The sequence below is a fragment of the Streptomyces sp. enrichment culture genome (genome assembly GCF_964272895.1).
In the GTDB taxonomy this organism is placed as follows: domain Bacteria; phylum Actinomycetota; class Actinomycetes; order Streptomycetales; family Streptomycetaceae; genus Streptomyces.
On record NZ_OZ186832.1, the window covers coordinates 5,284,172 to 5,514,857 of the forward strand.

General features: G+C 71.5%; 190 protein-coding genes, 5 tRNA genes and 1 pseudogene (2 of these 196 cut by a window edge). 128 read left to right on the forward strand and 68 right to left on the reverse strand.

Translation table 11 applies throughout. The annotated features are described in order from the left end of the window. The 8 genes from gatB to ACSU6M_RS24040 all read left to right on the forward strand — a co-directional run. Positions 1-1,238, forward strand: partial view of an Asp-tRNA(Asn)/Glu-tRNA(Gln) amidotransferase subunit GatB gene (gene gatB, locus ACSU6M_RS24005; RefSeq protein ID WP_437072220.1) — the 3' portion only. It extends 277 nt beyond the left edge of the window; 1,238 of the gene's 1,515 nt are visible here — the last part of the coding sequence; its start codon lies beyond the left edge, outside the window; its stop codon occupies positions 1,236-1,238. 136 nt (positions 1,239-1,374) lie between these two features. After that, entirely contained in the window at positions 1,375-1,707 is a 333-nt protein-coding gene (locus ACSU6M_RS24010; RefSeq protein ID WP_437072221.1) for a hypothetical protein, read from the forward strand. A 162-nt stretch (positions 1,708-1,869) separates the two neighbouring features. Continuing rightward, positions 1,870-4,110, forward strand: a complete 2,241-nt coding sequence (locus tag ACSU6M_RS24015; RefSeq protein WP_437072223.1) for an MMPL family transporter — start codon at positions 1,870-1,872, stop codon at positions 4,108-4,110. Further along, positions 4,088-4,660 carry a GNAT family N-acetyltransferase gene (locus ACSU6M_RS24020; RefSeq protein WP_437072225.1) on the forward strand — a complete coding sequence of 191 codons (573 nt, stop codon included), beginning with the start codon at positions 4,088-4,090 and terminating at the stop codon, positions 4,658-4,660. Before ACSU6M_RS24015 ends, ACSU6M_RS24020 begins: the two co-directional genes overlap by 23 nt. Positions 4,661-4,709: 49 nt before the next feature. Continuing rightward, complete coding sequence (locus tag ACSU6M_RS24025) at positions 4,710-5,309, forward strand: hypothetical protein (protein ID WP_437072226.1); 600 nt, start codon at positions 4,710-4,712, stop codon at positions 5,307-5,309. A gap of 179 nt (positions 5,310-5,488) precedes the next feature. Continuing rightward, positions 5,489-5,674, forward strand: coding sequence for a hypothetical protein (locus ACSU6M_RS24030; protein WP_437072228.1), 186 nt, complete (start codon positions 5,489-5,491; stop codon positions 5,672-5,674). Between the two features lie 221 nt (positions 5,675-5,895). Continuing rightward, a complete protein-coding gene (locus ACSU6M_RS24035; RefSeq protein ID WP_437072230.1) occupies positions 5,896-8,943 on the forward strand; it encodes a helix-turn-helix transcriptional regulator in 3,048 nt (1,015 codons plus the stop codon). 45 nt (positions 8,944-8,988) lie between these two features. Beyond that, positions 8,989-9,378 (forward strand): DUF6191 domain-containing protein, encoded by a 390-nt coding sequence (locus ACSU6M_RS24040; protein ID WP_437072231.1) that lies wholly within the window; start codon positions 8,989-8,991, stop codon positions 9,376-9,378. Between the two features lie 385 nt (positions 9,379-9,763). Here the strand turns inward: ACSU6M_RS24040 and ACSU6M_RS24045 are convergent, their stop codons facing one another. Together ACSU6M_RS24045 and ACSU6M_RS24050 are read right to left on the reverse strand one after the other, a co-directional pair. Further along, on the reverse strand, positions 9,764-10,939 hold the full coding sequence (locus ACSU6M_RS24045) for a PQQ-dependent sugar dehydrogenase (protein ID WP_437072233.1): 1,176 nt from the start codon (positions 10,937-10,939) through the stop codon (positions 9,764-9,766). Between the two features lie 280 nt (positions 10,940-11,219). Continuing rightward, on the reverse strand, positions 11,220-12,218 hold the full coding sequence (locus tag ACSU6M_RS24050) for an aldo/keto reductase (RefSeq protein ID WP_437072234.1): 999 nt from the start codon (positions 12,216-12,218) through the stop codon (positions 11,220-11,222). Positions 12,219-12,292: 74 nt separating this feature from the next. Here ACSU6M_RS24050 and ACSU6M_RS24055 point away from each other — a divergent pair, with 74 nt between their 5' ends. From ACSU6M_RS24055 to serA, 6 genes are all read left to right on the forward strand, one after another. Beyond that, complete coding sequence (locus ACSU6M_RS24055) at positions 12,293-13,255, forward strand: 2-hydroxyacid dehydrogenase (RefSeq protein WP_437072235.1); 963 nt, start codon at positions 12,293-12,295, stop codon at positions 13,253-13,255. A gap of 387 nt (positions 13,256-13,642) precedes the next feature. Continuing rightward, positions 13,643-16,618: an EAL domain-containing protein gene (locus tag ACSU6M_RS24060; RefSeq protein ID WP_437072236.1), complete on the forward strand. Its 2,976-nt coding sequence runs from the start codon at positions 13,643-13,645 to the stop codon at positions 16,616-16,618. A 235-nt stretch (positions 16,619-16,853) separates the two neighbouring features. Beyond that, entirely contained in the window at positions 16,854-18,707 is a 1,854-nt protein-coding gene (locus ACSU6M_RS24065) for an acetolactate synthase large subunit (protein WP_437072237.1), read from the forward strand. Between the two features lie 21 nt (positions 18,708-18,728). Next, positions 18,729-19,253 carry an acetolactate synthase small subunit gene (gene ilvN, locus ACSU6M_RS24070; protein WP_166002432.1) on the forward strand — a complete coding sequence of 175 codons (525 nt, stop codon included), beginning with the start codon at positions 18,729-18,731 and terminating at the stop codon, positions 19,251-19,253. Positions 19,254-19,372: 119 nt separating this feature from the next. Further along, the gene (ilvC, locus tag ACSU6M_RS24075) at positions 19,373-20,371 is read left to right on the forward strand and encodes a ketol-acid reductoisomerase (RefSeq protein ID WP_437072240.1); all 999 of its coding nucleotides are present in this window, start codon (positions 19,373-19,375) and stop codon (positions 20,369-20,371) included. Positions 20,372-20,606: 235 nt separating this feature from the next. After that, positions 20,607-22,196 carry a phosphoglycerate dehydrogenase gene (gene serA, locus ACSU6M_RS24080; RefSeq protein ID WP_437072241.1) on the forward strand — a complete coding sequence of 530 codons (1,590 nt, stop codon included), beginning with the start codon at positions 20,607-20,609 and terminating at the stop codon, positions 22,194-22,196. A 64-nt stretch (positions 22,197-22,260) separates the two neighbouring features. Here serA and ACSU6M_RS24085 read toward each other — a convergent pair whose 3' ends face one another. Further along, a complete protein-coding gene (locus ACSU6M_RS24085; protein WP_437072243.1) occupies positions 22,261-23,814 on the reverse strand; it encodes an MFS transporter in 1,554 nt (517 codons plus the stop codon). A gap of 124 nt (positions 23,815-23,938) precedes the next feature. Between ACSU6M_RS24085 and ACSU6M_RS24090 the strand changes: the two genes are divergently transcribed. Then, entirely contained in the window at positions 23,939-24,520 is a 582-nt protein-coding gene (locus ACSU6M_RS24090) for a TetR/AcrR family transcriptional regulator (protein ID WP_437072244.1), read from the forward strand. Here the strand turns inward: ACSU6M_RS24090 and ACSU6M_RS24095 are convergent. From ACSU6M_RS24095 to ACSU6M_RS24110, 4 genes are read right to left on the reverse strand one after another with little or no spacing between them, the layout of a single operon-like run. Next, complete coding sequence (locus ACSU6M_RS24095; RefSeq protein WP_437072245.1) at positions 24,474-25,187, reverse strand: ATP-binding cassette domain-containing protein; 714 nt, start codon at positions 25,185-25,187, stop codon at positions 24,474-24,476. The genes ACSU6M_RS24090 and ACSU6M_RS24095 overlap by 47 nt on opposite strands. Before the next feature lie 52 nt (positions 25,188-25,239). Next, complete coding sequence (locus ACSU6M_RS24100) at positions 25,240-26,244, reverse strand: ABC transporter ATP-binding protein (protein WP_437072246.1); 1,005 nt, start codon at positions 26,242-26,244, stop codon at positions 25,240-25,242. Next, positions 26,225-28,003 (reverse strand): ABC transporter permease subunit, encoded by a 1,779-nt coding sequence (locus tag ACSU6M_RS24105; RefSeq protein ID WP_437072247.1) that lies wholly within the window; start codon positions 28,001-28,003, stop codon positions 26,225-26,227. Before ACSU6M_RS24105 ends, ACSU6M_RS24100 begins: the two co-directional genes overlap by 20 nt. Further along, entirely contained in the window at positions 28,000-29,490 is a 1,491-nt protein-coding gene (locus ACSU6M_RS24110; RefSeq protein ID WP_437072249.1) for an ABC transporter substrate-binding protein, read from the reverse strand. The genes ACSU6M_RS24105 and ACSU6M_RS24110 overlap by 4 nt, the downstream gene beginning before the upstream one ends. A 224-nt stretch (positions 29,491-29,714) precedes the next feature. Here ACSU6M_RS24110 and ACSU6M_RS24115 point away from each other — a divergent pair, with 224 nt between their 5' ends. Both ACSU6M_RS24115 and ACSU6M_RS24120 read left to right on the forward strand, forming a co-directional pair. Next, a complete protein-coding gene (locus ACSU6M_RS24115; protein WP_437072250.1) occupies positions 29,715-38,864 on the forward strand; it encodes a SpvB/TcaC N-terminal domain-containing protein in 9,150 nt (3,049 codons plus the stop codon). Between the two features lie 28 nt (positions 38,865-38,892). Next, positions 38,893-39,627, forward strand: a complete 735-nt coding sequence (locus ACSU6M_RS24120) for a hypothetical protein (protein WP_437072251.1) — start codon at positions 38,893-38,895, stop codon at positions 39,625-39,627. A 4-nt stretch (positions 39,628-39,631) separates the two neighbouring features. On the opposite strand, the gene ACSU6M_RS24125 is transcribed toward ACSU6M_RS24120, so the two are convergent. After that, entirely contained in the window at positions 39,632-40,834 is a 1,203-nt protein-coding gene (locus ACSU6M_RS24125) for a PucR family transcriptional regulator (protein ID WP_437072252.1), read from the reverse strand. 173 nt (positions 40,835-41,007) lie between these two features. On the opposite strand from ACSU6M_RS24125, the gene ACSU6M_RS24130 reads away from it, so the two are divergent. Continuing rightward, complete coding sequence (locus tag ACSU6M_RS24130) at positions 41,008-41,934, forward strand: proline dehydrogenase family protein (protein WP_437072253.1); 927 nt, start codon at positions 41,008-41,010, stop codon at positions 41,932-41,934. A 130-nt stretch (positions 41,935-42,064) separates the two neighbouring features. Continuing rightward, complete coding sequence (gene pruA, locus ACSU6M_RS24135; protein ID WP_437072254.1) at positions 42,065-43,696, forward strand: L-glutamate gamma-semialdehyde dehydrogenase; 1,632 nt, start codon at positions 42,065-42,067, stop codon at positions 43,694-43,696. A 90-nt stretch (positions 43,697-43,786) separates the two neighbouring features. Here pruA and ACSU6M_RS24140 read toward each other — a convergent pair whose 3' ends face one another. Together ACSU6M_RS24140 and ACSU6M_RS24145 are read right to left on the reverse strand one after the other, a co-directional pair. After that, positions 43,787-43,993, reverse strand: coding sequence for a DUF5988 family protein (locus ACSU6M_RS24140; RefSeq protein WP_437072255.1), 207 nt, complete (start codon positions 43,991-43,993; stop codon positions 43,787-43,789). A gap of 52 nt (positions 43,994-44,045) precedes the next feature. Beyond that, a complete protein-coding gene (locus ACSU6M_RS24145; protein ID WP_437072257.1) occupies positions 44,046-45,056 on the reverse strand; it encodes an alpha/beta fold hydrolase in 1,011 nt (336 codons plus the stop codon). Here ACSU6M_RS24145 and ACSU6M_RS24150 point away from each other — a divergent pair. After that, on the forward strand, positions 45,043-45,567 hold the full coding sequence (locus ACSU6M_RS24150) for a GNAT family N-acetyltransferase (RefSeq protein ID WP_437072259.1): 525 nt from the start codon (positions 45,043-45,045) through the stop codon (positions 45,565-45,567). The genes ACSU6M_RS24145 and ACSU6M_RS24150 overlap by 14 nt on opposite strands. A 2-nt stretch (positions 45,568-45,569) precedes the next feature. Here ACSU6M_RS24150 and ACSU6M_RS24155 read toward each other — a convergent pair whose 3' ends face one another. After that, positions 45,570-46,562 carry an NADP-dependent oxidoreductase gene (locus ACSU6M_RS24155; protein WP_437072260.1) on the reverse strand — a complete coding sequence of 331 codons (993 nt, stop codon included), beginning with the start codon at positions 46,560-46,562 and terminating at the stop codon, positions 45,570-45,572. 103 nt (positions 46,563-46,665) lie between these two features. Between ACSU6M_RS24155 and ACSU6M_RS24160 the strand changes: the two genes are divergently transcribed. Both ACSU6M_RS24160 and ACSU6M_RS24165 read left to right on the forward strand, forming a co-directional pair. Then, the gene (locus ACSU6M_RS24160) at positions 46,666-47,580 is read left to right on the forward strand and encodes a LysR family transcriptional regulator (RefSeq protein ID WP_437072261.1); all 915 of its coding nucleotides are present in this window, start codon (positions 46,666-46,668) and stop codon (positions 47,578-47,580) included. A 223-nt stretch (positions 47,581-47,803) separates the two neighbouring features. Beyond that, the gene (locus tag ACSU6M_RS24165) at positions 47,804-47,935 is read left to right on the forward strand and encodes a hypothetical protein (RefSeq protein WP_437072263.1); all 132 of its coding nucleotides are present in this window, start codon (positions 47,804-47,806) and stop codon (positions 47,933-47,935) included. 68 nt (positions 47,936-48,003) lie between these two features. On the opposite strand, the gene ACSU6M_RS24170 is transcribed toward ACSU6M_RS24165, so the two are convergent. Further along, entirely contained in the window at positions 48,004-49,572 is a 1,569-nt protein-coding gene (locus ACSU6M_RS24170; protein WP_437072265.1) for a purple acid phosphatase family protein, read from the reverse strand. A 143-nt stretch (positions 49,573-49,715) separates the two neighbouring features. On the opposite strand from ACSU6M_RS24170, the gene ACSU6M_RS24175 reads away from it, so the two are divergent. After that, complete coding sequence (locus ACSU6M_RS24175) at positions 49,716-50,759, forward strand: 3-isopropylmalate dehydrogenase (protein WP_437072267.1); 1,044 nt, start codon at positions 49,716-49,718, stop codon at positions 50,757-50,759. A 245-nt stretch (positions 50,760-51,004) separates the two neighbouring features. Then, complete coding sequence (locus tag ACSU6M_RS24180; RefSeq protein WP_437072268.1) at positions 51,005-52,093, forward strand: branched-chain amino acid aminotransferase; 1,089 nt, start codon at positions 51,005-51,007, stop codon at positions 52,091-52,093. Here the strand turns inward: ACSU6M_RS24180 and ACSU6M_RS24185 are convergent. Continuing rightward, positions 52,090-53,529: a cytosine permease gene (locus ACSU6M_RS24185; protein WP_437072270.1), complete on the reverse strand. Its 1,440-nt coding sequence runs from the start codon at positions 53,527-53,529 to the stop codon at positions 52,090-52,092. The genes ACSU6M_RS24180 and ACSU6M_RS24185 overlap by 4 nt on opposite strands. A 160-nt stretch (positions 53,530-53,689) precedes the next feature. On the opposite strand from ACSU6M_RS24185, the gene ureA reads away from it, so the two are divergent. From ureA to cimA, 5 genes are all read left to right on the forward strand, one after another. Further along, the gene (ureA, locus tag ACSU6M_RS24190; RefSeq protein WP_437072271.1) at positions 53,690-54,412 is read left to right on the forward strand and encodes an urease subunit gamma; all 723 of its coding nucleotides are present in this window, start codon (positions 53,690-53,692) and stop codon (positions 54,410-54,412) included. Then, a complete protein-coding gene (locus tag ACSU6M_RS24195; RefSeq protein ID WP_437072273.1) occupies positions 54,409-56,121 on the forward strand; it encodes an urease subunit alpha in 1,713 nt (570 codons plus the stop codon). Before ureA ends, ACSU6M_RS24195 begins: the two co-directional genes overlap by 4 nt. A gap of 18 nt (positions 56,122-56,139) precedes the next feature. Next, entirely contained in the window at positions 56,140-57,159 is a 1,020-nt protein-coding gene (locus tag ACSU6M_RS24200) for an agmatine deiminase family protein (protein ID WP_437072274.1), read from the forward strand. A 20-nt stretch (positions 57,160-57,179) separates the two neighbouring features. Then, positions 57,180-57,782, forward strand: coding sequence for a TetR/AcrR family transcriptional regulator (locus ACSU6M_RS24205; protein WP_437072276.1), 603 nt, complete (start codon positions 57,180-57,182; stop codon positions 57,780-57,782). 302 nt (positions 57,783-58,084) lie between these two features. After that, positions 58,085-59,704: a citramalate synthase gene (gene cimA / locus ACSU6M_RS24210; RefSeq protein WP_437072277.1), complete on the forward strand. Its 1,620-nt coding sequence runs from the start codon at positions 58,085-58,087 to the stop codon at positions 59,702-59,704. Between the two features lies 1 nt (position 59,705). Here the strand turns inward: cimA and ACSU6M_RS24215 are convergent, their stop codons facing one another. Next, positions 59,706-61,559, reverse strand: coding sequence for a ricin-type beta-trefoil lectin domain protein (locus ACSU6M_RS24215; RefSeq protein WP_437072278.1), 1,854 nt, complete (start codon positions 61,557-61,559; stop codon positions 59,706-59,708). Positions 61,560-61,789: 230 nt separating this feature from the next. Between ACSU6M_RS24215 and ACSU6M_RS24220 the strand changes: the two genes are divergently transcribed. From ACSU6M_RS24220 to ACSU6M_RS24230, 3 genes are all read left to right on the forward strand, one after another. Then, complete coding sequence (locus ACSU6M_RS24220; protein ID WP_437072280.1) at positions 61,790-64,837, forward strand: glycoside hydrolase family 3 protein; 3,048 nt, start codon at positions 61,790-61,792, stop codon at positions 64,835-64,837. Positions 64,838-65,014: 177 nt separating this feature from the next. Next, the gene (locus ACSU6M_RS24225; RefSeq protein ID WP_437072282.1) at positions 65,015-66,376 is read left to right on the forward strand and encodes a hypothetical protein; all 1,362 of its coding nucleotides are present in this window, start codon (positions 65,015-65,017) and stop codon (positions 66,374-66,376) included. A 123-nt stretch (positions 66,377-66,499) separates the two neighbouring features. Continuing rightward, positions 66,500-67,060, forward strand: coding sequence for a YdeI/OmpD-associated family protein (locus ACSU6M_RS24230; protein WP_437072283.1), 561 nt, complete (start codon positions 66,500-66,502; stop codon positions 67,058-67,060). 77 nt (positions 67,061-67,137) lie between these two features. Here the strand turns inward: ACSU6M_RS24230 and ACSU6M_RS24235 are convergent, their stop codons facing one another. Continuing rightward, on the reverse strand, positions 67,138-67,758 hold the full coding sequence (locus ACSU6M_RS24235; protein ID WP_437072285.1) for a YceI family protein: 621 nt from the start codon (positions 67,756-67,758) through the stop codon (positions 67,138-67,140). A 302-nt stretch (positions 67,759-68,060) separates the two neighbouring features. Between ACSU6M_RS24235 and ACSU6M_RS24240 the strand changes: the two genes are divergently transcribed. Next, a complete protein-coding gene (locus tag ACSU6M_RS24240; RefSeq protein ID WP_437072286.1) occupies positions 68,061-69,644 on the forward strand; it encodes an acyl-CoA carboxylase subunit beta in 1,584 nt (527 codons plus the stop codon). 57 nt (positions 69,645-69,701) lie between these two features. Then, complete coding sequence (locus ACSU6M_RS24245; RefSeq protein WP_437072287.1) at positions 69,702-69,893, forward strand: acyl-CoA carboxylase subunit epsilon; 192 nt, start codon at positions 69,702-69,704, stop codon at positions 69,891-69,893. Between the two features lie 215 nt (positions 69,894-70,108). Here the strand turns inward: ACSU6M_RS24245 and ACSU6M_RS24250 are convergent, their stop codons facing one another. From ACSU6M_RS24250 to ACSU6M_RS24285, 8 genes are all read right to left on the reverse strand, one after another. Continuing rightward, on the reverse strand, positions 70,109-70,690 hold the full coding sequence (locus ACSU6M_RS24250; RefSeq protein WP_003997631.1) for a GTP-binding protein: 582 nt from the start codon (positions 70,688-70,690) through the stop codon (positions 70,109-70,111). Beyond that, a complete protein-coding gene (locus ACSU6M_RS24255; RefSeq protein ID WP_437072288.1) occupies positions 70,671-71,240 on the reverse strand; it encodes a DUF742 domain-containing protein in 570 nt (189 codons plus the stop codon). The genes ACSU6M_RS24250 and ACSU6M_RS24255 overlap by 20 nt, the downstream gene beginning before the upstream one ends. A 94-nt stretch (positions 71,241-71,334) precedes the next feature. After that, complete coding sequence (locus tag ACSU6M_RS24260; RefSeq protein ID WP_004983065.1) at positions 71,335-71,748, reverse strand: roadblock/LC7 domain-containing protein; 414 nt, start codon at positions 71,746-71,748, stop codon at positions 71,335-71,337. A 10-nt stretch (positions 71,749-71,758) separates the two neighbouring features. Then, positions 71,759-75,019: a nitrate- and nitrite sensing domain-containing protein gene (locus ACSU6M_RS24265; protein ID WP_437072289.1), complete on the reverse strand. Its 3,261-nt coding sequence runs from the start codon at positions 75,017-75,019 to the stop codon at positions 71,759-71,761. Positions 75,020-75,396: 377 nt separating this feature from the next. Then, positions 75,397-75,987, reverse strand: coding sequence for a GTP-binding protein (locus tag ACSU6M_RS24270; RefSeq protein WP_437072290.1), 591 nt, complete (start codon positions 75,985-75,987; stop codon positions 75,397-75,399). After that, on the reverse strand, positions 75,968-76,366 hold the full coding sequence (locus tag ACSU6M_RS24275) for a DUF742 domain-containing protein (protein WP_437072292.1): 399 nt from the start codon (positions 76,364-76,366) through the stop codon (positions 75,968-75,970). Before ACSU6M_RS24275 ends, ACSU6M_RS24270 begins: the two co-directional genes overlap by 20 nt. Before the next feature lie 114 nt (positions 76,367-76,480). Beyond that, the gene (locus ACSU6M_RS24280) at positions 76,481-76,894 is read right to left on the reverse strand and encodes a roadblock/LC7 domain-containing protein (RefSeq protein WP_003973453.1); all 414 of its coding nucleotides are present in this window, start codon (positions 76,892-76,894) and stop codon (positions 76,481-76,483) included. 9 nt (positions 76,895-76,903) lie between these two features. Next, positions 76,904-80,632: a nitrate- and nitrite sensing domain-containing protein gene (locus tag ACSU6M_RS24285; protein WP_437072294.1), complete on the reverse strand. Its 3,729-nt coding sequence runs from the start codon at positions 80,630-80,632 to the stop codon at positions 76,904-76,906. 565 nt (positions 80,633-81,197) lie between these two features. Here ACSU6M_RS24285 and ACSU6M_RS24290 point away from each other — a divergent pair. The 3 genes from ACSU6M_RS24290 (at position 81,198) to gltX (ending at position 83,902) form a co-directional block, all read left to right on the forward strand. Continuing rightward, entirely contained in the window at positions 81,198-81,386 is a 189-nt protein-coding gene (locus ACSU6M_RS24290) for a hypothetical protein (RefSeq protein WP_437072295.1), read from the forward strand. A 271-nt stretch (positions 81,387-81,657) separates the two neighbouring features. Then, the gene (locus ACSU6M_RS24295) at positions 81,658-82,434 is read left to right on the forward strand and encodes a fumarylacetoacetate hydrolase family protein (RefSeq protein ID WP_437072297.1); all 777 of its coding nucleotides are present in this window, start codon (positions 81,658-81,660) and stop codon (positions 82,432-82,434) included. Next, on the forward strand, positions 82,427-83,902 hold the full coding sequence (gltX, locus tag ACSU6M_RS24300; protein ID WP_437072298.1) for a glutamate--tRNA ligase: 1,476 nt from the start codon (positions 82,427-82,429) through the stop codon (positions 83,900-83,902). Before ACSU6M_RS24295 ends, gltX begins: the two co-directional genes overlap by 8 nt. Before the next feature lie 166 nt (positions 83,903-84,068). Here gltX and ACSU6M_RS24305 read toward each other — a convergent pair whose 3' ends face one another. Continuing rightward, a complete protein-coding gene (locus ACSU6M_RS24305; protein ID WP_437072299.1) occupies positions 84,069-84,191 on the reverse strand; it encodes a hypothetical protein in 123 nt (40 codons plus the stop codon). A gap of 72 nt (positions 84,192-84,263) precedes the next feature. Between ACSU6M_RS24305 and ACSU6M_RS24310 the strand changes: the two genes are divergently transcribed. The 6 genes from ACSU6M_RS24310 to ACSU6M_RS24335 all read left to right on the forward strand — a co-directional run bounded on the left by ACSU6M_RS24310 (position 84,264) and on the right by ACSU6M_RS24335 (position 85,579). Then, a complete protein-coding gene (locus ACSU6M_RS24310; protein ID WP_437072301.1) occupies positions 84,264-84,995 on the forward strand; it encodes an HAD family hydrolase in 732 nt (243 codons plus the stop codon). Positions 84,996-85,085: 90 nt separating this feature from the next. Beyond that, positions 85,086-85,157: transfer RNA gene (locus ACSU6M_RS24315), tRNA-Gln, on the forward strand. 21 nt (positions 85,158-85,178) lie between these two features. After that, a tRNA-Glu gene (locus ACSU6M_RS24320) sits at positions 85,179-85,251 on the forward strand. 62 nt (positions 85,252-85,313) lie between these two features. Then, a tRNA-Glu gene (locus ACSU6M_RS24325) sits at positions 85,314-85,386 on the forward strand. Between the two features lie 20 nt (positions 85,387-85,406). Further along, positions 85,407-85,478: transfer RNA gene (locus ACSU6M_RS24330), tRNA-Gln, on the forward strand. Positions 85,479-85,506: 28 nt separating this feature from the next. Further along, positions 85,507-85,579: transfer RNA gene (locus ACSU6M_RS24335), tRNA-Glu, on the forward strand. 234 nt (positions 85,580-85,813) lie between these two features. On the opposite strand, the gene ndgR is transcribed toward ACSU6M_RS24335, so the two are convergent. Continuing rightward, entirely contained in the window at positions 85,814-86,530 is a 717-nt protein-coding gene (gene ndgR, locus ACSU6M_RS24340) for an IclR family transcriptional regulator NdgR (protein WP_003997614.1), read from the reverse strand. A gap of 188 nt (positions 86,531-86,718) precedes the next feature. Between ndgR and leuC the strand changes: the two genes are divergently transcribed. The 4 genes from leuC to ACSU6M_RS24360 all read left to right on the forward strand — a co-directional run bounded on the left by leuC (position 86,719) and on the right by ACSU6M_RS24360 (position 90,023). After that, on the forward strand, positions 86,719-88,149 hold the full coding sequence (gene leuC / locus ACSU6M_RS24345; protein ID WP_437072303.1) for a 3-isopropylmalate dehydratase large subunit: 1,431 nt from the start codon (positions 86,719-86,721) through the stop codon (positions 88,147-88,149). Between the two features lie 6 nt (positions 88,150-88,155). Next, positions 88,156-88,749: a 3-isopropylmalate dehydratase small subunit gene (gene leuD / locus ACSU6M_RS24350; RefSeq protein WP_437072305.1), complete on the forward strand. Its 594-nt coding sequence runs from the start codon at positions 88,156-88,158 to the stop codon at positions 88,747-88,749. 264 nt (positions 88,750-89,013) lie between these two features. Then, the gene (locus tag ACSU6M_RS24355; RefSeq protein ID WP_437072307.1) at positions 89,014-89,244 is read left to right on the forward strand and encodes a hypothetical protein; all 231 of its coding nucleotides are present in this window, start codon (positions 89,014-89,016) and stop codon (positions 89,242-89,244) included. A 137-nt stretch (positions 89,245-89,381) separates the two neighbouring features. Further along, positions 89,382-90,023: an HU family DNA-binding protein gene (locus tag ACSU6M_RS24360; RefSeq protein ID WP_437072308.1), complete on the forward strand. Its 642-nt coding sequence runs from the start codon at positions 89,382-89,384 to the stop codon at positions 90,021-90,023. 86 nt (positions 90,024-90,109) lie between these two features. Here ACSU6M_RS24360 and ACSU6M_RS24365 read toward each other — a convergent pair whose 3' ends face one another. After that, positions 90,110-90,313: a hypothetical protein gene (locus ACSU6M_RS24365; protein WP_437072309.1), complete on the reverse strand. Its 204-nt coding sequence runs from the start codon at positions 90,311-90,313 to the stop codon at positions 90,110-90,112. A 9-nt stretch (positions 90,314-90,322) separates the two neighbouring features. Next, entirely contained in the window at positions 90,323-90,961 is a 639-nt protein-coding gene (cofC, locus tag ACSU6M_RS24370) for a 2-phospho-L-lactate guanylyltransferase (RefSeq protein ID WP_437072311.1), read from the reverse strand. Positions 90,962-91,125: 164 nt separating this feature from the next. Between cofC and ACSU6M_RS24375 the strand changes: the two genes are divergently transcribed. The 3 genes from ACSU6M_RS24375 to ACSU6M_RS24385 all read left to right on the forward strand — a co-directional run bounded on the left by ACSU6M_RS24375 (position 91,126) and on the right by ACSU6M_RS24385 (position 94,221). Continuing rightward, the gene (locus ACSU6M_RS24375) at positions 91,126-91,896 is read left to right on the forward strand and encodes a lysophospholipid acyltransferase family protein (RefSeq protein ID WP_437072313.1); all 771 of its coding nucleotides are present in this window, start codon (positions 91,126-91,128) and stop codon (positions 91,894-91,896) included. Further along, positions 91,893-92,903: an NAD(P)H-dependent glycerol-3-phosphate dehydrogenase gene (locus ACSU6M_RS24380; RefSeq protein ID WP_437072314.1), complete on the forward strand. Its 1,011-nt coding sequence runs from the start codon at positions 91,893-91,895 to the stop codon at positions 92,901-92,903. The genes ACSU6M_RS24375 and ACSU6M_RS24380 overlap by 4 nt, the downstream gene beginning before the upstream one ends. A gap of 160 nt (positions 92,904-93,063) precedes the next feature. Beyond that, positions 93,064-94,221 carry a D-alanine--D-alanine ligase family protein gene (locus ACSU6M_RS24385; protein ID WP_437072316.1) on the forward strand — a complete coding sequence of 386 codons (1,158 nt, stop codon included), beginning with the start codon at positions 93,064-93,066 and terminating at the stop codon, positions 94,219-94,221. Between the two features lie 90 nt (positions 94,222-94,311). On the opposite strand, the gene ACSU6M_RS24390 is transcribed toward ACSU6M_RS24385, so the two are convergent. Beyond that, complete coding sequence (locus tag ACSU6M_RS24390; RefSeq protein ID WP_437072318.1) at positions 94,312-94,833, reverse strand: DUF3515 domain-containing protein; 522 nt, start codon at positions 94,831-94,833, stop codon at positions 94,312-94,314. A 20-nt stretch (positions 94,834-94,853) separates the two neighbouring features. Next, positions 94,854-95,087 carry an Lrp/AsnC family transcriptional regulator gene (locus tag ACSU6M_RS24395; RefSeq protein ID WP_003997603.1) on the reverse strand — a complete coding sequence of 78 codons (234 nt, stop codon included), beginning with the start codon at positions 95,085-95,087 and terminating at the stop codon, positions 94,854-94,856. Positions 95,088-95,293: 206 nt separating this feature from the next. Between ACSU6M_RS24395 and ACSU6M_RS24400 the strand changes: the two genes are divergently transcribed. Together ACSU6M_RS24400 and thiD are read left to right on the forward strand one after the other, a co-directional pair. Beyond that, positions 95,294-96,262 (forward strand): thiamine-phosphate kinase, encoded by a 969-nt coding sequence (locus ACSU6M_RS24400; protein WP_437072319.1) that lies wholly within the window; start codon positions 95,294-95,296, stop codon positions 96,260-96,262. Beyond that, positions 96,259-97,044, forward strand: a complete 786-nt coding sequence (gene thiD / locus ACSU6M_RS24405) for a bifunctional hydroxymethylpyrimidine kinase/phosphomethylpyrimidine kinase (protein WP_437072321.1) — start codon at positions 96,259-96,261, stop codon at positions 97,042-97,044. The genes ACSU6M_RS24400 and thiD overlap by 4 nt, the downstream gene beginning before the upstream one ends. 176 nt (positions 97,045-97,220) lie before the next feature. Here thiD and rpmB read toward each other — a convergent pair whose 3' ends face one another. Further along, on the reverse strand, positions 97,221-97,406 hold the full coding sequence (rpmB, locus tag ACSU6M_RS24410) for a 50S ribosomal protein L28 (protein ID WP_003993230.1): 186 nt from the start codon (positions 97,404-97,406) through the stop codon (positions 97,221-97,223). 262 nt (positions 97,407-97,668) lie between these two features. Here rpmB and ACSU6M_RS24415 point away from each other — a divergent pair, with 262 nt between their 5' ends. Beyond that, positions 97,669-99,411, forward strand: coding sequence for a DAK2 domain-containing protein (locus ACSU6M_RS24415; protein WP_437072323.1), 1,743 nt, complete (start codon positions 97,669-97,671; stop codon positions 99,409-99,411). A gap of 46 nt (positions 99,412-99,457) precedes the next feature. On the opposite strand, the gene ACSU6M_RS24420 is transcribed toward ACSU6M_RS24415, so the two are convergent. Further along, positions 99,458-102,589, reverse strand: a complete 3,132-nt coding sequence (locus tag ACSU6M_RS24420; protein ID WP_437072324.1) for a tetratricopeptide repeat protein — start codon at positions 102,587-102,589, stop codon at positions 99,458-99,460. 173 nt (positions 102,590-102,762) lie between these two features. On the opposite strand from ACSU6M_RS24420, the gene recG reads away from it, so the two are divergent. The 8 genes from recG to mutM all read left to right on the forward strand — a co-directional run bounded on the left by recG (position 102,763) and on the right by mutM (position 110,029). After that, entirely contained in the window at positions 102,763-104,964 is a 2,202-nt protein-coding gene (gene recG / locus ACSU6M_RS24425; protein WP_437072326.1) for an ATP-dependent DNA helicase RecG, read from the forward strand. Positions 104,965-105,072: 108 nt separating this feature from the next. Then, a complete protein-coding gene (gene rsmD / locus ACSU6M_RS24430) occupies positions 105,073-105,657 on the forward strand; it encodes a 16S rRNA (guanine(966)-N(2))-methyltransferase RsmD (protein ID WP_437072327.1) in 585 nt (194 codons plus the stop codon). 26 nt (positions 105,658-105,683) lie between these two features. After that, a complete protein-coding gene (coaD, locus tag ACSU6M_RS24435) occupies positions 105,684-106,163 on the forward strand; it encodes a pantetheine-phosphate adenylyltransferase (RefSeq protein ID WP_437075331.1) in 480 nt (159 codons plus the stop codon). Positions 106,164-106,221: 58 nt separating this feature from the next. After that, positions 106,222-107,313: a cell division initiation protein gene (locus ACSU6M_RS24440; protein ID WP_437072328.1), complete on the forward strand. Its 1,092-nt coding sequence runs from the start codon at positions 106,222-106,224 to the stop codon at positions 107,311-107,313. Between the two features lie 147 nt (positions 107,314-107,460). Next, on the forward strand, positions 107,461-108,105 hold the full coding sequence (locus tag ACSU6M_RS24445) for a YceD family protein (RefSeq protein WP_437072330.1): 645 nt from the start codon (positions 107,461-107,463) through the stop codon (positions 108,103-108,105). Between the two features lie 2 nt (positions 108,106-108,107). Next, positions 108,108-108,281 (forward strand): 50S ribosomal protein L32, encoded by a 174-nt coding sequence (rpmF, locus tag ACSU6M_RS24450; RefSeq protein WP_099201005.1) that lies wholly within the window; start codon positions 108,108-108,110, stop codon positions 108,279-108,281. An 8-nt stretch (positions 108,282-108,289) separates the two neighbouring features. After that, on the forward strand, positions 108,290-109,096 hold the full coding sequence (gene rnc, locus ACSU6M_RS24455; RefSeq protein WP_437072332.1) for a ribonuclease III: 807 nt from the start codon (positions 108,290-108,292) through the stop codon (positions 109,094-109,096). Positions 109,097-109,168: 72 nt separating this feature from the next. Continuing rightward, on the forward strand, positions 109,169-110,029 hold the full coding sequence (gene mutM / locus ACSU6M_RS24460; RefSeq protein ID WP_437072333.1) for a bifunctional DNA-formamidopyrimidine glycosylase/DNA-(apurinic or apyrimidinic site) lyase: 861 nt from the start codon (positions 109,169-109,171) through the stop codon (positions 110,027-110,029). Here mutM and ACSU6M_RS24465 read toward each other — a convergent pair. After that, complete coding sequence (locus tag ACSU6M_RS24465; RefSeq protein ID WP_437072334.1) at positions 110,002-110,388, reverse strand: winged helix-turn-helix transcriptional regulator; 387 nt, start codon at positions 110,386-110,388, stop codon at positions 110,002-110,004. The two genes, mutM and ACSU6M_RS24465, sit on opposite strands and share 28 nt — an antisense overlap. 40 nt (positions 110,389-110,428) lie before the next feature. Continuing rightward, on the reverse strand, positions 110,429-111,529 hold the full coding sequence (locus tag ACSU6M_RS24470; protein ID WP_437072335.1) for a CAP domain-containing protein: 1,101 nt from the start codon (positions 111,527-111,529) through the stop codon (positions 110,429-110,431). A 175-nt stretch (positions 111,530-111,704) separates the two neighbouring features. Between ACSU6M_RS24470 and ACSU6M_RS24475 the strand changes: the two genes are divergently transcribed. From ACSU6M_RS24475 to ACSU6M_RS24490, 4 genes are all read left to right on the forward strand, one after another. Continuing rightward, a complete protein-coding gene (locus ACSU6M_RS24475; protein ID WP_437072336.1) occupies positions 111,705-111,986 on the forward strand; it encodes an acylphosphatase in 282 nt (93 codons plus the stop codon). A 377-nt stretch (positions 111,987-112,363) separates the two neighbouring features. Further along, complete coding sequence (locus ACSU6M_RS24480; RefSeq protein ID WP_351837238.1) at positions 112,364-112,567, forward strand: hypothetical protein; 204 nt, start codon at positions 112,364-112,366, stop codon at positions 112,565-112,567. 209 nt (positions 112,568-112,776) lie between these two features. Further along, the gene (gene smc / locus ACSU6M_RS24485) at positions 112,777-116,367 is read left to right on the forward strand and encodes a chromosome segregation protein SMC (protein ID WP_437072338.1); all 3,591 of its coding nucleotides are present in this window, start codon (positions 112,777-112,779) and stop codon (positions 116,365-116,367) included. Between the two features lie 224 nt (positions 116,368-116,591). Continuing rightward, positions 116,592-118,007 (forward strand): sugar porter family MFS transporter, encoded by a 1,416-nt coding sequence (locus tag ACSU6M_RS24490; protein ID WP_437072339.1) that lies wholly within the window; start codon positions 116,592-116,594, stop codon positions 118,005-118,007. 111 nt (positions 118,008-118,118) lie between these two features. Here the strand turns inward: ACSU6M_RS24490 and ACSU6M_RS24495 are convergent, their stop codons facing one another. Continuing rightward, positions 118,119-118,496 (reverse strand): hypothetical protein, encoded by a 378-nt coding sequence (locus ACSU6M_RS24495; RefSeq protein WP_437072340.1) that lies wholly within the window; start codon positions 118,494-118,496, stop codon positions 118,119-118,121. 54 nt (positions 118,497-118,550) lie between these two features. Continuing rightward, positions 118,551-119,522 carry an LLM class flavin-dependent oxidoreductase gene (locus ACSU6M_RS24500; RefSeq protein WP_437072341.1) on the reverse strand — a complete coding sequence of 324 codons (972 nt, stop codon included), beginning with the start codon at positions 119,520-119,522 and terminating at the stop codon, positions 118,551-118,553. Between the two features lie 133 nt (positions 119,523-119,655). On the opposite strand from ACSU6M_RS24500, the gene ftsY reads away from it, so the two are divergent. Further along, on the forward strand, positions 119,656-120,864 hold the full coding sequence (gene ftsY / locus ACSU6M_RS24505) for a signal recognition particle-docking protein FtsY (RefSeq protein ID WP_437072342.1): 1,209 nt from the start codon (positions 119,656-119,658) through the stop codon (positions 120,862-120,864). Positions 120,865-121,180: 316 nt separating this feature from the next. Here the strand turns inward: ftsY and ACSU6M_RS24510 are convergent, their stop codons facing one another. Beyond that, entirely contained in the window at positions 121,181-121,843 is a 663-nt protein-coding gene (locus ACSU6M_RS24510) for a bifunctional DNA primase/polymerase (RefSeq protein ID WP_437072343.1), read from the reverse strand. A gap of 424 nt (positions 121,844-122,267) precedes the next feature. Between ACSU6M_RS24510 and nsdA the strand changes: the two genes are divergently transcribed. From nsdA to ftsH, 6 genes are all read left to right on the forward strand, one after another. Continuing rightward, positions 122,268-123,746, forward strand: coding sequence for a transcriptional repressor NsdA (gene nsdA / locus ACSU6M_RS24515; protein WP_437072345.1), 1,479 nt, complete (start codon positions 122,268-122,270; stop codon positions 123,744-123,746). Positions 123,747-124,068: 322 nt separating this feature from the next. Further along, positions 124,069-125,409: an ammonium transporter gene (locus ACSU6M_RS24520; RefSeq protein WP_437072347.1), complete on the forward strand. Its 1,341-nt coding sequence runs from the start codon at positions 124,069-124,071 to the stop codon at positions 125,407-125,409. Continuing rightward, positions 125,406-125,744: a P-II family nitrogen regulator gene (locus ACSU6M_RS24525; RefSeq protein WP_030990174.1), complete on the forward strand. Its 339-nt coding sequence runs from the start codon at positions 125,406-125,408 to the stop codon at positions 125,742-125,744. The genes ACSU6M_RS24520 and ACSU6M_RS24525 overlap by 4 nt, the downstream gene beginning before the upstream one ends. A 35-nt stretch (positions 125,745-125,779) precedes the next feature. After that, entirely contained in the window at positions 125,780-128,224 is a 2,445-nt protein-coding gene (locus tag ACSU6M_RS24530; RefSeq protein WP_437072348.1) for a [protein-PII] uridylyltransferase, read from the forward strand. An 85-nt stretch (positions 128,225-128,309) separates the two neighbouring features. Further along, the gene (gene ffh / locus ACSU6M_RS24535; protein ID WP_437072349.1) at positions 128,310-129,863 is read left to right on the forward strand and encodes a signal recognition particle protein; all 1,554 of its coding nucleotides are present in this window, start codon (positions 128,310-128,312) and stop codon (positions 129,861-129,863) included. Between the two features lie 258 nt (positions 129,864-130,121). Continuing rightward, a complete protein-coding gene (gene ftsH, locus ACSU6M_RS24540) occupies positions 130,122-132,062 on the forward strand; it encodes an ATP-dependent zinc metalloprotease FtsH (protein ID WP_437072350.1) in 1,941 nt (646 codons plus the stop codon). A gap of 189 nt (positions 132,063-132,251) precedes the next feature. Here ftsH and ACSU6M_RS24545 read toward each other — a convergent pair whose 3' ends face one another. After that, complete coding sequence (locus tag ACSU6M_RS24545; protein ID WP_437072351.1) at positions 132,252-133,109, reverse strand: SAM-dependent methyltransferase; 858 nt, start codon at positions 133,107-133,109, stop codon at positions 132,252-132,254. 532 nt (positions 133,110-133,641) lie between these two features. Between ACSU6M_RS24545 and ACSU6M_RS24550 the strand changes: the two genes are divergently transcribed. The 17 genes from ACSU6M_RS24550 (at position 133,642) to ACSU6M_RS24630 (ending at position 146,829) form a co-directional block, all read left to right on the forward strand. Then, the gene (locus ACSU6M_RS24550; RefSeq protein ID WP_437072352.1) at positions 133,642-134,238 is read left to right on the forward strand and encodes a hypothetical protein; all 597 of its coding nucleotides are present in this window, start codon (positions 133,642-133,644) and stop codon (positions 134,236-134,238) included. Positions 134,239-134,600: 362 nt separating this feature from the next. Continuing rightward, positions 134,601-135,023 (forward strand): 30S ribosomal protein S16, encoded by a 423-nt coding sequence (gene rpsP, locus ACSU6M_RS24555; protein WP_399652217.1) that lies wholly within the window; start codon positions 134,601-134,603, stop codon positions 135,021-135,023. Positions 135,024-135,025: 2 nt separating this feature from the next. Beyond that, a complete protein-coding gene (locus tag ACSU6M_RS24560; RefSeq protein ID WP_030612780.1) occupies positions 135,026-135,265 on the forward strand; it encodes an RNA-binding protein in 240 nt (79 codons plus the stop codon). 108 nt (positions 135,266-135,373) lie between these two features. Further along, positions 135,374-135,991, forward strand: a complete 618-nt coding sequence (gene rimM, locus ACSU6M_RS24565) for a ribosome maturation factor RimM (RefSeq protein WP_437072355.1) — start codon at positions 135,374-135,376, stop codon at positions 135,989-135,991. Further along, complete coding sequence (trmD, locus tag ACSU6M_RS24570) at positions 135,991-136,824, forward strand: tRNA (guanosine(37)-N1)-methyltransferase TrmD (protein WP_437072356.1); 834 nt, start codon at positions 135,991-135,993, stop codon at positions 136,822-136,824. Before rimM ends, trmD begins: the two co-directional genes overlap by 1 nt. A 137-nt stretch (positions 136,825-136,961) precedes the next feature. Then, on the forward strand, positions 136,962-137,312 hold the full coding sequence (gene rplS, locus ACSU6M_RS24575; protein WP_129801596.1) for a 50S ribosomal protein L19: 351 nt from the start codon (positions 136,962-136,964) through the stop codon (positions 137,310-137,312). Between the two features lie 45 nt (positions 137,313-137,357). Beyond that, the gene (gene lepB, locus ACSU6M_RS24580) at positions 137,358-138,053 is read left to right on the forward strand and encodes a signal peptidase I (RefSeq protein ID WP_437072358.1); all 696 of its coding nucleotides are present in this window, start codon (positions 137,358-137,360) and stop codon (positions 138,051-138,053) included. Then, the gene (gene lepB / locus ACSU6M_RS24585; RefSeq protein WP_437072360.1) at positions 138,046-139,140 is read left to right on the forward strand and encodes a signal peptidase I; all 1,095 of its coding nucleotides are present in this window, start codon (positions 138,046-138,048) and stop codon (positions 139,138-139,140) included. Before lepB (ACSU6M_RS24580) ends, lepB (ACSU6M_RS24585) begins: the two co-directional genes overlap by 8 nt. Then, positions 139,028-140,005: a signal peptidase I gene (lepB, locus tag ACSU6M_RS24590; RefSeq protein WP_437072361.1), complete on the forward strand. Its 978-nt coding sequence runs from the start codon at positions 139,028-139,030 to the stop codon at positions 140,003-140,005. Before lepB (ACSU6M_RS24585) ends, lepB (ACSU6M_RS24590) begins: the two co-directional genes overlap by 113 nt. Before the next feature lie 99 nt (positions 140,006-140,104). Beyond that, positions 140,105-140,875, forward strand: coding sequence for a signal peptidase I (lepB, locus tag ACSU6M_RS24595; RefSeq protein WP_437072362.1), 771 nt, complete (start codon positions 140,105-140,107; stop codon positions 140,873-140,875). Next, positions 140,865-141,428 carry an NUDIX hydrolase gene (locus ACSU6M_RS24600; RefSeq protein ID WP_437072363.1) on the forward strand — a complete coding sequence of 188 codons (564 nt, stop codon included), beginning with the start codon at positions 140,865-140,867 and terminating at the stop codon, positions 141,426-141,428. Before lepB (ACSU6M_RS24595) ends, ACSU6M_RS24600 begins: the two co-directional genes overlap by 11 nt. A gap of 56 nt (positions 141,429-141,484) precedes the next feature. Beyond that, a complete protein-coding gene (locus ACSU6M_RS24605; protein ID WP_005311352.1) occupies positions 141,485-141,793 on the forward strand; it encodes a DUF2469 domain-containing protein in 309 nt (102 codons plus the stop codon). A 127-nt stretch (positions 141,794-141,920) separates the two neighbouring features. Next, entirely contained in the window at positions 141,921-142,283 is a 363-nt protein-coding gene (locus ACSU6M_RS24610; protein WP_437072365.1) for a YraN family protein, read from the forward strand. Between the two features lies 1 nt (position 142,284). Next, the gene (locus ACSU6M_RS24615; protein WP_437072367.1) at positions 142,285-143,910 is read left to right on the forward strand and encodes a YifB family Mg chelatase-like AAA ATPase; all 1,626 of its coding nucleotides are present in this window, start codon (positions 142,285-142,287) and stop codon (positions 143,908-143,910) included. Beyond that, positions 143,907-145,061: a DNA-processing protein DprA gene (gene dprA, locus ACSU6M_RS24620; protein ID WP_437072368.1), complete on the forward strand. Its 1,155-nt coding sequence runs from the start codon at positions 143,907-143,909 to the stop codon at positions 145,059-145,061. The genes ACSU6M_RS24615 and dprA overlap by 4 nt, the downstream gene beginning before the upstream one ends. A gap of 280 nt (positions 145,062-145,341) precedes the next feature. Further along, positions 145,342-146,187 (forward strand): RNA polymerase sigma factor WhiG, encoded by an 846-nt coding sequence (gene whiG, locus ACSU6M_RS24625; protein WP_437072370.1) that lies wholly within the window; start codon positions 145,342-145,344, stop codon positions 146,185-146,187. Positions 146,188-146,271: 84 nt separating this feature from the next. After that, positions 146,272-146,829, forward strand: a complete 558-nt coding sequence (locus ACSU6M_RS24630) for a TetR/AcrR family transcriptional regulator (protein ID WP_437075332.1) — start codon at positions 146,272-146,274, stop codon at positions 146,827-146,829. 242 nt (positions 146,830-147,071) lie between these two features. Here the strand turns inward: ACSU6M_RS24630 and ACSU6M_RS24635 are convergent, their stop codons facing one another. Then, the gene (locus ACSU6M_RS24635; RefSeq protein WP_437072371.1) at positions 147,072-147,662 is read right to left on the reverse strand and encodes a peptidoglycan DD-metalloendopeptidase family protein; all 591 of its coding nucleotides are present in this window, start codon (positions 147,660-147,662) and stop codon (positions 147,072-147,074) included. A 273-nt stretch (positions 147,663-147,935) separates the two neighbouring features. On the opposite strand from ACSU6M_RS24635, the gene rpsB reads away from it, so the two are divergent. From rpsB to ACSU6M_RS24665, 6 genes are all read left to right on the forward strand, one after another. Then, on the forward strand, positions 147,936-148,784 hold the full coding sequence (rpsB, locus tag ACSU6M_RS24640; protein ID WP_437072372.1) for a 30S ribosomal protein S2: 849 nt from the start codon (positions 147,936-147,938) through the stop codon (positions 148,782-148,784). A 139-nt stretch (positions 148,785-148,923) separates the two neighbouring features. Continuing rightward, positions 148,924-149,760, forward strand: coding sequence for a translation elongation factor Ts (tsf, locus tag ACSU6M_RS24645; protein WP_437072373.1), 837 nt, complete (start codon positions 148,924-148,926; stop codon positions 149,758-149,760). A 196-nt stretch (positions 149,761-149,956) separates the two neighbouring features. Further along, positions 149,957-150,715 (forward strand): UMP kinase, encoded by a 759-nt coding sequence (gene pyrH / locus ACSU6M_RS24650; RefSeq protein WP_437072375.1) that lies wholly within the window; start codon positions 149,957-149,959, stop codon positions 150,713-150,715. Between the two features lie 179 nt (positions 150,716-150,894). Then, complete coding sequence (gene frr / locus ACSU6M_RS24655) at positions 150,895-151,452, forward strand: ribosome recycling factor (protein WP_014675285.1); 558 nt, start codon at positions 150,895-150,897, stop codon at positions 151,450-151,452. Next, positions 151,452-152,630, forward strand: coding sequence for a phosphatidate cytidylyltransferase (locus ACSU6M_RS24660; RefSeq protein WP_437072377.1), 1,179 nt, complete (start codon positions 151,452-151,454; stop codon positions 152,628-152,630). Before frr ends, ACSU6M_RS24660 begins: the two co-directional genes overlap by 1 nt. Before the next feature lie 162 nt (positions 152,631-152,792). Next, the gene (locus tag ACSU6M_RS24665) at positions 152,793-153,242 is read left to right on the forward strand and encodes an SRPBCC family protein (RefSeq protein ID WP_437072378.1); all 450 of its coding nucleotides are present in this window, start codon (positions 152,793-152,795) and stop codon (positions 153,240-153,242) included. Between the two features lie 209 nt (positions 153,243-153,451). Here the strand turns inward: ACSU6M_RS24665 and ACSU6M_RS24670 are convergent, their stop codons facing one another. The 12 genes from ACSU6M_RS24670 to ACSU6M_RS24725 form a co-directional block, all read right to left on the reverse strand. Continuing rightward, positions 153,452-154,687, reverse strand: coding sequence for a tyrosine-type recombinase/integrase (locus ACSU6M_RS24670; protein ID WP_437072379.1), 1,236 nt, complete (start codon positions 154,685-154,687; stop codon positions 153,452-153,454). Continuing rightward, the gene (locus tag ACSU6M_RS24675) at positions 154,687-154,884 is read right to left on the reverse strand and encodes a helix-turn-helix domain-containing protein (protein ID WP_093474319.1); all 198 of its coding nucleotides are present in this window, start codon (positions 154,882-154,884) and stop codon (positions 154,687-154,689) included. Before ACSU6M_RS24675 ends, ACSU6M_RS24670 begins: the two co-directional genes overlap by 1 nt. After that, positions 154,881-156,257 (reverse strand): replication initiator protein RepSA, encoded by a 1,377-nt coding sequence (gene repSA / locus ACSU6M_RS24680; protein WP_437072380.1) that lies wholly within the window; start codon positions 156,255-156,257, stop codon positions 154,881-154,883. Before repSA ends, ACSU6M_RS24675 begins: the two co-directional genes overlap by 4 nt. Further along, positions 156,250-156,435, reverse strand: a complete 186-nt coding sequence (locus ACSU6M_RS24685; RefSeq protein ID WP_437072382.1) for a hypothetical protein — start codon at positions 156,433-156,435, stop codon at positions 156,250-156,252. Before ACSU6M_RS24685 ends, repSA begins: the two co-directional genes overlap by 8 nt. An 85-nt stretch (positions 156,436-156,520) precedes the next feature. Next, entirely contained in the window at positions 156,521-157,072 is a 552-nt protein-coding gene (locus ACSU6M_RS24690; RefSeq protein ID WP_437072383.1) for a GGDEF domain-containing protein, read from the reverse strand. A 93-nt stretch (positions 157,073-157,165) separates the two neighbouring features. Continuing rightward, the gene (locus tag ACSU6M_RS24695; protein WP_437072385.1) at positions 157,166-157,474 is read right to left on the reverse strand and encodes a SpdD-like protein; all 309 of its coding nucleotides are present in this window, start codon (positions 157,472-157,474) and stop codon (positions 157,166-157,168) included. 19 nt (positions 157,475-157,493) lie between these two features. Further along, a complete protein-coding gene (locus ACSU6M_RS24700) occupies positions 157,494-157,652 on the reverse strand; it encodes a hypothetical protein (RefSeq protein WP_184564812.1) in 159 nt (52 codons plus the stop codon). Between the two features lie 11 nt (positions 157,653-157,663). After that, complete coding sequence (locus ACSU6M_RS24705; RefSeq protein WP_161368208.1) at positions 157,664-157,855, reverse strand: mobile element transfer protein; 192 nt, start codon at positions 157,853-157,855, stop codon at positions 157,664-157,666. 22 nt (positions 157,856-157,877) lie between these two features. After that, entirely contained in the window at positions 157,878-158,546 is a 669-nt protein-coding gene (locus ACSU6M_RS24710) for a DUF2637 domain-containing protein (RefSeq protein ID WP_437072387.1), read from the reverse strand. Continuing rightward, positions 158,546-158,704 (reverse strand): hypothetical protein, encoded by a 159-nt coding sequence (locus ACSU6M_RS24715; protein WP_167396220.1) that lies wholly within the window; start codon positions 158,702-158,704, stop codon positions 158,546-158,548. Before ACSU6M_RS24715 ends, ACSU6M_RS24710 begins: the two co-directional genes overlap by 1 nt. An 84-nt stretch (positions 158,705-158,788) precedes the next feature. Next, complete coding sequence (locus tag ACSU6M_RS24720) at positions 158,789-160,144, reverse strand: FtsK/SpoIIIE domain-containing protein (RefSeq protein ID WP_437072388.1); 1,356 nt, start codon at positions 160,142-160,144, stop codon at positions 158,789-158,791. Positions 160,145-160,146: 2 nt separating this feature from the next. Then, entirely contained in the window at positions 160,147-160,503 is a 357-nt protein-coding gene (locus ACSU6M_RS24725; protein ID WP_161368211.1) for an SCO3933 family regulatory protein, read from the reverse strand. A 156-nt stretch (positions 160,504-160,659) separates the two neighbouring features. On the opposite strand from ACSU6M_RS24725, the gene ACSU6M_RS24730 reads away from it, so the two are divergent. Further along, the gene (locus ACSU6M_RS24730; RefSeq protein WP_356671732.1) at positions 160,660-161,391 is read left to right on the forward strand and encodes an XRE family transcriptional regulator; all 732 of its coding nucleotides are present in this window, start codon (positions 160,660-160,662) and stop codon (positions 161,389-161,391) included. A 28-nt stretch (positions 161,392-161,419) separates the two neighbouring features. After that, positions 161,420-161,890 (forward strand): NUDIX hydrolase, encoded by a 471-nt coding sequence (locus ACSU6M_RS24735; protein ID WP_311685318.1) that lies wholly within the window; start codon positions 161,420-161,422, stop codon positions 161,888-161,890. Here the strand turns inward: ACSU6M_RS24735 and ACSU6M_RS24740 are convergent. Together ACSU6M_RS24740 and ACSU6M_RS24745 are read right to left on the reverse strand one after the other, a co-directional pair. Continuing rightward, positions 161,878-162,438, reverse strand: coding sequence for an HD domain-containing protein (locus tag ACSU6M_RS24740; protein WP_437072390.1), 561 nt, complete (start codon positions 162,436-162,438; stop codon positions 161,878-161,880). The genes ACSU6M_RS24735 and ACSU6M_RS24740 overlap by 13 nt on opposite strands. Positions 162,439-162,842: 404 nt before the next feature. Further along, entirely contained in the window at positions 162,843-166,382 is a 3,540-nt protein-coding gene (locus ACSU6M_RS24745) for a hypothetical protein (protein ID WP_437072392.1), read from the reverse strand. A gap of 560 nt (positions 166,383-166,942) precedes the next feature. Between ACSU6M_RS24745 and rlmN the strand changes: the two genes are divergently transcribed. The 5 genes from rlmN to ACSU6M_RS24770 all read left to right on the forward strand — a co-directional run bounded on the left by rlmN (position 166,943) and on the right by ACSU6M_RS24770 (position 173,049). Beyond that, positions 166,943-168,049, forward strand: coding sequence for a 23S rRNA (adenine(2503)-C(2))-methyltransferase RlmN (gene rlmN, locus ACSU6M_RS24750; RefSeq protein ID WP_437072394.1), 1,107 nt, complete (start codon positions 166,943-166,945; stop codon positions 168,047-168,049). A 211-nt stretch (positions 168,050-168,260) separates the two neighbouring features. Continuing rightward, positions 168,261-169,355, forward strand: coding sequence for a thiamine ABC transporter substrate-binding protein (locus ACSU6M_RS24755; protein WP_437072395.1), 1,095 nt, complete (start codon positions 168,261-168,263; stop codon positions 169,353-169,355). Next, positions 169,331-171,001, forward strand: a complete 1,671-nt coding sequence (locus ACSU6M_RS24760) for an ABC transporter permease (RefSeq protein WP_437072397.1) — start codon at positions 169,331-169,333, stop codon at positions 170,999-171,001. Before ACSU6M_RS24755 ends, ACSU6M_RS24760 begins: the two co-directional genes overlap by 25 nt. Then, positions 171,001-172,020 carry an ABC transporter ATP-binding protein gene (locus ACSU6M_RS24765; RefSeq protein WP_437072398.1) on the forward strand — a complete coding sequence of 340 codons (1,020 nt, stop codon included), beginning with the start codon at positions 171,001-171,003 and terminating at the stop codon, positions 172,018-172,020. Before ACSU6M_RS24760 ends, ACSU6M_RS24765 begins: the two co-directional genes overlap by 1 nt. A gap of 231 nt (positions 172,021-172,251) precedes the next feature. Further along, a complete protein-coding gene (locus ACSU6M_RS24770) occupies positions 172,252-173,049 on the forward strand; it encodes a maleylpyruvate isomerase family mycothiol-dependent enzyme (protein ID WP_437072399.1) in 798 nt (265 codons plus the stop codon). A gap of 136 nt (positions 173,050-173,185) precedes the next feature. Here the strand turns inward: ACSU6M_RS24770 and ACSU6M_RS24775 are convergent, their stop codons facing one another. From ACSU6M_RS24775 to ACSU6M_RS24805, 7 genes are all read right to left on the reverse strand, one after another. Next, positions 173,186-173,902, reverse strand: coding sequence for an LAETG motif-containing sortase-dependent surface protein (locus ACSU6M_RS24775; protein WP_437072401.1), 717 nt, complete (start codon positions 173,900-173,902; stop codon positions 173,186-173,188). Positions 173,903-174,145: 243 nt separating this feature from the next. Continuing rightward, positions 174,146-175,270 (reverse strand): LOG family protein, encoded by a 1,125-nt coding sequence (locus ACSU6M_RS24780; protein WP_437072402.1) that lies wholly within the window; start codon positions 175,268-175,270, stop codon positions 174,146-174,148. 56 nt (positions 175,271-175,326) lie between these two features. Beyond that, positions 175,327-175,734, reverse strand: coding sequence for a VOC family protein (locus tag ACSU6M_RS24785; RefSeq protein ID WP_437072403.1), 408 nt, complete (start codon positions 175,732-175,734; stop codon positions 175,327-175,329). Between the two features lie 258 nt (positions 175,735-175,992). Continuing rightward, on the reverse strand, positions 175,993-177,495 hold the full coding sequence (locus ACSU6M_RS24790) for a hypothetical protein (protein ID WP_437072405.1): 1,503 nt from the start codon (positions 177,493-177,495) through the stop codon (positions 175,993-175,995). Further along, positions 177,477-178,217, reverse strand: coding sequence for an ABC transporter ATP-binding protein (locus ACSU6M_RS24795; RefSeq protein ID WP_437072406.1), 741 nt, complete (start codon positions 178,215-178,217; stop codon positions 177,477-177,479). The genes ACSU6M_RS24790 and ACSU6M_RS24795 overlap by 19 nt, the downstream gene beginning before the upstream one ends. A 207-nt stretch (positions 178,218-178,424) precedes the next feature. Next, a complete protein-coding gene (locus tag ACSU6M_RS24800; RefSeq protein ID WP_437072407.1) occupies positions 178,425-179,789 on the reverse strand; it encodes an aspartate aminotransferase family protein in 1,365 nt (454 codons plus the stop codon). 19 nt (positions 179,790-179,808) lie between these two features. Next, positions 179,809-180,327 carry an Lrp/AsnC family transcriptional regulator gene (locus tag ACSU6M_RS24805; protein ID WP_404046464.1) on the reverse strand — a complete coding sequence of 173 codons (519 nt, stop codon included), beginning with the start codon at positions 180,325-180,327 and terminating at the stop codon, positions 179,809-179,811. A 162-nt stretch (positions 180,328-180,489) separates the two neighbouring features. Here ACSU6M_RS24805 and ACSU6M_RS24810 point away from each other — a divergent pair, with 162 nt between their 5' ends. Beyond that, positions 180,490-181,929 carry a gamma-aminobutyraldehyde dehydrogenase gene (locus ACSU6M_RS24810; protein WP_437072409.1) on the forward strand — a complete coding sequence of 480 codons (1,440 nt, stop codon included), beginning with the start codon at positions 180,490-180,492 and terminating at the stop codon, positions 181,927-181,929. Positions 181,930-182,039: 110 nt separating this feature from the next. Here the strand turns inward: ACSU6M_RS24810 and ACSU6M_RS24815 are convergent, their stop codons facing one another. Further along, positions 182,040-183,014 (reverse strand): hypothetical protein, encoded by a 975-nt coding sequence (locus ACSU6M_RS24815; protein ID WP_437072411.1) that lies wholly within the window; start codon positions 183,012-183,014, stop codon positions 182,040-182,042. A gap of 220 nt (positions 183,015-183,234) precedes the next feature. On the opposite strand from ACSU6M_RS24815, the gene ACSU6M_RS24820 reads away from it, so the two are divergent. Both ACSU6M_RS24820 and ACSU6M_RS24825 read left to right on the forward strand, forming a co-directional pair. Beyond that, positions 183,235-185,529 (forward strand): heavy metal translocating P-type ATPase, encoded by a 2,295-nt coding sequence (locus ACSU6M_RS24820; RefSeq protein WP_437072412.1) that lies wholly within the window; start codon positions 183,235-183,237, stop codon positions 185,527-185,529. Positions 185,530-185,624: 95 nt separating this feature from the next. After that, entirely contained in the window at positions 185,625-186,131 is a 507-nt protein-coding gene (locus ACSU6M_RS24825) for a hypothetical protein (protein WP_437072413.1), read from the forward strand. 106 nt (positions 186,132-186,237) lie between these two features. On the opposite strand, the gene ACSU6M_RS24830 is transcribed toward ACSU6M_RS24825, so the two are convergent. Beyond that, on the reverse strand, positions 186,238-186,927 hold the full coding sequence (locus tag ACSU6M_RS24830) for a glycerophosphodiester phosphodiesterase (protein WP_437072414.1): 690 nt from the start codon (positions 186,925-186,927) through the stop codon (positions 186,238-186,240). A 20-nt stretch (positions 186,928-186,947) separates the two neighbouring features. Then, a pseudogene (locus tag ACSU6M_RS24835) lies at positions 186,948-188,143 on the reverse strand (adenosine deaminase). Positions 188,144-188,157: 14 nt separating this feature from the next. Between ACSU6M_RS24835 and ACSU6M_RS24840 the strand changes: the two are divergent. Further along, complete coding sequence (locus tag ACSU6M_RS24840) at positions 188,158-188,853, forward strand: DUF4190 domain-containing protein (RefSeq protein WP_437072415.1); 696 nt, start codon at positions 188,158-188,160, stop codon at positions 188,851-188,853. Positions 188,854-189,393: 540 nt separating this feature from the next. On the opposite strand, the gene ACSU6M_RS24845 is transcribed toward ACSU6M_RS24840, so the two are convergent. Beyond that, positions 189,394-189,948 carry an NADAR family protein gene (locus tag ACSU6M_RS24845; protein WP_437072417.1) on the reverse strand — a complete coding sequence of 185 codons (555 nt, stop codon included), beginning with the start codon at positions 189,946-189,948 and terminating at the stop codon, positions 189,394-189,396. A 211-nt stretch (positions 189,949-190,159) separates the two neighbouring features. Between ACSU6M_RS24845 and ACSU6M_RS24850 the strand changes: the two genes are divergently transcribed. The 8 genes from ACSU6M_RS24850 to ACSU6M_RS24885 all read left to right on the forward strand — a co-directional run bounded on the left by ACSU6M_RS24850 (position 190,160) and on the right by ACSU6M_RS24885 (position 199,829). Further along, entirely contained in the window at positions 190,160-191,713 is a 1,554-nt protein-coding gene (locus ACSU6M_RS24850; protein ID WP_437072419.1) for a gamma-aminobutyraldehyde dehydrogenase, read from the forward strand. 55 nt (positions 191,714-191,768) lie between these two features. Beyond that, on the forward strand, positions 191,769-193,016 hold the full coding sequence (locus tag ACSU6M_RS24855; RefSeq protein ID WP_437072420.1) for a polyamine ABC transporter substrate-binding protein: 1,248 nt from the start codon (positions 191,769-191,771) through the stop codon (positions 193,014-193,016). After that, a complete protein-coding gene (locus ACSU6M_RS24860) occupies positions 193,013-194,191 on the forward strand; it encodes an ABC transporter ATP-binding protein (protein ID WP_437072421.1) in 1,179 nt (392 codons plus the stop codon). Before ACSU6M_RS24855 ends, ACSU6M_RS24860 begins: the two co-directional genes overlap by 4 nt. After that, positions 194,191-195,114, forward strand: a complete 924-nt coding sequence (locus tag ACSU6M_RS24865; protein ID WP_437072422.1) for an ABC transporter permease — start codon at positions 194,191-194,193, stop codon at positions 195,112-195,114. Before ACSU6M_RS24860 ends, ACSU6M_RS24865 begins: the two co-directional genes overlap by 1 nt. Beyond that, entirely contained in the window at positions 195,115-195,915 is an 801-nt protein-coding gene (locus tag ACSU6M_RS24870) for an ABC transporter permease (RefSeq protein ID WP_437072423.1), read from the forward strand. 23 nt (positions 195,916-195,938) lie between these two features. Beyond that, positions 195,939-197,357: an NAD(P)/FAD-dependent oxidoreductase gene (locus ACSU6M_RS24875; RefSeq protein WP_437072425.1), complete on the forward strand. Its 1,419-nt coding sequence runs from the start codon at positions 195,939-195,941 to the stop codon at positions 197,355-197,357. A gap of 137 nt (positions 197,358-197,494) precedes the next feature. Continuing rightward, positions 197,495-197,950: a hypothetical protein gene (locus ACSU6M_RS24880; protein WP_437072427.1), complete on the forward strand. Its 456-nt coding sequence runs from the start codon at positions 197,495-197,497 to the stop codon at positions 197,948-197,950. A gap of 130 nt (positions 197,951-198,080) precedes the next feature. Next, entirely contained in the window at positions 198,081-199,829 is a 1,749-nt protein-coding gene (locus ACSU6M_RS24885) for a chitinase (RefSeq protein WP_437075333.1), read from the forward strand. Here the strand turns inward: ACSU6M_RS24885 and ACSU6M_RS24890 are convergent. Both ACSU6M_RS24890 and gabT read right to left on the reverse strand, forming a co-directional pair. Next, positions 199,768-200,628: a phosphatase PAP2 family protein gene (locus tag ACSU6M_RS24890; RefSeq protein ID WP_437072428.1), complete on the reverse strand. Its 861-nt coding sequence runs from the start codon at positions 200,626-200,628 to the stop codon at positions 199,768-199,770. The genes ACSU6M_RS24885 and ACSU6M_RS24890 overlap by 62 nt on opposite strands. A 177-nt stretch (positions 200,629-200,805) precedes the next feature. Continuing rightward, positions 200,806-202,140, reverse strand: coding sequence for a 4-aminobutyrate--2-oxoglutarate transaminase (gene gabT / locus ACSU6M_RS24895; RefSeq protein WP_437072430.1), 1,335 nt, complete (start codon positions 202,138-202,140; stop codon positions 200,806-200,808). 258 nt (positions 202,141-202,398) lie between these two features. Between gabT and ACSU6M_RS24900 the strand changes: the two genes are divergently transcribed. The 3 genes from ACSU6M_RS24900 (at position 202,399) to ACSU6M_RS24910 (ending at position 208,195) form a co-directional block, all read left to right on the forward strand. Then, entirely contained in the window at positions 202,399-204,855 is a 2,457-nt protein-coding gene (locus ACSU6M_RS24900) for an ATP/GTP-binding protein (RefSeq protein WP_437072431.1), read from the forward strand. Between the two features lie 119 nt (positions 204,856-204,974). Next, positions 204,975-206,585, forward strand: coding sequence for a PucR family transcriptional regulator (locus tag ACSU6M_RS24905; protein WP_437072432.1), 1,611 nt, complete (start codon positions 204,975-204,977; stop codon positions 206,583-206,585). Positions 206,586-206,749: 164 nt separating this feature from the next. Then, positions 206,750-208,195: an aldehyde dehydrogenase family protein gene (locus tag ACSU6M_RS24910; RefSeq protein ID WP_437072433.1), complete on the forward strand. Its 1,446-nt coding sequence runs from the start codon at positions 206,750-206,752 to the stop codon at positions 208,193-208,195. A gap of 143 nt (positions 208,196-208,338) precedes the next feature. On the opposite strand, the gene ACSU6M_RS24915 is transcribed toward ACSU6M_RS24910, so the two are convergent. Continuing rightward, positions 208,339-211,167 (reverse strand): glycoside hydrolase family 3 C-terminal domain-containing protein, encoded by a 2,829-nt coding sequence (locus ACSU6M_RS24915; RefSeq protein ID WP_437072434.1) that lies wholly within the window; start codon positions 211,165-211,167, stop codon positions 208,339-208,341. A 375-nt stretch (positions 211,168-211,542) separates the two neighbouring features. Here ACSU6M_RS24915 and ACSU6M_RS24920 point away from each other — a divergent pair, with 375 nt between their 5' ends. The 7 genes from ACSU6M_RS24920 (at position 211,543) to ACSU6M_RS24950 (ending at position 222,564) form a co-directional block, all read left to right on the forward strand. Then, on the forward strand, positions 211,543-213,237 hold the full coding sequence (locus ACSU6M_RS24920; RefSeq protein WP_437072435.1) for an extracellular solute-binding protein: 1,695 nt from the start codon (positions 211,543-211,545) through the stop codon (positions 213,235-213,237). Between the two features lie 138 nt (positions 213,238-213,375). After that, the gene (locus tag ACSU6M_RS24925) at positions 213,376-214,299 is read left to right on the forward strand and encodes an ABC transporter permease (RefSeq protein WP_437075334.1); all 924 of its coding nucleotides are present in this window, start codon (positions 213,376-213,378) and stop codon (positions 214,297-214,299) included. After that, complete coding sequence (locus tag ACSU6M_RS24930; RefSeq protein ID WP_437072436.1) at positions 214,296-215,234, forward strand: carbohydrate ABC transporter permease; 939 nt, start codon at positions 214,296-214,298, stop codon at positions 215,232-215,234. Before ACSU6M_RS24925 ends, ACSU6M_RS24930 begins: the two co-directional genes overlap by 4 nt. 115 nt (positions 215,235-215,349) lie before the next feature. Continuing rightward, positions 215,350-217,560 (forward strand): WD40/YVTN/BNR-like repeat-containing protein, encoded by a 2,211-nt coding sequence (locus ACSU6M_RS24935; protein WP_437072438.1) that lies wholly within the window; start codon positions 215,350-215,352, stop codon positions 217,558-217,560. Positions 217,561-217,610: 50 nt separating this feature from the next. Next, positions 217,611-219,626, forward strand: coding sequence for a beta-galactosidase (locus ACSU6M_RS24940; protein WP_437072440.1), 2,016 nt, complete (start codon positions 217,611-217,613; stop codon positions 219,624-219,626). Then, positions 219,623-221,815, forward strand: coding sequence for a glycosyl hydrolase family 95 catalytic domain-containing protein (locus ACSU6M_RS24945; RefSeq protein ID WP_437072441.1), 2,193 nt, complete (start codon positions 219,623-219,625; stop codon positions 221,813-221,815). Before ACSU6M_RS24940 ends, ACSU6M_RS24945 begins: the two co-directional genes overlap by 4 nt. A 35-nt stretch (positions 221,816-221,850) precedes the next feature. Beyond that, positions 221,851-222,564, forward strand: a complete 714-nt coding sequence (locus ACSU6M_RS24950; RefSeq protein WP_437072443.1) for a glycoside hydrolase family 12 protein — start codon at positions 221,851-221,853, stop codon at positions 222,562-222,564. A gap of 54 nt (positions 222,565-222,618) precedes the next feature. On the opposite strand, the gene ACSU6M_RS24955 is transcribed toward ACSU6M_RS24950, so the two are convergent. Both ACSU6M_RS24955 and ACSU6M_RS24960 read right to left on the reverse strand, forming a co-directional pair. After that, entirely contained in the window at positions 222,619-224,661 is a 2,043-nt protein-coding gene (locus ACSU6M_RS24955; protein ID WP_437072444.1) for a glycoside hydrolase family 31 protein, read from the reverse strand. A gap of 70 nt (positions 224,662-224,731) precedes the next feature. Continuing rightward, the gene (locus ACSU6M_RS24960) at positions 224,732-225,739 is read right to left on the reverse strand and encodes a LacI family DNA-binding transcriptional regulator (RefSeq protein WP_437072445.1); all 1,008 of its coding nucleotides are present in this window, start codon (positions 225,737-225,739) and stop codon (positions 224,732-224,734) included. A gap of 460 nt (positions 225,740-226,199) precedes the next feature. Between ACSU6M_RS24960 and ACSU6M_RS24965 the strand changes: the two genes are divergently transcribed. The 4 genes from ACSU6M_RS24965 to ACSU6M_RS24980 all read left to right on the forward strand — a co-directional run. After that, positions 226,200-228,131, forward strand: coding sequence for an acyl-CoA dehydrogenase family protein (locus ACSU6M_RS24965; protein ID WP_437072447.1), 1,932 nt, complete (start codon positions 226,200-226,202; stop codon positions 228,129-228,131). A gap of 73 nt (positions 228,132-228,204) precedes the next feature. After that, on the forward strand, positions 228,205-228,909 hold the full coding sequence (locus ACSU6M_RS24970) for a hypothetical protein (protein ID WP_437072448.1): 705 nt from the start codon (positions 228,205-228,207) through the stop codon (positions 228,907-228,909). Positions 228,910-228,969: 60 nt separating this feature from the next. Then, on the forward strand, positions 228,970-230,226 hold the full coding sequence (gene dxr / locus ACSU6M_RS24975; protein ID WP_437072450.1) for a 1-deoxy-D-xylulose-5-phosphate reductoisomerase: 1,257 nt from the start codon (positions 228,970-228,972) through the stop codon (positions 230,224-230,226). Positions 230,227-230,234: 8 nt separating this feature from the next. Further along, positions 230,235-230,686, forward strand: partial view of a M50 family metallopeptidase gene (locus tag ACSU6M_RS24980; RefSeq protein ID WP_437075335.1) — the 5' portion only. Its footprint extends 841 nt past the window's final position; only the first 452 of its 1,293 coding nucleotides appear in the window; its start codon is at positions 230,235-230,237; the stop codon falls past the right edge of the window.

A 230,686-nucleotide genomic window follows, 5' to 3' on the forward strand; every position in this document is an offset into this window, starting at 1 on the left:
AGAACTACTTCTATCCGGACATGCCGAAGAACTTCCAGACCTCCCAGTACGACGAGCCGATCGCCTTCAACGGCTACCTCGACGTGCAGCTGGAGGACGGCGAGGTCTTCCGCGTGGAGATCGAGCGCGCCCACATGGAGGAGGACACCGGCAAGTCGACGCACGTCGGCGGCGCGACGGGCCGTATCCACGGCGCGTCCCACTCCCTGCTGGACTACAACCGCGCCGGCATCCCGCTGATCGAGATCGTCACCAAGCCGATCGTCGGCGCCGGCGAGCGCGCGCCCGAGGTGGCGAAGGCGTACGTGCGTGAGCTGCGCGAGCTGATCCGCGCGCTCGGTGTGTCCGAGGCCCGGATGGAGATGGGCCAGATGCGCTGCGACGTGAACCTGTCGCTGATGCCCAAGGGCAGCGAGAAGTTCGGCACGCGCTCGGAGACCAAGAACGTCAACTCCCTGCGTTCGGTGGAGCGTGCGGTCCGCTTCGAGATCCAGCGGCACGCGGCCGTGCTCGGCGAGGGCGGCACGATCGTCCAGGAGACCCGCCACTTCCACGAGGACACCGGCTCCACCACCTCGGGCCGGGTCAAGGAGGAGGCCGAGGACTACCGGTACTTCCCTGAGCCCGACCTGGTGCCGGTCGCCCCGTCCCGCGAGTGGGTCGAGGAGCTGCGCGCCGGTCTGCCCGAGCTGCCGCTGGTGCGCCGCAACCGGCTCCGCGAGGAGTGGGGCATCTCCGGCACCGACATGCAGGCGATCCTCAACGCCGGCGCGCTGGACCTGATCGTCGCCACGATCGACGCCGGTGCCGATGCCGCGTCCGCCCGCAAGTGGTGGATGGGCGAGCTGGCCCGCAGCGCCAACGAGTCCGGCAAGGCGCTGGACGAGCTGGCGATCACCCCGGCGCAGGTGGCGCGGATCACCGAGCTGGTCGCGAAGGGTGACCTGAACGACAAGCTGGCCCGCCAGGTCATCGAGGGCGTTCTCGCGGGCGAGGGTACCCCGGACGAGGTCGTGGACAAGCGCGGTCTGAAGGTCGTCTCCGACGAGGGCGCCCTGACCACCGCCGTCGAGGAGGCCATCGCCGGCAACCCGGCCATCGCGGACAAGATCCGCGGCGGCAAGGTGGCCGCGGCCGGCGCCCTGGTCGGCGCGGTCATGAAGGCCACCCGCGGGCAGGCCGACGCGGCCCGCGTCAAGGAGCTGATCCTGGAGAAGCTGGGCGTCAGCGAGGGCTGAGCCCGATCCGCGTACAGGCCCTGGGGACCGGTTTCCCAGGGCCTGTGGCATGTCCGGCGGAGTTCGGAGGCCCCGGGAACTCGCTTCCCGGGGCCCCTGGCATGTCCGGCGCACCCAGGCGCTACGCTCCCGCGGCATGAACGGACCTGTCGATTCCGAGACGGCGGACATAGCCGAGACCACCGAGGAGGACCCGGCCCCGGAGGACGCCCAGGAGACGGCCGCCGAGGCGCGGCGGGCGCGCTGGACGGCCACCGGGACCGGCGCCCTGCTCACCCTCGCCGGGACGGCGGCGGCCCTGCTGCGGCTGACCGGCACCGCCCCGGCGCTGGTGCCCGCGGCCTACGCCCTCGGCGCCGCCGTCTGCGCGGCCGCCGCGCTCATCGGCTCGCGCGGGCACACCCGGCGGGCCCTGTGGATGCTGATCGGCGGAGTGATGATCATGGCGCTCGGCGATCAGTTCGACTGAGCGTCCGCCATTCCTGTGAATAAGCCCACGAACCGACCAAACGATCATTTCAGCCTGTAAGAGTGACTATGCATCGCTCATGCGTTCTTTGCGGGCTGTTCGGTTCATGCACGACTGCTCCCGGTCAAAGATTCACAAACGGTCGTCTCAGGGAGCAGGTTCGTGGCAGCCCTTGCACGCTGGTGTGTCCGGCACCGCCTCGCCGCCGTTCTGCTGTGGCTCCTCGCCTTCGGCGGGGTGACCGCCGCCGCGTCCGTCGCCGGATCGGCGTACTCGAACGACTACGAGGTCCCCGGCACTGAGTCCGGCCGCGCCACCCAGCTGCTGAAGGACGGCTTCCCCGGCCTCGGCGGTGACAGCGACACCGTCGTCTGGCACACCGACTCCGGCAGCGTCCGCGCCGCCGACGTCGAGCAGACCATGACCCGGGCCCTGGACGACATAGCCGCCCTGCCCGGCGTCGCCTCGGTCGCCGGCCCCTACGACGACCGGGGCGACGAGCGCGTCAGCGAGGACGGGCGCACCGCGTACGCCACCGTCACCTTCGAGCAGTCGGCGGAGAACCTCGACGTCGGCCAGGTGCGGGCCGTCGTCGCCACCGCCCAGGCCGCCGAGGCCGAGGGCCTTGAGGTGGAGCTCGGCGGCAACGCCATCGCACTCACCGAGTCCTCCGGCGGGCATCTCGCCGAGGTCGTCGGGGTGATCGTCGCGGCCGTCGTGCTGTTCCTCGCGTTCGGCTCGCTCGCCGCCTCGCTGCTGCCCATCGCCACCGCGCTGATCGGTGTCGGCACCGCGTACGCCGGCATAGGGCTGCTCGGGCATGTGATGACCGTCGCCGACTTCGCGCCCATGCTCGGCATGCTGATCGGGCTCGGCGTCGGCATCGACTACGCCCTGTTCATCGTCACCCGGCACCGGCGCGGCCTGAAACGCGGCCTGAGCGTCACCGAGGCCGCCACCAACGCCGTCGCCACCACCGGCCGCGCGGTCGTCTTCGCGGGCGCCACCGTGTGCATCGCCCTGCTGGGCATGCTGATCCTGCGCCTGGGCTTCCTCAACGGCGTGGCCATCGCGGCCTCCCTGACCGTCGTCCTCACCGTCGCGTCCTCCGTGACGCTGCTGCCCGCCCTGCTGTCCTTCATCGGCATGCGGGCCCTCAGCCGCCGCGAGCGCCGCCGGCTCGCCGAGCACGGGCCCGAGCCCGAGGTGCCCACCGGGTTCGCCGCCCGCTGGTCGGCGTTCGTCGAGCGGCACCCCAAGAAGCTCGGCGCCGTCGCCCTCGTCGTCATGACGCTGCTCGCCCTGCCCGCGCTGTCCCTGCGGCTGGGTACCTCCGACCAGGGCAACAACCCCCAGTCGGCCACCACCCGACAGGCATACGACCTCCTCGCCGACGGCTTCGGCCCCGGCCTCAACGGCCCGCTCACCCTCGTCAGCGAGGTCCACGGCGCCGCCGACAAGCTCGCCCTGGACAACCTCGACAGCACCCTGCGCTCCACCGACGGCGTCGCCTCCGTCACGCCGGTCACCCACAACGGCGGCGGCGACACCGCGTACCTCACCGTCGTCCCCGAGTCCTCGCCGCAGTCCCCGCAGACCAGCGAGCTCGTCGACCGGCTGCGCACCGAGGTGCTGCCGCGCGCCGAGTCCGGCACCTCCCTCGACGTGCACGTCGGCGGGGTCACGGCCGGCTACGACGACTTCGCGGACGTGATCGTCGGCAAGCTGCCGCTGTTCGTCGGCGTCGTCATCGGCCTCGGCTGCGTCCTGCTGCTGCTCGCCTTCCGCTCGATCGGCATCCCGCTCAAGGCCGCCGTCATGAACATCGCCGCCGTCGCCTCCGCGTTCGGTGTCGTCGTCGCGATCTTCCAGTGGGGCTGGGGCAGCGAACTGCTCGGCCTCGGCCGCGCGGGCCCCATCGAACCCTTCCTGCCCGTGATCATGGTGTCGGTGCTCTTCGGGCTGTCCATGGACTACCAGGTGTTCCTGGTCAGCCGGATGTACGAGGAGTGGCTGGAGACCGGCGACAACCGGCGCGCGGTCCGTGTGGGCCTGGCCGAGACCAGCCGGGTGATCAACTCCGCGGCGGTCATCATGATCTCCGTCTTCCTCGCCTTCGTGCTCAGCGGCGACCGCGTCATCGCGATGTTCGGCATCGCGCTCGCCGCCGCCGTCGCCCTCGACGCCTTCGTCCTGCGCACACTGCTGGTGCCCGCCCTGATGCATCTGCTCGGCGGCGCCAACTGGTGGCTGCCGCGCTGGCTCGACCGGCGCCTGCCCCGGATCAGCATCGAACCGCCCGAGTGCCGTGCCGCCCATGAGAAGCTCGCCGATGTCACGGCCGACGACGCGGCCGAGTTCGAACAGGAGCGGGAACGGGATGTACGCGATATCGCTGGGTGACGGAGCCGATCTGCGCCCACTGGAGCCCTGGCACGCCGAGGAGTTCCTGGCCCACCTGGAGCGGGGCCGGGAGTTCATCAACCGGTTCGTGCCCTTCGGGTCGCGCGCCACGGACGTGGCCTCCGCCCGCGAGACGCTCCAGCGGTACGCCGACTGGCGCGCCGCCGACACCGCGTCCCTGCACGGCATCCGGCTGGACGGCCGGCTCGTCGGCGGCGTCCTCTTCCTCAACTTCGACGCCGCGCAGGGCAATTGCGAGGTGGGCTGCTGGCTGGAGCCCGCCGCGACCGGGCGCGGCCTGGTCACCCGCGCGATGCGGCTGCTCCTCGACCACGCCTTCGACGACCGCGGCATGCACCGCGTCGAATGGATCGCCGCGACCGGCAACACCGCCAGCCTGAACGTGGCCCGCCGCCTGGGCATGACCCACGAGGGCGTACGACGCGAGAGCTTCCCCCATCGCGGCGAACGGCTGGACATGGAGGTCTGGTCGATCCTCGCCCCCGAGTGGCGCACGGCCCGGCAGACCCTCGCCGGAGCCGATCACTGAGGCCCCTTTGTTAAGGCCCCTCTCAGACTCCGTCCGTACGGTGCCGGGCATGGAAACCAAGACTGTGGACCAGGAGCCCGGCGCCGACGAGGCCGAGACCCGCGCCGAGGCCCCGGCCGGGGCCGCCGAGGCGCCCGAGGCCGTCGAGGCCGTCGAGCAGGCGGGCACGGAGGCCGACGCCGGGGCCGAGGCCGAGGCCGAGGCCACCGACGCCGCCGGGGCCCCGGAAGACGCGGACACCACCGAGGAGCCCGGCCCCTCCGGGGTCGGCCAGGGCGCCGGTGCCGTGGTCTCCGCCGCCCTGGGCTTCGTCTCCCTCACCGGCGGCTGGATCGGCACCGTGGCGTCCGCGCGCGAGTCGCTGATCGGCCAGCTGGAGACGTCCTCGTCGTCCAGCGTGGCCACCATGGTCAAGGAGGGCTACGGCGACGCCTGGCAGGCCAGTGCCCTGTGGGCCGGGCTGTTCGCGCTCACCGCGCTGGTCGTCGGCGTCGCCGTGCTCGCCCGCCCCGCCTTCGGGGCACCCGGCAGGCCGCAGGCCCCCTGGATCAAGTCCGTCTCCTGGGCGGGCGTCTCCCTCGGCCTGATCGGTCTCCTGCTGGCCGTCCTGAAGTACACCGATGTCCTGCTCGGCCTGCCCTCCGCATAAGGGCCTTAGCCGGCCCCTTAGCCCCCTCACGGGCGCCTAAGGCCCCACCCACCTCGGAAGATGCGGAACTCTCCCGATGTGGCGGACCCCCCTGGGAGACGACAGTTGAGGCATCGCAGACAGCGAAGCCGACAACCGGCCGCCGAGGCCGGGGAGCGGCGCCTCACCAGGGAGAAGAGATGTACGAGTACGAGATCCAGCAGCTGCGTTCCGCCGAGCTGATCCGCCGAGCCGAGCACGAGCGCCTGGCCCGCGAGGTCGTCCGCCGGCGTCGCGCCGCCCGCGCCGAGTCCGAGGCACGCCCCGACGAGGCGGAGTCGCATAGCCGCCGCCCCCGCCGGCTGCGGTCACCGCGCACCGCGTGAGCGCGGCCGCCGGGGCGGCGGTGGCGCCGGACCCCGGGAGGGTGGTTACCTCTGCCGCCGGGACGGTGGTGATGGCGGACTCCGGGACGGTGGTGACGTCGGTCTCCGGGAGGGCGGTGGCCTCGGGCCCCGAGACGGCGGTGGCGCAGGCCGGACCGGCACCGGCTCGCACGACCTCCGCCCTCCGCAAAACAGGTGCCGCACCGTTCGATCACCGTGCGATGCTCACTGACGTGGAGACCAGGTCCGTCAGTCCCGTGTTCGTCGGCCGCGCCCAGGAGTTGGACACGCTGAACGATGCGCTCGCCCGCGCCGCCGCGGGCGAGCCGCAGGCGTTTCTCGTGGGCGGCGAGGCCGGAGTCGGAAAGACCCGCCTCGTCGAGGAGTTCCTCGACACCGCCACCCGCGCCGGAGCCGTCGTCGCCCTCGGCGGCTGCGTCGAGATCGGCGCCGACGGACTGCCCTTCGCCCCCTTCTCCAGCGCCCTGCGCGCCCTGCGCCGCGCCCTGCCCGACGAACTGGCCGCCGCGGCCGCCGGCCAGGAGGAGGAACTCGCCCGGCTGCTCCCCGAACTCGGCGACACCGGCACCGGCCGGCACGACGAGGAGGGTACCGCCCGCCTCTTCGAACTCACCGCCCGCCTCCTGGAACGCGCCGCCGCCGACCGCACCGTCGTCGTCGCCCTGGAGGACCTGCACTGGGCCGACGCCTCCACCCGCCACCTGCTCGCCTACCTCTTCCGCACCCTGCGCACCGGCCGCCTCGTCGTCCTGGCCACCTACCGCACCGACGACATCCACCGCCGCCACCCGCTGCGCCCCCTGCTCGCCGAACTCGACCGGCTGCGCACCGTCGGCCGACTCGAACTCGGCCGCCTCAACCGCGAGGAGGTCGGCCGTCAGATCGCCGGCATCCTGGCCGCCGAACCCGACCCCGCCCAGGTCGACGCCATCTTCGAACGCTCCGACGGCAACGCCTTCTTCGTCGAGGAACTGGCCGTCGCCGCCCACGAGGGCTGCGCCACCGGCCTCACCGACTCCCTGCGCGACCTGCTGCTGGTCCGCGTCGAGGGCCTGCCCGACAGCGCCCAGCAGGTCGCCCGGATCGTCGCCGAGGGCGGCTCCACCGTCGAGCACCGGCTCCTCGCGGCCGTCGCCCGCCTGCCCGAGGACGACCTCATCGAGGCCCTGCGCGCCGCCGTCCACGCCAGCATCCTCACCCCCACACCCGACGGCGACGGCTACCGCTTCCGCCACTCCCTCGTCCGCGAGGCCGTCAGCGACGACCTGCTGCCCGGCGAACGCGCCCGCCTCAACCGCCGCTTCGCCGAGGCCCTGGAGGCCGACCCCACGCTCGTCCCCGCCGACGAACGCGCCACCCGCCTGGCCAGCTACTGGTACCACTCCCACGACGCCGCCAAGGCCCTCCCCGCCGTCCTGGACGCCTCCGCCTCCGCCCGCCGCCGCCACGCCTACGCCGAACAACTGCGGCTCCTGGAGCGGGCGATGGACCTGTGGGACACCGCCCCCGAGGACACCCGGGCCGCCCTGCGCCTGGCCGACTACACCGACGCCTACTGCGGCTGCGACCCCGAGACCACCCCCTTGCGCTTCCTCGACCTGCTGGCCGAGGCATCCCAGGCAGGCCGCTTCTGCGGCGAACGCGTCCGCGCGCTGAAGATCGTCAAGCGCGCCCTGCGCCTGCTGGAGGACGAGCACGACCCGTTGCGCGCCGCCTGGTTCTGGGTCCAGCGTTCCCGCCTCGTCCAGGCCAAGGCCCGCGGCGACGGCTGGGCCGAACTGGCCCGCGCCCAGGAACTCGTCCGCGGCCTGCCGCCCTCCGAGGTGCACGCCGAGGTGCTCGCCAGTGCCGCCGGCTGGTCGATGCTGCACGAACCCGGCCCCGACGCCCTGGCCGCCGCCGAACGCGCCGTGGAGTACGCCCGCATGGTCGGCGCCCGCGAGATCGAGCTCAACGCCCGCGTCACCCTCGGCACCCTCGTCGTCGGCGCCGGCGACACCGAGGCCGGGCTCGCCGAACTCGCCGAGGTCAAGGAGCTCGCCCTGCGCGAGGGCGCCACCGCCGTCGCGGGCCGCGTCTATGTGAACCTCCCGGACGGTCTGGACGCCGTCGGCCGCTCCCGTGAAGCCGTGCCCATCCTGGAGGAAGGGTCCGTCTTCACCCGGAAGTTCGGCCTGCTGCACTCCGAGACCTGGGTATGGGCCAACCTCGCCGAGGTCCTGTACGGCCTCGGCCGCTGGGACGAGTCCGTCGAGGCCGCCACCACGGCGCTCGGCCGCGGCACGAGCGCCAAACCGCAGGGCGGTGCCGCGCTCGTCCTGGCCCACATCGCCCTCGGCCGCGGCGACATCGCCGAGGCCGCCCGGCAACTCGCCGCCGCGCACAGCCGCTTCGGCACCCACGATCCCATGCCCCAGCAGTCCCTGCCGCTGGCCACCATCACCCTCGGCGTCGCCGCCGCGGAGGGCCGCCTCCCCGACGCCCGCGCCGAACTCGGTCGCGCCCTCGACGCCGGCTTCCCGCCCGGCACCCAGCGCTACGGCTGGCCCCTCCTCGTGGCCGCCGCCACCGCCGAGGCCCACGCACCCGACCTGCCCACCCTGCGCGAGGGCCGCGAGGAGACACTGGACCGCATCTCCGACACCGCGCGGCGACTCGCCACCGGCGCCCCGGTCTGGGCCGCCCACGACCGATGGGTCCGCGCCGAACTCCACCGCGCCCGGCACGCAGCCGACCCCGACCGCTGGGCCGACGTCGTCACGGCCTTCGAGCGGCTGGAACGCCCCTACGACCTCGCCCGCGTCCGCCACCGCCTGGCCGAGGCCCTTCTCACCGCTGGCCCCGCGCCCACCGCCGAGGACCGCGACCGCGCCACCGAGTTGCTCCGCCTCGCCCTCGCCGTCGCCCGACACCTCGGCGCCCGCCCCCTGGCCGACCAGGTCACCCGGCTCGCCCAGCGCGCCCGCCTCACCCTCGACCGCACCGCCCCGGCGGCCGCCCTCGCCCCCGCCGACCCGGCCGACGCACTGGGCCTCACCCTCCGGGAGCGCGATGTGCTGCGCCTGGTCTCGGCCGGCCGCACCAACCGTCAGATAGCCGAGGAGCTGTTCATCTCTCCCAAGACGGCCAGCGTCCACGTCTCCAACATCCTCGCCAAGCTCGGCGTCTCCGGCCGTGGCGAGGCGGCGGCGGTGGCCCATCGGCTGGGACTGTTCCCCCTGGCGGCGGGGGATCCGGCGGGCGGGTGATGATGGAACCAGGCGGGCGTCCCACGTCCCCGGGAAGGGAGAACGATGTTCAACCCGTTCGAGGAGCTCTTCGCCCCGGGCCGCAAGCACACCCGTGACGAGCAGAACCGGCTGGAGCTGACCCGAGAGGACGTCGGGGACGCCGACCCCGGGCGCGGACCGATAGACCTCGCCTCCGGCAAGGTCGTGGTGAGGACACCCGACCCGGCCGCGGACGCCGCACCGCCGGCCGCGGACGCCTCACCTCCGGACGGGAACGCCTCACCTCAGGATGGGGACGCTTCAGCTGTGGACGGGGGCGGCTCTCCTCCGGATGGGGATGCTTCAGCTGTGGACGGGGGCGGCTCTCCTCTGGGCGGGGACGCCTCACCTCCGGCCGAGGCCGGCCCCGACCCGGACGGCCGCAATCCGGCTTCGGAACGGGCGCGGCCCTAGCCGCCCAGGCGCGAGGCGCCCTCCGGTCGCCCCGGCCCCGGTCGCCCTCCGGCGTGCCAGGCCCCCGCCGCCCTCTTGGCGTCCCAGGCGGCCGCCCACCGGCGTCGCAGGTTCCCATCGCCCTCCGGTCAGCCCGGCCCCAGCCGCCCCCGGCGTGCCAGGCTCCCGCCCCCCTCTTGGCGTCCCAGGTCCCTCTGCCCTCCGGTCAGCCCGGCCCCAGCTGCCCTCCGGTCGGTTGGCCCGGCCCTAGCTGCCACCGGTCGGTCGGCCCCGGCCGCCCTCCACTCGGCCCGGCCCCCGCAGTCATCCGGTCGTCCCAGGCCGCCCTGCCCTCGGACCAGCCCCGGCCCCGGCCGCCCTTCGGCCGCGCCCGGCCCCTGCCGCCCTAGCTGACCTCCAGCTCCAGGATCCGGTCGTCGCCCTGCTCCGGGGAGCCCCGGCCGTCCGTCTCGCTCGTCACCAGCCACAGCTTGTCGCCGCCCGCGGGGACGACCGTGCGCAGGCGGCCGTACTCGCCCTCCAGGAAGGCCCGCGGGGCGTCTAGGGGCTGGGTGTCCTTGAGCGGGATGCGCCACAGGCGCTCTCCGCGCAGGCCCGCCATCCACAGTGAGCCCTCGGCGTGGGCGAGACCGCTGGGGGATGCCTCGTCGGTCGTCCACTGGGCGATCGGGTTGAGGAAGTCACCGTCGTCGGAGCGGCCCTCGACCTCCGGCCAGCCGTAATTGCCGCCCGGCTGGATCGCGTTGAGCTCGTCCCAGGTGTCCTGGCCGAACTCCGAGGCGAACAGCCGCTGTCTGCCGTCCCACGCCAGTCCCTGCACATTGCGGTGGCCGAGGGAGTACACCGGCGAGCCGGGGAACGGGTTGCCCGGCGCAGGTTCGCCCTCCGGGGTCAGGCGGAGGATCTTGCCGCCCAGGGACTCCTTGTCCTGGGACAGACCGGTGTCGCCGCTCTCGCCCGTGCCCGCGTAGAGCATGCGGTCCGGACCGAAGGCGATCCGGCCGCCGTTGTGCACGAAGCCCTTGGGAATGCCCTTGAACACCGTGTCGGGGGCGCCCAGTTGCTCGCCCGCGGGCTTCTGCGCGTCGTACAGCATGCGCACGATGCGGTTGTCGGAGGCCGAGGTGAAGTACGCGTAGACCATGTGGTCGGAGGCGAAGTCGGGGGAGAGGGCGATGCCCAGCAGTCCGCCCTCGCCCTCCGGTGACACTCCGGGGACCTCGCCGAGCTCCGTCTTCGCGCCGGTCCTCCCGTCGACCCGCAGGATCGTGCCCTCGTCCCGCGAGGAGACCAGCAGGTCGCCGTCCGGCAGCGGGGCCAGGCCCCACGGGGTGTCCAGGCCCTCGGCGACGGTCCGCACGACCTTCACCGAGCCCTTGGCCGGCGGAAGGGCCTCCTCGGCTCCCGCGGAGTCCTCGGACGGGGGCGCACCGGAGGACGCCGTACTGCTCGGCCCGCCGGGCGGCGGATCTCCTCCTCCGTCGCCGGAGGAGCAGCCGGCCGTCAGCACGAGAGCGGCCGCGGCCAGTACGGCCGTCACGACTCGACGTTGCACGATCATGGTCCCTTCACGCGGCGGGTTCTCTTTCTCATACACCGCTCGCGCCCCTCAGGTTCCCGATCCGTGAAACGCCAACCGCGGCTCCCGCTCCGAAGGCCCGCAGCCCCGCCCCGCCTCCCCTGCTGCCCGCGGCGACCGGCCCACGCCCCCGCCTCCCGTACGGCCCGCGGCGACCGGCCCATGCCCCCGCCTCCCGTACGGCCCGCGGCCACCACCCCCGCCACAACCCTCACAACCCCCGCCCCGATCCCCGCCCCCGCCCCCGTCACCCCGCCTGCCCTCAGTCCCACGAGCCCTGAGCCGGAGGCAACCCTTCCAGTTCCGCCAGATCGCGGGCCGTCAGCCGCAGTCCCGCCGCCCCCGCGTTCTCCACGACCCATCGTTTCTGCTTGGCGCCGGGCACCGGGACCACGTGGGGTCCCTGGGCCAGGACCCAGGCGAGGGCCACCTGCGCGGGAGTGACGGCGTCGCCGTGGCGGGCGGCGACGCGGCGCAGGCCGGCGACGATGGGCTGGTTGGCAGCCATCATCTCGGCGGTGAAGCGAGGATGGCGGGCCCGCATGTCGTCCGGCTCGAAGCCCTCGCCCGGCGTCAGCGTGCCCGTGAGGAACCCGTTGCCGAGCGGCATCGCCGCAAGGAACCCGATGCCGCGCGCCACGCACCACGGCAGCAGCGTGCGCAGCGCCTCCGGCGACCACACCGACAGCTCCGCCTGGACGGCGCTCACCGGGAAGACCTGCTGGACCCGCGCCAACTGCCGGATCGTGGCGTCGTACAGCCGGACCCCCGAGCGGCGGCCGCCGCGCACGCCGACCGCGCACAGCCCCAACGCCCGTACCTTGCCCGCCCGTACGAGCTCGGCCATCGCACCCCAGGTCTCCTCCACGGGCACCTCGGGGTCGGCGCGGTGCAGTTGGTAGAGGTCGATCACATCGGTCTGCAGGCGTCTGAGCGAGGCGTCGCAGGCCCGCTTCACATATCCCGGGCGCCCGTTGGCGACGATGTGCTGCTCGCCGACCAGCAGCCCCACCTTGGTCGACACGAACGCGTCCGCCCGCCGTTCCTTCAACACCCGCCCCACCAGCAGCTCGTTGGTGAACGGGCCGTACATGTCGGCCGTGTCCAGCAGCGTCGTGCCCGCGTCCAGTGCCCCGTGCACCGCCCTGAGCGACTCGTCCCCCCGCTGCCGGGACGTGCTGTACGCCCAGCTCATCGGCATGCACCCGAGCCCGACGGCTCCCACCGAGAGTGCCCCCGCGCCGATCGTCCTGCGCTCCACCTGGTCGTGACCCTCCCTCTCTCGGCCCCCAACCTAACCTCTGCGCCCGAACAACCCCGGCATAGGCTCCGACCATGACTTCCGATGTGTGGCTGCCGATTCCGCCGGACGAGATCGAGGACCTTCCCGAGGGCCTGAACTACCGCTTCTGGGACGGCGGCGAGGACGGTGACCAGGAGTTCCCGGCCGACCCCGCCGAGTGCGCGGTGTACGTGGTGCCGTACATGAAGCGCTACCCGGTGAAGGTGCGGCCGCTGGCACAGATGCCGAACCTCCGACTGGTGCAGACGCTGACCGCGGGGGTGGACGACGTCATGTCCCGCCTGGACGACCTCGCCCCGGGCGTCGTGCTGTGCAACGCGCGCGGGGTGCACGAGGCGAGCACCGCCGAGCTGGCGCTCGCCCTCACCCTGGCGTCCCTGCGCGGCATCCCGTCCTTCGTCAAGGCGCAGGAGCGCGAGCAGTGGCAGGGGGCGTTCCACCCCGCGCTCGCCGACAAGAACGTCCTGATCGTCGGGTACGGGGCGATCGGCGCCGCCATCGAGGACCGGCTCGTGCCCTTCGAGGTCGCGCGGGTGGCGCGCGTCGCGCGCTCCCGGCGCACCACGGCGCGCGGGCCTGTGCATCCGATCGCCGATCTGCCCGAGCTGCTGCCCGAGGCGGACGTCGTGATCCTGTCGACGCCGCTGAACGACAGCACGCGCGGCCTGGTGGACAAGGCGTTCCTGGCCCGGATGAAGGACGGCGCCCTGCTGGTGAACGTCGCCCGCGGAGCCGTCGTCGACACCGGCGCCCTGCTCGCCGAACTGGAGAGCGGCCGGCTCACCGCCGCCCTCGACGTCGTCGACCCCGAGCCCCTGCCCGCCGGTCACCCGCTCTGGCAGGCGCCCGGCGTGCTCATCAGCCCCCATGTGGGCGGGCCGTCGTCCGCCTTCCTGCCGCGCGCGAAGAAGCTGCTCGTGGGGCAGTTGCGCCGTTTCGTGAACCAGGAGCCGCTGGCGAACGTGATCCTGACGACGGGAGCCGCAGACCTCTGAGCCGGTTCGGGCACCCTCCGCAGTCCTGCGGATGCGGGCGGTGCTCGCGTTACCCCTGGTCGTCACGGAGCGTAGAGAAGCTATGTCCCTGAGTGACGAGACTGGTGTATCGTCCCGACAGGGGCTGCGCCGCGTACCGATCGGCGCCGGGGACGGACATTTCAGACGGTGAGGGGGGCGACAGGCGATGCACGGCCTATGGACGAACGATCCGACGCGACGAGGCCGCCGACGGCGGCCCTGGCGGACGACCTCCGACAGACGCGGCTGCCACGACAGCCACGGCTACCTCGGCAATCACAGCCACCGCAGGCACAGCGGCCGCAGAAGGCAGCCGCACCCGGCACACCGTTCCCCGAAGGGTGCGGCCCGGACCGGGAGCGACCGGTGAGCTCGCCGCCGCCCACCACCCTGGAGGGTGCGCTGCGCCGCCGGCCGGCGCCGACCATGCCCTCGCGCAGGCCGCCGATCGGCGGCGGGACACGACAGGTCCGCCAGCTCGGTCTGGCCCTGGTGTGCGGGGGATACGCCATCGGTTCCGCGCTCGGCTGGGGCTCCGACCGGACCGCCCTGATCATGGGCGACTTCGGGCTGAGCGCCGCGGCGGGCACCGCCGCCGTCTCGTGCTTCCTCTACGCCCGTAGCCGCCGGGTCCGTTTTCGGCCCGCCTGGCTGCTGTTCGCCCTCTCCTCGATGATGGCGGCCCTGGGCAACCTCGTCTGGGGCTGGTACGAGGTCGTCCTGAACCGGCCCGTGCCCAGCCCCAGTTACGCCGACCTGTTCTTCCTGTGCTTCGCGCCGCCCGCCATCGTCGGACTGCTCGTCCTGGCCAAGCGGCCGGTGACCAAGGCGGGCTGGATCTGCCTCACGCTGGACGCCTGGCTGATCGCCGGCTCCCTGCTCACCCTGGCGTGGAGCCTGGCGCTCGCCCAGACGGCGAAGGCCGACGGATCGAGCGTGGCGCACACCGCCCTCTCGCTCGCCTACCCGCTGCTCGACATCGCGCTGGTGAGCATGGTGCTCGCGCTGCACTTCCGGCGCTCGGGCGCCAACCGCTCCGCGATCAACACGGCGATCGGCGCCCTCGCCCTCACCGTGATGTGCGACGCGCTGTTCACCTCACCGCTGCTGCACAACAGCTACCGCTCCGGACAGCTCCTGGACGCGGGCTGGTTCGCGGGCTCCCTGCTGCTGGCCTACGCCCCCTGGGCCGCGCCACGCGACGGGGAGCCCGAGGAGGAGCCGCACACGCGCGTGGTGCACGAGCACCTGCCCGGACAGCGCGGCGCCGCCCAGCACCTGCACCGCACCCACCAGGAAGCCGTCCGGTACGCGGCCGCCCGCCCGATCACCGGATCCCTCGCGGCCCTCACCCCGTACCTGGCCGCCGCCGTGTGCACCCTGGGCATCCTCTACAACGTGCTCAACGGCCGCAGCGTCGACCGCTTCGTGCTGCTCACCGCGGGCACGGTGGTGCTCGCCCTCGTGGTGCGCCAGGGCATCATGCTGATCGACAACATCACCCTCACCCAGGAGCTGGCGCAGAAGGAGAACCACTTCCGCTCCCTGGTGCAGGGCTCCAGCGACGTCATCATGATCGCCGCTCCGAACGGTGTCCTCAGGTACGTCTCCCCGGCCGCCGCCGGGGTCTACGGCCGGCCGGCGGAGGAACTGGTGGGCACCGAGCTGGCCGAGCTGATCCACCCGGAGGACCTGGGCTGCGTGGTGCACGAGGTGCGCCGCTTCCTCGCCGCCAGCCCCCAGGAGGAACCCACCACCCGCATCGAGTGCCGCTTCCGCTCCGGCGACGGCGGCTGGCTGAACGTGGAGTCCACCGTCAACCGCCACCACGGCGGCCTGATCTTCAACAGCCGGGACGTGACCGAAAGAGTGCGCCTGCAGGCGCAGCTCCAGCACAACGCCGAGCACGACCCGCTCACCGACCTGCCCAACCGCGCCCTGTTCACCCGGCGCGTGCAGCAGGCCCTGTCCGGCCGCCGCTCCACCGACCGCGGCACGGCGGTGCTCTTCATCGACCTCGACGGCTTCAAGGCCGTCAACGACACCATCGGCCACCAGGCCGGGGACGAACTGCTCGTCCAGGCCGCGCGCCGCCTCCACGAGGCGGTACGCCAGTCCGACACCGCCGCGAGGCTGGGCGGCGACGAGTTCGCCGCGCTGATCCTCGGGGACGGCGGCCGTGACCGCACGGCTCGCGAACGGCACATCCTGGAGCTCGCCGACCGCCTCAGGGTCACGCTGTCGCAGCCGTACACGATCGACGGCAACGATGTCCGTGTCGCCGCCTCCATCGGCGTCGCCTTCGCCGAGCCGGGCCTCGGCGCGGGCGAGCTGCTGCGCAACGCCGACCTCGCGATGTACCGGGCGAAGTCGGCCGGCAAGGGCCGCGTCGAGCTGTACAAGCCGCAGATGCAGCAGGACGTCGTACGCAAGGCGGAGCTGGCGACGAGGCTGCGGTCCGCGCTGAACGACGGCGAGTTCACGCTGCTGCACCAGCCGGTGGTGTGCCTGGAGGACGGCCGGATCACGTCGGTCGCCGCCCAGGCGCGCTGGCGCTCCTCGCAGGGCGTGCTGTTCACGCCCGCGGAGTTCCTGCGGGTCGCGGAGGACAGCGAGAAGACCGCCGAGCTGGGCCGCTGGGTGCTCCAGGAGGCGGTCGAGCAGGCCGCCGAGCGCACCGCCACCGGCCTCGCCGTGCCGGTCGTGGTCCGGATGAGCGCCCGCCGGCTGCTGGACCGCTCGATGCCGCTCGGCTCCGTCGAGGCGCTGCTGACCCGGCACGGGCTGCCCTCGGGCGCGCTGGTGATCGAGCTGTCCGACCCCGACCCCCGCGTCGGCCTGGACGAGCTGGAGCGGCGCCTGGGCGCCCTCAGACGGCTCGGGGTGCGGGTCGCGCTGGACGGATTCAGCAACGGATTCGCGGCGATCACCGCCCTTCGGCGGCTTCCCGTCGACATACTGAAGCTCGACCGCAGTCTCGTCGAGGGCGTCGTCGAGTCCGCGCGGCTGCACAAGATCACCGGTGGGCTGCTGCGGATCGCCGCCGACCTCGGCCTGCAGTCGGTCGCCGACGGGGTGGATCTGCCGGAGCAGGTCGTCGCCCTGCGCGCGATGGGCTGCACCCATGGACAGGGCATGGCCTTCGCCGGGCCGCTGGACGAGTACCGGCTGCGCCGGGCGCTGACTTCCGGCCATTACCCGGTGCCGCACGGACCGGTCGAACCCGCGTTCGTGGGCGGCGGGGCGCGCGGCTTCGAGGGAATGACCTCGGGCGTGACCACCATCTTCGGAGGCGGGACGGCCCTTCGCTCACATAATGAGACTCCCGTCCCACCCACTTGACAGTAGGTGCGCGCCGGGGGGAGGGTCAGTGCCATGCGCACCCGAATTCTCGTACTTGGAAAGCGCGTCGGCTGAAGCTGGTGACGTCCGGACCGACCCGGACTCCCGGCAGACCCACCCGGCGCGCTCCCCTCGCTTGCCTTACGGCACGAGGGGTTTTTTGTTGCACAGGACAAGCTGTACAACAGCCGCACGTCGCACAAAACTCGCAAAAACCCTCAGCATCGAGAAGAGAATGCCGATGACCGAGCAGGCCACCGGGGCCCACCATCCGCAGCCGCGGCCCCGATCCGGAGGACAGCAGTCCGCCCCCGAGCACGTCACGGGTGCGCAGTCCCTCATCCGCTCTCTCGAGGAGGTCGGCGCCGACACCGTATTCGGCATTCCCGGCGGTGCGATCCTCCCGGCGTACGACCCGCTGATGGACTCCACCAAGGTGCGCCACGTGCTGGTGCGGCACGAGCAGGGCGCCGGCCACGCGGCCACCGGCTACGCCCAGGCCACCGGCAAGGTCGGCGTCTGCATGGCCACCTCCGGCCCCGGTGCCACCAACCTGGTCACCCCGATCGCGGACGCCCACATGGACTCGGTGCCGCTGGTCGCGATCACCGGGCAGGTGGCCTCCAAGGCGATCGGCACGGACGCCTTCCAGGAGGCGGACATCGTCGGCATCACCATGCCGATCACCAAGCACAACTTCCTGGTCACCAAGGCCGAGGACATCCCCCGGATCATCGCGCAGGCGTTCCACATCGCCTCCACCGGCCGCCCCGGCCCGGTCCTGGTCGACATCGCCAAGGACGCCCTCCAGGCGAAGACCGTCTTCCAGTGGCCGCCCACCATGGACCTGCCCGGCTACCGCCCGGTGACCAAGCCGCACGCCAAGCAGATCCGCGAGGCCGCCAAGCTGATCACCGCCGCCAAGCGGCCCGTCCTCTACGTCGGCGGCGGCGTCATCAAGGCCAAGGCCACCGCCGAGCTGAAGGTCCTCGCCGAACTCACCGGAGCGCCCGTCACCACCACCCTGATGGCGCTCGGCGCGTTCCCCGACAGCCACCCGCTGCACGTGGGAATGCCGGGCATGCACGGTGCGGTCACCGCCGTCACCGCGCTGCAGAAGGCCGACCTGATCGTCGCCCTCGGAGCCCGCTTCGACGACCGCGTCACCGGCAAGCTGGACAGCTTCGCCCCGTACGCCAAGATCGTCCACGCCGACATCGACCCCGCGGAGATCGGCAAGAACCGCGCCGCCGACGTGCCGATCGTCGGTGACGCCCGCGAGGTCATCGCCGACCTGATCCAGGCCGTCCAGAAGGAGCACAGCGAGGGCCACCAGGGCGACTACAGCGCCTGGTGGAAGGACCTGAGCCGCTGGCGCGACACCTACCCGCTCGGCTACGACCAGCCCGAGGACGGCTCGCTGTCCCCGCAGCAGGTCATCGAGCGCATCGGCCAACTCGCCCCGGAGGGCACGATCTTCGCGGCGGGCGTCGGCCAGCACCAGATGTGGGCCGCGCACTTCATCCAGTACGACAAGCCCGCGACCTGGCTGAACTCCGGCGGCGCCGGAACCATGGGCTACGCCGTCCCGGCCGCCATGGGCGCCAAGGCCGGCGCGCCGGAACAGACCGTCTGGGCGATCGACGGCGACGGCTGCTTCCAGATGACCAATCAGGAGCTCACCACCTGCGCCCTGAACAACATCCCGATCAAGGTCGCCGTCATCAACAACGGCGCCCTCGGGATGGTCCGCCAGTGGCAGACGCTGTTCTACAACCAGCGCTACTCCAACACCGTCCTGCACTCCGGCCCCGACGACGTCAACCCGGAGGCCCGCGGCACCCGCGTCCCCGACTTCGTGAAGCTGTCGGAGGCCATGGGCTGCCACGCCATCCGCTGCGAGTCGCCGGACGACCTCGACAAGGTCATCGAGGAGGCGAACTCCATCAACGACCGTCCGGTCGTCATCGACTTCATCGTCCACGAGGACGCCATGGTGTGGCCGATGGTCGCCGCCGGCACCTCCAACGACGAGATCATGGCCGCGCGGGACGTCCGCCCCGACTTCGGCGACAACGAAGACGACTGAGCGAGAGAGACGTAAAAGATCATGTCCAAGCACACGCTCTCCGTGCTGGTGGAGAACACTCCGGGCATCCTGGCCAGGATCGCCGCCCTGTTCTCCCGCCGCGGCTTCAACATCGACTCCCTCGCGGTCGGCGTCACCGAGCACCCCGACATCTCCCGCATCACCATCGTGGTGAACGTCGAGGACCTGCCGCTGGAGCAGGTGACCAAGCAGCTCAACAAGCTCGTCAACGTCCTGAAGATCGTCGAGCTGGAGCCCTCGCAGGCCGTTCAGCGCGAACTCGTTCTGGTGAAGGTGCGCGCCGACAACGAGACGCGCTCCCAGATCGTCGAGATCGTCCAGCTGTTCCGCGCCAAGACCGTCGACGTCTCCCCGGAGGCCGTCACCATCGAGGCCACCGGATCCAGCGACAAGCTGTCCGCCATGCTCAAGATGCTGGAGCCGTACGGCATCAAGGAGCTGGTCCAGTCCGGCACGATCGCGATCGGCCGCGGCGCCCGCTCGATCACGGACCGGTCCCTGCGCGCCCTCGACCGGTCGGCGTAACGCCGGAAACGGGCGGCCGGCGACAACACGGCCGCCCGTATTCCGAGACCCCGAAACTTCCCTTCCCCCCGCCGTCATACGGTGGGACGCAACACCTGCACTCAAGGAGAGAACCCAAAGTGGCCGAGCTGTTCTACGACGCCGACGCCGACCTGTCCATCATCCAGGGCCGCAAGGTCGCGGTCATCGGGTACGGCTCCCAGGGCCACGCCCACGCCCTGTCGTTGCGCGACTCCGGTGTCGACGTGCGTGTCGGTCTGCACGAGGGCTCCAAGTCCAAGGCCAAGGCCGAGGAGCAGGGCCTGCGCGTGGTGACGCCCGCCGAGGCCGCCGCCGAGGCCGACGTCATCATGATCCTCATCCCGGACCCCATCCAGGCCCAGGTCTACGAGGAGTCCATCGCCCCGAACCTGAAGGACGGCGACGCGCTGTTCTTCGCCCACGGCTTCAACATCCGCTTCGGCTTCATCAAGCCCCCGGCCGGCGTGGACGTCGCCCTGGTCGCCCCGAAGGGCCCGGGCCACCTGGTCCGCCGCCAGTACGAGGAGGGCCGTGGCGTCCCCGCGATCGCCGCGGTGGAGCAGGACGCCACCGGAGGCGCCTTCGCGCTGGCCCTGTCGTACGCCAAGGCCATCGGCGGCACCCGCGCCGGTGTCATCAAGACGACCTTCACCGAGGAGACCGAGACCGACCTGTTCGGCGAGCAGGCCGTGCTGTGCGGTGGCACCTCCGCCCTGGTCAAGGCCGGCTTCGAGACCCTGGTCGAGGCGGGCTACCAGCCGGAGATCGCCTACTTCGAGTGCCTGCACGAGCTGAAGCTGATCGTCGACCTCATGTACGAGGGCGGCCTGGAGAAGATGCGCTGGTCCGTCTCCGAGACCGCCGAGTGGGGCGACTACGTCACCGGCCCGCGCGTCATCACCGACGCCACCAAGGCCGAGATGAAGAAGGTCCTCGCCGAGATCCAGGACGGCACGTTCGCCCAGCAGTGGATGGACGAGTACCACGGCGGTCTGAAGAAGTACAACGAGTACAAGACCGCGGACTCCGAGCACCTGCTGGAGACCACCGGCAAGCAGCTGCGCAAGCTGATGAGCTGGGTGAACGAGGAGGCGTGAGCCTCTTGACACGGGGCCGGGGCGACGCGCTCCGGCCCCGTTGTCCAAGTAGTCCAGCCACGGACGAGTGATCCTTCCGTAGAGGCGAAGTACGCTCCCCCCAACGCCACTACACTTCTGAGCAACATACGCGTCAGGCCCACAGCGTCGTGCGTCTTCCACGCGACTAGCCCCCCTCCACCGCCTGCGGCCGTCGGGACGGCCGTCCGCAAGCATGGGATTTGTGAGGACTCACGTGAGCTCGAAACCCGTCGTACTCATCGCTGAAGAGCTGTCGCCCGCGACCGTGGACGCGCTTGGCCCGGACTTCGAGATCCGCCACTGCAACGGCGCGGACCGAGCCGAACTGCTCCCGGCCATCGCCGATGTCGACGCGATCCTGATCCGCTCGGCCACCAAGGTCGACGCCGAGGCGATCGCGGCCGCGAACAAGCTCAAGGTCGTCGCCCGCGCCGGCGTCGGCCTGGACAACGTGGACGTCTCCGCCGCCACCAAGGCCGGCGTGATGGTCGTCAACGCCCCGACCTCCAACATCGTGACCGCCGCCGAGCTGGCCTGCGGTCTGATCCTGGCCACCGCCCGCAACATCCCGCAGGCCAACGCCGCGCTGAAGAACGGCGAGTGGAAGCGCAGCAAGTACACCGGCGTGGAGCTGGCCGAGAAGACCCTCGGCGTCGTCGGCCTCGGCCGCATCGGCGCCCTGGTCGCCCAGCGCATGTCCGCCTTCGGCATGAAGGTCGTCGCCTACGACCCGTACGTGCAGCCCGCGCGGGCCGCGCAGATGGGCGTGAAGGTGCTGAGCCTGGACGAGCTGCTGGAGGTCTCCGACTTCATCACCGTCCATCTGCCGAAGACCCCCGAGACCCTGGGTCTGATCGGCGACGAGGCGCTGCGCAAGGTCAAGCCGAGCGTGCGCATCGTCAACGCCGCGCGTGGCGGCATCGTCGACGAGCAGGCGCTGTACGCCGCCCTCAAGGAGGGCCGGGTCGCCGGCGCCGGCCTCGACGTGTACGCCAAGGAGCCCTGCACCGACTCGCCGCTGTTCGAGTTCGACCAGGTCGTCGCCACCCCGCACCTGGGCGCCTCCACCGACGAGGCCCAGGAGAAGGCCGGCATCGCGGTCGCCAAGTCCGTCCGCCTCGCCCTCGCCGGTGAGCTCGTGCCCGACGCGGTGAACGTCCAGGGCGGTGTCATCGCCGAGGACGTCAAGCCGGGCCTGCCGCTCGCCGAGCGCCTCGGCCGCATCTTCACCGCGCTCGCCGGTGAGGTCGCGGTCCGCCTCGACGTCGAGGTGTACGGCGAGATCACCCAGCACGACGTGAAGGTGCTGGAGCTGTCCGCGCTCAAGGGTGTCTTCGAGGACGTCGTCGACGAGACCGTCTCCTACGTCAACGCCCCGCTGTTCGCGCAGGAGCGCGGTGTCGAGGTGCGTCTGACGACCAGCTCGGAGTCCCCGGACCACCGCAACGTGGTCACCGTGCGCGGCACCCTCGGCACCGGCGAGGAGGTCTCGGTCTCCGGCACCCTGGCCGGCCCCAAGCACCTGCAGAAGATCGTCGCCGTCGGCGACTACGACGTGGACCTCGCGCTCGCCGACCACATGGTCGTCCTGCGCTACGAGGACCGTCCCGGCGTCGTCGGCACCGTCGGCCGCATCCTCGGCGAGGCCGGCATCAACATCGCCGGTATGCAGGTCGCCCGTGCGGCGGCGGGCGGCGAGGCGCTGGCCGTGCTGACCGTCGACGACACCGTCTCCCCGGGAGTGCTGGCCGAGCTGGCCACGGAGATCGGCGCCACCTCGGCCCGGTCGGTGAACCTGGCGTAGCTCGCGGTGCCTGGGGGCCGCCGCCCCCAGAGCCCCCCGCTTCGGCCCTGAACGGGCCTCGTCCTCAGACGCCGGACGAGCTGAGATGCTCGTCCGGCGTCTGCTGTCCCACCGGACCGGTCCTGCGCAGCGCCACCGCCGCCAGTCCCGCCGCGCCCACCAGCAGCACCGCCCCCGCGACCGACGCCGCCCGCATGCCGTCGGTGAACGCCTCACGGGCCGCGGCCGCCAGGGCGTCTCCCGCGCGCCCCGGCAGCCCCTCGGCGACGGCCAGCGCACCGCCGAGCGTCTCGCCCGCCGCCTCGGGCGCCGAGTCCGGCATGCCGTGCCGGTAGACGGCCGTACCGATGGAGCCCAGGGCGGCCATGCTGAGCGCGCCCCCGAACTCCTGGCCGGTCTCCAGCAGGGAGGAGGCCGAACCCGCCTTCTCCGCCGGGGCCGCGTTCAGCGCGAGGTCGGTGAGCTGGGCCATCACGGCGACGATCCCGCAGGCGAGGACCGCGCACGCGATGAGCAGCGTCCACAGGTCGTCCGTCCCGGTCAGCGCCAGCAGCACATATCCGGAGGCGGCCACCGCGAAGCCCCCGGCGACGACATGGGCGCGCGCCACGCCCCGCGCCACGAGCCCCGCCGCGACCGGCGCCGCGAACCCGATCGGGACCGAGGGCAGCAGGCTGAGCAGCGCCGCCTCCAGGGCGCTTCTGCCGAGGACGGACTGGAGGTACTGGGTGGTGAAGTACGCCGAGCCCATCATCCCGAACGCCGAGACCAGATTGAGGACGACGGCCGGGGTGAAGCCGGGGGCCCGGAACAGGGCGGGTGAGATCAGCGGTGCGGCCGCGGTGCGCTGCCGGTGGACGAAGAGCGCGGCGAAGAGCAGGCCGACGGTGACCGAGACGACGTGGCGGACGTTCCAGCCCTCGGCCGCGATCTCCTTCAGGCCGTAGATCACGGGCAGCACCGAGGCCAGTGACAGGGGCACGCTCAGCAGGTCGAACCGGCCCGGCCGCGGGTTCTTGGACTCGGGGAGCAGGAGCGGGCCGAGCAGCAGGAGCAGGGCCATCGCGGGCAGGTTGACCAGGAACACCGAGCCCCACCAGAAGTGCTCGACGAGCACCCCGCTCATCACCGAGCCGAGCGCGATACCGGCGGTCATCACGCCGGACCACAGGCCGATGGCCTTGGTGCGCTGGGCGGGGTCGGTGAACATCGTGCGCACCAGCGCCATCGTCGACGGCATCAGGGTGGCGCCGCCGATGCCGAGGACCGCGCGGGCCGCGATCAGCGTCTCGGCGCTGTGGGCGTAGGCGGCCACCAGGGAGGCGCCGCCGAAGGCCGCCGCGCCGATCATCAGCAGCCGGCGCCGGCCGATGCGGTCGCCGAGGGAGCCCATCGTCATCAGCAGGCCGGCCAGGACGAACCCGTAGATGTCGAAGATCCACAGCTGCTGCGTGCCGGTCGGCTCCAGGTCCGCGCTGATCGAGGGGACCGCGAAGTACAGGACGCTCACGTCCATCGAGACCAGCAGCAGCGGCAGCATCAGCACGCCGAGGGCGGTCCATTCGCGGCGCCCGGCACGGGTGGGCGCAGGGGGAGGGGTGTACGTCGGATCGGTCATGGCCCGTAACGTACCGACGCCATAAACAACTGTCTAGTACGAGCGTATAAATCGCTCGTCTAGTACGCTGGTGTAAATCGCACGTCTAGTACGGCCGTATGAACCCCTCGCTAAGCTGACCGGCATGGGACACCGTGAGGATCTGCTGGAAGGCGCCAAGCGCTGCCTGCTGGCGAAGGGCTTCGTACGCACGACCGCGCGCGACATCGTCAAGGAGTCGGGGACCAACCTGGCGTCGATCGGCTACCACTACGGCTCGAAGGACGCGCTGCTGGCGGAGGCATACCTCGCGCTGGTCGGGGAGCTCTCCCAGGACTTCGAGGGCGAGCGCGAGGAGCCCGCCGCCGAACCCGGCTCGGTCGAGCGGTTCCGGCAGGTGTGGTCGAACATCATCGGCACCATGCGGGTGCCGGGCTCGATGTGGCATCTCAGCATGGAGATCGTCGCCATGGGCGATCAACTGCCGGCGGTGCGGGAGCATCTGGCGGCGCAGCAGCGGGACGCCGAACGCGCGCTGGTCGCGCTGTTCATGGGCGTGTCGGAGGAGGAGATCGACGCCGGGACGCTCGACACCCTCGGCAAGTTCTACACGACCCTCATGACGGGGCTCATCGCGCAATGGACCTTCGACCCCGAGAACGCGCCCGACGCCGACGCGCTCACCGCGGGTCTCCGCCAGGTGATCGAGGCGGCTGCCCGGAGCTGATCCGCCCCTCGCGCATCTCGATCACCCGGTCCGCGAAGTGCCGTACGACGGCGCGGTCGTGGCAGATGAAGAGGTAGCCGAGGCCGAGGTCGTCGCGCAGATCGGCGAGCAGATTGAGCACGCCGGCCCGCACGGAGGGGTCCAGCGCCGACACCGGCTCGTCCAGCACCAGCAACCGCGGTTCACAGGCCAGCGCGCGGGCGATGCCGACGCGCTGGCACTGGCCGCCGGACAGCTCGTGCGGCCGCCGGTCGCCGTACGCCGGGTCCAGGCCGACCCGGTCGAGCAGCTCGGCCACCCGGGCGGGACCGCCGGCCGCCGTCCAGCGGCCGTGCAGCTTCAGCGGTTCCGCGACCGCCTCACGGACCGGGCGCCGGGGGTTCAAAGAGCCGTACGGGTCCTGGAAGACCGGCTGCATACGCGGCCGCAGCGGACGCAGCTCGCGCTCCGTGAGCCCCGTCAACTCCCGCCCCTCGAAGCGCACTTCACCCGCCTGCGGGCGGCGCAGCAGCAGGGCCGCCAGCGCGGTGGAGGACTTGCCGCAGCCGGACGGGCCGTCCAGGGCCAGCGTCTCGCCCGCGTCGAGGTGGAAGGAGACGCCGTCCACGGCGGTGACATCGCCGTAGCGCACGACGAGACCGCGGACGTCGAAGAGGGGGAGGGTCATGCGGGGTGCTCCACGGGTACGGCGGCTGCGCGGGTGCCGGGCAGAGGGTGGCTCATACGGGCTGTTCCTCGGGCGCGCCGGGCAGCTCCGCCGAGTGGTGGCAGGCGACGTGCCGTCCCGCCTCCGCCTGCACCGGTTCCGGCTCCGCCACCCGGCAGCGGTCGTCGGCCAGGGCGCAGCGCGGCGCGAAGGCGCAGCCCGGCGGAAGGGTGCCGGGGGCGGGCGGGGTGCCGGTCAGGACGGGCAGGCGGCGCAGCCGGGGGCCGTCCGGCCGGGGGAGGGAGGCCAGCAGACCGGCCGTGTAGGGGGCGCGGGGGCGGTCCAGAACCTCCCGCGCGGGGCCGAGTTCGACGGCCCGGCCCGCGTACATCACCAGCATCCGGTCCGCGTGCCCGCGTACCGCCTCCAGGTCGTGCGTGACCAGCACCAGTGACGCCCCGACGGCCTCCCGCTGCTCGGTCAGCACCCGCAGCGCCAGCTCCCGGCGCTCGGCGTCCAGGGCGGTGGTCGGCTCGTCGGCGACCACGATGTCCGGTTCGTTGACGGTGGCCATGGCGATCACCGCCCGCTGCCGCATGCCGCCGGAGAACTCGTGCGGGTAGGCACGCGCCCGGCGGCCCGCGTCGGGGATGCCGACCCGGTCCAGCGCGGCGACCGCGAGCGCGCGGGCCTCCCGTCGGGAGACGCGCCGCACGGACCGTACGGCGGCGGCGAGTTGGTCGCCGACGGGGTGCACGGGGGAGAGGGCGGACAGCGCGTCCTGCGGTACGAGCGTGATACGGCGGCCGCGCTCGGCGGACAGGTCCGGCAGGACGCTTCCGGTCACCGTCGCACCGGCCGGCACCATCCCGAGCAGCGCCCGCGCGGTCAGCGACTTGCCCGCGCCCGACTCCCCGACGAGCGCCAGGACTTCACGAGGGCGGACGTCGAAGGACACCCCGCGTACGGCCTCGGTGCCGTGGAAGGAGATGCGCAGGTCTCGCACCGAGAGCAGGGCGCCGTCGGGCGGTGGGCCGGGGTGGGCACCGGTCGGCCGATCAGGGCTGGGGGACGGCAAGGGGGGCCTCCTTCCCTGCCGGGCGCGGACCGCGCGCCCGCGCCCCCGCCGCGTACCGGGACGACGCGTACGTGGACGACGTGTACGCCGCCCCCGACACCGCCAGCCCCGCCAGCAGAGCGAGCGCGACGGCCGGGGCGAGGGCCGCCCAGGGGGCGCGTTCGACATAGGCGCGGGACTCGTCGAGGAGCAGCCCCCACTCGGGCGCGGGCGGCTGCGCGCCCAGGCCCAGGAAGCCGAGCGAGGCCAGGGCGAGGGCGATACCGGGCAGCCGGAGCAGGGCGTGCCGGGCGACGGGCGCGGCGACGGACGGCAGGACATGCCGGGTCAGGATCCAGGAAGGGGGTGTGCCGAGGGCTCGCGCGGCGGTGAGGAACGCCGACGCCCGCACCTCCTGCACCAGCGCGGCCGTGTGCGCGGCGAGGGGCGGCCAGGAGATCAGGGCGACGGCGAGGGCGGCGCCCCCGGTGCCGGGGCCCGCGGTGGCGGCGACGAGGATGCCGACGATCACCGGGGGCAGCGCGTTGGCGATGTCCGCGGCACCGGCCGCGACGCCGGGCAGGAAACCCAGCGCGAGCGCGACCAGCAGGCTGAGCAGGCACACCGCCGCCGCCGTGCCGACGGTCGAGGCGGCGCCGTGCCCCAGCCGGGCCAGGACGTCCCGGCCGAGCCCGTCCGTGCCGAGCGGGTGCGTCCAGGAGGGCGCGGCGAGCCGGACGTCGGTGTGCACGGCGTACGGGTCGCGCAGCAGCCCCCAGCCGATCGTCACGGCGAGCAGTGTGAACAGGGTCAACGGCACCGCCGGGTGTGTACGCACCGGATGCGCCGTGGGCAGCGACAACGCGGCGTCACGCAGCGCCCGCCCCAGCAGCACCCGCCGTGTGAACGCCGCCGCCACGCCCGCGACCAGCCCGAGCAGCAACAGCGCCAGCACCGAGCCCTGGAGCAGCGGCAGATCCTGCGATTTGGCCGCCCCGAGCGCCGTACGCCCGATGCCCGGCACCGCGAACACGGTCTCCACCGCGACCGCCCCACCGGCCAGCCCCACGGCCGCCATCCCGAACTGCGGCACCAGCGGCGGCAGCACCCGCCGCAGCGCGGCCCCGGCGATCCGCGCCCGGCCCACTCCCGCGCCCCGCCACAGCTCGACCCACCGCTCGTCGAGCACGCCGGGCAGCGCGTCCGCGACCAGCCGCCCCAGCAGCCCGCCCGCCGGAACCCCCATCGCGAGCGCGGGCAGCACCAGGTGCTGCGGCCCCTGCCACCCGGACGTCGGCAGCCACCCCAGCCACACCCCGCACACCAGCAGCAGGACCGTGGCCAGCAGGAACTCGGGCACGGCCGCCAGCATCGCGGCCCCCGCCCCGGCCGAGCCGCGCCCGCGCACCAGCACCGGCGCGACCAGCACCGCGGCCAGCACCGCCGCGACCGCCAGCGCCGCGCCCATCAGCCCCAGCGACACCTGGAGCCCGGCCGTCACCGACGGCAGCACCTCGGTGTGCGACACCCACGAGGTCCCGAGGTCACCGCGCAGCAGCCCGGCCGCCCAGTCCCCGAACAGCCCCAAGGGCCCCTGATCCAGCCCCAGATCACGCCGTACGGCGTCCAGGGCCTCCGGCGTCGGCTCCTGCTCGGCGGACCGGGCGCGCAGCACGGTCAGCGCGGGGTCCCGCCCGGACAGCCAGGGCAGCAGGCCCACGGCGGTGACGACCCCGGCGAGAGACAGCACCCGGGTCACCCCGGCGGCGGTCGGCCTCACTTGACGTAGGTGTCCGCGGTGACGAGCTCGCGCTCACGCGGATCGTGGGCGGCGCCGACGACCCCGGCCGCGTCGCCCTGGATCACCCGCTCGTGCAGCATCGGCACGGCCGCGTCGGTGCCCAGCACCGCGGCCTCGGCGGCGACGACGGCCGCGCGGCGGGCGTCACCGGTGGCCGTGGCGCCCGCGGCGCGCAGCGCTGCGTCCACCGAACGGTCCGCGAGCTGGGCGATGTTGAAGGAGCCGTCGGAGGCGAAGTCGCTGTAGAGGTAGGCGGCCGGGTCGCCGGAGTCCAGGACGGTGGCGCGGGAGAGGATGAAGGCGTCGAACGCGCCCGCCAGCGCGTCGGATTCGATGTTGGCGTACTCGCGCACGTCCAGCTTCACCGTGAACCCGGCCTTCTGGAGCTGCTGTTGCAGCGCGGCGGCGACCTCGGGGAGTTCGGCGCGGTCGGTGAAGGTGCCGATGGTGATGGTCTCGCCGTTCGGCCGGCCGGCCTTCGCGCGCCGCACCGGACCGCGCAGTTCGGCGGCCCAGGGCAGGGCCGGTCCCAGCAGCCCCTCCGCGATGTCCGCGCGGCCCTCGTACACGCCCTTCACGAGGGAGGCGGCGTCGATCGCCTCGCGGGCGGCGGCGCGCAGCGCGGGATCCTCGAAGGGGCCCTCGGAGGTGTTCAGATAGAGGGTGTTGGTGCGCGGCATCGGGACCTCGGTGATCAGGTCCTCGTCCAGCAGGGCGGCCTGGGAGACGGGTACGGCCTCGACGATGTCGGCCTCGCCGCTGCGCAGGGCGGCCGCGCGGGCGGTGCCGTCGGGCACGAACGTCACGTCGATGCCGGGCGCCTCGGCCTTCTTCCCCCAGTAGCCGTCGTAGCGGTCGAGGGAGGCGGAGGAGGTGCCGTCGACCTCGGTCAGCTCGAAGGGGCCGGTGCCGGCGCCGAGCGGGTTCACCGTCTTCCCGCGGTAGGCCCGCGCCGCGAGGATCGACAGCTGGGGGGAGCTGAGCCGCTGGGGGACGAGGGGGTCCTGCTCGGCGGTGGTGACGGTGACGGTGTCCGTGTCCGCGGCGCGCGCGGTCAGCTCGACGCCGTCGAGGATGCGGGGTTTGGGGGAGGCGGTCGCGGCGCGGGTGAGGGAGCGGACGACGGCTTCGGCGTCGAGCTTCGTGCCGTCGTGGAAGGTGACGCCCCGGCGTATCGAGAAGGTCCAACTGCGCCCGGACTGCCGCCAGTCGGTGGCCAGCGCGGGCAGTGCGTCGCCCTCGGCGTCCAGCTTCACCAGTGTCTCGGCGGTGGACCAGCGCGACAGTTTGAACGCGTCGTCGGAGAGCGGGGACAGCCCCGAGCGCGGCGGCTGCATCATCGCGACCCGGATGCGCTTGCCGTCGCCTCCGCCCGTGGCCTGCGGCGATCCGGAGAAGCAACCGGTCAGCAACGCCGAGGCGGCGGTGAGCGCGGTGAGGGGCAGAAAGCGGGCGGGGAGACGCACGGATCACTCCGGGGAAGGCGCAGGTCAAAGGTTGAACGCGCGACGAACCGTAGCACGATGACAATCGTTTTCAAATCCGTCCCCACCCCCTCGCGGCCCCGCTGGCCGGATTTCCCTCACCAACCGTGACGGATTCTCTACTGGCGGTACTTGTGAGTGAGCTGTGAAGCTCCGTGCGGATCTCGTGCAACCTGTGGCTGTTGCGTAGAAGGGCTGGGCTGTTCATGGCCGGTCGCGTGTGGGGACGCAGACGCTTTCTTCCGTTGCTGCTGGGGCTCGCCCTGGTGCTGTCACTGCTCAGCGCAGGCGTGTGGCGAGATAGGGCCGACACGGCACCGGTCGCCGACGCGCAGCCGCTGGGCGGCTGCGTACCGGGGTCGGAGGCCGCGGACAAGGGGCCGCTCGCCAGGGAGTCCGCCCCGGTGACCACGGACTGGGTCACCCCCAGCACCGGCGTGACCAAGCGGGTGGCCGCCGAGGGCGCCGAGGTCGCGCTGGCACCCGAGGCGGTGGACCGGCCGACGGAGATCGGTGTCCAGCCGCTGTCCGAGACCACCCTGCCGAGCCTCGGCGCCGGCATGGACAACATGACCGAGGGACCGCGCGGTTACCGGTTCACACCGACCCCGCACACCTTCGAGACCGACATCACGGTCTCCCTGCCGTACGACCCGGACGCGCTGAAGGCGGCCGGGCTCACCCCGAACGACGTACAAACCTTCTACTTCGACGAGGCGGCCGACTGCTGGCAGCCGCTGGAGCGGATCGCGGTCGACGAGGAGAAGCAGGTCGTCGTCTCGCGCACCAACCACTTCACCGACATGGTGAACGCCACCGTCACCGCCCCCGAGGGCCCCGAGCAGGTCACCTTCGACCCGAACCGCATCAAGGGCATCCAGGCCGCGGACCCCGCCACCGGCGTCCACCAGATCGCCGCCCCCGCCGCCAACAACCAGGGCGACGCCCGCCTTTCGTACCCCCTTGAGGTCCCGCCGGGCCGCGCCGGGCTCGCCCCCTCCCTGTCCATCGGCTACTCCTCGGCGGCCGCCGACGGCTGGCTGGGCACCGGCTGGAACCTGACCGTCCCCTCCGTCTCCATCGACACCCGCTGGGGCGTCCCGCGCTACGACGCGGCCAAGGAGACCGAGACGTACACCCTGGCCGGCGAGCAGCTCACCCCGGTCGCCCACCGCAGCGAGCCCGGCCCGCGCAGCGAGGGCGACAAGGTCTTCCACACCCGCGTCGAGGGCGGCTTCGCCCGCATCGTGCGCACCGGCGACTCGCCGAAGTCGTACGGCTGGGAGGTCACCGACAAGTCCGGGACCCGCTACTTCTACGGCGGTGAGGGCGCCCGGCTCACCGACGACCAGGGCAACATCTTCTCCTGGGCCCTGCGCGAGGTGCGCGACACCCACGGCAACACCGTCCGCTACCGCTACGCCCTCGTCGAGGACGCCGGCGTGAACGGCGGCACGGTCACCGGCCGCGAGCTGTACGTGAAGAAGATCGCCTACACCGGGCGCGGGGACGACGACGGCCCCTACACGGTGACCTTCGTCCGCGACCGCGACCTCGACGAGCCCCGCCGCCCCGACGTCCACATCGACGCGCGCGGCGGCTTCAAGCGGGTCACCGCCGACCTGCTGCGCCGCGTCGAGGTGCGCTACCACGACGAGCTGGTGCGCGGCTACGAACTCGACTACGACGAGGGCGCGTTCCACAAGACGCTGCTGAAGTCCGTCACCCAGCTGGGTGCCGACGGCAAGCCCTTCACCGAGCACACGTTCTCCTACTACGACGACATCCGTGACGCCGACGGCTCCTACGCGGCGTTCGCCCGCGTCGACTGGTCGTCGCCGGACGACAACGTCCGCAACGGCACGGTGAACGGCGTGCGTTCGGGCGCCGGCGAGGCCGGCGCGCTGAACGGCAACTCCTCCACGGGGGCCGGCGGGCATCTGTACGTCGGCTACGGCTTCACCGGGCAGAAGTCCGGCTCGGTGGGCATCAAGGCGGGCTACAACCGCGGCAAGGACGAGGGCCTGCTGGCGCTGGTGGACGTGGACGGCGACAACCTGCCGGACAAGGTCCTCAAGCGGGGCGACGGCTTCGTCTTCCGCAAGAACCTCTCCCGGCCCGGCGGCGAGCCCGAGTTCGCCGCCGCCACCACCCCGCTGCGCGGCCTGCCCGGCATCCTCGGCGGCACCTCCAGCGCCCGCACGGTCGGGGTCGAGGGCTACCTCGGCGGGATCGCCGCCCAGCTGGACTACGTCGACACCGTCTCCACCACCCGGCGCTACTTCTCCGACGTCAACGCCGACGGCGTCGTCGACCTCGTCGACGGCTCGTCGGTGCTGTTCGGCCGGGTCGAGGCGGACGGCTCCCTGGCCTACGGCGCCGCCGACCGCACCCCGGTGCCGATCGGCGCGGGCCGCGTCGACACCGACGGCCTGCTGCCCGACTACTCCGCCGAGCGGCAGCGGCGCATCGACTCCTACCCGCTGCTGGACACCGTCCGCCGCTGGACCGCGCCCTACGACGGCACCGTGCGCGTCACCGGAACCGTCACGCTCCGGCCAGGGGAGGCCGACGAGGCCGAGTTCGCCGAGCCCGACGGCGTGCGGGTGGCCGTCCAGCACGAGGACCGCGAGCTGTGGTCGGCCCGCATCCCGGCCGGTGACCACACCGCGCGCACCCCGCAGGCCGTGGACGCGATCGAGGTCGAGCGCGGCCAGCAGCTGTACTTCCGCGTCGGCTCCGTCTTCGACGGCACCGCCGACCAGGTCGCCTGGGACCCGACGATCACCTACACGGGCTTCGAGGCCACCGACGCCGACGGCCTGCCCCTGCACTCCTACACCGCGTCGAAGGACTTCACCCTCGCCGGCCGCTCCGGCACCGTCGAGGCCCCGCTGACCGGCACCCTGCACCTGACCGGCGACATCGAGAAGACCTCCGCGACCAGCGACGACGTCACCGTCCTGATCACCCGCGACGGAGACCCGCTGCTGAAGAAGGAGATCCCGGCCGGCGACACGGGCACCGTCCCCGTCGACCTCACCGTCCCCGTCACCCAGGGCCAGGACCTCGCCTGGCGCCTCGACACCGACTCGCCGATCGACGTCACCGCGCTCCGGTGGGCGCCCGAGGCCCGGTACACCGCCGCCGACGGCGTGGCCGACCCCTCCCAGGTCCGCTTCCACGCCCCGTACGACATCGACACCTACCAGGTGACCGGCACCGCGACGGCCCCGCCCGCCGCGTACCCGGCTCCCGGCGGCACCTTCACCGTCACCCCGCACGTCACCGCCCCCGAGGGCACCACGGGACGCGCGGTGTTCACCGTGAAGAAGCGCGGCGCGCTGCTCGCCAAGAGCACGGTCGAGCTGGGTGCCGACCCGGCGCCGCTGCAGGTGACGGCCGAGGCCGGCGAGGAGCTGTTCCTCGACCTCACCGTGCCCTCCGCGGAGCTCGCCGCGAAGATCACCGGCGCGGAGGCGTCCGTCGGCGCCGCGTCGATGCCGGTGACCGTGCACGCCCCCGCGGCCGAGGGCGTCTTCGCCCGCCCGTACCGCGGCTGGTCCGCCGTCGGCTACAACGGCAACAAGGAGCGCGCCGAACAGCCCCTCAAGCAGAGCGACCTGAACGCGGACGTCGAGGACCTGGCCGAGCAGCTGCCCGACGATGTCGACCCCGACCGGGACCGCGACGCCTTCGAACGCGACCCGCGGATCACGCCGACGACGGTCGTGCCGCTCACCCCGGACACCGAGCACCACCGCTGGGGCACCGGCGAGTACACCTGGGTCGCCGCCGGCACCACCTCCAGCTCCCGCTTCGGCGGCCCCACCATCGGCCTGCCCCAGCCCGGATCGCTGGCCTCGGCGCACGCCGTGCCGCGCATGTCCCGCAACCAGCAGATCTCGGTGACCGGCTCCCTGGGCGGCGGCATCGGCAGCGTCGGCGGCAGCGTGGCCAAGGGCACCGCCAAGGGCGTCCTGGACTACCTCGACCTGAACGGCGACTCCTTCCCGGACGTCGTCGGCGCGGGCGGCGTCCAGTTCACCGACCCCACCGGCACCCTCGGCGCCACCCGCGGCACCCTGCCCGGCGGCTCGGTGCGCGAGTCCGACACCCGCAGCGGCAACGCCGCCGCGGGCAGCGCGGCCCGCACCATCAGCACCGGCTCCGGCCACGCCGACCCGCCCGCCACCGGCACCGCCAACACCTCCACCGCGGGCAACGACATGCCCCCGCTGGGCATCGGCGGCAACCTCGGCTCCAGCCGCTCCGACGGCGAGTCCGACCTCCTGGACATCAACGGCGACAACCTGCCCGACCGGGTCTACGAGGACGGCCGCGCCGCCCTGAACCTCGGCTACCGCTTCGCCGCGCCCGAGCCGTGGCCCGGCGGCGCCAAGCCGAACGAGGGCTCCGGGAACAGCGCGGGCCTCAACATCGGCTTCAACACCGACTTCTACGGCTTCGGCGGCGGCGCCTCCTTCGAGCAGGACTCCTCCTCGACGAAGAACTCCCTCGCCGACGTCAACGGCGACGGCCTCGCCGACCGCGTCCTGGCCGGCGACCCGATCCGCGTCGGCCTGAACACCGGCAGCGGCTTCGCGCCCCTGGTCCCGTTCCACGGCAGCCTCGGCGGCGTCAACGAGGACGCCAACGCCCGCGTCGGCGGCGGTGTCTACTTCCGGATCACCTTCGGCACCCCCATCACCGGCTACCTGATCATCAACCCGGGCGTCAACGTCTCCACCGGCGCCTCCCGCGCCGAGCAGATGCTGCGCGACATCGACGGCGACGGCCTCGCCGACCACCTCGCCTCCACCAAGGACAGCGAGCTGACCGTCGCCGCCAACCGCACCGGCCGCACCAACCTCCTCAAGTCGGTGACCCGGCCGCTGGGTTCGCGCATCGATCTCGCCTACACCCGTGACGGCAACACCTACGACCAGCCCGGCTCCCGCTGGCTGCTGACCGGCGCCAAGGTCCACGACAACCTGCCCGGCGACGGCGCCGACACCCAGTCCCTCGCCTTCTCCTACGAGGGCGGCACCTACGACCGCCTGGAGCGCGAGTTCCGCGGCTACGGAACCGTCACCACCACCCAGGCCGACCGCCGCACCTCCACCACCGAGTACGACACCACCAGCCACTACACCCGCGGCCTGGTCAAGCGCCAGACGGTCGCGGACGGCGCGGGCAACCTCTACACCGAGACCCTGCACACCTACACCCTGCGCGACGTGGCCACCGGCGGCACCGCCGACGGCCGCTCCACCCGCGCCACGGTCTTCCCGCAGCTCGTGAGGACCGAGTCCCGCTGGTACGAGGGCGAGAAGGAGCCCGGCAAGAGCACCTCGACCACGCTGTCGTACGACGACCTCGGCAATGTGGTCCGCTCGGTCGACTACGGCGAACCGGGCGCCGCCGACGACGTGGAGACCCGCACCCGCTACACCGAGTGCACCGACACCCATATCGCCGGCATCCCCCGCGAGCTGGAGGTCCGCGGCGGCGGCGAGCTGATGCGCTCGCGCACCTCCGAGGTCGACTGCGCCACCGGCGAGATCACCCGCCACACCGCCCGCCTGGCCGACGGCACCGAAGCGGTCACCGACCTGGAGTACCACGACACCGGCACCCTGAAGTCCGTCACCTCGCCCGAGAACCACCGCGGTCAGCGCTACGAGCGCACCTACGCGTACGACGACCCGACGGGCACGCACGTCACCTCGACCGAGGACAGCTTCGGCTACACCTCCACGACCGCCTACGACCTGCGCTTCGGCCAGCCCACGCGGACCGAGGACATCAACGGCCAGCGGATCAGCACGACGTACGACCGCATCGGCCGGGTCACCTCGGTCACCGGCCCCTACGACCACGAGGCCGGCCGCCCGACCATCGCCTTCGCCTACCACCCCGAGGCACCCGTCCCCTACGCGGTCACCCGCCACCTGGACCGGACCGCCGACGGCACGGTGAAGGACGACACGATCGACACGGTCACCTTCGCCGACGGCCTCGGCCGGATCGTGCAGACCAAGAAGGACGCCGAGGTCGGCGGCCAGGACGTGATGACCGTCTCCGGGCGCACCGTCTACGACGCGCTCGGCCGCGCGGTCGAGCAGTACTACCCGGTGACCGAGCCCAAGGGCGACGCCAACACCGCCTTCAACCCGGCCTTCGACACCGTCCGCCCCACGAAGATCACGTACGACGTGCTGGACCGCCCGCTGCGCACGGTCCTGCCCGACGAGACGGCCAGCACGCTGGCCTACGGGTTCGGCGAGGACCGCTCCGGCGCGGTGCGGTTCGAGACGACCGCCACCGACGCCAAGGGCAACGCCACCCGCGCCTACGCCGACGTACGGCAGCAGAAGACGGCCGTGCGCGAGCCGGGCGCCAAGGCGGGCGACGCCCCGATCTGGACGTCGTACACCTATGACGCCCTCGGCCAGCTGACGAAGATCACCGACGACCGGGACAACACCACCACCGTCGCGTACGACCACTTCGGCCGCCGCACCGCGATCGACTCCCCGGACTCGGGCCGCAGCACCACGGTCTACGACCCGGCCGGCAACGTGATCCGCGCGATCAGCGCCAACCTGGCGGCCAAGGACGAGGCGGTCGAGTACCGCTACGACTTCAACCGCCTGGAAGCGGTGGACTACCCGGTCTTCACGGACAACGACGTCCGCTACACCTACGGCGGTCCGGACGCCGACCACAACGCCGTCGGCCGGGTCACCAAGGTCGAGGACGCGGCCGGCGAGGTCACCCGCAAGTACGGCCCGCTCGGCGAGGTCGTCGAGGAGACCCGCACCCTGCCCGGCCCCGGCCCCCACATCCGCACCTTCACCACCGCCCACCGCTACGACAGCTTCGGCCGCGTCCTGTCGCTGACCTACCCCGACGGCGAGGAACTGACCTACACCTACGACAGCGGCGGCGAGGTCAGCTCGGCCACCGGCACCAAGAACGGCTTCAGCTACCCGTATCTGAAGTCCCTGGACCACGACAAGTTCGGCCAGCGCACCCGCATCGAGCTCGGCAACGGCACGGCCACGGACTACACCTACGACGCCGAGGACCGCCGCCTGGCCACGCTCGACTCCACGCTCCCGACGGGCTACGCCTTCCAGAACCTGTCCTACGGCTACGACGAGGTCGGCAACCTCACCCGCCAGGAGAACGCCACCGAACTGCCCACCAGCCCGGACACCCCGAAGCTGGGCGGCCCCACCGTCCAGACGTACCGCTACGACAACCTGTACCGGCTGACGGAGGCCACGGGCTCGTACGCCTTCGCCCACAACAAGACCGACAGCTACCGGCTGTCGACCTCCTACGACACCATCCACAACATCACCGGCAAGTCCCAGAGCCACGCCATCGCGGTGGGCGGCTCCGGCCACCAGCAGGTGCAGAAGCGCACCAGCTACACCTTCGGCTACGCCTACGCCGACGGACCGCACGCCCCCAGCAGGGTGGGCTCGGACAGCCTGTCCTACGACCTCAACGGCAACCTGATCGACTCCGTCTCCGACACCCCCGGCAACCCGCGCCGGCAGCAGATCTGGGACGAGGACAACCGCCTGGCCTGCGTCCACGACACCTCGAAGAACCACACCCAGGCCCAGGACCCGTCCTCCTGCAACAACCCCGGCAAGCCGCCGACGGTCCGCTTCCTCTACGACGCGGACGGCCAGCGGGTGATCAAGGACGGCGCCCAGACGCACTACTACCCGAACCAGAACTACTCGGCCCGCAACCAGACGGAGTTCAAGCACGTCTTCGTCGGCACCACCCGCATCGCGACGAAGACCTCCAAGCCGGGCAACGCCTACGAGAAGGACCAGTTCTACTACCACGCCGACCACCTGGGCTCCTCGGCCTTCGGCACGGACGGCACCGGCCGCCTCGCCGAGCACCTCGACTACTTCCCGTCGGGCGAGGTCTGGGTCGACGAACACCCCGGTGAGAAGAACCCGTACCAGTTCACCGGCAAGGAGCTGGACCCGGAGACCGGCTACACCTACCACGGCGACCGCTACTACAACCCGCGCTCCGGCGTCTGGCAGTCCGCCGACCCGGCCCTCGGGGACTATCTCGACGGCGCCCCCAACGGCGGTGTGTACACCCCGGCGAACCTCTCCATGTACGCCTACGGCGTCAACAACCCGCTGAAGTACACCGACCCGACCGGCGGCTATCTCGACCTGGCCATCGAGGTCGTCAGCATCGGCATCGGCGTGGCGAGCCTGGTGGACAACGTCCGCAAGGGGAACTACTGGTCGGCGGCCGCCGACGCGGCGGGAGTCGTGGCCGATGTGACGCTCGCCGTCGTCCCCGGTGTTCCGGGCGGTGTGGGCCTGGCCCGCAAGGCCGCCACCAAGGGAGCCGACGTGGTCGCCACGGTGGCCACCAAGGCCGACGACGTCAGGGGCGCCACCCAGGCGGCCCGGCGCGTGGCCGGCAAGGCGGACGACGTGGCGGAGGGCGGCGCCAAGGCCGCCAAGTCCGGGAACCCGCCGTGCAACAGCTTCGTGCCCGGCACCGAGGTGGTCCTGGCCGACGGCTCCACCCGGCCCATCGAGGACGTGCGGACCGGCGACCTCGTGCTCGCCACCGACCCGGAGACCGGACGCACCACCGCCAAGCCGGTCACCCATCTGATCGGCGGCAGCGGCGAGAAGGACCTCGTCGAGCTCACCGTCGACACCGACGGCGACCGGGGCGGCCGCACCGCCACCCTCACCGCCACCGCCGCGCACCCCTTCTGGGCCGAGGACCTGGGCCACTGGGTCGAGGCGGCGGACGTGAAGCCCGGCACCCGGCTGCGCACCGACACCGGCGAACGCGTCCGGGTCACCGACACCGCCTCCCGCACGGCACAGCGCCAGCAGGTGCACAACCTCACCGTCGCCGACCTGCACACCTTCTACGTGCTGGCAGGTGACACCGAGGTCCTCGTCCACAACTCGGGCCCCTGCACCGCCAAGGCCGGCCGCCCGCAGGAGGACGCCATCGCCCAGAAGACCGGGGTCAAGCGGAACCCCGGCAGCGGGCAGCAGACCATCGCCGGACCCAAGACCGGAAAGGACCGCATCCCCGACTTCGACGTGAACGACTCCATCGCCAAGCGCGGCACCATGATGGAATCGAAGGACGTGGCCGACCTGGAGTACCGGGGCCAGATCCGGGACTTCGAGGCCCATGCGAACGACGTGCTCGGCGTCCCGCTGGAGATCGTCGTCCGACCGGGCACCGGGACCCGCATCCCGCAGACCGGTGGTCTGGCCGACGCCATCAAGGCGGGGCGGATCATCGTCACCCCCCTGGACAAACTGTGAGCACCGAGAACCGTGAGCACCACGAGCTGTGAACACTGACCGTCTGACCGCGGAGGTCGTCTTCGACCGGTCGCTCGTCGAGGACCCGGGCGGCGCCACCCTGGTGCGCGTCGCCCGCGTCCTGGCCGAGACCGCGCCGGCCTGGGCGAGCGAGGTGGTCGTCTGGAGCCCCGAGCCGGGGGAGCGGTCCCCGCTCGGCCCGCTCGCCGCGCTCCCGGACGTCGTACGGGACCGGACCCGGTGGGCCACCGAGGACCGTCACTCGGGGAACGTGGAGCTGCGCGGCGCCACCGGCGACCTGAACGTGGTCGTCTCCGTCAACAGCTCCCCGCTGGCCCGTGTCGGCGGCCGGCTCCTGCTGAACAACGGGGTCACGGTCGCCGCGCTCCGCGAGGAGGCGGCCGGTGCGGCCCGGGCGGCCTTCGAGCGGATCTGCGACGAGGCCCGCCCGGTGTGGGGGGCCGTCTACCGCGCCTCCGTCTACCGGGCCCAGGTCATGGCCGACGGTCCCGTCCTGCGGGCCGTCGGCCGGGACTTCTCCCGGTTCCTGCCCGGACTCTTCGAGGTGAACTACTTCGGGGCGAAGTACGTGGAACTGATCGGCGAGGCAACGTTCGAACGGCTCGGCACCGCCGCGCGGAAGGCCGGGGACGGCTGGATCGTGGAGGCGACCGGCGCGGCGGACCTGCTGAGCAGGATCGGAACCGAGTACTTCTTCCTCAAGGGCACCGAGGGGCGGGCCACCCGCGCTCCCGACTGGTGAACGTCTACAGCCGCGCCGCCTTCAGCGCCATGTGCAGCAGCAGCCGGTGCTCGCCGTCGTCCAGGTCGAGGCCGGTGAGCTGCTCCACGCGCGAGAGGCGGTAGTAGAGGGTCTGGCGGTGGATGCCCAGCGCGGCGGCCGTGCGGCCGGCCTGGCCCGCGTGGTCGAGGTACACCTCGGCGGTGCGGGCCAGCTCCCGCTGGGCGGGGGAGAGCAGCGGGGCCACCGCCGGGTCGTGCGCCACCTCCGGGGACAGCGAGGTCAGCATCCGGTAGGCGCCGATACGGGACCACTCGGCGACCGGGCCGAGACGGGGCTCGGCGAGGACGGCGCGGGCCGCCGCGGCCGCCTCCCGCCAGGAGGTGCCCAGCTCGGCCAGGCCGCCGCGGATCTCCCCGACGCCGGCCGCGCGGGCACCCTCCCGCAGCAGCCTCGAGGCCGCCGTCAGCGCCGGCACCTGCACCTCGGCCGAGCGCAGCCGCACCAGCACCGCCAGGCACTGTCCCTCCCCCGCCGCCGCACGGGCGGGGGAGCCACCCCCGCCCCACGGCATCGTGCACAGCGCCGTCGCGTGCGGCACCGTACGGGCCGACGGGGCGTCGTCGGGGTCGGCCGACGGCCAGGGCGCCACACACACCACCGTGTGCGGGCCCTCCCCTCGCGGGCCGAGCGCGGTCCGCAGCGCCGCCACCGCCATGTCCTGCCGCCAGCCCCGCTCGGCGGTCAGCACCGCCCGGAACTCCCGCGTCAGGTCGGCGCCGTGCTGCGCCTCGTCCGCCAGCAGCGCGCCGATCCGCTCCGTCACCTCCATCGCCGCGTCCAGCTGGGCGTCCGTGGGTCCCGGATCGTCGTCCAGCAGCCACACATAGCCGAGGACGACCCCGCGGTGGCGCACGGGCAGGCAGATCCGTCCCCGGTACACCCCCGCCTCCGGGGTCGGCGGGATACGGACCGGGCCGGTCGCCCGGGTGATGCCGAAGCCCTCGAACCACTCCCGTACCGCCGCCGTGGAGCGCCGGGTCAGGATCGAGCGGGTGCGCACCGGGTCCAGCGCGGAGGGATCGAGGTCGCCCTCGTCGTCGTACGCGCCGAAGGCGATCAGCTCGAAGTCGCGGTTCTCCAGGGTCGCGGGAGCGCCCAGAAGCTCGGAGATCTCGTCGACCAGCTCCTGGTAGTCACTCCTGTGTTCCGACGTCACCCTGGGCATTCTGCCGCATTTCCCGAAGGGCTTCAGACATCTGTCTGAGATCTGCGGCACGGATGCGTGACAGCTGTCGGTAGCACAGGATCGGAGGGATCCTTAGGTTTCACGGTGGTTCTCCGTGCCGTACCCGACTCGTAGGGTTCCGGCCTGTTTCACCTGTTCTGTGGAGGTGCCCCGTGCTGGGTCCCGTGATTCTCGCCGCGTCGCGCAGCGACCGGATGCGACGCCTGATCTCGGCGGCCCCGGTCACCAAGCAGGTGGTCGACCGGTTCATCCCCGGCGAGACGGTGGGCGACATCGTCCCGATCATCGAGGACCTCACGGCCAAGGGCCTGGAGCTGACGATGGACGTCGTCGGCGAGGACATCACCACCCCGGAGCAGGCCGGTGCCGCCCGTGACGCCTACCTGGAGCTGATCGAGCGCCTGAAGCCGCTGGAGCTGGGCGAGCGCGTCGAGATGTCGGTGAAGCTGTCGATGTTCGGCCAGGCGCTGGAGGGCGGCCACGAGCTGGCCCTCGCCAATGTGCGCCCGGTCGTCGAGGCCGCCGCCGCCCTCGGCACCACGGTCACCCTGGACGCCGAGGACCACACCACCCTGGACTCGATGTTCGCCATCCACGACGAGCTGCGCAAGGACTTCCCGGGGACCGGCTGCGTCATCCAGGCGTACCTCTTCCGCACCGAGGCCGACGCCCGCCGCCTGGCCGCGAACGGCAGCCGCGTGCGGATCGTGAAGGGCGCCTACAAGGAGCCCGCCGAGGTCGCCTACCAGCAGAAGCACGAGATCGACAAGGCGTATGTGCGCATCCTGAAGATCCTCATGGAGGGCGAGGGCTACCCGATGATCGGGTCCCACGACCCGCGCCTGATCTCCATCACCCAGGAACTCGCCCGCAAGGCCGGCCGCAAGCTCGACGAGTACGAGTTCCAGATGCTCTACGGCATCCGCGGCGACGAGCACCTGCGGCTGGCCGCCGAGGGCCACCGCATGCGCGTCTACACCGCCTACGGCACCGACTGGTACGGCTACTTCATGCGCCGCCTGGCCGAGAAGCCGGCCAACCTGCGCTTCTTCTTGAGGAGCATGATCAGCCGTGGCTGATGCAACGTGGCTGTGCTGCAGCCCCTGCCGGGGGTCCGGGGGTTGTCCCCCGGACAAGCACAGCCTGCGCTCGATGGTCTCCAAGGGCTGAACCCGAACACCCGCTCACGTACAAGGAGTTACGGATCTCATGGACGCTGTGACCCAGGTCCCCACCCCCGTCAACGAGCCGGTGCACGGCTACGCCCCCGGCTCGCCCGAGCGCGCCCGGCTGGAGGTCAAGCTCAAGGAGCTGGCCGAGAACCCGATCGACCTGCCGTGCACCATCGGCGGTGAGAAGCGGATGGGCGGCGGCGAGGCATTCCAGGTCGTCCAGCCGCACAACCACAAGGCGGTCCTCGGCACCTACCGCAACGCCACGCAAGCGGACGCCCAGGACGCCATCGACGCGGCCCTCGCGGCCGCCCCGGCCTGGCGCGCGATGTCCTTCGACGACCGCGCGGCGATCATCCTGCGCGCCGCCGAGCTGCTGGCCGGCCCGTGGCGGGAGACCATGGCCGCCTCCACCATGCTCGGCCAGTCCAAGACCGCCCAGCAGGCCGAGATCGACACCCCCTGCGAGCTCGTCGACTTCTGGCGCTTCAACGTGGCCTACGCCCGCCAGATCCTCGCCGAGCAGCCCCCGGCCAACTCCCCGGGTGTGTGGAACCGTCTGGACCACCGCCCGCTGGAGGGCTTCGTCTACGCGATCACGCCGTTCAACTTCACGGCCATCGCGGGCAACCTGCCGACCGCGCCCGCGCTCATGGGCAACGTCGTCGTCTGGAAGCCGTCCCCGACGCAGACCCACGCCGCCGTGCTGCTGATGCAGCTGCTGGAGGAGGCGGGCCTGCCCAAGGGCGTCATCAACCTGGTCACCGGTGACGGCATCGCCGTCTCCGAGGTCGCCCTGAACCACCGCGACCTGGCCGGCATCCACTTCACCGGCTCCACCAAGACCTTCCAGTACCTGTGGAAGACGGTCGGCCAGAACATCGAGAAGTACCGCTCCTACCCGCGTCTGGTCGGCGAGACCGGCGGCAAGGACTTCGTCGTCGCCCACCCGAGCGCCGACCGCGCGGTGCTGAAGACCGCCCTGACCCGCGGTGCCTTCGAGTACCAGGGCCAGAAGTGCTCGGCCACCTCCCGCGCCTACATCCCGGCGTCCATCTGGAACTCCGGCTTCAAGGAGGAGTTCGCGGCCGAGGTCGACTACATCACCATGGGTGACGTCACCGACCTGTCGAACTTCATCGGCGCCGTGATCGACGAGCGCGCCTTCGCCAAGAACAAGGCCGCCATCGACCGTGCGAAGGCCGATCCGGCCTGCACGATCGTCGCGGGCGGCTCCTACGACGACTCGGTCGGCTACTTCGTGCGCCCGACCGTCATCGAGTGCACCGACCCGGAGAACGAGGTCTTCACGACCGAGTACTTCGGTCCGATCCTCGCCGTGTACGTCTACGAGGACGACAAGTACGACGAGATGCTGACCCAGATGGAGTCGGTGTCCGACTACGCGCTCACCGGCTCGGTCATCGCGAACGACCGCGCGGCGGCCGCGTACACGATGGAGAAGCTGCGCTACGCGGCCGGCAACTTCTACATCAACGACAAGTCGACCGGCGCCGTCGTCGGCCAGCAGCCCTTCGGCGGCGGCCGTGCCTCCGGCACCAACGACAAGGCCGGCGCCCCGCAGAACCTGATGCGCTGGACCCTGACCCGCGCCATCAAGGAGACGCTGGTCCCGCCGACCGACTACGGCTACCCGCACATGGGCTGACGCCCCCGCGGCACCCCTGGACCCCGCCCCCGCTCCGGCTTGCACCTCCGGAGCGGGGGCGGTGCCATGTCCGGCGGGACAGCGCGGGGCCTACCCCGCCATCTCCGTCCGCTCCCACCACTCGTACACGGGCAGCGAGCCCTCGGGGGTGTCCGTCCGGCGGTCGGTCGGGCGGAAGTGCTCGTAGCCGTTGCGCAGCTCGATCTTCACGTCCGGGCCGGGGTCGGGGACGGGCACGATCCGCTCGGGCAGGTCGTCGGGGCCGCCTTGGAGGAACACCTTCTCCGTGTCGTTCATGACGTCAGGTGTTCCCCTGCGGGCGGCCGCTTGTCCGGTGCCGCGCGGAGGATCAGTCGTGTGGGCGAGCCGCCGGCAGCACCCTGCCGAGGAAGTCGTCGATCAGTGCCGCGATCTGGCCGGCGTGGGTCTCCAGGGCGAAGTGGCCCGTGGGCAGCAGATGCACCTCGGCGTCCGGCAGGTCCCGCCGGAAGGCGAGCGCGCCCTGCGGCACGAAGATCTCGTCATGGGCGCCCCACACCGCCAGCAGCGGCACCTGGCTGGTGCGGAAGTACTCCTGGAAGGCCGGGTACAGCGCGAAGTTGGAGCCGTAGTCGCAGATCAGGTCGAGCTGTATCCCGGTCTGGCCCGGACGGGCGAGGTCGGCCGCGTCCCGCTCGTAGGCGTCCGGACTGACCGTCTCCTTGAGGTGTTCGGGCACGCCGTGCAGGTACTGCCACTTGATGCCGTCCAGGGTGTAGATCTCCCGCACCGGCGCCTCCGTCTCGGGCGTGCGCTCCTTGATCAGCGCCAGCACCGGCGCCCATGCCTCGGCGCCCAGGCCCTCCTCGTAGGCGTTGCCGTTCTGCGTGACGATCGCGCTCACCCGGTCCGGATGCGCCAGCGCCAGCCGCAGCCCGATGGGGGCGCCGTAGTCCTGGACGTACAGCGCGAACCGCTCCAGCCCCAGCCGCTCGGTGAACTCGCCGGTGATCTCCGCCAGTTCGGCGAAGGTGTACGAGAACTCGGCGGCGGGCGGTGTCGCCGAGCGGCCGAAGCCGAGGTGGTCGGGGGCGATCACCCGGTACCGGCCGGCGAGCAGCGGTATCAGGTCCCGGAACATGTGCGAGCTGCTGGGGAAGCCGTGCAGCAGCAGAAGCACGGGCGCGTCCTCGGGCCCGGCCTCTCGGTAGTGGATCTCGTGGCCGCGGACGGCCGCGGTGCGGTGGTGAACCCGGTGCGTGGTCATGACGGCATCATGAGCCGCCCATCTATAACCAGTCAAGTGACTTTTAAAGGTTAGATGGAGGGTGGCCGCCGAGTCCTCGATCCCCGGCGACAATGCCGGTATGACCTTGCGCATCGCCCACACCGCCCAGCTCGCGCCCGCCGAACTCCACCGCGTCCGCGGCCTGTTGCACGAGTCCTTCGACGGCGACTTCGCCGACGAGGACTGGGAGCACACCCTCGGCGGCCTGCACGCCCTCGCCTACGACGGGCGGGGACTGGCCGCGCACGGGGCCGTGGTCATGCGGCGCGCCCGGCTCCGCGGACGGTGGCTGCGCGTCGGCTACGTCGAGGGGGTCGCCGTGCGCCGGGACGTGCGGCGCACCGGGCTCGGCGGGCGCGTGATGGAGGCGCTGGAGGGCGTCATCACCCGCGCCTACGACCTGGGCGCCCTCTCCGCGAGCGACGAGGGAGCCAGGCTGTACGAGGGCCGGGGCTGGCGCGCCTGGCCCGGCCCGATCGGCGCCCTCGGGCCGGACGGCCCGGTGCCGCTGCCCGACGAGGAGGGGTCCACCTACGTCTGGCCCGTCCCCGCCGACCCGCACACCGAACTGCTCTTCGACTGGCGTGACGGCGACGTCCTGTGACCTCAGCCGGCCCGCACCAGCATCTTCCCCGTGTTCCCGCCCCGCAGCATCAGCAGGAACGCCTCCACGATCCGCTCGAACCCCTCCACCACCGTCTCGTCGAGCGCCAGCGCCCCGCTGCGCAGATGCGGTACGGCGAACTCGTACAGCTCCTCCTGCCGCGCCCGGTGGTCGCGCACCAGGAAGCCCTCGATGCGCAGGCTCTTCTCCACCACATCGGCGTGGTTGAAGAGCACCGGCGGCGCGGCGGGGGTGTTGTACTGGCTGACCGTGCCCACCCGCACCACCCGCCCCCGCTCGCGCAGCGCGCCGATCGCCGCGCCGAGGTGGTCGCCGCCGACGTTGTCGACGAACACGTCGATACCGGTGGGCGCCGCCTCGGCGAGGAGGCCGGCGACCGGGCCGTCGTGGTAGTCGAACGCCGCGTCGTAGCCGACCCGTTCGGTCAGGTACCGCACCTTCTCGGCCGACCCCGCGCTGCCGACGATCCGCCCCGCGCCCAGCAGCCGGGCGAAGCGGCCGGTGGCCGTGCCGACGCCGCCCGCCGCGCCGGAGACGAACAGGTCCTGCCCCTCGCGGAGTTCGGCGATCCGGGTGAGCCCGATGTACGCGGTGAGGCCGGTGCCGCCGAGCACGCTCAGATACGCGGTGAGCGGCACGCCCTCGTGGTGCGGGATGTGCCGGACCTCCTCCGGGGCGACCACGGCGTGGGTGCGCCAGCCCTGCCGGTGCAGGACGATCTCGCCCTCGCGCAGGGAGGGTGCGCGCGAGGCGGTGACCCGGCCGAGGGTGCGGCCCTCCAGCGGGGCGTTCAGGGCGAAGTCGCCGTCCATCATCTCCCGGTGGTACGGGTCGACCGACCACAGCAGGTTCTCCACCAGGGCCGTGCCCGGCGCGGGCTCGGGGACCGCCGACTCGACGAAGCGGAAGTGCTCCGCGCTGGGGAAACCGGTCGGGCGGGCGGTCTGCTGGACGGTGAGCGCGATGTCGTTCATGGCGGGGACGGTAGGAAGGAATGCGGGCGGGTGGGAGAGGGTTGCGTTCATGGAACCGCCCGGTCCATGAAACGTCCTCATAGCAGCAGGTGGGAGCGCCCGCGTGAACACAGTCGATCTCGCACCGCAGGAGTTGCGCACCCTGGTCGCGGTGGCCGAGGAGGGCGGCTTCTCCGCCGCGGCCGTGCGGCTCGGGGCGACGCAGTCCGCGGTGTCGCACGCGGTGCGCGGCATGGAGCGCAAGCTGGGCGTCGTGCTGTTCGAGCGGGGCAGGCACGGGGCCCGGCCGACCGCCGCGGGGGAGCGGGCCGCGGCGCACGGGCGCCGGGTGCTGCGCATGCTCCAGGTGCTGGCCGCCGAGACCCGCGCGGCCGCTGCCGGGGCGTCCGGCGAGCCGTCCGGACCGCTGCGCATCGCCGCCTTCCGCAGCGCGGCCCTGCATCTGCTGCCGCCCGCCCTGGAGCGGCTGGCCGCCCGGCACCCCGGCATCGAGGCGACCGTGACCGTCGTACGGGAGATCGGGCCCGGCACCGCGGGGGAGGTCGCCGAGGGGCGCGCGGACATCGGGATCGCCACCATCGGCACCGGCTCGCCCGTCCCGCCCGAACTGGTCGGTGACGTGCTGCTGGAGGAGCCGTACTCCCTGGTGCACCCGGCGGGCCACCCCGACCCGCGGTCGCTGCCGCTCGTCGACTGGATGGAGAACTGCTCCTCCTACACCCGCGACTGGTGGGCGGCCCAGGACTGGATCCCGGCCGCGACCGTGCGCGCCGAGGACGACGGAGCGGTGCTGTCGATGGTGAGCAGCGGTCTGGGCATGGCCATCATGCCCGCGCTCTCCCTCACCGGAGCACCGCCCGCCCTCCAGGTCACCGATCTCGGCCCGCGGCGCCCCACCCGTCAGGTCGGCTATGTCACCACCCCGGAGCTCGCCGCCTCCGCGGCCGTCCGCGCCCTCGTCCGCGAGCTGCGCGCCCTGCATCCGCGAGCCACGAAAGCGCAGGTCACGGCGGTGTGACCCAGCTCTCTGTCTCAGATAGTAGGAAGCCCAAGTAATTGTGGAGACAGGAGCGTGCTCCTCCCTTACTTTTGTAGGAGCCGAACGTCTCGCTCGATCAAGCGAAGGGCGGTCGTGAGCCGGGCCCGCGCAGGCAACCCCTGCGGCCACGAGCTCCCCGCCCCATCCGGCGTCTCGTAACCCCCCTTGCCGCGCTCCGCGTTGAAGAAGGAGTCGATCCCTCATGGCCGAGACGACCGTCCGCCGCCGAGTCCGCCACGTCTCCCGCACCACCGAGACCGACCGCAAGCAGGCCGCCGCCGCCCTCCAGCGGGCCCTCGACCGCCGCGACAACGGCGGCTCCACCGGCCACTGAGCCGACCGCGCCACACTCCGTCCGCCGGGAGCCGCACCCCCGGCGCGGCGCGGACGCCGGGTGGGACCCTAGCGTCCGCGCCGCACCTCGAAACGGTCGATCCGCTCACCCGTGTGCGTCCGCGCCGACACCTTCAGCCGCGGCGACGGCCCGGCCAGCGCCTCCACCGCCAGGTAGGAGAAGCCCCGGTGCCGCACCCGCGACCACTCCACGGTCTCCGGCTCCCGCTGCCGTGACCGCGTCCAGCTGAACGTCCGCACGGACTCGGTGTCGCGCACCCGGCCCTCGAAGCTCTCCGCCACGGGAAAGCCGTACGGCTCCCGGCCGCCGCCGCCCGCGGTGACGTACACCGTCCCGTCCCGCGCCGGGTCCGCCGAGCCGCCGACGGGCACCCGCCGGCCGACCTCGCCGCCCCGGATGGCGTCGGTGCGCTCGTAGACATGGTTGTGTCCGTTGATCACCAGGTCCACGCCGTGCCGGGCGAACACCGGCAGCCAGGCCGCGCGCACCCCGCCGTCGGAGGCGTGCGCGGAGGTGGAGTAGGCGCAGTGGTGGAAGAAGACGACCACGAAGTCCACGCCGTTGTCCGCCCGCAGCCCGGCCAGCGTGCGGTCCAGCCACGCCGTCTGCCGGCCCTCGCTGTGACCGAGGTTGGCCGGGATCTCGTACGACACGTCGTTGGCGTCCAGCGCCACCACGCCGACGTTGCCGTAGGTGAACGCGTACACCCCCGGCGCCCGCCGCGCGTCGAAGCCGCTGCCGGGCAGCGAGAAACGGGCGAGATGGCCGCCGTAGCCCTCCGGCGAGTACCAGGCTTCCATGTCGTGGTTGCCGGTCGTCACCATCCAGGGGACCGACCTGGCGACCGGTTCGTTCTGCCGGAAGAACCGGTCCCACAGCACCGGGTCGTACCCGTCCGCCTGGGTGCCCCGGCCGTTGGCGTTGGCGTAGCAGATGTCACCCGCGTGCAGATGGAACGCCGGCCCCTCCCGCCCCACCCGCCGGGCCAGGGCGGCCGATTCCTCGCCCACGCCCTGGTCGCCGAAGGCGGTGAAGACGAAGGACCGCGGGCGCACGGGTGCCGTGCGGAAGGAGGCGATCGTGCCCCGGTGGAGCGGGTCGGCGGGGTCGAAGCCGTCGTGCCCGACGCCGTAGTAGTACGTCGTGCCCGGCAGCAGGCGGTCCAGCGCGGCATGCACGTAGTACTGCTCCACCTGCGGCCGCACCCCCTCCACCCCCGGCGTGCGCAGCTCCCGCAGCTCGGCCCCGATCCGGGGCCCCAGCGCGTCGGGACGGGCGCCGATCCGGACGTAGGGCCGGCGCACGGCCGCGGGGACCTGCCAGGAGATCCGCATCCCGGTGCGCGGGTCCGCGCCGAAGGACAGATGCCGGCCGAAGGGCGCGAGCGCCGCGCCGGGCGCCACCGCCGTGGCCCTCGCGGGCCGGGCCGCCGGGGTCGCCGCCGTGCGCCCGGAACCCTCCGGCCCGGCGCATCCGGCCACCAGGGCGCCCGCCACCGCGCCCGCGCTCACCAGCGTGCGCCGCCGGGTGAGCCTCGTCCGCAGATACTCGTGCTGCTCGGCCATGCTCATCCGGCGGACCAGCCGCTCGGGGATGCCGAAATCCGGGGTCTCCATGGGCAGGAGGCTTCCCGCGGAGCCCAACGCCCCTGGGACACAAGGGTGAACGCCACCCGACGACCTGACGTTGTCCCTCGTACGAATGTCCAGATGGCGGACAGTGCGTGTCATTGCATGGGACGAAGAGTAGGGTGCCCGGCATGTCTCGCAGCATCAATCTCGCAGTGATCCCCGGTGACGGCATCGGCCAGGAGGTCGTGGCCGAGGGTCTCAAGGTCCTCTCCGCCGTCCTCCCGGAGGACGTGAAGCTGGAGACCAAGGAGTACGACTTCGGCGCCCGGCGCTACCACGCCACCGGTGAGACCCTCACCGACGCCGACCTCGACGCCCTGAAGCAGCACGACGCCATCCTGCTCGGCGCGATCGGCGACCCGAGCGTGCCGTCCGGCGTCCTGGAGCGCGGCTTCCTGCTCAAGCTGCGCTTCGCCTTCGACCACCACGTCAACCTGCGGCCCTCCAAGCTGCTCCCCGGTGTGGACACGCCGCTGAAGGGCCAGCCGGAGATCGACTTCGTCGTGGTCCGCGAGGGCACCGAGGGCCCGTACACCGGCAACGGCGGCACCATCCGCAAGGGCACCGAGCACGAGGTCGCCACCGAGGTGTCCGTCAACACGGCCTTCGGTGTCGAGCGCGTCGTCCGGGACGCCTTCGCCCGCGCCCAGGCCCGCCCGCGCAAGAAGCTGGCGCTGATCCACAAGAACAACGTGCTGACCTTCGCCGGTCACCTGTGGACGAACGTCTTCAACCAGGTGGCCGAGGAGTTCCCCGAGGTCACCACCGAGTACATGCACGTCGACGCCGCGACCATCTACCTGGTCACCCAGCCCGAGCGGTTCGACGTCATCGTCACCGACAACCTGTTCGGCGACATCATCACCGACCTCGCCGCGGCCGTCTCCGGCGGCATCGGCGTCGCCGCCTCCGGCAACATCAACCCGAGCGGCGAGTTCCCGTCGATGTTCGAGCCGGTCCACGGCTCGGCCCCGGACATCGCCGGCCAGGGCAAGGCCGACCCGACCGCGACGGTCCTCTCGGTCGCCCTGCTGCTGCGCCACCTCGGCCACGACGCCCAGGCCGCCCGCATCGAGGAGGCGGTCGCCGCCGACCTCGCCGAGCGCGTCGGCAAGCCCGCCCGCTCCACCACGGAGATCGGCGACGCGCTCGCCGTACGCGTAGCCGGCTGACCCGCCGCGCGCCACCAGCCGTCGGGTCCCTTCCAGGAGCCCGGCGGCTTCCGCATGCCCCCGCCGGGTGACACCATCGAGCCCTGGGCCGCACCCACGCCGTTTCCTCCCGTGGCGGGCCGCGCGCGATAATCGAACGCGGAGCCGCGGAATGAGGGAAAGCTCGGACGTCCTAGCACTGGCCGGAAACGGCCGGTCGGGCGTGAGCGCGGCCCGTCACTACAACCGGTGAAGGACAACCACTCATGACGACGCCCACGATCGAGCTGAAGCCCTCCGCCCACCCGCTGTCCGACGCGGAGCGCGAGGCGATCCTGGCCAACCCCGGGTTCGGCCGCCACTTCACCGATCACATGGTGACCATCAAGTGGACGGAGGGCCGCGGCTGGCACGATGGCCAGCTCGTGCCGTACGCGCCGATCTCCCTCGACCCGGCCACGTCCGTCCTGCACTACGCGCAGGAGATCTTCGAGGGCCTCAAGGCATACCGCCGCCCCGACGGGTCCGTCGCCACCTTCCGCCCCGAGAAGAACGCGCAGCGCTTCCAGTCCTCCGCCCGCCGCCTCGGCATGCCCGAGCTGCCCGTCGAGACCTTCATCGAGGCATGTGACGCCCTCGTCCGCCAGGACCGGGCCTGGGTTCCGGCGCACGGCGGCGAGGAGTCCCTCTACCTGCGCCCGTTCATGATCGCGACCGAGGTCGGCCTGGGCGTGCGCCCGGCCAACGAGTACCTGTTCCTGGTCATCGCCTCCCCGGCCGGCGCCTACTTCCCCGGTGGCGTGAAGCCCGTCTCCATCTGGGTCTCCCAGGACCGCGTCCGCGCCGTCCCCGGCGGCATGGGCGACGCCAAGACCGGCGGCAACTACGCGGCCTCCCTGCTCGCCCAGGCCGAGGCCGCCGCCAAGGGCTGCGACCAGGTCTGCTACCTCGACGCGGTCGAGCACCAGTGGGTCGAGGAGCTCGGCGGCATGAACCTGTACTTCGTGTACGGCGACAGGATCGTCACCCCGTCCCTCACCGGCTCCATCCTCGAGGGCGTCACCCGCGACTCCCTGCTCACCGTCGCCCGCGACCTCGGCTACACCGCCGAGGAGGGCCGCGTCTCCCTCGACCAGTGGCGGGCCGACACCGAGAACGGCACCCTCACCGAGGTCTTCGCCTGCGGCACCGCCGCCGTGATCACCCCCGTCGGCACGGTCAAGACCGACGGCGCCGAGTGGCGGCAGAGCGGCGGAGAGCCCGGCGAGGTCACCCTGCGACTCCGCCAGGCTCTCCTGGACATCCAGCGCGGCACCGCCGAGGACAAGCACGGCTGGATGCACCAGCTCGGCTAGACCTCGTTCTGCACCAGGGCCGCGTCGGGCGTCACGTCCGCCGCGGCCCCGGCGCTCTCCCGGCCCAGGGTCAGCAGCAGGTACGAGGCGCCGCCGACCGCACCCGACAGCAGGAAGCTGCAGTCGACCCCGCCGGTCAGGGCCAGCAGCGGGCCCTCGTACTGCGGCAGGGCCACCGCCAGCACACCGACCGTGGCACCGAGCACCCAGGACACGGTCGCCGGGATGTTCCAGCCGCCGCTGAACCAGTAGATCCCGCCCCGCGCACGGCGGTTGAAGACCTGGAGGGCGTCGGCGTCGTACTCCCCGCGGCAGCGCGCGAAGCCGATCAGCGTGATGACCGCCCAGGGCGTGCCGATGGCGGTGAGCAGCAGCACGAAGGACGTCATCGCCGACTGGGCGTCCGAGAAGTAGTGGCCGAGGAAGACACAGGCCGTCGCGATCACGGCGACCACACAGGTGGCGCGGGCCCGGGACAGCCGGGGCAGGATGGCGTCCAGGTCCAGGCCCATCGAGTACAGCATCAGCCCCGCGTTGCCGACCGACCCGGCCGAGGCGGCCAGCAGCAGCGGCAGCAGGTACCAGGCGGGCGCGGACGCGGCGAGCGGACCGGCGTAGTCGAGGGCGGCCTGCGCGGCGTACGAGGTGAAGGTGCCGAAGAGCTGCGGCACCAGCAGGCCCAGCAGCAGCCCCAGCCAGGTCGCGCGCAGCACCGTGCGCGAGGAGTGGCGGGCGGGGGAGATGTAGCGGGTGTAGTCGCCGAGCAGGGTGATGAAGGCGACCGGCCCGGACAGGCCCGCGGCCACCGCCGCCAGCAGCCAGGTCGGCCAGAACCCGCCCAGCAGATAGCCGCCGGACTCCTCCAGCGCGCCGGTGCCGAAGTCGGGGGCGTAGGCGATCACACCGAGGACCAGCAGGACCGTCATGCCGACGGCGAGCACGCGGGACAGCTTCAGCAGCAGCTGGTAGCCGTACACCGCGCCCGCGACGGTCGCCGCCGCCAGCAGGCCGTAGACCAGGGCGTACGACAGGTCGCTCGCGGGCATACCGAAGAGCCGTCCCAGCACGCTGACCGTCACGTCGCCGCCGATCCACACCGTCAGCGCGGTATAGCCGAGGGCGAGCAGCAGGCCGACGACCGACCCGACCAGCCGGCCGCGCACCCCGAACTGGGCGCCGGAGGAGGTCGAGAGGTTGGTGGCCGTGCGCAGGGAGATCAGCGCCAGCGGAGCGGTGAAGGCGATGCCCACCAGGGTGCCGACCACGACCGAGCTCACGGACGCCCACCAGCCGAGCCCGAAGGACGGCGGCAGCCACCCGAAGACGATCACTCCGAGGCAGAGGTTCGACCCCAGCAGGATCGCGACGAGGTCGCGGGGACCGCTGGTGCGTTCGTCCTCCGGGATGGTGTCGACTCCGCGCTGTTCCATCGGCATGGGCAGTCTCCTTTGATCAGCCACCTTGGCGGTTCGAGCGTTGGTTTAGAGCGACGTTCAATGTGACGTTGCCGATGCGGGCCCGTCAATGTTTCCGTCGTGGGAATCTGATGTTTAGAGTGGTGCTCTAACGTGCGGAAGGCAAGGAGGTGCCCGCGTCATGAGACTGACCCCCACGGAACGTGACCGGCTGCTGCTCTTCGGAGCCGCCGAGCTGGCCCGTGCCCGCCGGGCCCGTGGCCTCAGGCTGAACGTGCCGGAGGCCACCGCCCTGATCGCGGACACCGTCTGCGAGGCGGCCCGCGACGGCAGGCGGCTGGCGGAGGCCATCGAGGCCGCCCGGTCCGTGCTCGGCCCCGACGACGTGCTGCCCGGCGTCGCGGACGTCGTCACCGAGGTGCATGTCGAGGCCGTCTTCGACGACGGCTCCCGGCTCGCGGTGGTCAGCGATCCCATCGGCGCGGGTCTGGGCGCCGAGGCCCCCGGCGCCCTGCTGCCCGGCCCCGAGCACACCGACCCCGAGCCGGTCGTCCGGCTGACCGTGACCAACACCGCCGGCGTCCCCGTCTCGGTGACCTCGCACTTCCACTTCTTCGAGGCCAACCCGCGCCTGGACTTCGACCGCGCGGCCTCCTACGGGATGCGCCTCGCCGTCCCCGCCGGATCCTCCGTGCGCTTCGGGCCCGGCGAGAGCGGCGAGGTCGGCCTCGTGCCGATCGGCGGCGACCGTGTCGCGATCGGCTTCGCCGGGCTGGTCGACGGCCCGCTGGACGCGCCCGGCGCCAAGGAAGAGGCCCTGCGCAGGGCCGCCGCCTGCGGATATCTGGGAGTTCCCGGCGAAGGCGGAGACCAGGGAGTTCCCAGCGAGGAGAAGGACCGATGAGCCGCCCCGGAGGCCACCCCGCCGAGGCCCGCCGCCTCACCCCGTACGAGTACGCGTCCACGCACGGCCCCCGCGCCGGCGACCGCATCCGCCTCGGCGACTCCGGCCTGACCGTCAAGGTCGAGTCCGACGCCCAGAAGTACGGCGACGAGTTCCTCGCCGGCTTCGGCAAGACCGCCCGCGACGGACTGCACCTCAAGGCCGCCGCCGTCCGCGACACCTGTGACGTCGTCATCAGCAACGTCGTCGTCATCGACGCCGCCCTCGGCATCCGCAAGGTGTCCATCGGCATCCGCGAGGGCCGCATCTGCGCGATCGGCCGGGCCGGCAACCCCGACACCCTCGACGGCGTCGACGTCGTCGTCGGCACCGGCACGTCCATCGTCTCCGGCGAGGGCCTGATCGCCACCGCCGGAGCCGTCGACACCCATGTGCACCTGTTGTCGCCGCGCATCATGGAGGCATCGCTCGCCTCCGGTGTGACCACGGTCATCGGCCAGGAGTTCGGCCCGGTGTGGGGCGTCGGCGTCAACTCCCCCTGGGCGCTGAAGCACGCCTTCAACGCCTTCGACGCCTGGCCGGTCAACATCGGCTTCCTGGGCCGGGGTTCGTCCTCGCACGCGGCACCCCTGATCGAGGCCCTCGCCGAGGGCGGCGCCTCCGGCTTCAAGGTCCACGAGGACATGGGCGCGCACACCCGGGCCCTCGACACGGCGTTGCGCGTGGCCGAGGAGCACGACGTTCAAGTGGCCCTGCACAGCGACGGCCTGAACGAGTGCCTGTCGGTCGAGGACACCCTGCGCGTCCTGGAAGGCCGCACCATCCACGCCTTCCACATCGAGGGCTGCGGCGGCGGACACGTCCCCAACGTGCTGAAGATGGCGGGCGTCCCGAACGTCATCGGCTCCTCCACCAACCCCACCCTGCCCTTCGGCCGGGACGCGGTCGCCGAGCACTACGGCATGATCGTCTCCGTCCACGACCTCAAGACCGACCTGCCCGGCGACGCCGCCATGGCCCGCGACCGCATCCGCGCCGGGACGATGGGCGCCGAGGACGTGCTGCACGACCTGGGCGCGATCGGCATCACCTCCTCCGACGCACAGGGCATGGGCCGCGCGGGCGAGACCGTCCGCCGCACCTTCGCCATGGCCGGCAAGATGAAGGCCGAGCTCGGCGACCCCGGCGTCGGCCACGACAACGAGCGCGTCCTGCGCTACATGGCCAAGCTGACCATCAACCCGGCCATCGCCCACGGCCTCGCCCACGAGGTCGGCTCGCTCGAGGTCGGCAAGCTCGCCGACATCGTGCTGTGGCGGCCGGAGTACTTCGGCGCCAAGCCGCAGCTGGTGCTGAAGGCCGGCTTCCCGGCGTACGGCGTGGTCGGCGACCCCAACGCGGCCACCGACACCTGCGAACCCCTCGTGCTGGGCCCGCAGTTCGGCGCGCACGGGGCGACCCCCGCCGACATCTCGGTCGCCTTCGTCGCCCAAGCCGCCCTCGACCAGGGCCACGACACCATGCCGACCCGCCGCCGCCGGGTCGCGGTACGCGGCACGCGCGGCATCGGCCCGGCCGACCTGCGCCTGAACTCCCGTACCGGACAGGTCGACGTGGACCAGCGCACCGGCCTGGTGACCCTGGACGGCGAGCCCTTGCGCTCGGACCCGGCCGACTCCGTCTCCCTCAACCGCCTCTACTTCCTCTGATCCCTCAAGGACTTGTCGATGACCTACCGCATGCCCCCCGAGTGGGCCCCGCACGAGCGCACCTGGATGGCCTGGCCGGGCCCCAACCCCACCTTCACCAACGCCGAGGAGCTGGCCGAGGCCCGCGCCGCCTGGGCGGCCGTCGCCCGTGCCGTACGCCGCTTCGAGCCGGTGACCGTGGTGCACGGCCCCGGCCAGGGCGAGTCCGCGCGCGAGCTGCTCGGCCCGGACATCGACCTGCTGGAGCGGGAGCTGGACGACGCGTGGATGCGGGACATCGGCCCGACGTTCGTGAAGGACGCCGAGGGCCGGCTGGCCGCCGTGGACTGGGTGTTCAACGGCTGGGGCGCCCAGGACTGGGCCCGCTGGGAGCACGACTCCAAGATCGCCCGCCATGTGGCCGACCTGGCCGGGGTGCCGGTGCTGAGCAGCCCCCTCGTCAACGAGGGCGGCGCCATCCACGTCGACGGCGAGGGCACCGTCCTGCTCACCGACACCGTCCAGCTCGGCTCCGGCCGCAACCCCGACTGGACCCGCGAGCAGGTCGAGGCCGAGATCCACGCCAAGCTCGGCACCACCAAGGCCATCTGGCTCCCGCACGGCCTCGCCGGCGACTACGGCATGTACGGCACCCAGGGCCACGTCGACATCGTCGCCGCCTTCGCCCGCCCCGGCACGGTCCTCGTGCACAGCCAGCAGAACCCGGCCCACCCCGACCACGCCCGCTCCCAGCTGTACGTCGACATCCTGCGCGCCCAGACCGACGCCCAGGGCCGCCCCCTGGAGGTCATCGAGGTCCCCGCCCCGACCGTCCTGCGCGACGAGGAGGGCGACTGGGTCGACTACTCCTACATCAACCACTACCTCTGCAACGGCGGCGTCGTGCTCTGCGCCTTCGACGACCCGAACGACGAGGTCGCGGCCGGGATCTTCCGGAGGCTCTTCCCCGAGCGGGAGGTGACCCTGGTGGACGCACGTACGATCTTTGCGGGTGGCGGCGGTATCCACTGCATCACCCAGCAGCAGCCGAAGATCTAGCGGAGCCGGAGGAGCCAGGGATGGCCGGTGCGCCCCGGGCGCGGAAGAACGCACCGCCCCGCGAGGACGTCCTCGCCGCCGCCATGGAGATGATCGCCGAGCGCGGTCTGGAGAAGCTCACCATGGCGGCGCTCGGCCGCGAGGTCGGGATGAGCAGCGGCCACCTCCTCTACTACTTCCACTCCAAGGACGAGCTGCTGCTGCAGACCCTGGAGTGGAGCGAGAGCCGGCTGGGCGAGGAGCGCCGGCGGCTGCTCGCCCGCACCGGCGGCGCCCGTGAGCGCCTGGACGCCTACGTCGACCTGTACGTCCCCGACGGCCACCGCGACCCGCACTGGACGCTGTGGCTGGAGGTCTGGAACCGCTCGCAGAACGCCGACGACGACGCCCGCGACCGGCAGGCCGCCATCGAGGGCGTATGGCACCGCGACCTCGTCGCCCTGATCGCCGAGGGCGTCTCGCGCGGGGAGTTCCGCCCGGTCGACCCCGACCGCTTCGCGGCGCGGCTGCGCGCCCTGCTGGACGGCTTCTCCATCCATGTGGCGATCGGCCTGCGCGGCACCGACCGGGCCATGATCCTCGGGCACGTACGGGACTTTCTGGAGGAGAACCTTCTCAGCTGAGGGTTCGCATACTGAGACACCCCGGTCGGGCGGGGGCGGTCTGTGCCAGACTGCCCCCGTGCTCTCGTTCGCCATGATTATTGGCAGCAGGCGCGCCGGTCCGCAGTGACCGCCTCGTACGACCAGGTACGGGCGGACACCGTCGTCCTCGACCCGCGCGCAGACCTCTCGCACCCGCGAGAGGTTTTTCGCTTTTCTGGCCCACCCGCAGCCGGGGAGCACCAGCGTGAGGGACCATGGGGGGACGGTGGAGCCGGTCATTCCGGTAAGACCGTAGATCCACCAACAGGAGCCTTGAGATCATGACCGCGACCGATTCGGCAACCAGCGAACTCGACGACTCGTTCCACGTCTTCGACACCACCCTGCGTGACGGCGCCCAGCGGGAGGGCATCAACCTCACCGTCGCCGACAAGCTGGCCATCGCACGGCACCTGGACGAGTTCGGCGTGGGCTTCATCGAGGGCGGCTGGCCGGGCGCCAACCCCCGCGACACCGAGTTCTTCGCCCGCGCCCAGCAGGAGATCGAGTTCCGGCACGCCCAGCTGGTCGCCTTCGGCGCCACCCGCCGCGCCGGTGCCAAGGCATCCGAGGACCCCCAGGTCAAGGCGCTCCTCGACTCCGGCGCCCCGGTCATCACCCTGGTCGCCAAGTCCCACGACCGGCATGTGGAGCTGGCCCTGCGCACCACGCTGGAGGAGAACCTGGAGATGGTGCGGGACACCGTGTCCTACCTCCGGTCCCAGGGCCGCCGCGTCTTCGTCGACTGCGAGCACTTCTTCGACGGCTACCGCGCCAACCCGGAGTACGCCAAGGCCGTCGTCCGTACGGCGTCGGAGGCCGGCGCCGATGTGGTCGTGCTCTGCGACACCAACGGCGGCATGCTCCCCGCCCAGGTCCAGGCGGTCGTCTCGACGGTGCTGGCCGACACCGGCGCCCGCCTCGGCATCCACGCCCAGGACGACACCGGCTGCGCGGTCGCCAACACGCTCGCCGCGGTGGACGGCGGCGCCACCCACGTCCAGTGCACGGCGAACGGCTACGGCGAGCGGGTCGGCAACGCCAACCTGTTCCCGGTGGTCGCGGCCCTGGAGCTGAAGTACGGCAAGAAGGTGCTGCCCGAGGGCCGGCTGCGCGAGATGACGCGGATCTCCCACGCCATCGCCGAGGTCGTCAACCTCACCCCCTCCACGCACCAGCCCTACGTGGGCCTGTCGGCCTTCGCCCACAAGGCCGGCCTGCACGCCTCCGCGATCAAGGTCGACCCGGACCTCTACCAGCACATCGACCCCGAGCAGGTCGGCAACACCATGCGGATGCTGGTCTCCGACATGGCCGGCCGCGCGTCCGTGGAGCTCAAGGGCAAGGAGCTCGGCGTCGACCTGGGCGGCGACCGCGAGCTGGTCGCCCGGGTCGTGGAGCGGGTCAAGGAGCGCGAGCTCAAGGGCTACACCTACGAGGCGGCCGACGCCAGCTTCGAACTGCTGTTGCGCACCGAGGCCCAGGGCGGCAAGCCCCTGCGCTACTTCGAGGTCGAGTCCTGGCGCGCCATCGTGGAGGACCGCCCCGACGGCACCCACGCCAACGAGGCCACCGTGAAGCTCTGGTCCAAGGGCGAGCGCATCGTCGCCACCGCGGAGGGCAACGGCCCGGTCAACGCCCTCGACCGGGCCCTGCGCGTGGCGCTGGAGAAGATCTACCCCCAGCTCGCCAAGCTGGAGCTCGTCGACTACAAGGTCCGCATCCTCGAAGGCGTCCACGGCACCCAGTCCACGACGCGCGTCCTCATCTCCACGACCGACGGCGCGGGCGAGTGGTCCACGGTGGGCGTGGCGGACAACGTCATCGCGGCGTCGTGGCAGGCCCTGGAGGACGCCTACACCTACGGGCTGCTGCGGGCGGGCGTGACACCCGCGCAGTAGCTCACCCCAGCCTCCACTTCTGGTTGGCGGCGCCTGTGCAGCTCCAGATCTGCGCGCGGGCGCCGTCGGCCGGGGAGTTGTCCGTGACGTCGAGGCACTTGTCCGCGGCGAGGTTCACCACGTCCCCCGTGGCGGCGTTGTAGGACCAGCGCTGGGCGCCGGTCCCGTTGCAGTCGTACACCTGCACCTTCGCCCCGTCGGCCACCGAACCCCCGGTCACGTCCAGGCACTTGCCGAGGGCCTGGACCGACCCGTCCGCCCGCACGGTCCACCGCTGGGCCGCCGTCCCGTTGCAGTTCCACAGCTGCACCGCCGTGCCGTTGGCGGCCGAACCCCCGGCGACGTCCAGGCACTTGCCCGCGAGCCCCACGAAGGCGCCCGTGCGGTCGGCGCCGCCGGACGGGGTCCCGGACCAGGTGAAGGTGGCCGAGGTCCGCCCCGGCAGGGTGTAGGTGGCGTGCTGGGAGCCCCAGTTGATGGTCACCGTCCGCGCCGACGTCGCGTCGTTGTACGCGATCAGCGCCTTCGAACCGTCGGGATTGCGCCACGCCACGTTCGGCACCGCGGCCGACGCCGTCGAGGCGATCCGCTGGGCCCCCGGCCGGACGAACTTGGTCAGATGGCCCATCGTGTAGTACTCGACGGTGAAGTCGACCTGCCCGTGCCGTGCGTCCCCGTTGTGCACGGTGATCAGCCCCGTGCACACCCCGCACCCCCCGTTGTGCGGGCCCATGTTCTGATCCACGGCCAGGGACCACTTCGTCACCGACTTCGCCCAGTGGCGCGTGTAGTCGATGATGTTCATCATGTCCTCGCGCTGCTGGTGAGCGATCCAGGTGCCGCCCGAGTGCTCCGTGCCGAAGGCGTCCAGCTGGGGGTGGCGGTCGTGCACCGCCGTCTGCTTGGCCACGTCGCCGCCGTAGCCGTGCCAGGCGATGCCGCCGAAGTTGGGGTGCGAGCGGATCGCCGGGTCGTCCACCGTCTGGGCGGCGTAGGCGTCGTAGTCCGACCAGTTCCAGTCGTGCGCCAGCACCTTCGTGGGCAGGCCCGCCGCCGCCAGCTTCGGCAGCAGCTCGTTCTTGGTGAAGTAGGCCAGACCGGAGGCGTTCCAGCTCATCGAGGGGTACCCGGCGCAGCACGTCGGCTCGTTCTGCGCGGTCACATAGGCGACCGGGATGCCCTGGTCGCGATACGCCTGGAGGTACTTCACGAAGTAGGAGGCGTACGTCCCGTAGTACTCCGCCTTCAGCCATCCGCCGTTGAGCTGCCCGCTGTCCTTCATCCAGGCCGGCGCGGTCCACGGTGAGGCCATCACCGTCAGCGCCGGGTTCAGCTGACGGGCCTGCCGGGTCAGGGGGACCACGTCCTGGAGGTCGTGGGCGAGGGAGAACTCCGACAGGTCCGGGTCCGTCTGCCCGGCAGGCATGTCGTCGTAGGTGTAGCCGTAGCGCGCCAGGTCCGAGGCGCCCATCGGGTTGCGCAGGAAGGACAGCCCGATGCCCTCCGTCGGCGAGAACAGCTTGCGCATGGTCTCGTCGCGGGTCGCCGGGGACAGCGCTCCGCTGCCGTCCATCAGCCAGGCCGCGGTGTCGGTGAAGGAGGCGCCGCCGCCGGTGAAGGTCTGGTAGCGGGTGTTCTCGTCGACGGTGATGTTCTCGCCGCCGCCTCCGGCGCCGGGCTGGAAGGCGAAGGGCGTCTGGGGCTGGAGCCCGCGGACCACATGCCGTCCGCCCGCGTCGTCCGTGGTCGTCAGCCATACGCCGACCTGCTCGCCCGCGGCCTGCGCGGGGGTCGCCGCGGTGAAACCGGCCGTCGTCAGCAGCCCGGCCAGCAGCAGCCGGATGGATCTCCTCATGGTGCGCCGCCCTTCTGGGGTGGGGGTGGGGAGGCGTGCGAGCCGTGAGTAAATGACGGCCGGGTGACCGCGTCAAGGGTTCGCGCGTTCATCTTCCGAAGCGACAACGCCCCAGATCCGGCTACCGGTTGCTCGCGTACCAGTTCTGACGTGAAGTCTTGACGCCAGTAGCGGGCACCAGTTAACTCACGCCGTGATCTAAGCCGTGACGAGAGTCGAGGTTCCGTTCCATGCGAAGAACCGCCCTGCTCGCCTGCGCCACCCTCCTCACCGGTCTGCTCCCGCTGGCCGCCCACGCGGCCCCGTCCGCCCAGGCGGCCGCCGACCCCGCCCCCGTCCCCGTCGACCGCTTCGAGGGCGAGGTGCCCTTCGCCGAGCCCCCCGCCGGCGGCCTCTTCACCTGGGGCAGCGACAACGACGACCACCCCGCCCTGCGGCTCGACCCCCGCGAGGACGCACCCGAGGGCGAGAAGGTGCTCGCCGGGATCTACGACATCAGCGGCTGGGGCGGCTTCACCCACGACTTCGCCTTCGCCGAGCCCCCGCACGACTGGTCCGCCCACCAGGGCGTACGCCTGTGGTGGGAGGGGCACGGCACCGGCCGGCGGATCGCGTTCGAGCTGAAGGACGGCGGCGTGAACGGCGAGGCGTCCGAGCTGTGGACGACGTCCTTCGCGGACGACTTCACCGGCTGGAAGCAGATCGAGCTGCCGTTCGGCGCGTTCACCTATCGCACGGACTACCAGCCCGTCGGCGGCATCGACCAGATCCTCGGACTCGACGAGATCTGGGGGTACGCCGTCACCCTTCCGGTCGGCCTGAAGGGCGAGTTCGCCCTCGACGGCGTCGAACTCTACGGCCGCGCCGACCAGTCCAGGCGCGTCTCCGTCACCACCGACGCCGCCGTCCACCCCGTCGGCGAGGGCGCCACCGCCACCGTCGAGCTCACCGTCGGCACCACCGGCGCCGCCCCGACCGACGAACCGGTGACCGTCGCCTACGAGACCGCGGCCACCGGCACCGCCCAGCCCGGCAAGGACTTCACACCGGTCAGCGGCACGGTCACCTTCCCCGCGGGCACCCCCTCCGGCACCACCCGCGGCATCCGGGTGCCCACCCTCAAGGACGGCTCCGCCGAGCACGCCGAGACGATCCCGCTGACGCTCACCGTCACCGGCGCCAAGGCCCCCGCCGAGAACCCGCGGATCGTCGTCGACGCGCACGGACTGCCGTACCTCGACCCGAAGCTGCCGGTCGGCCGGCGCGTCGCCGACCTCCTCGCCCGGATGTCCCTGGAGGAGAAGGCCGGGCAGATGACCCAGGCCGAGCGCGGCGCCGTCGCCGCCGACCCGGCGGACATCGCCGACCAGGGGCTCGGCTCGCTGCTGTCCGGCGGCGGATCCACGCCCACCCCGAACACGGCCGAGGCGTGGGCGAAGATGATCGACGGGTTCCAGCTGCGGGCGCAGGCGACCCGGTTCCAGATCCCCCTGATCTACGGCGTGGACGCCGTGCACGGCCACAACAACCTGGCCGGCGCCACCGTCATGCCCCACAACATCGGCATCGGCGCCGCCCGCGACCCCCGTCTCGCCCGCCGCACCGGCGAGGTGACCGCCGCCGAGGTCCGCGCGACCGGGGTGCCCTGGGACTTCGCGCCCTGCCTGTGCGTGACCCGAGACGAACGCTGGGGGCGCTCCTACGAGGCGTTCGGCGAGGACCCGGCGCTCGTCGAGGCGATGGAGACGGTGATCCAGGGCCTCCAGGGCCGGGCGAACGGCAAGGACCTGGACCGCCCCGACAAGGTCCTCGCCACCGCCAAGCACTTCGTCGGCGACGGCGGGACGCGGTACGGCTCCTCCACCACCGGCACCTACACCATCGACCAGGGCGTCACCGAGGTCACCCGCGCGGAGCTGGAGGCCGTGCACCTGGCGCCGTATCAGCAGGCCGTCGACCGCGGCGTCGGCACGGTCATGCCGTCGTACTCCTCCCTCGACCTGATCGGCGACGGGCGCGGACCGGTGAAGATGCACGCCCGCGCCGACATGATCAACGGCGTCCTGAAGGACCGCATGGGCTTCGAGGGCTTCGTCATCAGCGACTGGGCCGCCATCGACCAGATCCCCGGCGACCTCGCCTCCGACGTGCGCACCTCCGTCAACGCGGGGCTCGACATGATCATGGTGCCCTACGCCTACCGGGACTTCCGCAGGACGCTGATCGACGAGGTGCGCGCCGGGCGCGTGCCGCAGGCGCGGATCGACGACGCCGTGGCCCGCATCCTCACCCAGAAGTTCCGGCTCGGCCTGTTCGAGAAGCCGTACGCGGACACCAGCGGCGCCGCGCGGATCGGTTCCGCCGCGCACCGGGCGGTCGCCCGGGAGGCGGCCGCGAAGTCGCAGGTGCTGCTGAAGAACGACGGCGGGCTGCTGCCGCTGAGGAAGAGCCAGAAGGTGTATGTCGCCGGGTCCAACGCCGACGACATCGGCAACCAGACCGGCGGCTGGACCATCACCTGGCAGGGCGCCTCCGGCGACATCACGCCCGGCACGACCGTCCTGGAGGGCCTGCGCGAGGCGGGCGGGGACATCACCTGGTCGAAGGACGCCTCCGCCCCGACCGCCGGGCACGACGTCGGCGTGGTCGTGGTCGGCGAGACCCCGTACGCCGAGGGCGTCGGCGACGTCGGCAACGGCCACGACCTGGAGCTCTCCGACGCCGACAAGGCGGCCGTGGACAAGGTCTGCGCGGCGATGAGGTGTGCGGTGCTGATCGTCTCCGGGCGCCCGCAGCTGCTCGGCGACCGGCTCGGCGAGATCGACGCGCTGGTGGCGTCCTGGCTGCCCGGCACCGAGGGCGCCGGAGTCGCCGACGTGCTCTACGGCCGCCGGCCCTTCACCGGACAGCTGCCCGTCACCTGGCCGAAGTCCGAGGCACAGCTGCCGATCAACGTCGGGGACACGGCGTACGACCCGCAGTTCCCCTACGGCTGGGGCCTGACCACCCTCACCGAGGTCCCCGGCGGCGGCACCGCCACCCTGAAGGCGCTCGGCATCGCGGCGGCCGCGGCCGAGCGGGCCGGAGCCGAGGAGGCGGGCCGCGCGCTGGTGACCAAGGCCCGCCTGATCACCCAGCAGAAGATCGGGACCCGGCTCACCGCCGCCTCGGCCAAGCCCTTCGCCGAGGCCGAACACCTGGCGCTGACGGGACGCTACGGGGCCGCCGTGGCGAAACTGACGGCCGCCTGCCGAGCGGCGGGAGTCGCGGCACCGTAGAGACCGCGGTCTCGCATCGCGGAGACCCGGAGTCCCCGCACCCGCGGAGAACCGCGGAGACCCGGATCCTCGCACCGCGGAGACCGGAGGCCCCGCACCCGCGGAGAACCGCGGAGGCCGGAATTCTGCAACGTGAATATATGACCGGTTCGGGTGCCTTCGGGTAGCTTCGATGGTATGAAGGTCGCGCCATCGACCCGAGGGCCCGCCGGTCTGCTGATCGCGCTGGCGCTCGCCGTCCTGACTCTTCTGACGGCGGGCGCCTCGCCCGCCGGTGCGGCCACGGACGTCTCGACGATCGCCCAGGGCCTCCGTGAGAGCCCGGTCTTCGTCGCCCCGGCCGCCCAGGACCAGCTGCCGCAGACCGAGGCGGAGGTGCTGGAGAAGCAGATCAAGGACGCCGACAAGCCGGTGTTCATCGCGGTTCTGCCCGCCGACCAGCCCACGGAGAACCTGTTCCAGGACCTGCGTACGGCCACCGGGATCACCGGTCTGTACGCCGTCCGCGTCGGCGACCGCTTCGACGCCCGCGCCGACTCGTCCGTCCTGCCCCCGTCCGCCGTGCAGAACCTGGTGCGCAGCGTGCAGGGCGAGGACGACCCCGTCACCCAGCTGAACGCCTTCACCGACCGCGCCCTCGCCAACATCGGCGGCTCGGCGCCCTCGAGCTGGAGCTCCGGCGACGACGCCGGGGCCACGGCCGGCACGCTCGTCACCGTCGGCGCGGTCCTCGCGGCCGGCGGCGCGGGCGCCTACGCCCTCGTCCGCGGCAGGCGGCGCCGCCACGAGGAGGCCCAGCGCGAGGCGCTGGCGAAGCTGCGGGTCGTCGTCGACGAGGACATCACCGCCTTCGGCGAGGAGCTGGACCGCCTGGACTTCCACCCCGCCGAACCGGGCGCCGACGACGCCATGCGCGGCGACTACGAACACGCCCTCGACGCCTATGAGCAGGCCAAACGGCTCATGGACCAGGCCCGCAGGCCGGAGGACGTGCGGGCGGTCACGCAGGCGCTGGAGGACGGCCGGTTCTCGCTGGCGAGCCTGGCCGCCCGCCGCGAGGGCAGGCCGCTGCCGGAACGCCGGCCGCCGTGCTTCTTCGACCCGCGCCACGGCCCCTCGGTCGCGGACGTCGAGTGGACACCGCCGGCCGGAGCGACCCGTGAGGTCCCGGTGTGCGCCGCCGACCAGGCACGCCTGGCCGACGGCCTCGATCCCCTCGTCCGCGAGGTGGACACCCTCTCCGGCCGCCGCCCCTACTGGGACGCCGGACCGGCCTACGGCCCCTGGGCAGGCGGCTACTTCGGCGGCGGCATCCTGCCCGGCCTCCTCATCGGCACCCTGCTCGGCAGCGCCATGGCGAGCCCCGCCTACGCCGCCGACTACGGCGCCGGTTACGGGGACTTCGGCGGCGGTTACGAGGGCGGCGACGTCTCGGGCGCGGACTTCGACACCGGCGACTTCGGCGGTGGCTTCGGGGGCGGCGACTACGGAGGCGGCGGGGACTTCGGCGGGGGAGGGGACTTCGGAGGCGGGTTCTGAGCGAGGCGGGGCGGGGCCCTGGCGGGGTGGCGGGGCGGACGGTGGAGCGGGCGGCGGGGAGGTCGCTGTGAGCGGGCCGGAAAGAGGACAGGAACTGACCTGTATCCCGCCTACGGTGCTGTCATGAGCCTTCCGGACGACGCCCTCCCGTTCGACACCGCCGCCGACCTCGACGCCTGGCTGTCCCGGCACCCCGCGCCCCACCCCGGCCTGTGGGTGAAGGTCGCCAAGAAGGGCTCGGGACTGCCCTCGGTGACGGCCGCCGAGGTCAACGACATGGCGCTGTGCCACGGCTGGATCACCGGCCGGCGCAGGGCGCTCGACGCCACCCACTACCTCCAGCACATCACCCCCCGCCGGCCCGGCAGCCTGTGGTCCATGGTCAATGTGCGGCGGATCGCCGAGCTGACCGCCGAGGGGCGGATGCGCCCGGGCGGCGTCGCGGAGGTGGCGGCGGCGCGGGCGGACGGGCGCTGGGACGCGGCCTACGAGTCGCAGCGCACCGCGGCCGTGCCGGAGGACCTGGTCAGGGCCCTGGAGGCCAGTCCGCGCGCGAAGGCGGCCTTCGAGCGGCTCGGCCGGACGGACCGGTACCTGGTCATGCTGGGCGTCCTGCGGGCCCGTACCGCCGAGAGCCGCGCGGCCCGGGTGTCCGCGGCGGTCGCCGGGCTGGAAGGCTCCTGACACGCCGAGCGCCCGCCCTCCTCAGGGGGAGTCGAAGGGCGGGCGCGCTCAGGGGGCCTGCGGGGCGGCCGGGGGCGTCAGGCGTTCTTGATCGCCGAGATGTCGAAGTGCAGCTTGATCTTGTCGGAGATCAGGACACCGCCGGTCTCCAGCGCCGCGTTCCAGGTCAGACCCCACTCGGAGCGCAGCAGCTCGGCCTTGCCCTCGAAGCCGACGCGCTCGTTGCCGAACGGGTCCTTCGCGGCGCCGTTGAACTCCAGGTCGATGGTGATCGGCCGGGTGACGCCGAGGATCGACAGGTCACCGGTGATGCGGTAGTCGTCCCCGCCGAGGGCCTCGGCCTTGGTGGAGCGGAAGGTCATCGTCGGGAACTCGTCGGTCCGGAAGAAGTCGGCACTCTTGAGGTGGCCGTCGCGGTCGGCGTTGCCGGTGTCGATGCTCTCCATCTTGACGTCGATCGAGGCGCTGGACCGGGCCGGGTCGGTGCCGTCGAGGTGCAGCGAGCCGGAGAAGTCCAGGAACTTGCCCTTCACGTTCGTCACCATCGCGTGGCGCGCGACGAAGCCGATCGTCGTGTGCGCGGCGTCGATCGTGTAGTCACCGGTCAGCGCGGCGAGCTCCGGGTTCACGGCGGCGGCGCCGGTGGTGTCCGTGGCGGCGGCGGTCCGGGTGCTGTCCTTGCGGCCGAAGATGCCCATGATGTGCTCCTAGCTGTTTCTGTTGAATCTTCAACGACATCAACAGAGACGACGGTAGACCTATTCCGTTCAAAGTTCAACAGTGTGGGTGGGTGTGTCCTGAGGACCCCGCGAATGGCCTACGGTGATGTGAGCGGACTCTCCCGCGGGGATTTGTGGAACCCCCACAGAGCACATGCCCCCTGAGCAGTCGGAACGCCTGCATGCCGCCCCGGTTCTGTTCGGTGCTACCAGGAAAACGCTCCGGAGACTGTACGGAGTCGACGGCTGGCATTCCTTGCCGCCCTTCGTAAGGTCACTACATGACCGTTTTGGAAGAGACGACGGGTGAGCCCACCGACGCGCGCGGACGGGTCGCCGAGCTGCACGAGATCCGTGCGCAGGCGGTGGCCGGGCCGAGTGAGAAGGCGACGGCGGCGCAGCATGCGAAGGGCAAGCTGACGGCGCGGGAGCGGATCGAGCTCCTGGTGGACCCGGGGTCCTTCCGGGAGGTCGAGCAGTTGCGGCGGCACCGGGCGCAGGGGTTCGGTCTGGAGGCGAAGAGGCCGTACACGGACGGTGTGATCACCGGCTGGGGCACGGTCGAGGGCCGGACGGTCTTCGTGTACGCGCATGATTTCCGGATCTTCGGTGGTGCGCTGGGTGAGGCCCACGCGACGAAGATCCACAAGATCATGGACATGGCCATCGCGGCCGGGGCTCCGCTGGTGTCGCTGAACGACGGTGCGGGTGCCCGTATCCAGGAGGGCGTCTCGGCGCTCGCCGGTTACGGCGGGATCTTCCAGCGCAACACCAGGGCTTCGGGTGTGATCCCGCAGATCAGTGTGATGCTGGGTCCGTGCGCCGGCGGTGCGGCCTACTCGCCCGCGCTGACGGACTTCGTGTTCATGGTCCGTGAGACCTCGCAGATGTTCATCACCGGCCCGGACGTGGTCAAGGCGGTGACCGGTGAGGAGATCACCCAGAACGGGCTCGGTGGCGCGGACGTGCACGCCGAGACCTCCGGCGTGTGCCACTTCGCCTACGACGACGAAGAGACGTGCATCGCCGAAGTGCGCTACCTGCTGTCGCTGCTCCCGCAGAACAACCGGGAGAACCCCCCGCGCGTCGAGTCCTCGGACCCGGTCGACCGCCGCAGCGACGTCCTCCTCGACCTCGTCCCGGCGGACGGCAACCGGCCGTACGACATGGCGAAGGTGATCGAGGAGATCGTCGACGACGGCGAGTATCTGGAGGTCCACGAGCGCTGGGCGCGGAACATCATCTGCGCGCTGGCCCGGCTGGACGGTCAGGTCGTGGGTATCGTCGCGAACCAGCCGCAGTCGCTGGCGGGTGTGCTGGACATCGAGGCGTCCGAGAAGGCCGCCCGGTTCGTGCAGATGTGCGACGCCTTCAACATCCCCATCGTCACCCTTCTGGACGTACCCGGATTCCTGCCCGGCGTCGACCAGGAGCACGGTGGAATCATCCGCCACGGCGCCAAGCTGCTGTACGCCTACTGCAACGCCACCGTGCCGCGGATCTCCCTGATCCTCAGGAAGGCATACGGAGGTGCGTACATCGTCATGGACTCCCAGTCCATCGGTGCCGACCTCACCTACGCCTGGCCCACCAACGAGATCGCCGTGATGGGCGCCGAGGGCGCCGCCAACGTCATCTTCCGCCGGCAGATCGCCGAGGCCGACGACCCCGAGGCCATGCGCCAGAAGATGGTCAAGGAGTACAAGGCCGAGCTGATGCACCCCTACTACGCGGCCGAACGCGGCCTCGTCGACGACGTCATCGACCCCACCGAGACCCGCGAAGTCCTCATCCGCTCCCTGGCCATGCTCCAGACCAAGCACGCCGACCTGCCCTCCCGCAAGCACGGCAACCCCCCGCAGTAACCCGGCGGACCCTCCGCGGTCCCCCCGCGGAAACCTCTCCCTAGGAGACTCCGAGACATGAACGCCCCTGATATCCGCGTCGAGAAGGGCCATGCCGAGCCCGAGGAAGTCGCCGCCCTCACGGCGATCCTCCTCGCCCGTGCCGCCGCCCAGCCGGCCACCACCCCGGCCCACCACCGCCGCGCCCGCGCAGGCTGGCGCCGACTGGAGCGCGAGCCGGGCTTCCGCGCCCCGCACAGCTGGCGCTGAGCGCGACACCGTACGACGAAGAAGGGCCCCTCTCGAAAGGAGAGGGGCCCTTCTCGATGTCCCTGAACTCTCGATGTCCCTGAACGGGAACGCCGCCAGGGGCGCGGGGCTGTACCGGTACGCGGCTCCGCCGCGGGGGCGCGAGAAACCGCAAAGCTGCCGCGGACGGCGTACCACCGTCAGCGGCAGCTCAGTGGCCGGACCCTTGGACCGACCTACCGCAGGCGCGCCATCAGGGCGTGCTCCACCAGCGTGATCAGGGTCGACTTGGCGTCAGCCCGATGGCGGGCGTCGGTCGTGATGATCGGGGTGTCGGGGCCGATCTGCAGGGCCTCGCGGACCTCGTCGGGGGAGTAAGGCTGGTTGCCGTCGAAGCCGTTGAGGGCGATGACGAAGGGCAGCCCGCTGTTCTCGAAGTAGTCGACGGCGGGGAAGCAGTCGGCGAGCCTCCGCGTGTCGACGAGAACGACCGCGCCGATGGCGCCGCGGACGAGGTCGTCCCACATGAACCAGAAGCGGTCCTGGCCGGGCGTGCCGAACAGGTACAGGATCAGGTCCTGGTCCAGGGTGATACGGCCGAAGTCCATGGCGACCGTCGTGGTCGTCTTGTCTCCGGTGTGGGTGAGGTCGTCGATGCCGGCCGATGCGGACGTCATGACGGCCTCTGTGCGCAGCGGGTTGATCTCCGAGACGGCGCCGACGAACGTGGTCTTGCCCACGCCGAAGCCGCCCGCCACCACGATCTTCGCGGAGGTGGTGGAGCGGGAAGGACCGCCGCTAGAGCTTGCGAAGTCCACTGAGCACCCTTTCGAGCAGTGTCACGTCTGGCTGGCCGCCGGCGTTCTCGGCGCCGCCGGGCTGATGGATGGCGACCAGGCCCGCCTCCGCCAAGTCGGCGACGAGGATCCTGGCCACGCCGAGGGGAATCGTGAGGAGGGCCGAGATCTCGGCCACCGACTTGATCTCCCGGCACAGATTGCAGATCCGCTGATGCTCGGGCAGCTGGCCCTGCATCTGGTGCGGAGCCGCGGTGGTGTGCACCAGCGCCTCGATGGCGAGCTGGTACCGCGGCCTGGTGCGGCCGCCCGTCATGGCGTACGGACGCACCAGGGGGTTGTTCGACGCCCCGGCGGGCGCCGGCTCAGGGGTACGTCGCTGCGGCTGCACGGGCTGGATGCGCGGTGCCTGCGGCTGGTCGTACGGCGAGGGCCCGGGGCCCTGCGGAGCGTACGGCTGCCGGTGGCCCGGCGCGGAGGGGAAGTTGTACCGGCTCTGGGAACCGTCCGTCTGACCCTGGGCAGGGTCGTACGACCAATTACCCGATGAACCGCCTGGGGGTGTTGCCACTTTCTCCTCCTCCGACTGTGCCGGGCACCCGTCCCTGTGGTGCCGCGTCCCGAAACCTTACGGTCTCGGGAGGCTAAAACGCACCGTCCGTCTGTCAGTTGAGCAGGCTCCCCTGGAGTTCGGCGCGCAGGTCCGGCGTCAGGACGGTGCCCGCGCGGTCCACCAGAAGGGCCATCTCGTACCCAATGAGGCCGATGTCCGCCTCCGGGTGGGCCAGCACCGCGAGCGACGAACCGTCGGAGATGGACATGATGAAGAGGAATCCCCGCTCCATCTCCACAACCGTCTGGTTCACGCTGCCGCCCTCGAAGATGCGCGAGGCACCGGCGGTCAGCGAGGTCAGACCGGAGGCGACGGCCGCGAGCTGATCGGCGCGGTCGCGGGGAAAGCCTTCGGACATCGCCAGAAGGAGTCCGTCGGCGGAGACCACCACGGTGTGGGACACCCCGGGGGTGTTGTCCACGAAGTTGGTGATCAACCAGTTCAGGTTCTGTGCCGCCTGGCTCATCGGGCTCACACTAACGCTCCTGGTTGTAGGTGCTGTCAGGACCGAAGCCCTGGCCGTTCGTTTCACTTCCTGCGCTGCGTCCCCGCTGGACACCCCGGCGCAGGTTGCTCAGCCTGCCCCGGACGTCCTCGGGGGCGCGGGAGACCTGTGGGCCGCCCTGCGGGGTCGATTCCGCGGTGCCTTCGACCAGATTGGCCTTGGGCACCCGCCTCGGCAGGCCGGAGGAGGTCACCCCGCCCGCCTTGGGCTTCCTCAGCTGCGCGGCCTGCTGCCAGCGCTCGTCGTTCGCCGAGCGCCAGCCGCTGTCGCCGTTGCTCTCCGGCGCGGACGCCGGCGCCTCCCGGTCCGCGGGCCGTGCGCCGTTTGCACTGCCGGCGGTGGCCCCGCGACGGGGGAGCCCGGCGTCGGTGGAGCCGGTGGACCCGCGGCGCGGAAGTCCGGCGTCGGTCAGCGCGTGCCCGGTGGAGGAAGCCGCATCCGGACGGTCGAAGCCTACGCGGTCCCGCTCCCTTGCGTCAGCGGCCTGCGCAGATTCCGCTTGCGGAGCGTACTGGTCCGGGTAGCCGTTCTGGTAGCCGTCCGACGAGGGCCAGTCCGCCTGGTAGGACTGCTCCTCGTAGCCGGAGTAGCCGTCCTGGCCGCCGGCGGGCACCGTCGCGTGCTGCTCCTGGCCACCCTCCGCATAGCCGGGCTCGGGGTAGCCGCCGGGGGACGGGTAGCCGTCGCCCTGGGGCAGGCCGCCGTTCGCGCCGTAGTACTGCTCGTCGTACGACGGCTGCGGGGCCTCGTCGTACGCGGACTGCTGCTCCTCGTACGCCGTCTGCCGGCCGTAGGAGTCGGACTCGTCCTGGTAGCCGCCCTGGCCGCCCGCGTAGGACTGGCCGGTGTACTCGTCGTAGGCGTGCGTCTCGGCGGTGTCCTGGGGCGTCTGCTGGCCGTGCGCCTGGGCCTCCAGGGCCGCGCGGCGCTCCTCGCGCATCAGGGAGCGGCCCACCGGGTCCAGCTCGCGGATGTCGTCGGGGACCTCGGCGTACCGGCTGTCGTCGAAGCCGAGCTCGGCGGCCGTGCGCACGGGCTGCTGGGACTGGTTGAAGTCCTCGCCGCGGAACTGCTGCTCCGGGATGATCTGCGAGACCGTGAACTCGTCGCGCTCCGCGGGCTCGCCGCCACCGCCGTGGGTGATCGCGTCCGGCAGCATGACCAGCGAGGTCGTGCCCGCCTGCTCGCCCGAGGGGCGCAGCTGGACGCGGATGCCGTGCCGGTCGGACAGCCGGCCGACCACGAACAGGCCCATGCGCTGGGAGATCGCGGCGTCCACGGTCGGCGGGTTGGCCAGCTTGTGGTTGATGTCCGCGAAGTCCTCGGCGGTCAGGCCGATGCCCTTGTCGTGGATCTCGATCATCACGCGGCCGTCGGGGAGACGGGTCGCGGTGACGCGGACCTTGGTCTGCGGGGAGGAGAACGTGGTGGCGTTCTCCAGCAGCTCGGCGAGCAGGTGCACGAGGTCGGTGACCGCGCGGCCGTGGATCTCGGCGTCCGGCACACCGGACAGCTCGATGCGCTCGTACTGCTCCACCTCGGAGGAGGCGGCGCGCAGCACGTCGACCAGCGGGACCGGCTGGTCCCAGCGGCGGCCGGGCTCCTGGCCGGCGAGGACCAGCAGGTTCTCGCCGTTGCGGCGCATACGGGTGGCCAGGTGGTCCAGCTTGAAGAGGTTCTCCAGCTGGTCCGGGTCGGCCTCGTTGTTCTCCAGCTCGGTGATCAGCGTCAGCTGGCCCTCGATCAGCGACTGGTTGCGCTGGGAGAGGTTGGTGAAGATCGCGTTGATGTTGCCCCGCAGCAGGGCCTGCTCGGCGGCCAGCCGGACCGCCTCGCGGTGGACCTGGTCGAAGGCGCGGGCGACCTCGCCGATCTCGTCCGTCGTGGTGATCGGGATGGGCTGCACGCGGGTGTCGACCCGACCGGGGTCGGTGCGCGAGAGCTGGTCGACCAGCATCGGCAGGCGCTGCTCGGCGATGGCGAAGGCGGCGTGGCGCAGCTTGCGCATCGAGCGGCTCATCTGGCGGGCGACCATGCCGGCCAGGATGAACGCGGCGAGCAGGGCCACGACGACGATGCCACCGGTGATGAAGGCGTCCGTCTTGGCGTCGTCGGCGATGCTCTGGGCCTCGGCCACGGCCTTGTCCACGAGCTCGGCCTCGACCGTGTTGTAGCCCTCGAACTTCGCGGTGGAGGCGCCCATCCAGGTCTTGACCGTGACGCCCTTCTCCGCGAGCTGCTCGGCGCTGAAGGCGCCCGAGGCGATGCCCTGGAGCATGCGGTCGGCGGCGGGCATGGCGGAGTAGGCGCCGCCCTGCGTGGAGGAGCTCTCGCCGGCGTCGACCGCGGTGCCCTTGTCGCCGACGGCCTTGCGCTGCTCGGCCATGACCTCGTCGAGCCGGTCGACGTCGGCCTCGGTGGCACCGGAGACGAACTCGTTGACCGCGATGCCCTCGAGGTAGCGGTAGGAGACCAGGGAGACCCGCTGCTGCTGGGCGACGGTGTCCTTCTCGCTGGGGCGCAGCAGCAGGTGCGTGCCGATGGAGCGCTGCAGCGACGCGGCGGCCTTGGCCAGGGAGACGGCGTACACGGTACGGCCGTAGCTGGTGACGTTGCCGGTGCCCAGGCTGAGCTCGTTGGCGAACTCCATCAGACCGTGCTGGACGGCTACATAGCCCTCCTCGGTCTTCACCGGGTCCATCGCCTCGGTGTAGGCGGCCTTGCGCAGCGCGTCGAGCTTGCTCTCGTTGGACTCGAACAGCTCCAGACGGCGCTTGAGCGAGGCCGTCTGCGGCATGTCGTCGACGGCCTCGTCGAACTCGGCCGCGGCCGCGTCGGTGGCGGCCCGCAGCCGCTCGACCTCGTCCGTCTCGCCCTTGCCGGCCAGCAGGTCGGGGGCGCTCAGGTCGCGCTCGTCGAGCAGGGCCTGGCCGTACTTGTCGGCGGCGCGCACGAGCAGCGCCACCTTCTCGGCGTCCTCGGCGTCCTGCCAGGTGTCGATCGAGCTCTTCACCTGGAAGCCGCCCATGACGAGGCCGACCAGCACGGGTATGAGCAGGATCGCGTTCAGCCGGGTCGGCACCCGCCAGTTGCGCGGGGACAGCCTGCCGCCGCTCTGGACGGGGGCCGCCGCGGGCTCCGAGCCGGGCACAGGGGCGGGCGCCGCTCCGCGCGGCGGCGGGGTGAAGTTGCCCCGGGCGGGCGGCTCGGGACCGTTCTTGCTTCGCCTCACTCGACCAACAACCTCTCGGCGGCGGGCACCTACGTCGTGCCGCAGTGTCTCAGAGCCCGGTTCGCCATCGACCACGGAGTACGTCTTTGACTAATGGGCAGTTCAGGCATTCCAGCACGTCATCCAGTGCACTTCCAAACATGGGGAAGCGACCGTTCAGGATCTTGTAAGGGCAAGATAAAACGGTCATAAAGAGCGAGCCCCGTCAAAAGACGGGGCTTTCGTGAGCGCAGCGAGATCGGCCGACCGCGACGCGTGGCGGCCTCACCGGATTCCTCTGCCGAAACGTTATGAACACCGGAGCCGGCCGTGTCCAAGGCCACAGCCGGCTCCGGAACGTCTACGGCAACTGCCGTACACCACCGCGAATTTGACTCCTACCGCAGGCGGGCCATCAGGGCGTGCTCCACCAGCGTGATCAGCGCGGACTTGGCATCCGCGCGGTGCCGGGCGTCCGTGGTGATGATCGGGGTGTCCGGGCCTATCTGCAGCGCCTCGCGGACCTCTTCGGGGGCGTAGGGCTGGTGACCGTCGAACCCGTTGAGCGCCACCACGAAGGGCAGCCCGCTGTTCTCGAAGTAGTCGACGGCGGGGAAGCAGTCGGCGAGACGGCGGGTGTCGACCAGCACCACCGCGCCGATGGCGCCGCGGACCAGGTCGTCCCACATGAACCAGAAGCGGTCCTGGCCGGGCGTGCCGAACAGGTACAGGATCAGGTCCTGGTCCAGGGTGATGCGGCCGAAGTCCATGGCCACCGTGGTGGTGGTCTTGTCCCCGGTGTGCGTGAGGTCGTCGATGCCCGCGGACGCGGACGTCATGACGGCCTCGGTGCGCAGCGGGTTGATCTCCGAGACGGCGCCGACGAACGTGGTCTTGCCCACGCCGAAGCCGCCGGCCACCACGATCTTCGCGGAGGTGGTGGAGCGCCCGGTGGAGACCGGTCCGGCGCTAGAGCTTGCGAAGTCCACTGAGCACCCTTTCGAGCAGTGTCACGTCCGGAGCACCGGTGGTTTCGTCGCCACCCGGCTGGTGGATGGCGACCAGGCCGGCCTCGGCGAGGTCGGCCACGAGGATCCTGGCCACGCCGAGCGGCATGGACAGCAGCGCCGAGACCTCGGCGACCGACTTCACCTCTCGGCACAGATGGCAGATGCGCTGGTGCTCCGGCAGGAGCCCCATCAGCGCCGCCGGGTCGGCCGTGGTGCTGATCAGCGCCTCGATGGCGAGCTGGTAGCGCGGCCGGGTCCGGCCGCCGGTCATCGCGTACGGCCTGACCAGCGGCTGGTCGCCCTCGTCCCCGTACGGATCGTCTACGTACGGATCATGATGGGCGTTGGACGGGGTCATGAATCCTCCGGGCGGGACTGCAAGTCTCGGTCGGTCGGGCCGTTGGAGCAGGGCCGGTGGGGGGATTGTGTCGGCCGAACGGTGATTTGGTGAGGCGGGTGGATCCGGGGCGGATCAGTGAAGCAGACTTCCCTGTAGCTCGGCGCGCAGGTCCGGCGTGAGCACCGCGCCCGCGCGGTCGACGAGGAGCGCCATCTCGTAGCCCACCAGACCGATGTCGCACTCGGGGTGCGCGAGCACGGCGAGGGACGAGCCGTCCGAGACGGACATGAGGAAGAGGAATCCTCGCTCCATCTCCACCACGGTCTGCGCCACATTGCCGCCCTCGAAGATCCGGGAGGCGCCGGCCGTCAGCGAGGTGAGGCCCGACGCGACCGCGGCCAGCTGGTCGGCACGATCGCGCGGGAACCCCTCCGACATGGCCAGGAGAAGGCCGTCGGCGGAGACCACCACGGTGTGGGACACACCGGGGGTGTTGTCCACGAAATTGGTGATCAGCCAATTCAGGTTCTGTGCCGCCTGGCTCATCTGGCTCAACTAACGCTCCTGCTGGTGAGAGGGGCTGGGGAAGCTGCCGGTCTGGCCGCTGCCGGCCTGGCGACCCTGGGCGATGCCCCTGCGGAGATTGGTCAGCCGCCCGCGCACGTCATCAGGCGCGCGTGAGACCTGCGGACCGCTGCTGTGCTGTTGCTGCTGAGCCGTACCCGGGACGAGGTTCGCCCGGGGAACCCGGCGCGGAAGGCCGGACGTCGTGATGCCTCCCGCGGCCGGCTGCCGGACGCGCTCGGCCTGCCGGACGAGTTCGTCGTTCGGCGAGCTGCGCCAGGAGGTGGCGGCGGGACGCTGGGGAGCGGGCGCCGGAGCGGCCTGCGGCTGCTGCGGGGCGGCCGGGGCCGCACCGCCCTCCGCCTGGCGCTCCTGACGGAACCAGTTCGTCTCCAGCGTGTCGTACAGCGGCGTGCGCCCGTCCCCGGGAGTGGAGGCCGGCGGCAGCGCCTCCGGCTCCGGGCGGGCGGGGCGCTGCTGCGGGGCGGCCGGACGGCGGGCGCCGAAGTCGGCACCGCCCTGCTGCGGCCGCTCGAACTGGCCGGTGGTGCCGTTGTCGTAGCCCTGCTGGGCCGGGAACTGGCCCGTCGAGGCCGGGTTCTGGGCGGCCGGGAACTGCCCCGTGGAGCCGTTCTGGTAGCCCTGCTGCGCCGCGAACTGGCCCGTGGAGCCGTTGTCGTAGCCCTGCTGAGCGGGGAACTGGCCCGTGGAGGCGGGGTTCTGGGCGGCCGGGAACTGGCCCGTGGCGCCGGGGTTCTGCGCGGCCGGGAACTGGCCGGTGGAGCCGTTGTCGTAGCCCTGCGGTGCCGTGAAGCGGCCGGTGTCCTGCGCGGTGCCGGAACCCGGCGCGGCGGGCAGGCCACGGGTCTCGTCGATCCGCGGGATCTCGGCGGTGGAGCCGGGGCCCTGGTCGGCGTGAGGCATACGGCCGGTGCGGTCGAGGTCGGACTCCTCGTGGCCCCGCGGGGTGTCCAGCGAGGCACGCGCGGCCGGGGACTGGGCGTTGTCGTCGCTCCAGGCGGGACGCTGCTGGGCGCCGCCCGGCAGCTCGGCCCGGGGACCGTTGCCCCGCGGCGGCAGCTGCGGCCGGCGGCGGCGCTGACCGCCCTGCTCGGCACCCTTGCCCTCACCGCGCTGCGGGGTGACGGGACCACGGGGGGCGCCGAAGGCGTCCTGCCCCTGGCCGACACCCGCGGACTGCAGACCCTGCGCCCCGGCGGACGCCTGCCCGAACCCGGCACCCGCCGGAGCCGGACGGCCACCCTGCCGCCCACCCGGCGCCTGCTGGGCACCGGGGCCCTGCGGAGCCGCGGGGGCCTGCGGAGCGGACTGACCCTGCCCACCGCGCGCACCCTGACCACCCGGCGCACCGGGACGGCCACCGTCCCGGCCGGGCAGCGCGGCGCGCGGACCCTGGCCGCCGCCGAGCAGCCCACCGCCGGCGGGCGCACCGCCACCGAGGGCACCGCCGCCGTTCTGGCGCCGGGCCGCGGCCGCGCCGGCGGCGGCCTGAGCCGCGGCCGGACCGCCGCCGCCCGGGCCCTGACCGGCCTTGGGCTGAGGCTTCTTGCCGCCCTGGGCGACATCGACGGGCAGCATGACCAGCGCGGTCGTACCGCCGGAGTCGGACGGGCGCAGCTGGATGCGGATGCCGTGGCGCTGCGACAGACGGCCGACCACGAACAGACCCATGCGGCGGGAGACGGAGACGTCCACCGTCGGCGGCTGCGCGAGCCGCTCGTTGATCGCGGCCAGGTCCTCCGGCGACAGACCGATACCGGTGTCGTGGATCTCGATCAGCACGCGGCCGTCGGGCAGCGCGTGACCGGTGACCTTGACCTTGGTCTGCGGCGAGGAGAACGAGGTGGCGTTCTCCAGCAGCTCGGCGAGCAGGTGCACGAGGTCGTTGACGACGCGGCCGGCGACCTGGGTGGTCGGCACGGAGGCCAGCTCGATGCGCTCGTACTGCTCCACCTCGGACGCGGCGGCGCGGAGCACGTCGACCAGCGGGACCGGGCGGGTCCAGCGGCGGCCGGGCTCTTCACCCGCGAGAACGAGGAGGTTCTCACCGTTACGGCGCATACGGGTGGCGAGGTGGTCCAGCTTGAACAGCGAGGCCAGCTGGTCCGGGTCGGCCTCGCGGGACTCCAGCTCGGAGATCAGCGACAGCTGGCGCTGGATCAGACCCTGGGAGCGGCGCGAGAGGTTGGTGAACATCGCGTTGACGTTGCCCCGCAGCAGGGCCTGCTCGGCGGCGAGGCGGACCGCCTCGCGGTGCACGTCGTCGAAGGCCGCGGCCACCTGGCCGATCTCGTCGCGGGAGTGCACACCGACCGACTCCACGGACGTGTCCACGTCCTGCGGGTCGGACTCGGACAGCTGCTTGACCAGCTCGGGCAGGCGGTCCTGGGCGACCTTGGTGGCGGTCTCCTGGAGGCGGCGCAGCGAGCGGATCATGGAGCGGGCCACCACGAAGGCGCCGACGAGGGAGACGCCGAGCACCAGCAGGATGAGCGCACCGGAGAGGATCGCCTCGCGCTCGGACTCGCTGCGCAGCTCGCGGGCCTTCTGCTCCATGTCGTCCAGCAGCTGCGTCTCGATCTTGCGCATCTGCTCGATCTTGGCGGAGCTGTCGTCGACCCAGTCCAGGTAGGAGCGGCGCTCCAGGCCGTCGAGGCCGTCGGGCCGGTCGAAGGCGCGGTCGGCGTAGGTGTTGGCGTCCTTGATGGTCGCGTTGCCCTCTTCGATGGGCCGAAGGGTCTCCGCGGCCTCCTCGGTGCCGTAGATGCTGCGGAAGCTCGCGAGCTCGGACTCCTCGCTCTCCAGCGCCGACTGGGCGTAGAGGCGGTCGTTCTCCGACAGGTCGCCGTCGCTCTTGGTGTTCGCCGGGAGCGCGGCGGCCAGGACGGCGCGCTGGATCGACGCGTACTCCTTGGCGGAGGAGAAGGCCGCCAGCGTACGCGTCCGCTTGATCATCTCCGGGTTGCTGGTGGCCTCCGCCATGTCCTGGGAGAGGTCGAGCAGGTGGGTGATCAGGCGGTGGTACGCCTCCACCGTCTGGGTGGAGTTGCGCTCCGACTCGTACGCCTTGGCGCGGATCTTGGCGATGTTGCCGAGCTCGCCGACGAGGCCCACGAGGGTGTCGCGCACGCCCTGGAGGTTGCCGTCCTTGGCGGCGGCGTCGATCTCCTCGGAGGCGTCGATGAAGTTGTCGCGGGCCCGGTCGGTCTTGGTCCGGTAGCCCTTGATCGTGAGGTCGTTGGCCGTGGAGTCGTGCGCCAGCGGGCCGGCCGACTTGTCGCGCTCCTCCTGGAGGGCGGCGGCCAGCTCGGTGGCCTGCTTGGTCATGTCGGTCAGCAGCCGCATGTTGTCGAGCTGCTGCATGTCCTCCATGGACTGGTTGATGCGCAGGGCGCCCAGCGTGGTCGCGGCGACCACGGGGAGCGCGAGCAGCGACACCAGTCGGGTGGAGATGCGCCAGTTGCGCAGCGCTATTCGCGGGCCGGGGCCGGTGGGGCCCTGCGGCGGCTTCACGGCGGGGGTGGGCGCGGCCGACGGTGCGGACCCACCCGGACGTCCCGCGCGGTCGGCGGCGTCGGACGGGTTCGGGCCCGGGTTCTGGGCGTGCTGGGGCGAGGAGCTGACGGCCTTGGGGCCCGTCCCGCCATGCGGCTCCGGCTCCGCCGAAGCGCTGCCATCCCTCTTGAAACGTCCCTGCACTAGCGTCGCAACCTCTGGACCAGGCGTCCCTCCGAGTGAACGGAAGAACGGTGTCGGCGTCGTCGGGGACGCCCTGAATACGTCCCCGGATGGTCGTGAGTGACCGGCGCTGGCTTCCCCCTTCTCGCCGCCACTCGGCGCTGGTGTGCGCCCCCTGTGCGCCGGCTCGATCCCGCGGCGGTCCGTGAGATTCCAGCACAGTGCAGGATCTCCAACAAGGTCCGTCGGTCAGGCTGTGACATTCGTGACGGCGCGTGAGGGCCACATCACGAGCCGTAGAGCGGCCGTCACTCCATAACGGACATACCCGAGTGATTCGCCGAGGTGGCACGCGTGTCCCAGTCGCCATGATCAGGAGCGGAATGCCAGCTTCAGGGGTGCAATGTCCGTTTCGTTGGCATCGACGGCGGGCCTGAATTGACCGGTTTGAGTGTCGATTCGTGAGCAAACTCACACGCGAATCTTGGCCTCTTCAACCGTTTCCCAGGGAATCGGATGTTTAGCCTGACGCTTTACAAGAGTCAGAAATCTGTCCACCCGCCGCGACGACAGGATCCGTACACCCGTGAAGACGACGTCGATGTTCCGCACCGCCAACCCGCGCCGCACCACGCTGGCCCACCTGGACGACGCAGGCGAGCTGGCCACGCCCGAGCTGCCGGAGCACCCCGTCGACCTCCCCACGCAGACCGCCAACCCCCGGCGCACGGTCCTGATGGACCTCCCGGTCTCGGTCGGCGCCTCCGCAGAGTAGTACGCACACCGGCCGCCGATCGTTCGAGCCGGCCCCGAGGGCGCCGCGGACCCACCCGGTCCGCGGCGCCCTCGCGCGTACGGCCCCGCGGCGCACCGGCCCCCCGTAGGCCCGCCCCCCCGTGGCGCACCGGCCCCCGTAGACCCGCCCCCGCGGCGCACCGGCCCCCTCGGCCCCACCCCCCGGCGTATATGGGCGCGGCAGCCGCCCCCTGCCGCGTTAGCCTGGAGCGTCAGACTCCAGCCGCTTCAGTCAAGGGGCCAAGCAACCCGTGCGCATCGCCAGGTTCTCCATCGACGGGAACGTCGCCTTCGGCGCGGTCGAGGGCGAGAAGCAGGACGAACTCGTCCTCGACATCATCAAGGGCATCCCGTTCGCGGACTTCGAGCTCTCCGGTACGAAGGTGCCGCTGAGCAAGGTCAGGCTGCTGCCGCCGGTGCTCCCCAACAAGGTCGTGGCCTTCGGCCGCAACTACGCCGAGCACGCCCGCGAGCTGGGCAACGAGGTGCCGGACGCCCCGTTCGCCTTCTTCAAGCCCGCCACCTCGGTGATCGGCCCCGGCGACGCCATCCAGTACCCGTCCTTCTCCGAGGACCTCCAGCACGAGGCCGAACTGGCCGTCGTCATCGGCCGCATGTGCCGCGAGGTCCCGCGCGAGCGCGTCAAGGACGTGATCTTCGGCTACACCTGCGCGATCGACGTCACCGCCCGTGACGTGCAGAGGCGCGAGAAGCAGTGGGCGCGGGCCAAGGGCTTCGACACCTCCTGCCCGCTCGGCCCCTGGGTGGAGACCGACCTCGACCCGAGCGACCTGACCATCCAGCTCACGGTCAACGGTCAGCAGCGCCAGCTCGGCCGCACCGGCGAGATGATCCACTCGATCGAGGACCTGATCGTCAACATCACCGAGGCCATGACGCTGCTCCCCGGCGACGTCATCCTCACGGGCACCCCCGCGGGGGTCGGCCCCCTGGCTGTCGGCGACGAGGTCGCCGTCACCATCGAAGGCATCGGCACTCTCACCAACAAGGTTGTCAAGCGTGGCTAGCGCACCCGTACGCGTTCGTTTCTGCCCTTCGCCCACCGGTAACCCGCATGTGGGCCTCGTGCGCACCGCCCTGTTCAACTGGGCCTTCGCGCGCCACCACCAGGGCACCCTGGTCTTCCGCATCGAGGACACCGACGCGGCCCGCGACTCCGAGGAGTCCTACCGGCAGCTGCTCGACGCGATGCGCTGGCTGGGCTTCGACTGGGACGAGGGCCCCGAGGTCGGCGGCCCGCACGCGCCCTACCGCCAGTCGCAGCGCATGGACCTCTACCAGGAGGTCGCCCAGAAGCTGCTCGACGGCGGCTACGCCTACCACTGCTACTGCTCCCAGGAGGAGCTGGACACCCGCCGCGAGGCCGCCCGCGCCGCAGGCCGGCCGTCCGGCTACGACGGCCACTGCCGCGAGCTGTCCGCCGAGCAGGTCGCGCAGTACCAGGCCGAGGGCCGCACCCCGATCGTCCGCTTCCGGATGCCCGACGAGACGATCACCTTCACCGACCTGGTCCGCGGCGAGCTGACCTTCACCCCGGAGAACGTCCCGGACTACGGGATCGTACGAGCCAACGGAGCCCCGCTCTACACGCTCGTGAACCCGGTCGACGACGCCCTGATGGAGATCACCCACGTCCTGCGCGGCGAGGACCTGCTCTCCTCCACCCCCCGCCAGATCGCCCTGTACAAGGCGCTGATCGAGCTGGGCATCGCCAAGGAGATCCCGTCCTTCGGCCACCTGCCGTACGTGATGGGCGAGGGCAACAAGAAGCTCTCCAAGCGCGACCCGCAGTCCTCCCTCAACCTCTACCGCGAGCAGGGCTTCCTGCCCGAGGGCCTGCTCAACTACCTCTCGCTGCTCGGCTGGTCGCTCTCCGCCGACCGGGACGTCTTCTCGATCGAGGAGATGGTCGCGGCCTTCGACATCGCGGACGTGAACCCCAACCCGGCCCGCTTCGACCTGAAGAAGTGCGAGTCGATCAACGGCGACCACATCCGCATGCTCGATGTGAAGGACTTCACCGAGCGCTGCGCCCCCTGGCTGAAGGCCCCCTTCGCCCCGTGGGCCCCGGAGGACTTCGACGAGTCCAAGTGGCAGGCGATCGCCCCGCACGCGCAGACCCGTCTGAAGGTCCTGTCGGAGATCACCGACAACGTCGACTTCCTCTTCCTGCCGGAGCCGGTCTTCGACGAGGCCAGCTGGACCAAGGCCATGAAGGAGGGCTCCGACGCCCTGCTGCGCACGGCCCGCGAGAAGCTGGAGGCGGCGGACTGGACCTCCGCCGAGTCCCTGAAGGAGGCCGTCCTGGCCGCCGGCGAGGCCCACGGCCTCAAGCTCGGCAAGGCCCAGGCCCCGGTCCGCGTCGCGGTCACCGGCCGCACGGTCGGCCTGCCCCTGTTCGAGTCCCTGGAGATCCTCGGCAAGGACACCACGCTGGCCCGCATCGACGCGGCGCTGGCGAAGCTGGCGGCGTAGGTCACACGCGCACGAAGGGGCGGCACCCGGATCTCCGGGTGCCGCCCCTCGGCGTATCGGTCACTGGGCGTCGCCTTGTCGATCAGAGAGGCGCTCTCGTCGAAGATCTCCAGCACGACGACGACCATGATCGCGCCGGCCACCATGTACTCCAGCGACGAGAACTTCACGCCTGGCGCCACGTACGCCCTATCCGTACGGCCTTGTCCAGGTGGGACCGCCGGGAGGGAGGCAGGGCGTCGTACGCCGCGCGGGCCTCGACCGTGCACTGGACGCGGTACGCGCTCATGGCCCGCAGTGTGCCGGCAGGCCCTTCCCCGTATCCGCCCCGCGAGCGTGGTCGCCGGGTTACGGTCGGTGCATGAGCATCCGAGCCGTGGTCTGGGACGTGGACGACACCCTCTTCGACTACACGACCGCGGACCGCGAGGGCATGCGCGCCCATCTCGCCGCCGAGGGCCTGCTGGAGGGCTTCGGGAGCCCCGCGGCGGCTCTCGCACGCTGGCGGGAGGTCACGGCCGCCCAGTGGGCGCGGTTCTCGGCCGGTGAGACGACCTTCCAGGGGCAGCGCCGGGACCGGGTGCGGGTCTTCCTGGGGGAGGAGCTGAGCGACGCGGAGGCGGACGACTGGTTCGACCGTTACGTGACCCACTACGAGACCGCCTGGAGCCTGTTCCCGGACGTCGTCCCGGTCCTGGACACCCTCGCGGCCGGCTACCGGCAGGCGGTGCTGTCGAACTCCAGCCTGACCGTGCAGGACCGCAAGCTGCGCGTGCTGGGCGTCCACGACCGCTTCGAGACCATCCTGTGCGCCGCCGAGCTGGGCGTCTCCAAGCCGGAGCGGGCGGCCTTCCGCGCCGTGTGCGAGGCCATCTCGCTGCCCGCGCACGAGGTCGCCTACGTCGGTGACCACCCGGAGATCGACGGGCGCGGGGCCGCCGAGGCGGGCCTGCTGTCGGTGTGGATCGATCGCGGCGGGGCGTATCCCGACGCCGGGACACCCCCTGGCGGGCACCGGATCAAGAGCCTCGCCGAACTCCCCGCGGTCCTCGGCGCCGATACCCGTTTTGGAGCCCCGGACACCTTCGGGTAATGTTCTTTCTGCGCCGAGGGGCGCGGGCCGAAAGGCCGAAGCCCCGAGGAGCAAGCTAGAACGAGATCCCCGCAGGGGCTTGAGTTCCAGTGGCCTATGGTGTAATTGGCAGCACGACTGATTCTGGTTCAGTTAGTCTTGGTTCGAGTCCAGGTAGGCCAGCTCGCAGAGCTTATCTGCAAAGCCCCCGTTGTGTAGCGGCCTAGCACGCTGCCCTCTCAAGGCAGTAGCGCCGGTTCGAATCCGGTCGGGGGTACAGATCCTTCCCGCGAGGACAGTCTGGGTAGCTCCCGCTGATCTCGACGCAGGATCGCTAGGGCCCCCGTTGTGTAGCGGCCTAGCACGCCGCCCTCTCAAGGCGGTAGCGCCGGTTCGAATCCGGTCGGGGGTACTGACTGGTCTAAACCACATTGGTCTATGGTGTAATTGGCAGCACGACTGATTCTGGTTCAGTTAGTCTTGGTTCGAGTCCAGGTAGACCAGCTCGGACCTGCGGAAACGCAGTGTCCACGCCCCCGTTGTGTAGCGGCCTAGCACGCCGCCCTCTCAAGGCGGTAGCGCCGGTTCGAATCCGGTCGGGGGTACGCGTCCCAAGGGGCCTCCGCTTCGGCGGAGGCCCCTTCGGCGTTCACCGGACACCGGCGCGGAGCATCAAGTCGGCACACGGCGCGCGCCGTTCGCCCCGGCCCTGACCGAGCCGGCGGCACCTGGCCCCCCGGGGGGGGGCGGTCCCTCGCCCCGAGGGGCGTTCCCTGGCCGCAGGGGAGAGCTGCCGCGGCGTTGAGGCCGCTCTTCCCCTACGGCGTGTGCCGGTGCTGTCAGCCGGAGCGGCGCAGCGCCTCCGAGAGGCGGGCCGCGGCGTCGATGACCGCCTGGGCGTGCATACGGCCCGGATGACGCGTGAGGCGCTCGATGGGGCCGGAGACCGAGACGGCGGCCACGACGCGGTTGGAGGGGCCGCGTACGGGCGCCGAGACGGACGCGACGCCCGGCTCGCGCTCACCGATCGACTGGGCCCAGCCCCGGCGCCGTACGCCCGACAGGGCCGTCGCCGTGAAGCGGGCGCCCTGCAGGCCCCGGTGCAGGCGCTCGGGCTCCTCCCAGGCCATGAGGATCTGCGCCGAGGAGCCGGCCTTCATCGTGAGCGTCGAACCGACCGGGACGGTGTCCCGAAGGCCGGACAGCCGCTCCGCCGCGGCGACGCAGATGCGCATGTCGCCCTGGCGGCGGTAGAGCTGCGCGCTCTCGCCCGTGACGTCGCGCAGGTGCGTGAGCACCGGGCCCGCCGTGGCGAGGAGGCGGTCCTCGCCGGCCGCGGCCGCGAGCTCGGCCAGGCGCGGGCCGAGGATGAACCGCCCCTGCATGTCGCGTGCCACCATGCGGTGGTGTTCCAGAGCCACGGCCAGGCGGTGGGCCGTGGGTCGTGCCAGTCCGGTGGCCGAGACCAGTCCCGCGAGGGTGGCCGGGCCGGACTCCAGAGCGCTCAGGACGAGGGCCGCCTTGTCCAGAACGCCGACGCCGCTACTGTTGTCCATGCAACGATACTCGCGTCTCACTCTGTGAAACGCAAGTTCAATTTTCTTCAGAACGCGCAACCCTTGGATGCACAGCGGCCCGCAGACCACACGGGCCTGGCGGCGAGTGCCCGGATCAGGGGTGCGGGCGCCGTCTCCTCAAGATCTCTAGTTGGGCCGGCGCACCTTTGCCGGCCGGAGGGAAAGCGATGGGTAGGACACTCGCGGAGAAGGTCTGGGACGACCATGTCGTCCGGCGCGCCGAGGGCGAGCCCGACCTCCTCTACATCGATCTGCACCTGCTGCACGAGGTGACCAGCCCCCAGGCCTTCGACGGCCTCCGCAAGAGCGGCCGCAAGGTCCGCCGCCTCGACCTCACCATCGCCACCGAGGACCACAACACCCCCACCCTCGACATCGACAAGCCCATCGCGGACCCCGTCTCCCGCGCCCAGCTGGAGACGCTGCGCAAGAACTGCGCCGAGTTCGGGGTGCGCCTGCACCCGCTGGGCGACGTCGAGCAGGGCGTCGTCCACGTCGTGGGACCGCAGCTGGGCCTGACCCAGCCGGGTATGACCGTCGTCTGCGGTGACTCCCACACCTCCACGCACGGCGCCTTCGGCGGTCTGGCGTTCGGCATCGGCACCTCCCAGGTGGAGCACGTGCTGGCCACCCAGACGCTGCCCATGGCCCGCCCGAAGACCATGGCGATCACGGTCAACGGCGAGCTGCCCGAGGGCGTCACCGCCAAGGACCTGATCCTGGCGATCATCGCGAAGATCGGCACGGGCGGCGGCCAGGGCTACGTCCTGGAGTACCGCGGCGAGGCCATCGAGAAGCTCTCGATGGAGGCCCGGATGACCATCTGCAACATGTCGATCGAGGCCGGCGCCCGCGCGGGCATGATCGCCCCCGACGAGACCACCTTCGCGTACCTCAAGGGCCGCCCGCACGCCCCCCAGGGCGAGGACTGGGACGCGGCCGTCGCGTACTGGAAGACGCTGAGGACCGACGACGACGCCGAGTTCGACGCCGAGGTGGTCATCGAGGCCGCCGAGCTGTCGCCGTTCGTCACCTGGGGCACCAACCCGGGGCAGGGCGCACCGCTTTCGGCGAACGTCCCCGACCCGGCTTCGTACGAAGACGCTTCGGAGCGCCTGGCCGCCGAAAAGGCCCTGGAGTACATGGGGTTGGAGGCCGGACAGCCGCTGCGCTCCATCAAGGTGGACACCGTCTTCGTAGGCTCGTGCACCAACGGCCGCATCGAGGACCTGCGGGCCGCGGCCGAGCTGCTCAAGGGCCGCAAAGTCGCCGACGGCGTACGGATGCTGGTCGTCCCGGGCTCCGCGCGGGTCGGTCTGCAGGCCGTCTCCGAGGGCCTGGACGTGGTCTTCAAGGAGGCCGGCGCCGAATGGCGGCACGCGGGCTGCTCCATGTGCCTGGGCATGAACCCCGACCAGCTGGCCCCCGGTGAGCGCTCCGCGTCCACCTCCAACCGCAACTTCGAGGGCCGCCAGGGCAAGGGCGGGCGCACCCACCTGGTGTCGCCGCAGGTCGCGGCCGCCACGGCCGTCCTGGGCCACCTGGCCTCCCCGGCCGACCTGTCCGACGCCGAGACCCGTACGCCCGCTGGAGTCTGATCAGCCATGGAAGCATTCACCACGCACACCGGCCGGGCCGTCCCGCTGCGCCGCTCCAACGTCGACACCGACCAGATCATCCCTGCTCACTGGCTCAAGAAGGTCACGCGGGACGGTTTCGAGGACGGTCTGTTCGAGGCATGGCGCAAGGACCCGGAGTTCGTGCTCAACCGGCCCGAGCGCGAGGGTGCGACCGTCCTGGTCGCCGGCCCCGACTTCGGCACCGGCTCCTCCCGTGAGCACGCCGTCTGGGCGCTGCAGAACTACGGCTTCAAGGCCGTGATCTCCTCCCGCTTCGCCGACATCTTCCGCGGCAACTCGCTGAAGAACGGCCTGCTCACGGTCGTCCTGGACCAGAAGATCGTGGACGCGCTGTGGGAGCTCACCGAGAAGGACCCCACGGCCGAGGTCACGGTGGACCTTGAGGCCCGTGAGGTGCGCGCCGAGGGCATCACCGCCTCCTTCGAGCTGGACGAGAACTCCCGCTGGCGGCTGCTGAACGGTCTGGACGACATCTCCATCACCCTCCAGAACGAGGCGGACATCGCCGCCTACGAGGCGGAGCGCCCCGCCTACAAGCCGCGGACCCTGACGGTCTGAGCCGGACCCCCCGACGGGGGCGAATTCCGGCCACGCGCAACCCCCGCTGTACCCCCGATCGCCCCGATCGGGGGTACAGCTGTTTTTGTCTTCGCACGGCCGTGCATGGCGTCGGTGTTCGGGTCAACTCCGCTGGTTACAGGCTTGGTTGTCGGGGTAGGCGAGCCGTCGGACCGCGACGGCGGCGGGAGTTCGGAGGGCCTTTCGGGGCGGCAGTTGCCCCCCGGGCAGGCGACAACTCGCCCCAGATGGCACAATCTGTGCATGGAACACGACGGCCAACTCGAGCTCTATGCGGCAGTCGCGGACCAACTCAAGGAAGCGCACGCAAGGGTGCGCGCACTGCAAGTCCCGGAGGGCGTACGGATGGCGCTGACCCGGAAGCTGCTGGTCATTACGGCCGCGGCCAAGCACGATCTCGCCGATGCGACAAGGCGCCTGGAGCGGTTCATCCAGGACCTCGACGAGGGTCGACTCCCCGAAGAGGACCGCTGAACAAGCCCGGTGCGGTCGAGTCCGTTGCGGCACAAGGGTGATAAGCCCGTTTCGTGTTTGATTTGCGGTATATATCTGCCTAACGTGCGAAAAAGCTTGAACACTTTCGTTCTGGCGATGTCTCCGAAGGGGAAGACGTGAACAAGGCGCAGCTCGTAGAAGCGATTGCCGACAAGATGGGCGGCCGCCAGCAGGCCGCCGATGCTGTCGACGCGGTCCTGGACGCCATCGTCCGCGCGGTCGTCGCCGGCGACCGGGTCTCGGTCACCGGCTTCGGTTCGTTCGAGAAGGTCGAGCGTCCGGCCCGCTACGCCCGCAACCCCCAGACGGGCGAGCGGGTTCGGGTCAAGAAGACGTCGGTCCCGCGCTTCCGTGCGGGCCAGGGCTTCAAGGACCTGGTCAGCGGCTCGAAGAAGCTCCCGAAGGGCGACATCGCCGTCAAGAAGGCGCCCAAGGGCAGCCTGACCGGCGGGGCTTCCGCGACGGTGAAGAAGGCGGCCGCCAAGAAGGCCACCACCAAGACCGCGGCCGCGAAGAAGACCACGGCGAAGAAGACCACCGCCAAGAAGACCACGGCGACGGCGAAGAAGACGACGGCGAAGAAGGCGCCCGCCAAGAAGACCACGGCGACCGCCAAGACCACCGCCGCGAAGAAGACCACCGCCAAGAAGGCGACGGCCAAGAAGGCCCCGGCGAAGAAGGTCACCGCCAAGAAGGCGCCCGCGAAGAAGTCGACCGCGCGCAAGACCACCGCCAAGAAGGCCACCGCCCGCAAGTAGGCGACGGCGAAAGGGCACTCACACGCCGGGCCGGACTCCTTCGGGAGCCCGGCCCGCGGCGTGTCCGGGACCTGTTCCGCCCCAGGTCAGAACGTCTGCAGGGTGATCAGCGTGATCCGCCGGGCGTCGCCCTCGCCCTCGGTCTCGACCCGCACCCGCTGTCCGGGCCGCAGCAGCCGCAGCCCGCCCGCGTCGAACGCGGCCGCCTCGAAGGGGACGGGGGTGCCGTCGTCGAGCAGCACCTGCCCGCTGCGGGTCTCGGCGTCGTACGTGTATGCGGTCGCCTGCATGCCCGCAGCCTACTGCCCCGGCGTCAGCAGCCGCGCGGCCGCCGCCGCCGTACGGGGGCCGACCCCCAGCGCGAGGGCCGCGCGCAGATCGTCGCCGGTGTCCACGTCCTGGCGTACGGAATCCACCGCGGCCGGTGTGAGTTCCACAGCGCCCGAGGCGCGATGGCGGGCCCTGGAATCGGGGCCGAATACGGGAAGAAGATCCCGTCCGGGCGCGGCCGCCAGAAGCGTGGTGCCGATTGCGGCGGCATCCGGGAGAAATGCGCGCGGGAAATGCGCCGCCGCGTCCAGGACCCGGGCCAATTCCACCGGGCGGAGTGCCGGAAGATCGGCGTTCAGGGCCGCCACCGGGCTTTGGGGGCGCGAAGTCCGTACGACCTCCTCGGCGTGCGCCAGCGCGGCGTTCAGGCCCGCGCGCGGCTCGTCCGGGACGATCCGCGCCCCCAGCGCCGCCAGCTCCCGGGCGGCGAGCGCGTCGTCCGTGACGACCGCCACATCGCGGACCGCGGCGCAGGCCAGCGCGGCCGCCACGGTGTCCTGCGCGAACGCGAGGGCGAGCCCCGGCCGGACCCCCTCCCCGGCGGTGTCCGACAGCCGGCTCTTGGCCAGCGTCAGCGGTTTCACAGGAATGACCAAGGTCCACTGCACGCGCTTTCGTCCCTCCCGAGTCGGGGTCATTGTCCCCCGCGCCGCGGAACGGGGCAGGCGGTCCCATCTGGCGGTTGTGGTGGCGGGGCGTACGGTGTTCTCGACAGGACGGCGGCCTGGGGCGACACTTGTGCGGCCCCCAGGCCCTAGAGGAAGGTGCTCGCGTGCCCCGCCGCAGAATCGGCTTCTGGTACCGCTTCGCCGCGGTGATCTGCAAACCGCCGCTGGTGGTTCTGCTCAAGCGGGACTGGCGTGGAATGGAGAACATTCCGGCCGAGGGCGGATTTATCACCGTGGTGAACCACAATTCGCACGTCGATCCCTTCGGATACGCGCACTACCAGTACAACACCGGACGGGTCCCGCGATTCCTGGCGAAGAGCGGCCTTTTCCGGAAGGGATTCGTCGGCGCCGCGATGCGCGGCACCGGGCAGATCCCGGTCTACCGGGAGTCCACCGACGCACTGAGCGCCTTCCGCGCCGCGATCGACGCCGTGGAGCGCGGCGAATGCGTCGCCTTCTACCCCGAGGGCACCCTCACCCGCGACCCCGACGGCTGGCCCATGACCGGCAAGACCGGCGCTGCCCGCGTCGCGCTGCAGACCAAGTGCCCGGTGATCCCGGTGGCCCAGTGGGGCTGCAACGAACTGCTGCCGCCCTACGCCAAGAAGCCCCACCTGTGGCCGCGCAAGACCCACCACGTCCTGGCCGGCCCACCGGTGGACCTCTCGCCGTACTACGACCGCGAGATGACCGCCGAGGTGCTCAAGGAGGCCACCGAGGTCATCATGGCGGCGATCACCCGCCAGCTGGAGGAGATCCGCGGCGAGAAGGCGCCCGAGACTCCCTACGATCCGCGCCGCGAGCGCATCGAGCAGCGGCGGCGGACCCAGGCGCAGACCCGTGGCAGGCAGGCAGAGGGGCAGGGCAAGTGAGCAAGCCGGTCAAGGCGGCGGTTTTCAGCGCCGGTTCGTGGGGGACGGCGTTCGGCATGGTGCTCGCCGACGCGGGCTGCGAGGTCACCCTGTGGGCGCGCCGCCCCGAGGTCGCCGACGCGATCAACTCCACCCGGATCAACCCGGACTACTTCCCCGGGGTGGAGCTCCCGGAGAACCTGCGGGCCACCACCGACCCCGCCGAGGCCGCCGCGGGCGCCGACTTCACGGTCCTGTCGGTGCCCTCCCAGACGCTGCGGCAGAACCTCGCCGCCTGGACCCCGCTGCTCGCCCCCGACACGGTCCTCGTCTCCCTGATGAAGGGCGTCGAACTCGGCACCACCATGCGGATGAGCGAGGTCATCGAGGACGTCACCAAGGTCGGCCCGGAGCGCGTCGCCGTGGTCACCGGGCCCAACCTGGCCCGCGAGATCGTCGCCCGGATGCCGGCCGCCTCCGTGGTCGCCTGCACCGACGAGTCGGTCGCCCAGCGGCTGCAGGCCGCCTGCCACACGCCGTACTTCCGCCCGTACACCAACACCGACGTCGTCGGCTGCGAGCTGGGTGGCGCGGTGAAGAACGTCATCGGGCTGGCCGTGGGCATCGCCGACGGCATGGGGCTCGGCGACAATGCCAAGGGCTCGCTGATCACCCGTGGCCTCGCCGAGACGACCCGCCTCGGCCTGGCGATGGGTGCCGACCCGCTGACCTTCTCCGGCCTCGCGGGCCTCGGCGACCTGGTGGCCACCTGCTCCTCGCCGCTGTCCCGCAACCACACCTTCGGCACCAACCTCGGCAAGGGCATGACCCTCCAGGAGACCATCGCGGTCACCAAGCAGACCGCCGAGGGCGTCAAGTCCTGCGAGTCGGTGCTGGATCTGGCGCGTCGGCACGGCGTCGACATGCCCATCACCGAGACGGTCGTCGGCATCGTCCACGAGGGCAAGCCGCCCGTGGTCGCGCTCAAGGAGCTGATGGCGCGCAGCGCGAAGCCGGAGCGGCGCTGAGCGCTCCGCGGGGAGCGCCGCGAAGCGCCGTGCGGCGCGGGGCCGGTGGCTGGCGTTCGCGCCGTCGTGGCTGGTCGCGCAGGTCCCCGCGCCCCTTGCGGCGCTGCCGAACCGGTCGACGCTAGGTCGACGCACTACCAACGGGTACTCTCAAGCCGTTATGAGCACCGAGAACCTCCCCCAGAGCCCCGAGCAGCCGTCCCGCAAGCCGCGTGTGGCCGTCGTGTTCGGCGGGCGCAGCTCCGAACACGGGATCTCCGTGGTCACCGCCGGAGCCGTCCTCAAGGCCGTCGACCGGACGAAGTACGACGTCCTGCCGATCGGCATCACCCGGGACGGGCGGTGGGCGCTGACCGCCGACGAGCCGGAGCGCATGGCGATCACCGACCGCCGTACGCCCAGCGTCGAGGAGCTGGCCGAGTCCGGCGAGGGCGGCGTGGTGCTCCCCGTCGACCCCGCGAGCCGCGAGGTGGTCTACAGCGAGCCCGGCTCCGTGCCCAAGGCCCTCGGCGAGGTCGACGTGGTCTTCCCCGTCCTGCACGGCCCCTACGGCGAGGACGGCACCCTCCAGGGCCTGCTGGAGCTCTCCGGCGTCCCCTACGTCGGCTCGGGCGTGCTCGCCTCGGCCGTCGGCCAGGACAAGGAGTACATGAAGCGGGTGTTCACCTCCTTCGGGCTCAAGGTCGGCCCGTACGTGGTGATCCGCCCCCGCGAGTGGCAGCAGGACGAGTCCGCGGCCCGCAAGAAGATCGTCGACTTCGCCGGCGAGCACGGCTGGCCCCTGTTCGTGAAGCCCGCCCGCGCCGGTTCCTCCATCGGCATCACCAAGGTCGACGACATCTCCGGGCTGGAGGAGGCCGTCGCCGAGGCGCAGCGCCACGACCCCAAGATCCTTGTCGAGGCGGCCCTGCGCGGCCGTGAGATCGAGTGCGGCGTCCTGGAGTTCGAGGACGGCCCGCGCGCCTCCCTGCCCGCGGAGATCCCGCCGCCGGACGCCCACGCGTACTACGACTTCGAGGCCAAGTACATCGACTCCACCCCGGGCATCGTCCCGGCGCCCCTCACCCCCGAGGAGACCGCCGAGGTCCAGCGCCTGGCCGTGGACGCCTTCGAGGCGGCCTCCTGCGAGGGCCTGGTGCGCGCGGACTTCTTCCTCACCGAGGACGGCGAGTTCGTGATCAACGAGATCAACACGATGCCGGGCTTCACCCCGATCTCGATGTACCCGCAGATGTGGCAGGCGACCGGGATCTCGTACCCGGACCTGGTGGACAAGCTGATCCAGGCGGCACTGCGCAGGTCGACGGGCCTGCGCTAGCGGCCTCCAGGGGCGCGGGGCCGCAGGCGACATGCGGCTCCGCCGCGTGAGCGCGACGAGCGAAACCGACCCGCGCCCCGGCACGGTCCGCTACGGCGCTCTGTACCCCTCGTTCCACGGCACGGTCCTCCTGATGGCCGGCGCCAGGTCGACCAGGACCTTGGAACTGTCGACCCCCGACGCCACCGTCACCTCGACGTACGCCTGACGATTGGCGGTGGTGAAGCGGAACGCGCCTTCCCCCCGCTTCTCCATCAGCCAGTCCACGCCCTCGACCCCGCCGGGAACGGCATCCGCGTCCCGCCCCTCGGCCACTTCCGGTGAGACCATCTTCGGCGGCTGGGGCACCCCGCACCGCAGTATGATCGCCGGGTCGTCACCCCAGCCCGCGGTCAGCGCCGACGCCGGCTCGGGGTCCGCCCGGCTCTCACCGCCCACCTCGGCCGGCAGCGCCTCGTCGAGGTTCCGGCACAGCCCGGCGACCTCGGCGTCGGGGGTGGGAACCGCCGTGGAGGTGCTGTCGTCCCCTGAGGAGCAGCCCACGGAGGCGAGGAGCAGGGCGAACGCGGGCAGCCCGATGACAAAGCGGAGCCGGTGACGAGGAGAGCGCACCGGCCAAGGGTAGACGGGGGCTACAGATGCACGACCGGGCAGGTCAGGGTGCGGGTGATGCCGTCCACCTGCTGGACCTTGGCGACCACCATGCGACCGAGGTCGTCGACGGTGTCGGCCTGGGCGCGCACGATGACGTCGTAGGGACCCGTCACGTCCTCGGCCTGGATCACACCAGGGATCTTGCTGATCGTCTCGGCTACGGTCGACGCCTTGCCGACCTCAGTCTGGATCAGGATGTACGCCTGTACCACGGAACCTCCAGGGCGGCCACGAGGATCATGTGGGGAAAAGGAACGCCACGGTATCGCGTCGCCGCTCGCCGCGGGGAGACCTGCGGGAACCGGAGCTCGCGCGCCGGGGTTCAGGCACGACAGAAGTTGACGGTCATCTCGACCGTAGCGAGGGCCGCCAGGGCCCGCGACCGGGCACGGACAGGGACAGAAGGGGCGAAAGGTCGATGAAGGGCACTGTTGGTGAGCTCGGGGAGTTCGGGCTCATCAGGGAGCTCACCTCCCGTCTCACCACCACCCCGGCGGTCCGGGTCGGCCCCGGCGACGACGCCGCGGTGGTGGCCGCGCCCGACCGCAGGGTCGTGGCCAGCACCGACATCCTGCTGGAGGGCCGGCACTTCCGCCGCGACTGGTCCACGGCCTACGACGTGGGCCGCAAGGCCGCCGCGCAGAACCTCGCGGACATCGCCGCCATGGGCGCCGTACCGACCGCGCTGCTGCTCGGCCTGGTCGTGCCCGCCGAACTCCCGGTCACCTGGCCGAGCGAGCTGATGGACGGCCTGCGCGACGAGTGCCAGGTCGCGGGCGCCTCCGTGGTCGGCGGCGACGTCGTACGCGGCGACACGATCATGGTGTCGATCACCGCGCTCGGCGATCTGCGCAACCAGGAGCCCGTCACCCGGGCCGGCGCCCAGCCCGGCGACATCGTCGCCGTGACCGGCTGGCTCGGCTGGTCCGCGGCCGGCTACGCGGTGCTCTCCCGCGGCTTCCGCTCGCCGCGCGCCTTCGTGGAGGCCCACCGCCGCCCCGAGCCGCCCTACCACGCCGGTCCGGCCGCGGCCGGGCTCGGCGCCACCGCCATGTGCGACGTGAGCGACGGGCTGATCGCCGACCTCGGGCACATCGCCGAGGCCAGCAAGGTCCGCATCGACATCCGCTCCGGCGCGATCGACGTGCCCTCGCAGATGAACGACATCGGGCAGGCCGTCGGTGTCGACCCGATGCAGTGGGTGCTGACCGGGGGAGAGGACCACGCGATCGTGGCGACCTTCCCGCCGGACGTGAAGCTGCCCGCCCGCTGGAAGGTGATCGGCGAGGTGCTCAACCCCTCCGCGCTGCCCCAGGTGACCGTCGACGGGGCGCCGTGGACCAGCAAGGGCGGCTGGGACCACTTCGGCGGGGACATCGAGTCATGATCCCCAAGGTCCTCACGGTGGCGGGCTCGGACTCCGGCGGAGGCGCCGGCGTCCAGGCCGACCTGAAGACGATGCTCGCGCTCGGCGTGCACGGCATGAGCGTGATCACCGCCGTGACCGCGCAGAACTCGCTGGGCGTCCAGGGCGCCTGGGAACTGCCCGTGGAGGCCGTGCGGGCCCAGTACCGCAGCGTCGTGGACGACATCGGCGTCCAGGCCGTGAAGACCGGCATGCTCGCCTCGGCGGAACTGGTCGAGGCGGTCGCCGAGTTGATCTCCGGCACGGACGCGCCGGCCGTGGTGGACCCGGTCGGCGTCTCCAAGCACGGGGACCCCCTGCTGGCGGCCTCCGCGCTGGACTCCGTCCGCACCAAGCTCCTCCCGGTGGCGACCGTGGCGACCCCGAACCTCGACGAGGTGGCCCAACTCACAGGTCTCCACGTCGAGTCCGAGGACGATCTGCGCCGGGCCGCGGCGGCCGTGCTGGCGTACGGGCCGCGCTGGGTCGTGATCAAGGGCGGGCATCTGGCCGGGGACGCCGTGGATCTGCTCACCGACGGCTCCGCGGAGCACTGGCTGCGCTCGCCCCGGCACGACAACCGGCACACCCACGGCACGGGCTGCACGCTGGCCTCCGCGATCGCGTCGGGGCTGGCGAAGGGGCTGGGCGTGCCGGAGGCGGTGGCGGAGGCCAAGGCGTACGTCACCGGGGCGATCGCCGCCGGATTCGCGCTCGGCGGCGGGATCGGGCCGGTGGACCACGGCTGGCGGTTCAAGGGCTGATCACGCGGGCGGTGCTCAGGGGCTGATCACGCGGGCGGTGCTCAGGGGCAGATCATGGGGCCGGCTCGGGGGGAGCGCCTGTGCCGCCCGTGCTCGGGTACGGCAAAAAGCCGGTCCACCCGGAGGTGGACCGGCTCTGTGCAGCGATCCGGCGTGGCCGCGCGCTCAGCTGAGCGTCAGCGCGAGACCTTGCCGGCCTTGATGCACGAGGTGCAGGCGTTCACGCGCTTCGGCGTCCCGCCGACCACGGTACGCACACGCTGGATGTTCGGGTTCCAGCGGCGGGACGTACGGCGGTGCGAGTGCGAGATGTTGTTGCCGAAGCCCGGCCCCTTGCCGCAGACGTCGCAGTTGGCAGCCACGGGTCACTCCAAAGACTTCAGATGCACTTACGGTTAATCCCGGCATGCCGGGATCGAGATCGAGGATCTGAGTGGCGCTGCCAGGGGGAATAGCCCGATGTGGATCGGGCAACCGGAGCAGCATACAACGGCTGCGCCCGTGCAACGAAACTACCATGGCAGCTCAGGGGCCCGCCCCCGGCCCACGTCCCGCGGGCACCCGCCCCGGGGTCTACGCTGCGTCCCGATCTCCCCAGAGGTCCTGCAGATCAAGGAGGCGCAGGTGGCGCAGGTGCCGCAGACATTCCTCGATGCTCTCGCGGTGCGCACCTGGTGCGGGCTCGCCTTGCGGGCGCTCGGGCACGCGCGCGAGGAGATCGACGCGATCAACGTCTATCCCGTGGCCGACGGGGACACCGGCACCAACCTCTATCTGACCGTCGAGTCCGCCGCCGCGGCCGTCGAGGCGGTCTTCGACGGGCACGCCGCCGGCGCGGGGGACGGTGCCGACCCCTCCCTCGCGGACGCCCTGCGGGCCATGGCCCACGGCGCGCTCATCGGGGCCCGCGGGAACTCCGGCACGATCCTCGCCCAGCTGCTGCGCGGCCTGGCCCAGGTGCTGGCCGCCGACGGTGACACCCCTCACACCGACGGGCCCGGCCTCGCCCTCGCCCTGCGGCATGCCGCCGACTCCGCACGGCAGGCCGTCGCTCACCCCGTCGAGGGCACGGTCCTCACGGTCGCCTCGGCCGCCGCCGACGCCGCCGCCGGGGCCGAGGGGGACTGCCGGAAGGTGGCCCGCGCCGCCTACGAAGGCGCCCGCGCCGCCCTCGCCGCGACCCCGGGCCAGCTCGCGGTCCTGCGCAGGGCCGGGGTCGTGGACGCCGGGGGGCGGGGGCTGGTGGCGGTGCTGGGGGCGCTGCTGGAGGCGCTGACCGGGGAGACGCCGGGGGGACGCGCGCGGGGGGAGGGAGCGGCGGAGACCCGTGCGCGGGGGGACGCGGAGGGGGCGGCCGAGGCCGCGGCCGCCGCTGCCGCGAGCACCGGTGACGCCCCGGAGTCCGCCGACGCGGTCGACTGCGCCGGGGACGCCACGGGCGACGGGCCCGCCTTCGAGGTGATCTATCTGTTGGAGGCGGACGACGAGGCCGTGGCGCGGCTGCGGCGGCGCCTGGACACGCTGGGCGACTCCCTCGTCGTCGTCGGCGGCGACGGGCTGTGGAACGTCCATGTGCACGTGGACGACGCCGGTGCCGCCGTGGAGGTGGGCGTCGAGGCCGGGCGGCCCTACCGGATCCGCATCACCCACTTCGGCGTCGGCGACGTCCACACCACGCGCGGCGGGCGCCCGCCCGTGGAGCGCGCCCAGCGGGCCGTGGTGGCCGTCGTCCCCGGCGAGGGCCTGGCCGGGCTGTACGCCGAGGCGGGCGCGACCACCGTGCTCGCCCGGCCCGGAGAGCCGCCCGCGAGCGGGGAGCTCGTCCAGGCCGTACGGCGCGCCCACGCGCGCGAGGTGGTGCTGCTGCCCAACGACGCCGAGCTGCGCCACACCGCCGCGGCGGCGGCCGAGCAGGCCCGCACCGAGGGCGTCAGGGTCGCGCTGATCCCGACGCGCTCCGCCGTGCAGGGCATCGCCGCGCTCGCCGTGCACGAGCCGGACCGCCGCTTCGACGAGGACGTCGTCGCCATGACCTCGGCGGCGGGCGCGACCCGCTACGCCGAGGTCACCGTCGCCGAGCGGGAGTCCTGGACCACGGCCGGCATCTGCCAGGCCGGGGACGTCCTCGGCCTGATCGACGGCGATGTGGCCGTGATCGGGGCCGACGTCGCCGACACCGCCCGCACCGTCCTCGACCGCATGCTCGCGGCCGGCGGTGAGCTCGTCACCCTCGTCCTCGGCGACGAGGCCCCCGACGACATCGCCGACCGCCTGGAGGCCCGTGTACGGGAGACCTACCTCGCCGTCGACACGGTGGTGTACCGGGGCGGACGGCAGGGGGCGCTGCTGCTCATCGGGGTGGAGTAGCGGGCCCCCGTGCTCGGGACCGGCCTCGGCCTTCCCGGTGTTCCGGTCAGTGCCCCCGGTGTTCCCGCGCCTGCCGCAGCAGCCGCTCGGCCTCCCTGAGCTGTTCGCCGACCGCCTCGTCGGACGCGGGGCCCTGACCGGCGTACTCCCTCGTCGCGGCACGCGCGTGTGCCTGCGCGTCCTCGGGCCGGCCCAGGGCGAGAGCGAGCCGCCCGGCCGCGAGCCGGGCGTCGGTACGGGCGAGCCGGGCGTCGTCCCCCAGGGAGGCGAGGACGGCGACGGCCTCCAGGAGCCGGGCCAGAGCCGCCTCCCGTCCGGCCCGCACGTCCTTCTCGGCCTGTGCCTCGCGCCCGGCTCGTACGTCACGTCCGGCCCGCACGTCCTTCTCGTCCGGTGCCTCGCGCCCGGCTCGTAGGTCCTCGGCCCGTGCCTCCCGGACGCCCTCGGTCTCCGCCCGCTCCTCGGCCGCCGCCGTCAGGAGATCCGCGAACTGGCGGTGGGTGTCGCCCAGTTCCAGGGTCAGGAGCCGCCGTGCCGCCTCCTCGCCCGCCGCGTCGAGGGCCGTCGCGCACTCCTGCACGGCGGCCTCCATCAGCTCGGCCGCCCCGGCCGCGCCGCCCTCCGCGCGCAGCGCCAGCCAGGCGCGGGCGCGCAGGGAGCGGACGAGGCCGTGGGGGTCGCCCAGCCGCCGCCACAGGGCGCCCGCGCGCGCGTACGCCCGGTCGGCCTCGACGGGCAGGCCGGCCGCCCCGAGGGACTCGGCGGCCAGATGGGCCAGCGTCGCGTGGTCCTGCTGCTCGGGCCAGTGCCGGGCGAGCTCGGCGGCCCGGAGCCGGTGGTCCGCGGCCGCCCGGTGCTCGCCGAGCTCGCTCAGGGCGTCGCCGAGCCACCACCGGGTCTGCACGACCGCGCCGTCGCCGTGCGTGTCCGCCGACAGGTCCGCCAGCGCCGACTCCAGCACCTCGGCCGCCTGCGCCCACCGCCCCAGCCGCAGCAGGAACCCGCCGAGCAGCTGCCGCGCCCAGGCGCCGAACGCCGGGTCAGCGGCCGCGTCGGCCCAGTACGCGGCCTCCAGCGCCTGCGCGGCGGCCTCGTCGAGACGGTCCCGCCCGCCGAGCACCTCGGCCAGCTGGAGGTGCAGCTGGGCCCGTCCGGGCGGCTCCAGATACGGCCCGCCGTGCTCCAGGGCCGCCCGCAGCGCCCGCTCGGTCTCCTCGACGTCCCCGAGGTGGTGGGCCAGCATCGCCAGCCGGGCCTCGTACTCGACCGCGAACCACGGCAGCCCGGCCTCCACGAACGCGGCCGCGGCCTGCCGGAACAGCGTGGCCGCCCGCGCCGGTTCACCGGCGTGCGCCGCCAGGTCCGCCAGCATCGCCCGCGCCTCGGCCCCCCGCGCCGCCAGGCGTACATCGCCGTCGGCCCGCCCGTCGACGAGCGCGAGCACCTCCCGTACGGCCGCCCGCGCCTCGCGCAGGTGCCCTGGCCCCGCGGAGCGCCCGGCCTCGGCACCGGCCGGGACCTGATCGACCGGGCCCGCCCCGTCGTCGCCGGGGCCGCCCGCCACCCCCTGTCCGTCCGTGGCCGGCAGCCCCCGCTTAGCCGCCTCCTGCACCTGCCGCATCAGCACGCGGGCCCGCCCCATCAGCACCGACGCGGTCTGCCGCAGGCCGGTCCCGCCCTCGGCGTAGAGGGTGAGGACCCGCTCATAGGGCTCGGCGACGGACGCGAGGGCAGCGTCGAGGTCGCCGTCCAGGGCGCGGACGTAGGCCGCACGCGTGCGGGCGGCGAGGGACTCGCCCTCGTCGCCCGCCTCGGCGTAGAGCGCGGCGGCCTCCTCGAAGAGCCGCGCGCCCTCGGGCCCGCCCAGGCCCATCGCCCGGTGGTCGAGGATCTCCGCGCGGTCGCGGACGTCCAGCTCCAGCCCCTGCGCGGCCCGCGCGGCGGCCGCCCATGCCTCCACGGCGTTGGGCCGGAGCGTCTGCGACAGCCGCCGCGCCTCGGCGAGCAGGACGGTGGGGCCGGGCGCGGTGGCCTCCGGCACGCGCGGGCGTGGCGCGGACTCCACCGCCGTACGCACCCCCAGCGGCAGCCGGTCCAGCAGGGGCGCCCGGTCCATCCGCGCGCGGGTGCGCTCACCGACGGACGACGTGCCGTTGCGCCGGTCGAAACGATCCGCCAGGGACAGCGCCTCCGCGCGCGCGTGGGCGGCGAGTTCACGGGCGGTCCACGCGCGGCCCGCCGGTCCGGGCACGGACCGCTCGCCCCGGCCCAGGGCGGTCAGCCGGTCCATCAGCAGCGCCACCGCGCTCAGGTACTCCGTCCTGCTCAGCGGATCACCGCCGTCGGCGAGGTACGCGGGCCGCTCGGCCACCAGCTCAAGGCCGCGCGCCTCGTTGCCGGTCAGCGCGCAGAACTCCACATGCTCGGCGTAGGCGGAGCGCATGCTCTCCATCGCCCGCACCAGCCGGACCCCGTGCAGATGGTGGTCCCTGGCCTGCTCGGCCCGCCCCAGCCGCAGCAGCGGCAGCAGGGAGGCGGACAGGACGTCGTGCGGCTCATGGGCGCAGGCGAACTCGCCCTCCAGGACCGGCCCCCACACCTCCAGCGCCTGCTCGTCACGGCCCCGCACGGCATGCCACCGGCCCTGGCCGCTCAGCTCGCAGGCGGGGCAGTCGGCCATCTCGTCCCGGTCGGCGGCGAGCCAGGCGCCGAACGCCCGCTCGGCCCGCCGGGTGTCCCCGATGTGCGCGGCGACCTCCAGCTCGGCGGCGCGCACCGGGCGCTCGGAGTACGCCCCGAGGCGGTAGCGGCGCTCCATCTCCCCGAGCCACTTCTCGACCGAGGCGAGCGGGACGTCCGGTCGGCCGAGCATCCCCGACGACATCCATTTGAAGAACCAGTGCAGCGAGTGGGCCTCCTGCGGCCCGAAACGCTCCGGGTGTTCGTCCCACAGGCGCAGCAGCCGGGTGAAGGGCACGGACATCCTGTCCTTCGCGGAGCTGTACCTGCACACCCGCACCTGATGGATCAGCGCCTCCACCAGGGCGGCCGGGGCGGCCAGCCGCTCGGCGTCGCCCACCAGCCGCTCCGCGCGCGCGTTGCGGTCGGGGCCCTCCGGTCGCCCGGCGTTCTCCGCCAGTGCCAGCCGCAGCGAGTCGAGATCCGTGACGTCGGTCATGACCGGCCGCCTTCCTCATCGGGGGCCTCGCCGTCGACGGCCCTGGCGTCGGCGGCCTTCTCGCGAGGCGGCGACCGCGGGGGTGGCCGGATGCGCCATCCTAGGGGCCCAACCAGCCGCCTGACCAGCGGTTTCCCGGTACGTATACGGCATTGTCAGTGGCGTGGTGTGCAATGGATCTCGTGCCCGCACTGGACGAACCACTGAAGAAGGTGCTCGGCCCCGCCACCGCGAAGGTGATGGCCGAGCACCTCGGCCTGCACACCGTCGGCGACCTGCTCCACCACTACCCGCGCAGATACGAGGAGCGCGGGCAGCTCACCCGCCTCGCCGACCTGCCGATGGACGAGCACGTCACGGTGGTCGCCCAGGTCGCCGACGCCCGTCTGCACACCTTCGCCTCCGCCAAGGCGCCCCGCGGCAAGGGCCAGCGCCTGGAGGTGACCATCACCGACGGCAGCGGCCGGCTCCAACTGGTCTTCTTCGGCGCCGGTGTGCACAAGCCGCACAAGGAACTCCTGCCGGGCACCCGCGCGATGTTCGCCGGCAAGGTCTCCATCTTCAACCGCCGCCTCCAACTCGCCCACCCCGCCTACGAACTGCTCCGCGGCGACGGCGAGGAGACCGCCGAGACCTGGGCCGGCGCCCTCATCCCCCTCTACCCGGCCACCGCCAAGCTGGAGTCCTGGAAGATCGGCAAGGCCGTCCAGACGGTCCTGCCCAGCGCCCAGGAGGCGGTCGACCCCCTCCCGGACACCCTCCGCGCGGGCCGGGGCCTGGTCTCCCTCCCGGAGGCCCTCCTCAAGATCCACCGCCCCCACACCAAGGCCGACATCGAGGACGCCCGCTCCCGTCTCAAGTGGGACGAGGCATTCGTCCTCCAGGTCGCCCTCGCCCGCCGCCGCCACGCCGACGCCCAGCTCCCGGCCGTCCCCCGCACCCCCAGGCCGGACGGCCTCCTGACCGCCTTCGACGACCGTCTGCCCTTCACCCTCACCGAGGGCCAGCAGAAGGTCTCCCGCGAGATCTTCGCCGACCTCGCCACCGACCACCCGATGCACCGCCTGCTGCAGGGAGAGGTCGGATCGGGCAAGACGATGGTGGCGCTGCGGGCCATGCTCGCCGTGGTCGACGCGGGCGGGCAGGCCGCGATGCTGGCGCCCACCGAGGTCCTCGCCCAGCAGCATCACCGGTCCGTCGTCGAGATGATGGGGGAGCTGGCCGAGGGCGGAATGCTGGGCGGTGCCGAGCAGGCGACCAAGGTCGTGCTGCTCACCGGGTCCATGGGCGCCGCCGCTCGCCGTCAGGCCCTGCTCGAGCTGGTCACCGGCGAGGCCGGCATCGTGATCGGCACCCATGCCCTGATCGAGGACAAGGTGCAGTTCCACGACCTGGGCCTGGTCGTGGTCGACGAGCAGCACCGCTTCGGCGTGGAGCAGCGCGACGCCCTGCGGGGCAAGGGCAAGCACCCCCCGCATCTGCTGGTCATGACGGCCACCCCCATCCCGCGCACGGTCGCCATGACGGTCTTCGGCGACCTGGAGACCTCCGTCCTCGACCAGCTCCCGGCCGGCCGCTCGCCCATCGCCAGCCATGTCGTCCCCGCCGCCGACAAGCCCCACTTCCTGGCCCGCGCCTGGGAGCGGGTCCGCGAGGAGGTGGCGAACGGCCATCAGGCGTACGTCGTCTGCCCGCGCATCGGCGATGAGGAGGACGACCCGAGGAAGGGGAAGAGGTCCGCCGAGGACGACGCGGAGAAGCGGCCCCCGCTGGCCGTCCTCGACATCGCCGACCAGCTGGCCGAGGGTCCCCTGAAGGGGCTGCGGGTGGAGGTCCTGCACGGCCGTATGGCGCCGGACGACAAGGACGCCGTCATGCGCCGTTTCGCCGCCGGCGACACCGACGTCCTGGTCGCCACGACCGTCATCGAGGTCGGCGTCAACGTCCCCAACGCCACCGCCATGGTGATCATGGACGCCGACCGCTTCGGCGTCTCCCAGCTCCATCAGCTCCGTGGCCGCGTGGGCCGTGGCTCCGCCCCCGGCCTGTGCCTGCTGGTCACCGAGATGCCCGAGGCCAGCCCCGCCCGCCAGCGGCTGAACGCGGTGGCGTCCACGCTGGACGGCTTCGAGCTCTCCCGCATCGACCTGGAGCAGCGCAGAGAGGGCGATGTGCTGGGACAGGCCCAGTCGGGCGTCCGCTCCTCCCTGCGGGTCCTCGCCGTCATCGAGGACGAGGAGATCATCGCCGAGGCGCGGGAGGAGGCCACGGCCCTCGTCCAGGCGGACCCCGAGCTCACCGGGTACCCCGGCCTTCGCACGGCCCTGGACGCGCTCCTGGACGAGGAGAGGGAGCAGTACCTGGAGAAGGGCTGAGGGTGATGCCGCTCAACGGGCGCGGGGCTGTACCCCGTATGCGGCTACCGCCGCGCGGGCGCGACCGACCACAATGAACCTGCACACACCCACGACCAAGGACCGAAGATGACCCGCGTAATCGCCGGCGAAGCCGGCGGACGTCGACTCGCCGTACCCCCCGGCACGGGAACCCGCCCCACCTCCGACCGCGCACGCGAGGGTCTCTTCTCCACCTGGCAGTCCCTCCTCGGCGGCCCGCTGGACGGCGAACGGGTCCTCGACCTCTACGCCGGCTCCGGAGCGGTCGGCCTGGAGGCCCTGTCCCGAGGCGCGGGCCACACCCTCCTGGTCGAGGCCGACGCGAGGGCCGCCCGCGTGGTCCGGGAGAACGTGAAGAACCTCGGCCTGCCCGGCGCCGAGGTCCGGCACGGCAAGGCCGAACAGATCATCAGAACGCCCCCCTCGCAGCCGTACGACCTCGTCTTCCTCGACCCCCCATATGCGGTCACAGACGACGATCTTCGCGAGATCCTGCTCACACTCCGCTCGGAGGGCTGGCTCGATAAGCAAGCGCTCGTCACCGTGGAGCGCAGCACCAGAGGTGGCGAATTCCGGTGGCCCGACGGCTTCGAACCGCTCCGGGCCCGCCGCTACGGCGAGGGAACGTTTTGGTACGGTCGCGCCGCCTCTACGTGCGAAGACGCACGATGACCGGACCGGAGAGCGAGGGAACTCTAGTGCGCCGCGCCGTCTGTCCCGGGTCGTTCGACCCGATCACCAACGGACACCTCGACATCATCTCCCGCGCCTCCCGCCTCTACGACGAGGTGTACGTCGCGGTGATGATCAACAAGGCCAAGAAGGGCCTGTTCGAGATCGAGGAGCGGATCGACCTGATCCGCCAGGTCACCGCCGAGTACGCCAACGTCCGGGTGGAGGCATTCCACGGCCTGCTCGTCGACTACTGCAAGGAACGCGACATCCCGGCCATCGTCAAGGGCCTGCGCGCCGTCAGCGACTTCGACTACGAGCTGCAGATGGCCCAGATGAACAACGGACTCTCCGGCGTGGAGACCCTGTTCGTGCCGACGAACCCCACCTACAGCTTCCTGTCCTCCTCGCTCGTCAAGGAGGTCGCGACCTGGGGCGGCGACGTCTCCCACCTGGTGCCGCCGGTCGTCCTGGACGCCCTGAACGCCCGCCTGCGCCAGCCCTGATGGGGCTACAGTCGTCCCGTCCGTCTCCATCACAGCTGTAGAGAGTGGCGAGCACACGGTGGACGTGCAGAAGAAGCTCGACGAGATCGTCGCCGCGGTCTCCAGTGCCCGGTCGATGCCCATGTCGGCCTCGTGCGTGGTCAACCGCGCGGAACTGCTCTCGATGCTCGAAGAGCTGCGGGCGGCGCTGCCGGACTCCCTCGCCGAGGCCCAGGAGCTGATCGGCGACCGGGAGCACATGGTCGAGCGGGCCCGCCAGGAGGCCGAGCGGATCATCGAGCAGGCGCACGCCGAGCGCGGCTCGCTGATCTCCGACACCGAGGTCGCCCGCCGCTCCCAGGCCGAGGCCGACCGCATCCTCACCGAGGCCCGCCAGGAGGCCGAGGAGATCCGCGCGGAGGCCGACGACTACGTCGACTCCAAGCTCGCCAACTTCGAGGTCGTCCTCACCAAGACCCTCGGCTCGGTCGGCCGCGGCCGCGAGAAGCTGCTCGGCACCGGCCCGGGCCTGGACGAGCAGGGCTACGAGGACGAGGACGCGCCCGAGCGCAGCCACGACCCGGAGACCCTGCGCCGCACCGCCGACCAGTACGTGGACGCCAAGCTGGGCGCGTTCGAGGCGGTCCTGGCCAAGACCCTGGAGGCCGTCGGCCGCGGCCGGCAGAAGCTGCACGGCCGGATCGCCACCGACGACCTCGGCTCCCTCGCCGACGAGACCGGCGCCCGTCAGCACTCCAGCGACGCCGACTACCTCGCCGACCTCGCGGCCCTCGCCCAGCAGGACGCCGCCGCCCCGGCCGAACCGCCCCAGGCCCCGGAGTACGAGCCGCAGCGCCCGGAGTACGAGCCGCACCGCCCGGACTACGAGCCGCAGCCGGTGTACGGCTACCAGCAGCAGGCCGACCCCTACGCGGGCGGCTATCCCCAGCAGGACCCGTACGGCTACCAGCAGACGGCCCAGACGGACCCGTACGCCTATCAGGGCTACGCGGCGCCCCAGCAGCCCGCCTACGACCCCCAGCAGGCCCAGCAGCCCCATCTGCCCCAGCAGGCGCAGCAGGGCTACGCGCTCGACGAGACCAGCCTCTTCGACACCAGCATGATCAGCGCCGAGCAGCTGCGGGCGTACGAGCAGGGCCGCGGACAATAGCCCCCGGCCGCCCTCGCGACCACCGGATTGGGCCGTCGGCGAAAGGTCCAGTATCCTGGCTCTTCGGTCGCGAGTACGTCCGCGATCAACGCTGCCCGGGCACACCGAAGGGCCGCGTCCCTCTGAGCTAGCAGATCGAAAGCAGGAATGGCCTCCAACGCCCGCCTCGACCACCGCAACCCCCTCGTGTTCGACACGCACGAGCTGGGGCGGCGTCCTGGTGCGCTCCAGAGGCTCGACCGCACGATCGACGCTCCCAAGGACCTCGGTATCAAGGGAGTCATCGGAGTGCCGGAAGGCGCCCCGGTGGAGCTCGGACTCCGGCTCGAGTCCGTCATGGAAGGGGTGCTTGTCACAGGCACCGCCCGTGCACAGGCCGAGGGGGAGTGCGTAAGGTGTCTGGAGCCGCTTCAGATGGATGTGGAAGCGGACTTCCAGGAGATGTTCTCGTACCCTGACGCCGACGATCGGGGCCGCCCCAAGGCGGAGCCGACCGACGACGCCGAGGAAGACGAGGACAGGCTCTTCATCGAGGACGGCCTGTTCGACCTCGAACCCGTGCTGCGCGATGCGGTGGTGCTCGCACTGCCGATGCAGCCGGTGTGCCGGGAGGACTGTGCGGGGCTGTGTTCCGAGTGCGGAACCAACCTGAACGACGACCCGGACCACCACCACGACGCCGTCGACATCCGTTGGGCGGCATTGCAGGGATTCGCCGATTCACTCGAACCCGGCGATAAGGACGAGATGAGCGGCGCCGAAGCGGGCGTCGACGAGAAGCAGGAGAAGTAGCCGTGGCTGTTCCGAAGCGGAAGATGTCGCGCAGCAACACGCGCCACCGCCGGTCGCAGTGGAAGGCTGCGGTCCCCACCCTGGTTGCGTGCGAGCGCTGCCACGAGCCCAAGCAGCAGCACATCGCGTGCCCGTCTTGCGGCACCTACAACAAGCGCCAGGTCCTCGCGGTCTGAGCGGGCTGGTGAGAGGTTCTGTGTCCACGCCGAAGAAGAACGCATCGGACAACCAGGCCTCGTCCCACACGCTTCTGGAAGGGCGGCTCGGCTACCAGGTCGAGTCCGCCCTTCTGGTGCGAGCACTGACCCACCGTTCCTACGCGTACGAGAACGGCGGTCTGCCGACGAACGAGCGGCTGGAGTTCCTCGGTGACTCCGTCCTCGGCCTCGTCGTCACGGACACGCTGTACCGCACCCACCCCGACCTGCCCGAAGGCCAGCTGGCCAAGCTGCGGGCCGCGGTGGTCAACTCGCGCGCACTGGCGGACGTGGGCCGCACGCTCGACCTGGGCTCCTTCATCCGGCTCGGCCGCGGTGAAGAGGGCACGGGAGGCCGGGACAAGGCATCCATCCTCGCCGACACCCTGGAAGCGGTGATCGGCGCGGTCTATCTCGACCAGGGCCTGGACGCGGCGGCCGAACTGGTGCACCGCCTGTTCGACCCGCTGATCGAGAAGTCCTCCAACCTCGGCGCCGGCCTGGACTGGAAGACGTCCCTCCAGGAGCTCACCGCGACCGAAGGACTCGGCGTGCCCGAGTATCTGGTCACGGAGACCGGCCCCGACCACGAGAAGACCTTCACTGCTGCCGCCCGCGTCGGAGGCGTCTCGTACGGCACCGGCACCGGCCGCAGCAAGAAGGAGGCGGAGCAGCAGGCCGCGGAGTCCGCCTGGCGGGCCATCCGGGCCGCCGCGGACGAACGCGCCAAGGCGGCCGCCGAGGCCGTCGACACCGTGGACGCCAACGCCGACGAGGCGTCCGCCTCCGCCTGACCGGCACCCGTACCCACCGAGCGCCCGTGCCCCTTCGAGGGCGCGGGCGCTCCTCTCTCTCCCGGGGGAGCCATGCCCGAGTTGCCCGAGGTCGAGGTCGTACGGCGAGGTCTGGAGCGGTGGGTCGCCCACCGGGCCGTCGCCGAGACCGAGGTGCTGCATCCGCGCGCGGTGCGCCGCCACACCGCGGGACCCGACGACTTCGCCCACCGCCTCAAGGGCCATCGCATCGGTGTCCCGCGCCGCCGCGGCAAATATCTGTGGCTGCCGCTGGAGGACACCGGGCAGGCGGTCCTCGCCCACCTCGGCATGAGCGGCCAGCTGCTGGTCCAGCCGCAGGAGGCACCCGACGAGAAGCACCTGCGCATCCGCGTCCGCTTCGCCGACGGCCTCGGCACCGAACTGCGCTTCGTCGACCAACGCACCTTCGGCGGCCTGTCGTTGCACGACACCGGCGAGAACGGCCTGCCCGATGTGATCGCGCACATCGCCCGCGACCCCCTCGACCCCCTGTTCGACGAGGAGGCGTTCCACCAGGCGCTGCGCCGCAAGCGGACCACCATCAAACGGGCCCTGCTGGACCAGTCGCTGATCAGCGGCGTCGGCAACATCTACGCGGACGAGGCCCTGTGGCGCGCCCGCATCCACTACGAACGCCCCACCGCCGGCTTCACCCGCCCCCGCACCCTGGAACTCCTCGGCCATGTACGGGACGTCATGAACGCGGCCCTCGCCGTCGGCGGCACCAGCTTCGACAGCCTCTACGTCAACGTCAACGGCGAGTCGGGCTACTTCGACCGCTCGCTCGACGCGTACGGCCGTGAGGGGCTGCCCTGCAAGCGGTGCGGTACGCCGATGCGCAGGCGGCCGTGGATGAACCGGTCCAGCTACTTCTGCCCGAAGTGTCAGCGGGCGCCGCGCCTCGCGTCGTAACGCTCCCGGGCGGCCAGCACCTCGTCCATGCTGGCCTCCACGAAGTGGATCAGGCCCAGCAGCCGCTCGGCGACCTCCCGACCGAGGGGGGTCAGCTCGTAGTCCACGCGCGGCGGGTTCGTCGGCTGCGCCTCGCGGTGCACCAGACCGTCGCGCTCCAGCGCGTGCAGCGTCTGGGACAGCATCTTCTCGCTGACCCCGGCGACCCGGCGGCGCAGCTCGTTGAACCGCAGCGACCCCTCGTGCAGCGCCCCGAGCGTGAGCGCGCCCCAGCGGCCCGTGACGTGCTCCAGCGTGCCCCGCGAGGGGCATGCCTTGGCGAAGACGTCGTAGGGGAGGTTCTCCGGCGGGGTCGTCATACATCGAGCGTACAGCGCTAACCGCCGGTTAGCGCCCTGGTCAGTAGCCGAAGTCCTGGGTCCACCAGGGGCCGCCCTCGCCGTAGTGCACGCCGACGCCCAGGGTCTTGAAGTCGCAGTTCAGGATGTTGGCGCGGTGGCCGGGGCTGTCCATCCAGGCGGCCATCACGGCGGCGGCGTCGGCCTGGCCGCGGGCGATGTTCTCGCCGCCGAGGTCGGTGATGCCGGCCTTCTCCGCGCGGTCCCAGGGGGTGGCGCCGTCGGGGTCGGTGTGGTCGAAGAAGCCGCGCTCGGCCATGTCCTGGCTGAAGGCGCGGGCCAGGTCGGTCAGCGCGCTGTTGGCGGCGAGGGGGCTGCAGCCGGCCTGCGCGCGCTCGGCGTTGACGAGCCGGAGCACCTCGGCCTCGGCGGCGGCCTGCGCGGACACGGTCACCGGCGGGGTGCTGGGGGCGACGGGGGCCTCGGTGGCCCGCTGGGAGGGCGTCGGCTCCGGCTTCCGCGCGGTCTTCGAGGGGGTGGCGGTCGGCTTCTTCTTCTCGGCCGGCGGCTCGGTCGGGGTGGCGGAGGCCGACGGGGACGGCGAGGCGGAGGCGGAGGTGCTGGGGGAGGCCGAGGGCCGGGGGTCGCGGCCGGCCGAGCCGGCATCGCGGCCGGCCTGCTCGGTGGCGGCGCCGGAGGTGCCGCCCTGCTGGGCGCCGACATTGCCCGCCGTCGGCGCGGACTGCACCTTGTCGGAGTCGGTGCCGCCGAGCCGGTAGACAGGGCCGCCGGGCAGCACGCCCGTGGCGACGGCGACGGCGCCGAGGGCGACCGCGGCGGACACCCCGAGCAGGCCCGTGCGCACCGGCGTCACGGCCCTGCGGCGGCGCCGGCGGTGCGTGCCGGCCCGGCGCGAGCCGCCGTCGGGCGTGAAACCGGCGGAGCCGCCGTCCGCGGACTCGGGCTCGTCGGTCGCGAAGAGGTAGGCGTTGCTCCTGGCGTAGATCTCGGCGTACGCCTCGGAGTCCGGATAGGGCGCGATGCCCGGCGCCCTGTGGCCGTCCCCGTACGCGCGCTGCGGGACGTGGTTCCCGGTGGCGGAAGCGTCCGTCCCCGTGTCCCCCGTGGCACGGCCGGCGGCGGAGCGTCGGTGGCGTCCCATGTCCTGGCCTTCCTCGTTCCTGCGGTCCTTCGACGTGCGGTCCGGTCGTCCCCCATGATCCACACATCTCACCCGATCGAGTGAGTTTCCTATGAGATGTGTCGGGACCGGACGGTACCGCATGGCGCAAGTGGAGGAAGTGTCCCAAGAGACATCGTCCGGTTAGGTTGCAGTCATGAGCGACGATGTGCGACTGGTCGCCTGGGTGCGTGGACGCGTCCAAGGTGTGGGTTTTCGCTGGTTCACGCGGGCCAAGGCCCTGGAGATCGGCGGACTGAGTGGTTTTGCTCTCAATCTCGACGACGGCCGCGTCCAAGTGGTGGCGGAAGGGCCCCGCGCGGGCTGCGAGGGGCTTCTGGAGTGGCTCCAGAGTGACGACACGCCCGGGCGCGTGGACGGTGTGACCGAGATCTGGGACACACCGCGCGGCGGCTACGACGGCTTCGCCATTCGCTGACTTACGGCGGCACAGGGCCCCGGCGAGCGCACCGAAGCATTCCGCCGGAGGCCGCCCGAAGGGAAAAGCTCCTGGTTGCTGCCGAGAACCCCTTGCCCTGGCCCGCTCCGCACGGAAAGATGATCGCCACGCCCCAGGGCCCCGCAGGAGTCGCGATGCCGCCGTTTTCCGGCCGTGGACACCGGGTTGCCCCCCAATACGGGGCGTGATCGTGTTGACCGTCAAACTTTTTGGTGAGACGCTGAAAGCCCCGCGCACCTTAGCTGTTTGGCATGGAACAACGGCAGAGCAGCATTGAGCCTGCCAAGCACCGCGGGTGCGAATCCCTCACGACCCAACCGCATCGGTCGGTCACTCAGTGTGGAGGACCATCCATCATGGCAAAGGCGCTTCTCGGTTACGTCGGCGGCTCCGACCCTCGACTCCTCGCCGAGATGCGACGGCTCCAGCAGCGTGTGCAGGACCTGGAATCGGAGCTCGTACGAATCCAGGCGGAGAACGACGCGCTGACGGCTGCCGCTTCTCACCACGAGATCATGGAGAGCATCGACGCACACCAGGCGGAGCCTGCGCTCACCTGATCACTGCATCGCAACACATCGACAGCAGTGGTTGGGCTGCCCGTAACAACCGCTCAGTTGTCAGATTTGCAAGGGACGCCTCGGCGTCCCTTCTTTCTTGCCCCCGCGCATCCTTTCAGTATCTGTAACGTCTGGTGTGCCCCCGGCGTTCACCGGCGAAACCGCGCGTTCATGGAGTGAGACGGACCCGGAAGGTAGAGTCCAGCGGCGTGCACCTCAAGGCCCTGACCCTCCGGGGGTTCAAGTCCTTCGCCTCGGCGACCACGCTCCGGTTCGAGCCGGGGATCACGTGTGTCGTCGGACCGAACGGCTCGGGCAAGTCCAACGTGGTGGACGCCCTCAGCTGGGTCATGGGGGAGCAGGGCGCCAAGTCGCTGCGCGGCGGCAAGATGGAGGACGTCATCTTCGCCGGCACCACCGGGCGCCCGCCGCTCGGCCGTGCCGAGGTGTCGCTGACCATCGACAACTCCGACGGGGCACTGCCCATCGAGTACGCCGAGGTCACCATCACGCGGATCATGTTCCGCAACGGCGGCAGCGAGTACCAGATCAACGGCGACACCTGCCGCCTGCTCGACATCCAGGAACTCCTCTCCGACTCCGGCATCGGCCGCGAGATGCACGTCATCGTCGGCCAGGGCCAGCTCGACTCCGTCCTGCACGCCGACCCCATGGGCCGCCGGGCCTTCATCGAAGAGGCGGCCGGCGTCCTCAAGCACCGCAAGCGCAAGGAGAAGGCGCTGCGCAAGCTGGACGCGATGCAGGCCAACCTCGCGCGCGTCCAGGACCTGACCGACGAGCTCCGGCGCCAGCTCAAGCCCCTCGGCCGCCAGGCCGCCGTCGCCCGCCGCGCCGCCGTCATCCAGGCCGATCTGCGCGACGCCCGCCTGCGCCTCCTCGCCGACGATCTCGTACGGCTCCGGGAAGCACTCCAGGCCGAGGTGGCCGACGAGGCCGCGCTGAAGGAACGCAAGGAAGCCGCCGAGCAGGAGCTGAGGAAGGCCCTCCAGCGCGAGGCCCTGCTGGAGGACGAGGTGCGCCGGCTCACCCCGCGCCTCCAGCGCGCCCAGCAGACCTGGTACGAGCTCTCCCAGCTCGCCGAACGGGTCCGCGGCACGATCTCGCTGGCCGACGCCCGCGTGAAGAGCGCCACCTCCGCGCCCCCCGAGGAGCGGCGCGGCCGCGACCCGGAGGACATGGAGCGCGAGGCCGCCCGCATCCGCGAGCAGGAGGCCGAGCTGGAGGCGGCTCTGGAGGCGGCCCAGCGCGCCCTGGACGACACCGTCGCCCACCGCGCCGAACTGGAGCGCGAGCTGGCCGCCGAGGAGCGCCGCCTGAAGGACGCGGCTCGCGCCATCGCCGACCGCCGTGAGGGCCTTGCCCGGCTGTCCGGCCAGGTCAACGCGGCCCGCTCCCGCGCCGCCTCCGCCCAGGCCGAGATCGACCGCCTCGCCGCCGCCCGCGACGAGGCCCAGGAACGCGCCGCGGCCGCCCAGGAGGAGTACGAGGCCCTGCAGGCCGAGGTCGACGGCCTCGACGCGGGCGACGCGGACCTCGCCGAGCAGCACGAGGCCGCCAAGCGCCGGCTGGCCGAGGCGGAGGCGGCGCTGACCGCCGCGAGAGAGGCGGCCACCGCGGCGGAACGCCAGCGCGCGGCCACCCACGCCCGCCGGGAGGCGCTGGCGCTCGGCCTGCGCCGCAAGGACGGCACGGGCCTACTGCTCGGCGCCCGGGACCGCCTGACCGGCCTTTTGGGCCCGGCGGCCGAGCTGCTGACCATCACCCCCGGCTACGAGGTCCCGCTCGCCGCAGCGCTGGGCGCGGCGGCGGACGCGATCGCGGTGACGAACCCGACGCAGGCGGCCGAGGCGATCCGCCTGTTGCGCAAGCAGGACGGTGGCCGAGCGTCCCTGCTGCTGGCGAGTGAAACGTCCCCCAGGGGCGCGGGGAACAGCGCGACCGGCCACGACGAACCCGCAGACGCCCGACAAGCCGATCCGGCACCTCCTGCGGCGCACTTCGTCCGCGGCCCCGCCGAACTGATGCCCGCCGTGCGCAAGCTCCTGCACGGCATCGTCGTCGTCGGCACGCTGGAGGACGCCGAGGAACTGGTGTACGCGCGGCCGGACCTGACCGCGGTGACCCAGGACGGCGATCTGCTGGGCGCCCACTTCGCCCACGGCGGCTCCGCGGGCGCCCCCAGCCTGCTGGAGGTCCAGGCATCCGTCGACGAGGCCGCGGCCGAGCTGAAGGAGCTGGAGGCCCGCTGCGAGGAACTCGCCCAGGAGCAGCAGACGGCAACGCAGCGACGTAGGCACGCCGCCGCCCTCGTGGAAGAACTCGGTGAGCGCCGCCGTGCCGCCGAGCGCGAGAAGTCGGCAGTCGCCCAGCAGCTGGGGCGCCTCGCCGGGCAGGCCAGGGGCGCCGCCGGCGAGGCGGAGCGCAGCACCGCCGCGGCGGCCCGCGCGCAGGACGCGCTCGACAAGGCCCTCCAGGAAGTGGAGGAACTGGCCGAGCGGCTGGCCGTCGCCGAGGAGATGCCGTTCGAGGAGGAGCCCGACACGTCGGTACGGGACCGTCTCGCCGCCGATGGGGCCAACGCCCGCCAGACGGAGATGGAGGCCCGCCTCCAGGTCCGTACGCACGAGGAACGCGTCAAGGGGCTGGCGGGACGGGCCGACTCGCTCGACCGGGCCGCCCGAGCGGAGCGCGAGGCACGCGCGCGTGCCGAGCAGCGGCGGGCCCGGCTGCGCCACGAGGCGGCCGTCGCGCAGGCCGTCGCCGACGGCGCCCGCACCCTGCTGGCCCACGTCGAGGTCTCCCTCGGCCGGGCCGAGCGCGAGCGGGTCGCGGCGGAGGCGGCCAAGGCGCGGCGCGAGCAGGAGCTGGCGGCGGCCCGGACGCAGGGCCGCGACCTCAAGGCGGAGCTGGACAAGCTGACCGACTCGGTGCACCGCGGCGAGGTGCTCGGCGCCGAGAAGCGGCTGCGGATCGAGCAGCTGGAGACCAAGGCGCTGGAGGAGCTGGGTGTGGAGCCCGCCGGGCTCGTGGACGAGTACGGCCCGCACCAGCTCGTACCGCCCTCCCCGCCCGCCGACGGCGAAGTGCTGCCCGACGACCCGGAGGACCCGCGCAACCAGCCGCGGCCCTTCGTGCGGGCCGAGCAGGAGAAGCGGCTGAAGGCGGCCGAGCGGGCGTACCAGCAGCTCGGGAAGGTGAATCCGCTCGCGCTTGAGGAGTTCGCGGCGCTGGAGGAACGCCACAAGTTCCTCAGCGAGCAGCTGGAGGACCTGAAGAAGACGCGCGCCGATCTGCTGCAGGTGGTCAAGGAGGTCGACGAGCGCGTCGAGCAGGTCTTCACCGAGGCGTACCGGGACACGGCCCGGGAGTTCGAGGGCGTCTTCAGCCGGCTCTTCCCCGGCGGTGAGGGCCGGCTGATCCTGACCGATCCCGACAACATGCTGACCACCGGTGTGGATGTCGAGGCGCGTCCGCCGGGCAAGAAGGTCAAGCGGCTGAGTCTGCTGTCCGGTGGCGAGCGGTCGCTGACGGCCGTCGCGCTGCTGGTGTCGATCTTCAAGGCCCGGCCCAGCCCGTTCTACGTCATGGACGAGGTCGAGGCGGCGCTGGACGACACCAACCTCCAGCGGCTGATCCGGATCATGCAGGAGCTCCAGGAGACCTCTCAGCTGATCGTGATCACCCACCAGAAGCGGACCATGGAGGTCGCCGACGCGCTCTACGGCGTCTCCATGCAGGGTGACGGCGTATCGAAGGTCATCTCCCAGCGACTTCGCTAGATCAACTTCACGATCCATTCAAGAAGTGAACACCTACCACCCCGGCGTATCTGCTAACTCACACTCCTCCGGCTATTGACTTCGATACTTGAAGGCATAGTCTCTGCAACGTTGTTTTCACCTTCAGGTGTGAGCGGCGTGTACCTGTGCGCCACTGGTTACCCACACCTGGAAAGGGCACACCCCCCAGTCCGGCAGCGTTGCCGGGGGTCGAGGAGTTGATCGTGACCAGCACAGCGCAGGCGTCGAAGACAGGAGCCGGGGCGGCTCATCCCGATCATCTCGGGCACGTCATCTTCATCGCGGCCGCCGCCGCGATGGGCGGTTTCCTCTTCGGCTACGACAGCTCCGTGATCAACGGCGCCGTCGAGGCCATCCGCGACCGCTACGACATCGGCTCGGCCGCGCTGGCCCAGGTCATCGCCATCGCCCTGATCGGCTGTGCCGTCGGCGCCGCGACCGCGGGCCGGATCGCCGACCGCATCGGCCGGATCCGCTGTATGCAGATCGCCGCGGTGCTGTTCACCGTCAGCGCCGTCGGCTCGGCGCTGCCCTTCTCGCTGTGGGACCTGGCCTTCTGGCGCGTGGTCGGCGGCTTCGCCATCGGCATGGCCTCGGTCATCGGCCCGGCCTACATCGCCGAGGTCGCCCCGCCCGCCTACCGGGGCCGGCTCGGCTCCTTCCAGCAGGCCGCGATCGTCGTCGGCATCGCCGTCTCGCAGCTGGTCAACTGGGGTCTGCTGAACGCCGCCGGCGGCGACCAGCGCGGTGAGCTGATGGGCCTTGAGGCATGGCAGGTCATGCTCGGCGTCATGGTGGTCCCGGCCGTCCTCTACGGCCTGCTGTCCTTCGCCATCCCCGAGTCGCCGCGCTTCCTGATCTCCGTCGGCAAGAAGGAGAAGGCCCGCGAGATCCTCGCCGAGGTCGAGGGCGACATCGACCTGGACGCCCGTGTCACCGAGATCGAGCACGCCATGAAGAGCGAGCACAAGTCGTCCTTCAAGGACCTGCTCGGCGGCTCCTTCTTCTTCAAGCCGATCGTCTGGATCGGTATCGGCCTGTCGGTCTTCCAGCAGTTCGTCGGCATCAACGTCGCGTTCTACTACTCCTCGACGCTGTGGCAGTCGGTCGGCGTCGACCCGACGGACTCGTTCTTCTACTCCTTCACCACGTCGATCATCAACATCGTCGGCACCGTCATCGCGATGATCTTCGTGGACCGGGTCGGCCGCAAGCCGCTCGCCCTCATCGGCTCCGTGGGCATGGCGCTCGCCCTGGCGCTGGAGGCATGGGCCTTCTCCTCCGACCTGGTCGACGGCAGGCTGCCCGAGACGCAGGGCTGGATCGCCCTGATCGCCGCCCACCTCTTCGTCCTCTTCTTCGCCCTGTCCTGGGGTGTGGTCGTCTGGGTCATGCTCGGCGAGATGTTCCCGAACAAGATCCGCGCCGCCGCGCTCGGTGTGGCCGCCGCCGCGCAGTGGATCGCCAACTGGGCGATCACCGCGAGCTTCCCGTCGCTGGCCGACTGGAACCTGTCCGCGACCTACGTGATCTACACGGTCTTCGCCGCGCTCTCCATCCCCTTCGTCCTGAAGTTCGTGAAGGAGACCAAGGGCAAGTCCCTGGAGGAGATGGGCTGACCGCCCCCCGAACTCGGGGAGAAGGGCCAAGTCCCCGCTGCCCCTCTCCTCGTACCGTCCGCCGCCCCCGCTCCCTCCCGGACCGGGGGCGGCGGTGTCCGTGCGCGGCGGTCACCGGATGAGGACGCCCCCGCCGATCTCCAGGGCCTTGCGGGCGCTGTCCTCGATGATGCGCAGGCGCAGCTCGATCTGGTCCCGGTGCTCCTCGACGCTCCGCGGGTGCTCGGTGCCCTCGGCGATCGCGTCCAGATGATCGCGCAGCAGAGCGACCTCGCGCAGGAACTCGGGCACCTGGCCGCCTTCCACCTCCATGTTCTGCTCCCTCAGGAGGGGCAGGAAGCGGGCGCCCAGCGAGCGCACGAGGTCCGAGCCCCACACAGTGCTGCGCCAGGACTCGAAGCCGCCGGACTGATACACGTCGTCGGGCACGTCGAGGATGCGCATGTTTCCGTTCGGTTCCCGGACGAACACTTCCACCAGCAGACTCATGCGCCCAGTGGATCAGCGGCACGACGGCCGGGGCCACCGAATAGGTGCACCGCGTCAGCCGCCCAGGGCCGGCAGCACCTCCTGGGCGAACAGCCGCAGGCTGCGTCGGCCCTCCTCCAGCGGCATGCCGCCCACCAGCGGGTGCAGTACGTAGGTGTCGTGGCCCAGCGCCACGCAGGCGTCCGGGGTGAGGACCCGGTAGACGCCCTCCGCGCGCAGTGCCTCGACCGTCGTGGCCGTCGACCGCACCGCCGAGCGGATCCCGGCCGACTGCCAGGCGGCGTAGGTGCGGGCCTCGTGCAGGAACCGTTCGCCGTGCTCGGCCCAGGTGCGGTCGGGGTCGGTGGAGAGGTGCAGCAGCGGGGTCTCGGCGGCGGGCATCATGGTCCAGCCCTCGGTGCCGTACTCCACCAGCCGCTCCTCGTAGTACGCCGCCAGCTCCGGCAGGTGCGCGCTGGGGAAGAACGGCAGGCCGAGGCGGGCGGCCCGGCGCGCGGCGGCCTTCGAGGAGCCGCCGACCAGCAGCAGGGGGTGCGGGTCGGTGAAGGGGCGCGGCGTGACCCGTACCGTACGGCCCCGGTACGTGAACGGCTCGCCGGTCCAGGCCCTCAGCAGAGTCTCCAGGAGCTCGTCCTGGAGCCGGCCGCGGCGGGCGAAGTCCACGCCGAACATCGCGTACTCCTCGGGGCGGTAGCCGATGCCGACGACGGTCACCAGGCGGCCGCCGCCGAGCAGGTCCAGGACCGCGATGTCCTCGGCCAGCCGCAGCGGGTCGTGCAGCGGGCCGATCGCCGCCGAGACGGTCACCGACAGGCGCCGGGTCACCCCGAGGAGCGCGCCGGCGAAGACGAAGGGGGAGGGCAGCCAGTTGTCCGCCACGCCGTGGTGCTCCTCGGTCTGAACGGTGGTGATCCCGTGCTCGTCGGCGTACGCGGCCAGCTCCAGCGCGGCCCGGTGGCGGGCGGCGAGGGAGGCGGGGGTGGCGCCGGGTTCGACCAGGTTGAGGCGGAGCACGGAGACGGGCATGGCGGGCCCCCTTCGGTGGGTGCCGGGGGACCATAGCTGACGGCTCATCAGATGACCAGGGTGTGCACGCCCGCCCATCGCAGGAGCGTCCGAGCGGGTCCGAACCGGACCCATGGCCGATACTGGACGGGTTATGGACATCCTCATCCTTGCTGTAGTCATCGCCGTGGTCGTGCTCGGCGCGCTCGGCGGGCTCGTCGTCGGCAGCCGGCGGAAGAAGTCGCTGCCCCCGCCGCCCCCCGCAGCCCCCGACCTCACCGCCCCTCCGGCCGAGCCGCACGTCGGCGACGAGGCCGAGACGCCGCGGGAGGAACCGCGCCGCACCATCGAGGAGGTGGACCTCCCCGGCGGTGGCGCGACCGCCGTCGAGGAACCTCCCGTCGTCGAAGAGCTCCCGCCGACCGAGATCGAGGTCCCGGAGCCCACCGCGGGGCGCCTGGTGCGTCTGCGCGCCCGTCTGTCCCGCTCCCAGAACGCCCTCGGCAAGGGGCTGCTCACGCTGCTGTCGCGCGAGCACCTCGACGAGGACACCTGGGAGGAGATCGAGGACACGCTGCTCACCGCCGACGTCGGCGTGCAGCCCACCCAGGAGCTGGTCGAACGGCTGCGCGAGCGGGTGAAGGTGCTCGGCACCCGCACGCCCGAGGAGCTGCGCGCACTGCTGCGCGAGGAGCTGCTGAAGCTGGTCGGCACCGAGGTCGACCGCAGCGTGAAGACCGAGCCGGAGGACCGCAAGCCCGGCATCGTGATGGTCGTCGGCGTCAACGGCACCGGCAAGACCACCACCACCGGCAAGCTCGCCCGGGTCCTGGTCGCCGACGGGCGCACGGTCGTCCTCGGCGCCGCCGACACCTTCCGCGCCGCCGCCGCCGATCAGCTCCAGACCTGGGGCGAGCGGGTCGGCGCCCACACCGTGCGCGGGCCCGAGGGCGGCGACCCCGCCTCCGTCGCCTTCGACGCGGTGAAGGAGGGCAAGGAGATGGGGGTCGACGTGGTCCTCATCGACACCGCCGGCCGTCTGCACACCAAGACCGGCCTCATGGACGAGCTCGGCAAGGTCAAGCGGGTCGTCGAGAAGCACGCGCCGCTGGACGAGGTGCTGCTGGTGCTGGACGCCACCACCGGCCAGAACGGCCTCGTCCAGGCCCGGGTCTTCGCCGAGGTCGTCGACATCACCGGCATCGTCCTGACCAAGCTGGACGGCACCGCCAAGGGCGGCATCGTCGTCGCCGTCCAGCGCGAGCTGGGCGTGCCGGTCAAGCTCATCGGTCTCGGCGAGGGCGCGGACGATCTGGCGCCGTTCGAGCCGGAGGCGTTCGTGGACGCGCTCATCGGGGAGTGACCCCCCCTTCTCGCCTCCGGCGATCCGGAGGTGGCTTCATCGGGAAGCGCCCGCCCCCCGAGGTGCAGTCGGGGAGCGGGCGCCGCGTCTTTCGCTCCTGAACGGGCGCCGCTCTCGCGGACGTGGTCGCTCGCCGTCGCCGTCGCCGTCGCCGTCGCCGTCGCCGTCGCCGTCGCCGTCGCTGTCGCCGCCGCGGCCGCTCGCCGTCGCGGTCCCTCGCATGACGGATGGGTCCGGTGAACGGGGAGGAAGAAGGGCCCCGCCGCATGGTGCAGATGCGGCAGGGCCCTTCGCTCTGTGCGCCCGCCCGCCGGGGTCAGGCCCGTGACCGGTGCGCCACGTACGCCAGCGTCCCCAGCAGCAGCCGTGCCTGCGGGGGCTTCGTCGCGGCGTCCAGGTCGGGGGCGCGCAGCCAGCGGACCGGCCCGAGGCCGGCGCGGTCGGAGGGCGGGGCGGTGATGAAGTCGCCGGGGCCCAGCGCGTGCAGGTCGAGGCCGGGGTCGTCCCAGCCCATGCGGTACAGGAGCGCGGGCAGCTCGGTGGCGGCGCCGGGGGCGACGAGGAAGTGGGCGCGGCCGTCGGGGGTGGCGGTCACCGGGCCGAGGGGCAGGCCCATGCGCTCCAGCCGCACCAGCGCCCGGCGTCCGGCCGCCTCGGCGACCTCGATGACGTCGAACGCCCGCCCCACCGGCAGCATCACCGCGGCCCCGGGGAACTCCGCCCACGCCTCGGTCACCTCGTCCAGCGTCGCCCCGGCCGGCACCTCGGGGGCGAAGTCCAGCGGATGCGCGCCCGGCCGGCGGCAGTCGGCCCGGCCGCAGGAACAGGCGCCCCCGGCGGCCCGCGCGCCCGGGACGACGTCCCAGCCCCAGAGCCCGGTGTACTCGGCCACGGCGGTGCACTCCGACGAGCGCCCCCGGCGACGCGAGCCGGACCGGATGTCGCGCATGCCCCGACTACTGCCGATCGTGAAGCCCATGCCCCCTCCAACGGGTCCGACGCACCGGTGGTTACGAGACCGCCGGACACTCACCGAGCCGTGGTTCAAGCGGCGCCTTCATGTGCACACGGTGGTGCACCCGACAGCGCGCGCCCCTGTGTGCACCGCTCCGCTCATTCCCGTCCGGCCTATGTCAAGTGAATCGTGTGAAGGCCACCGTGAGTTCATTCGAAGGGGTGGCGAATGGTGGCGATTCCGGGATCGCCATGGCTGGACCGGTGATCGTAGGATTACTTTGAGTGCACGACGCTCCGGGGCACTTGCTCTTGTGGGTATGCCGGAGGCAAGTCGCTATCCCGTTCGAAGGGTGAGAACCGCCGGACGGGCGGCCTGAATTGCGGGCATTCTGATAGGGCTTGACGCAAGGCGGCGGCAAGCGGTCTTCAGGGATGGGGGCGTTCCAGTGGGCGGCAACGGCGGAAGCGGGACGAACGCTGACAAGCGCCCCAACGAGCTGCTCGGCTCGTGGTTCGTGCGCAGCGGCTGGTCCAAGGGCGAGCTGGCCCGCCAAGTGAACCGCCGGGCACGCCAGTTGGGTGCCAACCACATCTCCACCGACACCTCGCGCGTACGCCGCTGGCTCGACGGCGAGAACCCGCGCGAGCCGATCCCGCGGATCCTCTCGGAGCTGTTCTCCGAGCGGTTCGGCTGCGTCGTCTCCGTCGAGGACCTCGGGCTGCGCGCCGCCCGCCAGTCACCCTCCGCGAGCGGTGTCGACCTGCCCTGGACCGGCCCTCAGACGGTCGCCCTGCTCAGCGAGTTCTCGCGCAGCGACCTGATGCTGGCCCGCCGCGGCTTCCTCGGCACCTCGCTCGCCCTGTCCGCGGGACCCGCCCTCATCGAGCCCATGCAGCGCTGGCTCGTCCCCGTCGCCGGGGGCACCGCGCAGCAGGCCGAGACGGGCTCGGCCGCCACCCGCGCGCGGGGGGAGCTGTCCCGGCCGGAGCTGGACCTGCTGGAGTCCACCACCGCCATGTTCCGCAAGTGGGACGCCCAGTGCGGCGGCGGCCTGCGCCGCAAGGCGGTCGTCGGCCAGCTGCACGAGGTCACCGACCTGCTTCAGGAGTCCCAGCCCGAGGCCACCAGCCGCCGGCTGTTCAAGGTAGCCGCCGAACTCGCCGAACTGGCCGGCTGGATGTCGTACGACATCGGTCTGCAGCCCACCGCCCAGAAGTACTTCGTGCTCGCGCTGCACGCCGCCAAGGAGGCCGGCGACCGGCCGCTCGGCTCGTACATCCTCTCCAGCATGAGCCGCCAGATGATCCACCTCGGGCGGCCCGAGGACGCGCTGGAGCTGATCCACCTCGCGCAGTACGGCAGCCGGGACTGCGCGAGCCCGCGCACCCAGTCGATGCTGTATGCGATGGAGGCCCGCGCCTACGCCAACATGGGCCAGCCCGGCAAGTGCAAGCGGGCCGTGCGGATGGCCGAGGACACCTTCGCCGACGCCGACGAGTGGGACGAGCCCGACCCCGACTGGATCCGCTTCTTCTCCGAAGCCGAGCTGCACGGCGAGAACAGCCACTCCTTCCGCGACCTCGCCTATGTCGCCGGCCGCAGCCCCACCTACGCCTCCCTCGCCGAGCCGCTGATGCAGCGGGCCGTGGAGCTGTTCGCCCAGGACCACGAGCACCAGCGGTCGTACGCGCTCAACCTCATCGGCATGGCCACCGTGCACCTGCTCCAGAAGGAGCCCGAGCAGGCCACCGAGCTGGCCGCGCAGGCCATGCAGGTCGCCAAGAAGGTGCGTTCCGAGCGGGTCAACACCCGTATCCGAAAGACCGTGGACACCGCCGTGCGCGACTTCGGTGATCTCGCCGAGGTCGTGGACCTGACCGACCGGCTCGCGATCGAGCTGCCGGAGACCGCCGAAGCGGTCTGAACCCCCGAACCCCGGCCGCGGCCGGCCCTCCCGAACTGCCCGACTCGGCTCCCCCATGCCAGTCATTCGGAAGGCCGACCGCGGCCGGATCCCTTCTCGCGAACGCGTCCGCGGAAGGTTGCGCCACGATAACGATCCCGCGCGCCGACATCCGCCGATTCACCGACGCGTAACACGCACGGCGCCTTCGTCACCGCCGCGAAACAACGAGGGGCTTCCACCGAAACCGCGTTGCGCCAATCTCGTGGCGCATAACCGGCCCACCCCTCAATCCGCTCAGGCTTCGCCCGCACGGGGCCGTACCAACGACGAGGAGACGCCGATGGCACCAGCCATCACGCTTGCCGCAGAGACGGAGCTCTCTGCCGCCAACACAGGTTTCATGCTCATCTGCTCCGCCCTGGTGATGCTCATGACCCCGGGCCTGGCCTTCTTCTACGGAGGCATGGTCCGGGTCAAGTCCACCCTGAACATGCTGATGATGAGCTTCATCAGCCTCGGGATCGTCACCGTCCTGTGGGTGCTCTACGGCTTCTCCCTCGCCTTCGGCACCGACTCCGGCAGTCTCATCGGCTGGAACGCCGACTGGGTCGGCCTCAGCGGAGTCGGCCGGGACGAGCTGTGGGGTTCGTACAACATTCCGCTGCTCGTCTTCTTCGTCTTCCAGCTGATGTTCGCGATCATCACGCCCGCCCTGATCAGCGGTGCGCTCGCGGACCGCGTGAAGTTCACCGCCTGGGCGCTGTTCGTGGCGCTGTGGGCGACCGTCGTCTACTTCCCCGTGGCCCACTGGGTCTGGGGTGAGGGCGGCTGGGCCTTCGACATGGGCGTGATCGACTTCGCGGGTGGTACGGCGGTCCACATCAACGCGGGTGCCGCGGCGCTCGGCGTGATCCTGGTGATCGGCAAGCGCATCGGCTTCAAGAAGGACCCGATGCGCCCGCACAGCCTGCCCCTGGTGATGCTCGGCGCCGGTCTGCTGTGGTTCGGCTGGTTCGGCTTCAACGCCGGCTCGTGGCTCGGCAACGACGACGGCGTCGGCTCCCTGATGTTCGTCAACACCCAGGTCGCCACCGCCGCCGCCATGCTGGCCTGGCTGATCTACGAGAAGATCCGCCACGGCGCGTTCACCACGCTGGGCGCCGCCTCCGGTGCCGTCGCCGGTCTGGTCGCCATCACCCCGGCCGGTGGCGCGGTCTCCCCGCTCGGCGCGATCGCCGTCGGCGCCGTCGCCGGTCTGCTGTGCGCCATGGCCGTCGGCCTGAAGTACAAGCTCGGCTACGACGACTCGCTCGACGTCATCGGCGTCCACCTCGTCGGCGGCATCGTCGGCTCCCTGCTCGTCGGCCTCCTCGCCAGCGGCAAGGGCCAGTCCGAGGTGGAGGGCCTGTTCTACGGCGGCGGCCTGGACCAGTTCTGGAAGCAGTGCGCCGGTGTCTTCGGTGTCCTCGCCTACTCGCTGGTCGTCTCCGCGATCCTCGCCTTCCTCCTCGACAAGACCATCGGCATGCGGGTCTCCGAGGACGACGAGGTCGCCGGCATCGACCAGGCCGAGCACGCCGAGACCGCGTACGACTTCAGCGGCGCCGGCGGCGGTGCCGCCCGGACCGCCGTCCCCGCCCCCGTCACCGAGGCCGCCCCGAGCAAGAAGGTGGACGCATGAAGCTCATCACCGCCGTCGTCAAGCCCCACCGGCTCGACGAGATCAAGGAAGCCCTCCAGGCCTTCGGCGTCCACGGTCTGACCGTCACCGAGGCCAGCGGCTACGGCCGGCAGCGCGGCCACACCGAGGTCTACCGGGGCGCCGAGTACACCGTCGACCTGGTCCCCAAGATCCGCATCGAGGTGCTCGCCGAGGACGACGACGCCGAACAGCTGATCGAGGTCATCGTCAAGGCGGCCCGTACCGGAAAGATCGGCGACGGCAAGGTCTGGTCCCTGCCCGTCGAGACCGCCGTACGCGTACGGACCGGCGAGCGCGGCCCCGACGCGCTCTGACCTGATCCGGAACACAGGAGAACAGGAGTCGCTGGGTGACGAGCACGGACGTTCGCACAGAAGAAGAAGGTTCGGAGCCCAGCGGCTACGCGGCGGCCCGGCTGCGCCTCCTCACCGAGGGGGCGCGGTCCGGGCCGCCGCGCCGTTCCGCGCTGGCCGGGCTGACCGACGACTGGCTGGCCGGGCTGTTCCGCGCGGGCGCCGGGGACCTGTCCGGCGTCTCCCTGGTCGCCGTCGGCGGCTACGGGCGCGGCGAGCTGTCCCCGCGCAGCGACCTCGACCTGCTCCTGCTGCACGACGGCACGGACACCGGCGCGGTCGCCGCGCTCGCCGACCGGATCTGGTACCCGGTGTGGGACCTCGGGCTCGCCCTCGACCACTCCGTGCGCACCCCGGCCGAGGCCCGCAGGACCGCCGGCGAGGACCTGAAGGTCCAGCTCGGCCTGCTCGACGCCCGCCACCTCGCCGGCGACCCCGCGCTGACCGCCTCGCTGCGCACCGCCGTCCTCGCCGACTGGCGCAACCAGGCACCGAAGCGCCTGCCCGAGCTCCAGGAGCTGTGCGCCGAGCGCGCCGAACGCCAGGGCGAACTCCAGTACCTCCTGGAACCGGACCTGAAAGAGGCCCGAGGCGGCCTGCGCGACGCCACCGCCCTGCGCGCCGTCGCCGCCTCCTGGCTCGCCGACGCCCCCCGCGAAGGACTCGACGACGCCCGCCGCCGCCTCCTCGACGTCCGCGACGCCCTCCACCTCGCCACCGGCCGCGCCACGGACCGGCTCTCCCTCCAGGAACAGGACCAGGTCGCCGCCGAACTGGGCCTCCTCGACGCCGACACCCTGCTGCGGCAGGTCTACGAGGCCGCGCGCGTCGTGTCGTACGCCAGTGACGTCACCTGGCGCGAGGTGGGGCGTGTGCTGCGGTCGCGAGCCGTGCGGCCGCGGCTGCGGGCCATGCTGGGCGGCGGGAAACAGGTGGCCGAACGGTCGCCGCTCGCCGAAGGGGTCGTCGAGCAGGACGGCGAGGTGGTGCTCGCCCGCGCCGCGCGCCCCGACCGCGACCCCGTGCTTCCGCTGCGCGCCGCGGCCGCCGCCGCGCAGGCCGGGCTGCCGCTGTCCCTGCACGCCGTACGGCGTATGGCCGCCGGAGTGCGGCCCTTGCCCACGCCCTGGCCCGCCGAGGCCCGCGAACAGCTCGTCACCCTGCTCGGCTCCGGCCGGCCCACCGTGGAGGTGTGGGAGGCGCTGGAGGCCGAGGGGCTGATCAGCCGCCTGCTGCCGGACTGGGAGCGGGTGCGCTGCCGGCCGCAGCGCAACGCCGTGCACGTGTGGACCGTCGACCGGCACCTCATCGAGACCGCCGTCCGCGCCTCCGAGTTCACCCGCCGCGTCAGCCGCCCCGACCTGCTGCTGGTCGCCGCGCTGCTGCACGACATCGGCAAGGGCTGGCCCGGCGACCACTCGGTGGCCGGCGAGATCATCGCCCGCGACGTGGCCGCCCGGATCGGCTTCGACCGCGCCGACGTGGCCGTGCTGTCGACCCTCGTACGCCATCATCTGCTGCTCATCGAGACCGCCACCCGACGCGACCTGGAGGACCCGGCGACGGTACGGGCCGTCGCGGAGGCGGTCGGTTCGCAGGGCACCCTGGAGCTGCTGCACGCCCTGACCGAGGCCGACGCCCTGGCCACGGGACCCGCGGCATGGTCGTCCTGGCGCGGCTCGCTCGTCGCCGACCTGGTGAAACGGGTCGCGGCGGTGCTGGCCGGGGACGCGGCGGAGGAGCCCGAGACGGCCGCGCCGACCGCCGAGCAGGAACGGCTCGCCATCGAGGCGTACCGCACGGGCGGCCCGGTGCTGGCGCTGCGCGCGCAGACCGAACCGCCGGGGGAGGAGCCGTCCGGGGAGCCCGAGCCGCTGGGCGTGGAACTGCTGATCGCCGTCCCCGACCAGGCGGAGGTCCTCCCCGCGGCGGCGGGCGTCCTGGCGATGCACCGCCTCGCCGTCCGCACGGCCGAGCTGCGGGCCGTGGACCTGCCCGACGGCATGCCCGGCTCGGTCCTGCTGCTCAACTGGCGCGTCGCCGCCGAGTACGGCTCCCTGCCCCAGGCCGCCCGGCTGCGCGCCGACCTCGTCCGCGCCCTGGACGGCTCCCTGGACGTGGCGGGCCGGCTCGCGGAGCGGGACGCGGCGTATCCGCGGCGCCGGGGAGTGGTGGCGCCGCCCCCGAGGGTGACGGTCGCCCCGGCCGCCTCGCGCCACGCCACGGTGATCGAGGTCCGCGCCCAGGACGCGCCGGGACTGCTCTTGCGCATCGGCCGCGCCCTGGAGGACGCGGGGGTACGGGTGCGCAGTGCGCATGTCAGCACGCTGGGGTCCAACGCGGTCGACGCCTTCTATGTGACGAACGAGACCGGCGTGCCGTTGCCGGGGGAGGAGGCTGCGTCGGTGGCGCGGAAGCTGGAGGAGATGCTGCGGGGGTGACCGGGGGGATCCGGCGACTCGTGCCGCCGGGATACCCTGGAGGGCGATTCATCCGCAGCCACCGACCCCGAGGACCGCGAGCGCCGTGTTCGATACTCTCTCCGATCGCCTCTCAGCGACTTTCAAGAACCTGCGCGGCAAGGGACGGCTCTCCGAGGCGGACATCGACGCCACCGCGCGCGAGATCCGTATCGCGCTCCTCGAGGCGGACGTGGCCCTGCCGGTCGTCCGGACGTTCATCAAGAACGTCAAGGAACGCGCGCTGGGCGCCGAGGTGTCCAAGGCGCTGAACCCCGCCCAGCAGGTTCTGAAGATCGTCAACGACGAGCTGGTGCAGATCCTCGGCGGTGAGACCCGTCGCCTGCGGTTCGCCAAGCAGCCGCCCACCGTGATCATGCTGGCCGGTCTCCAGGGTGCCGGTAAGACCACGCTCGCGGGCAAGCTGGGCCGGTGGCTGAAGGAGCAGGGCCACTCGCCGCTGCTGGTCGCGTGTGACCTCCAGCGCCCGAACGCCGTGAACCAGCTGAGCGTCGTCGCCGAGCGCGCCGGGGTCGCGGTGTACGCGCCGGAGCCGGGCAACGGCGTCGGTGACCCGGTCAAGGTCGCCAAGGACTCCATCGACTTCGCCAAGTCCCGCGTCCACGACATCGTCATCGTCGACACCGCCGGCCGCCTCGGTATCGACCAGGAGATGATGCAGCAGGCGGCCGACATCCGGGACGCCGTCTCGCCCGACGAGATCCTGTTCGTCGTCGACGCCATGATCGGCCAGGACGCGGTCAACACCGCCGAGGCGTTCCGCGACGGCGTCGGCTTCGACGGCGTGGTGCTCTCCAAGCTCGACGGCGACGCCCGCGGCGGTGCCGCGCTGTCGATCCGCGAGGTCACCGGCAAGCCGATCATGTTCGCGTCGAACGGCGAGAAGCTCGACGACTTCGACGCGTTCCACCCGGACCGCATGGCCTCCCGCATCCTCGACATGGGTGACCTGCTCACCCTGATCGAGCAGGCGGAGAAGACGTTCAGCCAGGAAGAGGCCGCCAAGATGGCCTCCAAGCTGGCGTCCAAGAAGGGCCAGGACTTCACCCTGGACGACTTCCTGGCCCAGATGGAGCAGGTCAGGAAGATGGGCAGCATCTCCAAGCTGCTCGGCATGCTGCCCGGCATGGGGCAGATCAAGGACCAGATCAACAGCATCGACGAGCGGGACGTCGACCGCACCGCCGCGATCATCAAGTCGATGACCCCGGCCGAGCGCCAGGACCCGACGATCATCAACGGCTCGCGCCGCGCCCGTATCGCCCGCGGTTCCGGTGTCGAGGTCGGCGCGGTGAAGAACCTGGTCGAGCGGTTCTTCGAGGCCCGCAAGATGATGTCCCGCATGGCCCAGGGCGGCGGCATGCCCGGTATGCCGGGGATCCCGGGAATGGGCGGCGGCCCCGGCCGCTCCAAGAAGCAGCCGAAGAAGGCCAAGGGCAAGCAGCGCTCCGGCAACCCGATGAAGCGCAAGCAGCAGGAGCAGGAGGAGGCCGCCCGCCGCGCGGCCGCCGCGCAGAACGGCGGCGCCTTCGGGCTGCCCGGCCAGCAGGCGGGGCAGGACTTCGAGCTGCCGGACGAGTTCAAGAAGTTCATGGGCTGACCGGGCCGCCGGGTCCCGCGTCGGTCCGGGTTCTACGTTTCCGGGGGCGCCCTCTGCGGGGGGCGCCCCCGGCGTCGTACCGGTGCGGGGTCCCTCCTGGCATACATCCGGTGCCGGGTCCCTCCCGTCGTACATCCGGCGCGGGGTCTCTCCCGTCGTACATCCGGTGCCGGGCCCCTCCCGGCGTACTTCCGGTGCCGGGCCCCTCCCGTCGTACATCCGCATGCCTGTGCGGCTTACGTGTCGTAACGTCCGGATATGACCAATCCGGCGCCGCCGCGTAAGTCCCCCGAGCAGCCCTGGCGCACCGAGGGCGCGCCCGAGGATCCGGCCAGGCCGCCGTCCGGTGGACGCCGATGGCGGGGCGGCTGGTGGAGCCTCGCCCTGACCGCGCTGATCGTCTTCGTGATCGCGAACCTCGTGCTGTCCTTCTTCAGCGAGGGGGACGAGCCGACGATCTCGTACACCGAGTTCAGCCGGCAGGTCGACGCCGGGAACGTCAGCAAGATCTACTCCAAGGGCGACGCCATCCAGGGCGAGCTGAAGGAGAAGCGGGACCGGCCGGACGGCGACGGCAGCTACACCAAGTTCAAGACGCAGCGGCCGTCCTTCGCGGACGACCAGCTGTGGCAGGACCTGAGCAGGAACAAGGTCACCGTCACGGCGGAGCCGGTCGTCCAGCAGCGCAGCTTTCTGGCCAACCTGCTGATCTCGCTGGCACCGATGCTGCTGATCATCCTGGTGTGGGTCGTCATCGCGCGGCGGATGCGGCAGGGGATGGGCGGGGCGGGCGGCATGTTCGGGCGCAAGCCACCGCCGAAGCCGGTCGAGCTGGAGGCGGGGGACAAGCGGACGACCTTCGAGGACGTGGCCGGGATCGACGAGGTCGAGGGGGAGCTGAACGACGTCGTCGACTTCCTGAAGAACCCGGACGCCTATCGCCGGATGGGCGCCAAGATGCCGCGCGGTGTGTTGCTCGCGGGCCCGCCCGGCACCGGCAAGACGCTGCTGGCGCGGGCGGTGGCCGGGGAGGCGGGGGTGCCGTTCTTCTCGGCGTCGGCCTCGGAGTTCATCGAGATGATCGTGGGGGTGGGCGCCTCACGGGTGCGGGAGCTGTTCGCGGAGGCCCGCAAGGTGGCGCCGTCGATCATCTTCATCGACGAGATCGACACCATCGGGCGGGCGCGCGGCGGCGGAGGGACGGTCGGCGGGCACGACGAGCGCGAGCAGACGCTGAATCAGATCCTCACCGAGATGGACGGGTTCTCCGGCTCCGAGGGGGTCATCGTCATCGCCGCCACCAACCGCGCCGACGTCCTCGACCCGGCGCTGACCCGTCCCGGCCGCTTCGACCGGATCGTCAGCGTCTCGCCGCCGGACCGGGGCGGACGGGAGGCCATCCTGAAGATCCACACACGCGACATCCCCCTCGCCGGTGATGTGAACCTGACCCAGGTCGCCCGCACCACCCCCGGCATGACCGGCGCCGAACTGGCCAACCTCGCCAACGAGGCCGCCCTGCTCGCCGTCAAGCGCGGGCAGCGGCAGGTCACCCAGGCCGATCTCTCGGAGGCGCTGGAGAAGGTGCAGCTCGGCGCCGAACGGGCGTTGGTGATGCCGCTGGAGGAGCGGCGCAGGACGGCCTATCACGAGAGCGGGCACGCGCTCCTCGGCATGCTCCAGCCGGGCGCCGACCCCGTCCGCAAGATCACCATCGTGCCGCGCGGCAGGGCACTCGGCGTCACGCTGTCCACGCCGGAGTCGGACAAGTACGCCTACACGGAGGAGTATCTGCGCGGCCGGATCATCGGGGCGCTCGGCGGCATGGCGGCCGAGCAGGTCGTCTTCGGCGTCGTCACGACCGGTTCCGAGAGCGACCTGGAGCAGGTCACCACCATCGCCCGCGGGATGGTCGCCCGCTGGGGCATGAGTGAACGCGTCGGCCGCCTGTCCGCCCTGCCGAACGACGCCCAGCATGCCTACGGGCTCGCCGCCGCCCCGCAGACCCTCGACGTCATCGACGGTGAGATGCGGCGCATCGTCGACGACTGCTACGCCGAGGCATGCCGCAAACTCCGCGACCACCGCGGACAGTTGGACGCCCTCGCGGAGGCGCTGCTGGAACGGGAGACGCTGGAGGAGGCCGACGCGTACCGCATCGCGGGGATCACCCGGCTGACGAAGGAGACGGAAGCATAGCGGCGGGACACCGGGGCCGTTGCCCGGCCCGGCCCGCCCCGCCCCGGCCCGGCCCGCCCCGCCCCGCCGCGCCGCCGCCGTCCTCCTCCGATCAGGCGCGGAAGCCGTTCACCGCTGTCGCACCCGTGTGACCACACGCGTTCGCCCCCAGTGGCCCCCGCGTGATCAGGCGGCGGAAGGAACCCGCCGCTACGGCACCCGTGCGATCAGATAGCGGAAGACGTTCGGCATCCACACCGTGCCGTCCGCCCGGCGGTAGGGGTGCAGGGCCTCGGCCAGCTCCTTGTCGACCTGGTCGCCGCCGGAGGTCGAGATCGCCGTGTCGAACAGGCCGGTGGAGAGCATGCCGCGCACGGCGCTGCCGAGGTCGGCGTACCCGAAGGGGCAGGAGACACGGCCCGAGCCGTCCGGGCGCAGGCCGGCCCGCTGGGCGACCTCCTCCAGGTCGTCGCGGAGCGCGGGCCGCCAGCCGCCCGTGCCGCGGGCGGGATCGGCCGGCCCGAGGACCGTGCGCAGCACCGTGGAGGTGGCGCACCGCTCCGGCGGCCCCCAGCCGGTCAGGACGACGGCCGCCCCGCGCTCGGCCAGCGGCGCGGCCTCGGCGAGCAGACCGGCGAGCCCTTCGGCGTCGCCCGCCACACAGCCGACCGGCTCGAACGCGGTCACCAGGGTGTACGGCGGTGACTGCGGGTCGGCCGCGTCCCGTGGCGGGCCCTGGACGAGCCGGACGGCCACGCGCGCGTGTGCGTCCCCGTCGGCGGGGAGCAGCCGTTCCCGGGCCAGGGTGAGCCGTTCGGGGGAGGAACCGTCGACACCGGTGACGGCGGCGCCGCGGGAGGCGGCCGCCAGCAGCGCGAGCCCGCTGCCGCAGCCGAGGCCCAGCAGCCTGGTCGGCGGCCCCACGTCGAGTCGCTCGTGGACGGCCTCGTGGAGCGGGACCAGCATCCGCTCCTGGATCTCGGACCAGTCACGCGCGCGTGCACGCAGATCCACACGGGAACGCGGTCCCGCAGGGAGCAGGTGCTGCCGCACGAGCGTAGGTGTCATCTAAAGCGCCCCAATCCGCCGAGAGTCGATGCCGGGCGCGCTGGCGCGGCCCGCGTGTCGTGCGCTCGCAGTTCCCCCCGTATGCCAGGTAACTCCCGCCTCGGGGTGGCGTCCAGTGGTAACGGAGCCCCGCTTGGGGAGGAGCGGCGCAAGTGGCCGGATTTCACATTCCGGCAACCTGGACGCGGGCGGAGGTCCGGCCGTCGGAGACCCGAGGGGCGGGGCGGTGGCGGCGGCCCGTGGGGCGCCCGGTAACGTCGCTCCCGCCGTGTGCGCTGAGCGTGGTGTCGGCACGCGGCCGAAACGCCCCTTGCGGGTCCGCGGGGCACCGCCTCCCCGCCGTGCGCGGAGTTCCTACGCGCGGGGTCGTAGGGGTTACTACGCACCGGCTTGGTACGAGGTGCGAGGCTTCTCCGCAGATCAGCGCACCCGCCCTCGTCGGGACGCATCAGCGGCAACTGACGGGTACGTGCAAATTATTTGGGATGCCCCGGAATAGGAACACAGCGGCACCCTGGCTCGTTGTCATTACGTGAGCACGACACAGACACCACCTGTTCTCGCCGCAGAACTGGCACAGGCGTGGGCCGACATTCAGCGGTACCACCCCGAGCTGCCGGACCTTGCCGCGCCCGAGTCACTGATCGGGGAGTCGTCGTCCGCCTGCGGTCACGAGCTCTCCTTCGAACGCCTGCTCCATGAGGCTGTCCATGGCATCGCCGCCGCCCGGGGAGTGCGCGACACCTCCCGGGCCGGCCGCTACCACAACCGCCGATTCCTCGCCATCGCCGAGGAGCTGGGCCTGGACCACCCCGAGGAGCCGCACCCGAGCAGCGGCTTCTCGCTGGTCACGCTCAACCCCGAGGCGAAGCGGCGCTACCGCCCGACGATCGAGCGCCTGCAGCGGGCCCTGAAGGCCCACACGGCGGCGACCTCGGCCGACACCTCCCGCACCTTCCGCGGCCCGGCCGCCCGCCACGGCTCCTCCGGCGGCGGCGTCCGTGTCAAGGCGGTCTGCGACTGCGGCCGCAATGTGCGGGTCGTGCCGTCCGTGCTGGCCCAGGCCCCGATCGTGTGCGGCGGCTGCGGCAAGCCGTTCCGGATCCCGGAGGTCGCGGGCGCGGCGTGACCGGTGGCACAGGTGACCGGCATCTCGTGGCTGCCGGTGTCCTGTGGGCCGCGGGGTCGCCGCAGGCCGCGGACGGCCGTGTCGCAGGGCGGCACGGGTGGGCGCGGCCCCGGGCACCCCGCGGCGCCGGGCGCGCGACGCCGTGACGGCACCCGGAGCGCCGGGTGCGCCTCAGGCATGCCTTCACGCCCCCTCGGTCCGAGGCGGCCCGCAGGGTGTGGCAGAATGGCTAGCTGTACTCGACAGCCGCACAGGACCCCTCTCTCCTCCGGCTGACGCGTCCATCGGGCACTCGGGTACCGCAACCCCACGCGGCATTCTCGCCGTGCCCAACCACGTCAAATCCAGGAGAATCCACTCCCGTGGCAGTCAAGATCAAGCTCAAGCGTCTCGGCAAGATCCGTTCGCCTCACTACCGCATCGTCGTCGCCGACTCGCGCACCCGTCGCGACGGCCGTGCGATCGAGGAGATCGGCAAGTACCACCCGACCTACAACCCGTCGGTCATCGAGGTGGACGCCGAGCGCGTGGCGTACTGGCTGGGTGTCGGCGCGCAGCCGACCGAGCCGGTTCTCGCCATCCTCAAGAAGACCGGCGACTGGCAGAAGTTCAAGGGCGAGCCCGCCCCGGCTCCGCTGCTCGTCGCCGAGCCCAAGAAGGCCCGCCCGTCGTTCGAGGCCCTGGGCGGCGACGACGAGGGCAAGGGTGAGGCCATCACCCAGAAGAAGAAGGCGGAGAAGAAGGACGAGGCTGCCGCCGAGTCCTCCGAGTCGGCCGAGGCCTGAGCATGCTCGAGGAGGCTCTCGAGCACCTCGTGAAGGGCATCGTCGACAACCCTGACGATGTGCAGGTCGCCTCGCGCAACCTGCGCCGCGGACGCGTGCTCGAGGTCCGGGTCCACCCGGACGACCTCGGCAAGGTGATCGGCCGCAACGGCCGCACCGCCCGCGCTCTGCGCACCGTCGTGGGCGCCATCGGCGGCCGCGGTGTCCGGGTCGACCTCGTCGACGTGGACGACGTCCGCTGACGCAACGCAGCACCGGCTCGGGCCGGGGAGGGCCACTGGGCCGTCCCCGGCCCGCAGTCGTATGAGCCGCCGCGAGCGGCTCGTGTTTCCGACAGGAGAGCAAGCACAGTGCAGCTGGTAGTCGCACGGATCGGCCGCGCCCACGGCATCAAGGGCGAGGTCACCGTGGAGGTCCGCACCGACGAGCCGGAACTGCGGCTCGCCCCCGGCGCCGTACTCGCCACCGACCCCGCCTCGGTGGGGCCCCTGACCATCGAGACCGGCCGGGTGCACACCGGCCGTCTCCTCCTCCGCTTCGCAGGCGTCACCGACCGCAACGGCGCCGAGGCCCTGCGCAACACCCTCCTGATCGCCGAGGTCGACCCGGACGAGCTGCCCGAGGAGGAGGACGAGTACTACGACCACCAGCTCATCGACCTGGACGTGGTCACCAAGGACGGCGTCGAGGTCGGCCGGATCACCGAGATCTCGCACCTGCCCTCCCAGGACCTGTTCATCGTCGAGCGGGAGGACGGCAGCGAGGTGATGATCCCGTTCGTGCAGGAGATCGTCACCGAGATCGACCTGGAGGAGCAGCGGGCGGTCATCGATCCGCCGCCGGGGCTGATCGACGACCGGGCCGAGATCGCGTCCACGCGCGACTCCGCCGAGTCCACCCACTCCGCCGAGTCCACCCACTCCTCCGAGTCCGCCGACTCCTCCGAGTCCTCCGGGGACGAGGCCTGATGCGCCTCGACGTCGTCACGATCTTCCCCGAGTACCTGGAGCCGCTGAACGTCTCCCTGGTCGGCAAGGCCCGCGCCCGCGGCCAGCTGGACGTGCACCTGCACGACCTGCGCTCCTGGACGTACGACCGGCACAACACGGTCGACGACACGCCCTACGGCGGCGGCCCCGGCATGGTCATGAAGACCGAGCCCTGGGGCGACGCCCTGGACTCCGTGCTGGCCGACGGCTACGAGGCGGGCTCCTCGGCGCCCGCGCTGATCGTCCCCACGCCCAGCGGACGGCCGTTCACCCAGGAGCTGGCCGTCGAGCTCTCCGAGCGCCCCTGGCTGATCTTCACGCCGGCCCGCTACGAGGGCATCGACCGGCGGGTCGTCGACGAGTACGCCACCCGGATACCGGTCTACGAGGTCTCCATCGGCGACTACGTCCTCGCCGGCGGCGAGGCGGCCGTGCTGGTCATCACCGAGGCCGTGGCCCGGCTGCTGCCCGGCGTGCTCGGCAACGCCGAGTCCCACCGCGACGACTCCTTCGCCCCCGGCGCCATGGCGAACCTCCTGGAGGGCCCCGTCTACACCAAGCCGCCCCTGTGGCGCGGCCGGGACATCCCCGAGGTGCTGCTCAGCGGCCACCACGGCAAGATCGCCCGCTGGCGCCGCGACGAGGCCCTGAGGCGTACGACCGCCAACCGGCCCGATCTGATCGAGCGCTGCGACCCCAGGGCCTTCGACAAGAAGGACCGGGAGATGCTGTCCATTCTGGGCTGGGCGCCGGATCCGGAGGGTGAGCCGTACGGCCGATTTTGGCGGCGGGTCGAGGACGTGGAAGAATAGACCGCTGTTGTGCGTCCGTCCGGCGTGCGCCCCTGCCACAGGGGGACACGACGCACGCTTCGATCCGCACGGCAGTTCCCACCAGAACATCTAGATTCCGTTGATGACCTGTGGCATCAGCGAAGAAAGCAGACGAAATGTCTCACCTGCTCGACTCCGTCGACGCCGCGTCGCTGCGCAGCGACGTCCCGGCCTTCCGCCCGGGTGACACCGTCAACGTCCACGTCCGCGTCATCGAGGGCAACCGCTCCCGTGTGCAGCAGTTCAAGGGCGTGGTGATCCGTCGCCAGGGTTCCGGCGTGCGCGAGACCTTCACGGTCCGCAAGGTCTCCTTCTCCGTCGGCGTCGAGCGCACCTTCCCGGTGCACACCCCGATCGTGGAGAAGATCGAGCTCGTCACCAAGGGTGACGTGCGTCGCGCCAAGCTGTACTACCTGCGCGACCTGCGCGGCAAGGCGGCGAAGATCAAGGAGAAGCGCGAGAACTGATCTCGCGTCGGGGTTCACAGCGGGGCCGGATAGCATCTGGCCCCGATGGACACCGAAGCACAGCCGACGGAGCGCGACCGCTCCTCCGATTCCGGGACACCGGGGCCGGAGGGCCGGTCGCGTTTCGCGTTGGTGTCGCGGATCACCTCCTGGCTGCCCGGCGGCAGGGCCACCCTCACCGTGCTGGTGGGCCTGGTGTCCCTGCTGCTCGTCCATGCCTTCGTGGCGCAGCCGTTCCAGATCCCCAGCGGATCCATGGAGCGGGGATTGAGGGTCGGCGACCGCGTTCTCGTAAACAAGTTGGCGTACCGTTTCGGGGCCGAGCCGCAGCGGGGCGACGTCGTCGTCTTCGACGGCCGCGGATCCTTCGGGAACGGCCACTACATCAAGCGCGTGGTGGGTGTGGGGGGAGACCGGGTGGTCTGCTGCGACAGGGAGGGCAGGATCGAGGTGAACGGCCGGCCGGTCGACGAGTCGACGTTCCTGTACCCCGGTGACAGGCCGTCCTCGGTGCGCTTCGACGTCGTCGTCCCCGTGGGCCGCCTCTTCCTCCTCGGCGACCACCGCAGCGCCTCCAGCGACTCCCGCGACCACCTGGGCTCACCGGGCGGCGGCATGGTGGCCGTCGGGGATGTCACCGGCCGGGCCGAGGCCGTCGTATGGCCGTTCGGCCACGCCGCGCGTCTGGAGCGCCCCGACGCCTACGCGCGCGTGCCCGCGGCGGGCGGTGCCCATGGGTAACCGTGGAAAGCCGCGCGGGGCCCCGAGCAGTGCCGCGGACGACCTGCTGCCCACCGGCACCCGGCGCGCGTCCGGCCCCTCCGGCGGCCGTACCCGCGCCGAGCGCCGCAAGCTGCAGCGGAAGGTCAAGCGGCGCCGGCGCCGCTCCGCGATCAGGGAGATACCGCTTCTGATCGGTGTGGCGGTGCTCATAGCCCTCGTGCTGAAGACGTTCCTCGTCCAGGCATTCGTCATCCCGTCCGGCTCCATGGAGCAGACGATCCAGATCGGCGACCGGGTCCTGGTGGACAAGCTGACGCCCTGGTTCGGCGCCGAGCCCGAACGCGGCGACGTCGTCGTCTTCAAGGACCCCGGGGGCTGGCTGCAGAGCGAGCAGCCCACGCCCAAGGGCGACGACCCCATCGTGGTCAAGCAGGTCAAGGAGGCGCTCACCTTCATCGGCCTGCTGCCGTCCGACGACGAGAAGGACCTGATCAAACGGGTCGTCGGGGTCGGCGGCGACCGCGTCAAGTGCTGTGACGCCGAGGGACGGGTCACCGTCAACGGCGTGCCCCTGGACGAGACCGACTACCTCCATCCCGGAAACGTCCCCTCCGAATCCACGTTCGACATCACGGTGCCGCAGGGACGGCTGTGGGTGATGGGCGACCACCGGGACAACTCCGCCGACTCGCGCGCCCACCGCAACACCGCCTACGGCGGCACCGTGTCCGTCGACGAGGTGGTGGGGCGCGCGGTCGTCATCGGCTGGCCCGTCGGCCACTGGACCACCCTGGACGAGCCGGAAACCTACGCCTCGGTGCCCGACGCGTCGCCGGGGTCGAACGCGACTCCCCAGCTGTCGCATAGGGTTGCCCACGACGATCCGAACGCGATGACCCAGCTCCCGAGCCCTGCGGAACTCCCGCTCGTTATGGGAGTGGTGGGCCTGCATCGGCTGCGGCGCAGGCGGCGGCACAGAGTAAGGAGTTGGCGTGGGGGATGTGGCGGTTGGCGCACGATCCGGACACGACGGCGAGGAACACCGCGGACGCCCCGTGGAAGCGGACGGTCCGGCCGCGGACGGCAACGTGAACTCCGGGAGTGACGCCGGTACGGCGAGCGACGCCGGTACGACCGAGGACGGCACGGTGACGGGCGAGCAGGAACAGCAGGGCGCGCAGCCCCCCGCGAAGAAGCAGCGCTCCTTCTGGAAGGAGCTGCCGATCCTGATCGGCATCGCGCTGATCCTCGCGCTGCTGATCAAGACGTTCCTGGTGCAGGCGTTCTCGATCCCCTCCGACTCGATGCAGAACACCCTCCAGCAGGGCGACCGGGTGCTGGTCGACAAGCTGACCCCCTGGTTCGGCTCCGAGCCCGAGCGCGGCGAGGTCATCGTCTTCCACGATCCGGGCGAGAAGGGCCGTGAGTGGCTGGCCGGCGAGCCCACGCCCGACCCCAACGCCTTCCAGACCGTCCTCAGCTGGATCGGTCTGATGCCGTCCGCCGAGGACAAGGACCTGATCAAGCGGGTCATCGGGGTCGGCGGCGACACGGTCGAGTGCTCCGGCACCGGCCCGCTGAAGGTCAACGGCAAGGCGTTGAACGAGCCGTACGTCCGCCCGGGCAACACCCCGTGCAGCGACGACGACAGCGGCGGCCGGTTCAAGGTGACGGTGCCCGACGGCTTCGTGTGGGTCATGGGCGACAACCGGCAGAACTCCCGCGACTCGCGCTACAACCGGTCGGACGGCCACAACGGCATGGTGCCCGTGGACAAGGTCGTCGGGCGGGCCATCGTCAAGGCGTGGCCGATCAACCGCTGGGGCACCCTGCCGGTGCCGGACACCTTCGACCAGGACCTCGCCCCGCAGAAGTCCTCGGCCGCCCCGGCCCTCCCGGCGGCCGCCCCGCACGCGCTGGCCTTCGCCGGTGTGCTGCCGATCGCCGTGTGGCGGCGCCGGCGGCGCTGACGGGTCCGTCCGGCGGTTTCTCCCGGCCCCTCGCACCGTGATCCCCGTCGCGGTGGAGGGGCTGACCGCTTCCCGTACCGCCGGGTAGGGTGCGGATCCATGGGTGAGAGCGCGACACGTACGGCCCCGCGGGGCGGCGGCACGGGCCAGCCGGCGGGCGGCCGGGCCGGGCAGGTGCTGTCCGGGCTGGCGGTGGCGCTGGGGCTGGTGCTGTTCCTCGCCGGGTTCGGCTGGGGAGCGGTGGTCTACCGGCCGTACACCGTGCCGACCGGCTCCATGAGCCCGACGATCGCCGCGGGCGACCGGGTGCTGGCGGAGCGGGTCGACGGCGACGAGATACGCCGTGGCGACGTGGTCGTCTTCAAGGACCCGAACTGGGCGAACGCGCCCGTGGTCAAGCGGGTGGTCGCGATCGGCGGCGACACCGTCGCCTGCTGCTCGGGCGGCCGCCTCACGGTGAACGGCAAGCGGATCGAGGAGCCCTACCTGCCCCAGGGCGAGCCCGCCGCGAGCTTCGTCTTCCCGACGGTCACCGTGCCCGAGGGGCGGCTGTTCCTGCTCGGTGACGAGCGGGCGGGCTCACTGGACTCCACCGCCCACCTCCAGGACGCGGCGAGCGGCACGGTTTCGCGCGCCGCCGTGACCGGCAGGGTCGACGCCGTGGTCTGGCCGCTGGACGGGCTGCTGGAGCGTCCGACGGGGTTCGAGGCGCTGGGCGAGGGGGTGTCGGAGCCGGGCCCGTACCAGACCCTCGTGTACATGATCGTCGGCGGCGCGGTGCTGGTCCTGGCCGGCGCGGCGTACGGGCCCATCGCCCAGCGGGTCGGTGGCGGGCGTACACGCCGGACGGAGCACGACGGTGCCCACTGAGACGACGGGGGCGCAGCCGGAGTCGTACGAGGGCGGCCTCGGCTCGGCGGGGCCGCGGGACGCCTACGAGGGCGGGTTGCGCAAGGTGGCCCGTGTCGTACTGCTCGACCCGCAGGACCGCATTCTGCTCCTGCACGGCCATGAGCCGGGTGACGCGGCCGACGACTGGTGGTTCACGCCCGGCGGCGGGGTGGAGGGCGACGAGACGCGCGAAGAGGCCGCATTGCGGGAACTCGCGGAGGAGACCGGCATCACCGAGGTCGAGCTCGGCCCGGTGCTGTGGCGGCGCAGATGCTCGTTCCCGTTCGCCGGCCGCCGCTGGGACCAGGACGAGTGGTACTACCTGGCCCGTACGACGCAGACGGCGACCCGGGCCACGGCGCTGACCGAGCTGGAACGGCTCAGCGTCGCCGGTGCCCGGTGGTGGGCCTGTGAGGACCTGGCGCGGACGCATGAGACGGTGTATCCGACCAGACTCGCCGGGCTGCTGCGCAGACTGCTCGACGAGGGTCCTCCGGCCAGTCCCGTCACCCTTGACACGGAAATCGTCTAGGGCTCCGTGGGACTGGCGCACAATGGGGGGATCGCACGGCTGAAGGGGAACATGCCATGAGCGCCGAGGACCTCGAGAAGTACGAGACCGAGATGGAGCTGAAGCTCTATCGGGAGTACCGCGATGTCGTCGGTCTGTTCAAGTATGTGATCGAAACCGAGCGGCGCTTCTATCTGACCAATGACTACGAGATGCAGGTGCACTCGGTCCAGGGCGAGGTCTTCTTCGAGGTGTCCATGGCGGACGCCTGGGTGTGGGACATGTACCGGCCGGCGCGGTTCGTGAAGCAGGTGCGGGTGCTCACGTTCAAGGACGTGAACATCGAGGAGCTGAACAAGAGCGATCTGGAGCTGCCCGGCAGCTGAGGCCGGGGCGGAGGAAGCCTTCTCACCCGAACGGGTGAGGGAGTTCTCCACAGCCGCCCGCCCGTCCACAAAGATCAACAGGCCGGGGCGGGGCCGCGTGATCGTTGGCGCCGGAGGTGGTGCCGACATGAACGCACGAAGCGCACTCGGCAAATACGGTGAGACGCTGGCCGCCCGCCGGCTGACGGAGGCCGGCCTGGCGGTCCTGGAGCGCAACTGGCGCGGCGGCAGGACGGGCGAGATCGACATCGTGGCCCGGGACGGGGACGTCCTGGTGGTGTGCGAGGTGAAGACCCGCCGGGGCGGTGCCTTCGAGCACCCGATGGCCGCGGTGACCCCGGAGAAGGCCGGACGCCTGCGCGATCTCGCCGAACGCTGGATCCAGACACACGGCGGAGCGCCGCCCGGCGGCGTCCGCATCGACGTCGTCGGCGTCCTCCTGCCCCGGCGTGGCGCGCCCGTCGTGGAGCACGCGCGGGGGGTGGCCTGACATGGGATTCGCACGCACCTGTGCCGTGGCCCTCGTCGGCGTCGAGGGCGTCGTCGTCGAGGTCCAGGCCGACCTCGAACCCGGCGTCGCCGCCTTCACCCTCGTCGGCCTCCCCGACAAGAGCCTCACGGAAAGCCGCGACCGCGTCCGCGCCGCCGTCGTCAACTCGGGCGCCGCCTGGCCGCAGAAGAAACTGACGGTGGGGCTGAGCCCGGCGTCGGTGCCGAAGGCGGGCAGCGGCTTCGATCTGGCGGTGGCCTGCGCCGTGCTCGGCGCGGCCGAGCGCATCGACCCGCGCGTCCTCGCCGACATCGTGATGATCGGCGAGCTCGGGCTGGACGGCCGGGTACGCCCGGTGCGGGGCATCCTGCCGGCCGTGCTGGCCGCGGCCGACACGGGCTACGAGCAAGTGGTGGTGCCGGAGTGCGCGGCCGCGGAGGCGTCCTTGGTCCCCGGGGTGTCGGTGCTGGGTGTGCGCAGTCTGCGCCAGCTCATCGCCGTCCTCGCGGACGAGCCGGTGCCCGAGGAGGAAGCCGACGAACAGGGCCGCCCCGACCCGCTGCTCGCCGGACTGCGCGTGCCCGGCGCGGGCGCCGCCACCGGCATGCACAGCGCGGGCGCGGCGCACCAGGACGCCGGGCACGATCTGGCCGACGTGGTGGGCCAGCTCTCGGCCCGCGCCGCCGTGGAGGTCGCGGCGGCAGGTGGCCATCACCTCTTCCTGGAGGGACCGCCGGGCGCGGGCAAGACGATGCTCGCCGAGCGGCTGCCCGGCATCCTTCCGCGGCTCACCCGGCAGGAGTCACTGGAGGTCACGGCCGTCCACTCGGTGGCCGGACTGCTGCCGGCCGGCAAACCGCTGGTCGACGTCGCGCCCTACTGCGCCCCGCACCACTCGGCCACCATGCAGTCCCTGGTCGGCGGCGGTCCCGGAATCCCCCGGCCGGGCGCGGTGTCGCTGGCCCACCGGGGCGTGCTCTTCCTGGACGAGACACCGGAGTTCAGCGGTCAGGCCCTGGACGCGCTGCGCCAGCCGCTGGAGGCGGGCCATGTGGTCATCGCCCGCAGCGCCGGAGTCGTGCGCCTTCCCGCCCGGTTCCTGATGGTGCTCGCCGCCAACCCCTGCCCGTGCGGACGGTTCTCCCAGACGGACGACCACTGCGAGTGCCCGCCCTCCGCGATCCGCCGGTACCAGGCACGGCTCTCCGGGCCCCTGCTCGACCGGGTCGATCTACGGGTGGAGGTGGACCGCGTCACCCGCGCCGAACTCACCGAGCGCGGCGCCCGCGGCGAGTCCACGGCCGTCGTCGCCGACCGGGTGCGGCAGGCCCGCGAACGCGCCGCGGCCCGGCTCGCGGGCACACCCTGGCGCACCAACGGCGAGGTGCCCGGCCGGGAACTGCGCAGCCGGTGGTACGCGGCGAGCGGTGCCATGGACGAGGCCGAGCGCTGCCTCGAACGAGGTGCGCTGACCGCCCGCGGCCTGGACCGGGTGCTGCGGGTGGCCTGGACCGTCGCCGACCTCGTCGGGCACGACCGGCCCAACGCCCTGGACGTCGCCCTCGCCCTGCAACTGCGCACCGGGGTCCCCCGAGGCGTGCCCATGGCCATCGGAGCGCTGACGTGAGGGACGGGGCCGGCGATGAGCTGATCGGTCGGGTGTTCCTCGCGCGGGTGATCGAGCCGGGGGACGAGGTGGCCGGGCGGTGGGTGCGGGAGGCCGGCGTGGCGGAGGTGGTGGCGCGGCTGCGCGGCGGCGGGGAGGCGCTGGCCGGGGTGAGCGCGACGCGCTGGGGCGGGCTGCTGGCGCGGGCGCGGCGGGCCGACCCCGAGCGGGATCTGGCGGTCGCGGAGGCGGCCGGGATGCGGTTCGTGTGTCCCGGTTCCGGCGAGTGGCCCTGCCAGCTCGATGACCTCGGGGACGCCCGGCCGCTGGGCCTGTGGGTGCGCGGGCGGCCCAGCCTGCGGATATGGGCGCTGCGGTCCGTCGCCGTCGTCGGCGCCCGCGCCTGCACCGAGTACGGCGCCCATATGGCCGTCAGTCTGGCCGCCGGCCTCGCCGAGCACGGCTGGGTGGTGGTCTCCGGCGGCGCCTACGGCGTCGACGGGGCCGCCCACCGCGGCGCCCTCGGTGCGGGCGGCGCCACCGTCGCCGTGCTGGCCTGCGGCGTCGACCGGCCCTATCCGCGCGGACACACCGAGTTGATCACCAGGATCGCGGAACAGGGGCTGGTGGTGGGCGAGTTGCCGCCCGGCGAGCATCCGACGCCGAGCAGATTCGTGCTGCGCAACCGGGTCATCGCCGCGCTGACCAGGGGAACGGTGGTCGTCGAGGCCGCCCACCGCAGCGGCTCCCTGGTCACCGCGCGGGCCGCGCAACGGCTGGGACGGCACTGCATGGGCGTCCCCGGGCCGGCCACCAGCGCCCTCTCCGCCGGGGTGCACGAGCTGCTGCGCGCCGAGGCGCAGCTGGTCACCGACGCCGCCGAGGTGATCGAGCTGGTCGGCGCCATGGGCCAGCTCGCCCCGGAGCGGCGCGGCCCGGTGCTGCCGCGCGACCTGCTGGCCCCGGCCGCCCGGCGGGTACTCGCCGCCCTGCCCGCCCGCGCGGCCGCCGCCCCGGCCGAGATCGCGCTCGGTGCACAGACCACCGAGGACGACGCGATCGCCAGACTGTACGAACTGCGAGCACTCGGTTTCGTCGAACGACACGGCGACGACTGGAAGTTGACACGCCAGGCGACGGCGTCCGTCCACCGGGGTCGTCCCCGAGGCTGACCGGCGGGTTCGTCCGTCCGGGGGAAGTCGTACTCCCCTTGGGAGAACGCCGAGTTGACGTGTCGCGGCGGTCGCCGGGCCCGGCTGCCATGCCCCGGCGGGGCGGTCAGCGGAACGTATCTGCGCACACGTCCGCCCCCGCTCTTCGCTCACCGCGACACTCCAGTCACGCTACGCTCACGAAGTTCCCGACTCATACCGGCAAGTCGGCATCAGGCCGACAGCTCACCCAGGTACCCCTACTTCGCAAGCATCACGGCAGAACGGCTCAAGGCGACGAATGCCCCAGCACACCTCCGGGTCCGACCGGGCGGCGGCAATCCCCCCAGCCGCCCGCGACGGTGACAGCGTGCGGCCGCCCGCTCCCTCGACGCTCGACGAACTGTGGCGGTCGTACAAGGCGACCGGGGACGAGCGGCTGCGCGAGCAGCTCATCCTGCACTACTCGCCGCTCGTGAAATACGTGGCGGGCCGCGTGAGCGTCGGCCTGCCGCCCAACGTGGAACAGGCCGACTTCGTCTCCTCCGGCGTGTTCGGGCTGATCGACGCGATCGAGAAGTTCGACATCGGCCGCGAGATCAAGTTCGAGACGTACGCGATCACCCGGATCCGGGGCGCGATGATCGACGAGCTGCGGGCGCTGGACTGGATCCCGCGCTCGGTGCGGCAGAAGGCCCGCAACGTCGAGCGGGCCTACGCCACCCTGGAGGCGCGGCTGCGACGCACGCCGACGGAGACCGAGGTGGCCGCCGAGCTGGGCATCGCGGTCGACGAACTGCACGCGGTTTTCAGCCAGTTGTCGCTGGCGAACGTGGTGGCGCTGGAGGAGCTGCTGCACGTCGGAGGTGAGGACGGCGACGGGCTCAGCTTCATGGACACGCTGGAGGACACCGCCGCCGACAATCCCGTGGAGGTCGCCGAGGACCGGGAGCTGCGGAGGTTCCTGGCCCGGGCGATCAACACGCTGCCCGACCGGGAGAAGACCGTGGTGACGCTCTACTACTACGAGGGGCTGACGCTGGCGGAGATCGGGAACGTGCTGGGGGTGACCGAGAGCCGGGTCAGCCAGATCCACACCAAGTCGGTGCTCCAGCTGCGGGCGAAACTGGCGAGCTTCGGCCGGTGACGAGGGGCGGCCCACCGCGGTCACTCCCGCTGCGGGTGGCGCGTCCGTACAGTGGTTGACGTGCCAAGGATTCGAGCGGCCTCCGTGGCCGAGCACCGGTCGATGCAGCGAGCCGCCCTGCTGGACGCGGCTCGTTCCCTGTTGTCCGAGGGCGGGACGGAGGCGCTGACCTTTCCGGCGCTGGCCGAGCGCACGGGGCTCGCCCGGTCGTCCGTGTACGAGTACTTCCGGTCACGGGCCGCCGTGGTCGAGGAGCTGTGCGAGGTCGACTTCCCGGTGTGGGCCGCGGAGGTCTCGGCGGCGATGGAGCGGGCCGCCACGCCCGAGGACAAGGTCGAGGCGTATGTGCGGGCGCAGCTGGAGCTGGTCGGGGACCGGCGGCACCGGGCCGTCGTGGCGATCTCGGCGAGCGAGCTGGACGCCGGGGCGCGGGAGAAGATCCGCGCCGCGCACGGCGGGCTCGTCGCGATGATCGTCGACGCGCTGCGGGACTTGGGGCATGCGGAGCCTCGGCTGGCGGCGATGTTCGTGCAGGGAGTCGTGGACGCCGCGGTCCGGCGCACCGAGCTGGGGGTGGCGGAGCAGCCCGGCGTGATCGCGGACGCCGCGGTGGCGATGGTGCTGCGGGGCGTGCGGGGCTGAGCCCTGCCCGTCCCCTGGTGGGTGGGCACGCCGGTGACCGCATGTCCCCCAAGGGACGCGGGCCCTGCGCGCCAGATGTCCCCAAGGGGCGCGGGCGCTGCGCGATCAGATGTTCCCGTGGGACGCGGGCGCTGCGCGATCAGATGTCCCCGTGGGGCGGGGGCGCTGCGCGACCAGATGTCCCTATGAGCGCGGGTGCGCTGCGCGACCAGCCGTCCACGGTCCGCCGACGGGAACGGCGGTCAGGGCAGGGGCACCCCCGATACCGGCAGCAGTCTCGACGGGCCGTGCAGGAGCCGTGAGGGCAGCAGGCTGAGGGGATCCAGATAGGCGTCCCCCCGGCGCAGCCCCCAGTGCACGCACGGCTCGCCGCAGTGCGACCCCGCCGGCTCCACCGTGCCCACCACCTCGCCCGGCCCCACGGCGTCACCCCTGCGGACGGTCGCCCGTACCGGCTCGTACGTGACCCGAAGGGGTGGCTCACCCGTGGCCGTCAGCTCCACCGACACCACACCCTTTCCGGCCACCCGCCCCGCGAAGAAGACCCGCCCCGCCGCGATCGCCCGTACCGGCGTGCCCGGCGCCGCTCCGAGGTCGACGCCGCGGTGGCCGCGGGCGTACGGCGTGGGCGGCGGTTCCCAGCCACGCAGGACCGGTGGACGTACACCCACCGGCCAGAGCCCGGCCAAGGGCAGCGGGGCGGACCCGGTCGGCGGTGCCGGCGTCGGCCGAGGTGCGCCGGCGGACGCGGCGGACGTCAGGACGGTCGCGACGGTCAGGGACAGGGTCAGCAGCAGGGCCCAGGCCGGCCGGGCGCAGGTGTTCACTCGCATGGGAGGAACCGTCCCGCGCCACCACCCGCCGGCGCCCGGACCTGTGGACGGACCGCCGGTTGTGGACAGCGGCGTCACCCGGCACCTCTCCGGTCCCGTACACTTCTGGTGGCGACCCGGGCCACCGGGTCGACTTCGCACGCCCCGACGTCGGTGGGTCACACCATCGATGTCTCGCGCCCCTCGGTCCTTCGCGGCAGGCGCATCGGGAGCGTCAGGCGCGGGTGCCGTCCGGTACCCGCGGCACAACCGAGAAACACGAGGAGAACGGCCATGGCCGTCGTCACGATGCGGGAGCTGCTGGAGAGCGGCGTCCACTTCGGTCACCAGACCCGTCGCTGGAACCCGAAGATGAAGCGCTTCATCTTCACCGAGCGCAACGGCATCTACATCATCGACCTGCTCCAGTCGCTGTCGTACATCGACCGCGCCTACGAGTTCGTCAAGGAGACCGTCGCCCACGGCGGCACGGTCATGTTCGTCGGCACCAAGAAGCAGGCGCAGGAGGCCATCGCCGAGCAGGCCACCCGCGTCGGCATGCCCTACGTCAACCAGCGCTGGCTGGGCGGCATGCTCACCAACTTCTCGACCGTCTACAAGCGTCTGCAGCGCCTGAAGGAGCTTGAGCAGATCGACTTCGAGGACGTCGCGTCCTCCGGTCTGACCAAGAAGGAGCTCCTGGTCCTCTCCCGCGAGAAGGCCAAGCTGGAGAAGACCCTCGGTGGTATCCGCGAGATGCAGAAGGTGCCCAGCGCCGTCTGGATCGTGGACACCAAGAAGGAGCACATCGCGGTCGGCGAGGCCCGGAAGCTCAACATCCCGGTCGTCGCCATCCTCGACACCAACTGTGACCCCGACGAGGTCGACTACAAGATCCCGGGCAACGACGACGCGATCCGCTCCGTCACCCTGCTCACCCGTGTGATCGCCGACGCCGTCGCCGAGGGCCTCATCGCCCGTTCCGGCGTCGCTGCCGGTGACAAGGGCGAGAAGGCCGCGGGCGAGCCGCTCGCCGAGTGGGAGCGCGACCTGCTCGAGGGCGAGAAGAAGGCCGAGGAGGCCCCGGCCGCCGCCGAGGCGCCCGCCGCCGAGGCCCCGGCCGCCGAGGGCGAGCAGGCCTGACACCGTCAGCGGTGACGACGGGGGCGGCGGCGAAAAGCCCGCCCCCGTCGTTCACCCGTTGGTCAGCCCGACGTACGCGGTCCTCGACTACATGTGGGTCGTGACCGCGCGGATCTAGACGAGAAAGATTCACAGACTCATGGCGAACTACACCGCCGCTGACGTCAAGAAGCTCCGTGAGCTGACCGGCGCCGGCATGATGGACTGCAAGAAGGCGCTGGACGAGGCCGACGGCAACGTCGAGAAGGCCGTCGAGGCGCTGCGCATCAAGGGCCAGAAGGGCGTCGCCAAGCGCGAGGGCCGCTCCGCCGAGAACGGCGCCGTGGTCTCGATCATCGCCGACGACAACTCCTCCGGTGTCCTGGTCGAGCTGAAGTGCGAGACGGACTTCGTCGCCAAGGGCGAGAAGTTCCAGGCCGTCGCCAACCAGATCGCCGAGCACGTCGCCAAGACGAACCCGGCCGACCTCGAGGCCCTGCTCGCCTCCGAGATCGAGGCCGGCAAGACCGTCCAGGCGTTCGTGGACGAGGCCAACGCCAACCTGGGCGAGAAGATCGTCCTGGACCGCTTCGCGCAGTACTCCGACGGCTTCGTGCTCGCCTACATGCACCGCACGATGCCCGACCTGCCCCCGCAGATCGGTGTCCTCGTCGAGCTGGACAAGCCGAACGCCGAGGTCGCCAAGGGCGTCGCCCAGCACATCGCCGCCTTCGCGCCGAAGTACCTCTCCAAGGAGGACGTCCCGGCCGAGGTCGTCGAGTCCGAGCGCCGCATCGCCGAGGAGACCACCCGCGCCGAGGGCAAGCCCGAGGCCGCGATCGCCAAGATCGTCGAGGGTCGCGTCAACGGCTTCTTCAAGGACGCGACGCTGCTCGGCCAGCCGTACGCGCTCGACAACAAGAAGTCGGTCCAGAAGGTTCTGGAAGAGGCCGGTGTCACCCTGAAGCGCTTCACGCGCATCAAGGTCGGCATCTGAGTCCGTACCGGGACCGACGTACGACCCGGGGCGGACAACCGCTAGGGTCGAACGCAGTCGTCCGCGGACGCCGTCGCACGCGCGTGTGACGGACGACAGCAGATCTGACGAGGAGGCCATTGCCGAGCAGGGGCAGCACACCCAACCGGCAATGGCCTTCTTCGTATGTGCAACACGTGAAAGAGGCGGGATCTCCATGACCACCAAGGCCCAGAAGAGCGACGACGGCAAAGTGCGCGGCCGGTATCTGCTGAAGCTGTCCGGAGAAGCCTTCTCCGGTGGCGGGGGCCTGGGCGTGGACCCGGACGTAGTGCACAAGATCGCCCGCGAGATCGCCGCCGTCGTACGCGACGGCTTCCAGGTCGCGGTCGTCATCGGCGGCGGCAACTTCTTCCGCGGCGCAGAGCTCCAGCAGCGCGGCATGGACCGCGCCCGCTCGGACTACATGGGCATGCTCGGCACCGTGATGAACTGCCTCGCCCTCCAGGACTTCCTGGAGAAGGAGGGCATCGACTCCCGCGTGCAGACCGCCATCACCATGGGCCAGGTCGCCGAGCCGTACATCCCGCTGCGCGCCGTGCGCCACCTGGAGAAGGGCCGTGTGGTCATCTTCGGCGCCGGTATGGGCATGCCGTACTTCTCCACCGACACCACCGCCGCCCAGCGCGCCCTGGAGATCGACGCCGAGGCGCTGCTCATGGGCAAGAACGGCGTGGACGGGGTCTACGACTCCGACCCGAAGACCAACCCGGACGCCGTGAAGTTCGACGCCCTCGGCTACGGCGAGGTCATCACGCGCGACCTCAAGGTCGCCGACGCCACGGCCATCACGCTGTGCCGCGACAACAAGCTGCCGATCCTCGTCTTCGAGCTTCTGGCCGAAGGCAATATCGCTCGCGCCGTCAAGGGTGAGAAGATCGGCACGCTGGTGGGAGACCAGGGCAGCCGGGCCTGACCGGGACTCACCCGGCGCCCGACCGGACAACCCGACCGGACAAGCACCCGGAGCCTGACCGGGGGATGGACAATGTCCTGCCGGTCGGGAACCGTTCAGGAAGAAGACGCGACGCAGCCGGCCGCCGCCCCGACAAGGAACCGCAGCCGGGCCTTACTCAAGACACGCAGGAGCAAGTGGTGATCGAAGAGACCCTCCTCGAGGCCGAGGAGAAGATGGAGAAGGCCGTCGTGGTCGCCAAGGAGGACTTCGCCGCGATCCGCACCGGCCGTGCGCACCCGGCGATGTTCAACAAGATCGTGGCCGACTACTACGGCGCGCCGACGCCGATCAACCAGCTGGCCTCGTTCTCCGTGCCGGAGCCGCGCATGGCGGTCGTGACCCCGTTCGACAAGAGCGCGCTGCGCAACATCGAGCAGGCGATCCGCGACTCCGACCTGGGCGTCAACCCGAGCAACGACGGCAACATCATCCGTGTGGTGTTCCCCGAGCTCACCGAGGAGCGCCGCCGCGAGTACATCAAGGTCGCCAAGGGCAAGGGCGAGGACGCCAAGGTGTCCATCCGCTCCGTGCGCCGCAAGGCCAAGGACGCCATCGACAAGCTGATCAAGGACGGCGAGGTCGGCGAGGACGAGGGCCGCCGTGCGGAGAAGGAGCTCGACGACACCACCGCGAAGTACGTCGCCCAGGTGGACGAGCTCCTGAAGCACAAGGAAGCGGAGCTGCTCGAAGTCTGATGAACGACTCTTCCTGGGGAGCGCCGCAGCGGACCGGGCAGGCCGGGTACTGGGCGCCGTCCGACCAGGGGCCTGACCAGGGGTATGTCCAGGGGGCTGCCCCGGCGGGTCCCGCGTACGATGCGCCTGAGGCGCAGCACACTCGCCCCATGCCCATCGTGCCCGACGGACCCGCTGTACCCCGGTACGGCGACCACCAGGATGACGACCGGGGGGCTGCTCGGCTGAGCGGCCCCCTGTTCCGAGACGAGACAGCTCAGGCGCAGCCGTACGACGTGTCGCAGGCGCAGCCCCACGGGGCGGTGCCGCAGAATCCGGAGCCCATGCACGACGCCCCGCAGCCGGCGCCCGCACCGCAGAAGAAGAGCGCGGGCCGTGACCTGGGTGCGGCCATAGGGGTCGGCGTCGGACTCGGCGCGGTCATCGTCGCGTCGCTGTTCGTCTACAAGGCCGTGTTCGTCGGGGTGATCGCGGTCGCCGTGGTCGTCGGCCTGTGGGAACTGACCAGCCGGCTCCAGGAGCGCAAGCAGATCAAGGCGCCGCTGGTGCCGCTCGCGCTCGGCGGCGCGGCGATGGTCGTCGCCGGGTACGTCCGGGGCGCCGAGGGCGCCTGGGTGGCGATGGCGCTCACCGCGCTGGCCGTGCTGGTCTGGCGGATGACGGAGCCTCCCGAGGGCTACCTCAAGGACGTCACGGCCGGTGTCTTCGCGGCGTTCTACGTCCCGTTCCTGGCCACCTTCGTCGCGCTGATGCTGACCGCCGACGACGGGCCCTGGCGGGTGCTGACGTTCCTGCTGCTGACGGTGGTCAGCGACACCGGGGCATACGCGGTCGGCTGGCGCTTCGGCAAGCACAAGCTCGCCCCGCGGATCAGCCCCGGCAAGACCCGCGAGGGGCTGCTCGGCGCGGTGGCCTTCGCGATGGCCGCCGGTGCGCTGTGCATGCAGTTCCTGGTGGACGACGGCACCTGGTGGCAGGGTCTGCTCCTCGGTCTCGCCGTCGCGGCCAGCGCCACGCTGGGCGACCTCGGCGAGTCCATGATCAAGCGGGACCTCGGCATCAAGGACATGGGCACGCTGCTGCCGGGCCACGGCGGCATCATGGACCGCCTGGACTCGCTGCTGCCGACGGCCCCGGTGGTGTGGCTGCTGCTGGTGCTGTTCGTCGGATCCGGCTGACCGGGCCGTCCGTACGGCGTCGAGCCCCTGCCCTTCACGGGCGGGGGCTCGACGGCTTCACGGTGTTGGCCACGCGCCCGGCGGAGTGGGACGATTCGGGTGTACGCCCCTGAAGAGGGTCGTAAAGGGGGCCGCACACAGGGCCGCAAAGGGGGCCCGCCCATGTCCGCCATCCGAGAATCCATCGACGTCGACCGTCCTCCCGCAGACGTCTACGCGTACATCACCGACCCCTCCCACCTCCCCGAATGGCAGCTGAGCGCCGTCTCGGCGGAGCCGCTGGAGGAAGGGCCGATGCACCCCGGCTCCCGCGTCCGGGTCACCCGCCGCATCGGCACCCGCGAGATCCCGATGACCGTCGAGTTCGACGCCCTCGACCCGCCGCACAGCTGGGACCTGCACGGCATCGAAGGGCCGGTGCGCCCCCGTACCCACGGCCGGATCGAACCGCTCGACGACGGCCGCCGCTCCCGCGTCACCATCGAGATCGACTTCGAGGGCCGAGGCATCGGCAGGGCCCTGGTGCCCCTCGTCGTCCGCCCGCAGATCCGCAAGGAGCTCCCGAAGGACGAGATGCTGCTCAAGCAGCGCCTGGAGCAGACCGCCGCCTGACCCCACCCGCCCGACCGCACGGGCGCCCGCCCCCGGGCGAGCGCCCCGGCTCGCCTCGGCCCGCGGGCCACCCGATTGGATCTGCGACACTGGTAGGACCATGCCCAAGCCCGGAGAACTGATGTGCTCCGGGCACGAAGATGCCCCCTACCAGCGGTTTCGTCGCCAGTAGGGGGCCGTCTTATGCCCGGTGGGCCGTCCTTGGGCCGTCAGGGCTCCTGGGCCGTGCCGAAGACACCGTCCAGGGCCCGGCGGGCGCGCTCGGTGCTGCTGGGCATCAGGTGGGCGTACACGCGCAGCGTCATCGCCGGGTCGGAGTGTCCGAGGTATTCGCTCACAGCCTTGATGCTCTCGCCCGCGTCCAGGAGGACCGAGGCGTAGAAGTGGCGCAGGGCGTGCATTCCATGCTGCCGGGCGGAGGCGTACGGCTTGCCGGGTTCGGGCGTTGGAATGAGGCCGGCGGCCGCGAGGGCGGGCTTCCATTCCTGGATGTTGAAGTTGCTTCGCCAGACGATTCCGTCGGCCGTATTGGTGAAGATCAGGCGCCGTTCGGTGAGCGGGCCGTCAGGCCTGCTCCACGGCAGCTTGATGGCCACGGGCGGGTGACGATCCATGTGCCGGCGCAGCGCCGAGGCGACCGAGGATGGCAGCGGCACGTCACGCTCCTTGTTGCCCTTGGGCGGCGCGAAGACCGCGACGCCACGGATCAGCTTGACCTGAGTGGTGACTCGCAGGGTGTCGCTGTCGAGCAGCAAGGTGTCTTCGGCCAGGCCGATGATCTCGCCCTGTCGGAGGCCACAGCCGCTGCCCACGTCGACCATGGCTCGGTAGCGCTCGGGTAGGGCCTGGCGGACCGCGAGCACTTGGGAGGGGAGCCAGGGCACGACCCGGGCGGTCGAGACGGCCGGTGGGCGGACAGATGCCGCCGAGCATGGGTTCCGGGCGAGGTGGCCGTCGTCCACGGCGGCCGACAGCACCGCACGGACGTTGGCGTAGATGTTGCGGGCGTAGGTGCCGCCTATCGAGTCGTTCTCCAGGTCCCGGACGAACTCGCGGATGTGGACCGGGCGGAAGGACCCGAGCGGACGCGCCCCGATGCGGGGGAAGGCGTGCAGGCGGAGCCGGGTTTCCACTCCGATACGGGTGTTCAGGTCGGTGGTCTGTCCGGCGATCCAGCGTTCGGCGTACTGCTGGAAGGTGATCCGGGCGGCCTTGGGGTCGACGTACTGGCCACGGGTCATGTCGGCGGCCGTCTCGGCCAGCCACTCTTCCGCCCGACGCTTCTGGCGGTCGGGGAAGGACCGGCTCTTCTCGGTGCCGTCCGGCCCGACGTACCGGGCCCGGTAGCGGAGGCCGCTGCCGTAGCGGTCCGTCTTCACCCTCACCGGCTTGCCGTCCGGGCCTGTCTCGGTCTTGTACCAGCGATCCTGCACGTGCCCAGGCATCAGGCGGCCACCTCGGTCAGCCCGTCGACCCACTGGCGAAGCCGTACGGGGTCGTAGCGCAGATGCCGGCCGACGCGGAAGGCCGGAGGGCCGGTGCGCTTCCGCCGCCACTGGTACAGCGTCTCGACCGGAACACCGAGCAGCTCGGCGACGTCGGCCGGGGTCAGGTACCGCTCAGGAAGGGTGCGGACGGTCATGCGGCGACTCCTTCCAGAGCCAGGTCTTGCAGGGCTTCGCGAGCGGTTTGGCGGTTGAGCTGGAGGCCGTGGGCGATGGTGGCGGCGAGGACGGATTCGCCGGGGGTGTGGCCATGGCCCGCGTACTGCCAGTCGGCGAGGACCAGGACGGTGTCCGGCTCCTGGTCGTCGAGGCCGAGGGCGGCGTGCTCCTGGGCGGCGCGGTAGTCGGCGCGAGCCTGGCGCAGGGCGCCGAGGGTGGTCGAGTAGCGGCGGGACTTCGAGGAGAAGTGGCCGCGGAAGCCGAGCATGTGAGCCCAGGCCCACAGGCGCCGGTCCGGGTACAGCGGGTCGAGTAGCTTGCACGCCTCGATGAGCCGTCGGGTGTGGTCCGGGACGCCGTGGCGGTCGAGTTCGGACAGTTCACCGATGCGGCGGTCGAGGGTGCCCGTGTTCTCGGCGGCCTTGGTGGCGTACTTGGCGACGTAGGAGGCGACGGCCTGTTCCGTGATGTCGGAGCCGTGCCCGAAGGCCTTGATCGGCCGGACATCGAGCTGTCGGCCCCAGCGGAAGGTCCGGGCCGGTTGGTCGGCGACGGCCGGGACGGAGACCGAGGTGTAGGAGTGCGCGGCAGCGGCCCGGATCGCGTCGGAGAGGAGATCGACCGTGGCCCAGGTCGGCGGCGGGGAGCCAGGGCCGTCCGGTCCGTCGAGGCGGATCACGGCATGGAAGTGCAGCGCACCCCGCTTCTGGAACTCCGCGACCTTGCCGTACGACAGCCGGGCAGACTCCTTCAACTCCCGCTGAGAGAGGCCGGCGCGGGCGGCGACTTCCCGACGGAGCCGGTTGGTGAAGCGTTGCCAGAGCTGTCCGGCGTGGTTGTTGAACAGCACCGTGCCCGCGTAGTCGTACGTCTCCGGGTCAAGGGCCGTGCCGAGAGCGGGATCGTCGGGGGTGTGGCGGGTGCCGCATCGGCAGACGCCCCGGTCCGGGCGGTTGTGCACGCGGCCGAACGAGGGCGCGGTGAGGGTGGCGAAGACGCGGGGATGGTCGCGGACGGTGGCAGGGATGTCACGGCGGTCGTCCCCGGCGAGCCCGGCGCGTATGAGGTGGTAGGTATCGCCCGCGTACGTCCAGGCGCAGGACGGGCAGCGGGAGGCCCGGCGGTTGCCGCAAGCGAGGCGGAGTCGCCCGCCCGGTTCGCCGTCGGTGGAGTAGTGGTGCAGGGTCTCGCCGGTCGTCTTGTCCTTGTGCAGGACCCAGCCGGTCAGGTGGATGGGGTCGGCACAGCCGCCGGTGCGGCGGATCTGCTCGTGCCAGCGGTGGTAGTCAGAGGCCGAAGCCACCCTCAGCAGGTCGCCGAGGGTGACACGGTCGAGCAGCTGCTCAGGCACGGGCGCCCTCCCGGTCGGGGCGGGTGCGGGTGACGCCGAGGCCGTTGCAGGCCGGGCAGTGGACGGTGACGGTGCGCAGGTGGCCACGGTGGTCGCGGCCGCCGAGGGTGACGGCGACGGAGGCGAAGCCGTCGCAGGCCGGGCAGATCCTCGGCGGGGGCGAGCAGTGGTGGGCCATGATGGTGGTTCCTTTCGATTGCGGTTGGAAGGAACGGCCCCGGGTGGCGGCGTGCTTGGCGGCTTGTGCGCCACCCGGCGGCCTCTCAGCGAATGGTGTGGGAGCCCCGGCGGGTGCGGCCCTTGGCCGCGTACATGGCGGCGTCGGCAGCGGCGAGGGCGTCCGTCAGGAGGGGCACCGGCAGCTCCGCGACAGGGCACACGCCGACTGAGGCGGCCAGCGGGAGATACGTCCCGTCATAGGGCAGCGGCCGGTGCAGCGCTGTCGTGAGCGCGTCGAGGTCGGCGGCGGCCAGGTCCCGGATCACGGCGACGAATTCGTCCCCGCCCAGGCGGCCGGCGGTGCCGTTGTGTCCGCACCAGGTGCGCAGCCGGTCGGCGGTGGCGACGAGGGCGGCGTCCCCGGCGGCGTGGCCGTGGGTGTCGTTGAGGGTCTTGAAGTGGTCGAGGTCGACCAGGAGCACGGCCGCGTTCGGGTGCCGGCGGATGAGGTGTTCGGCGCGGGCGGTCCATCCGGCGCGGGTGTGCAGGCCGGTGAGCGGGTCGCGGCGGGCGCAGGCGAGACGGCGGGTGAGGATGCCGCCGTGCACGGCCCAGCCCAGTAACGGCACGATGCTCGCGGCTATGTGCAAGTCCATGGCGTTGCTCCTTGGCGATGGCGGTTGGCTGACGGAACCCGGTCCCAGGAGCGGCGGCGTGCTTGGCGGCTTGTGCGTCGCCCCTGGGACCGTTCAGCGACGGTGCTGCGAGGAGACGAGCGAGCGGATCACCACGGCGCACACGGCGACGGACGCGCCGGTGACGGCGACGGCCAGGAGCATCGAGACCAGGACGGCGCCAACGACCAGGACCACGGCCGTACCAGCACCCACCAGGGCGAGGGCTGTGCCGGGGGTGAGCTGGATCGTCGGGCGGGTCGACGCGGTCGGCGCAGGCGCGGGCGTCGGGTGGTGCTGGACCACGGTGGTGGGCTCGACGACGGTGGGCGGGGTGATGAGTCCGGTAGGGCTGGGCATGGTGGGGATCTTCGGGCGGAGCATGGCGGTTCTCCCTTCGGGGCTACTTGCTGAGGGCGGTGTCGATGGCGGGGGCCAGGACGCTGTCGGCGAGGAGGTATCCGCCGAGGAGGAGGACGGCGACGAGCCACCAGGGCGGGCGGAGGAACTTGACGCCGAGGTAGCCGACGACGGCGAGGGCGAACCAGAGAGGGACCTGCACGGCGGTGTCTCCTAGCGGACGCGGCAGCGGTGGGTGCGGGCGGCGAGCTGGGCGGCACTCTGGCTGGAGTAGTCGGCGGACCAGCCGCAGCGGTCAGCGGTGCAGACGGCGGCGTACTTGGTCTGGCCGTGGCGGTCACGATGGGTGCCGATTTGCACGGGGCCGATCCGCATCACGGAGTGGAAGTGGTCGCGGGCGGGCATGGCGGATGGTTCTCCTTCCGGGTCAGGCGAGCTGGGCGGCGATGGCGTCGGCGAGGTGGGGCGGGACGCCGAGTCGGGCGCGCAGGGTGTCGGTGTCGATCGGGGCGCCGGTGCGGTCGCGGTAGTCGGCGGCGACCTTGCGGGCGTGGTCGATGAGGACGGCGGGAACCGCGGGCGGAGGGTCGGCGGGCGGAAGCGCCGGCGGCTCCTCCAACGGGGCCGGGGCGGGCTCCGGGTCCGGGATGGGTTCGGGGGCCGGTTCGCGGGCGTCGGCGAGATCGGGTTCCGGGGCCGCGGCGGGTGCCGAGGCATCCGGGATCCGGTGGTTCCCGGAGTGCGCGAGGAGGGTTCCGCCGAGGAAGGCGAGCGCGGGCCATCCGGCGATGCCGAGGCGGAGCAGGGCGGGTGGATCGGCCAGGTCGAGGAATCCGGCGGTGGCGACGTTGGCGCCGAGCGAGGCGAACAGGGCGATGAGGAACCAGCACCAGGCCAGCCGGGACGGGCCCTCACTGCGGAGTCGTCGCCAGGCGGCGACCAGGAGCAGGTCGACGCTGACCGGGTAGGCCCAGGCCTTCCAGCCGTCCTGTCCGGCAGCGGCGGCCAGGTCGTGCAGGTGGGCGAAGGACAAGGCTCCGGCGATGACGGCCTGGACCAGGACGGCGTCGACGCGCAGGTTGTGACGGGCGGGCATCAGGACTCCTCCCCGGTCGGCGGTTCGGGGAGCGAGGCGGCCAGGGAAGGGCTGACGGCGTCCACGAAGTCGAGGTCAGCGCCGGTCGTGTCGGCGTAGAGGGCGAGCTGGCCCAGGAGCAGGACCGTGCGGGCGAAGTCCTCGCAGTCGGGGCACATGGCGGGGTTCTCCCTTCATCAGACATGGCAGGGGTAGGGACCTGGCGCGAAGGGCGGTCGCACCGACCGTTGGGCGGGGAAAACTCAGGCCGTGACGGGAGCCGTCTTGGACAGCGGCACGAGAGCCTCGGAGGAGCTGACCAGCTCGGGCCGGAAGGGGACCAGTTCGGGCAGGGCCGGTGTGCGGTCGGCGTGCCGGTTGCAGGTGTTCACGGCCTGGCGGAGCGAGGTGTGCGGGGCGCGGATGCGGTGCCAGCCGCCGGTCGAGTCACCGGCGATGGCCAGCCCGCGTGTCTCGGCGGGGATCTGGATGGCGGCCAGGACGGCGTCCGGGGAGATGTCGCCGAAGGCCATGTTGGCGCTTGTTTCGTCGTTGACGCGGTGGGCGGTGCGGCCGGTGAGCTGGGCGCGGAGCATGGTGATGCCCTTGCCGAGTTCGGAGCCGAAGCGCTGTCCGCAGATCTCCAGGTAGATGCCGGCCGCGCGGCCGAGCTGGGCGAGACGGACCAACGCGGTGATGATGCGGTCGCGCCGCTTCTCCTCCTCCTTGCTGGCGAACAGGGCGAGTTCGGCGACCTCGTCGACCAGGACCACGACCGGGACAGGACGGATGTCGTCGGGCAGGTCCCAGATGTCGGCGGCTATCTCGGCGTCGGGCACGGCGGAAGTGATGCGCTGCTCAGCCCGGATGAGCTGATAGACGCCTTCCATGCGGGACACGAGCGCGTCGAGGAGATCGGCGGCGGTGTCGGGGTTGTCGGCGAGGGCAGAGAACCGGCGCGCCAGCGGGAACAGCTCCACCCCCTGTTTGCAGTCGATGCCGACCAGGGCGACGTCCATCGGGGCGAGCCCGGCGACCAGGTTGCGCTGGTAGACGGACTTGCCCGACTCGGTGGCGCCGAGCGTGAGGGCGTGCGGGACGGCCCGGTAGTCGCGGTAATGCACCGAGCCGTCCTCGCGCAGGGCGACCGGAACCCTCATGGGGCGGGTGTCGACCTTGGCGGGCATCTGCACCCGCTTGAGGACGTCGTAGCCGGTCACCCGCACTTCCACGACACCCGAGCGCACCTCACGCGAGGTGACCCCGTACATGGAGAAGGAGTGGCGCAGCCGGTCCGAGGCGGCGGCGACGTCGAAGGCGTCCTGACCGGGGCGCAGTCCCAGGCGCAGGACCAGGCCGGTACGGGTCGGCCGGAAGCGCAGGATGCGCGGCGGGCGGGAGTCCGGCACGGGCCGGTTGGCGATCCGGGCCAGAGCCAGGCGCCAGCGCGGGGGCGGGACCGTCAGGCCACAGGCGTCCATGACGGAGGCGTAGCGGACCAGGACCCTCAGCGAGGCGAGGGTGACGCCGAAGGTCATCCAGTACCAGGCGGGGCGCCGCCACCGCAGGAGACCCGCAGCGGCGACGACCAGCACCAGAGCGACCGTGAAGGCGGTCATTGTCAGGCCGCCTTCGAGTTCGAGGCAGCGGCGGCCAGCGAGGTGACGGCGACCGCGCGGAAGGCGATGCCGTGCCGCTTCTGACCGTTGAAGTCGTTCTCCCACGGCCGTGCGATCAGGCCCGTGAGCGCGACCGGCGTGCCCATGGTCAGCTCACCGGAGATGCCCGGTTCGGGGACGGTGATGGAGAGGATCTCCACCTCGTCGTTGGCCGCGAACATCACATCGACCGTCATCAGCTTCGCGCCGGACTCGACGTCCATGGCGATCTCACCGGTTCGGCGGTCCTTGACCTTGGGCTGCGGGGTCTTGGCGACCATCACGGTCGCGGCGGAGGTGTCCACGGGAATCTGACGCATCGTCTTGTCTCCTGCTGTGGTGAGTTCTTGGCCGACGTCCCGTCGGTGAGATCAGGAGACCGCGAGAGGGGGTGGACGCATCACGGCCCGTATGGACGTTTAGGGACGTCTGAGCTACCGTCAAAACGTCCCTACGGGTCCCTAGGAGGGAACACCATGGCGAACGAGCGTCTGCGGGCTGCGATTTCGGCGAAGGGCGAGACGATCCAGTCCGTCGCCGAACACGTCGGAGTCGATCCCAAGAGCGTCGAGCGCTGGATCACCACCAACCGGACTCCGCACCGGGGGCACCGCTGGAAGGCCGCGAGCTTCCTCGGGGTCGACGAGGTCTACGTCTGGCCGTCAGTCGAGAAGCAGGCCGAGAAGGCGAGCGCATCGGAACTGATCACGTACTACCCGCACCGCGGTGCCGTCCCTGCCCCTCTGTGGTCCTCCCTGATCGAGAAGGCGACGGACCAGGTCGACATCCTGGTGTACGCGGGACTCTTCCTCTTCGACAGTCACCCGGACCTGCCGGACCAGTTGGCCGAGAAGGCGAAGGCCGGCGCCCAGGTCCGCATCCTGTTGGGCGACCCGGACTCCGCGGCCGTGCGCCAGCGGGGCGAGGAGGAGGGCATCGGCGACGACCTGGCGGCCCGAGCGCGGATAACTCGCCGGTACCTGCAGCCCGCCATGTCGACGCCCGGCGTAGAAATCCGGCTGCACGACACGATCCTCTACAACTCGATCTACCGGTTCGACGACGATGTGCTGGTGAACCCCCACGTGCTCGGAGCTCCCGCCGGGCAAAACCCGGTGATGCACTTCAAGTACCTGCCGGGAGCACGGACGTTCCGGCACTACATGCGCAGCTTCGACTACGCATGGGACCAGGGCCGGAAGGCATAACCGGCTCCCGACGTGCGACGCTGAACGCATGGCACGCGTCGACTACTTCAACGATCCGAACGCCCCGAAGGCGAACAGCCTCGTCCCCTCCGTGACCGCCGTGGCCCGCAACGAGGCCGGTGAGGTCCTGCTGATCCACAAGACAGACAACGATCTGTGGGCCCTGCCCGGAGGCGGCATCGACCTGGGCGAGTCAGCGCCCGACGCGGCTGTACGCGAGACCAAGGAAGAGACCGGCTTCGACGTCGAGGTCACCGGCCTGGTCGGGATCTACACGAATCCCGGACACGTCATGGCCTACGACGACGGTGAGGTTCGCCAGCAGTTCTCGATCTGCTTCCACGCCCGCATCGTCGGCGGCCAGCTGCGGACGAGCAGCGAGAGCAAGGAAGTGGCGTTCGTCGATCCGAGCAGGCTGGACGAGCTGAATATCCACCCATCGATGCGCATGCGAATCGACCACGGCCTGGCCGACCGGACCGACCCCTACATCGGCTGAGCGGCCATGCGGTCGAGGGTTCGCTCAACGGCGGCCTGGAGGTACGGACGCGCCTTGCTGATCGCGTTGTGCACCTCGCTCCCCGGCTCGTAGCGGACGAGGATCTCGTCGATGCGCGTGTCGAAGGGGAAGAGCTGTCCGGCGGGGCCGGTCGTCATGTCGGCGAAGATCAGCGCGTCGAGGACGGGGGAGTCTTCCCGCTCGTAGACGGCCAGCTCTGCCGACAGACCGCGCTGCTCCGCTTCGTACACGGCCCCGGAGTGGTGAGCGACGAGCCGCACGAGACGCGCCGGCGCACCCAGTGCCTCCAGGTGACGGGCACCGTCGAGGGGATGAAACCCGGTCTCGCGCAGCTCGGGGGCGTAACCGATGTCATGCAGCCACGCCGCGGCGACGAGGAGATCCCGGTCAGCCTCGGACACAGCCGCGGAAGCCTCGCGCGCCCGAGCGGCCACAGCCTGCGTGTGCAGCCAGCGATTGCCGAGCTGGGGAAGCAGAGACTCGGCGAGTTCGGCCGCTCCCTGAGGCGTGTCCAGTGCAGAAGGCATGCAAGGAACGGTAGCCGAGACGAGCGGGGAGCCGACAGGCCACGATCGAGCGACTTCGATCATGGGTGCGGTACAACTTTCCCTACTTCATCAAGGCCCGCGCACGGCGCGGGCGCGCACCGCCTCTGCGGCGCGGCCTGCCTCCTGTCTGCGCCCCGGCTGGCCGCGCCCGGCGGCGCGCTCGGCGGCTGCGGGCATGACGTAGGAGACACCCTCTGTGGCTGGGGCGGTCGGCTCCACGGCTTTAGGCAGCCACTTTGGGGCGAGCCTCTAAGATCATGGCCCCAACGTCGTGCTTTAACGGGCAGGTCCACAGACTGCCCGACGCGCCGGAAGCTTACGGGGCCATGATCACTCGCCCCAAAGCAGCTCCAGCCCAAAGCCGCTCCGCCGACCTCACTGCCCTACTTCCGGCGTTTTGGCCCCTTCTTCCGTGTGCGGGCTCGCCCACGGTTCTTCTTCACATGAGGCGGGACCACTTTTGAGCCGCCCCAGCGGACAAGGGCCGCACACAGAAAACCCTCTTGCGCCGCCTCTGTGAAGTTTGCGACCGGGGCGCTTTTAGCACCGTCTCGTTCCAGATGAAGGTCAAATCCAAACCCATAAAGAATCCGTACTCGCCCACTGGCGTTGGCCTCACTTATCCAGGCCTCGGAAGGTTTCGCCCGCGCTACAGCCCAGAGCCCGCCCTCACCATCAACTAGCGTCACTTCATCACCGCTAGCTTTCACGAGCCACCCTGGCGAAAAACCGAACGCTTCCTTCCGCCTGCGAGTGTCGTGGAAACCGGCGGCGCAAATGGCGAATACCTGCATCTCTGTTTTCTCGCCGGTTTCCTTGTGCATGGATCCAAGGATGTATCGCGGCTCAATGATCGCTACAGGAACACCATCTACCTCGGAAGGCCCGGCAAACTTTTTTCCATCCTGCCCCAGGACTGTAAGCAAAATATCAAACTCGGCCGCAGTGATGAGTCTGCACCGAGCTTCGGTATCAGCAGCAGCCCGCAATATCTCCTTGGGGTCAGTTAGGCGATTCGAGTCAACTCCTTTCGTCCTTCCGCGTACCCGGGCTGCGGTCGCACTTGCCGCTAGCACCCAAGCAACGTCAGACGCCTGACCGGAATCAAAATCCTGCGGTTCTATGCCCTGGAATTTCGCCTCAAACTCTTCTGGCCCACCTTGGGCATATGCAGCCAGGGCTTCCAGTAGAACATAGCGGAGCTTTTCTACTTCTCGACTTACTCCGGTCGTTAAATGTTCGACATCAACGACGGATGTTACTTCTGTTAGTAGAGTCAAAGCTTCGGCAGCGCCAAAGATTCCCCAGTGCATGGCGCAGTGGAGTCCCACATTGTGAACCATGAGGAGTGCTGAAGTGTGATAAATCGTGTGCTTGCCGAATAGGGGGACTAGTTGCTGAAACTCTTCTACTGCTTGATTCCACTGCTGGTCAAAAACCAGCGCCTCAACAAGCAGCCTGCGGAGCTCGACTATCGGAGCCGTGACAGCTTTTTCCCAGTGGGCTAGTTCTTCCTTGGCGAGGATAATTGCTTCCTCGACTCTTTGCTCACCTATTAGCTTGCCCACTTCGAAGGCAACCGTGATGCTACGCGAGGCCGGCGTTTCAGGCAGTCGCTGCAATAGCTCGGCAAAATCATTCGCCAACGTAGAGATAGCTGGCGACTCGCGACCAATAAGCATTGCCTGCTGCAGCGTGAACGCGCACTCGGCAGCAAGGAAGGCAGCGCTGCTTTGATTGTCTTGTGCTAGCCGTCGAACGTAATCTAGTACAGGAGTTAGGTGGTTAAGCGGAGAATCTTCCGAGTACCGTGCCAGGCTGGGGTTGTTCAAGAGGATTGTTGCCAGGGAAATCCTCGTCTGTATGCGGAGAACTTCACTGGCATCAGCGATATCTCCAAGCCAGTCTAGTTCCAAGTTGAATAGCTCGAAGGACAGTTGCTCATTGCCTCGTGAATGATAGAAAGATGCCAGGTTTCCTAGCAGGTGAGCAGTGTAGTTGGACTTGATATTTAGCGCTTTTGCATGGTGTGCAAGTTCGCTCGCGTGAAGTGATAGTTCGTGCGCACGGAGACCAACCCCTTGGTCGAGCGCCTCGCGGAGCCATCGTTCCGTGTGATACGCCATTTGTGACAACAGTTCAGGCAGAGGAGAGTTTACGCTGAAGATGCCCCGAAGGATCTCCTGGACAACTGAATTAAGGGTGACGGTATCGTCGGCTCTGGGATTCGATCTTTCGTTCAGTCGTTCCAATGGTGCATCGTATCTGACGAAAGATACGCGAGTAAGAAGCCTAATCACCTCCCGGACGGGGAGATCCGAACCGTACTCGTCGACTATCACGCTCCCGGTATCCGTTTCTACCTCATCAGGGTGGACGAGGGCTGAAACGGTTGCCAGATGAATGGGGATTCGCTGCGAACTGAAGAAGCAGGACACACCTACCATCTGAATGAGAGCATGCCGCATTCCTTCATCCTCGCAGCTGGCGAGCTCGCATATATGGCGCATGCTTAAATGAATGGCCGCCACGAGAGTCCGAGGGTAACCGCGCGGAACTGAGAGTGAATCGCCTAGTGCACGCTTTTTGAGGGAATGCAGATACTCGCCGACGTTGGTAAGTGGCATACCGCAGCTTTCAATGTAGCCGCATGCGAGCTCCAGTGCCAGTGGCCAACATTCAAGGGCGAGTGCCAACGAATGGATTTGCTGGTCCTCGCCGGTAAGTACGCCTAGACGATTACGTATTAGCGACGTGGCCTCGTCGAGGCTCATGGAGCCGACTGATATCTTGCAGTCGCTACGGCTCCAGGCTGCGCTATCAGTCGAGGTAATCAGAACATCACCCCTGCCAAGATTCGGCAGCCAATCGAACACCTCCCGAGGCCTCGCGTCATCGAACACCATCAACCATCGCCCAGGCAGGGCGGCGAGCAGCGAATGTACCCTTTCCCTGACTAGTGTTGCATCCTCAACTGTGCTGCTGGCATCTGGTGCTCGCGTTAGATGTGCATCCACTTTGCGGAACGACATCACGAGCGACTCTTGAGACCCAGCCTCAATCCAAAGAATCAGATCGTACTTGAAAGCGTTTCTCGCCAAGTAAGCTGACGCCAGGCTCGATTTACCGATACCTGATAGGCCTGTCAGCACACAGGTACGTACGATATTTCTATCGCGCAGCTCGGGGAACGCTGTTTCCATTCTTTCAAGCAGGGACGGGCGGTTCACGTCTGGCACGGGGGCTACCGGCCCATAGATAGCTCCCCAATCTTGCCTACCCAACGCCTGAAGTAGCGTCTCGTCCTCAATGAGGGATTCCTGTCTGAAGTCAGACAGAAGCCATCCGCTTGCCTCTGATGCAGCCTTTGCGTGTATCTCATCCAGCAGATACCCGACGAGAAGTCCCGCTGATCGCTCTCCCACGCCTGCCCTATGACGGTTTCTATATGAGCGCAGACATTGATGGAGATTTGACCTGATTTCGGCATCGGTGCGAGGGTCGAATACTATGCGTGCTCTTTTTAGCCGTTGCAGCTCCTCAGTCGACAACGTATGCAGCAAGGACAGGCTCTTTCCTGACCTCGAAAGAACTTTTTCCAATTCTTCACGCAGATCGGGAATTGACGCTGAAATCCGTAGAGTATCCATCAAGGCAGAGCATTGGCGATCAGGAGTCATGTTCGTGATCAACTCATAGCGCTGCGATACACCGGAACGCACCAGTCGGGTCAGTACCGAAAAGGAAGAGTGAGCACTGGCTGTACGTCCGGGACCACCACTCTTGACTTGGGCCGCAACTAGGCATGTCCCGGAATTGTCGATTAGGTCAAAGTCGACAACTTCCTTGTCATCCGTCGAAGTTGAGTCGCGTTCTGGTCCCTCTATTCGGCAGAGATGGGCTTCATCACTTGCTGCGATCATGGCTTCCAGAGTTCGCATGTACTGGAAACGGAAACCTCGCGCAGCAACTCGTCCGCCGTCCACTTTCGACCCCCGTCGCGTCCAACACTCTACTGAAAAGGCTACACATAAGTCGCCTCTTCTGGTATCCCGGCGGCGTCTTCTAGCCGTCGGATCCCCATGAGGACTCACCTTCAATGCGGAGTCACGGCCCATCTCTTCGCCACCGAGACTCTGCAGCCACCGCGCGTCGCCGTGGGAGAGGCGTATAGACCTTCGGCCAGGCACCCAGCCGAGCTACTTCGAGGCGAAGAGATCAAGTGTCAGACGCGCGGGCTCGGCCGCGGTCGACGACGGGCTGTCCAGCCGAGACGGGGGACAAATTGGGCGAGGCCAGCCATGGGGCCCGACCAGCCCAGTGCATCAGCCCTCTCATGAATCAGTGATCGCGGCGGTTGAGCCCTGGGCCGTCCCTGGGCCGTCCGAGGCTGGCCAAGGCCGACAGACGCCACCGACAGGTGACCGCCCCCACCCCACTCCGGCCTGGGCACCCGCAGTTGATCTGCCACACTGGAAGGGTTATGCCTGCACCCGGAGAACTCACTTTCGTCGCGCCGCGCGGAGCCAAGAAGCCGCCGCGGCATCTCGCCGATCTCTCGCCCGCCGAGCGCAAGGAGGCGGTGGCCGAGGTCGGCGAGAAGCCGTTTCGTGCCAAGCAGCTGTCGCAGCACTACTTCGCGCGGTACGCCCACGACCCGCAGGAATGGACCGACATTCCCGCCGGAGCGCGGGAGAAGCTGCGCGAGGCGCTGTTCCCGGAGCTGATGACCGTCGTACGGCATCTGTCCACGGACCAGGGGACCACCCGCAAGACGCTGTGGCGGCTGTTCGACGGCACGCTCGTCGAGTCCGTGCTGATGCGGTACCCGGACCGGGTCACCATGTGCATCAGCTCGCAGGCCGGATGCGGGATGAACTGCCCGTTCTGCGCGACCGGGCAGGCGGGCCTGGACCGGAACCTGTCGACCGCGGAGATCGTGCACCAGATCGTCGACGGGATGCGCGCACTGCGGGACGGAGAGGTGCCCGGCGGTCCCGCGCGGCTGTCGAACATCGTCTTCATGGGCATGGGCGAACCGCTCGCCAACTACAAGCGGGTCGTCGGCGCCATCCGCGCCCTCACCGACCCCGCCCCCGACGGCCTCGGCCTGTCGCAGCGCGGCATCACCGTGTCCACCGTCGGCCTGGTCCCGGCGATCCACCGGTTCGCCGACGAGGGCTTCAAGTGCCGGCTGGCGATCTCCCTGCACGCCCCCGACGACGAGCTGCGCGACACCCTCGTCCCCGTGAACACCCGCTGGAAGGTCCGCGAGGTCCTCGACGCCGGGTTCGAGTACACCGAGAAGTCCGGGCGCCGGCTGTCCATCGAGTACGCGCTGATCCGGGACATCAACGACCAGGCATGGCGAGGGGACCGGCTGGGCCGGCTGCTCAAGGGCAGGCCCGTGCACGTCAACCTGATCCCGCTGAACCCGACGCCCGGCTCCAAGTGGACCGCCTCACGGCCCGAGGACGAGAAGGCGTTCGTCGAGGCCATCGCCGCGCACGGCGTGCCGGTGACCATCCGGGACACCCGAGGTCAGGAGATCGACGGAGCCTGTGGTCAGCTCGCGGCCACCGAGCGGTAACCTGACCCCGTCAGTACATCTTCATATTCCGACAGGGGAGCGCCACAGCGCTGAGAGTGCGGCGATCGGGCCGCAGACCCTCTGAACCTCGCCCAGGTCATTCTGGGTAGGAAGTTCGGTCATCACTCGAGCTGTTGCGTCCCGCCCGGGTACCCGTCGGGGTCCCGGGCGGGGCCGCGTCTCTTCCTGGACCTTTCCCAGGAGGAATTCCGTGCACATCAAGACGTTCGTCGCCGCGGCCGTCGGCCTCGGCCTGGTCACGCTGTCCGCATGCGGGTCCTCGGACTCCGACTCCGGATCCGGATCCGACTCCGGCGGCAAGGGCTCCAAGACCGTCACCCTCGTCAGCCACAGCTCGTGGGCGGTCTCCGAGGACGTTCTCGCCGCCTTCGAGAAGCAGTCCGGCTACCAGGTCAAGGTCCTGGAGGACGGCGACGCCGGCCAGGCCGTCAACAAGGCCATCCTGACCAAGGACAACCCGCAGGGCGACGTGTTCTTCGGCGTCGACAACACCCTGCTCTCACGGGCCCTGGACAACGGGCTCTTCCAGCCCTACGAGGCCAAGGGATCCGACCTGGTCCTGCCCGAGTACCGGGTGGACGAGGACAAGCACCGGGTCACCCCCGTCGACACCGGCGACATCTGCGTCAACTACGACAAGGCGTACTTCAGCGAGCGCAAGCTGGTCCCGCCCACCTCGTTCGACGACCTGATCAAGCCCGCCTACAAGAACCTCCTCGTCACCGAGAACGCCTCCACCTCCTCACCCGGCCTGGGCTTCCTGCTCGGCACCGCCGCGAAGTACGGCGACGACGGCTGGCAGGACTACTGGAAGAAGCTGAAGGCCAACGGCGTGAAGGTCGTCGACGGCTGGGACCAGGCGTACAACCAGGAGTTCTCCGGCTCCGCGGGAGGCAGGAAGGCCAAGGCCGACCGGCCGCTGGTGGTGTCGTACGCCTCCTCCCCGCCCGCCGAGGTGATCTATGCCGACCCCCGGCCGAAGACCGCGCCCACCGGAGTCGCCGAAGGCACCTGCTTCCGGCAGATCGAGTACGCCGGCCTGCTCAGCAACGCCAAGAACCCCGAGGGCGGCAAGGCGCTGATCGACTTCCTGCTCACCAAGGAGTTCCAGGACGACATGCCGCTGAACATGTTCGTCTACCCGGTGCGCGAGGGCGCCCAGGTGCCGCCCGAGTTCGTGAAGTACGGGCCGAAGGCGAAGAACCCCGCGACCATGGACCCGGCGAAGATCGCCGAGCACCGCGACGAGTGGGTCACCTCGTGGACCTCGCTCGTACTGAAGTAGCCGCCCGCAAGCGGCGCACCGGGAACGCGGCGCGGCTCGGGCTGATGGCCCTGCCCGTCGCGTTCTTCGGGCTGTTCTTCGCCTACCCGGTCGCCGCGATCGTCGAGCGCGGCCTGCACGCGGACGGGGCCTGGCAGCTCGGGCGGCTCGGCGAGGTGCTCACCGACCCCGGCATCCGGCACGTGCTGTGGTTCACCACCTGGCAGGCGCTCGCCTCCACCGCGCTCACCCTGCTGATCGCGCTGCCCGGCGCCTATGTGTTCGCCCGCTTCGACTTCCCCGGCAAGCAGCTGCTGCGCGCGGTGGTGACCGTTCCCTTCGTGCTGCCGACGGTGGTCGTCGGCACCGCGTTCCTGGCCGTCGTAGGCCGGGGTGGTCTGCTGGACGAGCTGTGGGGCGTACGGCTCGACACCACCGTGTGGGCGATCCTGCTCGCCCATGTCTTCTTCAACTACGCGGTCGTCGTACGGACCGTCGGCGGACTGTGGGCCCAGCTCGACCCGCGGCAGGAGGAGGCCGCGCGCATGCTGGGCGCGTCACGCCTCACCGCGTGGCGCACGGTCACCCTGCCCGCGCTCGGGCCCGCCGTCGCGGCCGCGGCGCTGATGGTCTTCCTGTTCACCTTCACCTCCTTCGGCGTGGTCCAGATCCTCGGCGGACCCACCTTCTCCACGCTGGAGGTGGAGATCTACCGGCAGACCACCGCGATCTTCGACCTGACCACCGCCGCCGTGCTCACCCTGGTGCAGTTCGCCGCGGTCGGCGCGATCCTCGCCGTGCACGCCTGGACCGTACGACGACGGGAGACGGTCCTGCGGCTGGTGGACGCGTCGGTGACGTCCGCGCGGCCGCGCGGGGCACGGCAGTGGGCCCTGCTCACCGGCGTGCTGCTGACCGTCGCCGTGCTGCTGGTGCTGCCGCTGGCGGTGCTGGTGCAGCGGTCGCTGGACGCGCCCGGCCTCGGCTACTACAAGGCGCTGAACCGCGAGGACGGGGGCGCCTTCCTGGTGCCGCCCGTCGAGGCCATCGGCAACTCGCTGGAGTACGCGGTCGTCGCCACCGCCCTCGCCGTGCTGATCGGCGGGCTCGCCGCCGCCGCGCTCACCCGGCGGGACGCCGGACCTCTGGTGCGCGGCTTCGACGCGCTGCTGATGCTGCCGCTCGGGGTGTCCGCGGTGACCGTCGGCTTCGGCTTCCTGATCGCCCTCGACGAGCCACCGCTCAACCTGCGCTCCTCCTGGCTGCTGGTGCCGCTCGCGCAGGCGCTGGTCGGGGTGCCGTTCGTGGTGCGGACCATGCTGCCAGTGCTGCGCGCGGTGGACGCCCGGCTGCGGGAGGCCGCGGCGGTGCTGGGGGCCTCGCCGTGGCGGGTGTGGCGGGAGGTGGACCTGCCGATGGTCCGGCGGGCGCTGCTGGTCGCCGCCGGGTTCGCCTTCGCCGTGTCGCTCGGCGAGTTCGGCGCCACCGTGTTCATCGCGCGGGCCGACAACCCGACCCTGCCGGTCGCCGTGGCCAAGCTGCTGTCACGGCCCGGTGACCTCAACTACGGCCAGGCGATGGCCCTTTCGACGATTCTGATGGTGGTGTGCGCGGTGGCCCTGCTGGTGCTGGAGCGGCTGCGGACCGACCGGACGGGGGAGTTCTGATGCTGCTCGGCCTTGAGGGCGCGACCGTGCGGTTCGGTGGCCGTGCGGTGCTCGACGGTGTCGACCTGGAGGTCGCCGAGCACGAGATCGTGTGCGTGCTCGGGCCGAGCGGCAGCGGCAAGTCGACCCTGCTGCGGGCGGTCGCGGGCTTGCAGCCGCTGGACTCCGGACGGGTACTGCTCGACGGACGCGACCAGGCGGGCGTCCCCGCGCACCGGCGGGGCGTGGGGCTGATGTTCCAGGACCATCAGCTCTTCCCGCAGCGGGACGTGGGCGGCAATGTGGCCTTCGGGCTGCGGATGCACGGGGCGTCGAAGCGTGAACAGCAGCAGCGCGTGGGGGAGTTGCTCGACCTCGTCGGCCTGCCGGGCGCCGCGCGGCGCGCCGTGGCCGCGCTGTCCGGCGGCGAGCAGCAGCGGGTGGCGCTCGCCCGTGCCCTCGCGCCCCGTCCGCGGCTGCTGATGCTCGACGAGCCGCTGGGCCAGCTCGACCGGTCACTGCGCGAACGGCTCGTGGTCGAACTGCGGGAACTGTTCGGCCGGTTGGGCACGACCGTGCTCGCCGTCACCCACGACCAGGGCGAGGCGTTCGCACTCGCCGACCGGGTCGTGGTGATGCGCGACGGGCGGATCGCCCAGTCCGGTACGCCGCTCGACGTCTGGCAGCGGCCTGCCGACGCGTTCGTGGCCCGCTTCCTCGGCTTCGACAATGTGGTGACGGCGACCGTGACCGGCGAAGCGGCGGACACACCGTGGGGCAAGCTGCCCGTGCCGGAGGGCTCGCCCCAGGGTGAGCACGCGGTACTGGTGCGGCCCGCCGGGGTGCGGCTGGTGGCGCCGGCCGACGGGCTGCGCTGCACGGTCACCGCCCGCACCTTCCGGGGCACCCATGTCGCCGTGCACCTCCAGCCCGAGGACGCGCCACGGCTGGAGGCGGCGTGCGCCCTGCGGGACGCGCCGGGGGTGGGGGACGAGGTGGCGGTGGTGTTCGACGGGGCGGAGGTTGTGGTGTTGGGGTGAGGGGGCGGTGGGCAGGGGGGACGGGCGCGGGCGTCGCGGGACGTCGCGGGGTGCCGTAGGGGGGCGGACGGGCGTGGGCGTCGCGGGGGTGGGCAGGGCGACGGACGGGCGTGGGTGTCGCTGGGGTGCGCAGTAGGGCTCTTGGGACGTCGACGAGGCCGGTGTGATGATCGGGTCGGCCCTGTGGAAAACTCCATGCCCCGTGATCGCGCTCCTTCTACGGTGGGGTGCATGACGCGACTGACTCATGACCGCTACTGCGACGAAATCGCCCACCAGATCGGCCTGTTGAGGTCAGTGATCACTTCCGGTGCCGATCTGACCGCCACCGTGCCGACCTGCCCCGACTGGTCGCTGGAGGATCTCGTACGGCACACCGGAGGCGCCCTGCGCTGGGTCGATGCCCTGGTGCGCACCCGCGCCGAGGAGAACATCCCCGTGGAGAGCATCCCGCTGGCCGGCGGACCCGAGAAGAGGAACGACCCCACCGCACTGGACGCCTGGCTGGCCGAGACCGGCGAGCTGGTGGTCGCCGCAGTGCGCGAGGCCGGGCCGGACGCCAAGGTGTGGTCCTGGGCGGGCATCCACAACACCGCCTTCTGGGCCCGCCGGATGACCCACGAGATCACCGTTCACCGCGCGGACGCCACCCTCGCCGCCGGACTGCCCTACGACGTCGCCCCCGAGATAGCCGCCGACGCGATCGACGAGTGGCTGGAGATAGTCGCGTTCGTCCAGAAGGCGATGCCGGAGGACAACGCCTCGGAGCTGCGAGGCACCGGGCAGACGCTGCATCTGCACGCCACCGACAGCGCGCCCGAGCTCGACGCCGAGTGGTTCATCGAACTCGCCGACGAAGGTGTCGTCTGGCGACGGGGCCACGAGAAGGCGACGGTCGCCCTGCGTGGCCCGCTCACCTCCGTGCTGCTCGCCTTCTACCGGCGCCTGCCGCTGGACTCTCCGGAGCTGGAGGTCCTCGGTGAGCGCGAGCTGCTGGAGTTCTGGCTGGAGCGGGCCACGTTCGGCTGAGGGGCCTGGGCCTCGGGTCGTGGTTCTCGGGCCGTGGTCTTCGGGCGTGGTCTTCGGGCGTGGTCCTCGGGTCGTGGTTCTCGCCGACGGGACGGGTCGCCTTCGGGCCGGCGCCCTGGGCGACCCGTCCCGAAGGTCAGCGGTTGTCGCCGGAACCGCGTCGGCGCAGGCCGAGGAAGACCGCGCCGCCGCCGACCACGACCAGGGCGGCCGCGATGCCGGCGATCAGGCCGGTGTTGGAGTTGGCGCCGGTCTCGGCGAGGTTGGAGTCACCGGCCGCGGGCGAGGGGGCGTTGCCCGGAGTCTCGGCGGGCGGAGGGGTCTCGCTGCGCGGGGCCGACGGGGCCGGCGTGGCGGGCTCCGCAGGCGCCGGGGCGCTCTGGGACGGGGGCTGCGACGGCGTCGGGGCGGGCGGCGGAGTGGACGGCGGGGTGGGCTTCGAAGGGTCGGTCTTCTTGCAGGGGGTGGACGGTGTCTTGAGGTTGGGCTTGATGTCCTCGTCGACGTAGCCCTCGGCCAGTACGTGGATGCGGTACTCCGCGTTCGGCCTCCAGTCCTCGGCGAAGGTGATCGTGGTGCCCTCGCGGGAACCCTTCACCTCCTGGGTGCCGACAAGGCGTTCGTCGGCGCCGTTGTTCTCCAGGTAGACCGAGACCTTGGCGGGGATGCCGGCCGGGTCCTTGTCGGTGACGGTGATGACGCCCTTGTCGCCGTCACAGACGGCGGCGGCGGAGAACTCGCTGATGTCGCAGGCCAGTGCGTCGCCGGTGGCGCCGAGCACGAGTGCGGCGGAGGCGGCGGCGGCACCGAGGGCACGCGCGGAACGGCGTGCGGTGCGGCGGGATATGGACACGTTTGTCCTTAAGTGATGTGCAATTGAGGGGGGTTGGGGGGGAGGGGAGGGGGGACCCCCCAAAGGGGAAAACCCCCAAGAGGACGCCCCCGAAGAGGACGCCCCCCAAGAGGACGCCTCCGAGGAGGACGCCCCCCGAAGGGGACAACCCGTCGCCTCCCCCAGGAGGCTCACAGGTCTATAAGCGCTCCATAAGCAGTGTCAATGCGCGTGCACATCAACGGCATTGGCTTTGCCCGCTTATTAACCGCCGAGACGTTTCAACGCCTCCGGAGCCTCCTCGATCCGGTCGACCAACGCGATCCGCGCGTCCATGGGCCGTCCCGCGGCCAGGGACTGCAGCAGGGGCCAGGCCGGCAGTTTCTCGGTCCAGTGCGTCCGGTTCACGAGCACCATGGGGGTCGGCTCGCCTCGGGACTCGTAGTAGTTGGGGGTCGCGTTGTCGAAGATCTCCTGTACGGTGCCGGCGGCGCCCGGCAGGAAGACGATGCCCGCGTTGGAGCGGGCGAGCAGGCCGTCCTCGCGGGTGGCGTTGGCGAAGTACTTGGCGATGTGCGAGGCGAAGGGGTTCGGCGGCTCGTGGCCGTAGAACCAGGTGGGGATGCCCACCGAGGTGCCGCCCTTGGGCCAGCGGGCGCGGACGTCGAAGGCGGCGGCGGCCCAGTCGGTGATCGAGGGCGTGAACTTCGGGGCGCGGGAGAGGATGTCGAGCGACTCGGTGAGCATCGCGTCGTCGAAGGGGGCGGCGTACGCGCCGAGGTTGGCCGCCTCCATCGCGCCGGGGCCGCCGCCGGTGGCGACGGTGAGACCGGCGCGGGCCAGTTCCCGGCCGAGGCGGGCGGCACCGGCGTACTCGCGGGTGCCGCGGCCCATGGCGTGGCCGCCCATGACGCCCACCACGTGGGTGCCGCGCAGGAGTTCGTCGAGCGCGTCCGAGACGGAGTCGTCGTGGATGGCGCGCAGCATGGAGGCGAATATGTCGCCGTCGGCCTTGGTCCGCTGGAACCAGGTGTAGGCGCGGGCGTCGGGGGTGGCCTCGTAGCCGCCGTCGGCGAGGGAGGCGAAGAGCTCGTCGGGGGAGTAGACGAGGCCGCGGTACGGGTCGAAGGGGAGGTCGGGGACCGGCGGGAAGACCATCGCGCCGTCCGCGCGGACCTTAACGGCCGCGTCCTCCCGCATCGGGCAGCCGAGGAAGACGGCGCCCGAGGTGTCGGTGGTGAGCAACTCGCGGGTGCGGTCGGTCAGGTCGACGGCCTGGACGCGGAATCCGGCGAGGGTGCCGCGTGCGGCTACGGTCGCGTCGAACTCCTGGAGCGTCTCGATCTCGCGGTCGTTGTGGTGGGCCGCATGGGCGGGCATCGTCTGCACCCGCCCATGCTAGGCACGGTGTCCGAAGCGGTGGGCTCAGCCCCGCACGGCGGGGCTCAGCCCTCCACCGCGGCCGGGTCCATCCAGACGACCTCCCAGGTGTGGCCGTCGAGGTCGTCGAAGGAGCGGCCGTACATGAAGCCCATGTCCTGGACGCGCGGTGAGGCGGTGCCGCCGGCGGCGACGGCCTTGTCGACCAGTTCGTCGACCTTCTCGCGGCTCTCGGCGCTCAGGGCGATCAGGACCTCGCTGGTCTTGGTGGCGTCCGCGATCTCCTTGTCGGTGAAGGTCGCGTAGAACGGCTTGGTGAGCAGCATCGCCACGATGGTGTCGCTGATCACGATCGAGGCCGCGTTGTCGTCGCTGAACTGGGGGTTGATCGAGTAGCCCAGCTCCGTGAAGAACTTCTTGGAGGCGTCCAGGTCGTTCACGGGAAGGTTCACGAAGATCATCTGCTGGTACATGCGGGGTGCTCCCATCGGTTCGTGCCGTTCGGGCGGCGTTTCCTCGTGCCGTTCTCGTGGAGGTAGACCGGGGGAGCGCGGGGAACTCATCGCTCCCCGGCGATCTTTTTCGGGTTTCCTTTCGGGCGCCGGTCGGGCGTTCCTGTCCGGCTGTACGTCAGCCGGTCACGGGGTTCGTGGGTGTGAGCGTCTCCGCCGCTCACGGCTTTCGTGGGCGTGTGCGTCTCCGCCGGTCACGGGTCATGGGGTGTGTGAATCTCAGCCGGTCAGGGGCTGCGCGGCCAGTTCCGCGACGATCAACGTGAGGGGGCCGAACAGGGCGAGGAGCGCGGCCGCGCGCAGGGCAGCGGCCGAGCGCAGGGTGGTGGCCGGGGCGCCGAGGCGGAGCAGGGCGGCGGTGGTCTCGGCGCGGGACTGCCTGGCCTCTACGGCGGCGGTGAGCACGGTGGCCACGGTGCAGCCGACGACCAGCAGTGCGCCGAGGGTGGTGAGGGGGCCGACGGGGGTTCCCTCGGGGTCGTAGAGGGTGGCCATGGCGTAGGCGGCGGAGGCCACCGCGCACAGGACGCCGAGGGGGCGGCCGATACGGGTGGACTCCTCCATCAGGACGCGGCCGGCGAGGAGGCGCAGGGCGCCGGGGCGGGCGGACTGGAGGAGGCGGCCGCAGAGGTGGGTGAGGCCGGGGCCGGCGAGGGCGAGGCCGATCGCGGTGAGGGTCCAGCCGAGGAGGACGCCGCCGGAGTTGCCGGTGAGGCCGCCGGGGAGGGGGAGGTCGGGGGTGGGGGTGCTGCGGGTCGCGTATGCCTCTACGGCGAGGCCGGCGGCGAGGGTGGCGATGCCCCAGGGGAGGGCGGTGGGGGTGGGCGTCAGGGCGGGGTGGGGTTCCGGGGGTGCGGCTTCGTCCTCGCCCTGGGAGGTGGTTGGGGTGGGGCGGGTTTCGCTTGCCCGCGCCGGTGGGGTGTCTCCTCCGGAGGGGGCACCCCCGGCGCCCAGCCGTGCCGCCCCGGCGGCACGACTGACCGCAGGCTCCGCGGGGTGCGTGAGCTCGGACCCGCCCTGTTCGCCGCGCCCCGCGCGCTCTCCGGCCCCGCCGCGCCCCACGCCCTCTTCCGCCCCGCCGCGCCCCACGTCACCGGCTCCCCCCGCCCGGCGGGCGCCGAAGCGGCCGTATGTGCCGAACGTCTCCCGCGCCGCGCCCCTGCCGTAGGCGCCGAAGCGGCCGAAGAGGCGGGGGGTGCCGGGGCGGCGGGGTTCGCGGGGGCGGAGGACCAGGGCGACGGAGAGGGAGGCGGTGAGGGGGACCAGGGACAGGAGGGTCAGGGCGGCCGGCAGGGGCAGGGGGCGGTCGGCGGCGAGGGTGTCCGCCGCCGCGCCGTCGAAGGGCATGCCGGTGAGGTCGCCGCGGAGGTGGAGGAAGAAGAGGAGGGCCAGCATGGAGCCGAGGAGGGTGGACAGGGCCGTGGTCGTCGCGGACACCGCCATCTGACGGGCCGGGCCCAGGCCGATCGCCGAGAGGCCGGGCCGGGGCCGGGTGCCCGGGTCGGTGCGGGCGACGGCGACGGCGAAGTAGACCGTCGTGGCGAGCGGGGCCGCGCACCAGGCGAGGCGCAGCAGCGAGGAGCCCGTCGCGTCGGGGTGGGACAGGGCGTGGCCGAGGGCACACAGGAGCAGGAAGCCGGTGCCCGCCGAGGCGGCCGCGACGAGCAGGCGGCGCAGCTGTACGGCGGGACGGGAGCCGCGGGTCAGACGGAGAGCGAGCACGCCGCCCGGCCTTCCGACTCGGCCATCGGCGGCAGGTGGACGGTGTTCACCCGGCGCCCGTCGAGCAGGGACACCGTGCGGTCGGCGAGGGCGGCCGTCTCGGCGTCGTGCGTGGCCAGCACCACGGTGATGCCGTGGGAGCGGGCCGCGGTGGTGAGCGTGCGCAGCACATGCGCGCGGTCGGCGCGGTGCAGCGGCGCCGTCGGCTCGTCGGCGAACAGCACCGAGGGCGCCGGGGCGAGGGCGCGGGCGATGCAGACGCGCTGGCGTTCGGCGTGGGTCAGCTGGTGCGGGTGTTTTCTCGCCCGCTCGCCGACGTCGAGGCGTTCCAGCCACTCCAGGGCGGCCGTCTTGGCGCGGCGCCGGCCGGTGCCGCGCAGCATCAGCGGTAGGGCGGCGTTCTCCCAGACGGTCAGTTCGGGGACGAGGACGGGGGCCGGGTCGATCCAGCAGAAGCGGTCGCGGCGCAGCCGTTCGCGGGCGATGGGGCCCATGGTGTGGACGGGGACGCTGTTGAACCAGATCTCGCCGCGCCGGGCGGGGACCAGGCCGGACAGACAGGCCAGCAGGGTGGTCTTGCCGCTGCCGCGCGGTCCGCCGACGGCGAGGATCTCCCCCTCGCGGACACCGAGCGAGATGCCGTTGAGCGCGGGCGAGCCGTCGCGGTGCTGGTAGTGCAGGGACCGTGCCCAGAGCACGTCGTTGTCCGGCGGGGCCTCCATGGGCGTACACCTTCGTTCTGATCCGTAGTTCCCGTGCCTCATCCCCCGTGCGGGGGAACGAAGGCAGGGCCGATCGGTCACTGGGCACGCTAGGCAGCTTTCGTGGAGGAGCCCGGACAGCACGCGGCCCCGGACCGCCGTTTCTCACTCGAACGGACGGCACCGGGGCCGGTGTTGATCACCTCAGAGGAAGATCCCTCCGGAGGGTCAGAGCTTCGTCCACGCCTCCGTGAGGGTGGCGCGCAGGATCTGCTCGATCTCGTCGAAGGTCTCCTGGTTGGAGATCAGCGGCGGGGCGAGCTGGACGACCGGGTCACCGCGGTCGTCGGCACGGCAGTAGAGGCCGTTGTCGAAGAGCGCCTTGGAGAGGAAGCCGTAGAGCACGCGCTCCGTCTCCTCCTCGTTGAAGGACTCCTTGGTGTTCTTGTCCTTCACCAGCTCGATGCCGTAGAAGAAGCCGTTGCCGCGGACGTCGCCGACGATCGGCAGGTCGTGCAGCTTCTGCAGCGTGGAGAGGAACGCGCCCTCGTTGTCGAGGACGTGCTGGTTCAGCTTCTCCTTCTCGAACAGGTCGAGGTTGGCGAGGCCGACCGCGGCGGAGACCGGGTGGCCGCCGAAGGTGTAGCCGTGCAGGAAGGTGTTGTCGCCCTTGTAGAAGGGCTCGGCGAGGCGGTCGGAGACGATGCAGGCGCCGATCGGGGAGTAGCCCGAGGTCATGCCCTTCGCGCAGGTGATCATGTCCGGGACGTAGCCGAACTTGTCGCAGGCGAAGGTGGTGCCGAGGCGGCCGAAGGCGCAGATGACCTCGTCCGACACGAGCAGGACGTCGTACTGGTCGCAGATCTCGCGCACGCGCTGGAAGTAGCCGGGCGGCGGCGGGAAGCAGCCACCGGCGTTCTGCACCGGCTCCAGGAAGACCGCGGCGACGGTCTCCGGGCCCTCGAAGAGGATCTGCTGCTCGATCTGGTCGGCGGCCCAGCGGCCGAATGCCTCGGGGTCGTCGCCGTGGATCGGGGCGCGGTAGATGTTGGTGTTCGGCACCTTGTGCGCGCCGGGGACCAGCGGCTCGAAGGGGGCCTTCAGGCCGGGCAGGCCGGTGATGGACAGGGCGCCCTGCGGGGTGCCGTGGTAGGCGACCGCGCGCGAGATGACCTTGTACTTGGTCGGCTTGCCGATCAGCTTGAAGTACTGCTTGGCGAGCTTCCAGGCGGTCTCGACCGCCTCGCCGCCACCGGTGGTGAAGAAGACCTTGTTGAGGTCGCCCGGGGCCTCGTTCGCGAGGCGCTCGGCCAGTTCGACGGCCTTGGGGTGGGCGTAGGACCACACCGGGAAGAAGGCCAGCTCGCTCGCCTGCTTGGCGGCGGTCTCGGCGAGCTCGGTGCGGCCGTGGCCGGCCTGGACGACGAAGAGACCGGCGAGACCGTCGAGGTAGCGCTTGCCCTTGTCGTCGTAGATGTAGGTGCCCTCACCGCGGACGATGGTCGGGACGGGGGAGTTCTCGTACGACGACATGCGGGTGAAGTGCATCCACAGGTGGTCGTACGCGGTTCGGCTGAGGTCCTTGGTGCTCACGGTTATCGGGTCCTCACGGTTATCGGGTTCCCCACATGTAGGTCTGCTTCTTGAGCTTCAGGTAGACGAAGCTCTCGGTGGAGCGCACTCCGGACAGGGCCCGGATGCGTTTGTTGATGACGTCCAGCAGGTGGTCGTCGTCCTCGCAGACGATCTCCGCGAGGATGTCGAACGAGCCCGCGGTCATCACCACGTACTCGACTTCCGACATGGCCGTCAGCGCGTCGGCTATCGCCTCCACGTCGCCCTCGACGTTGATGCCGACCATCGCCTGCCGGCGGAAGCCCACGGTGAGCGGGTCCGTGACGGCGACGATCTGCATGACGCCCTGGTCGAGCAGCTTCTGGACGCGCTGGCGCACGGCGGCTTCGGAGAGGCCGACGGCCTTGCCGATGGCGGCGTACGGCCGGCGGCCGTCCTCCTGGAGCTGTTCGATGATGGCGAGGGAGACGGCATCCAGCTGGGGATTGCCGCCGTTCCTGGACTCGCGGGAGTCCTTCTGGTCTGCGCTTCGACTGGCCACGACCTCACTGTGCACGAGGACTCGATAGTTTTGCAAGGCCGGATCGATGAAATTCGTTGTCTGAGGGATCTCGGCTTGCGGATTTCGCAGATTCCTGCGGTTGGGGGGTGTCGAAACCGTGGGGGAAGCGACTAGGGTGGGCATCTCAAGGAATGGACATCGACAGGAGGGCCGGCAGTGAGCACCGAGCTGCGTCGTCTGCGCAACTACATCGACGGGGAGTTCCGGGACGCCGCCGACGGACGGACCACGGACGTGGTCAACCCCGCCACGGGCGAGGCGTACGCGACCGCGCCGCTGTCCGGGCAGGCCGACGTGGACGCCGCCATGGCGGCCGCCGAGGCCGCGTTCCCGGCATGGCGCGACACCACCCCCGCCGAGCGGCAGAAGGCCCTTCTGAAGATCGCGGACGCGTTCGAGGAGCGCGCCGAGGAACTGATCGCGGCCGAGGTCGAGAACACGGGCAAGCCGGTCGGCCTCACCCGTTCGGAGGAGATTCCTCCGATGGTGGACCAGATCCGCTTCTTCGCGGGTGCCGCCCGCATGCTGGAGGGCCGCTCGGCCGGCGAGTACATGGACGGGATGACCTCGATCATCCGCCGTGAGCCGGTCGGCGTCTGCGCGCAGGTCGCGCCGTGGAACTACCCGATGATGATGGCCGTGTGGAAGTTCGCCCCGGCCATCGCCGCGGGCAACACGGTCGTCCTGAAGCCGTCGGACACGACCCCCGCGTCCACGGTGCTGATCGCCGACATCATCGGCTCGATCCTGCCCAAGGGCGTCTTCAACGTCATCTGCGGCGACCGCGAGACCGGCCGCATGATGGTCGAGCACCCCGTCCCGGCGATGGCCTCCATCACCGGCTCCGTGCGCGCCGGCATGTCCGTCGCCGAGTCGGCCTCCAAGGACCTCAAGCGCGTCCACCTGGAGCTGGGCGGCAAGGCCCCGGTCGTGGTCTTCGAGGACACCGACATCGCCAAGGCCGTCGAGGACATCTCCGTCGCGGGCTTCTTCAACGCCGGCCAGGACTGCACGGCCGCCACCCGCGTGCTCGTGCAGGAGTCGATCCACGACGAGTTCGTGGCCGCGCTCGCCAAGGCCGCCGCGGAGACCAAGACCGGCCAGCCGGACGACGAGGACGTGCTCTTCGGCCCGCTGAACAACCCGAACCAGCTCAAGCAGGTCGCGGGCTTCATCGAGCGCCTGCCCGCCCACGCCAAGGTCGAGGCGGGCGGCCACCAGGTCGGCGACAAGGGCTACTTCTACGCCCCCACCGTCGTCTCGGGCCTCAAGCAGGACGACGAGATCATCCAGAACGAGGTCTTCGGCCCGGTCATCACCGTCCAGTCCTTCACGGACGAGGAGCAGGCGGTTCAGTGGGCCAACGGCGTCGACTACGCCCTCGCGTCCTCCGTCTGGACCAAGGACCACGGCCGCGCCATGCGCATGTCCAAGAAGCTGGACTTCGGCTGTGTGTGGATCAACACCCACATCCCGCTGGTCGCCGAGATGCCGCACGGCGGCTTCAAGAAGTCCGGCTACGGCAAGGACCTGTCGGGCTACGGCTTCGAGGACTACACCCGCATCAAGCACGTCATGACGTCGCTGGACGCGTAAGCGACCGCACGCACACGCGCGGCCCCGGACGGAGGACGGTCCGTCCGGGGCCGCGTTGTCGTGTCCGGGTCCCGCGGGGCCGCGTCGTCGTGTCCGGGGCCGTCAGGTCGTCAGTGGCCGTGCCCGCTGTCCGAGTGCTCGTCCGGTACGGGGCTCTGCTGTACGCGGCTCTCCTGCGCGGGGCTCTCCGGTACGGCGCTCCCGCCCCCGGCGTGGACCGTGAAGGCGGCCGTGCGGACCTCGCCGTCGGCCTTGAAGTCCAGGAACAGCCGGTAGTCGCCGGCGCTCGGCGCGGCCGCGCTGAAGGCGACCTCGGGACCCGAGGCGGCCGTGCCGTGGGCCTCCTCGTGGGGGTGGACGTGCAGATAGGCCAGGTCTCCGGCGCGCAGGGCGACCAGATGGCCGTAGGCGCCGAGGTACGGCTGGAGCCGGGCCGGCCTGCCGTCGCGGGTGACGGTGAAGGTCAGGTCGCTGTCCGCGCCGGGAGCGAGGGAGCCGGTGAGGCGGACGGTGTAGCCGTCGACGCGGGCGGTCCGGGAGGCCGCGGGGAGCGCCTTGGGGGCGTAGGTGCCCGTGACCGCGAGGTCGGCGCCGAGCGTCAGGTTCTCCTCGCCCGTGGCCGGGGTGAAGTCCGCGAAGACGCGGTAGGCGCCCGCGGCACGCAGATCGGCGGTCGTGCTCCAGGTGCCGTCGGCGGCGCGGGCCGGGTGCAGATGGCGGAAGGTCGTCAGGTCCCGTGAGGCCACGATCAGGTGCAGCTCCTTCTCGTGCTCGCGCCGGTACTCGGTGACCGGGCGGCCGTCCTCGCCGCGGACCGTGAAGCGCAGGGCGGTGCGCTCGCCCGCCGGGACCCGCGTGGTGTGGAGGTCCAGGGTGTAGCCGTCCTGGGAGATCTGGAGGCCGCCGGGCGGCTCCGTCTCGGTGCGCGTCCCCGCGGGCTCCGGCGTGCCGGGAGTGTGGCCGGCGTGGGCGGCGGGCCTGTCGCCGGAGGAGACCGGTCCGACGGCGTCCCCGACGGCGTAGGCGGTACCGAAGGTGGCGGCCAGCGCGGCGGCGAAAGCGCCGATCTTCACTACGGGTTTCATCTCGGGCTCCTGATGCGGACGGGATAGGGCCGCTGCTGCGGACGGGGAGGTCCGCCGCCTCGGGGACGGCGGGCCGTCGGCCGGGGCGACACCTTCATTGATACATACCCCCGAGGGGTATCGCAAGGTCTTGCCAGTGGATACCTGGGCGGGGTATATCTAGTGGCGTCGGATACCCCCCAGGGGTATGAAAACCGAGTACTGGTCTGGAGGAGTCCTCATGGCCACCACGGCCCCCGAGGTCACCGGAACCGGCGAGGTCGAGCTCGCCATCGGCGGCATGACCTGCGCCTCCTGCGCGGCGCGCATCGAGAAGAAGCTCAACCGCATGGCCGGGGTCACCGCCACGGTCAACTACGCCACCGAGAAGGCGAAGGTGACCTACGAGGGCTCCGTGACCGTCCCCGATCTGATCGCGACCGTCGAGGCCACGGGGTACACCGCGACCGAGCCGCGGCCGGCCGTTACCGAGAGCGGCACCCCGCAGGAGCCGGCCGGACCGGACGAGCTGCTGCCGTTGCGGCAGCGGCTGACCACGGCCGTGGCGCTCGCGGTGCCGGTCATCGCCATGGCCATGGTCCCGGCGCTGCAGTTCGAGTACTGGCAGTGGCTGTCGCTGACGCTCGCCGCCCCCGTCGTCACGTACGCCGCCTGGCCCTTCCACAAGGCGGCCTGGACGAACGCGCGGCACGGTGCGGCGACCATGGACACGCTGATCTCGGTCGGCACGATCGCGGCGTTCGCCTGGTCGCTGTGGGCCCTGTTCTTCGGCACCGCGGGGACACCGGGCATGACGCACCCCTTCGAGCTGACGATCGAGCGCAGCGACGGGTCGGGGAACATCTACCTGGAGGCCGCGGCGGGCGTCACGGCGTTCATCCTGGCCGGGCGGTACTTCGAGGCGCGCTCCAAGCGCCGGGCGGGGGCGGCGCTGAAGGCGCTGCTGGAACTGGGGGCGAAGGACGTCACCGTGGTGCGGGGCGGCCGTGAGGAGCTCGTCCCGGTGGCCGAGCTGAAGACCGGCGACCTCTTCCTCGTCCGGCCCGGCGAGAAGATCGCGACCGACGGCACCGTCGTGGAGGGCTCCTCCGCGGTGGACGCGTCGATGCTGACCGGCGAGTCGGTGCCGGTCGAGGTCGGGGTGGGGGACGCGGTGACCGGGGCGACGCTGAACGAGGGCGGCCGGCTGGTCGTCGAGGCCACCCGCGTGGGCGCCGACACGCAGCTCGCGCGCATGGCCCGGATGGTGGAGGACGCGCAGAGCGGCAAGGCGGCCGCACAGCGGCTGGCCGACAGGATCTCCGGCGTGTTCGTACCGGTGGTCATCGCGCTGGCGCTGGGCACGCTGGGCTTCTGGCTCGGCAACGGGGCCGGTCTGACGGCGGCGTTCACCGCCGCGGTGGCCGTGCTGATCATCGCCTGCCCCTGCGCCCTGGGCCTGGCCACCCCGACGGCCCTGATGGTCGGCACCGGACGCGGTGCCCAGCTGGGCATCCTGATCAAGGGCCCCGAGGTGCTGGAGAGCACCCGCAAGGTCGACACGATCGTCCTGGACAAGACCGGTACGGTCACCACCGGCCGGATGACCCTGCTCGCCGTGCACACCCAGGAGGACGAGGCCGAGGTGCTGCGCCTGGCCGGCGCCCTGGAGAACGCCTCCGAGCACCCCATCGCCCGGGCCGTGGCGACGGGGGCGCTGGACAAGCTGGGTTCGCTGCCCACGCCCGAGGACTTCGCCAACATCCCCGGCCTCGGCGTGCAGGGCGTCGTCGACGGCCACGCCGTCCTCGTCGGCCGCGAGAAGCTGCTCGCCATGGGGGTCCCCCCGGTCGAGCGAAGCCGAGAGCGGGGGAGGGCGATCAGGCTGCCGGTGGAGCTGGAGCGCGCCAAGGCCGAGGCGGAGGCGTCCGGTCGTACCGCCATCGTGGTCGCCTGGGACGGAGAGGCCCGCGCGGTCCTGGAGGTCGCCGACGCGGTCAAGGACACCAGCGCCGAGGCCATCACGCGGCTGCGCGCCCTCGGGCTGACCCCCGTCCTGCTCACCGGCGACAACAAGGCCGTGGCGGAGGCGGTGGCCGCCGAGGTCGGCATCTCCCCCGAGCAGGTCGTCGCCGAGGTGCTCCCCGAGGACAAGGTCGATGTCGTCAAGCGCCTCCAGGGCGAGGGCCGTTCGGTCGCCATGGTCGGTGACGGCGTCAACGACGCGGCCGCGCTCGCCCAGGCCGACCTGGGCCTGGCCATGGGCACCGGCACCGACGCCGCGATCGAGGCAGGCGACCTGACCCTGGTCCGCGGCGACCTGCGCGTGGCGGCGGACGCCATCCGCCTCGCCCGCAGGACCCTCGGCACCATCCGCTCCAACCTCTTCTGGGCCTTCGCCTACAACGTCGCCGCGCTGCCGCTCGCCGCGGCCGGACTGCTCAACCCCATGCTCGCCGGCGCCGCCATGGCCTTCTCCTCGGTCTTCGTGGTCGGCAACAGCCTGCGGCTGCGGCGCTTCAAGCCCGCCGCGTGAGCCCACGCAAGCGGGGCCCCTTCACCGAAGGGGCCCCGCTTCCGCATGCCCACCCCCACTTTTGAACGCGTTCAAATGCGGGCTACGCTGGCCCCATGAGCGACAGAGCCGCCCTGCTCAAGGGCATCCGCGTCTGGCTGGCCTTCTTCGTCGTCTGTCTCGTCCTCAGCGGCGCCACCGCGTTCCCGCTGGTCCATGAAGTGCGCTGGACCGAGGACCTGTTGCACGCCCTGTCCGTCCAGGACCGGCTGCCGGGCCTCACCGAGTGGATCGAGCGGGTGCGCACCGGACTCGACACGGCGGACGCCGACCACCCCTTCCTGCTCTACGGCACCGACTGGCTCGCCTTCGCCCACCTGGTCATCGCCGTCTTCTTCTACGGCGTCCACCGCGACCCCGTCCGCAACATCTGGATCGTCGAGGCCGGGATGATCGCCTGCGCCGGCATCGTCCCGCTCGCGCTGATCTGCGGGCCGATCCGGGACATCCCCTTCTGGTGGAGCGTGATCGACATGTCCTTCGGGGTCTTCGGGGTGATCCCCCTGTACGTGCTGCGCCGCAAGATCAAGCGGCTGGAGGCGCTGACCCCCGTCACCGGCTGACCCCCCTCACCGGCTGAACACCGTCACCGGCTGAACGCCGGGAGGGCGAAGCGCCGGGAGACGGCCACGCGTGCCCCGCACCGCCTGCGCGGCGGGTGGAGCGGTGTCACCCGGCGGACTGCTTCAGCCGGCACAGGACGTCGACCCGGTTGGTGGTGATCGAGTCGACGCCCAGGTCGATGAGGCGGCGCATGCTGCGGCGGGTGTCCGGCGTCCACACCGACAGCAGACAGCCGTCCCGGTGCACCCGGCCCGCCAGCTCCCGACTCACCAGCGACCAGCGGTAGTTGAGCCAGCGCGGCCGCACCGCCTCCAGCAGCGCCGGGCGCGGCGGGGCCAGCGTCGTCCAGGTCAGGGCGATCTCGGCGGAGCGGTCGGCCGCGCGGACCGCGAGCATCGCGCGGGCGCCCGCGCAGTAGTACACCCGCTCGTCCGCGCCGCACTCACGCACCACGTCCATGACCTTGCGCGCGGCGCGCACATCGGGGGTACCCGGCAGATCGAGCATCACCCGGTGCCCCTCGGTCGCCGCGAGCGCCTGCGCCAGCGTCGGCACCGCCCCCTCGGTGAGGCCGCGGACCTCCTCGGCGGACAGCGCGAGGATCGGCCGGTCCAGCTCCCACAGCCGCTTCAGCGTCTCGTCGTGCAGCAGCACCGGAACGCCGTCACGGGTGAGCCGTACGTCGATCTCCACCGCGTCCGCGCCCAGGTCGAGCGCGGCCCGCAGGGAGTCGAGCGTGTTCTCACGGAAGCGGTAGGGGGCACCGCGGTGGGCCACGGCGGTCACATTCTGCATGGGCCCATTGTGAGGTGCCGTCAGGACGCCAGCCACGCCGAGGTGTACGTGTCGATCTCGGCCGCGATCCGCGCCTTGCCGGCCTCGTCCAGGAAGGACGCCTCCACGGCGTTCTTGGCGAGGTCGGCCACACCGCGCTCGTCCAGATCGAGCAGCCGGGCGGCGACCGCGTACTCGCTGTTCAGGTCCGTGCCGAACATCGGCGGGTCGTCGGAGTTGATCGTCACCAGGACGCCCGCCCTCACGAACTCCTTGATCGGGTGCTCGTCGAGTGTGGTCACCGCGCGGGTGGCGATGTTGGAGGTGGGGCACACCTCCAGCGCGATCCGGTTCTCCGCGAGGTGCCGCAGCAGCTTCTCGTCCTGCGCGGAGCTGGTGCCGTGCCCGATCCGCTCGGCGCCGAGGTAGGTCAGCGCGTCCCACACCGTCTCCGGACCGGTGGTCTCGCCGGCGTGCGGCACCGAGTGCAGCCCGGCCGCGACGGCCCGGTCGAAGTACGGCTTGAACTGCGGCCTCGGCACACTGATCTCCGGCCCGCCCAGCCCGAAGGAGACCAGGCCCTCCGGGCGCAGCCGGTCGTCGGTGGCCAGCCGCACGGTCTCCTCGGCGGAGACCAGCCCCGCCTCGCCGGGAATGTCGAAACACCAGCGCAGCACGGTCCCGAACTCGGCCTCGGCCGCCTTCCGCGCGTCCTCGATCGCGTCCATGAACGCCCGCTCGTCGATCCCGCGCCGGGTGGAGGAGTACGGGGTGATGGTCAGCTCGGCGTACCGCACCTGCTGGCGGGCCAGTTCACGGGCCACCTCGAAGGTCAGCAGCCGCACGTCCTCCGGGGTGCGGATCAGGTCCACGACCGACAGGTACACCTGGATGAAGTGGGCGAAGTCCGTGAACGTGAAGTAGTCGGCGAGCGCCTCGGGGTCCGTGGGCACCTGGGAGTCGGGGTGGCGGGCGGCCAGCTCGGCGACGATCCGGGGGGAGGCGGAACCGACGTGGTGCACATGCAGTTCGGCCTTGGGCAGTCCCGCGATGAAGGCGTGCAGATCGCGGCTGCCGGGCACGACGAGACGGTCGGTCAAGGGTTCCTCCCCGGGAACGGCGTCCCCGGCCGGGGCCTGGGGGACGCGGGTGATCGGCTGATCGATGACTCGGGATCATCGTAGGCCGGGAGCGGCCGGTCGCGCCGCTGCCCGTAGCATTGCGGGACATACGACAGAGGGGGACTCGCGCATGTCCGAGGACGCGCCGCCGGAGAACAACGCCGCGAGCGCGGGAGCACCGTGGCCCGCGCAGGGAACGCCGGGTGCCGCCGGCTCCCCGGCGGACCGTGACCCCTGGGCGCCGCCCGCCGGTGACGCTCCGGGTCCTGGGCACACCATCGCGTCCGGATCGATGCCGATCGTGAACCCCTCGGTGCACGACCAGCAGACGATCACCTCCCTGCCGAGCATGGGCGGCGCCACACCGTGGGACGGCCCGTCGCCCCAGACCTCCGGGGCGTTCCCCCCGCCGGCACCCGGCCCCTTCGCCCCGCCCACCGACCCCGTACCCCCGCCGCCCCTCTCTCCCGACGGCCCCGGGCAGCCGCCCTACGCCTACCCGGCCGCCGGCGGCGCCTACGGCTACCCGCCGGCCGCGCAGCCCCCGGCCGGCTACTACGGCTGGCCCGGCGCCGTACCCGCGCCCAGCAACGGCATGGGCACGACCGCGCTGGTCCTCGGCATCATCGCCGACGTCCTCTTCCTCCTCTGGCCCATCGCCATCCTGCTCGGCATCCTCGCCGTCATCTTCGGCGCGGTCGGCCGCGGCAAGGCGAAGCACGGCGAGGCCACCAACGCCGGCCAGGCCCTTGCCGGGCTCATCTGCGGCATCGTCGGCATCGTCCTGGGCCTGGGCTTCGGCGCGCTGATCCTGTCGGAGGCGTAGGGGGTTCACTCCGTGGGTTCCGCGGGTTCACTCCGTGGGTTCCGCGGGTTCACTCCGTGGGTTCCGCCGTACGCGGCTGCGGGCAGTCGTGGGCTGGTCGCGCAGTTCCCCGCGCCCCTGAGGTACGTACAGCTGCCCGGCGCCGGGAAGGACCGCCCGCACCCGCCCGCGACGACAAACCACCACGTACCGTGGGCCCGATCAGCCGCGACGGTGAGCAGGCACTACGCACAGCGGGCGGTCAGCCGCGGACGGCGAGAAGCCACCAAGCACGGTGGCCCGGTCAGCCGCCGACGGCGGGAAGGGGACGTGGCGGGGGGTGTCCGCCCGCAGCGGCCGGCGTCCGTCAGGCAGTCACCCTAAGTCCCAAGAGCACCGCCGGACCGAGGACGGACACCCCCCGGCGCGGCCCCGACCCACAACCCACCGGCATGCGCTACAGCAACCCCCACCGGACGCGAGCAGGCCGCCGCAGGCATCCCCCCACTCACCCGCACCCGCACCCGCACCCGAACACGAAGCCCGCAGGCCCCGGCCCCCTCACCCCCGCAACCGCGCCCGCGCCTCCATCAGGGCGAAGCCGAGCAGGTTGGCCCCGCGCCAGCGCTCGGGGTCGTAGGCCCCGTCGTCGTCGGCCGCCAGGCCGATCCCCCAGACGCGGTCCACCGGACTGGCCTCGACCAGCACCCGCTCCCCGGTGTTCAGCAGAAACTCCCGCAGCTCCGGATGCGCCGCGAACTTATGGACGCTGCCCTCGACGACGATCCCGAAGCGCTCCCGCTCCCACACCCCCTCGTCGAACCCCCGGACCAGCCGCCCCGCCTTCTTCGCCTCCGAGGGATGCCCGGCCGCCAGCACTTGCCGCTCCGCCTCCACGTCACCGAACAGCCGCGCCTTGCCGGCCATCATCCAGTGCTCCGCCGTCCGGTACTCCACCCCGTCCACGGTGAACGGCGAAGGCCACCACTGGCTCAGACAGCTCGCCCCGACCCGCCCGTCGGACCGCGGCCGGTGCCCCCAGAAGTGCAGATACTTGATCACCGCCCCCGCGCGGACCTCCCTGACCAGGGCCTGACGAGAATCGATCTCTCCCATGCACGCGAGTCTGGCACGCACCACTGACACTCCGTCCCCCCTTTTCCTCGCCGACTCGACACCTGGTCGACAGATTCCGTCGCGTAACCAAAAGGCAACAACGGAATCACTTGTTGGAGTCCCACCCCTCTGTCAGGATCGGCACTCAAATCGAGCTGGAGCTACGCCACCCGCCCCCGTGGACAGCGGGGCGACGGCGGAGGAGAGCGACATGCACAACCCGGGCACCACCACCCCGGAACGATTCCCCACCTCGGAACGATTCCCCGCCCAGGACCGCTTCGCGGCCGGCGCGCAGTACATCGCGGGCCGCCTCACCCGAGGCACCTCGGGCACCACCCACACGGTCGTCGACCCGGCCACCGGCGAGGACGTCCTCACCTACGAGCTGGCCGGCGCCGCCGACGTCGACGCGGCCGTGGCCGCCGCCCGCGCCGCCTTCCCCGGCTGGTCCGGCGCCACCCCCGGCGAACGCTCCGACGCCCTGCACAAGCTGGCCGCCGTTCTCGCCGACCGCGCCGAGGAGTTCGCCCGCGCCGAGTCCCTCCAGTGCGGCAAGCCGCTGAAGCTGACCCGCGAGTTCGACGTCCCCGGCACCGTCGACAACACCGCGTTCTTCGCGGGCGCCGCCCGCCACCTCCAGGGCCAGTCGGCCGGCGAGTACTCCGGCGACCACACCTCGTACATCCGCCGCGAGCCCATCGGCGTCATCGGCTCCATCGCCCCCTGGAACTACCCCCTCCAGATGGCCGCCTGGAAGATCCTCCCGGCGATCGCCGCGGGCAACACCATCGTGCTCAAGCCCGCCGAGCTGACCCCGCTCACCTCCCTGCTGTTCGCCGAGGCATGCACCGAGGCGGGCATCCCGGACGGCGTGGTCAACATCGTCACCGGCACCGGCAAGGAGGCCGGCGAGCACCTGGTCGGCCACCCGGACGTGGCCATGACCTCCTTCACCGGCTCCACCGCGGTCGGCAAGCGCGTCGCGGAGGTCGCCACCGCCACCGTCAAGCGGATCCACCTGGAGCTCGGCGGCAAGGCCCCGTTCGTCGTGTTCGACGACGCCGACCTGGAGGCCGCCGTCCACGGCGCGGTCGCCGGCGCCCTGATCAACACGGGCCAGGACTGCACCGCGGCCACCCGCGCGTACGTACAGCGGCCCCTCTACGACCAGTTCGTGGAGAACACCGCCGCCCTCATGGAGACCGTCCGCCTCGGCGACCCCTTCGCCGCGGGCACCGACCTCGGCCCGCTGGTCTCCCACGCCCAGCGCGACCGGGTCGCCGCCTTCGTCGACCGCGCCCGCGCCTACGCGCGCGTGGTGACCGGGGGCGAGGCACCCCAGGGCGACCTCAAGAACGGCGCCTACTACCGCCCCACCCTCGTCGCCGACGCCGCCCAGGACAGCGAGATCGTCCAGGCCGAGATCTTCGGCCCGGTCCTCGTCGTGCTCCCCTTCGACACCGACGACGAGGGCATCGCGCTCGCCAACGACACCCCGTACGGTCTCGCCGCCTCCGCCTGGACCCGTGACGTCTACCGGGCGAACCGCGCCACCCGCGAGATCAAGGCGGGCTGTGTGTGGGTGAACGACCACATCCCGATCATCAGCGAGATGCCGCACGGCGGCTACAAGCAGTCCGGCTTCGGCAAGGACATGTCACCCTACTCCTTCGAGGAATACACCCAGGTCAAGCACGTCATGTTCGACAACACGGCGGTCGCCAGGAAGGACTGGCACCGCACGATCTTCGGGGACCGCTAGCCGAACCAGGCCGCCCGACCAGCGGCCGACGACCTCCCGAAAGGGCACCAAGCGCATGGAGCAGTTCGAGCCCGACCGCCTCTCCCCGGCCCAAGTGGCCGCCATGCGGCGCAGCTTCCGCAACGGCAGGGCGTCCCTCAGCCGCCGTTCGCTGCTGCGCGCCTCCGCAGGCGGCGCGCTCGCGGCCGGCGGTCTGGGGACGCTGAGCGCCTGTGGCATCCCGCCCGCCGGAAAGACGCAAGGGGGCGTCTCCGCCGACGACCGCTCGGAGAAGGAGAAGACCGTCAGCTTCTCCAACTGGACCGAGTACATGGACGTGGACGAGAGCGAGAAGCACCACCCCACGCTCGACGCGTTCACGAAACGGACCGGCATCAAGGTCAAGTACACCGAGGACATCAACGACAACGTCGAGTTCTTCGGCAAGATCAAGCCGCAGCTCGCGGCCGGCCAGGACACCGGCCGCGACCTGATCTGCGTCACCGACTGGCTCGCCGCCCGCCTGATCCGCCTCGGCTGGGTGCAGAAGCTGGACCCCGCCAACCTGCCGCACGCCTACGCCAATCTCTCCTCCCAGTTCCGTTCCCCCGACTGGGATCCGGGCCGCGCCTACTCCTACGTATGGCAGGGCATCTCCACCGTCATCGCGTTCAACAAGAAGGCGCTGGACGGCGAAGAGGTGAAGTCGGTCTCCGACCTGCTCGACAACCCCAAGCTCAAGGGCCGTGTCGGCTTCCTGTCCGAGATGCGCGACAGCATCGGGATGACCCTGCTCGACATGGGCAAGGACCCCGGCACCTTCACCGCTGACGACTTCGACGCGGCCGTCGCCCGGATCCAGAAGGCCGTCGACAAGGGCCAGATCCGCCGCTTCACCGGCAACGACTACACCTCGGACCTCACCAGCGGCGACTTCGCGGCCTGTATCGCCTGGGCCGGTGATGTCGTCCAGCTCAAGGCGGACAGCCCCCACATCGACTTCGTCATCCCGGACAGCGGCTACATCACCTCCACGGACAACCTGCTGATCCCCAACAAGGCCCGGCACAAGACGAACGCCGAACGGCTCATCGACTACTACTACGAGCCGCCGGTGGCCGCCCAGCTCGCCGCGTACATCAACTACGTCTGCCCCGTCGACGGCGTGAAGGAAGAGCTGGCCGAGATCGACGAGGACGCGGCGAACAACCCGCTGATCCTCCCCGACAAGGCCATGGCCAAGAAGTCCCGTGCCTTCCGCTCACTGAGCTCCGAGGAAGAGACGGAATTTGAACAGAAGTTCGCGAAGCTGACGGGGGCGTGATCGACGTGACCAACCAGAACGACAACACCGGCGACGTCCGCCTCACGGGCATCAGCAAGACGTACGACAACGGTTTCACCGCCGTCCACCCGCTGGACCTGACCGTGCCGCAGGGCTCCTTCTTCGCCCTGCTCGGCGCCTCCGGCTGCGGCAAGACCACCACCCTGCGCATGATCGCGGGCCTGGAGGAGCCGACGACCGGCACCGTCTTCCTCGGCGACCAGGACGTGACCCGGCTGCCGCCCTACAAGCGGCCCGTGAACACCGTCTTCCAGTCCTACGCCCTCTTCCCGCACCTCGACATCTTCGAGAACGTCGCCTTCGGCCTGCGCCGGCGCGGTATCAAGAGCGTGAAGAAGCAGGTCGACGAGATGCTGGACCTCGTCCAGCTCGGCGAGCACGCCCGCAAGAAGCCGCACCAGCTCTCCGGCGGCCAGCAGCAGCGCGTCGCCGTCGCCCGCGCGCTGATCAACCACCCCAAGGTGCTGCTCCTCGACGAACCCCTCGGCGCCCTCGACCTCAAGCTGCGCCGCCAGATGCAGCTGGAGCTCAAGCGCATCCAGACCGAGGTCGGCATCACCTTCATCCATGTCACGCACGACCAGGAGGAGGCCATGACCATGGCCGACCAGGTCGCCGTGATGAACGCGGGCCGCGTCGAGCAGCTCGGCGCCCCCGCCGACCTGTACGAGAACCCGAGGACCACGTTCGTGGCGAACTTCCTCGGCACCTCCAACCTCATCGAGGCCGAGGTCGACACCACCAGCGGCGACGACATCGTCCTCAAGGCGGGCGGCGGCAAGCTCGTCCTGCCGTCCAAGCGCTGTACCGCGCCCACCGAGACCGGCGGCAAGGTGCTGGTCGGCGTACGCCCGGAGAAGATCTCGCTCACGCACGCCGACGACGCGGGCGAGATCCCGGACGGCCGCAACCGCGTCACCGGCAAGATCGCCGACGCGTCCTTCATCGGCGTCTCCACGCAGTACGTCGTCGACAGCCCGGCGGGCTCGGCGCTCGCGGTCTACGTCCAGAACGTCGAGCGCGACTCCCGTCTGGTCCCCGGCGCGGACGTCGTCCTGCACTGGTCGCCGGCCCACACCTTCGGCCTCGACGCCGCGCAGTCCCTGCTTGCCGGCACGGTGGGCTCCGCGGGCACCGAGGAAGAGGCGGTCTGATGGCGACGGTCACCGAGGCGCCGCCCCTGGCGCCGGCCCCTGAGAAGAAGCCCCCGCGCGGGAGGGGCCGCTGGACCCCGTACCTCCTGCTGCTGCCCGGACTGGCCTGGCTGCTCGTCTTCTTCGCGCTGCCGATGGTCTACCAGGCGTCCACCTCCGTGCAGACCGGCTCCCTGGAGGAGGGCTACGAGGTCACCTGGCACTTCGCCACCTACTGGGACGCGCTGGTCGAGTACCGCTCGCAGTTCCTGCGCTCGGTGCTGTACGCGGGCTCGGCGACGGTCCTGTGCCTGCTGCTCGGCTACCCGCTGGCGTATCTGATCGCCTTCCGGGCCGGGCGCTGGCGGAACCTGGTCATGATCCTGGTGATCGCGCCGTTCTTCACCAGCTTCCTGATCCGCACCCTGGCCTGGAAGACGATCCTCGCGGACGGCGGCCCGGTGGTCGGCGCGCTGAACTCGCTGCACGTCCTGGACGTCACCAGCTGGCTCGGCATCACCGCGGGCGACCGGGTGCTGGCCACCCCGCTGGCGGTGGTGTGCGGTCTGACGTACAACTTCCTGCCGTTCATGATCCTGCCGCTGTACACCTCGCTGGAGCGCATCGACCCGAGGCTGCACGAGGCGGCGAACGACCTGTACGCCAGGCCGGCCACCACCTTCCGCAAGGTCACCCTTCCGCTGTCCATGCCGGGTGTCGTCTCCGGCACGCTGCTGACGTTCATCCCGGCAGCCGGTGACTACGTCAACGCCGATCTGCTCGGCTCCACGGACACCCGCATGGTCGGCAACGTCATCCAGTCGCAGTTCCTGCGGATCCTGGACTACCCGACGGCCGCGGCTCTCTCCTTCATCCTGATGTTCGCGATCCTGATCATGGTGACGCTGTACATCCGCAAGTCCGGCACGGAGGATCTGGTCTAAATGGCCTTCGTCAACTGGCTCAAGCGCAAGTTCGTCGTCATCGCGGGCCTTTTCACGCTCGGTTATCTGCTGCTGCCGAACGTCGTCGTGACGGTGTTCTCCTTCAACGACCCGAAGGGCCGCTTCAATTACGAGTGGCAGAAGTTCTCCACCGACGCCTGGACCGATCCGTGCGGGGTCGCGGGGATGTGCGACTCCCTCGGTCTCAGCCTCCAGATCGCCTTCTGGTCGACACTGGGCGCCACCGCGCTCGGCACGATGATCGCCTTCGCGCTGGCGCGCTACCGGTTCCGGGCCCGCGGCGCGGTGAACTCGCTGATCTTCATGCCGATGGCGATGCCCGAGGTCGTGATGGCCGCCTCGCTGCTGACCCTGTTCCTCAACATGGGCATCCAGCTGGGCTTCTGGACGATCCTGATCGCCCACATCATGTTCTGCCTCAGTTTCGTCGTGACGGCCGTCAAGGCCCGTGTCATGTCGATGGACCCGAGGCTGGAGCAGGCCGCGCAGGATCTCTACGCCGGCCCGTTCCAGACGTTCGTCCGGGTCACCCTGCCGATCGCGGCGCCCGGAATCGCCGCGGGCGCGCTGCTCGCTTTCGCGCTCTCCTTCGACGATTTCATCATCACCAATTTCAACGCGGGCTCCACCGTCACCTTCCCCATGTACGTCTGGGGTTCGGCGCAGCGCGGCACGCCCGTCCAGATCAATGTCATCGGTACGGCCATGTTCGTCATCGCCGTACTGTTCGTCCTGTTCTCGATGCTCATCGGTAATCGCCGCACCAGGCACAAGGCATAGAGCTCTTGTAGGGAGTTGAAATCATGGCCCCAAGCGCCATGAGCCGTTGGACCAAGGCACTTTCCGACGCCCAGCCGGTTCCGTACTGGCTGGACGACCCCGGCAGGCCCCGCCCCGAGCCCGCCCTCACCGCCACCGAGACCTGCGACCTGCTGGTCGTGGGAGGCGGCTACAGCGGACTGTGGACCGCGCTGCTCGCCAAGGAGCGCGACCCGCGGCGGGACGTCGTCCTGCTGGAAGGCCGCGAGGTGGGCTGGGCCGCCTCGGGCCGCAACGGCGGCTTCTGCGCCGCCTCCCTCACCCACGGGCTGCCCAACGGGCTGACCCGCTGGCCGGACGAGATCCACACGTTGGAGGAGCTGGGCGCCCGCAACCTCGACGAGATCGAGAAGGCGGTCGCCCGCTACTCCCTGGACTGCGACTTCGAGCGCACCGGCGAGATCGACGTGGCCACCGAGACGTACCAGGCGTGGGAACTGCGCGACTGGTACGAGGAGATGGAGCGCCGTGGCCTCGCCGGCGGCGTCGAGTTCCTGGACGCCGACGCGGTGCGCGAACACGTGAACTCGCCCACCTTCCAGGCCGGCCTGTACGACCGCCGGGGCGTGGCCATGCTCAACCCGGCCAAGCTGGTCTGGGGCCTCAAGCGCGCCTGCGTCGACCTCGGCGTCCGCGTCTACGAGCACACGCCCGCGCTCACCCTCAAGCCGTACGGCGCCGGGATGGCCGTACGCACCCCGTACGGCGAGGTCCGCGCCCGCAAGGTGGCGCTCGGTACGAACATCTTCCCGAACCTGATCAAGCGGGTGCGGTCGTACACCGTGCCGGTCTACGACTACGCCCTGATGACCGAGCCGCTCAGCGCCGGGCAACTCGCCTCCGTGGGCTGGAAGAACCGGCAGGGGCTCGGGGACAGCGCGAACCAGTTCCACTACTTCCGGCTCAGCGCCGACAACCGCATCCTGTGGGGCGGTTACGACGCGGTCTATCCCTACGGCGGCCGGGTGCGCGCCGAGTACGACGACCGGCCGGAGACCTACGCCAAGCTCGCCGAGCACTTCTTCACCTGCTTCCCGCAGCTGGAGGGCCTGCGCTTCACGCACGCCTGGGGCGGGGCCATCGACACCTGCTCGCGCTTCTCGGCGTTCTTCGGCACCGCCCACCAGGGCAAGGTGGCCTACGCGGCGGGCTTCACCGGCCTCGGGGTCGGCGCGACCCGGTTCGGGGCGGAGGTGATGCTGGACCTGCTGGCGGGGGAGCGCACCGAGCGGACCGAGCTGGAGATGGTCCGCAAGAAGCCGCTGCCGTTCCCGCCGGAGCCGTTCGCCTGGACCGGGATCGCCCTGACCAAGTGGTCGCTGGCCCGCGCGGACGCCCACGGCGGACGGCGCAACCTGTGGCTGCGGACGATGGACAGGCTGGGGCTGGGCTTCGACAGCTGACCCGCGCCGACGCCGACGCGGCGGTCGCGGTTCCCTCCGTCACCCGAAAGAGTGAGGGAAACCCGCGTAATGCGGAGCCGGTACCTCTCTCTCCCTCGTGACGCGACAGCGTCCACGAGTGAGAGAGAGGTCTCTTCATGACTGGGGCGAAGACAGCGGTGGAGTGGCTGGCATCGGTCGCACCGGACCCCGACGCGTGCCGCTGGGAGTGGGAACGCAACCCCCTCGGGGTAGCCCTGCTGCCCGCCGGCAAGGCGTGGGACGTGCTCATCCTGCCGGGCGAACTCGGCTATCCCACCCTGGACGTGCTCACCCGCATCCTCGACCAGCCCGGCCCGGTGCTGGTCGACCTCGGCGACCACCGCATCGGCTTCCTGGTCCCGCCGGGCACGGCCGCCCGCTGGGTGGGCACCGGCATCCGCACGGCGGGAGCCGGCACCTGGATCGTCGTGCCCCATCCGGGCCGCGCCACCGGGGGCGGCATCCGCTGGCTGATCCCGCCGGACGGCTCGGGCGTCCTCACCGATCCGGCGCTGCTGGAGCTGGCGATGCATGAGGCGGCGGCGGGGCTGGCCAGGGAGGAGGACGGCTAGGGCGTACGACCGGAGGTCTTGACCACGCAATTGGTCTGGACCAAGCTGGCTGCGCTCCACCCCTCCAATTCCCCCATGCCCGGAGGTACTTGTGGATCGCACCAGACCCCTGCTCGCCCTGCTCACGGCCATGGCGCTGGCCGTACCCGGAATCACCGCGCTCTCGTCGGCCGCCCGTGCGGCCGACGCGGACCTCGCGCGCAACGGCGGTTTCGAGGCGGGCCTCGACGGCTGGACCTGCACGGCGGGCACGACCGTCACCGCGCCCGTCCGCAGCGGCACCCGCGCGCTCCAGGCGACCCCGGCCGGGAGCGACAACGCCCGCTGCGCCCAGACGGTGACCGTGCAGCCCGACGCCCAGTACACGCTGACCGGCCATGTCCGCGGGTCGTACGTGTACCTCGGCGCGAGCGGCACCGGCACCACGGACGTCTCCACCTGGACGCAGTCCGCCCCCGACTGGCTGAGACTCACGACCACCTTCCGCACCGGCCCCTCCACCACCCGCGTCACGATCTACACCCACGGCTGGTACGGCACCGGCGCCTACCACGCCGACGACCTCTCCCTCGTCGGCCCCGGCGCGAGCCCCACCCAGCCGCCCGCCGCCCCGGCCGGCCTGCGCACCGGCGCGGTCACCGCCACCAGCGTCGCCCTGTCCTGGACGGCCGCCACCGGCGCGACCGGCTACGCCGTCTACCGGGACGGCGTCAAGGTCCAGACGGTCACCGGCACTTCGGCCACCGTCACCGGTCTGGCCCCCTCCACCGCGTACGCCTTCCAGGTCGCCGCCGTCAACGAGGCCGGGGAGTCGCCGCGTTCGGCGACGGTCACCGCCACGACCTCACCGGGGGGCACCTCCGACCTTCCGCCGCACGCCCTCGTCGGCTACCTCCACGCCACCTTCGCCAACGGCTCCGGCTACACCCGCCTCGCCGACGTGCCCGACAGCTGGGACGTCATCGACCTGGCCTTCGGCGAACCCACCTCGGTCACCTCCGGAGACATCCGCTTCCGCCGCTGCCCGGTCACCGAGTGCCCGAACGTGGAGAGCGACGCCGAGTTCAAGGCGGCGATCAGGGCCAAGCAGGCGGCCGGCAAGAAGGTGCTGATCTCCATCGGCGGCCAGAACGGCCAGGTGCAGCTCACCACCGCCGCCGCCCGCGACACCTTCGTCTCCTCCGTCTCGAAGATCATCGACGAGTACGGTCTGGACGGCCTGGACATCGACTTCGAGGGCCACTCGCTGTCCCTGAACGCCGACGACACGGACTTCAAGAACCCCAAGACCCCGGTCATCGTGCATCTGATCGCGGCCCTGAAGACCCTGAAGGCCAGGTACGGCGACGACTTCGTGCTGACCATGGCCCCGGAGACCTTCTTCGTCCAGCTCGGCTACCAGTACTACGGCACCGGCAGGTGGGGCGGCCAGGACCCGCGCGCGGGCGCCTACCTCCCGGTCATCCACGCCCTGCGCGACGACCTGACACTGCTGCACGTCCAGGACTACAACTCGGGACCGATCATGGGCCTGGACAACCGGTACCACTCCATGGGCGGCGCCGACTTCCACATCGCCATGACCGACATGCTCCTCACCGGCTTCCCGGTCGCCGGCGACCCGGCCAACGTCTTCCCGCCCCTGCGCCCCGACCAGGTGGCCATCGGCATGCCCGCGTCGACGAACGCCGGCAACGGATACGTCCCTCCGGCCGAGGTCGTCAAGACCCTGGACTGCCTGACGAAGAAGGTGAACTGCGGCTCGTACGCCACCCATGGCACCTGGCCCGCCCTGCGCGGCCTGATGACCTGGTCGGTCAACTGGGACCGGTTCGCGAACTGGGAGTTCCAGCGGACCTTCGACGGCTACTTCGGCTGACCGTCAGCAGGAACGCGGTCAGCAGCAGGGTGCCCAGGCACCAGCTCGCCGCCACGTCCAGCGGCCAGTGGTAGCCGCGCCGGACGAGCCCGTAGGAGGCGCCGAGCAGCAGGGCGACGGCGACCGCGATCACCGCCCGGCGGGCGGGCGCCTGCCGCAGCCACGGCAGGAGCAGCAGGGCCGCCGTCCCGTAGGCGACGGCGGCCGTCGCCGTGTGGCCGGAGGGGAAGTAGCCGGTGGCGGGCGGGACGGCGGGGGTGCCCGGCCGGTCGGTCAGCAGTTTGACCGGGACGACGAGCGCGGGGACGAGGGCCATGAGGACGCCCGCGGCGGCGGCCGGCCGCCACCAGCCCTCCGTGCCCGCGCGGCGGGCCCGCCAGGCCGCGTAGGCCGCCGCCAGCGCGAGCACCGGGACGGCCACCGGCACATTGCCGAGGTCGGAGAGGAGTTCGGAGGCCCGGTCCGGGTGGCGCAGGACGCGGCTGAGGCGTTCGTCCAGCCGCAGCAGCGGCCCGTCGGCGACGACCTGCCAGGTGCTCAGTCCGAAGAGGACGGCGGGCAGGAGAAGGAGGAGGAAGAGGGTCGGCCGCCCCGGAACAGGGGGGGTGATTCCGGGGCGGCCGAACGGATCGGAACGCCGCGCGCCCCGGGGGGTCTGGGGCGGGCGACCGTCCGATCGGTGAGGAGATCCGGAGCCGGAGGCTCCGTGTGTGTGCGCGAGGGCACGACCGGGTCGGGGCTGGGGAGGCCACGGCCCGGGCTCGCCCACAGATCCCTGTGGGCGGGGTGTATCTCTCATCTGGGAAGAACCTACGGCAGGAGAAGGGGGCAGGACAGCGGGATCGGCATCCTGCCATCCACCCCCCACACCTTCTTCACACGGTCTGCCGCAGCGGCCCTTCAGAGGTCCGGACCAGTCGCCTCATCTGTGCGGACGGGTCGCTCGCCTGCGCGAACCGGGCCCCTGGAAGGGCACTCAGATGCGGGCGAACGCCTGCTCGATGATGTCCAGGCCCTCGTTCAGCAGGTCGTCGCCGATGACCAGCGGCGGCAGGAAGCGCAGCACGTTGCCGTAGGTGCCGCAGGTCAGCACCAGCAGACCCTCGGCGTGGCAGACCTTGGCGAGCGCGGCGGTCGCCTCCGGGTGCGGCTCCTTGGTGGCGCGGTCCTTGACCAGCTCGATGGCGATCATGGCGCCGCGGCCGCGGATGTCGCCGATGATGTCGAACTTCTCGGCCATGGCACCGAGGCGGGACTTCATGATCGCCTCGATGTTCTTCGCCTTGGCGTTGAGGTCCAGCTCCTTCATCGTCTCGATGGCACCGAGCGCACCGGCGCAGGCCACCGGGTTGCCGCCGTAGGTGCCGCCCAGGCCGCCCGCGTGCGCGGCGTCCATGATCTCGGCGCGGCCGGTCACCGCGGCCAGCGGCAGACCGCCGGCGATGCCCTTGGCGGTGGTGATCAGGTCCGGGACGATGCCTTCGTCCTCGCAGGCGAACCACTGGCCGGTGCGGCAGAAGCCGGACTGGATCTCGTCCGCGACGAAGACGATGCCGTTGTCGTTGGCGAACTGCACGATCGCCGGCAGGAAGCCCTTGGCCGGCTCGATGAAGCCGCCCTCGCCGAGCACCGGCTCGATGATGATCGCGGCGATGTTCTCCGCGCCGACCTGCTTGACCATCTGGTCGATGGCCTGCTTGGCGGCCTCGGGGCCGGCGTTCTCCGGGCCGGTCGGCCAGCGGTAGCCGTAGGCGACCGGGACGCGGTAGACCTCGGGGGCGAACGGACCGAAGCCGTGCTTGTACGGCATGTTCTTGGCGGTCAGCGCCATCGTGAGGTTGGTGCGGCCGTGGTAGCCGTGGTCGAACACGACGACCGCCTGGCGCTTGGTGTACGCGCGGGCGATCTTGACGGCGTTCTCGACGGCCTCGGCGCCCGAGTTGAACAGCGCGGTCTTCTTGGCGTGGTCACCCGGCGTGAGCTCCGCAAGGGCCTCGGCGACCTCCACGTAGCCCTCGTACGGGGTGACCATGAAACAGGTGTGGGTGAAGTCGGCGAGCTGCGCGGAGGCGCGGCGCACGACGGCCTCGGCGGAGGCGCCCACGGAGGTCACGGCGATGCCGGAACCGAAGTCGATCAGACGGTTGCCGTCGACGTCCTCGATGATGCCGCCGCCCGCACGCGCGGTGAACACGGGCAGCACCGAGCCCACGCCCTGCGCGACCGCGGCGACGCGGCGGGCCTGCAGCTCCTGCGACTTCGGGCCGGGGATGGCGGTGACGACGCGGCGCTCCTGCGGAAGTGCGGTCATGAGGGCTCCTGTGGGTCTTACGAACGTCTTACGGACGTCTTGAGGACGCTTTCCTTCTTTTGTCGCAGGCTAGGGCCGGTGCAGGGGGGTGGGCATGCTCCATGTGGGCGCTTTCGCGTGTCGCGGTTGTCCGCCGTGGACATAGAGGCGGCGGCGCCCGCTGGCGCGTCCCGGCCCGTCCACCCGTGAACTCCCCCTGGGGGAGCGTTAGATTGACCGCTGACGATGGACCCAGCGGCTGGTCAGGGGGCAACGGCGATGGACGGCGACGCGACGCAGGACGCGCGGGGCACACAGGCGAACCCGGTGCCGCGTCCGGCAAGGCCGCCGCAGACCCCCGCCGTGCCGCCCAGGCCCGCGCGGGCCCCGCGCACCGGCCCCACCGTCGCCGAATGGCTCGACACCGACCGGCCCGCCGCCCGCCCCGGCATCTGGCGCTACGGCCACCGGCCGGCCAAGCCGGCACACGCGCCGGAGCGGCTCGCCCCCGTCACCGTCGTCGGCATCCTCATCCCGCTGGTGATCGCGCTCGTCCTGTGGTCCATGTGGCGGCGCGGCACCATCCCGTACCAGTTCTCGCTGCTGCGCGTGTTCACCCCGGACGACTGGTGGTGGGGCGGCACGATCGCCTCACCGCGCAACCAGGACGGCGCCGAGGCGCGCGTGGTCTACGACGGCGTCTTCTTCGGCCTGCTGCTCTACGGCATGGGCCGCCTGGGCAGCTGGCGTGCCGTGCTGCGCCACGTCATGGGCGCCCGCCCGCAGCCCGCCCGCGCCCTGCTCGGGGCCCTCGGCGCGCTGGTCGCGCTGAGCTTCGTCTTCCCGGACGCCTTCGGCCTCGGCTGGGACCCGCTGCCGGTGGTCGCCCCGGTCTTCTCGCTGATCGTCCTGGTCACCGGCAGCTACGAGCTGTTCACCTCCGTCCTGCTCACGGACCTGCTGTACGCGGTCATCACGCTGCTCGTGGTGTGGCCGTTCGCCCTCCTCGGCGACTGGTGGCCGTACGCGAAGCGGCTCCTGGCCGCCCGCCGGGCCGCCACCGGTCCCGCCGCGCCCGCGCCCGTACGCCCCCGCTCCCAGTGGCCCGCCCTCCACGACGCCGGTCAGCGCGAGGCCGCCGAACTGCTCACCGCCGAGGTCGCGGCCGGCCGGATGAACGACGTGGACTGCGCGCGGGTGGAGTCGGCGTTCACCACCGCCCGGCGCGAGGGCTCCCTCGGCGCCTTCCGGGACCGGGTCCTGCGGGAGGGCGGGGCAGCCTGGACGCACCCGTCGGGGGCACGGGACCTGCCCCGGAGGGCCGCCCGGCACGATCTGCTCGCCGGCCAGGTGCGAATCGGCCGCTGGGTGGCCGGCGAGCGCACCCCCCGGCCGTACCACGACGCCGGGGCGGCCCTCGGCCCGGACGTGCTGGGCACCTCACTGCTCGCCGTCGGCCCCTCCGGGTCCGGCAAGACGCGGCGGCTCGTCGAGCCGGTGACCGAGGCGCTCGCCCTCCAGGCGCTCACCGGGGGCTGTGCCGTCGTCGCGGTGTCCGCCGCCGGGCGACCGGTCGGCTCCGACGACGCCTTCGACGTGGTGGTCCGGCTCGGCGACCCCGCGTCGGTGTACGACCTCGACCCGTACGCCGAGTCCGACGATCCCGACGAGGCGGCCGCGCTGCTCGCCGAGGCGCTGGTCGGCGATCTCGACTCGGTCGCCGGACAGGGCCCGGCCACCGCGCTGGCCCAGCTGCTCGGCCCCTACCGTGCGGTGCACGGCCGCTTCCCCGGTCTGCCCGAGCTGCGCGAACTGCTCCAGGGCGAGGAGGGGCCGCTGACGGCACTGCGGGAGGCGCTCGCCGCGCGCGGCGACGACGTCATGCGCCGCGAGCTCGACGCGCGGATCCGCCAGACCGGCACACCGGGCGATCCGGGACGGGCCCTCGCGGACCGGCTGGCGCTGCTGAACCGGCCGGTGTTCGCGGACTTCTTCGGGGGCGGCGCCGACAGGGCAGGCGGGCCGGGTGGCGCCGACGGCCTCGGTGCTGCCGGCGGGGGGCACGGTCCCGGTGGTGCCCGCGGTGCCGCGGGCCCGGCCCGCCCCTTCTCGCTGCGCGCCGTCGCCCACCACCCGCTGCGGGTCCGTATCGACCTGCCCGAACGCGGCCACGAGGAGGCGGGCCGGGTGCTCACCCGGCTCGTCCTGGCCCAGTTCCACACCGTCGTACGCGAGCCCGGCCGCTCCCACTTCGCCTGTCTGGTGCTGGACGACGCGACCGGCGCGGTCACCGCGGAGTCGGTGCGCCGCATCCAGCGGCTGCGCGCGCAGAACGCGGGCGTGCTGCTCACCCTGCGCACCGTCGGAGACGTGCCCGAGGCGCTGCACGGCCCGCTCTACGCGGCGGTGGGCTGCCGTATGGCGTTCTGCGGGGTCACCACCTGGGACGGCGGCCGGTTCGCGCAGGCGTGGGGCACCGAGATGGTGGAGACGACCGAGGTCGCCAAGCACACCGTGTTCGCCGACCAGCCGATGACCCGTGCCCTGCACGCCCTGCGCAAGCGGGTGACGGGCCAGGCGGTGACCACCGACGCGGTGACCGTCCGCCAGGTCGAGCGCGAGCGCTGGTCCGCCTCGCAGCTGGCGCACGAGCTGCCGCCGGGGCACGCGGTGCTGTCGCTCACCACGGTCGAGGGGGAGCACGCCCCGCCGTTGCTGGTGGATCTGCGGGGATGAGGGTGGCGAGGGCATGGGCGACCGTACGGTGAGGCAGAATCGAGAGAGGTCGTTCGTACAAGGCGGCCAAATGATCAGGCGTCTGCCTGACCGCCTCCGCCCCCAGAACTGAAGGCCCCATGCCTCCCACGCTCGCCTCGCTCGTCCACCACTCCGCGCTCAAGCTGACCGTGCGGGCGGGCGAGGGCCGCCTGGACGTGCCCGTGCGCTGGGCGCACGTCAGCGAGCTCGCCGACCCCGTGCCGTACATGGAGGGCGGCGAGCTGCTGCTGATCACCGCGCTGAAGCTGGACGCCGAGGATCCCGAGGCCATGCGGCGCTATGTGCGGCGACTGGTCGGCGCCGGTGTCGTGGGGCTCGGCTTCGCCGTGGGCGTCAACTACGACGAGATCCCCGGGGCCCTCGTCGACGCCTGCGAGGAGAAGGGCCTGCCGCTGCTGGAGGTGCCCCGCCGCACCCCCTTCCTCGCGATCACCAAGGCCGTCTCCGCCGCCATCGCCGCCGACCAGTACCGGGCGGTCACCGCGGGCTTCGCCGCCCAGCGCGAGCTGACCAGGCAGGCGCTCGGCGAGGGCCCCGAGGGGCTGCTGGGCGCGCTCGCCGCGCAGCTCGACGGATGGGCCGCGCTCTACGACGCCTCGGGCGCCGTCGTCGCCGCCGCGCCGGAGTGGGCCGGCCGCCGCGCCGCCCGGCTCACCGCCGACGTCGAACGGCTGCGGGAGCGGCCCGCGCCGGCCAGCTCCGTGGTCGGCGGCCCCGAGCACGAGGACCGCGTCGAGCTGCACTCCATCGGCACCGGCCGCCGCCCCCGCGCCGCCCTCGCCGTCGGCACCGCCGCCGCCCTCGGCACCGCCGAGCGCTACGCCGTCCACTCGGCCGTCGCCCTGCTCACCCTCACCACCGAGCGCTCCCGCTCCCTGCACGCCGCCGAACAGCGCATCGGCGCCGCCGTGCTGCGCATGCTGCTCGCCGGTGAACCCGACCACGCCCGAGCGGTCGCCGGAGACCTGTACGGGCAGCTGCTCGACGCCCCCTTCCGGATCGTCGTCGCCGAGGGGAGCGGTGAGGCCCTGGGCGCGCTCACCGAACTGGTGGAGTCGGCGGCCGCGCGGGCCGGAGAGGCGGTGCTGGCCGTACCGGAGGGGGAGCGGCTGGTGGTGCTGGCCTCGGACGGGGGCGCGGCGGTGGGGGCCTGCGCCGAGCACGCCGGGAGCCGGGAGGCGGCGCGAGCGGGCGGCGCCGAGTACGCGGCCGCGCGGGACGCGGGCCGAGCGGCCGCACGGGAGCAGGCGCCCGCCGACGAGGAGGAGCTGGTCGTCGGGCTGTCCGCGCCCGCAGGGCCGATCGCCGCGGCCGCCGCCTACAAGCAGGCCGAGCAGGCGCTGTCGGTGGCCCGCCGCCGCGGACGCGTGCTCGTCGAGCACGAGCAGCTCGCCGCCGGGTCCGTGCTGCCGCTGCTCGCCGACGACGCCGTACGGGCGTTCGCCGACGGGCTGCTGCGGGCGCTGCACGAGCACGACGCCACCGGGCGCGGCGACCTCGTCGCCTCCCTGCGCGCCTGGCTGTCCCGGCACGGCCAGTGGGACGCGGCCGCCGCCGACCTCGGCGTCCACCGCCACACCCTGCGTTATCGCATGCGGCGCGTGGAGGAGATCCTCGGCCGCTCCCTGGACGACCCGGACGTCCGCATGGAGCTGTGGCTGGCCCTGAAGGCGACGGCACCGGAGTAGACGGCACCGGAGCAGTACGGCGGTCCGATGCGCGCCTCTTGCGACAAACCGGCGCACCCAGCCCCCCGACCTCTACGAATCGGCCAACCCCGACGACGCCGCCGCGCCCCTACCGTGGACCCGGTAACCCCAGTACACCTCTACGCGGAAGGGCCGGGACTCGAATGACCGCCACCCACGCCTTCTGGCTCGCCGGCCGCCAGGCCACCGGCACCGACACCTTCGACGTGACGAACCCGTACGACGGCCGTCTCGTCGGCAAGGTCAGCGTGCCGACCGAGGCCCAGGTCGAGGAGGCCGTCGCCGCCGCGCACGCGGTCCTCGACGAGTTCGCCGCCACCCCGGCCCACGTCCGCGCCGCCGCCCTGGACCACGTCTCCAAGCGGCTGGCCGAGCGCACCGAGGAGATCGCCCAGCTGATCTCCGCCGAGAACGGCAAGCCGATCAAGTGGGCGCGCGGCGAGGTCGGCCGTGCCGTGTCCGTCTTCCGCTTCGCGGCCGAGGAGGCCCGCCGCTTCAACGGCGGCGAGGCCCAGCGCCTGGACACCGACGCCGGCGGCGTCGGCCGCCTGGGCCTGACCCGCCGCTTCCCCAAGGGCGTGGTCCTCGGCATCGCGCCGTTCAACTTCCCGCTGAACCTGTGCGCCCACAAGATCGCCCCCGCGATCGCCGTCGGCGCGCCGATCATCCTCAAGCCGGCCCCCGCCACCCCGCTGTCCGGCCTGATCCTCGGCGAGCTGCTGGCGGAGACCGACCTGCCGGCGGGCTCCTGGTCGGTGCTGCCGGTCCTGAACGAGGCGATGCCCGCCCTGGTCCAGGACGAGCGCCTGCCGGTGATCTCCTTCACCGGGTCCGACAAGGTCGGCTACGCCATCCAGCAGTCGGTGCCGCACAAGCACTGCACCCTGGAGCTGGGCGGCAACGCCGCCGCCGTCGTGCTCGGCGACTGGTCCTCCGAGGCGGACCTGGACTGGGCGGCGACCCGGATCGCCACCTTCTCCAACTACCAGGCCGGCCAGTCCTGCATCTCCGTGCAGCGCGTGATCGCCGACGCCTCCGTCTACGACCGTCTGGCCGAGAAGGTCGTCGCGGCCGTCGAGGCGCAGGGCGTGGGCGACCCGGCCGCCGACTCCACCGACGTCGGCCCGCTGGTCAGCGAGGACGCCGCCCAGCGCGTGGAGTCCTGGGTGAACGAGGCCGTCGCCGCCGGCGCCAAGCTCCTCACCGGCGGCACCCGCGAGGGCGCCACCTACGCCCCGACGGTCCTCGCCGACCTCCCCGCGGACGTCACCCTCGCCACCGAGGAGGTCTTCGGCCCGGTCCTCACCCTGCACAAGGTCGACGGCGAGGCCGAGGCGTTCGCCGCGGTCAACGACTCCAAGTTCGGCCTCCAGGCGGGCGTGTTCACCCACGACCTGCAGACCGCCTTCCGCGCCCACCGCGCCCTCGAGGTCGGCGGCGTCATCATCGGCGACGTCCCCTCCTACCGCGCCGACCAGATGCCGTACGGCGGCGCCAAGCAGTCCGGCGTCGGCCGCGAGGGCGTCAAGTACGCCATGGACGACTACACCTACGAGCGCGTCCTGGTCCTGACCGGCCTCGCCCTCTGAGCCGGTCCCACCGACACCGACGGCCTGAGCCCACTGTGCGGGGGCTCAGGCCGTCGGGCTTCGCAGGCGGCTGACCTGGGGCAGGGGCCGGCGCCGCTGGTGTCCGGTGCCGGCCCCTGCCGGTGTCGGTCTTGTCCGGACCCTCAACCGGAGAAGCCGACGTGCGCGAGCCGCAGCGGGCCGCGCAGTCTGAGATGCAGGTCGTGCACGCCCTCGGCGGTGAACGGGGCGTCGAGGGGCACGTAGTCGTACGGCCCCGAGGTGGGCGTCCGGGGTGACAGCACCGCCAGGACGGGCCCGCCGTCCAGGAGGACCTCCAGCACGCCCTCGCCGGCCACCTGGGCGTGGACCCGCGTCACCCCGGTGCCGAAGTCGCAGTCGCGGAAGAGGAGTTCGCCGCTGCCGCCCGCGACGGCGGTCACCGCGTCGCCGGACACCTTGGTGCGGTCGACGATCTCGGTGCCGCTCTGCTCGTCGAAGTCGGCCGCCCCGAGGTCGTGTCCGGTCACCGGGCGGGGGAGCGTGGGCTCGCCGTCGAGCGTCACCGTCGTACGCAGCCGGATGTCCTCGCTGGAGGCGCCCGCCAGCAGGTCGTAGGGCCCCGGCTCCACCCGCCAGCGGCCCCGCGCCACGTCCCAGAAGCCGAACTCCGCGACCGGCACGGCGAATTCCAGCTCGGCCCGCTCCCCGGGCGCCAGGCTCACCCTGCGGTGCCCGACCAGCTGCCGGCGCGGCCGGACCACCGAGGGGGCGGCCGCGCGGAGGTAGAGCTGGGCGACCTCGTCGGCGGTCACCGCACCGGAGTTGGTGACGCTCAGCGACACCCGGACCGTCCCGCCCTCGACGCGCGCGGCCAGATCGCCGTACGAGAACGTCGTGTACGTCAGTCCGTGGCCGAACGGGAACAGCGCCCTGCCCTCGAAGTAGAGGTAGGTCTGGCGGCTGCCGATCACGTCGTAGTCGAACAGGTCGGGCAGGTCCGCGTCACGGGCGTACCAGGTCTGCGGGAGGCGGCCGGCGGGGGAGACGTCACCGGCCAGCACCCGGGCGAGCGCGGTGCCCGCGGCCTGCCCGCCGTGCGCGGTCCACAGCACCGCGCCGAGCGGGCCCGGCTCGACCGCGTACGGGTAGGCGGAGACCAGCGCCAGCACGGTGGCGGGGTTCGCGGCGCGGGCGGCGCGCAGCAGCCGCCGCTGGTGGCCGGGCAGCCGCAGTGTCGTACGGTCCTCGGTCTCGCGGCCGCCGATGTGCGGGTCGTTGCCCGCGACGACGACCACCACGTCCGCGTCGGCCGCCACCCGCGCCACCGCGTCCTCGCCGCGCTCCACGACGACCAGCTCGAAGACGTCCCCGGCCTCCTCGGCAACCTTCACGCCGTCGGCGGCGACACACACCGGGCGACCCGTCCCCGTGTGCCGCAGGAGGTGACCGTTTCCATGGGGTTCGAGGCGGAACGTCTCCTGCACGACCCAGCCGCCCGGCTGGTCGGCGGAGGCGCGCACGAAGCCGTCCTCGGCGACCGAGAGATAGCGGCCGTCGGGCGCGCGCAGCGTCAGCACGCCCTCGCCCCAGTCGGCCAGGGCGAGTTCGGTGCCCTCGGCCTCGGCGGTCAGCGGCGGCAGATCGGTGCGGCCGGCCAGCAGGGCCGGGTCCAGGGCGCCCTGCGCGCCGCGCACCTGTCCGGGGTCGTCGTCCGCGGCCTCGGGCACCCGCAGACAGCGCCCGTCGCGGGTCCGCAGGAGCACCCGGTCCACGCCCTCGGCGAACGTCACGCGCTCCGCCCCGAACCGCTCGTACAGGCCCTCCAGCGGGGTGGAGCGGTGGATCAGCGTGCCGCTGTACCAGTCGAGCTTGCACTCGTCGGCGAGCAGTCCGACGACGGCGATCCGGGTGGTGGGCGCCAGCGGCAGCACGCCGTCGTTCTTCAGCAGCACGATCGCCTGCTCGGCCGCCTCGCGGGCCAGCTCCCGGTGCTCCTCGGTGTCGAAGGCGCCGGTGTCCTCGTGGCCGTCGAACTCCCCGAGCCGGAAGCGGACGGAGAGCTGCCGGCGTACGGCGGTGTCCACGTCCGCCTCGGTCAGCAGCCCCCTCTCCAGGGCGCCGTGGACGCGGGCGACGATCGCGGCGGAGTCGGTGCCGTGGTCGGTGAAGCTGTCGACGCCGGCCAGCAGCGCGGCGGCCGTCGCCTCCTCGTGCGTGTCGAAGTAGTGCTCGGAGTCGACCAGGTTGGAGGGCGCGCCCGCGTCCGAGCAGACCAGCAGGTCCTCCTCGGTCCAGGTGCGCAGGTGCTCGCGCAGATACGGCGACACATGGTTGGGGCGGCCGTTGACCAGGTTGTAGGCCGGCATCACCCCGGCCACCGCACCCGCCTCGACGGTCTCGCGGAAGGCGCGCAGGTCGTACTCGTGCAGCACGCGCGGGCGCACCGAGGAGGACGAGGTGTCCCTGCGCGTCTCGTTGTTGTGCGCCAGCCAGTGCTTGAGCACCGGCGCGGTGCGCCAGTACACCGGGTCCGTGCCGCGCAGCCCGCGGGTGTAGGCGGTGGCGAGGGCGGAGGTGAGCTTCGGGTCCTCCGAGTAGCCCTCCTCGTTGCGGCCCCACAGCGGGTGGCGCAGCAGGTTCACCGTCGGCGACCACACGTTGAGGCCGACGCGTTCGTCGCGGACGCGCATCGCCCGGACCTCCCGCGCCACCGCCTCGCCGACCCGGCGCACCAGCTCCTCGTTCCAGGTCGCGCCGAGCCCCACCGCCTGCGGGAACACCGTCGCCGGCCCCATCCAGGCGACCCCGTGCAGGGCCTCCTGCCCGGTGCGGAACGCGGCGACGCCGAGCCGGGGCACGGCCGGTGCGTACTGGTGCAGGAAGGACACCTTCTCGTCGAGCGTCAGCCGCGCCAGCAGATCGTCGACGCGCTTCGCGAACGGCAGCCGCGGATCGCGGAACGGCGGCACGGGCGGCGTGGATGCGGTCACGTGGGGTTCCCCCTGTGCTGGAGCGACGAGATGCTTTCGAAGCGCTTCGATGCTCAGTCGAGCGCGGCTCGGGTGTCAAGACGTTCCCCCGGAAAGACTCGTAGCTGCCCAGCAGTGCACGGGTCCGTGCGCCCGGTCGGCGGACCAGGAAACTTCGGAACGACCCTTGTGCACCCCCCAGGGTTCACTTAACCTCGCAGCAACATCGAAGCGCTTCGACAGTGATGGCGGCCCCTGCAGGCCGCGCAGAACCGCTTCCGCTCAGCCGGTCCCACTCGCTCAGCCAGTCCCGCTCGCTCAGCCAGTTCCACTGAAGACACCGCAGCCGACGGCTCCACCGCCGGGTGTCCTGGTGCGCCACGAAGGGTTGACGCAATGACGCCGAACGCCGCCACCGCCTCCTCCGCGCCCAGCCGGAGAAGCTTCCTCGCCTCCACCGCGGTCGCCACCGTGGCGGTGACCGGGGGAATGCCGCTGCTGACTGCCTGCGGCGGGTCCGGCGGCGGCTCGCGCGAGGGCACCACCTCGGGCAAGGACGCCAAGAAGATCCTTCCCGCCTACGTTGCCGGCAACGTCGTCGTCCCGGACATCCCCGCCAAGAACGGCTCGGCCATCGGCTTCACCGGCAAGCTCGACCTCGCCGGACTGAAGACCTCGGTGCCCACCCGGCTCGGCAAGGGCGGCAAGGTCACCGTCATGTCGCCGTTCTGGGGCTCGCCCCCCAAGGGCGACAACCCGTACTACACGGCGATGAACGACCTGATCGGCGTCGATGTGCGCTGGCAGAACCAGGACGGCAACACCTACGACCAGAAACTCGGCGCGGTCCTCGCCTCCAGCGACATCCCGGACATGGTGGTGATCCCCGGCTGGAACATGGGCGGCAAGATACCCAGCGCCATCATCAGCAAGTTCGCCGACCTCGGCCCGTACCTCTCCGGCGACAAGGTCAAGCAGTACCCGAACCTCGCGGCGATCCCCACCGAGGCGTGGCAGCGCTCCATCTTCGGCGGCAAGCTGATGGGCCTGCCGATGCCGGCCTCGTACGTCCCCAACATCGTGCCCTGCTACCGCCAGGACATCTTCGAGAAGGAGGGGTACGAGGTCCCCACCTCCGCCGACGAGTTCCTGGCCCTGTGCAAGGACATCACCAACGCCCGGGCCAAGCGGTGGGCGTGCGGCGACATGAAGTGGACCGCCTTCAACTCCTTCGGCGTGCTCTCCGGCGGGGAGAAGCCGCTCGGCTGGGACGTGCGGGACGGCAAGCTGGTCTACCGCCTGGAGACCGAGGAGTTCCTCGAGGCGCTGGAGTGGACCCGCAAGCTCTTCGCCGCCGGGGTCGTCCACCCCGACTTCGAGCTGGGCAAGAGCCAGGCCACCGACCCCGCCCCCAAGTTCGCCGCGGGCGAGTTCCTGATCTGGAACAACGACCTCTCCAACTGGTACGGCCAGACCGCCTCGCAGGCCACCCAGAACCCCGACTTCAAGATCTGGGGCATGGACATCTTCGGCCACGACGGCGGCGACCCGGTCCTGTGGGCCACCAACCCGGCCAACATCTTCTCCTTCGTCAGCAAGAAGGCTCCCGAGTCGGTGATCCGCGACGCGCTGGCCGTCGCCAACGTCTGCGCCGCGCCGTACGGCACCAAGGAGTACATGCTCACCAACTACGGCGTCGAGGGCACCCACTACACGGTCGAGAACGGCGTGCCGGTCAAGAACGACAAGGGCAACAACGAGGTCATCAACGCCTACGTCATGGTCACGGCCCCCGCCGCCACCATCGCCCACCCCGACTTCCCGGCCGTCGCCAAGGGCCAGGTCGAATGGCAGCAGCGGATGGGCGCCTTCACCAAGAAGTCCGCCTTCTGGGGCATGCAGATCACCGAGCCCGCCCGCTTCACCAACCTCTCCAACGACCTGGAGCAGTTGGAGGACGACGTCGTCCGCGGCCGCAAGAAGGTCAGTGACGTGCAGCAGTTCGCCTCCGAGTGGAGGAGCAGGGGCGGCGACAAGCTGCGCGACTGGTACCAGAGGATCCTCGACGAGAACGGCAGCGCGGCCAACTGATCCGGGGTCGAAGGCAAGGAGAACGCCGTGTCCCACAGCACGGTGCCTCGGAACAGCACCGAGGCGAAGACCAGGACGCCGGACGAGGAGACCGCGGCCCCGCCCGACGGCTCCGGCGAGCGCCGCCCACCGCGCAGACTGGGCCTCGGGCTCAGATTCCGGCGCGACCGGCTGCTGCTGCTGATGACCCTGCCGGCCCTCGTGCTGGTCCTGCTCTTCAACTACGTGCCGATCCTCGGCAATGTCGTCGCCTTCCAGGAGTACGACCCCTACATCAGCGAGAACGGGGTCGTCTCCATCCTGAACAGCCCCTTCGTGGGCCTGGACAACTTCCAGCGGATCTTCGAGGACTCCGCCTTCTGGAACGCCGTCCAGAACACACTGGTGCTGTTCTTCCTCCAGCTCGTGCTGTACTTCCCGATCCCGATCCTGCTCGCGCTGCTCATCAACAGCGTCGTCAGGCCCCGGGTGCGGGCGGTCGCCCAGGCCGTGCTCTACCTCCCGCACTTCTTCTCCTGGGTGCTGGTCATCGCCGTGTTCCAGCAGCTGTTCGGCGGCGCCGGGGTGCTGTCGCAGCTGCTGCGGGAGAACGGGTACGACGGCCTCGACATCATGACCAACCCGGACACCTTCCCACTGCTGATCACCGCGCAGAGCGTGTGGAAGGACGCCGGGTGGGGGATCATCGTCTTCCTCGCCGCCCTGGCCTCGGTGAGCCCCGATCTGTACGAGGCCGCCGCGATGGACGGCGCCGGTCGCTGGCGCCGGATGTGGCACGTCACCCTGCCCGCGCTGCGCCCGGTGATCGCGCTGCTGCTGGTGCTGCGGGTCGGCGACGCGCTCACCGTCGGCTTCGAGCAGATCCTGCTCCAGCGCGACGCCGTAGGACCCGGGGCCGGTGAGGTCCTCGACACCTTCGTGTGGTGGAACGGCGTGCGCAACCAGGACTTCAGCTACGCGGCCGCGGCCGGACTGATCAAGGGCGTCATCAGCCTGGGCCTGGTGCTCGCGGCCAACAAGGTGGCCCATCTCATGGGCGAGCAGGGGGTGTACAAGAAGTGACCGCCGTCATGGACAAGCCGCCCGTACGGGAACCCCGGTGGTGGCAGGCACCGCCCCGGCCGGCGTGGGAGGAGGCGCCCTCCAAGGCGGGGATCGCGGGCAAGGGGCTCGCTCTCACGCTGGCCTGCCTGGCCATCCTCTTCCCGCTGTGGATCGTCGTCGTCACCAGCCTCTCCTCGCGCAGGACCATCGACGAGGCCGGCGGGCTGGTGATCGTGCCCGACGAGATCACCTTCGTCGCCTACGAGGAGCTGCTGAGCGGAGGACAGGTCACCCGCGCCACGGCCATCAGCCTCCTGGTCACCCTCGTCGGCACGCTGTTCTCGATGACCGTCTCCGTCCTGTGCGCCTACGGGCTGTCCCGCACGGGGTCCCTCGGGCACCGGTGGATCCTGATGACCCTGCTGGCGACCATGTTCTTCAGCGCCGGTCTCATCCCGACGTATCTGCTGGTGCAGACCCTCGGGCTGACCGACACCTATCTCGCGCTGATCCTGCCGAGCGCGGTCAGTGTCTTCAACATCCTGGTGCTGCGCGGGTTCTTCATGGGCATCTCGCAGGAACTCATCGACTCCGCGCGGATCGACGGGGCCGGGGACTTCCGGATCCTCTGGCAGATCGTCATGCCGCTGTCGCGGGCCGTGATCGCCGTCATCACGCTCTTCTACGCGGTGGGCTACTGGAGTGCGTGGTTCAACGCCTCCCTGTATCTGAACGACCAGGACATGATGCCGCTGCAGAACGTCATGATCCAGCTGGTGCAGAAGCAGGAGGCGCCGGTGGGCCTCGGGCAGGCCATCAAGACGGGTGAGCTGTCCGGGCTGGCCGTGCAGATGGCGGTGATGGTGATGGCGTTGCTGCCGGTGGCGGTGCTGTCGCCGTTCGTGCAGCGGCATTTCAAGAAGGGCATGTTGACCGGGGCCGTCAAGGGCTGAGCGCCGTAGGGCTCCTGTTGTCTGCCGGGTGCCGGTTCGTCGTGGCCTGTCGCGCGGTTCCCCGCGCCCCTCCGAGGTATCTCCACGGCTCCCTACTCATACAGCGAGGTATGTCATGTGTGCGTCAAGCCCCTCCCGGCGAACCGTACTTGCAAGCGGTGCGGCCGCCGCCCTCGCGGTCACGGCGTTGCCCTCCCCGGCATCCGCCCAGGCCGCACCCGCCCCCCGCGAGCCCTACCGCTGGCGGAACGTCGTCATCGGCGGGACCGGATTCGTCACCGGCGTGCTGTTCCACCCCTCCGTGCGCGGGCTCGCCTACGCGCGGACGGACATCGGCGGTGCCTACCGGTGGGACGACCGCAAGGCCCGCTGGATCCCGCTGACCGACCACCTCGGCTGGGACGACTGGAACCTGCTCGGCGTGGAGGCCATGGCCGTCGACCCCGCCCACCCGGACCGCCTCTACCTCGCCCTCGGCACCTACACCCAGCCCTGGGCCGGCAACGGGGCCGTGCTGCGCTCCGAGGACCGGGGCGCCACCTGGGCACGCACCGACCTGACGGTGAAGCTCGGCGCCAACGAGGACGGCCGGGGCTGCGGCGAGCGCCTTCTCGTGGACCCGCGCGACAGCGACACCCTGTGGCTGGGCACCCGGCACGACGGGCTGCTGCGGTCCACCGACCGGGGCGCCACCTGGGCCCCCGCCCCCGGCTTCCCGGCGACCCCCGGCGCCACCGGGCAGGGCGTCACCCTGCTGGTCGCCGCGGGGCGACACGTGTACGCCGGCTGGGGCGACGGCGACGCCACCGCACCGCACCTGTTCCGCACCGGCGACGGCGTCACCTGGACCCCCGTCCCCGGCCAGCCCTCCGGCACCGCCGCCCAGGTCCCCGTCCGCGCCGCCTACGACCGGCTCACCCGCGAGCTGTACGTGACCTACGCCGACGCGCCCGGCCCGAACGGGCAGTCCGACGGCAGCGTGCACAAGCTGGCCACCGGCAGCGGGAGGTGGACCGACGTCACCCCGGTACGGCCGGGCGGCACCGCGCCCGACGGCGGCGCCGACACCTTCGCCTACGGCGGCGTCGCCGTGGACGCCCGCCGCCCCGGCACCGTCGTGGTCTCCACCAACAACCGCTGGGCGGCCGTCGACACCCTGTACCGCACCACCGACGGCGGCCGCACCTGGACGTCCCTGAAGGAGTCCGCCGTTCTCGACGTGTCCGAGACCCCCTATCTCAAGTGGGGCCGAAGCAGCCCCAAGTTCGGCTGGTGGATCCAGGCGCTGGCCGTCGACCCGTACGACTCCCGGCATGTCGTCTACGGCACCGGCGCCACCCTCTACGGCACCCGCGACCTCGTGCACTGGGCCCCGCAGATCCGCGGCCTGGAGGAGACGGCCGTGCGGCAGCTGATCTCGCCCCCGGTCGGGAAGGCGCACCTGATCAGCGGTTCGGGGGACATCGGCGTGATGTACCACGAACGGCTCACGGCGTCTCCGGCGGACGGCATGGCGGCGAACCCCGTGTTCGGGTCGGCGACGGGACTCGCGCAGGCCGCGGCCAGACCGTCGTACGTCGTCCGCAGCGGCTGGGGCGACCACGGCAACGGCGCGTTCTCCGAGGACGGCGGGCGGACCTGGGCGCCCTTCGCGGCCCAGCCCGGCATCGCGCGCGACGCACCGGGGCCGATCGCCACCGACGCCGACGGCGGTGTGCTGCTGTGGTCCTTCCTGCACTGGGACGGCACCAGGCACCCCACGTACCGCTCGGCGGACAACGGCACGACCTGGTCCGAGATCCCCTCCTTCCCGAAGGGCGCCACGCCGGTCGCCGACCCGGCCGACCCGACGCTCTTCTACGCGTACGACACCGACACAGGAACGGTATACGCCAGCACTGACAGTGGCCGTTCCTTCACCGCCCGGGCGACCGGACTGCCCTCCGGGGACAGTCAGTTCAAGCTGGTCGCGGCCCCGGGAAGCTCCGGTGACCTGTGGCTCAGCGCCAAGGGGAACGGGCTGTACCGGTCCACCGACGGCGGCGCGAGCTTCTTCAAGGTCGAGAGCTGCTCGGCCTCGTACACCCTCGGCTTCGGCAAGGCCGCCGACGGTGCCGACTACCCGGCGATCTACCAGGTCGGCACCACCGACGCCGTCACCGCCGTCTACCGCTCCGACGACGCGGCGAAGAGCTGGGTGCGCATCAACGACGACCGGCACCAGTGGGGCTGGACCGGCGAGGCCATCACCGGCGACCCCCGCATCCACGGCCGCGTCTACCTCGCCACCAACGGCCGCGGCATCCAGTACGGAGACCCGGCATGACGCGGGAACCGGCAGGACCGCGCCCGCCCCGGCAACCGGCGGGCGCCCGCATGCCCCAGTCACCCGCGGACCCCCGCACGACCGAGCCCCCGGCAGCCGCCGGCCCCACCCTCGCCACCGCCACCCGCGGCCGCATCCTCTTCGGCGGCGACTACAACCCCGAGCAGTGGCCCGAGGAGACCTGGCACGAGGACGTCCGGCTGATGAAGGACGCCGGCGTCAACTCCGTCACCCTCGGCGTCTTCTCCTGGTCGAAGCTCGAACCCGAGCCCGGCGCCAGGGAGTTCGGCTGGCTCGACCGGCTCATGGACCTGATGCACGCAGGCGGCATCGGCGTCGTCCTGGCCACCCCCACCTCCTCCCCGCCGCCCTGGATGGGCCGGCTGCACCCCGACACCCTGCCCCGCGACGCCGAGGGCCGTATCGAATGGTGGGGCGGCCGCCAGCACTTCTCGCACTCCAGCGCCACCTACCGCCGGTACGCCGCCGCCATCACCGAGGACCTGGCCGCCCGTTACGCCGGCCACCCCGCCCTCACGATGTGGCACATCAACAACGAGTACTGCACCGTCGACCACGGCGACGAGGCGGCCGCCGCCTTCCGCCGCTGGCTGCGCGCGAAGTACCAGAGCCTCGACGCGCTCAACGACGCCTGGGGCACCGCCTTCTGGAGCCAGGGCTACGACACCTGGGACGGCGTCCTGCCCCCGCGCCACGCCCACTATCTGAACAACCCCACCCAGGTGCTCGACTTCCGCCGCTTCACCTCCGACATGCTCCTGGAGTGCTTCCGGGCCGAGCGGGACATCGTCCGCCGGCACACCCCGCACCTGCCGGTCACCACCAACTTCATGGCGCTGTTCACCGGTGTGGACGCCTGGCGCTGGGCCGAGGAGGAGGACGTCGTCTCCGTCGACCTCTACCCCGACCCCCGCGACCCCCTCGGCGCCCAGTTCGGGGCGCTGGTCCAGGACATGACCCGCTCCCAGGCCCGCGGCCCCTGGATGCTGATGGAACAGGCCGCCGGTCCCGTCAACTGGCGTGGCGTCAACCACCCCAAGCCGCGGGGCCTCAACCGGCTGTGGTCGCTGCAGGCCGTGGCCCGCGGTGCCGACGCCGTCTGCTACTTCCAGTGGCGCCAGTCCCGGCAGGGCGCGGAGAAGTTCCACTCCGGGATGGTCAGCCACGCGGGGGAGGAGGGCCGTACCTTCCAGGAGGTCAAGCGGATCGGCGCCGATCTGCGCAAGCTCGGCCCGGTCACCGGCGCGGACATCGCCGCGGACGTGGCGATCCTGCACGACTGGCATTCCTGGTGGGCCGCCGAGCAGGACGGCCGTCTGTCCACCGCGGCCGGGGCCGGCCACCCCGACGTGCTGCGCGCCTGGCACCGCGCCCTGTGGCAGGCCCACCTGACCACCGACTTCGCCCACCCCGAGCACGACCTGAGCGGCTACCGGCTGGTCGTCGTCCCCCAGGCGTACGCCCTCACCGACGCGGCGATCGAGAACCTGCTCGCGTACGCCGCCGGGGGCGGCACCCTGGTCTGCGGCTTCCTCACCGGCGTCGCCGACGAGGACGACCGGGTGCGGCCCGGCGGCATGGACGCCCGGCTGCGCGAGCTGTTCGGCATCCGCACCCTGCACGAGTGGTGGCCGCTGGACGCGGGGGAGGGCGTGCCGTGCGACGGGTTCCGCGGCACGGTGTGGTCGGAGGAGCTGGAGGCCGAGGCGGACGAGACGTTCGCGTACCAGGGGGCCGAGCTCGACGGCCTGCCCGCCGTCCTCCGCACGGGCCGCGCCTGGTACCTCTCCACCCTCCCCGAACCGGAGGCGCTGCGCGCCCTGCTCGCGCGGATCGCCGCCGAGGCGGGTGCCCGGCCGGTGCTGGACGGCCTCCCCGCCGACGTCGAGGCCGTGCGCCGCGGTGAGCTGCTGTTCCTGCTCCACCACGGCCGCGAGCCGGTCACCGTCACCGTGCCGGGCACCCACCGGGAGCTGCTCACCGGCGAGACGGTCACGGACCGGATCACCCTCGGCCGCCACGGCGTGGCGGTGCTCGCACCATGAGCGGCGGACCCGTCCACGCCACCTGGGAGCCCCTCCCCGCGGCCCGCTGGGAGGACTCCTTCCTCACCGGCAACGGCCACCACGGCGCCCTCGTGTCCGGCGACCCGAACGACGACCGGATCATCGTCACCCATCACACCCTGGTACGCCCCGACGACGGCACCCACCGCCACCCTCCGCAGCTCGCCGCCGAACTCCCCGCGCTCCAGGACAGACTGCTCGCCGGCGACCTCACCGCGGCCGAGGAGTTCACCGACGGCCGCCCGCTGACGTGGGTGCGGCCCTTCCACCCGGCCTTCGCCCTGCGCCAGCGCCGACCGGCCGCCCGGCGGCACGCCTACCGCCGCCGGGTCGACTTCACCACCGGCGAGACCACCGCCCGCACCCACGACTGGACCAGCCGCGTCTTCGTCTCCCGCGCCGACGACGTGATCGTCCAGCACATCGCCGGCCCCGGCCTGACCCTCGACCTCACCCTCGACCACCGCCTCCCCGGCGCACCCCCCGGCCTGCGCGTCGGCCACAGCGCCCACCTCACCCCCGAGGGCGCCGCCCTCACCCTGCGCGTCCGCTACCCCGACAGCGACCTCGCCTACACCGGCGTGACCGTGGCCGCCGTCACCGGCGGACTCACCACCCTGGCCGCACCCGGCACCCGCATCGAGGGCGCCGCCTCGGCCCTGCTCCTCACCCGGGTGCGCCGCCACACCGGCGAGCTGGACGCCGTCGAGGAGACCCGCGCCCTGCGCGATCTGCTCCACCGGACGGCGTACGACGATCTCCTGCACAGACACCTCGCCCTGCACCGCACCGCCTACACCCGCGTCACCCTCGACCTCGCCGCCGACCCCGCCGAACGGGCCCTTCCCGGCTCGGAGTTGCTGACCAGGCCCCACAGCCCCGCCCTCCTGGAGCGCCTGTTCGCCGCCGGCCGCTACCACCTGCTGTCCGCCTCCGGCCTGCTGCCGCCCCGGCTGACCGGCCTGTGGACCGGCGACTGGGACACCGCGTGGTCCGGCGCCTTCACCACCGACGCCAACCTCAACCTCCAGACCGCCTCGGCGGCGGCCGCGGCACTCCCCGAAGTCACCGAGGCCCATGCCCAGCTGATCCACGGTCAGCTCGACGACTGGCGGGACAACGCCCGAGCCGTCTTCGGCGCCCGCGGCATCGTCGCCCCCGCCCACACCGACGGCGAGTCCGGACATGCGTACCACTTCTCCCGCGAGTACCCCCTGCACCTGTGGACCGCGGGCGCCGACTGGCTGCTCAAACCGCTCGTCGACCACGACGAGACCTACGGCACCCGCGACCCGCGCACGGCCGGAGCCCTCGCCGAACTCGCCGACTTCTACGAGGACTTCCTCACCCGCACCGACGCCGACGGCCGCCTCGTCGTCGTCCCCTCCTACTCGCCCGAGAACCGCCCCGCCAACGGCAGCTGGGGCGCGATCGACGCGGCCATGGACCTGTCCGCCGCCCGCCACGCCCTGCTGACCGCCGCCGACTACCACCCGGAACGGGCCGAACGCCTGCGCGCCCTCGCCCACCGCCTCCCGCCGCACCGCGTCAACGCGGACGGCGCCCTCGCCGAATGGGCCCGGCCCGGCCTCGACGACACCTACGACCACCGCCACCTCAGCCACCTCTACGGCGTCTGGCCCCTGGACGAGATCACGCCGTACGACACCCCCGCACTCGCCGAGGCCGCCCACCGCGCCCTCGCACTGCGCGGCGCCGAGAACGACTCCGCGCACGGCCATCTCCACCACGCGCTCGTCGCGGCCCGCCTGAAGGACCCGGCACGCCTCGCCCACGCCCTCGACCGGGTCCTCGGCGGCGACTTCTTCCACGCCTCCCTGATGAGCGCCCACTACCCGCATCGCGACGTCTACAACGCGGACGCCGCCCACACCCTCCCCGCCGTACTGATCGAGGCGCTCGTCCAGTCGACCCCGGCCCGGCTCGTGCTGCTCCCCGCCCTCCCCGACGCGCTGCCCGAGGGCCGGCTCCGCGGCATCCGCACCCGGTTCGGCGCCGAGCTCGACCTGTCCTGGAGCCCCGAGGGGGCGACCGCCCTCATCCGCCCCACGCGCACCTGCCGCGTGGACCTCCGAACCCCCTCCGGCGAGCAGTCGCTCGACCTCGTCGCCGGAGAGGACCACGTCCTCACCCTGAGGGCGCGGTGACCGCGCATCTCCCCCCACCCATGGAAGGGACACCCATGGCACGACACCTCCGCGGAAGGTTCCTCACCGCTCTGCTCGCCCCGGCCCTCGCCCTCGGCGCCACGGTCGGCCTCGCCGCCGCCCCCGCCCAGGCCGCGGTCTGGTCCACCTGCGACCAGTGGGGCAACACCACCCTGAACGGCTACACCCTCTACAACAACATCTGGGGCTCCGGCGCCGGCAGCCAGTGCGTCTGGGCCAACTCCGGCACCAACTGGGGCGTCTGGGCGAACCACCCCAATACGGGCGGCATCAAGTCGTACCCCAACGCCAAGAAGGTGATCAACAAGCCGATCACCTCGATCGGTTCGCTCACCAGCAGCTACAACGTCACGGTCCCGACCTCCGGCGCGTACAACACGTCCTACGACATCTGGGACACCGACTACGACCACGAGATCATGCTCTGGGTCAACCACAACGGCGCCGTCGGCCCGCTCGGCACCTTCCAGGGCACCGTCAGCCTGGGCGGCCACACCTGGAACGTCTACAAGGGCAACAACGGCGCCAACGAGGTCTACTCGTTCCTGCGCACCTCCGACTCCAGCTCCGGCACGGTGAACATCCTGCCGATCCTGAAATGGATCAAGGACACCAAGCGCTGGTTCGGCAACGAGACCATCGGTGACGTGCAGTTCGGCTACGAGATCACCTCGTCGTCCGGCGGCCTCGACTTCCGCACCAACAACCTGACGGTCAGCAGCAGTTGACCCGGTGAAGGACGTGCGGCCGGTCCCTCCCCTACGGGACCGGCCGCACGCGTCTCACTCGGCGATCGGCAGCCGCGCCCCGTCCCGCAGGAACAGCGGGATGCGGTCCAGGGGGGCGTCGACCGTCACCGCCGTACCGCCCTCGTACGTCTGACCGGTCCACGCGTCCGTCCAGCGGGCGCCCGCCGGGAGATACGCCGTACGGACCGTCGCGCCCGCCGTGAGCACCGGGGCGACCAGCAGGTCACGGCCGAAGAGATAGGCGTCGTCGACCTGCCAGGCGGCCTGGTCGTCGGGGAACTCCAGGAACAGCGGCCGCATCACCGGCAGCCCCTCCTCGTGGGCCTCCCGCATGACGTCCAGGACGTACGGCTTCAGGCGCTCGCGCAGCCGCAGATACCGCTCCATGATCGCCCCGGCCTCCTCGCCGTAGGACCACACCTCGTTGGGACCGCCGGTCATCTCCGGGCCCAGCGGCATACCGGGCTCGCGGAAGCCGTGCAGCCGCATCAGCGGGGACAGCGCGCCGAACTGGAACCAGCGGACCATCACCTCCCGGTACTCCTTGTCGTCCGGGTCGCCGCCGTGGAAGCCGCCGATGTCGGTGTTCCACCACGGGATGCCGGACAGCGCGGTGTTCAGACCGGCCGCGATCTGCCGGCGCAGGGTCGCGAAGTCGGTGCCGATGTCACCCGACCACAGCGCCGCTCCGTAGCGCTGACTGCCCGCCCACGCCGAGCGGTTGAGGGTGATGATCTCCGACTCGCCCTCGGACACGAGCCCTTCGTGGAAGGTGCGGGCATTCTCCGCCGGGTAGAGGTTGCCGACCTCCGGGCCGGGGCCCGCCCAGTAGCGCAGGTTCTCCGGGAAGCCGGGCTTGAGCTCGGGCTCGCAGGCGTCCAGCCAGAACGCCTTGATGCCGTACGGGTCCAGGTAGTTGGCCTTGATCCTCGACCACAGGAACGCGCGGGCATCCGGGTTGGTGGCGTCGTAGAAGGCCACCTGGACCGTGGACGCCACCTCCTTGTCGGGCCAGTCGGCGTGGGCGAGGGGGCCGTACTGGGTGCCGATGAAGTAGCCGCGCTGTTCCATCACCGGGTGGTTCTCGGACAGCGGGGACACCGACGGCCAGACGCTCACCATCAGCTTGACGCCCAGCTCGTCCAGCTCGCGGACCATGGCCGCCGGGTCCGGCCACTCCTTCGGGTCGAACTTCCACTCGCCCAGGTGCGTCCAGTGGAAGAAGTCGCAGACGATGACGTCGAGGGGCAGGCCCCGGCGCTTGTACTCCCGCGCCACCGCCAGGAGTTCGTCCTGGGTGCGGTAGCGCAGCTTGCACTGCCAGAAGCCCGCCGCCCACTGCGGCAGCATCGGTGTGCGGCCGGTCACGGCGCTGTAGCGGCGCTGGGCGTCGGCCGGGGCGCCCGCGGTGATCCAGTAGTCGATCTGGCGGGCCGAGTCGGCCACCCAGCGGGTGCCGTTGTGCGCCAGCTCGACGCGGCCGATCGCCGGGTTGTTCCACAGCAGGGTGTAGCCGCGGCTGGAGGTCAGCACCGGTATGCCCACCTCGGCGTTGCGCTGCACCAGGTCCAGGACCAGGCCCTTCTGGTCCAGCCGGCCGTGCTGGTGCTGGCCCAGGCCGTACAGCTGCTCGCCCTCGTAGGCGGCGAACCGCTGCTCCAGGCGGTGGTGGCCGCCGCCGACCGCCGTGTACAGCCGGGGGCCGGGCCACCAGAAGTGGGCGCGTTCCTCGGCCAGCAGCTCGCTGGAGTCGTCGGTGCGCACAAAGCGGATCAGGCCCTCGGCGTCGATGTCGACGGTGAGCGCGCCGACGGTCAGCCGGCCCCGGCCGTCCTCGATCTTGACGGTGGACGAGGCGGCCGGGGCCTCGTCCAGCAGAGCGCCGGGGAGCCCGTCCAGGACCGGCCCGCCGAGCCGGGCGCGCACCCGGACCGCGTCCGGCCCCCACGCTTCGACGCGTACGGTCTCCTGGCGGCCGCTCCACTCCAGCGCCCCGTCCCGCTCACGGAACGTGCCGACGGTGGGGGAGGACTGCGCGAGGCTCACCTTGGGCGGGTTTTCGGCAGGCTGAATCACGAGGCGTACTCCTGGATGAGGACAGGGTGATGCCACCCCCGAGGCGGCGGCACGGCAGACGTACAGGGCGTCAGGAAGCGGCCGGCCCCGAGCTGGCCCGCACCGTCAACTCGGGTTCGATCAGCACGACCTGGTCACCGTCGCGCCCGTCCAGCTTGGCCGCCAGCAGCTCCACCGCGTGCCGCCCCATCTCCTGCGCGGGGATGGCCACGGACGTCAGCCGCACCGAGGACTGGACGGCGACCTGGTCCGGACAGATCGCGACCACCGACACGTCCTCCGGGACGGCCCGGCCCTGCTGGCGCAGCAGCGCGAGCAGCGGCTCCACGGCCGACTCGTTCTGCACGACGAAGGCGGTGGTGTCCGGCCGTTCGTCGAAGACGCGGGCGAGCGTCGAGGCCATCGCGTCGTACCCGCCCTCGCACGGCCGGTGCAGCAGGCGCACCCCCAACGCGCGGGCGCGGGTGCGCAGTCCGTCCAGGGTGCGCTCCGCGAACCCGGTGTGCCGCTCGTAGACCGCGGGGGCCTCGCCGATGACGGCGATGTCACGGTGGCCGAGCGTCGCCAGCTGCTCCACACACAGCGCGCCCGTCGCGGTCCAGTCCAGGTCCACGCAGGTCAGACCGGTGGTGTCGGCGGGCAGCCCGATCAGCACGGACGGCTGGTCGGTGCCGCGCAGCAGCGGCAGCCGCTCGTCCTCCAGCTCCACGTCCATCAGGATCATCGCGTCGGCGAGCCCGCTGCCGGTGACCCGCCGCACCGCGTCGGGGCCCTCCTCGCCGGTCAGCAGCAGCACGTCGTAGCCGTGCGTGCGGGCGGTGGTGGCGACCGCGATGGCGATCTCCATCATCACCGGCACATACATGTCCGTGCGCAGCGGGATCATCAGCGCGATGATGTTGGACCGCTTGCCGGCCAGCGCGCGGGCACCGGCGTTCGGGTGGTAGCCCAGTTCCCTGATGCTCTCCTCGACCCGCTGCCGGGTGGTGGCGGAGATGGACCGCTTGCCGCTGAGGACATAGCTCACCGTGCTCGCCGACACTCCGGCGTGCTGGGCGACCTCGGCGAGGGTGACCATCCAGCTCTCCCAGTTCTAGTGAAGCGCTTCGACAGCAAGCGTTGCGGACAACGGCGAGTGAGGGTGGTTCGACAGTAGCTCCACCGAAGGTGGGTGTCCATAGTCCGTCGAAGCGCTTCGACAGCCTTCTCCGCCGCCACGGCAGCGCCGGCACCCGGCGGCCACCGGCCGACGTACGCGAACGGTCCCCCGGAAGACCCCCGCCCGCAACACCGCGGGCCGCGGCCGCCGCAGAAGCCCCTCGCCGCCCCGCCGCCCACCGGACCCCCCGTCGCCGGGGCCGGCGGCCTGCCGATCCGCGAGGTGCCGGGTGCTGGACATCCGGGCGTATTCCGTCGACATCGGCCGAACGGCCGCGCGAGGACTGGTGGGGCCGTCCGCTTTCGGGTACATACGATCCGGTAGCACCGATCAGTAACGTACGGTCCCCAAGATCCCTCTTCGCGGCGAGGTGAGCCTCATGTCCGCTGCAACGCCCCCACGCAACGTCACCGAGCGTGAGGCCCGCCAGGTCGCGGAGGCGGCCCGGGAACAGGACTGGCGCAAGCCCAGCTTCGCCAAGGAACTGTTCCTCGGGCGCTTCCGCCTGGACCTCATCCACCCCCACCCGCTCCCGGCACCCGAAGACGCCCAGCGCGGCGAGGAGTTCCTCGCCAAACTCCGCGACTTCTGCGAGACGAAGATCGACCCGTCGGTCATCGAGCGCGACGCCCGCATCCCCGACGGCGTGATCAACGGGCTCAAGGAGCTCGGCGCCCTCGGCATGAAGATCGACCCCAAGTACGGCGGCCTCGGCCTCACCCAGGTCTACTACAACAAGGCCCTCGCCCTGGTCGGCTCCGTCAGCCCCGCCGTCGGCGCCCTGCTCAGCGCCCACCAGTCCATCGGCGTCCCCCAGCCGCTGAAGATCTTCGGCACCCAGGAGCAGAAGGACACCTTCCTGCCCCGCTGCGCCCGCACCGACATCTCCGCCTTCCTGCTCACCGAACCGGACGTCGGCTCCGACCCGGCCCGTCTGGCCACCACCGCGGTGCCCGACGGCGACGACTACATCCTCGACGGCGTGAAGCTGTGGACCACCAACGGCGTCATCGCCGACCTCCTCGTCGTCATGGCGCGCGTACCGCGCTCCGAGGGCCACCCGGGCGGCATCACCGCGTTCGTCGTGGAGGCCGCCTCCGAGGGCATCACCGTCGAGAACCGCAACGCCTTCATGGGCCTGCGCGGCATCGAGAACGGCGTCACCCGCTTCCACCGGGTCCGCGTCCCGGCCGCGAACCGCATCGGCCCCGAGGGCTCCGGTCTGAAGATCGCCCTCACCACCCTCAACACCGGTCGCCTCTCCCTGCCCGCGATGTGCGCGGGCGCCGGCAAGTGGTGCCTGAAGATCGCCCGCGAATGGTCCCGGGCCCGCGAGCAGTGGGGCAAGCCGGTCGCCCTGCACGAGGCCGTCGGCTCCAAGATCAGCTTCATCGCGGCGACCACCTTCGCCCTCGAAGCGGTCCTCGACCTCTCCTCGCAGATGGCCGACGAGGACCGCAACGACATCCGCATCGAGGCCGCCCTCGCCAAGCTCTACGGCTCCGAGATGGCCTGTCTGATGGCCGACGAACTCGTCCAGATCCGCGGCGGCCGCGGCTTCGAGACCGCCGAGTCCCTGCGCGCCCGCGGCGAACGCGCCGTCCCCGCCGAGCAGATACTGCGCGACCTGCGCATCAACCGCATCTTCGAGGGCTCCACCGAGATCATGCACCTGCTCATCGCCCGCGAGGCCGTCGACGCCCACCTCAGCGTCGCCGGCGACCTCATCGACCCGGAGAAGTCCCTCGCCGACAAGGCCAGGGCGGGCGCCAACGCCGGTGTCTTCTACGCCAAGTGGCTGCCCAAGCTGGTCGCCGGCCCCGGCCAGCTCCCCGCCGCCTACGGCGACTTCCGCCACGAGGTCGACCTCTCCGGCCATCTGCGCTACGTCGAACGGCACGCCCGCAAACTCGCCCGCTCCACCTTCTACGCCATGTCCCGCTGGCAGGGCCGCATGGAGACCAAACAGGGCTTCCTCGGCCGGATCGTCGACATCGGCGCCGAACTGTTCGCCATGAGCGCCGCCTGCGTCCGCGCCGAACTCCTGCGCCGCCAGAACGACCACGGCCGCGAGGCGTACCAGCTCGCCGACGCCTTCTGCCACCAGGCCCGCATCCGCGTCGAGGAACTCTTCGACCGCCTGTGGACCAACACCGACGACATCGACCGCAAGGTCGTCAAGGGCGTGCTCGCCGGCACCTACACCTGGCTGGAGGAAGGCGTCCTGGACCCCTCCGGCGACGGCCCCTGGATCGCCGACGCCACACCCGGCCCCTCGGCACGGGAGAACGTCCACCGGCCCATCCGCTGACCCCGGCCCTCCCCACCCCGGTGCCTGGTGCACAATCGCACTCTGTTCGATCAACAGCACAGGGGTGGGGGACATGTTCGGCGCACGGGCACGACGTACGGCGATCGCGGTGGCCGTTCTGATGGGGACGGCCGCCTGCGGCGGAGGCGACGGGGGAGGGGCGGGCACGGAGGCGGGCCCCGAGCCGCTCACCGAGGCGCAGCTGGTGGCCGCGGCGCTCGCGGAGGGCGAGCCCGCCGGGATGCACGCCGTGAGCGACCCGGTGAGCGAGGACGGCCCGATCGCCGATGTGTACACCGCGCGGCCGGCCGTCTGCCAGCCGCTGGTCAGCCTCGCCGAGGGAGCCACCGACCACGACCCCGTCGCGGAGGTCCACCGGGTCACCTCCGACCCGTACGCCGAGCCGGGCGTCACGGTCGACATCCAGCTGCGCTCCTACGCCGCCCAGGACGCCGCCGCGATCATGAAGTCGCTCGGCAGGGCCGGCCGGGAGTGCGCGGGCGGCTTCACCGAGGAGCGGGCGGCCACCGACGCGAAGGTCCTCGCGGTCGAGACCGTCGAGGCGCCCGACCTCGGCGACGAGGCGCACGCCTTCCGCATCGTCACCCAGGACGTCAAGGACCCCGGCCTGAAGCTGTACGACTATCTGACCGTCGTGCGTTCCGGCTCGACCACCCTCTCCTTCCGGGCGGATCTCCTCGGCACCGAGGACTTCGGCGGCGTCCCCGCCGAGATCGTCGACGCCCAGTGGCAGAAGTTCACCAAGTACACCGCATGACGCGCACGGGGCATCACCCGTGAGCACATCCGGTGCCCGAGTACGGGAAGAATGGGGGCCATGAGCGACAGCCCTGCCCCCCTCGCCGACCCGCACCTCGTCTACGACCCCGTCGTCGGAGACGGGCCGAAGGACGTGGTGATCCTCGGGTCCACCGGCTCGATCGGCACGCAGGCCATCGACCTGGTCCTGCGCAACCCCGACCGCTTCCGGGTGACCGCCCTGTCCGCCCACGGCGGCCGGGTCGCCCTCCTCGCCGAGCAGGCCCACCGCCTGCGGGTGCGGACCGTCGCGGTGGCCCGCGAGGACGTCGTACCGGCGCTGCGCGAGGCGCTGTCCGCGCACTACGGCACGGGCGAACCGCTCCCCGAGATCCTCGCCGGACCGCAGGCGGCCACCGAGGTCGCCGCCTCCGCCTGCCACACCGTCCTCAACGGCATCACCGGCTCCATCGGCCTCGCGCCGACCCTCGCCGCCCTGGAGGCGGGCCGCACCCTGGCCCTCGCCAACAAGGAGTCGCTCATCGTCGGCGGCCCGCTGGTCAAGGAGCGCGCCAAGCCCGGCCAGATCATCCCGGTCGACTCCGAGCACGCCGCCCTCTTCCAGGCCCTGGCCGCCGGCACGCGAGCGGACGTGAGAAAGCTCGTCGTGACCGCGTCCGGCGGCCCCTTCCGCGGCCGTACCAGGGACGAACTGGCGCATGTGACGGTCGAGGACGCCCTCGCCCACCCCACCTGGGCCATGGGCCCGGTGATCACGATCAACTCCGCGACCCTGGTGAACAAGGGCCTGGAGGTCATCGAGGCGCACCTGCTCTACGACATTCCCTTCGACCGCATCGAGGTCGTCGTCCACCCCCAGTCGTATGTTCACTCGATGGTGGAATTCACGGACGGATCGACCCTGGCGCAGGCCACGCCCCCCGACATGCGCGGCCCCATCGCCATCGGCCTGGGCTGGCCCGAGCGCATCCCCGACGCCGCCCCCGCCTTCGACTGGAGCAAGGCGTCGACCTGGGAGTTCTTCCCGCTCGACGACGACGCCTTCCCGTCGGTGAACCTCGCCCGGCACGTCGGCGAGCTCGCGGGGACCGCCCCGGCGGTGTTCAATGCGGCCAACGAGGAGTGCGTGGGGGCCTTCCTGGCCGGTGCGCTGCCCTTCAACGGGATCATGGAGACCGTCACCCGGGTCGTCGAGGAGCACGGCACCCCGGAGGCGGGAACTTCGCTGACCGTGGCGGACGTCCTCGAAGCGGAGACCTGGGCACGCGCAAGGACCCGGGAACTGACGGCACAGACGGCGGAGGCCCGTGCATGACGACCCTGATGTTCATCCTCGGCATAGCGGTCTTCGCGGTCGGCCTGCTCTTCTCGATCGCGTGGCACGAGCTGGGCCACCTGTCCACGGCCAAGCTGTTCGGCATCCGCGTGCCGCAGTACATGGTCGGCTTCGGCCCGACCATCTGGTCGCGCAACAAGGGCGAGACCGAGTACGGCATCAAGGCGATCCCGTTCGGCGGCTACATCCGCATGATCGGCATGTTCCCGCCCGGCCCCGACGGCAAGCTGGAGGCCCGCTCCACCTCGCCCTGGCGCGGCATGATCGAGGACGCCCGCTCGGCCGCCTTCGAAGAGCTGAAGCCGGGTGACGAGACCCGCCTCTTCTACACGCGCAAGCCGTGGAAACGGGTCATCGTGATGTTCGCGGGCCCGTTCATGAACCTCGTCCTCGCCTTCGGACTGTTCCTCACCGTGCTGATGGGCTTCGGCATCCAGCA

What these genes read in the sequence shown, in the direction of transcription:
- ACSU6M_RS24010 (WP_437072221.1), top strand. Translation starts at nt 1,375, where the DNA reads ATGAACGGACCTGTCGATTCCGAGACGGCGGACATAGCCGAGACCACC.
- ACSU6M_RS24020 (WP_437072225.1), top strand. Translation starts at nt 4,088, where the DNA reads ATGTACGCGATATCGCTGGGTGACGGAGCCGATCTGCGCCCACTGGAG.
- ACSU6M_RS24025 (WP_437072226.1), top strand. Translation starts at nt 4,710, where the DNA reads ATGGAAACCAAGACTGTGGACCAGGAGCCCGGCGCCGACGAGGCCGAG.
- ACSU6M_RS24030 (WP_437072228.1), top strand. Translation starts at nt 5,489, where the DNA reads ATGTACGAGTACGAGATCCAGCAGCTGCGTTCCGCCGAGCTGATCCGC.
- ACSU6M_RS24035 (WP_437072230.1), top strand. Translation starts at nt 5,896, where the DNA reads ATGCTCACTGACGTGGAGACCAGGTCCGTCAGTCCCGTGTTCGTCGGC.
- ACSU6M_RS24040 (WP_437072231.1), top strand. Translation starts at nt 8,989, where the DNA reads ATGTTCAACCCGTTCGAGGAGCTCTTCGCCCCGGGCCGCAAGCACACC.
- ACSU6M_RS24045 (WP_437072233.1), bottom strand. Translation starts at nt 10,939, where the DNA reads ATGATCGTGCAACGTCGAGTCGTGACGGCCGTACTGGCCGCGGCCGCT.
- ACSU6M_RS24055 (WP_437072235.1), top strand. Translation starts at nt 12,293, where the DNA reads ATGACTTCCGATGTGTGGCTGCCGATTCCGCCGGACGAGATCGAGGAC.
- ACSU6M_RS24065 (WP_437072237.1), top strand. Translation starts at nt 16,854, where the DNA reads ATGCCGATGACCGAGCAGGCCACCGGGGCCCACCATCCGCAGCCGCGG.
- ilvN (WP_166002432.1), top strand. Translation starts at nt 18,729, where the DNA reads ATGTCCAAGCACACGCTCTCCGTGCTGGTGGAGAACACTCCGGGCATC.
- ACSU6M_RS24085 (WP_437072243.1), bottom strand. Translation starts at nt 23,814, where the DNA reads ATGACCGATCCGACGTACACCCCTCCCCCTGCGCCCACCCGTGCCGGG.
- ACSU6M_RS24090 (WP_437072244.1), top strand. Translation starts at nt 23,939, where the DNA reads ATGGGACACCGTGAGGATCTGCTGGAAGGCGCCAAGCGCTGCCTGCTG.
- ACSU6M_RS24095 (WP_437072245.1), bottom strand. Translation starts at nt 25,187, where the DNA reads ATGACCCTCCCCCTCTTCGACGTCCGCGGTCTCGTCGTGCGCTACGGC.
- ACSU6M_RS24115 (WP_437072250.1), top strand. Translation starts at nt 29,715, where the DNA reads ATGGCCGGTCGCGTGTGGGGACGCAGACGCTTTCTTCCGTTGCTGCTG.
- ACSU6M_RS24125 (WP_437072252.1), bottom strand. Translation starts at nt 40,834, where the DNA reads ATGCCCAGGGTGACGTCGGAACACAGGAGTGACTACCAGGAGCTGGTC.
- pruA (WP_437072254.1), top strand. Translation starts at nt 42,065, where the DNA reads ATGGACGCTGTGACCCAGGTCCCCACCCCCGTCAACGAGCCGGTGCAC.
- ACSU6M_RS24140 (WP_437072255.1), bottom strand. Translation starts at nt 43,993, where the DNA reads ATGAACGACACGGAGAAGGTGTTCCTCCAAGGCGGCCCCGACGACCTG.
- ACSU6M_RS24150 (WP_437072259.1), top strand. Translation starts at nt 45,043, where the DNA reads ATGACCTTGCGCATCGCCCACACCGCCCAGCTCGCGCCCGCCGAACTC.
- ACSU6M_RS24145 (WP_437072257.1), bottom strand. Translation starts at nt 45,056, where the DNA reads ATGCGCAAGGTCATACCGGCATTGTCGCCGGGGATCGAGGACTCGGCG.
- ACSU6M_RS24155 (WP_437072260.1), bottom strand. Translation starts at nt 46,562, where the DNA reads ATGAACGACATCGCGCTCACCGTCCAGCAGACCGCCCGCCCGACCGGT.
- ACSU6M_RS24165 (WP_437072263.1), top strand. Translation starts at nt 47,804, where the DNA reads ATGGCCGAGACGACCGTCCGCCGCCGAGTCCGCCACGTCTCCCGCACC.
- ACSU6M_RS24170 (WP_437072265.1), bottom strand. Translation starts at nt 49,572, where the DNA reads ATGGAGACCCCGGATTTCGGCATCCCCGAGCGGCTGGTCCGCCGGATG.
- ACSU6M_RS24175 (WP_437072267.1), top strand. Translation starts at nt 49,716, where the DNA reads ATGTCTCGCAGCATCAATCTCGCAGTGATCCCCGGTGACGGCATCGGC.
- ACSU6M_RS24180 (WP_437072268.1), top strand. Translation starts at nt 51,005, where the DNA reads ATGACGACGCCCACGATCGAGCTGAAGCCCTCCGCCCACCCGCTGTCC.
- ACSU6M_RS24185 (WP_437072270.1), bottom strand. Translation starts at nt 53,529, where the DNA reads ATGCCGATGGAACAGCGCGGAGTCGACACCATCCCGGAGGACGAACGC.
- ureA (WP_437072271.1), top strand. Translation starts at nt 53,690, where the DNA reads ATGAGACTGACCCCCACGGAACGTGACCGGCTGCTGCTCTTCGGAGCC.
- ACSU6M_RS24195 (WP_437072273.1), top strand. Translation starts at nt 54,409, where the DNA reads ATGAGCCGCCCCGGAGGCCACCCCGCCGAGGCCCGCCGCCTCACCCCG.
- ACSU6M_RS24200 (WP_437072274.1), top strand. Translation starts at nt 56,140, where the DNA reads ATGACCTACCGCATGCCCCCCGAGTGGGCCCCGCACGAGCGCACCTGG.
- ACSU6M_RS24205 (WP_437072276.1), top strand. Translation starts at nt 57,180, where the DNA reads ATGGCCGGTGCGCCCCGGGCGCGGAAGAACGCACCGCCCCGCGAGGAC.
- cimA (WP_437072277.1), top strand. Translation starts at nt 58,085, where the DNA reads ATGACCGCGACCGATTCGGCAACCAGCGAACTCGACGACTCGTTCCAC.
- ACSU6M_RS24215 (WP_437072278.1), bottom strand. Translation starts at nt 61,559, where the DNA reads ATGAGGAGATCCATCCGGCTGCTGCTGGCCGGGCTGCTGACGACGGCC.
- ACSU6M_RS24220 (WP_437072280.1), top strand. Translation starts at nt 61,790, where the DNA reads ATGCGAAGAACCGCCCTGCTCGCCTGCGCCACCCTCCTCACCGGTCTG.
- ACSU6M_RS24225 (WP_437072282.1), top strand. Translation starts at nt 65,015, where the DNA reads ATGAAGGTCGCGCCATCGACCCGAGGGCCCGCCGGTCTGCTGATCGCG.
- ACSU6M_RS24230 (WP_437072283.1), top strand. Translation starts at nt 66,500, where the DNA reads ATGAGCCTTCCGGACGACGCCCTCCCGTTCGACACCGCCGCCGACCTC.
- ACSU6M_RS24235 (WP_437072285.1), bottom strand. Translation starts at nt 67,758, where the DNA reads ATGGGCATCTTCGGCCGCAAGGACAGCACCCGGACCGCCGCCGCCACG.
- ACSU6M_RS24240 (WP_437072286.1), top strand. Translation starts at nt 68,061, where the DNA reads ATGACCGTTTTGGAAGAGACGACGGGTGAGCCCACCGACGCGCGCGGA.
- ACSU6M_RS24245 (WP_437072287.1), top strand. Translation starts at nt 69,702, where the DNA reads ATGAACGCCCCTGATATCCGCGTCGAGAAGGGCCATGCCGAGCCCGAG.
- ACSU6M_RS24260 (WP_004983065.1), bottom strand. Translation starts at nt 71,748, where the DNA reads ATGAGCCAGGCGGCACAGAACCTGAACTGGTTGATCACCAACTTCGTG.
- ACSU6M_RS24275 (WP_437072292.1), bottom strand. Translation starts at nt 76,366, where the DNA reads ATGACCCCGTCCAACGCCCATCATGATCCGTACGTAGACGATCCGTAC.
- ACSU6M_RS24280 (WP_003973453.1), bottom strand. Translation starts at nt 76,894, where the DNA reads ATGAGCCAGGCGGCACAGAACCTGAATTGGCTGATCACCAATTTCGTG.
- ACSU6M_RS24305 (WP_437072299.1), bottom strand. Translation starts at nt 84,191, where the DNA reads ATGAGCGCGTACCGCGTCCAGTGCACGGTCGAGGCCCGCGCGGCGTAC.
- ACSU6M_RS24310 (WP_437072301.1), top strand. Translation starts at nt 84,264, where the DNA reads ATGAGCATCCGAGCCGTGGTCTGGGACGTGGACGACACCCTCTTCGAC.
- ndgR (WP_003997614.1), bottom strand. Translation starts at nt 86,530, where the DNA reads ATGGACAACAGTAGCGGCGTCGGCGTTCTGGACAAGGCGGCCCTCGTC.
- leuC (WP_437072303.1), top strand. Translation starts at nt 86,719, where the DNA reads ATGGGTAGGACACTCGCGGAGAAGGTCTGGGACGACCATGTCGTCCGG.
- leuD (WP_437072305.1), top strand. Translation starts at nt 88,156, where the DNA reads ATGGAAGCATTCACCACGCACACCGGCCGGGCCGTCCCGCTGCGCCGC.
- ACSU6M_RS24355 (WP_437072307.1), top strand. Translation starts at nt 89,014, where the DNA reads ATGGAACACGACGGCCAACTCGAGCTCTATGCGGCAGTCGCGGACCAA.
- ACSU6M_RS24365 (WP_437072309.1), bottom strand. Translation starts at nt 90,313, where the DNA reads ATGCAGGCGACCGCATACACGTACGACGCCGAGACCCGCAGCGGGCAG.
- ACSU6M_RS24385 (WP_437072316.1), top strand. Translation starts at nt 93,064, where the DNA reads ATGAGCACCGAGAACCTCCCCCAGAGCCCCGAGCAGCCGTCCCGCAAG.
- ACSU6M_RS24400 (WP_437072319.1), top strand. Translation starts at nt 95,294, where the DNA reads ATGAAGGGCACTGTTGGTGAGCTCGGGGAGTTCGGGCTCATCAGGGAG.
- thiD (WP_437072321.1), top strand. Translation starts at nt 96,259, where the DNA reads ATGATCCCCAAGGTCCTCACGGTGGCGGGCTCGGACTCCGGCGGAGGC.
- ACSU6M_RS24420 (WP_437072324.1), bottom strand. Translation starts at nt 102,589, where the DNA reads ATGACCGACGTCACGGATCTCGACTCGCTGCGGCTGGCACTGGCGGAG.
- recG (WP_437072326.1), top strand. Translation starts at nt 102,763, where the DNA reads ATGGATCTCGTGCCCGCACTGGACGAACCACTGAAGAAGGTGCTCGGC.
- rsmD (WP_437072327.1), top strand. Translation starts at nt 105,073, where the DNA reads ATGACCCGCGTAATCGCCGGCGAAGCCGGCGGACGTCGACTCGCCGTA.
- ACSU6M_RS24445 (WP_437072330.1), top strand. Translation starts at nt 107,461, where the DNA reads ATGGCCTCCAACGCCCGCCTCGACCACCGCAACCCCCTCGTGTTCGAC.
- mutM (WP_437072333.1), top strand. Translation starts at nt 109,169, where the DNA reads ATGCCCGAGTTGCCCGAGGTCGAGGTCGTACGGCGAGGTCTGGAGCGG.
- ACSU6M_RS24465 (WP_437072334.1), bottom strand. Translation starts at nt 110,388, where the DNA reads ATGACGACCCCGCCGGAGAACCTCCCCTACGACGTCTTCGCCAAGGCA.
- ACSU6M_RS24470 (WP_437072335.1), bottom strand. Translation starts at nt 111,529, where the DNA reads ATGGGACGCCACCGACGCTCCGCCGCCGGCCGTGCCACGGGGGACACG.
- ACSU6M_RS24475 (WP_437072336.1), top strand. Translation starts at nt 111,705, where the DNA reads ATGAGCGACGATGTGCGACTGGTCGCCTGGGTGCGTGGACGCGTCCAA.
- ACSU6M_RS24480 (WP_351837238.1), top strand. Translation starts at nt 112,364, where the DNA reads ATGGCAAAGGCGCTTCTCGGTTACGTCGGCGGCTCCGACCCTCGACTC.
- ACSU6M_RS24495 (WP_437072340.1), bottom strand. Translation starts at nt 118,496, where the DNA reads ATGAGTCTGCTGGTGGAAGTGTTCGTCCGGGAACCGAACGGAAACATG.
- ACSU6M_RS24500 (WP_437072341.1), bottom strand. Translation starts at nt 119,522, where the DNA reads ATGCCCGTCTCCGTGCTCCGCCTCAACCTGGTCGAACCCGGCGCCACC.
- ftsY (WP_437072342.1), top strand. Translation starts at nt 119,656, where the DNA reads ATGGACATCCTCATCCTTGCTGTAGTCATCGCCGTGGTCGTGCTCGGC.
- ACSU6M_RS24510 (WP_437072343.1), bottom strand. Translation starts at nt 121,843, where the DNA reads ATGGGCTTCACGATCGGCAGTAGTCGGGGCATGCGCGACATCCGGTCC.
- ACSU6M_RS24520 (WP_437072347.1), top strand. Translation starts at nt 124,069, where the DNA reads ATGGCACCAGCCATCACGCTTGCCGCAGAGACGGAGCTCTCTGCCGCC.
- ACSU6M_RS24525 (WP_030990174.1), top strand. Translation starts at nt 125,406, where the DNA reads ATGAAGCTCATCACCGCCGTCGTCAAGCCCCACCGGCTCGACGAGATC.
- ftsH (WP_437072350.1), top strand. Translation starts at nt 130,122, where the DNA reads ATGACCAATCCGGCGCCGCCGCGTAAGTCCCCCGAGCAGCCCTGGCGC.
- ACSU6M_RS24545 (WP_437072351.1), bottom strand. Translation starts at nt 133,109, where the DNA reads ATGACACCTACGCTCGTGCGGCAGCACCTGCTCCCTGCGGGACCGCGT.
- ACSU6M_RS24560 (WP_030612780.1), top strand. Translation starts at nt 135,026, where the DNA reads ATGCTCGAGGAGGCTCTCGAGCACCTCGTGAAGGGCATCGTCGACAAC.
- trmD (WP_437072356.1), top strand. Translation starts at nt 135,991, where the DNA reads ATGCGCCTCGACGTCGTCACGATCTTCCCCGAGTACCTGGAGCCGCTG.
- rplS (WP_129801596.1), top strand. Translation starts at nt 136,962, where the DNA reads ATGTCTCACCTGCTCGACTCCGTCGACGCCGCGTCGCTGCGCAGCGAC.
- lepB (WP_437072358.1), top strand. Translation starts at nt 137,358, where the DNA reads ATGGACACCGAAGCACAGCCGACGGAGCGCGACCGCTCCTCCGATTCC.
- lepB (WP_437072360.1), top strand. Translation starts at nt 138,046, where the DNA reads ATGGGTAACCGTGGAAAGCCGCGCGGGGCCCCGAGCAGTGCCGCGGAC.
- lepB (WP_437072362.1), top strand. Translation starts at nt 140,105, where the DNA reads ATGGGTGAGAGCGCGACACGTACGGCCCCGCGGGGCGGCGGCACGGGC.
- ACSU6M_RS24605 (WP_005311352.1), top strand. Translation starts at nt 141,485, where the DNA reads ATGAGCGCCGAGGACCTCGAGAAGTACGAGACCGAGATGGAGCTGAAG.
- ACSU6M_RS24610 (WP_437072365.1), top strand. Translation starts at nt 141,921, where the DNA reads ATGAACGCACGAAGCGCACTCGGCAAATACGGTGAGACGCTGGCCGCC.
- ACSU6M_RS24615 (WP_437072367.1), top strand. Translation starts at nt 142,285, where the DNA reads ATGGGATTCGCACGCACCTGTGCCGTGGCCCTCGTCGGCGTCGAGGGC.
- whiG (WP_437072370.1), top strand. Translation starts at nt 145,342, where the DNA reads ATGCCCCAGCACACCTCCGGGTCCGACCGGGCGGCGGCAATCCCCCCA.
- ACSU6M_RS24635 (WP_437072371.1), bottom strand. Translation starts at nt 147,662, where the DNA reads ATGCGAGTGAACACCTGCGCCCGGCCGGCCTGGGCCCTGCTGCTGACC.
- rpsB (WP_437072372.1), top strand. Translation starts at nt 147,936, where the DNA reads ATGGCCGTCGTCACGATGCGGGAGCTGCTGGAGAGCGGCGTCCACTTC.
- tsf (WP_437072373.1), top strand. Translation starts at nt 148,924, where the DNA reads ATGGCGAACTACACCGCCGCTGACGTCAAGAAGCTCCGTGAGCTGACC.
- pyrH (WP_437072375.1), top strand. Translation starts at nt 149,957, where the DNA reads ATGACCACCAAGGCCCAGAAGAGCGACGACGGCAAAGTGCGCGGCCGG.
- ACSU6M_RS24660 (WP_437072377.1), top strand. Translation starts at nt 151,452, where the DNA reads ATGAACGACTCTTCCTGGGGAGCGCCGCAGCGGACCGGGCAGGCCGGG.
- ACSU6M_RS24665 (WP_437072378.1), top strand. Translation starts at nt 152,793, where the DNA reads ATGTCCGCCATCCGAGAATCCATCGACGTCGACCGTCCTCCCGCAGAC.
- ACSU6M_RS24670 (WP_437072379.1), bottom strand. Translation starts at nt 154,687, where the DNA reads ATGCCTGGGCACGTGCAGGATCGCTGGTACAAGACCGAGACAGGCCCG.
- ACSU6M_RS24675 (WP_093474319.1), bottom strand. Translation starts at nt 154,884, where the DNA reads ATGACCGTCCGCACCCTTCCTGAGCGGTACCTGACCCCGGCCGACGTC.
- ACSU6M_RS24685 (WP_437072382.1), bottom strand. Translation starts at nt 156,435, where the DNA reads ATGGCCCACCACTGCTCGCCCCCGCCGAGGATCTGCCCGGCCTGCGAC.
- ACSU6M_RS24690 (WP_437072383.1), bottom strand. Translation starts at nt 157,072, where the DNA reads ATGGACTTGCACATAGCCGCGAGCATCGTGCCGTTACTGGGCTGGGCC.
- ACSU6M_RS24695 (WP_437072385.1), bottom strand. Translation starts at nt 157,474, where the DNA reads ATGCTCCGCCCGAAGATCCCCACCATGCCCAGCCCTACCGGACTCATC.
- ACSU6M_RS24705 (WP_161368208.1), bottom strand. Translation starts at nt 157,855, where the DNA reads ATGCCCGCCCGCGACCACTTCCACTCCGTGATGCGGATCGGCCCCGTG.
- ACSU6M_RS24710 (WP_437072387.1), bottom strand. Translation starts at nt 158,546, where the DNA reads ATGCCCGCCCGTCACAACCTGCGCGTCGACGCCGTCCTGGTCCAGGCC.
- ACSU6M_RS24715 (WP_167396220.1), bottom strand. Translation starts at nt 158,704, where the DNA reads ATGTGCCCCGACTGCGAGGACTTCGCCCGCACGGTCCTGCTCCTGGGC.
- ACSU6M_RS24720 (WP_437072388.1), bottom strand. Translation starts at nt 160,144, where the DNA reads ATGACCGCCTTCACGGTCGCTCTGGTGCTGGTCGTCGCCGCTGCGGGT.
- ACSU6M_RS24725 (WP_161368211.1), bottom strand. Translation starts at nt 160,503, where the DNA reads ATGCGTCAGATTCCCGTGGACACCTCCGCCGCGACCGTGATGGTCGCC.
- ACSU6M_RS24730 (WP_356671732.1), top strand. Translation starts at nt 160,660, where the DNA reads ATGGCGAACGAGCGTCTGCGGGCTGCGATTTCGGCGAAGGGCGAGACG.
- ACSU6M_RS24735 (WP_311685318.1), top strand. Translation starts at nt 161,420, where the DNA reads ATGGCACGCGTCGACTACTTCAACGATCCGAACGCCCCGAAGGCGAAC.
- ACSU6M_RS24740 (WP_437072390.1), bottom strand. Translation starts at nt 162,438, where the DNA reads ATGCCTTCTGCACTGGACACGCCTCAGGGAGCGGCCGAACTCGCCGAG.
- ACSU6M_RS24745 (WP_437072392.1), bottom strand. Translation starts at nt 166,382, where the DNA reads ATGATCGCAGCAAGTGATGAAGCCCATCTCTGCCGAATAGAGGGACCA.
- rlmN (WP_437072394.1), top strand. Translation starts at nt 166,943, where the DNA reads ATGCCTGCACCCGGAGAACTCACTTTCGTCGCGCCGCGCGGAGCCAAG.
- ACSU6M_RS24765 (WP_437072398.1), top strand. Translation starts at nt 171,001, where the DNA reads ATGCTGCTCGGCCTTGAGGGCGCGACCGTGCGGTTCGGTGGCCGTGCG.
- ACSU6M_RS24770 (WP_437072399.1), top strand. Translation starts at nt 172,252, where the DNA reads ATGACGCGACTGACTCATGACCGCTACTGCGACGAAATCGCCCACCAG.
- ACSU6M_RS24785 (WP_437072403.1), bottom strand. Translation starts at nt 175,734, where the DNA reads ATGTACCAGCAGATGATCTTCGTGAACCTTCCCGTGAACGACCTGGAC.
- ACSU6M_RS24795 (WP_437072406.1), bottom strand. Translation starts at nt 178,217, where the DNA reads ATGGAGGCCCCGCCGGACAACGACGTGCTCTGGGCACGGTCCCTGCAC.
- ACSU6M_RS24815 (WP_437072411.1), bottom strand. Translation starts at nt 183,014, where the DNA reads ATGAAACCCGTAGTGAAGATCGGCGCTTTCGCCGCCGCGCTGGCCGCC.
- ACSU6M_RS24820 (WP_437072412.1), top strand. Translation starts at nt 183,235, where the DNA reads ATGGCCACCACGGCCCCCGAGGTCACCGGAACCGGCGAGGTCGAGCTC.
- ACSU6M_RS24825 (WP_437072413.1), top strand. Translation starts at nt 185,625, where the DNA reads ATGAGCGACAGAGCCGCCCTGCTCAAGGGCATCCGCGTCTGGCTGGCC.
- ACSU6M_RS24830 (WP_437072414.1), bottom strand. Translation starts at nt 186,927, where the DNA reads ATGCAGAATGTGACCGCCGTGGCCCACCGCGGTGCCCCCTACCGCTTC.
- ACSU6M_RS24840 (WP_437072415.1), top strand. Translation starts at nt 188,158, where the DNA reads ATGTCCGAGGACGCGCCGCCGGAGAACAACGCCGCGAGCGCGGGAGCA.
- ACSU6M_RS24845 (WP_437072417.1), bottom strand. Translation starts at nt 189,948, where the DNA reads ATGGGAGAGATCGATTCTCGTCAGGCCCTGGTCAGGGAGGTCCGCGCG.
- ACSU6M_RS24850 (WP_437072419.1), top strand. Translation starts at nt 190,160, where the DNA reads ATGCACAACCCGGGCACCACCACCCCGGAACGATTCCCCACCTCGGAA.
- ACSU6M_RS24855 (WP_437072420.1), top strand. Translation starts at nt 191,769, where the DNA reads ATGGAGCAGTTCGAGCCCGACCGCCTCTCCCCGGCCCAAGTGGCCGCC.
- ACSU6M_RS24865 (WP_437072422.1), top strand. Translation starts at nt 194,191, where the DNA reads ATGGCGACGGTCACCGAGGCGCCGCCCCTGGCGCCGGCCCCTGAGAAG.
- ACSU6M_RS24870 (WP_437072423.1), top strand. Translation starts at nt 195,115, where the DNA reads ATGGCCTTCGTCAACTGGCTCAAGCGCAAGTTCGTCGTCATCGCGGGC.
- ACSU6M_RS24875 (WP_437072425.1), top strand. Translation starts at nt 195,939, where the DNA reads ATGGCCCCAAGCGCCATGAGCCGTTGGACCAAGGCACTTTCCGACGCC.
- ACSU6M_RS24880 (WP_437072427.1), top strand. Translation starts at nt 197,495, where the DNA reads ATGACTGGGGCGAAGACAGCGGTGGAGTGGCTGGCATCGGTCGCACCG.
- ACSU6M_RS24885 (WP_437075333.1), top strand. Translation starts at nt 198,081, where the DNA reads ATGGCGCTGGCCGTACCCGGAATCACCGCGCTCTCGTCGGCCGCCCGT.
- ACSU6M_RS24890 (WP_437072428.1), bottom strand. Translation starts at nt 200,628, where the DNA reads ATGAGAGATACACCCCGCCCACAGGGATCTGTGGGCGAGCCCGGGCCG.
- gabT (WP_437072430.1), bottom strand. Translation starts at nt 202,140, where the DNA reads ATGACCGCACTTCCGCAGGAGCGCCGCGTCGTCACCGCCATCCCCGGC.
- ACSU6M_RS24900 (WP_437072431.1), top strand. Translation starts at nt 202,399, where the DNA reads ATGGACGGCGACGCGACGCAGGACGCGCGGGGCACACAGGCGAACCCG.
- ACSU6M_RS24905 (WP_437072432.1), top strand. Translation starts at nt 204,975, where the DNA reads ATGCCTCCCACGCTCGCCTCGCTCGTCCACCACTCCGCGCTCAAGCTG.
- ACSU6M_RS24910 (WP_437072433.1), top strand. Translation starts at nt 206,750, where the DNA reads ATGACCGCCACCCACGCCTTCTGGCTCGCCGGCCGCCAGGCCACCGGC.
- ACSU6M_RS24920 (WP_437072435.1), top strand. Translation starts at nt 211,543, where the DNA reads ATGACGCCGAACGCCGCCACCGCCTCCTCCGCGCCCAGCCGGAGAAGC.
- ACSU6M_RS24935 (WP_437072438.1), top strand. Translation starts at nt 215,350, where the DNA reads ATGTGTGCGTCAAGCCCCTCCCGGCGAACCGTACTTGCAAGCGGTGCG.
- ACSU6M_RS24940 (WP_437072440.1), top strand. Translation starts at nt 217,611, where the DNA reads ATGCCCCAGTCACCCGCGGACCCCCGCACGACCGAGCCCCCGGCAGCC.
- ACSU6M_RS24945 (WP_437072441.1), top strand. Translation starts at nt 219,623, where the DNA reads ATGAGCGGCGGACCCGTCCACGCCACCTGGGAGCCCCTCCCCGCGGCC.
- ACSU6M_RS24950 (WP_437072443.1), top strand. Translation starts at nt 221,851, where the DNA reads ATGGCACGACACCTCCGCGGAAGGTTCCTCACCGCTCTGCTCGCCCCG.
- ACSU6M_RS24960 (WP_437072445.1), bottom strand. Translation starts at nt 225,739, where the DNA reads ATGGTCACCCTCGCCGAGGTCGCCCAGCACGCCGGAGTGTCGGCGAGC.
- ACSU6M_RS24965 (WP_437072447.1), top strand. Translation starts at nt 226,200, where the DNA reads ATGTCCGCTGCAACGCCCCCACGCAACGTCACCGAGCGTGAGGCCCGC.
- ACSU6M_RS24970 (WP_437072448.1), top strand. Translation starts at nt 228,205, where the DNA reads ATGTTCGGCGCACGGGCACGACGTACGGCGATCGCGGTGGCCGTTCTG.
- dxr (WP_437072450.1), top strand. Translation starts at nt 228,970, where the DNA reads ATGAGCGACAGCCCTGCCCCCCTCGCCGACCCGCACCTCGTCTACGAC.